Origin of the sequence: Variovorax boronicumulans (assembly GCF_019352895.1) — a bacterium.
Lineage (GTDB): Bacteria > Pseudomonadota > Gammaproteobacteria > Burkholderiales > Burkholderiaceae_C > Variovorax > Variovorax boronicumulans_A.
Genome location: NZ_JAAAFX010000004.1, coordinates 1,667,690 through 1,848,234 on the forward strand (window position 1 = coordinate 1,667,690; position 180,545 = coordinate 1,848,234).

160 protein-coding genes and 6 tRNA genes (1 of these 166 cut by a window edge) are annotated in these 180,545 nt (G+C 68.1%); 48 read left to right on the forward strand and 118 right to left on the reverse strand.

Features of this window, described 5'->3' with window-relative positions; genetic code table 11:
* Positions 1-108 carry the beginning of an FAD-dependent monooxygenase gene (locus K0H49_RS09250; RefSeq protein WP_219211387.1) on the reverse strand. Its footprint begins 1,620 nt before the window's first position, so 108 of the gene's 1,728 nt are visible here — the first part of the coding sequence; the start codon lies at positions 106-108; its stop codon lies off the left edge, out of view.
* 92 nt (positions 109-200) lie between these two features.
* Between K0H49_RS09250 and K0H49_RS09255 the strand changes: the two genes are divergently transcribed.
* Positions 201-983, forward strand: a complete 783-nt coding sequence (locus K0H49_RS09255) for a helix-turn-helix transcriptional regulator (protein WP_219211400.1) — start codon at positions 201-203, stop codon at positions 981-983.
* Between the two features lie 6 nt (positions 984-989).
* Here the strand turns inward: K0H49_RS09255 and K0H49_RS09260 are convergent, their stop codons facing one another.
* Entirely contained in the window at positions 990-2,072 is a 1,083-nt protein-coding gene (locus K0H49_RS09260) for a fumarylacetoacetate hydrolase family protein (RefSeq protein WP_257624640.1), read from the reverse strand.
* Between the two features lie 97 nt (positions 2,073-2,169).
* Here K0H49_RS09260 and K0H49_RS09265 point away from each other — a divergent pair, with 97 nt between their 5' ends.
* Together K0H49_RS09265 and K0H49_RS09270 are read left to right on the forward strand one after the other, a co-directional pair.
* The gene (locus K0H49_RS09265) at positions 2,170-3,300 is read left to right on the forward strand and encodes a DUF3108 domain-containing protein (RefSeq protein ID WP_219211402.1); all 1,131 of its coding nucleotides are present in this window, start codon (positions 2,170-2,172) and stop codon (positions 3,298-3,300) included.
* 107 nt (positions 3,301-3,407) lie between these two features.
* Positions 3,408-3,686 carry a BTH_I0359 family protein gene (locus tag K0H49_RS09270; RefSeq protein ID WP_219213168.1) on the forward strand — a complete coding sequence of 93 codons (279 nt, stop codon included), beginning with the start codon at positions 3,408-3,410 and terminating at the stop codon, positions 3,684-3,686.
* 5 nt (positions 3,687-3,691) lie between these two features.
* On the opposite strand, the gene K0H49_RS09275 is transcribed toward K0H49_RS09270, so the two are convergent.
* Positions 3,692-4,759: an AbrB family transcriptional regulator gene (locus tag K0H49_RS09275; RefSeq protein WP_219211404.1), complete on the reverse strand. Its 1,068-nt coding sequence runs from the start codon at positions 4,757-4,759 to the stop codon at positions 3,692-3,694.
* Positions 4,760-4,815: 56 nt separating this feature from the next.
* On the opposite strand from K0H49_RS09275, the gene K0H49_RS09280 reads away from it, so the two are divergent.
* Positions 4,816-5,646 carry a ChaN family lipoprotein gene (locus tag K0H49_RS09280; RefSeq protein WP_219211406.1) on the forward strand — a complete coding sequence of 277 codons (831 nt, stop codon included), beginning with the start codon at positions 4,816-4,818 and terminating at the stop codon, positions 5,644-5,646.
* A 13-nt stretch (positions 5,647-5,659) separates the two neighbouring features.
* Here K0H49_RS09280 and K0H49_RS09285 read toward each other — a convergent pair whose 3' ends face one another.
* Positions 5,660-6,994 carry an aminotransferase class III-fold pyridoxal phosphate-dependent enzyme gene (locus tag K0H49_RS09285; protein ID WP_219211408.1) on the reverse strand — a complete coding sequence of 445 codons (1,335 nt, stop codon included), beginning with the start codon at positions 6,992-6,994 and terminating at the stop codon, positions 5,660-5,662.
* A 90-nt stretch (positions 6,995-7,084) separates the two neighbouring features.
* Between K0H49_RS09285 and purU the strand changes: the two genes are divergently transcribed.
* The 4 genes from purU to K0H49_RS09305 are packed head-to-tail and all read left to right on the forward strand — an operon-like array spanning position 7,085 to position 10,556.
* Positions 7,085-7,933 (forward strand): formyltetrahydrofolate deformylase, encoded by an 849-nt coding sequence (gene purU, locus K0H49_RS09290; RefSeq protein WP_183024443.1) that lies wholly within the window; start codon positions 7,085-7,087, stop codon positions 7,931-7,933.
* A gap of 33 nt (positions 7,934-7,966) precedes the next feature.
* Positions 7,967-9,472 (forward strand): FAD-linked oxidase C-terminal domain-containing protein, encoded by a 1,506-nt coding sequence (locus K0H49_RS09295; RefSeq protein WP_219211410.1) that lies wholly within the window; start codon positions 7,967-7,969, stop codon positions 9,470-9,472.
* 10 nt (positions 9,473-9,482) lie between these two features.
* Positions 9,483-9,827, forward strand: coding sequence for a CidA/LrgA family protein (locus K0H49_RS09300; protein ID WP_219211413.1), 345 nt, complete (start codon positions 9,483-9,485; stop codon positions 9,825-9,827).
* Positions 9,828-9,833: 6 nt separating this feature from the next.
* Complete coding sequence (locus tag K0H49_RS09305) at positions 9,834-10,556, forward strand: LrgB family protein (protein WP_219211414.1); 723 nt, start codon at positions 9,834-9,836, stop codon at positions 10,554-10,556.
* A gap of 15 nt (positions 10,557-10,571) precedes the next feature.
* Here K0H49_RS09305 and K0H49_RS09310 read toward each other — a convergent pair whose 3' ends face one another.
* A complete protein-coding gene (locus tag K0H49_RS09310) occupies positions 10,572-10,949 on the reverse strand; it encodes a YXWGXW repeat-containing protein (RefSeq protein WP_219211416.1) in 378 nt (125 codons plus the stop codon).
* Positions 10,950-11,130: 181 nt separating this feature from the next.
* Here K0H49_RS09310 and K0H49_RS09315 point away from each other — a divergent pair, with 181 nt between their 5' ends.
* The 3 genes from K0H49_RS09315 (at position 11,131) to K0H49_RS09325 (ending at position 13,252) form a co-directional block, all read left to right on the forward strand.
* Positions 11,131-11,781: a TetR/AcrR family transcriptional regulator gene (locus K0H49_RS09315; protein WP_219211418.1), complete on the forward strand. Its 651-nt coding sequence runs from the start codon at positions 11,131-11,133 to the stop codon at positions 11,779-11,781.
* A 50-nt stretch (positions 11,782-11,831) separates the two neighbouring features.
* Positions 11,832-12,743, forward strand: coding sequence for an arginase (rocF, locus tag K0H49_RS09320; protein ID WP_219211419.1), 912 nt, complete (start codon positions 11,832-11,834; stop codon positions 12,741-12,743).
* A gap of 122 nt (positions 12,744-12,865) precedes the next feature.
* Positions 12,866-13,252: a response regulator gene (locus tag K0H49_RS09325; RefSeq protein WP_219211421.1), complete on the forward strand. Its 387-nt coding sequence runs from the start codon at positions 12,866-12,868 to the stop codon at positions 13,250-13,252.
* Positions 13,253-13,259: 7 nt separating this feature from the next.
* Here K0H49_RS09325 and K0H49_RS09330 read toward each other — a convergent pair whose 3' ends face one another.
* The 3 genes from K0H49_RS09330 to K0H49_RS09340 all read right to left on the reverse strand — a co-directional run bounded on the left by K0H49_RS09330 (position 13,260) and on the right by K0H49_RS09340 (position 16,167).
* Complete coding sequence (locus K0H49_RS09330) at positions 13,260-13,949, reverse strand: DUF2242 domain-containing protein (RefSeq protein WP_257624641.1); 690 nt, start codon at positions 13,947-13,949, stop codon at positions 13,260-13,262.
* A gap of 126 nt (positions 13,950-14,075) precedes the next feature.
* Positions 14,076-15,350, reverse strand: coding sequence for a Glu/Leu/Phe/Val family dehydrogenase (locus tag K0H49_RS09335; RefSeq protein WP_219211425.1), 1,275 nt, complete (start codon positions 15,348-15,350; stop codon positions 14,076-14,078).
* A gap of 130 nt (positions 15,351-15,480) precedes the next feature.
* Entirely contained in the window at positions 15,481-16,167 is a 687-nt protein-coding gene (locus tag K0H49_RS09340) for a YggS family pyridoxal phosphate-dependent enzyme (RefSeq protein WP_219211427.1), read from the reverse strand.
* Positions 16,168-16,217: 50 nt separating this feature from the next.
* Between K0H49_RS09340 and K0H49_RS09345 the strand changes: the two genes are divergently transcribed.
* The 3 genes from K0H49_RS09345 to pdeM all read left to right on the forward strand — a co-directional run bounded on the left by K0H49_RS09345 (position 16,218) and on the right by pdeM (position 19,309).
* Positions 16,218-17,261 (forward strand): type IV pilus twitching motility protein PilT, encoded by a 1,044-nt coding sequence (locus K0H49_RS09345; protein WP_219211429.1) that lies wholly within the window; start codon positions 16,218-16,220, stop codon positions 17,259-17,261.
* A gap of 159 nt (positions 17,262-17,420) precedes the next feature.
* Positions 17,421-18,557: a PilT/PilU family type 4a pilus ATPase gene (locus K0H49_RS09350; RefSeq protein ID WP_219211431.1), complete on the forward strand. Its 1,137-nt coding sequence runs from the start codon at positions 17,421-17,423 to the stop codon at positions 18,555-18,557.
* Positions 18,558-18,631: 74 nt separating this feature from the next.
* Positions 18,632-19,309, forward strand: coding sequence for a ligase-associated DNA damage response endonuclease PdeM (pdeM, locus tag K0H49_RS09355; protein WP_219211433.1), 678 nt, complete (start codon positions 18,632-18,634; stop codon positions 19,307-19,309).
* Positions 19,310-19,316: 7 nt separating this feature from the next.
* Here the strand turns inward: pdeM and K0H49_RS09360 are convergent, their stop codons facing one another.
* From K0H49_RS09360 to K0H49_RS09405, 10 genes are all read right to left on the reverse strand, one after another.
* Positions 19,317-19,832: a TPM domain-containing protein gene (locus K0H49_RS09360; protein ID WP_219211436.1), complete on the reverse strand. Its 516-nt coding sequence runs from the start codon at positions 19,830-19,832 to the stop codon at positions 19,317-19,319.
* A 2-nt stretch (positions 19,833-19,834) separates the two neighbouring features.
* Positions 19,835-20,776, reverse strand: a complete 942-nt coding sequence (locus K0H49_RS09365) for a TPM domain-containing protein (protein ID WP_374122327.1) — start codon at positions 20,774-20,776, stop codon at positions 19,835-19,837.
* A gap of 18 nt (positions 20,777-20,794) precedes the next feature.
* Positions 20,795-21,397, reverse strand: coding sequence for a LemA family protein (locus K0H49_RS09370; protein WP_219211438.1), 603 nt, complete (start codon positions 21,395-21,397; stop codon positions 20,795-20,797).
* Positions 21,398-21,463: 66 nt separating this feature from the next.
* Complete coding sequence (locus tag K0H49_RS09375; RefSeq protein WP_219211440.1) at positions 21,464-22,138, reverse strand: cysteine hydrolase family protein; 675 nt, start codon at positions 22,136-22,138, stop codon at positions 21,464-21,466.
* Positions 22,135-23,067: an ABC transporter permease gene (locus K0H49_RS09380; protein ID WP_219211441.1), complete on the reverse strand. Its 933-nt coding sequence runs from the start codon at positions 23,065-23,067 to the stop codon at positions 22,135-22,137. The genes K0H49_RS09375 and K0H49_RS09380 overlap by 4 nt, the downstream gene beginning before the upstream one ends.
* Complete coding sequence (locus K0H49_RS09385) at positions 23,064-24,206, reverse strand: ABC transporter permease (protein ID WP_219211442.1); 1,143 nt, start codon at positions 24,204-24,206, stop codon at positions 23,064-23,066. The genes K0H49_RS09380 and K0H49_RS09385 overlap by 4 nt, the downstream gene beginning before the upstream one ends.
* Positions 24,199-25,725 carry an ABC transporter ATP-binding protein gene (locus K0H49_RS09390; protein WP_219211443.1) on the reverse strand — a complete coding sequence of 509 codons (1,527 nt, stop codon included), beginning with the start codon at positions 25,723-25,725 and terminating at the stop codon, positions 24,199-24,201. The genes K0H49_RS09385 and K0H49_RS09390 overlap by 8 nt, the downstream gene beginning before the upstream one ends.
* Before the next feature lie 3 nt (positions 25,726-25,728).
* Positions 25,729-26,835, reverse strand: a complete 1,107-nt coding sequence (locus K0H49_RS09395) for a BMP family ABC transporter substrate-binding protein (protein ID WP_219211444.1) — start codon at positions 26,833-26,835, stop codon at positions 25,729-25,731.
* Positions 26,836-26,894: 59 nt separating this feature from the next.
* Entirely contained in the window at positions 26,895-27,281 is a 387-nt protein-coding gene (locus K0H49_RS09400; protein ID WP_219211445.1) for a VOC family protein, read from the reverse strand.
* 4 nt (positions 27,282-27,285) lie between these two features.
* Positions 27,286-28,287: an isopenicillin N synthase family dioxygenase gene (locus tag K0H49_RS09405; RefSeq protein ID WP_219211446.1), complete on the reverse strand. Its 1,002-nt coding sequence runs from the start codon at positions 28,285-28,287 to the stop codon at positions 27,286-27,288.
* Between the two features lie 231 nt (positions 28,288-28,518).
* On the opposite strand from K0H49_RS09405, the gene rutR reads away from it, so the two are divergent.
* The gene (gene rutR, locus K0H49_RS09410; RefSeq protein ID WP_219211447.1) at positions 28,519-29,229 is read left to right on the forward strand and encodes an HTH-type transcriptional regulator RutR; all 711 of its coding nucleotides are present in this window, start codon (positions 28,519-28,521) and stop codon (positions 29,227-29,229) included.
* 111 nt (positions 29,230-29,340) lie between these two features.
* On the opposite strand, the gene rutF is transcribed toward rutR, so the two are convergent.
* The 6 genes from rutF to rutA are packed head-to-tail and all read right to left on the reverse strand — an operon-like array spanning position 29,341 to position 33,642.
* A complete protein-coding gene (gene rutF, locus K0H49_RS09415) occupies positions 29,341-29,889 on the reverse strand; it encodes an NADH-dependent FMN reductase RutF (protein ID WP_219211449.1) in 549 nt (182 codons plus the stop codon).
* A gap of 13 nt (positions 29,890-29,902) precedes the next feature.
* Complete coding sequence (locus K0H49_RS09420; protein WP_219211451.1) at positions 29,903-30,499, reverse strand: malonic semialdehyde reductase; 597 nt, start codon at positions 30,497-30,499, stop codon at positions 29,903-29,905.
* Positions 30,496-31,302 (reverse strand): pyrimidine utilization protein D, encoded by an 807-nt coding sequence (gene rutD / locus K0H49_RS09425; RefSeq protein WP_219211461.1) that lies wholly within the window; start codon positions 31,300-31,302, stop codon positions 30,496-30,498. Before rutD ends, K0H49_RS09420 begins: the two co-directional genes overlap by 4 nt.
* 5 nt (positions 31,303-31,307) lie before the next feature.
* Entirely contained in the window at positions 31,308-31,700 is a 393-nt protein-coding gene (gene rutC, locus K0H49_RS09430) for a pyrimidine utilization protein C (RefSeq protein ID WP_219211463.1), read from the reverse strand.
* A 21-nt stretch (positions 31,701-31,721) separates the two neighbouring features.
* Positions 31,722-32,513 carry a pyrimidine utilization protein B gene (gene rutB, locus K0H49_RS09435; protein ID WP_257624642.1) on the reverse strand — a complete coding sequence of 264 codons (792 nt, stop codon included), beginning with the start codon at positions 32,511-32,513 and terminating at the stop codon, positions 31,722-31,724.
* A gap of 16 nt (positions 32,514-32,529) precedes the next feature.
* Positions 32,530-33,642, reverse strand: a complete 1,113-nt coding sequence (gene rutA / locus K0H49_RS09440) for a pyrimidine utilization protein A (RefSeq protein ID WP_219211464.1) — start codon at positions 33,640-33,642, stop codon at positions 32,530-32,532.
* 217 nt (positions 33,643-33,859) lie between these two features.
* On the opposite strand from rutA, the gene K0H49_RS09445 reads away from it, so the two are divergent.
* The 3 genes from K0H49_RS09445 (at position 33,860) to K0H49_RS09455 (ending at position 36,004) form a co-directional block, all read left to right on the forward strand.
* Positions 33,860-34,312, forward strand: coding sequence for a YybH family protein (locus tag K0H49_RS09445; protein ID WP_219211465.1), 453 nt, complete (start codon positions 33,860-33,862; stop codon positions 34,310-34,312).
* A gap of 17 nt (positions 34,313-34,329) precedes the next feature.
* Positions 34,330-35,310, forward strand: coding sequence for a YheT family hydrolase (locus K0H49_RS09450; protein WP_219213174.1), 981 nt, complete (start codon positions 34,330-34,332; stop codon positions 35,308-35,310).
* Positions 35,311-35,467: 157 nt separating this feature from the next.
* Positions 35,468-36,004, forward strand: a complete 537-nt coding sequence (locus K0H49_RS09455) for a DUF2946 family protein (RefSeq protein ID WP_219211466.1) — start codon at positions 35,468-35,470, stop codon at positions 36,002-36,004.
* 77 nt (positions 36,005-36,081) lie between these two features.
* On the opposite strand, the gene K0H49_RS09460 is transcribed toward K0H49_RS09455, so the two are convergent.
* The 4 genes from K0H49_RS09460 to K0H49_RS09475 form a co-directional block, all read right to left on the reverse strand.
* Positions 36,082-36,711: a c-type cytochrome gene (locus K0H49_RS09460; RefSeq protein WP_219211467.1), complete on the reverse strand. Its 630-nt coding sequence runs from the start codon at positions 36,709-36,711 to the stop codon at positions 36,082-36,084.
* A gap of 148 nt (positions 36,712-36,859) precedes the next feature.
* Complete coding sequence (locus tag K0H49_RS09465) at positions 36,860-38,254, reverse strand: efflux transporter outer membrane subunit (RefSeq protein ID WP_374122328.1); 1,395 nt, start codon at positions 38,252-38,254, stop codon at positions 36,860-36,862.
* A 4-nt stretch (positions 38,255-38,258) separates the two neighbouring features.
* The gene (locus tag K0H49_RS09470; protein ID WP_219211469.1) at positions 38,259-41,417 is read right to left on the reverse strand and encodes an efflux RND transporter permease subunit; all 3,159 of its coding nucleotides are present in this window, start codon (positions 41,415-41,417) and stop codon (positions 38,259-38,261) included.
* A 13-nt stretch (positions 41,418-41,430) separates the two neighbouring features.
* Positions 41,431-42,711, reverse strand: coding sequence for an efflux RND transporter periplasmic adaptor subunit (locus K0H49_RS09475; RefSeq protein ID WP_219211470.1), 1,281 nt, complete (start codon positions 42,709-42,711; stop codon positions 41,431-41,433).
* A gap of 153 nt (positions 42,712-42,864) precedes the next feature.
* Here K0H49_RS09475 and K0H49_RS09480 point away from each other — a divergent pair, with 153 nt between their 5' ends.
* The gene (locus tag K0H49_RS09480) at positions 42,865-43,530 is read left to right on the forward strand and encodes a TetR family transcriptional regulator (RefSeq protein ID WP_219211471.1); all 666 of its coding nucleotides are present in this window, start codon (positions 42,865-42,867) and stop codon (positions 43,528-43,530) included.
* A gap of 42 nt (positions 43,531-43,572) precedes the next feature.
* A tRNA-Arg gene (locus K0H49_RS09485) sits at positions 43,573-43,647 on the forward strand.
* A 174-nt stretch (positions 43,648-43,821) separates the two neighbouring features.
* Here K0H49_RS09485 and K0H49_RS09490 read toward each other — a convergent pair.
* Together K0H49_RS09490 and K0H49_RS09495 are read right to left on the reverse strand one after the other, a co-directional pair.
* On the reverse strand, positions 43,822-44,799 hold the full coding sequence (locus K0H49_RS09490) for a FecR family protein (RefSeq protein ID WP_219211472.1): 978 nt from the start codon (positions 44,797-44,799) through the stop codon (positions 43,822-43,824).
* Positions 44,796-45,368 (reverse strand): RNA polymerase sigma factor, encoded by a 573-nt coding sequence (locus K0H49_RS09495; RefSeq protein WP_257624644.1) that lies wholly within the window; start codon positions 45,366-45,368, stop codon positions 44,796-44,798. Before K0H49_RS09495 ends, K0H49_RS09490 begins: the two co-directional genes overlap by 4 nt.
* A gap of 218 nt (positions 45,369-45,586) precedes the next feature.
* Between K0H49_RS09495 and K0H49_RS09500 the strand changes: the two genes are divergently transcribed.
* Positions 45,587-45,967, forward strand: coding sequence for an STN domain-containing protein (locus tag K0H49_RS09500; protein WP_219211475.1), 381 nt, complete (start codon positions 45,587-45,589; stop codon positions 45,965-45,967).
* 83 nt (positions 45,968-46,050) lie between these two features.
* Here the strand turns inward: K0H49_RS09500 and K0H49_RS09505 are convergent, their stop codons facing one another.
* From K0H49_RS09505 to trpE, 41 genes are all read right to left on the reverse strand, one after another.
* Positions 46,051-46,929, reverse strand: a complete 879-nt coding sequence (locus K0H49_RS09505; protein WP_219211476.1) for a D-amino acid aminotransferase — start codon at positions 46,927-46,929, stop codon at positions 46,051-46,053.
* Positions 46,930-47,078: 149 nt separating this feature from the next.
* Positions 47,079-48,206 (reverse strand): saccharopine dehydrogenase family protein, encoded by a 1,128-nt coding sequence (locus tag K0H49_RS09510; RefSeq protein WP_219211478.1) that lies wholly within the window; start codon positions 48,204-48,206, stop codon positions 47,079-47,081.
* 192 nt (positions 48,207-48,398) lie between these two features.
* Positions 48,399-49,865: a leucyl aminopeptidase gene (locus tag K0H49_RS09515; protein ID WP_219211480.1), complete on the reverse strand. Its 1,467-nt coding sequence runs from the start codon at positions 49,863-49,865 to the stop codon at positions 48,399-48,401.
* 19 nt (positions 49,866-49,884) lie between these two features.
* Positions 49,885-50,532 (reverse strand): energy transducer TonB, encoded by a 648-nt coding sequence (locus K0H49_RS09520; protein WP_219211482.1) that lies wholly within the window; start codon positions 50,530-50,532, stop codon positions 49,885-49,887.
* 11 nt (positions 50,533-50,543) lie between these two features.
* Positions 50,544-50,972 (reverse strand): ExbD/TolR family protein, encoded by a 429-nt coding sequence (locus K0H49_RS09525; RefSeq protein ID WP_219211484.1) that lies wholly within the window; start codon positions 50,970-50,972, stop codon positions 50,544-50,546.
* A gap of 21 nt (positions 50,973-50,993) precedes the next feature.
* Positions 50,994-51,428 (reverse strand): ExbD/TolR family protein, encoded by a 435-nt coding sequence (locus tag K0H49_RS09530; protein ID WP_219211486.1) that lies wholly within the window; start codon positions 51,426-51,428, stop codon positions 50,994-50,996.
* 49 nt (positions 51,429-51,477) lie between these two features.
* Positions 51,478-52,338 carry a MotA/TolQ/ExbB proton channel family protein gene (locus K0H49_RS09535; protein ID WP_219211487.1) on the reverse strand — a complete coding sequence of 287 codons (861 nt, stop codon included), beginning with the start codon at positions 52,336-52,338 and terminating at the stop codon, positions 51,478-51,480.
* Between the two features lie 127 nt (positions 52,339-52,465).
* Entirely contained in the window at positions 52,466-53,452 is a 987-nt protein-coding gene (gene dgcA, locus K0H49_RS09540) for an N-acetyl-D-Glu racemase DgcA (RefSeq protein ID WP_219211488.1), read from the reverse strand.
* Between the two features lie 16 nt (positions 53,453-53,468).
* The gene (locus K0H49_RS09545) at positions 53,469-55,142 is read right to left on the reverse strand and encodes a serine hydrolase domain-containing protein (protein WP_219211489.1); all 1,674 of its coding nucleotides are present in this window, start codon (positions 55,140-55,142) and stop codon (positions 53,469-53,471) included.
* A 16-nt stretch (positions 55,143-55,158) separates the two neighbouring features.
* Positions 55,159-56,523 (reverse strand): MFS transporter, encoded by a 1,365-nt coding sequence (locus K0H49_RS09550; protein WP_219211490.1) that lies wholly within the window; start codon positions 56,521-56,523, stop codon positions 55,159-55,161.
* Between the two features lie 254 nt (positions 56,524-56,777).
* The gene (locus tag K0H49_RS09555; protein WP_219211491.1) at positions 56,778-58,457 is read right to left on the reverse strand and encodes a serine hydrolase domain-containing protein; all 1,680 of its coding nucleotides are present in this window, start codon (positions 58,455-58,457) and stop codon (positions 56,778-56,780) included.
* A gap of 116 nt (positions 58,458-58,573) precedes the next feature.
* Positions 58,574-61,018: a TonB-dependent receptor domain-containing protein gene (locus tag K0H49_RS09560; protein WP_257624645.1), complete on the reverse strand. Its 2,445-nt coding sequence runs from the start codon at positions 61,016-61,018 to the stop codon at positions 58,574-58,576.
* A 244-nt stretch (positions 61,019-61,262) separates the two neighbouring features.
* Entirely contained in the window at positions 61,263-62,801 is a 1,539-nt protein-coding gene (gene amaB / locus K0H49_RS09565) for an L-piperidine-6-carboxylate dehydrogenase (protein WP_219211492.1), read from the reverse strand.
* Between the two features lie 140 nt (positions 62,802-62,941).
* Positions 62,942-63,241: a hypothetical protein gene (locus K0H49_RS09570; protein ID WP_219211493.1), complete on the reverse strand. Its 300-nt coding sequence runs from the start codon at positions 63,239-63,241 to the stop codon at positions 62,942-62,944.
* 305 nt (positions 63,242-63,546) lie between these two features.
* Positions 63,547-63,622 (reverse strand) — tRNA-Phe (locus K0H49_RS09575).
* Positions 63,623-63,639: 17 nt separating this feature from the next.
* Complete coding sequence (locus tag K0H49_RS09580; protein ID WP_219211494.1) at positions 63,640-64,344, reverse strand: response regulator; 705 nt, start codon at positions 64,342-64,344, stop codon at positions 63,640-63,642.
* A 79-nt stretch (positions 64,345-64,423) separates the two neighbouring features.
* A complete protein-coding gene (locus K0H49_RS09585) occupies positions 64,424-66,754 on the reverse strand; it encodes a sensor histidine kinase (RefSeq protein WP_219211496.1) in 2,331 nt (776 codons plus the stop codon).
* Positions 66,751-67,338, reverse strand: a complete 588-nt coding sequence (locus tag K0H49_RS09590) for a DUF4390 domain-containing protein (protein ID WP_374122354.1) — start codon at positions 67,336-67,338, stop codon at positions 66,751-66,753. The genes K0H49_RS09585 and K0H49_RS09590 overlap by 4 nt, the downstream gene beginning before the upstream one ends.
* Positions 67,339-67,387: 49 nt before the next feature.
* Positions 67,388-68,743 (reverse strand): 16S rRNA (cytosine(967)-C(5))-methyltransferase RsmB, encoded by a 1,356-nt coding sequence (rsmB, locus tag K0H49_RS09595; RefSeq protein ID WP_219211502.1) that lies wholly within the window; start codon positions 68,741-68,743, stop codon positions 67,388-67,390.
* Positions 68,744-68,826: 83 nt separating this feature from the next.
* On the reverse strand, positions 68,827-69,450 hold the full coding sequence (locus tag K0H49_RS09600; RefSeq protein ID WP_374122329.1) for a lema family protein: 624 nt from the start codon (positions 69,448-69,450) through the stop codon (positions 68,827-68,829).
* A gap of 134 nt (positions 69,451-69,584) precedes the next feature.
* Positions 69,585-73,826, reverse strand: coding sequence for a DNA-directed RNA polymerase subunit beta' (rpoC, locus tag K0H49_RS09605; protein WP_219211513.1), 4,242 nt, complete (start codon positions 73,824-73,826; stop codon positions 69,585-69,587).
* Between the two features lie 20 nt (positions 73,827-73,846).
* Positions 73,847-77,971 (reverse strand): DNA-directed RNA polymerase subunit beta, encoded by a 4,125-nt coding sequence (gene rpoB / locus K0H49_RS09610; RefSeq protein WP_219211516.1) that lies wholly within the window; start codon positions 77,969-77,971, stop codon positions 73,847-73,849.
* Positions 77,972-78,262: 291 nt separating this feature from the next.
* Positions 78,263-78,634: a 50S ribosomal protein L7/L12 gene (gene rplL, locus K0H49_RS09615; RefSeq protein ID WP_219211519.1), complete on the reverse strand. Its 372-nt coding sequence runs from the start codon at positions 78,632-78,634 to the stop codon at positions 78,263-78,265.
* 46 nt (positions 78,635-78,680) lie between these two features.
* Positions 78,681-79,217, reverse strand: coding sequence for a 50S ribosomal protein L10 (gene rplJ / locus K0H49_RS09620; RefSeq protein WP_219211521.1), 537 nt, complete (start codon positions 79,215-79,217; stop codon positions 78,681-78,683).
* A 266-nt stretch (positions 79,218-79,483) separates the two neighbouring features.
* A complete protein-coding gene (gene rplA / locus K0H49_RS09625; protein WP_219211524.1) occupies positions 79,484-80,182 on the reverse strand; it encodes a 50S ribosomal protein L1 in 699 nt (232 codons plus the stop codon).
* Positions 80,182-80,613 (reverse strand): 50S ribosomal protein L11, encoded by a 432-nt coding sequence (gene rplK, locus K0H49_RS09630; RefSeq protein ID WP_219211526.1) that lies wholly within the window; start codon positions 80,611-80,613, stop codon positions 80,182-80,184. Before rplK ends, rplA begins: the two co-directional genes overlap by 1 nt.
* A 144-nt stretch (positions 80,614-80,757) precedes the next feature.
* The gene (gene nusG / locus K0H49_RS09635; RefSeq protein WP_219211527.1) at positions 80,758-81,351 is read right to left on the reverse strand and encodes a transcription termination/antitermination protein NusG; all 594 of its coding nucleotides are present in this window, start codon (positions 81,349-81,351) and stop codon (positions 80,758-80,760) included.
* Positions 81,351-81,734: a preprotein translocase subunit SecE gene (secE, locus tag K0H49_RS09640; protein ID WP_219211528.1), complete on the reverse strand. Its 384-nt coding sequence runs from the start codon at positions 81,732-81,734 to the stop codon at positions 81,351-81,353. Before secE ends, nusG begins: the two co-directional genes overlap by 1 nt.
* Before the next feature lie 101 nt (positions 81,735-81,835).
* A tRNA-Trp gene (locus tag K0H49_RS09645) sits at positions 81,836-81,911 on the reverse strand.
* Positions 81,912-81,917: 6 nt separating this feature from the next.
* Positions 81,918-83,108 carry an elongation factor Tu gene (gene tuf / locus K0H49_RS09650; protein WP_219211529.1) on the reverse strand — a complete coding sequence of 397 codons (1,191 nt, stop codon included), beginning with the start codon at positions 83,106-83,108 and terminating at the stop codon, positions 81,918-81,920.
* A gap of 76 nt (positions 83,109-83,184) precedes the next feature.
* Positions 83,185-83,259, reverse strand: a tRNA-Thr gene (locus K0H49_RS09655).
* A 42-nt stretch (positions 83,260-83,301) separates the two neighbouring features.
* A tRNA-Gly gene (locus K0H49_RS09660) sits at positions 83,302-83,375 on the reverse strand.
* Between the two features lie 66 nt (positions 83,376-83,441).
* Positions 83,442-83,527 (reverse strand) — tRNA-Tyr (locus K0H49_RS09665).
* A gap of 97 nt (positions 83,528-83,624) precedes the next feature.
* Positions 83,625-84,344 (reverse strand): uracil-DNA glycosylase, encoded by a 720-nt coding sequence (locus K0H49_RS09670; RefSeq protein WP_219211530.1) that lies wholly within the window; start codon positions 84,342-84,344, stop codon positions 83,625-83,627.
* Positions 84,341-85,141, reverse strand: coding sequence for an indole-3-glycerol phosphate synthase TrpC (gene trpC / locus K0H49_RS09675; protein WP_219211531.1), 801 nt, complete (start codon positions 85,139-85,141; stop codon positions 84,341-84,343). The genes K0H49_RS09670 and trpC overlap by 4 nt, the downstream gene beginning before the upstream one ends.
* A 31-nt stretch (positions 85,142-85,172) precedes the next feature.
* Positions 85,173-86,195 (reverse strand): anthranilate phosphoribosyltransferase, encoded by a 1,023-nt coding sequence (trpD, locus tag K0H49_RS09680; protein WP_219211532.1) that lies wholly within the window; start codon positions 86,193-86,195, stop codon positions 85,173-85,175.
* Between the two features lie 24 nt (positions 86,196-86,219).
* Positions 86,220-86,882, reverse strand: a complete 663-nt coding sequence (locus K0H49_RS09685; protein WP_219211534.1) for a LysE family translocator — start codon at positions 86,880-86,882, stop codon at positions 86,220-86,222.
* A gap of 16 nt (positions 86,883-86,898) precedes the next feature.
* Positions 86,899-87,957, reverse strand: a complete 1,059-nt coding sequence (gene ltaE / locus K0H49_RS09690) for a low-specificity L-threonine aldolase (protein ID WP_219211540.1) — start codon at positions 87,955-87,957, stop codon at positions 86,899-86,901.
* Between the two features lie 6 nt (positions 87,958-87,963).
* A complete protein-coding gene (locus K0H49_RS09695) occupies positions 87,964-88,548 on the reverse strand; it encodes an anthranilate synthase component II (RefSeq protein WP_219211541.1) in 585 nt (194 codons plus the stop codon).
* Positions 88,545-88,937 (reverse strand): GxxExxY protein, encoded by a 393-nt coding sequence (locus K0H49_RS09700; protein ID WP_219211542.1) that lies wholly within the window; start codon positions 88,935-88,937, stop codon positions 88,545-88,547. Before K0H49_RS09700 ends, K0H49_RS09695 begins: the two co-directional genes overlap by 4 nt.
* Entirely contained in the window at positions 88,934-90,436 is a 1,503-nt protein-coding gene (trpE, locus tag K0H49_RS09705; protein ID WP_219211549.1) for an anthranilate synthase component I, read from the reverse strand. Before trpE ends, K0H49_RS09700 begins: the two co-directional genes overlap by 4 nt.
* Before the next feature lie 339 nt (positions 90,437-90,775).
* Here trpE and K0H49_RS09710 point away from each other — a divergent pair, with 339 nt between their 5' ends.
* On the forward strand, positions 90,776-91,378 hold the full coding sequence (locus K0H49_RS09710; RefSeq protein WP_219211550.1) for a chalcone isomerase family protein: 603 nt from the start codon (positions 90,776-90,778) through the stop codon (positions 91,376-91,378).
* Between the two features lie 7 nt (positions 91,379-91,385).
* Here the strand turns inward: K0H49_RS09710 and K0H49_RS09715 are convergent, their stop codons facing one another.
* From K0H49_RS09715 to K0H49_RS09725, 3 genes are all read right to left on the reverse strand, one after another.
* Positions 91,386-92,057 carry a phosphoglycolate phosphatase gene (locus K0H49_RS09715; RefSeq protein WP_219211553.1) on the reverse strand — a complete coding sequence of 224 codons (672 nt, stop codon included), beginning with the start codon at positions 92,055-92,057 and terminating at the stop codon, positions 91,386-91,388.
* A 213-nt stretch (positions 92,058-92,270) separates the two neighbouring features.
* Positions 92,271-93,356 (reverse strand): M14 family metallopeptidase, encoded by a 1,086-nt coding sequence (locus tag K0H49_RS09720; RefSeq protein ID WP_219211555.1) that lies wholly within the window; start codon positions 93,354-93,356, stop codon positions 92,271-92,273.
* Between the two features lie 21 nt (positions 93,357-93,377).
* The gene (locus K0H49_RS09725; protein WP_219211557.1) at positions 93,378-94,730 is read right to left on the reverse strand and encodes an MFS transporter; all 1,353 of its coding nucleotides are present in this window, start codon (positions 94,728-94,730) and stop codon (positions 93,378-93,380) included.
* 160 nt (positions 94,731-94,890) lie between these two features.
* Between K0H49_RS09725 and K0H49_RS09730 the strand changes: the two genes are divergently transcribed.
* The 3 genes from K0H49_RS09730 (at position 94,891) to K0H49_RS09740 (ending at position 97,339) form a co-directional block, all read left to right on the forward strand.
* Positions 94,891-95,796: a LysR substrate-binding domain-containing protein gene (locus K0H49_RS09730; RefSeq protein ID WP_219211559.1), complete on the forward strand. Its 906-nt coding sequence runs from the start codon at positions 94,891-94,893 to the stop codon at positions 95,794-95,796.
* Positions 95,797-95,946: 150 nt separating this feature from the next.
* Positions 95,947-96,894, forward strand: a complete 948-nt coding sequence (locus K0H49_RS09735; protein WP_219211562.1) for a TIGR03571 family LLM class oxidoreductase — start codon at positions 95,947-95,949, stop codon at positions 96,892-96,894.
* A gap of 40 nt (positions 96,895-96,934) precedes the next feature.
* The gene (locus K0H49_RS09740; RefSeq protein WP_219211564.1) at positions 96,935-97,339 is read left to right on the forward strand and encodes a hypothetical protein; all 405 of its coding nucleotides are present in this window, start codon (positions 96,935-96,937) and stop codon (positions 97,337-97,339) included.
* A 55-nt stretch (positions 97,340-97,394) separates the two neighbouring features.
* Here the strand turns inward: K0H49_RS09740 and K0H49_RS09745 are convergent, their stop codons facing one another.
* From K0H49_RS09745 to argS, 8 genes are all read right to left on the reverse strand, one after another.
* Positions 97,395-98,063 (reverse strand): LuxR C-terminal-related transcriptional regulator, encoded by a 669-nt coding sequence (locus K0H49_RS09745; RefSeq protein WP_219211566.1) that lies wholly within the window; start codon positions 98,061-98,063, stop codon positions 97,395-97,397.
* Positions 98,064-98,208: 145 nt separating this feature from the next.
* On the reverse strand, positions 98,209-99,441 hold the full coding sequence (locus K0H49_RS09750; protein WP_219211568.1) for a THUMP domain-containing class I SAM-dependent RNA methyltransferase: 1,233 nt from the start codon (positions 99,439-99,441) through the stop codon (positions 98,209-98,211).
* A 67-nt stretch (positions 99,442-99,508) separates the two neighbouring features.
* A complete protein-coding gene (locus tag K0H49_RS09755; protein ID WP_219211570.1) occupies positions 99,509-101,095 on the reverse strand; it encodes an RNA polymerase factor sigma-54 in 1,587 nt (528 codons plus the stop codon).
* Between the two features lie 19 nt (positions 101,096-101,114).
* Positions 101,115-101,903, reverse strand: coding sequence for an LPS export ABC transporter ATP-binding protein (lptB, locus tag K0H49_RS09760; RefSeq protein WP_219213182.1), 789 nt, complete (start codon positions 101,901-101,903; stop codon positions 101,115-101,117).
* Between the two features lie 26 nt (positions 101,904-101,929).
* On the reverse strand, positions 101,930-102,634 hold the full coding sequence (gene lptA, locus K0H49_RS09765; protein ID WP_219211572.1) for a lipopolysaccharide transport periplasmic protein LptA: 705 nt from the start codon (positions 102,632-102,634) through the stop codon (positions 101,930-101,932).
* 117 nt (positions 102,635-102,751) lie between these two features.
* On the reverse strand, positions 102,752-103,402 hold the full coding sequence (locus tag K0H49_RS09770) for a thiol:disulfide interchange protein DsbA/DsbL (protein ID WP_183024461.1): 651 nt from the start codon (positions 103,400-103,402) through the stop codon (positions 102,752-102,754).
* Positions 103,403-103,510: 108 nt separating this feature from the next.
* Positions 103,511-104,209, reverse strand: coding sequence for an SPOR domain-containing protein (locus tag K0H49_RS09775; RefSeq protein WP_219211574.1), 699 nt, complete (start codon positions 104,207-104,209; stop codon positions 103,511-103,513).
* Between the two features lie 13 nt (positions 104,210-104,222).
* A complete protein-coding gene (gene argS, locus K0H49_RS09780; RefSeq protein WP_219211576.1) occupies positions 104,223-105,908 on the reverse strand; it encodes an arginine--tRNA ligase in 1,686 nt (561 codons plus the stop codon).
* 132 nt (positions 105,909-106,040) lie between these two features.
* Between argS and K0H49_RS09785 the strand changes: the two genes are divergently transcribed.
* The gene (locus K0H49_RS09785) at positions 106,041-106,379 is read left to right on the forward strand and encodes a hypothetical protein (RefSeq protein WP_219211578.1); all 339 of its coding nucleotides are present in this window, start codon (positions 106,041-106,043) and stop codon (positions 106,377-106,379) included.
* Positions 106,380-106,442: 63 nt separating this feature from the next.
* Here K0H49_RS09785 and K0H49_RS09790 read toward each other — a convergent pair whose 3' ends face one another.
* Positions 106,443-106,895, reverse strand: a complete 453-nt coding sequence (locus K0H49_RS09790) for a DUF2214 family protein (protein WP_219211580.1) — start codon at positions 106,893-106,895, stop codon at positions 106,443-106,445.
* 61 nt (positions 106,896-106,956) lie between these two features.
* Positions 106,957-107,880, reverse strand: coding sequence for a LysR family transcriptional regulator (locus tag K0H49_RS09795; protein WP_219211582.1), 924 nt, complete (start codon positions 107,878-107,880; stop codon positions 106,957-106,959).
* 94 nt (positions 107,881-107,974) lie between these two features.
* Between K0H49_RS09795 and K0H49_RS09800 the strand changes: the two genes are divergently transcribed.
* From K0H49_RS09800 to K0H49_RS09815, 4 genes are read left to right on the forward strand one after another with little or no spacing between them, the layout of a single operon-like run.
* Complete coding sequence (locus K0H49_RS09800; protein WP_219211584.1) at positions 107,975-108,586, forward strand: TetR/AcrR family transcriptional regulator; 612 nt, start codon at positions 107,975-107,977, stop codon at positions 108,584-108,586.
* Positions 108,583-110,220, forward strand: a complete 1,638-nt coding sequence (locus K0H49_RS09805) for an MFS transporter (RefSeq protein ID WP_219211586.1) — start codon at positions 108,583-108,585, stop codon at positions 110,218-110,220. Before K0H49_RS09800 ends, K0H49_RS09805 begins: the two co-directional genes overlap by 4 nt.
* A gap of 10 nt (positions 110,221-110,230) precedes the next feature.
* Positions 110,231-111,349, forward strand: coding sequence for an HlyD family secretion protein (locus K0H49_RS09810; protein ID WP_219211587.1), 1,119 nt, complete (start codon positions 110,231-110,233; stop codon positions 111,347-111,349).
* On the forward strand, positions 111,346-112,755 hold the full coding sequence (locus K0H49_RS09815) for an efflux transporter outer membrane subunit (RefSeq protein WP_219211588.1): 1,410 nt from the start codon (positions 111,346-111,348) through the stop codon (positions 112,753-112,755). The genes K0H49_RS09810 and K0H49_RS09815 overlap by 4 nt, the downstream gene beginning before the upstream one ends.
* A 12-nt stretch (positions 112,756-112,767) precedes the next feature.
* On the opposite strand, the gene K0H49_RS09820 is transcribed toward K0H49_RS09815, so the two are convergent.
* The 3 genes from K0H49_RS09820 to K0H49_RS09830 are packed head-to-tail and all read right to left on the reverse strand — an operon-like array spanning position 112,768 to position 115,889.
* Positions 112,768-113,766, reverse strand: a complete 999-nt coding sequence (locus K0H49_RS09820; protein WP_219211590.1) for a Bug family tripartite tricarboxylate transporter substrate binding protein — start codon at positions 113,764-113,766, stop codon at positions 112,768-112,770.
* Positions 113,767-113,770: 4 nt separating this feature from the next.
* Positions 113,771-114,961, reverse strand: coding sequence for a CaiB/BaiF CoA transferase family protein (locus K0H49_RS09825; protein WP_219211591.1), 1,191 nt, complete (start codon positions 114,959-114,961; stop codon positions 113,771-113,773).
* Positions 114,954-115,889 (reverse strand): hydroxymethylglutaryl-CoA lyase, encoded by a 936-nt coding sequence (locus K0H49_RS09830; RefSeq protein WP_219211593.1) that lies wholly within the window; start codon positions 115,887-115,889, stop codon positions 114,954-114,956. The genes K0H49_RS09825 and K0H49_RS09830 overlap by 8 nt, the downstream gene beginning before the upstream one ends.
* 112 nt (positions 115,890-116,001) lie before the next feature.
* Between K0H49_RS09830 and K0H49_RS09835 the strand changes: the two genes are divergently transcribed.
* The 5 genes from K0H49_RS09835 to K0H49_RS09855 all read left to right on the forward strand — a co-directional run bounded on the left by K0H49_RS09835 (position 116,002) and on the right by K0H49_RS09855 (position 120,607).
* Positions 116,002-116,742, forward strand: coding sequence for an IclR family transcriptional regulator (locus tag K0H49_RS09835; protein WP_219211594.1), 741 nt, complete (start codon positions 116,002-116,004; stop codon positions 116,740-116,742).
* A gap of 130 nt (positions 116,743-116,872) precedes the next feature.
* The gene (locus tag K0H49_RS09840; RefSeq protein WP_219211596.1) at positions 116,873-119,047 is read left to right on the forward strand and encodes a malate synthase G; all 2,175 of its coding nucleotides are present in this window, start codon (positions 116,873-116,875) and stop codon (positions 119,045-119,047) included.
* A gap of 273 nt (positions 119,048-119,320) precedes the next feature.
* Positions 119,321-119,590, forward strand: a complete 270-nt coding sequence (locus K0H49_RS30540) for a proteophosphoglycan ppg4 (RefSeq protein ID WP_257624646.1) — start codon at positions 119,321-119,323, stop codon at positions 119,588-119,590.
* A 110-nt stretch (positions 119,591-119,700) separates the two neighbouring features.
* Positions 119,701-120,327, forward strand: coding sequence for a L,D-transpeptidase (locus K0H49_RS09850; protein ID WP_219211598.1), 627 nt, complete (start codon positions 119,701-119,703; stop codon positions 120,325-120,327).
* A gap of 25 nt (positions 120,328-120,352) precedes the next feature.
* Positions 120,353-120,607, forward strand: coding sequence for a cysteine-rich CWC family protein (locus tag K0H49_RS09855; protein ID WP_219211599.1), 255 nt, complete (start codon positions 120,353-120,355; stop codon positions 120,605-120,607).
* On the opposite strand, the gene K0H49_RS09860 is transcribed toward K0H49_RS09855, so the two are convergent.
* Positions 120,577-121,998, reverse strand: coding sequence for a zinc-binding metallopeptidase family protein (locus tag K0H49_RS09860; protein WP_257624647.1), 1,422 nt, complete (start codon positions 121,996-121,998; stop codon positions 120,577-120,579). The two genes, K0H49_RS09855 and K0H49_RS09860, sit on opposite strands and share 31 nt — an antisense overlap.
* A gap of 131 nt (positions 121,999-122,129) precedes the next feature.
* On the opposite strand from K0H49_RS09860, the gene K0H49_RS09865 reads away from it, so the two are divergent.
* The 3 genes from K0H49_RS09865 to K0H49_RS09875 all read left to right on the forward strand — a co-directional run bounded on the left by K0H49_RS09865 (position 122,130) and on the right by K0H49_RS09875 (position 126,708).
* On the forward strand, positions 122,130-123,605 hold the full coding sequence (locus K0H49_RS09865) for an MFS transporter (RefSeq protein WP_219211602.1): 1,476 nt from the start codon (positions 122,130-122,132) through the stop codon (positions 123,603-123,605).
* Between the two features lie 2 nt (positions 123,606-123,607).
* Positions 123,608-124,372, forward strand: coding sequence for a class II glutamine amidotransferase (locus K0H49_RS09870; RefSeq protein WP_219211604.1), 765 nt, complete (start codon positions 123,608-123,610; stop codon positions 124,370-124,372).
* 131 nt (positions 124,373-124,503) lie between these two features.
* Positions 124,504-126,708 carry a TonB-dependent receptor gene (locus K0H49_RS09875; RefSeq protein ID WP_219211606.1) on the forward strand — a complete coding sequence of 735 codons (2,205 nt, stop codon included), beginning with the start codon at positions 124,504-124,506 and terminating at the stop codon, positions 126,706-126,708.
* 36 nt (positions 126,709-126,744) lie between these two features.
* On the opposite strand, the gene gshB is transcribed toward K0H49_RS09875, so the two are convergent.
* The 16 genes from gshB to K0H49_RS09955 form a co-directional block, all read right to left on the reverse strand.
* Positions 126,745-127,698, reverse strand: coding sequence for a glutathione synthase (gene gshB / locus K0H49_RS09880; protein WP_219211608.1), 954 nt, complete (start codon positions 127,696-127,698; stop codon positions 126,745-126,747).
* Positions 127,695-128,945, reverse strand: coding sequence for a benzoate/H(+) symporter BenE family transporter (locus K0H49_RS09885; RefSeq protein WP_219211610.1), 1,251 nt, complete (start codon positions 128,943-128,945; stop codon positions 127,695-127,697). The genes gshB and K0H49_RS09885 overlap by 4 nt, the downstream gene beginning before the upstream one ends.
* Positions 128,946-128,987: 42 nt before the next feature.
* Positions 128,988-136,154: a calcium-binding protein gene (locus tag K0H49_RS09890; RefSeq protein ID WP_219211612.1), complete on the reverse strand. Its 7,167-nt coding sequence runs from the start codon at positions 136,152-136,154 to the stop codon at positions 128,988-128,990.
* A 2-nt stretch (positions 136,155-136,156) separates the two neighbouring features.
* Positions 136,157-136,930, reverse strand: coding sequence for a hypothetical protein (locus tag K0H49_RS09895; protein WP_219211616.1), 774 nt, complete (start codon positions 136,928-136,930; stop codon positions 136,157-136,159).
* Positions 136,931-137,081: 151 nt separating this feature from the next.
* Entirely contained in the window at positions 137,082-137,444 is a 363-nt protein-coding gene (locus K0H49_RS09900) for a hypothetical protein (protein ID WP_219211618.1), read from the reverse strand.
* 265 nt (positions 137,445-137,709) lie between these two features.
* The gene (locus tag K0H49_RS09905) at positions 137,710-138,102 is read right to left on the reverse strand and encodes a hypothetical protein (protein WP_219211620.1); all 393 of its coding nucleotides are present in this window, start codon (positions 138,100-138,102) and stop codon (positions 137,710-137,712) included.
* Between the two features lie 77 nt (positions 138,103-138,179).
* Entirely contained in the window at positions 138,180-139,070 is an 891-nt protein-coding gene (locus K0H49_RS09910; RefSeq protein WP_219211621.1) for an alpha/beta hydrolase family protein, read from the reverse strand.
* Positions 139,067-140,176, reverse strand: coding sequence for a hypothetical protein (locus K0H49_RS09915; RefSeq protein ID WP_219211623.1), 1,110 nt, complete (start codon positions 140,174-140,176; stop codon positions 139,067-139,069). The genes K0H49_RS09910 and K0H49_RS09915 overlap by 4 nt, the downstream gene beginning before the upstream one ends.
* Positions 140,166-141,749: an outer membrane protein assembly factor BamB family protein gene (locus K0H49_RS09920; RefSeq protein ID WP_219211625.1), complete on the reverse strand. Its 1,584-nt coding sequence runs from the start codon at positions 141,747-141,749 to the stop codon at positions 140,166-140,168. The genes K0H49_RS09915 and K0H49_RS09920 overlap by 11 nt, the downstream gene beginning before the upstream one ends.
* A gap of 118 nt (positions 141,750-141,867) precedes the next feature.
* On the reverse strand, positions 141,868-143,337 hold the full coding sequence (locus tag K0H49_RS09925) for an HlyD family type I secretion periplasmic adaptor subunit (protein WP_219211627.1): 1,470 nt from the start codon (positions 143,335-143,337) through the stop codon (positions 141,868-141,870).
* Positions 143,334-145,511 carry a type I secretion system permease/ATPase gene (locus tag K0H49_RS09930; protein WP_219211630.1) on the reverse strand — a complete coding sequence of 726 codons (2,178 nt, stop codon included), beginning with the start codon at positions 145,509-145,511 and terminating at the stop codon, positions 143,334-143,336. Before K0H49_RS09930 ends, K0H49_RS09925 begins: the two co-directional genes overlap by 4 nt.
* Positions 145,512-145,888: 377 nt before the next feature.
* On the reverse strand, positions 145,889-147,757 hold the full coding sequence (locus K0H49_RS09935) for a potassium transporter Kup (protein ID WP_219211632.1): 1,869 nt from the start codon (positions 147,755-147,757) through the stop codon (positions 145,889-145,891).
* A gap of 166 nt (positions 147,758-147,923) precedes the next feature.
* Positions 147,924-149,219: a glutamate--cysteine ligase gene (gshA, locus tag K0H49_RS09940; protein WP_219211634.1), complete on the reverse strand. Its 1,296-nt coding sequence runs from the start codon at positions 149,217-149,219 to the stop codon at positions 147,924-147,926.
* Positions 149,220-149,372: 153 nt separating this feature from the next.
* Positions 149,373-150,668, reverse strand: coding sequence for a glutamate-5-semialdehyde dehydrogenase (locus K0H49_RS09945; RefSeq protein WP_219211635.1), 1,296 nt, complete (start codon positions 150,666-150,668; stop codon positions 149,373-149,375).
* Positions 150,665-152,137 carry a sensor histidine kinase gene (locus K0H49_RS09950; protein ID WP_219211637.1) on the reverse strand — a complete coding sequence of 491 codons (1,473 nt, stop codon included), beginning with the start codon at positions 152,135-152,137 and terminating at the stop codon, positions 150,665-150,667. Before K0H49_RS09950 ends, K0H49_RS09945 begins: the two co-directional genes overlap by 4 nt.
* The gene (locus tag K0H49_RS09955) at positions 152,130-152,801 is read right to left on the reverse strand and encodes a response regulator (RefSeq protein WP_219211639.1); all 672 of its coding nucleotides are present in this window, start codon (positions 152,799-152,801) and stop codon (positions 152,130-152,132) included. Before K0H49_RS09955 ends, K0H49_RS09950 begins: the two co-directional genes overlap by 8 nt.
* A gap of 219 nt (positions 152,802-153,020) precedes the next feature.
* Between K0H49_RS09955 and phnD the strand changes: the two genes are divergently transcribed.
* Genes phnD through phnE (K0H49_RS09975) form a run of 4 tightly spaced genes read left to right on the forward strand, consistent with a single transcriptional unit; the run spans position 153,021 to position 156,408 of the window.
* Positions 153,021-154,010 (forward strand): phosphate/phosphite/phosphonate ABC transporter substrate-binding protein, encoded by a 990-nt coding sequence (gene phnD / locus K0H49_RS09960; RefSeq protein WP_219211640.1) that lies wholly within the window; start codon positions 153,021-153,023, stop codon positions 154,008-154,010.
* A 10-nt stretch (positions 154,011-154,020) separates the two neighbouring features.
* Positions 154,021-154,806, forward strand: coding sequence for a phosphonate ABC transporter ATP-binding protein (gene phnC, locus K0H49_RS09965; protein WP_219211643.1), 786 nt, complete (start codon positions 154,021-154,023; stop codon positions 154,804-154,806).
* The gene (gene phnE / locus K0H49_RS09970) at positions 154,794-155,594 is read left to right on the forward strand and encodes a phosphonate ABC transporter, permease protein PhnE (RefSeq protein WP_219211645.1); all 801 of its coding nucleotides are present in this window, start codon (positions 154,794-154,796) and stop codon (positions 155,592-155,594) included. Before phnC ends, phnE (K0H49_RS09970) begins: the two co-directional genes overlap by 13 nt.
* On the forward strand, positions 155,587-156,408 hold the full coding sequence (phnE, locus tag K0H49_RS09975; protein ID WP_219211647.1) for a phosphonate ABC transporter, permease protein PhnE: 822 nt from the start codon (positions 155,587-155,589) through the stop codon (positions 156,406-156,408). Before phnE (K0H49_RS09970) ends, phnE (K0H49_RS09975) begins: the two co-directional genes overlap by 8 nt.
* Before the next feature lie 21 nt (positions 156,409-156,429).
* Here phnE (K0H49_RS09975) and holA read toward each other — a convergent pair whose 3' ends face one another.
* The 3 genes from holA to leuS are packed head-to-tail and all read right to left on the reverse strand — an operon-like array spanning position 156,430 to position 160,683.
* Positions 156,430-157,503 (reverse strand): DNA polymerase III subunit delta, encoded by a 1,074-nt coding sequence (gene holA, locus K0H49_RS09980; protein ID WP_219211649.1) that lies wholly within the window; start codon positions 157,501-157,503, stop codon positions 156,430-156,432.
* 5 nt (positions 157,504-157,508) lie between these two features.
* Positions 157,509-158,021: an LPS-assembly lipoprotein LptE gene (locus tag K0H49_RS09985; protein WP_219211651.1), complete on the reverse strand. Its 513-nt coding sequence runs from the start codon at positions 158,019-158,021 to the stop codon at positions 157,509-157,511.
* 4 nt (positions 158,022-158,025) lie between these two features.
* A complete protein-coding gene (leuS, locus tag K0H49_RS09990) occupies positions 158,026-160,683 on the reverse strand; it encodes a leucine--tRNA ligase (protein WP_219211653.1) in 2,658 nt (885 codons plus the stop codon).
* A 131-nt stretch (positions 160,684-160,814) separates the two neighbouring features.
* Here leuS and glgX point away from each other — a divergent pair, with 131 nt between their 5' ends.
* The 4 genes from glgX to K0H49_RS10010 are packed head-to-tail and all read left to right on the forward strand — an operon-like array spanning position 160,815 to position 168,155.
* Complete coding sequence (gene glgX, locus K0H49_RS09995) at positions 160,815-162,881, forward strand: glycogen debranching protein GlgX (protein WP_219213184.1); 2,067 nt, start codon at positions 160,815-160,817, stop codon at positions 162,879-162,881.
* Positions 162,882-162,905: 24 nt separating this feature from the next.
* Complete coding sequence (gene glgC / locus K0H49_RS10000; RefSeq protein WP_219211654.1) at positions 162,906-164,210, forward strand: glucose-1-phosphate adenylyltransferase; 1,305 nt, start codon at positions 162,906-162,908, stop codon at positions 164,208-164,210.
* Positions 164,210-165,652 carry a glycogen synthase GlgA gene (gene glgA, locus K0H49_RS10005; protein ID WP_219211655.1) on the forward strand — a complete coding sequence of 481 codons (1,443 nt, stop codon included), beginning with the start codon at positions 164,210-164,212 and terminating at the stop codon, positions 165,650-165,652. The genes glgC and glgA overlap by 1 nt, the downstream gene beginning before the upstream one ends.
* 31 nt (positions 165,653-165,683) lie before the next feature.
* The gene (locus K0H49_RS10010; RefSeq protein ID WP_219211656.1) at positions 165,684-168,155 is read left to right on the forward strand and encodes a glycogen/starch/alpha-glucan phosphorylase; all 2,472 of its coding nucleotides are present in this window, start codon (positions 165,684-165,686) and stop codon (positions 168,153-168,155) included.
* A 131-nt stretch (positions 168,156-168,286) separates the two neighbouring features.
* Here the strand turns inward: K0H49_RS10010 and K0H49_RS10015 are convergent, their stop codons facing one another.
* The 4 genes from K0H49_RS10015 to K0H49_RS10030 form a co-directional block, all read right to left on the reverse strand.
* Positions 168,287-168,754 (reverse strand): ExbD/TolR family protein, encoded by a 468-nt coding sequence (locus tag K0H49_RS10015; RefSeq protein WP_219211657.1) that lies wholly within the window; start codon positions 168,752-168,754, stop codon positions 168,287-168,289.
* Positions 168,755-168,765: 11 nt separating this feature from the next.
* A complete protein-coding gene (locus K0H49_RS10020; RefSeq protein ID WP_219211658.1) occupies positions 168,766-169,461 on the reverse strand; it encodes a MotA/TolQ/ExbB proton channel family protein in 696 nt (231 codons plus the stop codon).
* A 75-nt stretch (positions 169,462-169,536) separates the two neighbouring features.
* Positions 169,537-170,367, reverse strand: a complete 831-nt coding sequence (gene dapB, locus K0H49_RS10025) for a 4-hydroxy-tetrahydrodipicolinate reductase (RefSeq protein WP_219211659.1) — start codon at positions 170,365-170,367, stop codon at positions 169,537-169,539.
* A 103-nt stretch (positions 170,368-170,470) separates the two neighbouring features.
* On the reverse strand, positions 170,471-171,022 hold the full coding sequence (locus K0H49_RS10030) for an outer membrane protein assembly factor BamE (RefSeq protein ID WP_219211660.1): 552 nt from the start codon (positions 171,020-171,022) through the stop codon (positions 170,471-170,473).
* 88 nt (positions 171,023-171,110) lie between these two features.
* On the opposite strand from K0H49_RS10030, the gene fur reads away from it, so the two are divergent.
* Positions 171,111-171,530 carry a ferric iron uptake transcriptional regulator gene (gene fur / locus K0H49_RS10035; protein WP_219211662.1) on the forward strand — a complete coding sequence of 140 codons (420 nt, stop codon included), beginning with the start codon at positions 171,111-171,113 and terminating at the stop codon, positions 171,528-171,530.
* 82 nt (positions 171,531-171,612) lie between these two features.
* Here the strand turns inward: fur and hprK are convergent, their stop codons facing one another.
* The 4 genes from hprK to K0H49_RS10055 form a co-directional block, all read right to left on the reverse strand.
* Positions 171,613-172,569, reverse strand: coding sequence for an HPr(Ser) kinase/phosphatase (gene hprK / locus K0H49_RS10040; RefSeq protein WP_219211664.1), 957 nt, complete (start codon positions 172,567-172,569; stop codon positions 171,613-171,615).
* 136 nt (positions 172,570-172,705) lie between these two features.
* The gene (locus tag K0H49_RS10045) at positions 172,706-173,173 is read right to left on the reverse strand and encodes a PTS sugar transporter subunit IIA (protein WP_219211666.1); all 468 of its coding nucleotides are present in this window, start codon (positions 173,171-173,173) and stop codon (positions 172,706-172,708) included.
* Positions 173,174-173,279: 106 nt separating this feature from the next.
* Complete coding sequence (gene hpf, locus K0H49_RS10050) at positions 173,280-173,609, reverse strand: ribosome hibernation-promoting factor, HPF/YfiA family (RefSeq protein WP_219211668.1); 330 nt, start codon at positions 173,607-173,609, stop codon at positions 173,280-173,282.
* A gap of 310 nt (positions 173,610-173,919) precedes the next feature.
* Entirely contained in the window at positions 173,920-176,028 is a 2,109-nt protein-coding gene (locus K0H49_RS10055; RefSeq protein ID WP_219213186.1) for an ATP-dependent helicase, read from the reverse strand.
* A 211-nt stretch (positions 176,029-176,239) separates the two neighbouring features.
* On the opposite strand from K0H49_RS10055, the gene corA reads away from it, so the two are divergent.
* Entirely contained in the window at positions 176,240-177,226 is a 987-nt protein-coding gene (gene corA / locus K0H49_RS10060; protein WP_183024261.1) for a magnesium/cobalt transporter CorA, read from the forward strand.
* Positions 177,227-177,381: 155 nt separating this feature from the next.
* On the opposite strand, the gene K0H49_RS10065 is transcribed toward corA, so the two are convergent.
* The 3 genes from K0H49_RS10065 to K0H49_RS10075 form a co-directional block, all read right to left on the reverse strand.
* Positions 177,382-178,107 carry a 5'-methylthioadenosine/adenosylhomocysteine nucleosidase gene (locus K0H49_RS10065; protein ID WP_219211670.1) on the reverse strand — a complete coding sequence of 242 codons (726 nt, stop codon included), beginning with the start codon at positions 178,105-178,107 and terminating at the stop codon, positions 177,382-177,384.
* A gap of 13 nt (positions 178,108-178,120) precedes the next feature.
* Positions 178,121-179,800 carry a long-chain-fatty-acid--CoA ligase gene (locus tag K0H49_RS10070; protein WP_219211673.1) on the reverse strand — a complete coding sequence of 560 codons (1,680 nt, stop codon included), beginning with the start codon at positions 179,798-179,800 and terminating at the stop codon, positions 178,121-178,123.
* Positions 179,801-179,894: 94 nt separating this feature from the next.
* A partial coding sequence (locus tag K0H49_RS10075; RefSeq protein ID WP_219211674.1) for an NAD(P)(+) transhydrogenase (Re/Si-specific) subunit beta occupies positions 179,895-180,545 on the reverse strand: 651 nt, incomplete at its 5' end.

Consider the following 180,545-nt stretch of genomic DNA (forward strand, 5'->3'; position numbering starts at 1 on the left):
GCTGCCGACCGAGGGCGGCAGCGTGCTTTCGTCCGCGCGCGGCGGCACGGGCCCGCTGGCGGCATCGCCGGGGCGCGCGGAGGGGGCGACAGGAGCTGCGGTGTTCATGCGACGGGATTCTCCCGATGACGCAGCCCGAGCGGTGTCGTAATCTCGTACGAGGTGCTTACCCTAGGGCGCCCTTTCCCGACTTGCAATCAATGAAGCGCTGGCGCATCCCTCCGTCCGACCTGCCGATCGCGCCCGCCGTGATCGGCGACGTGCTCGCGGGCATCGGCACGCCGGAGCTCGCGACCCATTGCCTGGCCGCCATGCAGCGCGTGCTGCCCGCGACCTTCTGCACCGTGTTCGCGGTCGGCGCCTCGGGCGCGCTGGAGGCCGTGTCCGCGGCCAGCAGCTACGGCAACACCGCCGAACGCACGGCCGCGCGCTACATCGCCGAGCGCTTCGACCGGCTCGATCCGCACATGGTCTGGCTCGCGGCCCGCGCGCGGCCGAAGCAGGCGCAGCGCTGGATCGGCCACCACCTTGGCGACGAGATCGAGGATGCGGTCTACCGCGCCGCCTGCTACAGCGACGTGGGCATCCGCGAGCGTGCGTCGGTGCTGTTGCTGCTGCCCACGGGCCAGCGCGCGGCCGTGAGCTTCTACCGCAGCCTCGCCCAGCCGGCATTCGACGCCGGCGACTTCGCGCAACTCGAAGTGCACGCCGCGCTGCTGGCCGACGCGACCGCCGCCCACGGCCGCAGCGCCGTGGTCGCCCGCGAGACCGCCGACCCCGCGCTCGCGCCGCGCCTGCTCGCGCTCAGCCAGCGCGAACGCGAGGTGATCGGGCATCTGCGGGCCGGCCGCACCGCCAAGGCAACGGCACGCGAGATGGGGATCGCGCTCACGACGGTGCGCACACATCAGTACCGGGCGTTCCGGCGGCTGGGGATCGGGTCGCTGAGGGAGCTGTTGCGCGGCGGTGGCGCCGCCGCCTGAAACTTTTCAGCCCTCGGCCACCGCCTGGCTGCGCGCCAAGGCCTGCGCCTTGAGCGCCTCCGCCGCCGCCCGCTCGCGCGCGCCCGGCGCCACGACTTCCTGGTCGATCGCGCCGAACAACGAGCGCCCGTCCGGGCCCTTCATCTCGATGCGGATGGTGTCCCCGTAGCGCATGAACTCGGTGCTGGGCTGGCCGTCTTGAATCGTCTCGATGCAGCGCTTCTCGGCGATGCAGGAATAGCCCTTGGGCCAGTCCATGCCGCCGCCCTTGCGCTCGACGCCCTTGTTGCTCACGGTGCCGCTGCCGACGATGCTGCCGGCGCGCACGTTGCGCGTCTTGGCGATGTGGGCGATCAGCTGGCCGAAGTGGAAGGTCATTTCCTCGCCCGCATCGCACAGGCCGACCTTGCGGCCGTTCCAGGTGCTCTGCAGCGGCAGGTGGACGCGGCCGTCGCGCCAGGCCTCGCCGATCTCGTCGAGCGTCACGGCGACCGGGCTGAAGGCGGTGGCCGGCTTGCTCTGGAAGAAGCCGAAGCCCTTGCCGAGTTCGGCCGGGATCAGGTTGCGCAGGCTCACGTCGTTGACCAGCATCACCAGGCGGATGCCGTCGAGCGCCTGCTCGGGCGAGGCGCCCATGCGCACGTCGCCAGTCACGACCGCGAGTTCGGCCTCGAAGTCGATGCCCATGGCTTCGCTGGGCACCACCACGTCGTCGGTCGGGCCGATGAAGTCGTCGCTGCCGCCCTGGTACATCAGCGGGTCGGTATAGAAGCTCTCGGGCACCTCGGCGTTGCGCGCCTTGCGCACCAGCTCGACGTGGTTGATGTAGGCCGATCCATCGGCCCACTGGTAGGCGCGCGGCAGCGGCGCCATGCAGCGGGCGGGGTCGAAGGGGAAGGCGTGGCGCGCGCGGCCGTTGTTGAGCTCGTCGTACAGGTCCTGCAACTGCGGGCTCAGGAAGCCCCAGTCGTCGAGCACCTGCTGCAGGCGGCTGGCGATGCCGGTGGCGTAGTGGGCGAGCGAGAGATCACGCGAGACGACGACGAGCTGGCCGTCGCGCGAGCCGTCCTTGAGGGTGGCGAGTTTCATGGTGGCGGCGAGCCCGGATGCGGCCTCGCTACTAAACTGGTGGAACGGCGGCAGTGTACCGAGGTGAACCTCCGGCGCGCCGCCCGGTCCATACCTGATGACGCTGAACGCCCTCTCCCCCGCCGCCGGCCATCTGCCGGCCGAGCGCACCGCATGGCGCACGCCGCTGCTGGTGAGCGCGGTGGTGGTGGCCGCGCACCTGGCGTTGCTGGGCGCCATTCCGCTGGGCAACACGCCGGATGCACAGGCGCCGGCCGAGCGCTTCGTCACCCGCACGATCGTGATCACGCCGCCGCCGCCGGTGGCGGAGGCGCCGAAGCCGGCGCCCACGCCGGCGCCACCGCGCGCCGCGCCCCGGCCCAAGCCGGTGAAGCCGCGTCCTGCGCCCGCACCGGCGCCCGTGCTGCAGGCGATCACGGCGGAGCCCGAACCGGCGCCGGAAGCGCCCGCTGCGGCTTCGTCGGCCGCGCCCGAGGGCGCAGCCTCCGCGGGAGACACGACGCCCCCCACGGCCAGTGCCGCACCCGAGCCGCCACCACCCCCTCCTCCTGCACCCGCCGAGGTCCCGCCGCCGCTGGCCGTTCCCGGCGCGGTCCGGCTCAAGTTCGCCGTCACCGGCCAGCAAGGCGTGGCACCGATGAGCGGCGTCTTCGGCGAGCTCAGCTGGCAGCAGGACGGCCAGGCCTACGAGGCGCGGCTGTCGCTGAGCTTCCTGTTCAAGACCCTGCGCACCCAGCAGAGCACCGGCCACATCGGGCCCGCGGGCATCACGCCCGACCGCTTCTCCGACACCCGCAAGACCGAGGTGGCCTCGCATTTCGTGCGCGACCAGGGCCAGATCGTGTTCAGCAACAACGCGCCCAGCGTGCCGTTGATGCCCGGCGCGCAGGACCGCCTGAGCGTGATCCTGCAGCTCGGCGCACTGCTCGCGGGCGACCCGGCGCGCTACCCGACCGACGGCGCGATCGCCATCCAGACCGCGGGGCCGCGCGATGCCGACATCTGGATCTTCAAGATCGGCGAGGAAGAGAACCTGCGGCTGCCCGGCGGGGATTTCGCGGCCCGCAAGCTCACGCGCAACCCGCGCTACCCGTACGACGACAAGGTCGAGCTCTGGCTGGCGCCCGCGCTGGGCTACCTGCCGGTGCGCATCCTGCTCACACAGCCCAACGGCGACTTCGCCGACATGCGTTTGCGCGAACGGCTCGCCCCGGCGGCGGCGAACTGAATCCCACAATAGCCCGACCAGAAGATCAGCGCGCCGGCCTTGAAACTGGCGCGTTAAATGCTATCTATCCTTCCATGAACGCCATCGACATCCTCACGGGATCCGCCATGAACATGCTTTACGACTCGGAGTCCTTCGTCGTCGTGCACGTGCAGCCCACCGAGGGCGAGGCACCGGTCGCGCCGCACATACCGGTGCTGGCGCGCCACGGTTTCGAGATCGTCGACAAACGCTCGGGCAAGGAGGTCTACCTCGACGGTTCCTGGGCCGAGCTGTTCCAGCAGCAGATCACCGCCTGGCAGCTCAACACGCCGACGCAGGAAGAGGTCGAGGACACGCTCGAGGGCTACGCGGAGCTCGCGCAGAACCCCGTACTGGTGCACTAAGGGCCTCAGCGTCGGCCGTAGAGCCAGCCGTACATCGGCCCGACCAGCAGCAGCACCGCCACCAGCCGGCAGACCTGGAAGGCCGTCACCACCGGCACGCCCAGCTGCAGCACCTTGGCGGTGATCGACATCTCGGCGATGCCGCCCGGCGAAGTGCCGAGGATCATCGTGGCCGGATGCAGCCCCGTGCCCCAGGCCAGCAGGAAGGCGAAACCCGCGCAGACCGCGATCAGCACCAGCGTGCCGCAGGCCACGCTCAGCAGCCAGCGTGGCGCGGTGTGCAGGAATTCCCGGCTGAAGCGCACGCCCAGGCTCACCGCGATCACCAATTGCGCCGCGTTCGACAGCCATTGCGGCACGGCCGACAGCTGCACGCCGCTCACCGTGAAACCGATCGCCACCAGCAGCGGCCCGATGAACCAGGGGTTGTTGCGGCCGGTGGCGCGCATCAGCAAGGCGCCGGCACCGGTGGCCAGCGCCAGCAGCACCAGGCCGCCCCACTGCACGTTGCGCACCGAGGGCGGGTTGATCTCCAGGCCCTGCAATCCGCTCCACTGCATCGCGAAGGGGATCGCGATGGTCACGATCACCAGCCGCAGGCTGTGCGCCGCCGCCACCAGGTCGGTGCGCGCGCCGACTTTCTCGGCCATCAGCGTCATCTCCGACGCGCCGCCGATCGCGCCTGCAAAGTAAGCGGTGGCTCTCATGGAACGCTCGGGCACATGGGGCATCCGAGGTCCGTGCCCACGCTCGAGCCAGAGGCCGAACAGCCCGCCGGCCAGCAGGGCCCAGACGATCGCCAGCGCAATCGCCCACCAGATGCCGGCCACCAGCGCGACCACGTGCGGCGTGAAATAGAGGCCCAGCGCACCGCCGATCACCCACTGGCCGCTGTTGCGCAGCACCGTGGCGCTGGCGGTCGGCGCATTGGCGATGGACGCGATCGACACGGCCAGCAGCGGGCCGATCATCCAGGGCAGGGGCGTGTGCAGCGCCAGGCAGACACCGGCGGCGGCCAGCGCGAGCAGGAGCGTGGCGGCGACGCGCAGCGGGAAACGGAAGGAAGCGGGCAAAGGTAGGCGACAGGAGATGGCGGCCAGGCACCGCAGGCCACGCGTAGTATCGCCCGATGCCTGTCCGCCTCTCCTCCGTCCGGCCTTGGGCCGTCCTCCTGGGCGCTGTCGTGGCGCTGTCCGCCTGCACCCTGCTTCCGCCCGCCGACGACGCGCCGGTGGAACGCAAGGTGGCCACGCTGCTGCCTGTCGATGCCTTGCTGCTCGGCGAGCAGCACGACGCGGCCGCGCACCATGCGATCGAACGCGAGACCGTCGAGGCCCTGGCCGCGCGCGGCCGGCTCGCGGCGCTGGCGCTGGAGATGGCCGAGGAAGGCAACGACACCGCCCATCTGCCCGCCAATGCGACCGAGGCCCAGGTGCAGACGGCCCTGCGCTGGAACGACAAGGCCTGGCCCTGGGCCGATTACGGCCCGGCGGTGATGGCGGCGGTGCGTGCCGGCGTGCCGGTGGTCGGCGCCAACCTGCCGCGCGCGCGCATGAAGGATGCGATGGCCGACGTGTCGCTCGATGCGCAGTTGGACGAGGCGGCCCGCGAGGCGCAGCGCGAGGCGGTGCGCAGCGGCCATTGCGGCCTGCTGCCCGAAACGCAGATCGGGCCCATGACGCGCATCCAGATCGCGCGCGACCGCGCGATGGCGCAGGCGGTGCTCAAGGCGCGCCAGCCCGGCAAGACGGTGCTGCTGGTCGCCGGCGCCGGCCACGTGCTGCGGCCGCTGGGCGTGCCGCAGCACCTGCCGAGCGACTTCAAGGTGACGAGCGTGCGGCTGCTGGCCTCGGCGGCCGTCGATGCGGACGGCGCCCGCGGCTACGACGCCACCTGGCGCACCCCGCCGCTGCCTGCCAAGGACTACTGCGCGGGCGTCAAGGCACCCGCGCGTCCCTGATGAAGGACCCGACTCAGGCCGCCTTGCGGATCGCGTCGGCCAGCGTGTTGACCAGCGTGTCGATGTGCGACTTTTCGACGATGTAGGGAGGCGCGATCACCACCACGTCGCCGGCCGGGCGCACCAGCGCGCCCTTGTGGAAGCAGTCGACGAAGATGTCGTAGGCGCGCTTGCCCGGCGCGCCGGCGATCGGCGCCAGTTCCACGGCCGCGGCCAGGCCCAGGCTGCGGATGCCGATCACATTGGGCAGGCCCTTGAAGGCGCTGTGGAAGGCATCGCCCAGCACCTGGCTCATCTCGCCGGCCCGCGCGAAGAGGTTCTCCTGCTGGAACAGCTCGAGCGTGGCGATGGCCGCGGCGGCCGCCACCGGATGGCCCGAGTAGGTGTAGCCGTGGAAGAACTCGACCACGTGCTCGGGCGCGTCGGTCTTCATCATCGCGTCGTACAGCTTGTCGCGGCAGATCACGCCGCCCATCGGGATCACGCCGTTGGTCACGCACTTGGCGAAGTTCAGCATGTCGGGCACCACGCCGTAGTAGTCGGCGCCGAAGTTGGTGCCCATGCGGCCGAAGCCGGTGATGACTTCGTCGAAGATCAGCAGGATGCCGTGCTTGTCGCAGATCTCGCGCAGGCGCTTGAGGTAGCCCTGCGGCGGCAGGTACCAGCCGGCCGAACCGGCCACCGGCTCGACGATGATCGCGGCCACGTTGCTCGGGTCGTGCAGCGGCAGGATGCGCTGTTCGAGTTCGAGCAGCGGGTCCTCGGCCCAGACCGGTTCCTGGTTGTGAATGTAGGCATGGTTCACCGGGTCGTGGATGAAGCGCATGTGGTCCACGCGCGGCAGGAAGGCCGAGCCGAAGACCTTGCGGTTGCCCGGAATGCCGCCCACCGACATGCCGCCGAAGCCCACGCCGTGGTAGCCCTTCTCGCGGCCGATGAACACGTTGCGGTGGCCTTCGCCACGTGCGCGGTGGTAGGCCAGCGCCACCTTCATCGAGGTGTCGGCCGCCTCGGAGCCCGAGTTGCAGAACAGCACCTTGTTGAGGTCGCCCGGGGCCAGCGCCGCGATCATCTCGGCGGCCTTGAACGCCTTGTCGTTGCTGATCTGGAAGGCGGTGGCGTAGTCGAGCGTGTCGAGCTGCTTCTTGATCGCCTCGTTGATCGGCTTACGGTTGTGGCCCGCGCCCACGCACCACAGCGAGGAGATGCCGTCGATCACCTTGCGGCCGTCGTGGGTGGTGAATTCCATGCCGTCGGCGGCCACGAAGACCCGCGGGTCCTTCTGGAAGGCGCGGTTGGGGGTGAAGGGCAACCACTGGTTGTCCATGTTGAAGTCGTTCTGAGCCATGGTCACTCCTGCTGAGGCGTGCGTGAGAAGGAAAAGCACATTCTGGCACCGCGGCGAGGCGCGGGCAGGACTGCGACAATGGCGGCCCTTATGACCTCCGCCTACATCCTGACCCTGTCCTGTCCCGACCGCACCGGCATCGTCCATGCCGTCTCGGGCTTCCTGCTGGAACGCAACGGCAACATCGAGGAAGCGGCGCAGTACTACGACGCCGGCACCGGCCTGTTCTTCATGCGCGTGCGCTTCGCCTGCAGCGACCACAGCGAGGCCGCCCTGCGCGAACAGCTGGCCGGTTTCGCCGAGGGCTTCGGCATGTCGCTGCAGCTGCACGCCGCCGCCCAGCCGATGAAGACCGTGATCCTCGTGAGCAAGGAAGGCCACTGCCTCAACGACCTGCTGTTCCGCTGGAAGAGCGGCCTGCTGGCCATCGACGTGCGCGCCATCATCTCGAACCACCGCGACTTCTACCAGCTCGCGGCCAGCTACAACGTGCCCTTCCATCACATCCCCGTCACCGCCGCCACCAAGGCGCAGGGCGAGGCGAAGCAGATGGAAATCATCGAGGCCGAAGGCGCCGAACTGGTGGTGCTCGCGCGCTACATGCAGATCCTGAGCAACGACCTGTGCGTCAAGCTCAACGGCCGCGCGATCAACATCCACCACTCCTTCCTGCCCAGCTTCAAGGGCGCCAAGCCCTACTACCAGGCGCACGACCGCGGCGTGAAGCTGATCGGCGCCACCGCCCACTACGTGACGGCCGACCTCGACGAGGGCCCGATCATCGAACAGGACGTGGCACGCGCCGACCACACCGACACCGTGGAAGACCTCACGGCCCGCGGCCGCGACACCGAGAGCCAGGTGCTGGCCCGTGCCGTCAAGTGGCACAGCGAGCACCGCGTGGTCATGAACGGCCACAAGACCGTCGTCTTCAAGTAACCCCCGGGCGCGCTTGCGTCGTAGAGTGAGGCCATGAACGCTCCCGCCACGCCCACCGAGAACGCGCAGCATGCGCGCGCCGAGCGCCAGTCGCAGACCGTGCGCGCGCTGCAGGCCCACCTGCCGGCCCATGCGCTGATCTGGCACGACGAGGACACCACGCCCTACGAGTGCGACGGCCTGACCGCCTACCGCCAGCGCCCGCTGGTGGTGGCGCTGCCCGAGACCGAGGCGCAGGTGGCGGCGGTGCTGCGCACCTGCCATGCGCTGGGCGTGCCGGTGGTGGCGCGCGGCGCGGGCACCGGCCTGTCGGGCGGCGCGATGCCGCATGCGCTGGGCGTGACCCTGTCGCTGGCCAAGTTCAACAGGATTCTCAAGATCGACCCGGTGAGCCGCACCGCGGTCGTGCAGTGCGGCGTGCGCAACCTCGCGATCAGCGAGGCCGCCGCGCCCTTCAACCTCTACTACGCGCCCGATCCCTCGAGCCAGATCGCCTGCACCATCGGCGGCAACGTGGCCGAGAACTCGGGCGGCGTGCACTGCCTCAAGTACGGCCTCACGCTGCACAACGTGCTGCGCGTGCGCGGCTTCACCGCCGAGGGCGAGCCGATCGAGTTCGGCGGCGAGGCGCTGGACTGCGCCGGCCTGGACCTGCTGGCCCTGGTGGTCGGCAGCGAAGGCATGCTGGCCGTGACCACCGAGGTCACGGTCAAGCTGGTGCCCAAGCCGCAGCTCGCGCGCTGCATCATGGCCAGCTTCGACGACGTGCGAAAGGCCGGCGACGCGGTGGCGGCCGTGATCGCCGCGGGCATCATCCCGGCCGGCCTCGAGATGATGGACAAGCCCATGACCGCCGCGGTCGAGGACTTCGTCAAGGCCGGCTACGACCTCGACGCCGCCGCGATCCTGCTGTGCGAATCCGACGGCACGCCCGAAGAGGTCGAAGAAGAAATCGGCCGCATGACCGCCGTGCTGCGCGGCTGCGGCGCCACCGCCATCTCGGTCAGCGCCAGCGAGGACGAACGCCTGAAGTTCTGGAGCGGGCGCAAGAACGCCTTCCCCGCCTCGGGCCGCATCAGCCCCGACTACATGTGCCTGGACTCGACCATCCCGCGCAAGCGGCTGGCCGACATCCTGCTGGCGATCCAGCAGATGGAGATCAAGTACAACCTGCGCTGCTGCAATGTGTTCCACGCGGGCGACGGCAACCTGCACCCGCTGGTGCTCTTCGATGCCAACGACCCCGACGAGCTGCACCGCTGCGAGCTCTTCGGTGCCGACATCCTCGAGACCAGCGTCGCGATGGGCGGCACGGTCTCGGGCGAGCACGGCGTGGGCGTCGAGAAGCTCAACAGCATGTGCGTGCAGTTCACCGCCGCCGAGAACGAACTGATGTTCGGCGTGAAGCGCGCCTTCGATCCCGCCGGCCTGCTCAATCCGGGCAAGGTGATCCCGACGCTGCAGCGCTGCGCCGAGTACGGCAAGCAGGTGGTGCGCGGCGGTCAGGCGCTGCCGCATCCCAACCTGCCGCGCTTCTAGGCACGACACGATGAAAGGCTTGCGCGGACTCGCCTGGCTGCTGGTGTTCCAGTCGATCGGCGAGGTGCTCGCGCGCGGCTTCGCCCTGCCCTTGCCCGGCCCGGTGCTGGGCCTGATGCTGCTGCTGGCCGCGCTGCGTTTTCCGCTGGTGCGCGAACCGGTGGGCGAATGCGCGGACTTCCTGCTCTCGCACCTGTCGCTGCTGTTCATCCCGGTTGGCGTGGGCGTGATGACGCACCTGGCGCTGCTGTCGCAGTACGGTGGGCGCATGCTGTTCGTGATCGTGCTGTCGACCTGGATCGGCATGGGCGTGACGGTGCTCGTGCTCTACCGCGGCAAGGGCCAGGCCCGCTGAAACGCCATGCGCTTCGTCGAACTCTGGGTCTATCTCTCCGCCTCGCCGCTGTTCGGCCTGACCGCCACGCTGGTGGTGTACCTGCTGGCGCAGGCGATCTACACACGGCTCGACAGCGCGCCCTTGGCCAACCCGGTGCTGTGGTCGGTGATCGTGCTGGCGGGCGGCCTGCTCGCGACCGGCGTCGACTACCCGCGCTATTTCGCGGGCGCGCAGTTCATTCATTTCCTGCTGGGGCCCGCGGTGGTCGCCCTGGCCTGGCCGCTGTGGCTGCGGCGCGCCGAACTGCGCGCGCGCTTCGGTCGTGTGCTGCTGGCGGCGCTGCTGGGCGGTGTGTCCGCTTCCGGCTCGGCCGTGGCACTGGGCTGGGCTGTGGGCCTGCCGCACGACGTGCTGATGTCGCTGGCGCCCAAGTCGGTCACGGCGCCGGTCGCGATGGGCATCGCCGAGAAGATCGGCGGCATCCCCGCGCTGTCGGCGGTGTTCGCGGTGCTGACCGGCCTGGTCGGTGCGCTGACGGGCAAGTACCTGTTCGATTTGCTGCACATCGCGACCACGCCCGCGGGCTGGGCTGCGCGGGGCTTCGCGCTGGGCACCACCGCCCATGGCATCGGCGCCGCACGCGCGCTGCACGTGAACGCCGATGCGGGCGCCTACGCGGGGCTGGCACTGGGCCTGCAGGTGGTGCTGGCCGCACTGCTCATGCCGCTGGTGTTCCGGCTCTTCTGAGCCGACGCACGCGGGTCAGCGGCGGTAGGGGTTGTCCGGCCGGCGGTCGTAGCGGTTCGGCACGCCGTCGCCGTCGCGGTCCCAGCGGCCACGGCTGTATTCCCAGCGCCCGCCGCGGTCGCGCCACTCGGGCGCCCGGTAGGCATAGCCGGGGCGCGCACGCATGTACCCACCCGGCACCCACACATGGCGGTGGCCACGCGCCTCGTAGTGGCCTGGCGCCCAGACATAGCCGCGGCGCGGCGGCGGCACGCGCTCGTAGCGCGGCGGTGGCGGCGGGGTGTTGATGAAGACGCCCACCGACTGGGCCTGCGCCGCGGTCGGCAGCGTGATGGCGCCGATCGGCAGCAGCACGGCAGCAAAGGTGGCGAGGGAGAGTGCAAGTTTTTTCATGGCAAGGCTTCCTTGAATCGATGGTCCGATCCTCGGTCTTCGATGTGAAGCCCGTGTAAGCGGCACACGAAATCTTGTGTCGTGCTGTGTCGCCAAGGTGCCCGCGGCTCAGGGTTTGCGATAGCGGTCGACCGCGTGCGGCGGCTTGTCAGCACGCAGGCCTGTACGAACAATCCTACCCATGGGTAGAACAAGTCAAACCACACCACACCAGCCACATCTTCCGCAGGGCACCGGCCGGCAACGCACCGCGACCGAAGCGACCGACATCCAGCGCGAACGCATCCTCGAGGCCGCGGCCGCGCTGTTCGCCGCGCAGGGCTATGCCGCCACCACGCTCGCGCAGATTGCGCGCGCGCTGGACGCGACCAAGCCCTTCGTCTACTACTATTTCCGCGACAAGCAGGAGATCTTCGAGACCCTGTCGTGGCGGCCCACGGTGGCCTGCTTCACCTCGATGGACTTCGCGCCCGACGACACCCGTCCGGCCCGCGCGAAGGTCAGCGAAGGCCTGGAGCGATTGATCCGGGCCACGCTCGATCACCACCCCTGCGCGGTCTTTCCCTACCGCGAACCCCAGGTGTACCGGCCCGAATACATCGCCGCGCAGAAGAAGCTCGCGCGCCATTTCTACAGCCGGCTGTGCGCGCTGCTCGAAGAAGGCCGGCGCGACGGCGACTTCGATTTCGGCGACACCATGGTCACGGCGCTGGCCGCCTGCAGCCTGCCCGGCTTTCTCTACACCTGGTACCGCCCGGGCGGCCGCCTGTCGCAGGACGAGACGGTGGCCGAACTCTCGCGCCTCGCCTGGCGCGTGCTGGGCATGCGCTGAGCGCCCTTGTCCCACAACCGTCGCCCTCGCATCCGGACCATAGTACGGCCATGACGAAAATCATCGAGCTGATCGGCGCCCCCACCGACATCGGCGCCAGCGTGCGCGGTGCCGGCATGGGCCCCGATGCCCTGCGGGTGGCCGACATCGCGGGCACGCTGGCGCGCATGGGCTTCGAGGTGCTCGACCGCGGCAACCTGGCCGGCCCGGCCACGCCCTGGGCTGCACCCGCGGGCGGGTTGCGCCACCTCGACGAGGCCGTGGCCTGGAACCGCGCGGTGTACGACGCGGTCGACACCGCCCTCGGCGCGGGGCGCCTGCCGCTGATGATGGGGGGCGACCACAGCCTGGCGATCGGCTCGATCAGCGCGGTCGCATGGCATGCGCGCCAGCGCGGGCAGACGCTGCGCGTGCTCTGGCTCGATGCCCACACCGACGTCAACACGCACGGCACCAGCCCCAGCGGCAACATCCATGGCATGCCGGTGGCCTGCCTGCTGGGCCAGGGGCCCGCGGCGCTGACCGGCTGGAGCGGCCAGCCGGCCGCGCTCACGCCCGACGCGATCCGCTTCCTGGGCATCCGCAGCGTCGACGCCGACGAGAAACGCGCCATCCAGGCCCAGGGCCTGACGGTGTTCGACATGCGCCACATCGACGAGCACGGCATGCGCAACACCCTGACCGAGGCGCTGCAGGACGTCGACGAGAACACCCACCTGCACGTGAGCTTCGACCTCGACTGCCTGGACCCGGCCGATGCACCCGGCGTCGGCACCGGCGTGCGCGGCGGTCCCACCTACCGCGAGATGCAGCTGTGCATGGAGATGCTCGCCGACACCGGCCGGCTCGGCTCGCTGGACGTGGTGGAGCTCAATCCCGCGCTCGACGTGCGCAACCGCACCGCCGAGGTGGCGGTCGAACTGATCGCCAGCCTGCTGGGCCAGTCGACGCTGGCCCGCTGAGGCGAAAGCGCTGCTTCAGGCGACCTTCCTACGCACGGAAGTGAAGACAAGGAAGTCCCTGCAGCGCGCTGGCGCGTACAGTGGGCCTTTCCCCGCCGACCAGAGACATGCCCCTTACCGCGATGCATCCCCCTGACGACACCGCTCCCGCCTCCGCGAGCCCGCTGCGTGTGCTCGTCGTCGAGGACGATCCCGCCACCTTGGACGCCACCGTCGAAATGCTCCAGTTGCTCGGCCATTGGGTGGCCGGGGTCAAGAGCGCCGAGGTGGCGCGCGACCGCTTCATCGACGGCGCCTTCGACGTGCTCATGACCGACGTCGGCCTGCCGGCTCTGTCGGGCCTGGACCTGGTCGACATCCTGCAGGTGCAGAACAAGCTGCAGGTGATCTTCGCCACCGGTCAGCCCAAGCCGGCCCGTCCGGTGCCGGGAACGGTCTGGCTGCAGAAACCCTTCAGCGTCGAGGCCCTGGAGGCCGCCCTGAGGGGCATCGAAAAGGCGCAGGACTGAATCCGGCTCAGCCGCGCTCGCCCGAGGGCTCGACCGGCAGGGTCTGCGGCGGCGGACTCAGGGGCGTGGCCGACGGCACGAGCTGCGGCGTCACCGGCATGGTGACGGCCGACCCGGTCTGCGGCTGCAGCTTCTCTTCGGGAATGTCGGCCACCAGGTAGCGGTCGAGCAGCGCATAGAAGCGATCGTAGAAGCGCTCGTCGGTCAGCGTCTCGCTGGCCACCTTGATCATCGCGTCGTCGCCCGACGAGAAGGGCAGCGACAGCGAGCCGATCACGCCCACGCCCACGCTGGCGGCGTTGTTGGTCTTCTTCATGCCGTAGCGGTCCTGCAGCGCCGTGACGAAGGCGATGGTCTTGCGCGGACCGCTCTTGGCGGCCTCGTCGCGTGCGCACACCACACGGAATTCGACCTCGACATGCACTTCGTTGGCCGGCTGGAAGCTCTTGCGCCCGGTCACCAGGTCGGCGTTGGCGGCCGTCACCAGGTAGCCCTGGCTCAGCAGCGCGCGCCGCGCCGCCTCGCAGGTCTGGCCCTCGGTGGCGGCGTAGCTGCGCGCATGGGTGGTGGTCGAGTCGAACTCCTCGGGGTCGTAGACCACGCGGCGGTTCGCACCGCCGGCGCAGCCCGCGAGGACCAGAACGAGGAGCGCCGCGGCGGCGCAGCGGGAAGAAAGGGGCAGGGATTGGAGCGACATCGGCATGGAATGCTACCCGGCGGAGGCCGGCGCCTGATCGGAGCCCTTCAGCTGCCCTTCAGTTCCCGGCCACCGGGCGCACCCTCGCCCATCCGCCCGACCCGCCCGGCTCGGCTCAGGGACGGCTCAAGGGTAGAGGCCGCGTTCCTGGCGCGCCATCAGGATCCGCTCGCAGGCCACCGCGTAGGTGGCGGTGCGCAAGGAGATCTTGTGCTTGTCCGCGGTGTCCCAGATCTGGTGCAGCGCATTCATCATGATGCGGTCGAGCCGCACGTTGATCTCGTCCTCGTCCCAGAAGAAGGAAGAGAAGTCCTGCACCCACTCGAAGTAGCTGACCGTCACGCCGCCGGCGTTGCAGATCACGTCGGGCACCACCAGCACGCCGCGCTCGGCCAGGATGTCGTCGGCCTCGGGCACGGTCGGGCCGTTGGCGCCTTCGAGCACCAGCCGCGCCGCGGTCTTGCGCGCGCGCTCGGCCGTGATCTGGCCTTCGAGCGCGGCCGGGATCAGGATGTCGCAGGGCACGTCCCAGAACTGTTCGTTCGGGATCTTGTCTCCGCCCTCGAAACCGGCGGCGCCCGCCGGGGTGCGCGAGATCGGAATCAGCGTGTTCAGGTCGAGGCCGTCCGGGTTGACGATGGTGCCGGTGTGGTCCTGCACCGCCACCACCTTGGCGCCGGCCTCGACGAACAGCTCGGCCGCGACCGACCCCACGTTGCCGAAGCCCTGCACCGCGATGCGTGCACCGCGCAGGTCCAGGCCCAGGCGGCGCGCCGCCTCGCGGCCGGTGACGAACACGCCGCGGCCGGTGGCCTTGACGCGGCCCAGCGAGCCGCCCAGGTGCAGCGGCTTGCCGGTGACGACGCCGGTGGACGTGCCGCCGGTGTTCATCGAGTAGGTGTCCATCATCCAGGCCATGATCTGGCCGTTGGTGTTGACGTCGGGCGCGGGGATGTCGGTGTGCGGGCCGATGATGATGCCGATCTCGCTGGTGTAGCGGCGCGTGATCTTCTCCAGCTCCTTCTGCGACAGCTTCTTCGGGTCGACCCGGATGCCGCCCTTGGCGCCGCCGTAGGGCAGGTTCACCGCGGCGGTCTTGACCGTCATCCAGGCCGACAGCGCCATCACCTCTTCCAGCGTGACGTCGGGGTGGAAGCGCACGCCGCCCTTGCCCGGGCCGCGGCTCATGTTGTGCTGCACCCGGTAGCCCTCGTAGTGCGCGATGCGCCCGTCGTCCATCTCGATCGGCACGTCGACGATCAGCGCGCGCTTCGGACGCTTGAGCGTCTCGGCCCAGCGTGCGAGGTCGCCGAGGTAGGGAATCACGCGATCGACCTGCTGCAGGTAGGTGCCCCAGGGGCTGTTGGCGGTCGGATTGACGAAGGAGAGCTTTTCACTCATGGGTGGCCTCGGTTGTGACGATGGCCGTCACGATAGTCCTGCAACGCCATCCGCGCCATGGCCTATGCGCGCCGTGCCGACGGTTATGCAAGAGCCGTAAGAAGCACGCGCCCGCGGCGCCCTGCCCGGCTCAGCGCCGGCCGAAGATCGCCGTGCCGACGCGCACCATCGTGCTGCCCGCGGCGACTGCGGCCTCGAGGTCGGCGCTCATGCCCAGCGACAGCGTGTCGAGTGCCAGGCCGGCGGCGCACAGGGTGTCGTGGACCGCGACCGCGCGCAGGAACAGTTCGCGCTGCACTGCAACATCGGCGCTCGGCTCGGGGATCGCCATGAGCCCGCGCAGCCGCAGCCGGGGCAAGGCGGCGACCGCGCGCGCAAGTTCGAGCGCGGCTTCGGGCGGCACGCCCGACTTGTTGGCGCCGCCGTCGACGTTGACCTGCAGGCAGACCTGCAGCGGTGGCAGGTGGCCCGGCCGCTGGGCCGACAGGCGCTCGGCGATCTTGAGCCGGTCGATGCTGTGCACCCAGTCGAACTGCTCGGCCACCACGCGGGTCTTGTTGCTCTGCAGCGGGCCGATGCAGTGCCATTCGAGCTGCGCGCGCAGGTCGGCCAGCGCCTCGATCTTCTCCACGCCTTCCTGCACGTAGTTCTCGCCGAAGGCCACCTGGCCGGCCGCATGGGCTTCGCGCACGGCCTCCGGTCCGAAGGTCTTCGACACCGCCAGCAGGCGCACCCCGGCCGGGTCGCGGCCGGCGGCAGCGCAGGCCGCTTCCATCCGGTGTTTTACTTGCTGGAGGTCGTCGCCAATCATCGTCATAATCGTCCAAAATCGTATCAAAACGTTCCGACACCCGCCCGAGGAATCCCGTGGACATCACCCAACTGCTGGCATTCAGTGTCAAGAACAAGGCCTCCGACCTGCACCTCTCGTCGGGTCTGCCGCCGATGATCCGCGTGCACGGCGACGTGCGGCGCATCAACGTCGATGCGCTCGACCACAAGGCGGTGCACGCCATGGTGTACGACATCATGAGCGACACGCACCGCAAGCACTACGAAGAGTTCCTCGAAGTCGACTTCTCGTTCGAGATCGACGGCCTGGCACGCTTCCGCGTGAACGCCTTCAACCAGGCGCGCGGGGCGGCCGCGGTGTTCCGGACGATTCCCTCGAAGATCCTCACGCTCGAGCAGCTCAACGCGCCCAAGATTTTCGGCGAACTGGCGCTCAAGCCGCGCGGCCTGGTGCTGGTGACGGGCCCCACGGGCTCGGGCAAGTCGACCACGCTGGCGGCGATGGTCAACTACCTCAACGAGACCGAGTACGGCCACATCCTCACGGTCGAGGACCCGATCGAGTTCGTGCACGAGTCGAAGAAGTGCCTGATCAACCAGCGCGAAGTCGGCCCGATGACGCTGAGCTTCGCCAACGCGCTGCGCTCGGCCCTGCGCGAAGACCCGGACGCGATCCTGGTCGGCGAAATGCGCGACCTGGAAACCATCCGGCTGGCCATGACCGCGGCCGAGACCGGCCACCTGGTGTTCGGCACGCTGCACACCTCGTCGGCCGCCAAGACCATCGACCGGATCATCGACGTGTTCCCGGGCGAGGAAAAGGACATGATCCGCGCCATGCTGTCGGAGTCGCTGCAGGCGGTGATCTCGCAGACCCTGTGCAAGACCAAGGACGGCCAGGGCCGCGTGGCGGCGCACGAGATCATGCTGGGCACCTCGGCGATCCGCAACCTGATCCGCGAGGGCAAGGTGGCGCAGATGTACTCGACGATCCAGACCGGCAGCGGCCAGGGCATGCAGACGCTCGACCAGAACCTGACAGACATGGTGCGGCGTGGGATCATCTCGCCAGCGGAAGCGCGCGGCAAGGCGAAGACGCCCGAGAACTTCCCGGGGTAGGCCCACCCCCGTTTCTCGCGCACTTCGTGTCGCTCGATTCCCCCTCGAGGGGGCGACACCGGCCGCCCGGCCAAGCCGGTTCCGCGGTGTCTCGCGAACAGAGATATAGCCACGGCATTGGCCTGAAACGACAGCAGCAAACCGACAACGGAGCGCCTCATGGAACGCGATCAAGCCAGCCAGTTCATCAACGACCTGCTCAAGCTCATGGTGAGCCGCAACGGCAGCGACCTGTTCATCACGGCCGACTTTCCGCCGGCCATCAAGGTCGACGGCAAGATCACCAAGGTGTCGGGCCAGGCGCTGGGCATGCAGCACACGGTGGCGCTCACGCGCTCGATCATGAACGACCGCCAGGTCGCGGACTTCGAGCGCACCAAGGAGTGCAATTTCGCGATCTCGCCCACCGGCATCGGCCGCTTCCGCGTCAATGCCTTCGTGCAGCAGGGCAAGGTCGGCATGGTGCTGCGGACCATCCCTTCCACGCTGCCGAGCATCGACGGGCTGGGCATGCCGCAGGTGCTCAAGGAAGTGGCGATGACCAAGCGCGGCCTGATGATCCTGGTGGGCGCCACCGGCTCGGGCAAGTCGACCACGCTCGCCGCGATGGTCGACTGGCGCAACGAGAACTCCTACGGCCACATCGTGACGGTCGAGGACCCGATCGAGTTCGTGCATCCGCACAAGAACTGCGTCGTGACGCAGCGTGAAGTGGGCATCGACACCGACAGCTGGGACGCCGCGCTCAAGAACACGCTGCGTCAGGCGCCCGACGTGATCCTGATGGGCGAGATCCGCGACCGCGAGACCATGGAGCACGCGGTGTCCTTTGCCGAGACCGGCCACCTCTGCATGGCCACGCTGCACGCGAACAGCGCGAACCAGGCGCTTGACCGCATCATCAACTTCTTCCCAGAGGAGCGCCGCACCCAGCTGCTGATGGACCTGTCGCTCAACCTGCGCTCGCTGATCTCGCAACGGCTGGTGCCGACCGAAGACGGCCTGGGCCGCGTCGCCGCGGTCGAGGTGCTGCTCAACACGCCGCTGATCTCGGACCTGATCTTCAAGGGCGAGGTCGGCGAGATCAAGGAGATCATGAAGAAGAGCCGCAACCTGGGCATGCAGACCTTCGACCAGGCGCTGTTCGACCTGTTCGAGAACCACGCGATCGGCTTCGAGGACGCGATCCGCAACGCCGACTCGGCCAACGACCTGCGGCTGCAGATCAAGCTCAACAGCCGGCGCGCGCGCTCGACCGACCTGTCGGCCGGCACCGAGCACTTCGCGATCGTCTGAACGCCCGCACCCGCGCAGGGTGCTTGGGCCCTCATCCCGGCGGGCGGCCTCGCGCTTGGGCGACACTCGGGGCCGTGTCTTCCGCCACCACCGCCTGCCGCGTCGAATGGGCCGGCCAACCCCTCGAACTGCTGCCCGAACGCGCACTGTGGTGGCCCGCGCGTGGCCTGCTGTTCGTGGCCGACCTGCACCTGGGCAAGGCCGCGACCTACCGCGCACTGGGCCAGCCGGTTCCCGGCGGCACCACGCAGGAGAACCTGGACCGGCTCGATCGGCTGATCGCGCGCCTGGCGCCCGCGGAGATCGTGTTTCTGGGCGACTTCCTGCATGCAGCCCAGGCCCGCACGCCCGCGCGGCTGGCCGCGCTGCAGGCCTGGCGCGCGACGCACGACCCGGCGCTGCGCCTGACGCTGGTGCGCGGCAACCACGACCAGCGGGCCGGCGATCCGCCGCCAGCGCTCGGCATCGCGGTGGTGAACGAGCCGCACCTGATCGGGCCGTTCGCCTGCTGCCACCATCCGCAGCCGCATCCCACGCATTTCGTGCTGGCCGGGCACCTGCATCCGGCTTGCAGCCTCTACGGACCCGGGCGCGACCGGCTGCGCATGCCCTGCTTCGTGCAGGAGGCGGACCAGGCCATCCTGCCGGCCTTCGGTGAGTTCACAGGCGGCTGGCAGGTGCCGCCGGCGCCGGGACGGCGCTTCTATGGCGTGGCGGGTGCGGCGGTGTGGGCGCTGCCGGCGGCCGCTTAGGGTCCGGTCAGAGCACCACCGGCGCGTCCGGCAGCTCGTTGCGCGCAGCCTCGCCCTCGGCGCGCGGGAAATGCGCGACCAGCAGCGCCGACACTTCCTCCAGCGCCTGCGTGAGCCCGTCCTCGAAGCGGCCGGCCTGGAAGGCCGCGCCCATGGACTGGGTCATGGCGCGCCAGTCTTCGGCGTCCACATGGCGGTCGATGCCGCGGTCGGCCACGATCTCGATCGAATGGTCGGCCAGCAGCAGGTAGATCAGCACGCCGTTGTTGTGCTCGGTGTCCCAGACGCGCAGCTTGCCGAACAGCATCAGCGCACGCTCCCGGGCCGGCGCATCGCGCCAGAGGTAGCTGGCCGGCAGCCCGGCCTCGATGCACAGCCGCACCTCGCCGGTGTGGCGCTGCTCGCTGGCCGTGACGCGCCGGCGCAGTTGCGCCAGCACGTCCGGCGGCAGCACGCGGCGCACGGCCGCCTCGTCGGTCCAGCGATGGCGCCAGAAGCGCCCCAGTGTGGCAAACAAGCCCATCGTCACCAGCCTCCCGAGGCGCCACCGCCACCAAAATTACCGCCACCGCCCGAGCTGAAGCCGCCGCCACCACCCCCGCGGCTGCCGCCCGAGGCGCCACCGCCCCAGCCGCCACCGCCACCGCCACCGAAACCGCCCGGCAGGCCCATGCCCCCGATGGGCAGCGAGCGGGTGAAGGAGCCGGCGACCATCGCCACCAGGCCCGCCACCACCGCGGTGAACAGGCTGGCGGTGATCAGGAAGGCCACCGCGCCGATGCCGCCGCCCAGCACCAGCGTGCCGAGCACCTTGCCGAAGATGCGGCGCACGATCGGTGCCACGATGAAGAAGCCGAAGAACAGGAAGATCCCGAGGTTTTCCCAGTCGATGCCGCCGCCCGACGAGCGCTCGCCGCCGCTGCGGCGCGCCGGCTCGGGCAGCGGTTCGCCATCGACCAGGCCGATGAGCCGGTCGACGGCCGCGTTCAGCCCGCCCGCGAAATCGTTCTGGCGAAAGCGCGGCATCATCTCCTCGTCGATGATGCGGCTGGCCGCGAGGTCGGGCACCGGCCCCTCGAGCGCCTTCGCGACCTCGATGCGCATGCGGCGGTCGTCCTTGGCCACCACCACCAGCAGGCCGTCGCCGACCGCCTTGCGGCCGATCTTCCAGTCGTCGGCCACGCGCTGGGCGTAGCTGGCGATGTCCTCGGGCGCGGTGGTGGGCACCATCAGCAGCACGATCTGCGAGCCCTTGCGCCGCTCGAAGTCGGCCAGCCGGGTCTCGAGGCCCGCGCGCTGGGCGGTGTCGAGCGTGCCGGTCCGGTCGATCACGCGCGCACTCAGCGCGGGCACCGGCTGGAGCTTGGGCGCCGACGCCACGGCAGGCATCTGCGCCAGCGCCGGCCACGCGACGAAGGCCAGCGCCAGCATCAGCCAGCGCCCGCCGTGCGCCAGGAGCCTGTTCATGGGGCGCACCGACCGGCGTTACGGCTTCTTGGGCGCACTGAAGTCCACCGCCGGCGGCACCGAGATCTGCGCTTCGTTCTGCACGCTGAAGTTGGGCTTCGGGTCGTAGCCGAAGATCTTGGCCGTGATCATGGTCGGGAAGCGGCGCGCGAGCACGTTGTAGTCCTGCACGCTCTCGATGTAGCGGTTGCGCGCCACGGTGATGCGGTTCTCGGTCCCTTCCAGCGTCACGCGCAGGTCGCGGAAGGCCTGGTTGGCCTTGAGTTCGGGGTAGCGCTCGGACACCACCATCAGCCGCGACAGCGCCGCCGTGAGTTCGCCCTGCGCCTGCTGGAACTTGGCGAAGGCCTCGGGGTTGTTGAGCGTCTCGGGCGTGACCTGGATCGACGTGGCCTTGGCCCGCGCCTCGATCACCTTGGTCAGCGTGTCCTGCTCGAAGCTCGCCTCGCCCTTGACCGTCGCCACGATGTTGGGCACCAGGTCGGCACGGCGCTGGTACTGGTTGAGCACCTCGCTCCAGGCCGACTTGCTGGCCTCGTCGAGTTCCTGGAAATCGTTGTAGCCGCAGCCGCTCAGGGACACGACCGCGGCAAGGATCAGGAACCAGCGCTTCATCATCATTTGCATTACCTCCGCAGAAGGAGCGGAAGTTAGCATAGGTACGCCCTTTCGCGGCCTGGCGAGTCCCTAGGCGCGCCACTGGCGCAGCAGTTCCGCCGAATCCAGCACCAGCCCCAGGTGCAGCGACACCATCGCGAGTGCCGCGCCTTCCAGGTGCGGGTCGGTGCCGCGCACCAGGTCGCGCAGCACGATCACGCGGTAGTTGTGGTTGTTGGCGTCGAAGGCGGTGTTGAGCACGCAGCAGTCGGTGAAGCCGCCGTTGAGCACCACCGTTTCGATGCGCTGGTTGCGCAGCAGGAAGTCGAGGTCGGTCGGGTAGAAGGCCGAGAGGCGGCGCTTGCTGTCCACGCGCATGTCGCCGGGCTCGACGCGCGTGACCCACTCGGTCCACTTCGAGCCTTCGAGCGCGTGCGCGCCGGCGTTGGGGATCGGGCCCACGTGCAGCGGGAAGGTGCGCCGCCAGGCGGCCGGGATGCCGTTCACGTCGTCCTCGCCGCCGGGCCGCAGCACCGACCTGATGTGCACGATGCGCACGCCCAGCGCGCGCACTTCGTCATGGAAGCCGTCGATGGGCGCCACCACGTCGCGGGCGCGCGGCGCGGGACAGGGACAGTCGGGGTCGTCGTCGAGGTGGCCCCGGTGCATGTCGATCGACACCACGGCCGTCGTGGCCGGGTTCAGGTAGTCGGCGAACTGCGCGGCGTCGAGCTCGCGCGCCTCGTTGTAGACCCAGGCCTTCATCGCCGTTCCTCCCGCACATAGGGTTGGCCCAGCGCGCCGGGCTCGTCGTCGGTGCCGCGGCGCGAGAGCGCGACCCACACCATCACGCCCAGCGTCACCGCATAGGGCGTCATCATCACGAAGTACTGCGGTAGCTGCACGCCGGCCGCGGCCAGCTGCGGGATCAGCGCCTCGATGCAGCCGAACAGCAGCGCACCCACCAGCGCCTTCCACGGCGACCAGCGCGCGAAGATCACCAGGCCCACCGCGATCCAGCCGCGCCCGCCGGTCATGCCCGCGATCCACAGCTTGGTGCTGACCACCGAGATGTAGGCGCCCGCCAGTCCCACCAGCGCCGAGCCCGCGAGCACCGCCGCGAAGCGCCAGGCGGTGACGCGGATGCCGGCGGCATCTGCCGCCTGCGGGTTCTCGCCCACGGCGCGCAGCCGCAGGCCGGTGGAGGTGCGCGCGAAGAACCAGGCCACCGCGCCGAAGATCGGCAGCGTGAGCCACACCATCGCGTTCTGATCGAACAGCTTGCCCACACCCGGCAACATCGACAGCGGCCACAGGCCCATCGCGCCGATGCCCGCGGTCGCGTGGTTGGTCCAGTCGGCCATCGAGCCGACCAGCGCCGTGAGCCCCTGGCAGAAGAACACCAGCGCGAGTCCGGCGATCACCTGGTTCACGCGCAGCCAGATCACCATCACCGCGAACAGCACCGACACGACGCTGGCCGCGAGCATGGCCAGCACCAGCGACACCGCGGGCTGGCCGATGGCGATCTGCGCGCCGATGCCCGCCAGCGCGCCGACCAGCATCAGCCCTTCGGCACCCAGCGCGAGCACGCCCGCGCGCTCGCAGATGATCAGGCCGAGCGCCGCGAGCGCATAGGGCACCGCGAAGTCCGGCGTGCTGGCGAGCCAGTTGAGGATCACGCCGCCGCTCATTGCGCCGCCTCCCCGCCCACGCGGCGCAGCCGGTGTCGAATGAAGAAGTCGCTCGAGGCCACGCACACCACGATGAGGGCCTGGATCAGCTGCACCATCGAGAACGGCACCTGGTAGAACACCTGCAGGCTGCGGCCGGTGACGAACAGCGCCGCCACCAGCAGCGCCACCACCGTGGCGGCCAGCGGGTTGTTGCGCGCGAGAAAGGCGATGAGGATGCCCGAGAAGCCGTAGCCCTGGTAGAAGGCCTGCGTGAGCCGTCCTTCCTGCCCCGCCACCACCGCAAAGCCCGCCAGCCCGGCCATCGCGCCCGACAGCAGCACCGCGCCGTAGATGGTGCGCCGCACCGGCACACCGTTGGCATGCGCGACGCGCGGGTTGGCGTCGACGAAGCGCAGGTACAGACCCGCGCGGCTCACGCTCACCAGCCACCAGGCCAGCAGCGCCACCACGCCCGCGAGCAGGATCGAACTGCCCACGCCGCCGCCCAGTTCGGGCAGCCGCTCGAACGCACGGAACTGCGGCGAATAGGGAAAGTTGTCCTTCGGGTCCTTCCAGCTGCCGTAGACCAGGTGCAGCAGGAAGTTGGCGGCCATGTAGTTGAGCATCAGCGTCGAGATGATCTCGTTCACGCCCAGCTTCAGCTTGAGCCACGCGGGACCCCACACCCACAGCAGGCCGCAGCCGATGGCCGCGACGAACATCAGCGGCAGCCGCAGATTCTCGGGGCCGACTTGCCACATCGAGATCGCGGTCGCGCCGATCGCGCCCCAGACCATCTGGCCTTCGAGCCCGAGGTTCCAGAAGCGCGCGCGGAAGGCGATGGCGCCGGCCAGGCCGACCAGGATCATCGGCGCGGCCTGGAACAGCACGGCGCGGAAGTTCTGGCCGTCGAGGAAGGTCTGGGTGATGAACTCGTTGGCCAGTTCGCCGGCGGGCACGCCGGCCGCCACCAGGATCGCGGCGGAGAGGCCGAAGCCCACCAGCAGCGCGGCCGCGAGGATCAGCGCCTGCCAGCGCCAGGCCATGTGCTGGCGGATCTCGAGCGCGTAGCGACGGCCCGCGAGGGGTTGCGGCGCCGGTGCGGGCGCGGCCTTGGGCGCGTGCGCCATGTCGGCGGAAAGAGACGCTTCAGCCATGGTCCACCATCGCCTGTCCGATCGCCTGCCGGTCGGCGGGCTGCGCGAATTCGCCGGCGATGCGCCCGCGCGTCATCACGCCCACGCGGTCGGCCAGCTGCAGCACCTCGTCGAGGTCCTCGCTGATCAGCAGCACGGCCGCGCCGGCGTCGCGCGCGGCGCGCAGCCGCGCATGCACCTCGGCACTGGCGCGCACGTCGAGGCCGCGGCTGGGGCTGTGGGCCAGCACCAGCGTCGGCGCCTTGCCGAACTCGCGCGCCAGCACCAGCTTCTGTGCGTTGCCGCCCGACAGCAGCGCGGCCTTCTGCGCCACCGAGCGCACGCCCTGCACGTCGAAGGCGCGCACGGCGTCCTGCGTGTCGCGCTGGATCAGCTGGCGGCGCAGCCGCCACACCGGGCCGTAGCGGCCGGTATGGACGCGGCCGATGGCGTAGTTCTCGGCCACCGACAGGCCGCCCGCGAGCGCGAGCCCGTAGCGGTCGGCCGGAATCGCGGCGATGCCGATGCCGCGCCGCGCGGAGGCGGCCAGGGTCTTCAGGTCGCCATGGCCTTCGAGCCGGATCTCGCCTTCGGTGGCTTCGCCCGGCAGCCCCATGATCGCGCCCGCGAGTTCGCCCTGCCCGTTGCCGCCCACGCCGGCCAGGCCGTAGATCTCGCCCGCGTGCAGTTCGAGTTCGACGCCGTCGAGCACCCGCCGGCCTTCGGGTGAAGCGGGCGTGCGCAGCCCGCGCACCGACAGGCGCACCGCACCGCGCGCCGCCTTCGCCGGCTGGAAGCCCGCGGCCGCGACCGACTCGCCCACCGTGAGCTTCACCAGTTCGGCGACCGAGGCCTGGTCGGGCTGCAAGGTGGCCACCGTGCGGCCGCCGCGCATCACCGTCACGCGGTCGGCATAGGTCTTCACGTCGGCCATCTTGTGCGTGACCAGCACCACGGCGGCGCCCTGGCGCGCCAGGCCCTGCACCGTCTGCAGCAGGCGCGCGGCCTCCTGGTCGGTCAGCACCGCGGTGGGCTCGTCGAGGATCAGGATGCGCGCGCCCGCGAGCAGCACCTTGAGGATCTCGACGCGCTGCTGCTCGGCGATCGACAGCGCATCGACGCGCTTCGTCGGATCGATGTCGAAGCCCAGCTCCGCGGCCTTGTCGCGGATGGCGCGCTCGATCGCGCGCAGCCGCTCGCCATGGCGCTGGTACGCGGCCGGCGGCGGCGCGGTGAGCAGGATGTTCTGCGCCACCGTGAACGGCCGCACCAGCTTGAAGTGCTGGTGGACCATGCCGATGCGGTGCTTCGCCGCATCGCGCGGGCCCGCGAAGCGCACCGCGTTGTCGTCCACCAGCAGCTGGCCGGCTTCGGGCGCATAGAGCCCGGCCGCGATGTTCATCAGCGAGGACTTGCCCGCGCCGTTCTCGCCCAGCAGGGCATGCACCTCGCCCCAGCGCGCGGCGAAGTGGGCGTCGGTCAGCGCCGCGAAGCCGTCGAAGGACTTGCGGATGCCGGTGAGTTCGAGCGCGTTGGGCATGGCTTACTTCTGCGTGACCACGCCCTTGACGAACCAGTCCATCTTCCACAGCTCGGCATCGGACAGCACCGCGCCCTTGGCCACGCGCTCCTTGCCGTCGCGGTCGGCCAGCGGGCCGGCGTAGACCTGCTTGCCCTTGAGGATCGCCTCGCGCTCGGCGCTGATGAGCGCGGCCTTGTCCTTGGGCACGGCCGGGCCGAAGCCCGCGATGTCGGTGCCGCCGTCCTTCATCTCGATGAAGGCGCCGTATTGCGCGGGCTTCCAGCCGCCCGCGATGACCTTCTTGAGCTCGGGCACGAGGAAGCGGTCCCACACCCACACCGACGAGCACAGCGTGGCCTTGGGCGCGAACTGGCGCAGGTCGCGGTGGTGGCCGGTGCCGTACACGCCGCGCTCCTGCGCGACGATCTGCGGCGTCGGGCTGTCGACGTGCTGGCCGATCACGTCGGCGCCCTGGTCGATCAGCGCGGCGGCGGCGGCGCGCTCCTTGATGGGGTCGTTCCAGGCGCCGGTGTAGATCACGTTGACGGTCGCGTTCGGGTTCACCTTCTGCGCGCCCAGCGCGAAGGCGTTGACGGTCCAGTTCACCACGCCGAAGGGGTTGGCCGCCACGAAGCCCAGCTTGCCGGTCTTCGAGGCCGCGCCGGCCGCCATGCCGCACAGGTACTGGCTCTCGTAGGTGCGGCCGTAGAAGGACTCGAGGTTGGCGCCGTTGGTGGTGCCCGAGCCGTTGAGGAAGGCCACGTCGGGGTACTTGGCCGCCAGGTCCTTGAAGCTGTCGGAGTAGCCGAAGGCGGTGCCGATCACGATGTTGGCGCCGCGCTGGATGAACTTCTCGGCCGCGGGCTTGATGGCGGACGCGTCTTCGGGCACGTTCTCGACGAACTGGATCTTCTGGCCGAGCTCCTTCTCGATCTTCACCCGCGCCTCGTCGAAGGCCTGGGTCCAGCCGCCGTCGTTCTTCGGGCCGAAGTAGAGCATCGCGATCTTCGGCTTGTCCTTGAGCGTGAAGCCGTCGGCGGCCGCGGCGGGCAGCGTGGTGAAGACGGCGCCGCCGGCCACGAGGCCCATCGCGAGGCCCAGGCCGGGAGTGAGGGTGCGCAACTGCATGGAACTACCTTTGGAGAGAGGCTGGGAGGAAGGGAAGGAAAAGACCGGTGCAGCGCGCGTCACATCATGAAGTTGATGCGGAACACATTGCCTTCGGGGTCGAGCAGCACCGACTGGTACCAGTGGTAGTAGGTGACGTAGGGCGCCTTGACCAGCGTGGCGCCGGCCTCCAGCGCGACAGGCACCATCCGGTCGACCTCGGCCTGGCTGTCGACGTCGATGTTCAGCAGGAACTTGACGCCGCGCGTGTCGGAGAACTCGGCCAGGTGCAGCAGCTCATAGGCGTCGAGCGCGTTGAAGCCCAGGCTGGACTTGCCGGTGTCCAGCCCGCGGAAGATCGGCGAGCGGATCGCCTCGATCTCGGCGAAGCCGAACACGCGCTGGTAGAAGCCGCTGAGCGCGACCACGTCCTTGGCGAAGACGTTGACGTAGGAAAGATGCGCCATGGCGTCAGGCCGTCACCTTGGTGCCGCCGAAAGTCGTCTGCTTGACGAACTTGGAGGTCAGGTGGTCGCCCGAGCTGATCGGCGCGTACTTGGGCTGTTCGCCCGGCGCGAGGCAGCTGGGCAGGCACTCGACCATCGCGTCGTAGTTGGGCTGGTGGAAGAACACCAGCGACTGGCGGCGGTTGGTGCTCGCCACCTCGAAGGGCGGGTTGGTCACGCGGTGCAGCGTGGAGACCCACTGGTCGTTGGTCCACTGCATCATCAGGTCGGCGATGTTCACCACCAGCCCGCCCTCGACCTGCGGCACGTCGACCCACTGGCCGGCCTTGTTGAACACCTGCAGGCCCTTGTCGTCGGGCAGCACGATGGTGAGGCTGCCGTAGTCGCTGTGCGCGCCCGCGCGCAGCTGCCCCGGCAAGGGCTGCTCGCGCTGCGGCGGGTAGCTCAGCACGCGGAACATGCTGATGTGCGCGTCGATCTTGTCGTCGAAGAAGGTCTCGGGCAGCGAGAGGCCGAGCGCGAAGATGCGCATCAGCGAGCGCGAGAGATCGCTCATGGCCTCGAAGTACGCCTCGTAGGCTTCGCGGAAGCCCTCGATGGGCGGCCAGCTGTTGGGCTCGAAGTGCGGGCCGGCGGCGGGGCCGCGGTGGTAGTCGTCGTCGGGCACGTTCGACGGGCCGATCGAGAACGACTCCTTGAGGTCGCCGGGCGCCACCTCCTCGAGGCTGTACGAGAGGCCTTCCTCGCCGACCGCGCTGTAGCCGCGCACCGCGTCTTCGCGCGGCCGGTCGACCTTGCGCTTCTCGGCCAGCGGCAGCTCGAAGAACCGGCGCGAGAGCGAGGACACGCGCTCGATCAGCCCCGGCGCGATGCCGTGGTGGGTGATGACGAGAAAGCCGATGCTTCGGCAGGCCTCGTCGACTTGTCTCGCGACCGCCGACTTGCCTTCGGCGCTGCCCTCGAAGTAGGGCGCGAGATCGATGATGGGAACGGACAACAGGGTCATGGCGACTTCCTCATGGACGCATTCATTCAGGGGACTGGCACGCCTTTCGCCATGCAACGTCTGTGCCAGTTGGACCAAATGGACAAATCGCTTTTTCCGCGTCAGGCTGGTGCACCGCGGGGCCCTCCGCCGGCCTCGCATGACGCAAGTCGATGCACCGCGGCCTTACAGTGGTGCGTGCTTCGCGCATCGACGCGGATGACGACGAAGAAAAGAGAACAGAGAGGAAAGATGCCGAAGACCAAGGCGCTGGCCGCAGCCAGCAGCAACACCGAGCCCCCCGCGGCGCGCAAGCGCGCCAAGCCGGCGGTGCGCAGCCCGTCGTCCGTGAGCCGGCGGCTGCGCCAGATCGAGGACAAGCGCAGCGCGATCCTCGGCGCGGCGCTAGGGCTGTTCTCGCGCTTCGGCCTGCACGGCACCTCGATCGACCAGGTGGCGGCGCGCGCCGACGTGTCGAAGAGCAACCTGCTCTACTACTTCGCCAACAAGGAGGAGCTCTACGTCAACGTGCTGCGCGACCTGCTCGCGCTGTGGCTCGAACCGCTGCGCGGCTTCAGCGCCGAGCAGGACCCGGCCGAGGCCATCGGCGGCTACATCCGGCGCAAGCTGGTGGTGTCGCGCGACCGGCCCGACGCGTCGCGGTTGTTCTGCCTGGAAATGATCCAGGGCGCACCGCTGCTGCGCGACGAGCTGGACCGCGAGCTGCGCGCGCTGGTGGAGAAGAAGTCGGAAGTGATCCGCGCCTGGATCGAGGCCGGCAAGCTGGCGCCCGTCGATGCGCACCATCTGATCTTCGCGCTGTGGGCGGTAACGCAGCACTACGCCGATTTCGCCGTGCAGGTGCAGGCACTGACGGGGCGCACGCTGGAAGATGCAGCCTTCTTCGAGCAGACGGTGGAGAACGTGCAGCGCATCGTGCTGCAGGGCATCGCGCCGCGTTGAGACTTTCCTTGCTCCCTCCCCCGCTGAGGGAGGGCCGGGGTGGGGGCCGGCGGCGCATCCATAGAGCGCCTGCCCCCATCCCAGCCTTCCCCCAGCGGGGGAAGGAGCAATTCAGTGCTGCGCCGGCGCCGCAATCTCGTGGTACCGCCGGTCGAAGTAGATCAAGCCCTGTGCCGCCCCCCCGATCGCGATCGCCACCGCCTCGCAGAACAGCACGTCATGCGTGCCCGCGCTCGTCGCATGCACCACGCGGCAGTCGAAGGACACGGCCGCGTCCTCGAGCATCGGCGAGCCGGTGGTCTTGGGGTGCCAGCGGCCGGCGGCGAAGCGTTCGTCCATCGGCGTCTTGCCGCCGAACAGTGCGGACAGCGCCTGGTGCCCCGCGGCCAGCACGTTCACGCACAGCACGCCGTTGGCCCTGAACGCCGGGTACACCGAAGCCGATCGGTTCAGGCACACCAGCAGCGTCGGCGGCTCGTCGGTCACGCTGCACACGGCCGAGGCGGTGAAGCCGGCGCGGCCCGCCGGGCCGTCGGTGGTGATGATGTTCACCGCCGCGCCCAGGCGCGCCATCGCGTTGCGGTAGTCGGCCTTGGGCAGGCCGGGCGGCAGGCCGGCGGGGTTCGGCGAAGAAGCATGGGAGGCCATGGCGTTGAGCATGGGAAGGACTCGTTCAGGCCAGCATGCAGGCTTCGTCGAAGGGCAGGCGCGGCAGGCGCCCGAACACCTTCGACGCGTCGCCGTGGCCGAGGTTGATGAGGAAGTTGACGGTCCAGTCGCTGCCCTCGAAGAAGGCGGCATCGACCTTGGCCTTGTCGAAACCCGACATCGGGCCCGCGTCGAGGCCCACCGCGCGTGCGGCCAGCAGCAGGTAGCCGGCCTGCAGGCTCGCGTTGCGGAAAGCCGTCTCGTGTGCGGCCTCGGGGCTGCCGGTGAACCAGCTGCGCGCATCGGCGTGCGGGAACAAGGTGGGCAGCTGGTCGTAGAACCTGCGGTCCCAGGCGGCGATCACGGTGACGGGCGCGCGCAGGGTCTTGTCCAGGTTGCCCTTGGACAGCGCGGGCGCCAGGCGCTGCTTGCCCTCGGGCGTGCGCACGAACACGAAGCGCGCGGGCGAACAGTTGGCCGAGGTCGGGCCCAGGCTCGCGAGCGCATAGACCTGCTGCAGTTGCGCGTCGGTGACGGGTTCGTCGGTCCAGCCGTTGTGGCTGCGTGCGGCGGTGAAGAGCTGCGCGAGCGCGGCGTCGTCGAGTGTGGAAGGGGTGGTCATGCGGGAACGGCGGATGCGCTGACCCGCGAGAGGAAGGCCAGCAGGGTGCTGTTGAAGGCGTTGGCCTCGGTCACGCTGTGCGCGTGGCCGCCGTGCGCCATGAGGTTGAGCGTGGCGTTCGGCAATCCGTCGGCCAGGCGCTGCGAGCAGGTCCAGGGCACGAGCACGTCGTCCTTGGCGGCCGCCACCAGCGTGGGCGCGGCGATGCCGGCCAGGCGCGCATCGATGTCGAAGGCGCGCAGCGCGGCGATGCGCGCGCGCATGTTGGCCTCGCCCGGGAAATGGGCGAAGGCGTGGTCGACCTCGTCCTGCACGCGCTTCGCATGCGCGGCAGCCCACGCGGCGGGGTAGAGGAAGATCGGCTGCGCTTCCACGTAGGCACGCGGGCCGACGGCGCCCAGCAGCGCGAGCCGTGCCTCGAAGCAGCGCGCCGAATGCGGGTTGGGCCTGGACCAGGCATTGACGAGCACCAGGCTGGCCACACGCGACGGTGCATCGAGCGCGAGCTGCAACCCGACCAGGCCGCCCAGTGCATGGCCCGCGAAGTGGCATTGCGCGGTGCGGGTGGCGTCGAGGATCTCCAGCACGTCGCGCGCCATGTCCTCGATCGCGTAGGCCGCGGGCAGGGCCGCGGGGCTGCGGCCGGTGCCGCGCTGGTCGTAGGCGATCACGCGGTGGCCGGCCGCGATCAGCGCGCCCAGCTGCGGCTGCCAGAAGCCGGCCGAGCCACCGAGGCCCGAGGACAGCAGCACCGTCGATGCCGCATCGACGGGGCCATGCACTTCGAAATGCAGCGAAGACATGCGCATCAGCCCTTCTTTCCGATGTGCGCGGTCGAGGCGATCTCGACCAGCGCGTCAGGCTTCACCAGCCCGCACTGGATGCAGTAGCGCGCGGGCTTGGTGCCGGGAAAGAACGCGGCGTACACCGTGTTGATCTTCGCGTAGTCGGCCCAGTCCCTGAGCATGATCTGGTTGAAGGTCACGTCGTCCATGGTGCCGCCGGCGGCCTCGACCACGCTCTGGATGAGGGTGAGCACATGGCGCGTCTGCGCGGCCGCGTCGCCCACGTGCACCACGTTGTTGTCCTTGTCGAAGGGCAGCGTGCCCGAGACGTAGAGCACGCCGTCGGCGAGCGTGCCCGGGACGTAGGGGGCGAGCGGCACGCCGGTGCCGGGCGGGATGATGGCTTGCTTGGGCATGGGGAACTCCTTGGAAGTGAATCAGGCAATGGCGGCTTCGGCCGTGACGTTTCGAGGAACTGAGTGGGGCGCGAAGGTGCTGCAGAACTGGTCCACCGTGGCGACCCAGCCGAAGAAGGTCTCGACGTTGTAGACGGCGGCTTTCTGGATGGCCGGCCCGCCGAGTTCGTGCGTGGCGTCTTCCAGCATCACGGCGAAGTACTCGAGATGGAAGGCATCGCGCAGCGTCGACTCCACACAGACGTTGGTGGCGATGCCGGTGAACACCAGGTGCCGGATGCCGCGCGCGCGCAGCGTGCTGTCGAGCGTGCTGTTGAAGAAGCCGCTGTAGCGCGTCTTGGGCACCACGATGTCGCCGGCCTGCGGCTTCATCTCTTCGATGAGTTCGTAGTCCCAGCCGCCCTTGGCGAGGAACTTGCCCTGCAGTTCGGGCTTGGCGCGCATGGTCTTGAGCGCGTTCGACTTGTGCCAGTTGGGTGAGCCGGGGCCCCCGGCTTCCACATACGACGCGTCCCAGCCGTTCTGCAGGAAGACGACCAGCATGCCGGCCGCGCGCGCGGCAGTGATGGCGCGCACGATGTTGGCGATGGTGCCCTGCGCGCCGGAGATATCGAAGCCGGCAGAGTCGACGTAGCCGCCGATCGAGGCATAGGCGTTCTGCATGTCGACGACGACGAGGGCGGTGTCGCTGGCATGCAGCGCGAGCGGCTCGGGGCGTGCGGGCAGCACCACGGGCGCGGGTGCACCGGGCAGGCGCGGGGCGCCGACGGGCGTGGTCGAGGTGAGGGTGGCGTTGCGTGCGGGTGCGGTCATGAGGGCGCGCTCCTGTTCAGGCCGCGAGGCGCTCGGGTTCGACCTGCGAAGGCACCGGGCTTTGCACATGCACGCGGCTCTTCATCAACGGCTGGATGCGCTCGCCGAAGGCCTCGACGCCCAGCAGGAAGTCGTCGAAGGTCAGCAGCACGCCCTCGGTGCCGGGTACCTCGGCCACTTCGTCGAGCATGCGCGCCACGCTGGCGTAGGAACCCACCAGCGTGCCCATGTTGATGTTCACGGCCGAGGTCGGGTCGGCCATCTGGCGCACGTTGGTGTCCGCGCCGGACTTGGTGTCGACCGCGCCCTGCTGCCCCAGCCAGGCGATGGCCTCGTGGTCGGCGCCGGCCTTGTAGTGCTCCCACTTGGCGCGCGCGGCCTCGTCGCTCTCGTCGGCGATCACCATCATCAGCACGTAGGTCGTGACGTGGCGGCCGGTCTTGGCGGTGGCCTCGATGAGCTTCTGGGCCGCCGGTGCGAAGGCCTCGGGCGTGTTCACGCCCTTGCCGAAGCAGAAGTTGTAGTCGGCGTGGGTGGCGGAGAAGTCCATGCCCGCGTCGCTCTGGCCCGCGCAGATCACCTTCATGTCGGCCTGCGGCTGCGGGCTCATGCGGCAATCGTCCATCTGGAAGTGCTCGCCCTTGAAGTCGGACTGGCCGGTGCCCCAGAGGTCGCGCAGCACCTGGATGTATTCGCTGAGGTACGCGTAGCGCGTGCCGAAGAACTGGTCGCCCGGCCACATGCCCATCTGCGAGTACTCGGGCCGCTGCCAGCCGGTGACGAGGTTCAGGCCGAAGCGGCCGTCGGAGATGGAGTCGATGGTGGCCGACATGCGCGCCACGATGGCCGGCGGCATCACCAGCGAGGCGGCCGTGGCGAACAGCTTGATCTTGCTGGTGACGGCCGCGAGGCCGGCCATGAGCGTGAACGACTCCAGGTTGTGGTCCCAGAACTCGGTCTTGCCGCCGAAGCCGCGCAGCTTGATCATGGACAGCGCGAAGTCCACGCCGTAGCGCTCGGCCTTCAGCGTGATCTCCTTGTTGAGCGCGAAGCTGGGTTTGTACTGGGGCGCGTTTTCGGACAGCAGCCAGCCGTTATTGCCGATGGGGATGAAGATGCCGACGTTCATGGAAGGACTCCTGTTGCGAGATGGCGAAGCTCCTTGCATGCGCCGTGCCAACCAGATAAGTCCTTATCGATCAATGACTTGCAAAAAAAATCCGTTGATGTTTTGTCCATTTGGTCCAAAGTGGAGCAGACGATCCATGCGGATTGCGGCAGCACGGTGCGGGCCGGGCCAAAGCGGTGCAGTGCCGCGGTCACGGACGGCGCGGCAGAATCACGCCATGCCCAAGACCCCACTCCGCGCCGCCGCGGCCATCGGCGGCACCGCCGACGACGTCGAAGCCGCCTTCTACGAAGCGCTGCAGCGCGGCGACATCGATGCGCTGATGGGCTGCTGGTCGGACGACGACGAGGTGTTCTGCGTGCACCCGGGCGGCCCCCGGCTGGTGGGCCCGGTCGCGATCCGCGCGGCCTTCGAGCAGATGTTCGGCCACGGCGCGATCCATGTCCGGCCGGCGCGCGTGCGCAAGGTCGAGTCGCTGGCCAGCGCGGTGCACAACGTGCTCGAACGCATCGAGGTGATCACGGCCGAGGGCCCGCAGCATGCCTTCGTGCTGGCCACCAACGTCTATCACAAGACCGCCCAGGGCTGGCGCCTGGTGGCCCACCACGCCAGCCCGGGCAGCGCGCGCGAGCCCGACGAAGACGACACCGCTCGCCAGACGCTGCACTGAGGCCGGTCGTGAACGCCATGCAGACCTACCGTGCGCCGCACTGGTTGCCCGGCGGCAACCTGCAGACCATCTGGCCGGCGCTCTGGGCGCGCCGCGTGGACGGCGCGCCGCCGGTCTACCGGCGCGAGCGCTGGACCACGCCGGACGGCGATTTCGTCGACGTCGACCGCATCGACGCCGCCGACCCGGCCGCGCCGCTGCTGGTGCTGTTCCACGGCCTCGAGGGGTCCTCCCGCAGCCACTACGCCGAGGCTTTCGCGGATTTCGCTGCCACGCGCGGCTGGGCCTTCGCGGTGCCGCACTTCCGCGGCTGCAGCGGCGAGATCAACCTGGCGCCACGCGCCTACCACTCGGGCGATTTCGAGGAGATCGGCTGGATGCTCGAGCGCTGCGCCGCGGGGCGCCCGCCCGGCGCGCCGGTGGTGGCGGCCGGCGTCTCGCTGGGCGGCAACGCGCTCTTGCGCTGGGCCGAGGAAGCCGGCGCCACGGCCCGGCACACCGTGCGCGCCGTGGCCGCGGTCTCGGCGCCGGTGGACCTGGCGGCCGGCGGCGCCGCGATCGGCCGCGGCTTCAACCGGCTGGTCTACACGCGCATGTTCCTCTCGACCATGAAGCCCAAGGCGCTGGCCAAGCTAGCCCAGCACCCGGGCCTGTTCGACCGCGACGCGCTGATGGCGGCCGGCGACCTGCGCGGCTTCGACAACGTCTTCACCGCGCCGCTGCACGGCTTCAGGGACACCGACGACTACTGGGGCCGCGGATCGGCCAAGCCCCACCTGCACGCGATCCGCGTGCCGACGCTGGTGGTGAACGCGCTCAACGACCCTTTTGTGCCCGCGGCAAGCCTGCCCCGGCCCGACGAAGCCGGCCGCCACGTCACGCTGTGGCAACCCGCGCACGGCGGCCACGTCGGTTTCCCGCTGGGCCTGCCCCCCGGTCACGTGCGCGGCATGCCCGAGCGCGTGGGCGGCTGGCTGGCGCAGCATCTGCCGAGCTGAACGAGGCACGTGCCCCGTTCCTTCCAGGACCGCCGCCCCGGTTTTTTTCAGGGCCATCGCGGAACCGGCTTCGCCGGGCCGCAGATGGCGCCCCCGGTAGGGGGAGGGAGAAGCGACACGAAGTGGCGCGGAGCCTGGGGGCGAGCAAAATAGCTCTATGGATGACATCGTCAAACAGGCCCTCGCGAAGTGGCCCAACGTCCCGCACTGCCACGGCTGGCTCGGCCTCGACGCACGCGGCAACTGGTACATGCGGGACGACCGCACGCAGGCCGAAGGCCCCTTTCCCGCCGCCAAGGGCTCGCTGCTGCGACACGACAAGCTGATCGACTTCATCCAGCGCAACTACGAGGCCGATGAGGCCGGCCAGTGGTTCTTCCAGAACGGCCCGCAGCGCGTCTACGTCGAGCTCGAGGCCGCGCCCTGGATCTGGCGCATCGGCGACGACTTCTCGGTGCGCAGCCACGCCGGCACGCCCACCACGCACGGTCAGCCATTGCTCGACGAGGACGGCAAGCTCTACCTGGCGACGCCGCTGGGGCTGGGCCTGGTGCACACGCAGGACATGGGCCTGGCGGCCGACGCCCTCGAGCAGGGCCTGTGGCCGCAGCCGGAGCCGGTGCAGGCGGACGCCCTGCCCGCCCGCTTCGGCCATGTGCTGAGCCCGGCGGAACGGCACGCCACGGCGGCCTGAACCGCGCCCCAAAGAAAAAGCCGGCACGGGGCCGGCTTCGTTCAGACAGGCGTCGAAGACGCCCGGGTCTTTTTCTCTTACTTGCTCGCGGCGGCGACCGGCGCGGAGGCCGCGCCATCGGCAGCCGGTGCGGCACCGTCCGCGGGGGCAGCGCCAGCGGCCGGACGGTCGGGCACCGCGAACTTCGCGCCGCCTGCGTTGGCCATGTAGACCACGGCACGGCCGATTTCGAGGTCCTCGAAATCGCCGCCACCTTGAGGCGGCATCGCGCCCTTGCCCTTGAGCGCGTGCTCGAGCAGCGTGGCGTAACCCTGGCCGATGCGCGGGCCCCAGGCCGCGGCGTCGTTCAGGTGGGGTGCACCCGGAATGCCGGGCGCGCCGTGGCAGGCGATGCACTGGGCCTTGAACACGACCTCGCCGGCGGCCAGCGCGCGGTTGGCATCACGGATCTCGATCGAGCCGACCTTCTTCAGGCGGTCGGCCACTTCGCGGTCGCGCGTGTCCTGCGACACGCCGTAGAGCGACATGTTGTCGCCCTTCGCCGCACCCGAGGGCCGGTTGTCGGAGACCACATAGGACACGAGTCCGACGATGATCGCAATGGGGGCGATGAACGAGAAAAAGACCGCCAGCAGCAGTTGTTTCGGGTTCTTGATGGGGCCGGTGTGGGCTTCTTCTGTGGCCTGGTAGTGCGGGTCTGCGCTCATGGCGTCCTCAAAATCGGGGGCTTCTCGGGGGGTCGGGCGAAATCAACCCGCGATTATAGGGAAGCCCCCAGAGATCGACGGACTGTGTTGCCCATCGTGGTGCAGGCATGGCAGGGACGCGGCACCCCGGAAGGTGCCGCGCCACGCCTCATTCCTTCCAGCCGCCGCCCAGCGCCTTGTACAGCGTGACCTGGTTCTGCAGCTGCAGCAGGCGCGTCTGCACCGCGGCCTGCTGGGCGCTGAACAGCGAACGCTGCGCGTCCAGCAGGTCGAGCGAGCTCGCGATGCCGTTGCGGTAGCGCAGGTCCGACAGCTTGAAGCGCTGGTCCTCGGCCGCGGCCTGCGCGCGCAGGGCACGCACCTGCTCGCCCAGCGTGGCGCGGCCCGCGAGCGCATCGGCCACTTCGCGGAAGGCCGACTGGATCGACTTCTCGTACTGCGCCACCGCGATCTCGCGGCCGGCGCGGGCCGAGTCGAGGCTCGCCTGGTTGCTGCCGGCGTTGAAGATCGGCAGCACCAGCTGCGGTGCGATCGAGAACGCATTCGAGCCGCTCTTGAACAGACCCGACAACTCGTTGCTGGCGGTGCCGGCGGTGGCGGTCAGCGAGATGCGCGGGAAGAAGGCCGCGCGCGCTGCACCGATGTTCGCGTTGGCCGAGCGCAGCAGCTGCTCGGCCTGGCGGATGTCCGGACGCTCGATCAGCAGATCGGAGGGCAGGCCCACCGGCAGCTCGGGCATGGCCTGGATGGCCTCGAGCCGCCCCAGTCCGTTGACCGTCGGAAGGGCCGCGGGCGGCACCGGCGCGCCAAGCAGCAGCGCCAGCGCGTTCTCGTCCTGCAAGCGCTGACGCTGCTGCTGGGCGTAGGCCGCGCGGGCGGTTTCGGCGGCTGAATTGGCGGCCTGGAAATCGAGCTCCGAGGAAACGCCGTTGTCGAAGCGCAGCTTGGTGAGCCGCACCGACTCGTCGCGCGTGACCAGGGTCTGGCGCGTGAGTTCGAGCAGTTCGTCGTCGGCCAGCAGCGTGTACCAGCCGGCCGCCACGGCGCCGATCAGGCTGATCTGCGCGGCCTTGCGGGCCTCTTCGGTGGCCAGGTACTGCGCGAGCGCGGCTTCCTTCAGGCTGCCGAGGCGATTGAAGAAGTCGATTTCCCAGGACGAAACGCCCAGGCCGACCTGGAAGCTGTTGCCCAGACGACCATCGATCACCGAAGGCTGCCGCGTGGCCGAGAAGATGCCGTTGATCGCCGGGTACTGTGCGGCACGGCTGATCTGGAACTGCGCGCGCGCCTGCTCGATGTTGAGCACCGACACCCGCAGGTCGCGGTTGTTGGCCAGCGCGGTGCGGACCAGGTCCTGAAGCCGCGCATCGGTGAAGTAGTCCTGCCAGGCGAGCGTCGCCGCCGCCGCGCCGGCGGGTTGCGCCGGATCGCCCGGGAAGGTGGTGGGCACGGGCGCCGCGGGGCGCTCGTAGGTCGGGATCAGCGAGCAGCCGGCCAGGAAGGCGCTGGCGGCCAGCGCGCCGAGCGTGTGGCGTGAAATCATTCGCTTAGTCATGGCTTTGTTCGATCCCTGCCGCTTCGGCGTGGCGCCGATCGACTTCATGCTGGCGCGCGCTGCCCTTGAACAGGGTGCGCACGACCACGAAAAACACCGGCACGAAGAACACCGCCAGCGCGGTGCCCGTGACCATGCCGCCCAGCACGCCGGTGCCGATGGCACGTTGGCTGGCCGAGCCGGCACCGGAGGCCAGCACCAGCGGCAGCACGCCCAGGCCGAAGGCCAGCGAGGTCATCACGATCGGGCGGAAACGCAGGTGCGCGGCTTCCAGCGCAGCTTGCACCGCACCCTTGCCCTGCGCCTGCAGGTCCTTGGCGAACTCGATGATCAGAATCGCGTTCTTCGCGGACAGGCCGATGATGGTGATCAGCCCCACCTGGAAGTACACGTCGTTCGAGTAGGACCGCAGCATGGTCGCCGCCAGCACCCCGAGCACGCCCAAGGGCACCACCAGGATCACCGACAGCGGGATGGTCCAGCTTTCGTACAACGCGGCCAGGCACAGGAACACCGCCAGGATCGCGAAGCCGTACAGGATCATGGCCTGCGAGCCTGCGAGCTTTTCCTCACGCGACTGACCGGTCCATTCGAAGCCGAAGCCCGCCGGCAGCTTGGCCGCCAATGCTTCCATCTCGGCCATCGCCGCGCCGGAGCTCGAGCCCGGTGCGGCCGAGCCGGAGATGCGCACGGCCGGATAGCCGTTGTAGCGCACCGTCTGCTGCGCGCCGTTGACCCAGCGCGTGCTCGCGAAGGTGGACAACGGCACCGGGTTGCCCTGCGTGTTGCTCGCGTTGAGCTTGAGCAGGTCGTCGGGCTGCATCCGTGCGGGTGCATCGGCCTGCACCACCACGCGCTGCAGGCGGCCCTGGTTCGGGAAGTCGTTGATGTAGCTCGAACCCAGCGCGGTCGACAGCGTCGTGTTGATCGCGTCGAAGGTCACGCCCAATGCGTTGGCCTTGTCGCGGTCGATGTCGATCTGCAGCTGCGGCGCGTCTTCCAGGCCGTCCGGGCGCACCTGCGTGAGCAGCTTGCTCTGCGAGGCCATGCCCAGCAGCTGGTTGCGCGCGTTGATCAGCGCCTTGTGGCCCGCACCCGAGCGGTCCTGCAGGCGGAAGGTGAAGCCGCTGGCGTTGCCCAGTTCGGGAATCGGCGGCGGGTTCAGCGGGTAGATGAAGGCATCGCGCACACCCGAGAGCGCACCGAAGGCACGGCCCGCGAGCGCATCGGCCGAGTGCGCGGCACCGCCGCGCTCTTCCCAGTCCTTGAGCGTCACGAAGGCGAGACCTGCGTTCTGGCCCTGGCCCGAGAAGCTGAAGCCCAGCACGCTGACCATGCTCTGCACTTCAGGCTGCTTGAGGATGTAGCCCTCGACCTGCTCCATGACCGACAGCGTGCGGTCCTGCGTCGCACCTGGCGGCAGTTGCACGTTGACGATGATGTTGCCCTGGTCTTCCTGCGGCAGGAAGGAGGTCGGCAGGCCGCGGAACAGCAGCACCACCGCGCCCACGATCGCGACGTAGATGATCAGGTAGCGCGCGGCGCGCTTGAGCAGCCGGGCCACCACGCTCTCGTAGCCCTTGGCCGTGCGCGAGAAACCGCGGTTGAACCAGCCGAAGAAGCCCTTCTTCTCATGGTGGCTGCCCTGTTCCACGGGCTTGAGCAGCGTGGCGCACAGCGCCGGCGTGAGCGACAGCGCCATGAAGGCCGAGAAGCCGATCGAGGCCACCATCACCGCCGAGAACTGGCGATAGATGTTGCCGGTCGAGCCCGCGAAGAAGGCCAGCGGCACGAACACCGAGATCAGCACCACGGTCACGCCGATGATGGCGCCCGAGATCTGGCGCATCGCCTTGCGCGTGGCCTCGAGCGGGTTCAAGCCCTCCTCGGTCATGATGCGCTCGACGTTCTCGACCACCACGATCGCATCGTCCACCACGATACCGATCACCAGCACCATGCCGAACATGGTCAGCACGTTGATCGAGAAGCCCAGCGCGGCCAGCACCGCGAAGGTGCCCAGCAGCGCGATCGGCACCACGATGGTCGGGATGATCGTGTAGCGCCAGTTCTGCAGGAACAGGAACATCACGACGAACACCAGCGCCACGGCCTCGAACAGCGTCTTGACCACTTCGGTGATGGAGATGCTCACGAAACGCGAGCTGTCGTAGGGGATGCTCCACTTCACGCCTTGCGGGAAGTACTTGGCCAGCTCGGTCATCCGGTCACGGATGGCCTTGGCCGATTGCAGCGCATTGCCGCTGGGCGAGAGCTGGACGCCGATGCCCACGGCCGGCGCGCCATTCAGGCGGGCCGAGGTCGAATAGGCCTGGCCGCCGAGCTCGATGCGCGCCACGTCCTTGAGCCGCACGGCCGAGCCGTCGGTGTTGGCGCGCAGCACGATGTTGCCGAACTGCTCGACGGTGCTGAGCTGGCCGGTCACCACCACGGTGGCGGCGATGCTCTGGCCGGTGATGTTCGGCAGGTCGCCGATCGAGCCCGAGGAGACCTGGGCGTTCTGCGCGCGGATCGCGGCATTGACGTCGGCCGAGGACAGGTTGAAGCCCTGCAGCTTGGCCGGATCGATCCAGATGCGCATGGCGCGCTCGGTGCCGAACAGCTGCGCCTGGCCGATGCCGGCCACGCGCTGCAGTTCGGGCACGATGTTGCGCGAGGCATAGTCACCCAGCGCGATCGGATCGATCGCCGGGTTGTCCGAAGACAGCATCGTGAACAGCAGGAAGTTGTTGCGCGACTTGTCCACGCGCACGCCCTGCTGCGTCACCGCGGCCGGCAAGCGCGGCGTCGCACGCGACAGCCGGTTCTGCACGTCCACCTGGGCCAGGTCGGCGTTGGTGCCGGTCTCGAAAGTGACCGTGATGGTGCCGGTGCCGTCGGCCTGGGCCACCGATTCCATGTAGATCAGCCCGGGCGAGCCGTTCATCTCGCGCTCGATGACGGACAGCACGCTGTCCTCGAGCGTCTGGGCCGAAGCCCCCGGATAGGCGGTGCTAATGACGATGGCGGGCGGTGCCACCGGCGGGTACTGCGAGATCGGCAGCTGCGTGATCGCCACGCTGCCCATCACGATGATGAACAGCGCGATCACCCACGCGAAGATGGGCCGATCGATGAAGAATTTAGCCATGCGGGCGCGCTCCTTACTTGGCAGCCGAAGCCGCAGCGGCCGGCGCCGAGGCTGCCGGTGCGGCAGCAGGGGCCGCCGCCGCTGGCGCCGTACCCGGCTTGACCCATGGCACAGCCTTCACCGGCGTACCGGGCGGCATCATCTGCAGCTTCTGGAAGCCGTCGACCATCACCTGTTCGCCGGCCTTGAGGCCGTCGAGCACGATCCACTGGTTGTCCTGCGCGGCGCTGATCTTCACCGGGCGCTTGCTCAGCTTGCCGTCGGCCGCCACCACGGTGACGGTGTCGCCCTGCTCGGTGCGGGTGACGGCCTGCTGCGGCAGCGCGATCGCGTTGCTCACCTGGGCCTGCTCGATCTTCACGCGCACGTACAGGCCGGGCAGCAGTTCGCCCTTGGGGTTGGGCAGCTCGGCGCGCAGCGTGACCTGGCCGGTGGTCGAATCCACGGTGAGGTCGGAGAACAGCAGCTTGCCCGCCAGCGGGTACTCGCCGCCGCCTTCGAGCACCACGCGGATGCTGGCCGCGTCGGCACCGTCGGCACGCTTGAACTTGCCGTCGGCCATGGCGCGACGCAGCTTGAGCACATCGTTGGCCGATTGCGTGAAGTTGACGTAGAGCGGGTTGATCTGCTGGATCACGGCGAGCTGCGTCGCGTCGCCCTGCCCCACCAGCGCGCCTTCGGTCACCAGCGCACGGCCGATGCGGCCCGAGATGGGGGCGGTCACGGCCGCGTAGCCCAGGTTGATCTTGGCGGTGGCCACCGATGCACGGCCCACGGCCACGTCGGCCTCGGCCGTCTTCTGCGAAGCCACTGCGCTCGCGTACTCCTGCTTGCTCACGGCATTGGCCTCGACCAGCGGCTTGTAGCGATCGGCCAGGGCCTTGGCCTGCACGGCATTGGCCTCGGCACGCGCCAGGCTGGCCTGCGCGCTCTGCGCCGCGGCGGTATAGGGTGCCGCATCGATGCGGAACAGCGGCTGGCCTGCCTTCACGTCGCTGCCTTCACGGAACAACCGCTCCTGCAGGATGCCGGCGGCGCGCGCACGCACCTGCGCCACCCGCGAGGCTTCCAGGCGGCCCGGCAGCTCGGTCACCAGACCGACATCGGTCGGGGTCGCGACCACCACACCGACTTCGGGCGGCGGCGGCGCGGCACCGGCCGGCGCTGCCGCCGCGGCGGGATCTTTGCCCTTGCCGCAAGCCGCAAGCAGGGCGAAGACCAGCACGGCGACGGTGGACAAGGCCATGCGCCGAGGGGAAAGCGAGCGAAGCGAAGAGACATGCAATTGCGGCATGTGATTCCTTTGAAGCAAAGAGGAGACGACGCGAAGCGATCTTGATCGCCGTCAAGGCCTGTCGGCCAGGTGGGTCATCGGGAGGCGGCTAGTTTACATACATTCATGGATGTATAGTTAGGCGAGACATTCAAATCCTTATCAGGAGACAAATTGGCCCGCCACACGAAGGAAGAGGCCCTCGCCACACGCAACCGTCTGCTCGATGCAGCGGAACTGCTGTTCCAGGCGCAGGGCGTTTCGCAGACCTCGCTGCAGCAGATCGCGCAGCAAGCGGGGGCGACGCGTGGCGCGATCTACTGGCACTTCAAGGACAAGGCCGATCTCTTCAACGCGATGATGGAGCGCGTCACGCTGCCGCTGGAGGCGGCGGCGCGGAGCACCGGCCCGGTGCGCGACGATCCGCTGGAGGAAATCGAACGCGGACTGCTCGTCGCGCTCAAGCTCATGACCACCGACCCGCAGGTGCGGCGCGTGTTCGAGGTGGCGACGCACAAGGTCGAGTACACGCACGACATGCAGTCGGTCCAGCAACGCCACCTGAGCGCACGCGACGCCTGCGTCACCGATTTCGAGCAGGCCCTGCGCCATGCGGCACGGCGCCAGCACATCCGCCTCGCCATTCCCGCGGCGGCGGCGGCCCAGGGACTGCATGCGCTGGTCAGCGGCCTGATCCAGAACTGGCTGCTCGACCCCTCGGCCTTCGACCTGGTGCAGGTCGGCAAACGCACTTTCGAGGTGTATGTGAACGGCCTGGGCTTCGGCCATCAGCCCGCCGCGATCGAAATCCTGCCGGAGAAGCTTTCGATGGTCGCCTGATGGGCGATAATGGCGGGCTTGCGGTGCATCGCCGCAGGCTCTCTCGCTGTATTTCAACGGATAGAATTCGGCCCTCCGAAGGCTGAGATCCAGGTTCGATTCCTGGCGGCGGGACCAGACAATCGCTTCACGGCATCCCGGAAGCACCCGAAACCCGCATGCTGCAAGGCATTGCGGGTTTTTTGTTGTCTCGGATTTTCCGCGCCCCGGGGCCAGCCTGCGGCCCGCCCATCAGACGATCCCCGCCGGCACCGCGACGGCGCCGGCCCAGGGCGGCGCGGCGATACGGCCTCAGGACGGGTGCGAGACTCGTGTTTCGTTGCCGACGTCCTGGGCCGACAGGCCGAAGCCCTGCTTGAGCAAGGAGACGAAGCCGTCCATGTTGTGCACGTCGAAACTGCCGCCGATGCGGATGCCCTGGATGGCCGGATCGGCGATGACCAGCTTCCGGGTGTTGTAGCGGTTGAACTGCGTGGCGGCTTCGCCCAGCGTCGTCTGGTCAAAGACGATGCGCCCCTGGCGCCAGCTCAGTTCGTCGTTGATCTGCTTCGCGCTCTTCGACATGACCAGCAGGCTGTTCGCGCTGGCCACGGCCGACTGGTTGCGCGTCAGCACGGTGGGTTCGCCGCCCTTGGGGTCCTGCGTCGAAGCGACCTGGACGCGCCCCTCCTCCACCGTCAGCTTCACCTGGTCGCCCTGGCGCCGCACGAGAAAGCGCGTGCCGAGCACCGTGATCCGGCGATTGCCGGCGATCACGACAAAGGGATGGTCCTTATCGTGCGCGATATCGAAATAGGCTTCGCCGTCATCGAGCCACACCTTGCGTTCGCTCTCGTTGACCGAGGCGCGCAGCTGGGTGGCGGTGTTCAGCGTGAGCATCGAGCCGTCGCGCAACGCCACGGACTGGCGCGCGCCCACGGCGGTGGCGTAGTGACGGTCGCCGTGCAGGCTGGGTCCGTACTGCCACGCCAGCCAGCTGGCGCTCGCCACCGCGATCAGCACGCCGGCCGCGATGCGCTGCAGGGAGAAACGCGGCAGCCAGGCACGCGAGTCCGCGTGGGATGCTGCCGGGGCCGCGGGCGCGTGCAGCGCGCTCAGCCGGTCGCCGCGCTGCCATGCACTGGCCAGCCGCAGCCACGCTACCCGGTGGGCGATCGATTCGGCGATCCAGGCGTCCAGCGCCTGTTGATCCACGTCGCTCCACACCTCGCCATCACGGCGTGCCAGCCAATCCGCGGCCAGGGATTCGATGCGTTCGGCTTCGGTCATGTCGAAAGCTTCTTTTCGTTTTCCGCGCGAGTGAAGGCTCGGGTGTCCAGGCTCACGCCGCCGGAATGCAGCGCATCCGCCAATGCCCTGATGCCGAACGAAACCTGCCGCGCAACGGTGTCTTCGGTGATGCCCAATTGAGCCGCCACCTCGCGCTGGGACAGGCCGTCGATCTTACGCATCTCCACGATGCGGCGGCACTTGAGCGGCAGCACCTCCAGCGCCGCCTGCAGCATCCTGAGTTCGCCGCGGCCGGCCACATGGCGCTCGGGCGTGAGGTCGTCCACCGACAGGTCCAGCGACTCGAGTTCGGCCACCGCTTCGATCGACACGATCTGGGCCCGCCGCGCGCGATCGATCAGCAGATTGCGCGCCGTGGCAAAGACGAAGGGCTTGACCTGCTCGGGCATGGCCTTGAAGGCGGACTCGTACACACGGACGTAGACGTCCTGGCGCAGGTCCGGTATTTCGGCCTCGTCGCGCCAGTTCCGGCGCAGGAAACGCGTGAGCGCCGCCTCCAGCGGAAGCACTTCACCGGTGAACCATGTGTCCAGGCTAGTGAGAAGCAAGAAGACGCTCCGGAAGATGGACGGCCGAGGCCAGCGCTCGATGAATGGGATGAGGACTTAAGGTAAGACGAGCCACGGAGAAATATCTGGCAGGGCGCCGAGAAAAGAACTGGAAAAAACTCGGCGTGCACCGGACGAGGGCACGATGCTGCCGGAAAACGGGGCCGCGTTCGTCTCATAGGGCAGGCCAACCCTCAGCTCACCGGAAACGCAGCCCTATGAACAGCCCCTGGAGACGGACGTCCGTCTTCTCCCTCCCGACCTGCCATCGCATCGCCGCCGCACTGGCATGGCTGCTGGCGGCCGGCCTGTCATGTGCCCACCCGCGCGCGTTCGACGTCCGTGGCGGCGCGCTCAAGCCCGCGCTGGACGCCTACATCGCGCAGGCCGGCGTCCAGCTGATCTACAAGGTGGACGACGTCAGGGACCTGTCGACGCCGGGGGTGCAGGGCACCATCGCACCCGAAAAGGCGCTGGAGCGCCTGCTGCAGGGGACCCATCTGCGTGTGCGCCGCGGGCAGGACGGCGCCATGGTGCTCATCGCGCAGCCCCCGGTACGCGGCACCGCTCTTCCCGCCACCATGGAAAGCAGGCCCTAAACGCCCGGCCATGGCGCGGGCGGGCGTGACCGTCCCCATGCGGGCGCCGAACGCCTGCCCTCCGGAGGCCGCGCCTCGCTTTCTCAGGCCGGGGCACCGTGCGCCTTGGCGCGCTGGTAAGCCGCATGCAGCACGTCGTGCACGGGGCCGGGCCGGCCATCCCCGATGGTCCTGCCGTCGAGCTGGACGACCGCCAGCACTTCCTTGATGGCCGAGGACAGCAGCAGCTCGTCCGCATCGAAGACCTCCTCGCGCGACACGCGCCGCAGCACGAACGGAATGCCGTGCGCCTTGCAAAGGCGTTCGAACAGGCCGTAGCGGATGCCGGCCAGGACGAGGTTGTCCTTTGGCGGACCGAAGAGCGTCCCCTCTTTCACCAGCCACACGTTGCTCGCCGCCGCCTCGCTGAGCCAGCCGTCCCTGAACATGATGGTCTCCGCCGCCCCGGCGTCGACGCTGATCTGCCGCGCGAGCACCGCGCCGAGCAGGCTGGTGCTCTTGATGTGCGCCTTGTGCCACCGGAAGTCCTCCGCGGTGATACAGGCCACGCCCCGGCGGCGGATCGCCTCCGGCATCGGCGTGATCGGGTTGACCATCGCGAACACCGTGGGCTGCAGGTCGGGGATCATCGAATGCTCGCGCGGCGCCACGCCGCGCGTGATCTGGAGGTACACCGATTGCGGCGCCAGGCCGCCCGGCGCGGTCAGGCGCGCAACGATCTCGCGCCATTGCGCGAGCGGCATCGGATTGGGAATGCGCAGCTCGGCCAGCGAGCGGTCGAGACGCGCCATGTGCTCTTCGAAACAGAAGGGCTGGCCGTGGAAGACGGGGATGACCTCGTAGACCCCGTCGCCGAAGATGAATCCACGGTCCAGCACGCTGACCTTCGCCTCCCTCAGGACGGTGTATTCACCATCGAGATAACACGGCGTGGCAGGCAGGAAATCGATCGCAGGATGCATGGAAGGAACGCGGCGGCATGCCACGGGATGTGCGCTGACCGGACATCGACGACATCCATGTCCGGCCAGCGCGAGGATGATGGGATGGGGTCTTTCGCACCGCGGGCCAGGGCCTGGAACCGTGGTCCCGCGCCCCGGACGACCGCCGCTCAGGCGTGCTGCGGGATCTCTCGTTCGGCAGCCACGGCGCCCAGTGCCGCGTAGTAGCGGCCGACCGCGGTCCCCAGGAAAGCCTCCAGCGGCACCTGCTCCTGTCCCACGAAGCCCGAGGGCGGCAGCTTGCCCGCACGCAGCATCCCGAAGACACCCACCACGCCGGCGGCGGTCGACAGCTCGATGGCCGTGCGCTCGGTGCCGCACAGCGACTCGCCGAAGATGCGCGCCAGCCGCGTCTCCTGTTCGAAGCGTCCGCCGCGCATGCCCGAGCAGGACGCGAAGACGATGACCACGTCCTCGCGGCTGTGCGGCACCGCGTTCTCCAGTACCTCGCGCAGGAGATCGCGCCGCTCGATCAGGCGCAGATCGTGCAGCAGGAAGGCCATGGCATCGCGGTGGCCGGGATAGCGGATCGTCTTGTAGTCGAGGTTGCGCACCTTGCCCGTCAAGGTCTCGCAGAGCGTCCCCAGGCCGCCCGAGGTGTTGAAGGCCTCGAAGGCCTCGGCGTCCAGCGTGAAGGTCTCGTGGCCCTCCATCGGCTGCACCGATTGCCTGCGGCCGTTGACGATGGCGTCGCACGGATTGCAGTACTCGTTGATCACGCCGTCGATGCTCCAGGTGAAGTTGTAGCGCAAGCTATTGGTAGCATTGCGCGTGAGCGCCCCCACGCGCAGGCGCAGGTCGAACAGCTCGTCGAACCGGCCGGCCAGGTGACCGCCCAGCATGCCGATCACGCCGGGGGCCAGCCCGCACTGCGGCATCAGCACCGCGGTGGCGTCGGCCGCGATGCTGCGGATTGCCGTGGTGGCCGCGACGTCCTCCGTCAGGTCGAAGTAGTGGACCCCGCGCCGCGCGGCCTCGCGGGCCACACGCTCGGCCAGATAGAAGGGCAGCGCGTTGATGACGGCCGAGTGCGTCGCGAGGACCGCGCCCAGGGCCTCGGCGTCGTCGACATCCAGCGCGATGCGCTTGACGAGCGGATGTGCGTTTGAATGCCCGGTCACCGCCTTGTCTGCGAGCGTGACCGGCACGGCTTCGTGGACCGCCAGCATGTCGGCGACGGTGCTGCCCACCTTGCCGGCACCAAGGACCAGGACGTTGCGAATATCGAGTGCTTTCATTTGATTTTCCTGTGATACGAAACACGATCCGCAGCCAGCCCTGCCAGCCAGGGCCCAGGCGTCGGAAGAGAGGGATCGGATCGCCGGGAGGCGACCCGAGGTCGTCGAAACGGCAATGCGTCACGGCGATGGCATGGGTGGGGCACGCGGTGCCCGTGGCGGCGCGCGCCTGGCGTTCGGATGGATGCGGGCTCAGGGCTCCTGCGCCGTGGCCAGCAGGTACTCGACCAGCAATCCGACGGGCCGGCCGGTGGCGCCCTTGGCGGCGCCACCGTTCCATGCGACCCCGGCGATGTCCAGGTGGGCCCATGGGAACTTCTGCGCGAATCGCTGGAGGAACTTGGCGGCCGTGACGCTGCCGGCACCCCGGCCGCCCAGGTTGGCGACGTCGGCAAAGTTGCTCTTGAGGCTTTCCGCATAGGCGTCGTCCAGCGGCATCCGCCAGCACGGGTCCTGCGCGGCCTCGCCGGCCGCCAGCAAGGCGCTCGCCAGGGATTCGTCGGTGGCGAACAGGCCGCTGCGCACCGAACCCAGGGCCACCACGCAGGCCCCGGTCAAGGTCGCGACATCGATCACCGCCGCGGGACGGAAACGTTCGGCATAGGTCAAGGCATCGCACAGCACGAGCCGGCCTTCCGCGTCGGTGTTGAGGATCTCGATGGTCTGCCCGTTCAGGCTCGACACGACATCGCCGGGCTTCATCGCCGACGTGCCGGGGAGGTTCTCGCAGGCGGGGATCAAGCCGATGACGTTGATCGGCGGCTTGAGGCGCGCCAGGCTTTGGAAGGCCCCCAGTACGCTGGCGCCACCGGCCATGTCGTACTTCATCTCGTCCATGCCCTCGGAGGGCTTGATCGAGATGCCGCCGCTGTCGAAGGTGATGCCCTTGCCGATCAGCACCACCGGCGGCCTGGACTTCCTCGCACCTTCGTAGCGCAGCACGATGAAGCGCGCCGGCTCCGCCGAACCCTGCGCGACGGCCATGAAGGCGCGCATGCCTTCCTTGCCGATGTCCTGCGGCCCCAGCACCTCGCACTTGAACCTGGGGACCTTGGCCAGGGCCATGGCCGCTTCGGCCAGCCGGGCCGGCGTCGCATGGTTGGCCGGCAGATCGCCCCAGTGCCGGGCCAGCTCGACGCCTTCGGCGATCGCGATGGCCCGGTCCAGCACGGGCTTCAGCGCCTCGGCATTGCGCGCAGCGATCCACACCTTTTCCAGCACCTTCGGCGGCGTCTCCGGTGCCGATTTCGTTGCCGCATAGACGTAGGTGCGCTCGAAGATCGCGCTCACGACCGTGCGCAGCGCATGCGCGCTCGCATCCGACGCGAACCCGATGGCCAGGCGCCCGAGCGAACGCGACCGGGCCAGGCCGATCGCCGCCTGAATGCCGGCGCGCACATGGGCGACCGACTGGTCGTCGATGCAGGCCAGGATCAGCCGGGTCGCGCCGATGCCCGGCGGGCGATACATCATCAGCACGCTGCCGGGCTGGGTTTCCAGGTCGCCGGCGTCCAATGCCGCCCGCGCGAGCTTCGACAGCGCGCCCGCACCCGGCTGGATGTCCTTCGACACCAGGAACACCAGGGCGTCCGCTCCCTGTCGCGACAGCTGTGCGGCATCCGCGCTGCCCAGCGCGATGTCCACTCTCGGTTTCTTCATTTCTCGAGGCATTCGATTCTCAATTCAGATTGAAATTGAATTCCTGCGTCGCGATGACTTCGGAGCCATCCGCCACGCATTTGTATTGCTGCATCGCGGTCCTTACCGCAGCGTGAAAGACCTTCGGCCCCGAGAGGATCGTGACGTCCTGAATCGCGCCATCCTTGATGTGGATCTGCGCCTTCACCACGCCTTCGATGCCGTCCGCCACCGCCTTGCGCGGCATCTCGGGAGAGACCTGAGTCGGACAGGCGACCCCGATGGCCGCGCGCCGGGGCCCGGCGGCCACCGGTGCGGGCGGTGGCGGTGGTGCGATCACCGCAGGCTCGGGCGGTGGCGTCGTGGACGCGGCGATGGCCGGCGCCGTGCTCGTCGCCTGCGGCACGACCTCGGCCGGCGGCACATAGGGCGGCGGCGGCGCCACGCGCTTGGGCACCACCACCGTCTTCTCGATCCGCTTGGGTGGGGGCGGCGGAGGCGGCGGCGGTGGCGGCGGAAGGGTCACCTCCTGGATCACGACGGCCTGCATCGGCTTCCTGACCAGCTCGAGCCCCTCGCGCGCCAGGCCCGACATCAGGGCATAGCCGAGCAGCACATGCAGCAGGACCACGATGGCAATGCCCTTGACGCGGCGACGCGGGTCGCGCGCCTCGAAGCGGTAGTCCATGGAGAAGGTATTCATTGGATGAACTGCTCCGCGCCGATGACCGCGATCTTGTTGAGCCCCGCGCGCCTGCTGCTGGACAGCACGTTGGCGACGACGGCGTACTGCGAATTCCTGTCGGGCCGGATGTGAATCTCCGGTTGGGTGGCCTGCAGGCCGAGCAGCCGCATCTTCTCGCCGAGTTCCAGCTCCGACACCGGCAGGCCTTGCCAGTGGACGACGCTCTTCTCGTCGATATCGATCTGTACGTGCTCGGTCTTGACCAGGCTGGCCGGCGGCGCGCCCACCGGCAGTTCCAGGTTCACGGCGTGCAGCTGGATGGGAATCGTGATGATCAGCATGACCAACAGGACCAACATGACGTCGATCAACGGCGTGGTGTTGATCTCCATCATCATTTCAGGCTCTTCCGAGCCGGCGGGGCTTGCCAAGGGCATGGACATGGATGTGCTCCTCGCTGCGTGCTAGCCGCCCAGAGGCGGCGGTTCGGTGATGAAGGCGATCTTGGCGATGCCGGCCCTCTGGCAGGCCAGCAGCACCCTTCCGACGCCCTCGTAGCGTGCATCCAGGTCGCCGCGCACCTGCACCTCAGGCTGCGGTTGCGCCGTCGAGACCTTCTTGAGCCGGTCCACCAGTGCGTCCACGTTGGCAACCGATGCGTCGTACCAGAAGATCTCGCCGGACCGGTTGACCGAAATGATGATGTTCTCGGGCTTCGTCTCGCGCACCTCCACCCGCTCCTTGGGCATCTGGACCTTGATCGACGTGGTGACGACCGGAATGGTGATCAGGAAGATGATCAGCAGCACCAGCATCACGTCGACCAGCGGCGTGGTGTTGATGGCCGACATGACGGCGTCGTCGCCTTGCGCGCTGTCCGCGCCCACATTCATGGCCATGATGCTTCTCCGGCAGGCTGGCAATCGCTGGGACGACCGTGCGTGGCTTTCAAGGCCGGGCCTCGGCGCTCAACACCACGGCGTGCAGGTCGTTGCCGAAGGTGCGCACGTCGTCCATCACCGCCTTGTTGCGGCGGATCAGCCAGTTGTAGGCCAGCACAGCCGGCACCGCCACCGCCAGGCCCACTGCCGTCATGAGCAGCGCTTCGCCGACCGGGCCCGCGACCTTGTCGATGGAGGCCTGGCCCGACAGGCCGATGGCCGTCAGCGCGTGGTAGATGCCCCAGACGGTGCCGAAGAGTCCCACGAAGGGGGAGATCGAACCGACGGTGGCAAGGAAGGCCAGGCCGCCCTGCATGTTGTTCTGGATGCGCTCCACCGCGCGCTGGATGCCCACGGCCAGCCAGTCGCTGAAGGGGATGTGCTTCCTCAGCCCGTCGTGCTTGGCGATCGAATGGGCTGCCGCTTCGGCCATGAAGCGGTACGGGCTGTTGGCCTCCAGCGACGAGGCGCCTTCGCGCACCGAAGCCGCGTCCCAGAAGGTCTTGGCGGCGTTCCGGGCCTGGCGCCGCATCTTGGCCTGCTCCAGCACCTTCACGACCATGATGTACCAGCTGCCTGCGCTCATGATGAGCAGCAGGAACAGCACCGACCGGGCCACGACGTCGGAGGTCTTCCACAGCGAGGCGATGCCGTAGGGGTTCTCGGCGGACTCGGCGGCCTTCTGCACGAGCGCGGCTGCGCCCTCGCCCGATGGCACCGCCAGGGCGCTCGCGGGGGCGGCCGCCGTCGCTGCGGCCACGGCGGGCGCGCTGCCCGCCTGCTCCTGGGCCGACGCGGGCAGCACGGGCAGGGCCAGCCCGAGCACACAGGCCCAGGACGCCATGATTCGCACGGCTTTGATTTTCATTGGGGTTCCTTTCATTGAATTAAGAGGCAAGCGTTCTTGCAGTCGCGAAGTCACGCAGGGGCGGCTTTTCTTGAACCGGAGCTCCTGTCGTGGTTCGCATGCGCAGAGAGTCGGGGACGGTCGGGCACTAACCCCACAGTGCGGGCGCCATCACCCCGAGCTGCGCGCCGTCGTAAGCCATCGCCGCATCCCGGTCGTGTGTCAGCAGCAGGGGGCCGTCGAGATCGACATAGGCGCAGTCCTGCGCAATCAGATGGGCCGGCGCCATGGCCAGCGAGCTGCCGCCCATGTTGCCGACCATCAAGCCGAAGCCCATCGCCTCGGCCTCGCGTGCCAAGGCCAGCGCTTCGCTCAGGCCGCCGCACTTGTCGAGCTTGATGTTGATGTACGCGTAGAGGCCGCGCAGCGGCGGCAGCGAACCGCGGTCGGTGCAGGACTCGTCGGCGGCCAGCGGGATCGGCGAATGCAGGTCCCGGAGCTGCGCGTCCGTGCCGCGCGGCACGGGCTGTTCGATCAGTTCGACGCCCAGCGCCTGCAGCACGGGCAGCAATTGCTCGAGCAGCGTGCGGCTCCAGGCCTGGTTGGCATCGACCACCAGGCGCGCGTTCGGCTGCTCCTCCCTGACGATGCGCAGCAGCTCCACGTGGCGTGTCGCATCGACCTTGATCTTGAGCAAGGGCATGTGTTGCGCCGCACGGGCCTTGCGCCGCACCTCCTCGGGGCTTCCCAGGCCGATGGTGTAGGCAGTCTGCACGGGCCGGGCCGCGGGCAGGCCGGCCAGCGTCCAGACGCGCGATGCCGCCTGCTTGGCGCGCAGGTCCCACAACGCGCAGTCCAGTGCGTTGCGCGCGCCGCCGGCCGGCAGCCACTGCATCAGTTCCGCAGGCGTGACGTCGGCATGCAGTCGCGGCGCGACGGCCGCGATCTGTTCGGTCATCGAGGCCGGCGATTCGCCGTCGTAGTCCACGCCGGCGGCCTCGCCGCGGCCACGATGCCCTTGCGCATCGTGCAGCGTCGCCACGACGACGTCGACGCCGGTCATCACGCCGCGCGCGATCTCGAAGGGTTCGCGCAGCGGCAGGCACTCCATGGTGCTCGAGCACTTCAGCTTCATGTGAGGAATCCAGCCTTCAGTCGCCCGTGCGCTCGAACCACATGCGCCGCGTGCGCGAGGTGTTCATCCGAAAGCCCGCGACCTCGCCGCCGCGGCGCTCGACGTTCAGCACGCCACGCTCCTTGTGGGGCAGGGCCGATTCCCGCTCTTCCCAACCGAAGACGTCGTGGGAGAAAGGTCGCAGCGCGATCCGGTTGCTGCCGTGCGCGCCGAAGAGCGTCAGGTAGAGCTGCTCGCCCTCGAAGCTCACGCGCGCTTCGGCATCCATGTCGTGCGAGCGGTAGCGCCCCACCAGCGGCGCACCGGCATCGGAAGGCGCCGGCGGTGTGTCGGGCAGGCGTTCGAAGCGCTCGACATGGCCGGCCTCGCTGAAGTCGATCGATGGCGGCGCTGCGCCTTCGGCCGCGAGCTGTGCAGTCCGGAGCACCAGCGGCCCCATCGCCATGTCCTCGAAGCCGATCCGCAGGCTGTCCCCTTCGTCGCGCAGCGGCACCGGCTCGCCGTTCAGGAAGCTCAGGCCCAGGCGCTCTTCGCCGGCCTCGGCAAAGCCCAGCACCAGGCCCGAAGCCGGCCCGTGGTAACGGGTGCCCACCATCGGCCGGAAGCGCGCCGCGGCGGCTTTGCCGGGCGGCGCATGGTGCAGCGCGTCGCCCAGCAGCACGTCGATGATCCGGTTCGCCAGCTCCATGGGATTGGCCGGTGCCCCGTTGACCATCATGACGATGTCCAGGGCATGGCTCGGCACGGTCAGCATCTGGCAGGTGCCGCCGATCACGCCGCCGGCATGGTGGACGACCTCGAGTCCGCGGTAGTCGTGCTTCATCAATCCCAGCGCATAGGGATTGACGATGCCGTTGCGCAAGCGCGTGAGCGTGAGCATCTGCCGCCAGCTCTCGGCGCTGCCCACCTTCTTCTCAGGCGAGCGCAGGTGCGCCAGCCACCGGAGCATGTCGTCGATCGTGGAAACGATCGCGCCGGAACCCAGCATCTCCTCGCTCGGGTAGATGCCCCGGCGCCAGCCGCCGCCTTCCGACGCTGGTCTCGGTACGTGCATGGTGGCGACGCCGGCATGGATCTCGAAGTCGCTGGGCACCGAGGCCGTGTCGACCATGCGCAGCGGCACGAAGATGCGCTCTTTCAGGAACTGCTCGAAGGGCAGGCCGCTGACCTTCCGGATCACCAGCGACAGCAGGTGGTAGCCGCCATTGTTGTACATCATCTTCTCGCCCGGCGCGAAGTTGGCCTCCGACTGCCGAACCAGCGCGGCCAGGCCCGCGCCCTTCGGCATGACGCCCAAGCCGTTCGCGATCCCGGCGACATCGCCATGGCAGCGATAGCCGCCGGTGTGCGTCATCAGCTGACGCAGCGTGGGCTGCGCCTTCAACGCGGGCAGTTCGGGCAGGTAGGTGCGGATGCCCGCATCCACATCGAGCTTTCCTTCCTCGGCCAGCAGCAGCACGGCCAGGCAGGTGATGTGCTTGCTCGTGGAGCCGATGCGCATGCGCGTCCACGGCGTGTTGACCACGCCATGCTCGATGCTGGCCAGGCCGAAGCCGCGGCGGTAGAGGGCCTGCCCGTGCCGGGCCACGCCGACCACCAAGCCGGGCGCATCGCTGCGGTTCAACGGCTGGAACAGCGGGTCCAGGGCGGCGGCGTGCGCCTTGTGCGTGTCTGTGTTCGATTCGGTCATATGCGTCTGCTGGCGATCAAGCGTGGCGGGCGGCCAGTTCGGGGTAGATGGTCTGAACCGTCTTTGCGAAGGGCGCTTCGGCCGTTCGCAGCACGGCCGCCGAGAGCGCGAACGCAGCGGCGCCGATGCTGGCCATCGCCAGCAGCAGGCCACGGTCGCCGGCCTGCACGAGGTCGGACAGCGCTCCCACCAGCACCGGACTCAGGGAACTCAGGCCCACGGTCACCGCGGTGCCGATGGCGATCACGCGGGAGCGCAGCGCGGCAGGCGCCATGTCCTGCAGCATGGTCGGCGCCAGCACGCTGCCGGCAATGAGCGTGGCAACCTGCAGGCCAAACAGCATGTAGAGGCCCACGGCGCTCTGCGTCACCAGCATCAGCAGCGAAGCCAATGCCGACAGGGCCGCACCGACAGTGACGACGCGGATCGGCAGCGCGAGGCCCACGCGCTGCCCCAGCCACTTCACGCTGGCTGCGCCCAGCAGCGCACCGACCGCCGTACCCAGCAGATAGGCCGCGCCGATGCCCTGCCCCACTTCGGCGGGCGGCGCACCGAACAGCCGGGTGGCGACGACCGGCGCCCAGGTGCCGCTGGCCGCCACGCCGAGACTCGCCAGACCCGAGCCGCCGAAGACACCGACCATCGTCCGCATGTGCGCACGCACATAGGGAAGCAGGGCGGGCTTGGCGGCGTTCGCAGGTGCATCGGCTCCGCTGCGTTCCGGGTGCAGCCGGATCAGCAGCACGGCCAGCGCCACCAGCGGCCCGGGCAATGCGACCGCGATGAAGGCGAGTCGCCAGGACTCCATGGCCTGCAGCGCCGCCGGCAGCAGCGGCCGCACCCCTTCCAGGGCCTCCATGAGCGCGCCGCTGAGCGCCATGCCCAGGCCCGCGCCGAGGATCGCCGTCAGTGCATAGATGCCGTTGGCGAGCACGCGGCGGCGCGCGGGCACGATCTCCGGGATCAATCCGTAGACCACCGGCATCAGGCCCGCTTCGCCGATGCCCAGGCACGCGGCTGCGATGAACAGCGCCGAAAAATCCTGGGCCAGGCCGCAGGCCGCCGTGGCCGTGGCCCACACCAGCACGCAGCCGGCCAGCAGCACGCGCCGGCCATAGCGATCGGCCATCCAGCCCAGCGGCACCGCCGCCACGCCCGCGAACAGGGTGATGCCGGCCCCCTGGAGCAGGCCGAGCTTGGTGTCCGACAGGCCCAGGCTGTGGCGCATGGGCTCGGCCAGCAGCACGAAGATCTGCCGGTCCAATGCGCTGAAGACGGTGGCAATGATCAGCACCAGCAGGCCGTAGCCGGCGAGCAGGCCGCTGGTGACGGCCTTGGAACGGGGTGCCGGCAACGCGCCGGGCAAAGCATGCGTGTCCAAAAGAGGTGTCCTTCAGTGCAACGGAAGGCAGCGCGCGCGGCGGCGGCAGGGCGACGGGTTCGACCCGCGCACGCGGGGAGCGCAGCAGCTGTGAGGTGAAGAGAGAAGCATCGGGTCTTTCGTTCGGCGCGGCCCAGTTGCCGCTCCCTCATTGAGACGAAGCGCGGATTCAAATCTGCTTCGATCCAGGGTATGTACCGAGGCCGCCGCCGACCAGGCGTCTCCTGGCGATGCGCGGGGCGCTCGGAAGGCCATCAGTCGCCGATGCGCTCGAACCACATGCGGCGCGTGCGCCAGCTGTCGAGGTGGAAGCCCGCGACCCGGCCGGCGTCGAAGCACACGCTCAGCGCGCCGTTCAAGCCGACATCGACCTGGGCGGTGTGCCAGCCGAACACACCGTGCGAGAAGGCCTGCAGCGCCATCCCCTGGCTGCCCTGCGGCCCGAAGATCCGCAACTGCAGCCGCTCGCCTTCGAGCTGCACCCGGGCCTGCGCCTCCAGGTCCTGTGCGCGGTACCGACCGACCAGCACGGCGCCCGCCTCCGCGTTCGACGGCGGCATGTCGGGCAGGCGTTCGCCATGTTCGGCATGCCCCGATTCGCGCAGCGTCAATGCGACCGGCGCCGGCTGGCCCTCGAGCGCGAGATCGCCGGCCTGCAGCACCAGCGGGCCGACGGCCAGGTCCTCCAGGCCGAGGCGCAGCACCTCGCCCTTGTCCCACAGCGCCTGCGGCGCTCCGTTCATGAAGCACAGGCCCAGCGCTCCGCCGGGCGCCTCCGCGAAGCCGAACAGCAGGCCCGATGCCGGCACGTGGTAGCGCGTGCCCAGCATCGGCGCGAAGCGCGCGGCCGAAGCCTTGCGCCGGGGCGGCCCCAGCACCGGCCGCCCCGGCATCGCATCCGCCAGCACGATGTCGATGATCCGGTGGCTCAGCTCGACCAGGTTGGCCCGGACGCCGTTCGCGATGAGGATGATGTCGAGGGCCTGCGACGGCACGGTGATCATCTGGCAGTTGCCGCCGACGACACCGCCGGCGTGCAGGATCACCTCGACACCGCGGTAGTCGTGCCGCATCAGGCCCAGCGCGTAGTGGTTCACCAGGCCGTTGTGGAAGGTGGCGGGCGTCAGCATCTGGCGCCAGGTGTCTTCGCGGCCCACACGGCCGGGCGCGCGCAGGTGCGCCAGCCACCGCAGCATGTCGTCCACCGTGGTGATGGTCGCGCCGTCGCCGCTCATCTCTTCGCTGGGGAAGATGCCACGGCGCCAGCCGCCGTCCTCCCGCGGCACATGCAGCGTCGCCATGCCGCGATGGATCTCGAGGTCGCTGCGCACCGAGACCGTGTCGTGCATCCCCATGGGGCCGAAGATGCGCGCCGTCAGGAACTGCTCGAAGCCTTGCCCGCTGACGCGCTCGATGACGATCGACAGCAGGTGATAGCCGCCGTTGGAATAGATCATCTTCTCGCCGGGCGCGAAGTTCGCCCGGGTCTGCCGCACCTGCGCGGCCAGCGCCGATCCCCTGGGCTTGAGGGCCATGCCTTCCGACATCAGGCCGAGGTCCAGGTAGCAGCGATGGCCGCCGGTGTGCGTCATGAGCTGGCGCAGGGTCGGCGCTCCCGCCAGGACCGGCAGTTCGGGTATGTGGCGGCGGACGTCGTCGTCCACGTCGAGCTTGCCGTCCTCCGCCAGCAGCAGGATGGCCAGGCTCGTGAAGTGCTTGCTCGACGAACCTATGGCCATGCGCGTGGCCGGTGTGTTGGCGATCGCATGCTCGATGCTGGCGAGGCCGAAGCCGCGGCGATAGAAGGTCTCGCCATGTTGGGCTACGCCGACCACCAGGCCGGGGGCATCGCTGCGATCGAAGGCCTGGAACAGCGGGTCCAGCGCGGCTGCGTGGCCGCGTCCGGCCGAGGAGGGGAAGGTCGTATCGCTCATGGCTTGCAGTTCGAAGCGGTGAACAGGCGCGCGGGCCCCACACCGGCGCGACGCGGTCAGGCGCCGCGCGCGGCGAGGACTGCGTGCGAGAGCTCAGGCGGGGAAAAGGCCGTCGGTCAGAACGGGACGGTCAATGTCGCGCCGATGGTGCGCCGCTGGGCCAGCGAGACCCAGGTCGGCCCGCCGCCCACGCGCACGGTGTTGTCGGCGCCCAGCTGGGCCTGCTTGTCGAACACGTTGCGCACGAACAGCGCAAGGCTGGCGCGCTTGAAGTCGATGCCCGCCTGCAGGTCGGTCAGCGAATAGGCCGGCAGGCGGTACAGGGGCATGGCCGAACTGCCCTCGTAGCCGGCATTGCGCTCGCCCACGTAGCGCTGGCTCAGGCCAAGGTAGGCGGCATGGCCGCCGAGATCGAAGCCATAGTTGACGTTGACGCTGGCCGAGAAGTGCGCGCTGTTGGGCAGGCGGGCACCGGCCATGGCGTCGAGGCCGGGCGCATCCTGCGTCAGCTTGGCATCGAGGTAGGCCGCGTTGCCGCTGACGGTCCAGTGCCTGTCGGGCCGGAAGGTGCTGGAGAGCTCCGCGCCGCGCACGCGGGCCGCGCCCGCATTGACGACCACCGAGGTGCCGTTGACCGGCATGTACTGCTGGATGTTCTTCCAGCGGATGTCGAAGGCTGCGGCCTCCAGCGACAGCTTCTTGTCCAGCAGGTCGGCCTTGTAGCCCACTTCGGTGCTGCGCACCGTGTCGGGTGCGTAGGTGGCCGGGGCGGTGGGCTGGCCGGTGACGGGATCGCGCAGCACCACGTTCGGACCGCCGGGCCGATAGCCTGTGGCGGCACGCGCATAGATGTCGCTGTTCGGGGTCAGCGCGTAGCGTGCGGTCAGCAGGCTGGTCACGCTGTCGTCCTTGGAGGCGGCGTCGCGCACGGAGGCGCCGCCGGCCAGCAGCCCGTCCACCTGCTGGCTGTTGTGCTGCTTGTTGTTCGCCGCGCGCAAGCCGCCGGTCAGCGACACACCGTTGTCGAACTTCCAGGTGGCGTTGCCGTAGAACGCGAGCTCGCGGTAGGTCACGGGGAAGGCCGCATTCAGCAGCTGGGGGCCGGCGGACCCGTCGGCCGCGTAGACGTCCACGTGCTGCCGGTTGCTGCTCTTTTCCTCGGTGTAGTAGAAGCCGCCCAGCCATTCGAACTGCTTGTCGGCCTTGGAGGTCAGGCGGAACTCCTGCGTGCGCTTGTGGACGTTCACCGCGACCGTCGCGGGCGTGCTGGCGGCGTTCAGCCCCACGCCGGCCAGCAGCGGGACGAAGGACGTGCTCATGTCCGTCACGGCCGTCGAACGCACGCGCTGGTCGGAAGTGATCGAGTTGAGGCGGGCCCAGCCGAAGTCGTACTCGGCATCGGCGGAGAACAGTTCGATCTTGACGTCGTAGGGCTCCGGGGCGAACAGGCGCCGCCGCATCTCGCCCTCGATGGGTCGGCCGGTCGCGGCGTCATAGTCGACATAGTCGGTGCCGTTGCGGCGGATGGTCTGCGTCGTGCCGGTCAGGCGCACCTTCAGCTGGTTGCTCGGCGTCAGCAGCAGCGACGCGCGCACGCCCTCCGTCTTGCCGCGGTCGATGTTCGCGCCGCCTGCCGGGCCGACGCCTTGCACGCTGCCGCCGGCACGGTCGCTGAAGGCCGAGACCCGCAGGCCGGCCACGTCTTCCTTCAGCGGCACGTTGAGCACCGCGCTGAGGGTGCTGTTGTCGCCGCCGCCGCGCGTCGTGGAGCCGGTCAGCGCCACCTTGCCGGAGAACTCGGTCGTGTCGGGCACGTTGGTCACGTACTTCAGCAGGCCGCCGGTCGCGCTGGCGCCATACAGCGTGCCCTGGGGGCCGCGCAGCAGCTCGATGTGGTTCAGGTCCAGCAGGCCCATGTCGAGCGCCATCTGGGCGCCGTTGGTGGCCGCGGAACTGGAGCCGAAGGCGACGTCGTCGATGTACACGCCCACCGTCGACGTGGTCTGGCTCCCGGTGCTCACGCCGCGGATGCTGAGCGTGCCCATGCCGGGTCCGCCGGCACTCCTGACGTCGACCCCGGCTTCGCTGCCCAGATAGTCCTTCAGCGTCTTGGCGCCGGAACGATCGAGCTGCTCGGTGGCGAGGATGCCGACCTGCATCGGCACTTCACGCACCGGCTCGCGGCGCCGGTTGGCCGTCACGACCACCGTCTTCAGGATGTTGGCCTCGCCGTCGCCGCGGGACTCGGCCTTCTCCTGCTGCGTCGACGCGGCGGCCGGCACGATCACCATCGCACCCGATGCATCGCGGCGCACGGTCAGGGCCGTCCCCTGGAGCAGTTGCTGCAGCGCCTCCTCGGCCGGCAGGGCGCTCTTGAGCCCCTTGGTGCTCAGGCCCTTGACGTCCTCGATCTTGTAGATCAGCTGGGTGTCCGACTGCGCGGCGTAGGCATCCAACGCGGCCTTCAGTTCGCCGCCGGCAATGTCGAAGCTGCGCGTCTGCGCCTGCGCGCCGACGGACAAGGCGATCGCCCCCAAGCCGCCGAGAGCCAAACGTGCCATGTTCTTCCATCGGGTCTTCGTTCTCATTTGCGTCCTCATCAATGCGGCATGATTGCCCTCAGAAGATGAGACGAAGGCCCGGAAATAATCTGGCACGGCTTACGGGTAAGTCCTAGCTAGAGCGCGCGGCGCCGGCGCCGGCGGCAGCGGCAGCGGCAGCGGCCGGAGGATGCGCAGCCCCCGCCACGCCGGGGCGCCGGACGGCCGCTCACACATCCGTCGCGCCCCGATTGGAACGCCTCGGTCAACCGATGTCGAAGGTCACGCCCTGGGCCAGGGGCAAGGTGGTCGAGTAGTTGATGGTGTTGGTCGCGCGGCGCATGTACGCCTTCCAGCTGTCGCTGCCGGCCTCTCGGCCACCGCCGGTTTCCTTCTCGCCGCCGAACGCGCCGCCGATCTCCGCACCGCTCGGGCCGATGTTGACGTTGGCGATGCCGCAGTCGGAACCGGCACTGGAGACGAAGCGCTCGGCCTCGCGCATGTCGAGCGTGAAGATCGACGACGACAGGCCCGCGCCCACCGCGTTGTTCCAGTCGATGGCCTGCGCGATGTCGGTGTAGCGCAGCACGTAGAGGATGGGCGCGAAGGTTTCGTGCAGCACGGGGCCTTCATGCGCTCCCAGTTCGACCAGCGCAGGACGCACGTAGAACGCCTCGGCGCCCCCGATGCCGTCGACGCGCTCGCCGCCGTGCACCGTCGCGCCGGCGGCGCGGCTTTCCACGAGGGCGCGCTGCATGCCGTCGAAGGCCGAGCGGTCGATCAGCGGGCCGACCAGCGTGCCCGCCTCGCGCGGATCGCCGACGCGCACGCTGCCATACACCTTGGCCAGCTTGGGCACGAAGGCGTCGTAGACGCTGTCGTGCACGAACAGGCGCCGCAGCGAGGTGCAGCGCTGGCCGGCCGTGCCCATGGCGGCGAAGGCGACACCGCGCAGCGTGAGGTCGAGGTCGGCCGAAGGCGCGACGATGGCGGCGTTGTTGCCGCCGAGTTCCAGGATGGCGCGGGCGAAACGCGCCGCCAGCTTCGGACCGACTTGCCGGCCCATGGCGGTCGAGCCGGTGGCCGACAGCACGGCCACGCGGCGATCGTCCACCAGCAGCTCGCCGATGTCGCGCTCGCCGACGATCAGTTCGAGCAGCCCTTCGGGCGCATCGCTGCCGAAGCGGGTGATGGCGCGCTGCGCGATCGCGTGCACGGCCAGCGCGGTCAACGGGGTCTTCTCGGAGGGTTTCCAGACCACCGAATCGCCGCAGACCAGTGCCAATGCCGCATTCCACGACCACACGGCGACCGGGAAGTTGAAGGCCGAGATCACGCCGCAAACGCCCACCGGATGCCAGGTCTCCATCATCCGGTGCTCGGCCCGTTCGGTGGCCAGCGTGAGGCCGTAGAGCTGGCGCGACAGGCCGACCGCGAAGTCGCAGATGTCGATCATCTCCTGCACTTCGCCAGCGCCTTCCGACGGCACCTTGCCGACCTCGAGCGTGACCAGCCGTCCGAGGTCGGCCTTGGCGGCGCGCAGTTCCTCGCCCAGCAGCCGAATCAGCTCGCCGCGGCGTGGCGCCGGCACATTGCGCCACTGCAGATAGGCGGCATGCGCGCGGCCGATGGCGGCGGACGCGTCCGCGGGCGAGGTGGTGACGACGGCGCCGATGGCGTCGCCGGAGATCGGCGACACCACACGCAAGGCGCCGTCGGTGTGGCGATCGGCCGGCACGCCCAGGCGTTGCAGCAGTTGCGCCACTTCGGCGGCAAGGGTTCGGGTATCGGAGACTGGGGTCATGGAAGGGGTCCTTGGGTCTGAGGCGCGCAATATCCCGCAAGCATGCCGGTCTGCATATCAAAAATGCGGAAGCACTTCATGCGCATTGCGACTGTTCTCTGCCGCGGCCATGCCCCATCGAAAGGTCGCCGTCGCGCCTCCTAGTTCGGAGACTTGGTGCCTTCCTTGCCGGTGTAAGGGTTCACGTTGCCCTTGGTCGACCAGTTGTCCGACTTCGTGTCGTTCGGGTTCTTCGCGTGGCTGGGCGCCACATAGGCGCCATTGCTCTTGGTGTAGCCGCTGACCGAATGGCTTCCGCCCGACGAGCCGCTGTTGTACGAATGGGCACTGCCGTGGGTGCCCGAACTGCGGCCACCGCCGCCTCCCTTGGCCTGCGCCGGGGCCGACGCCGCTCCGATGCAGAGGACGGCGGCGGCAAGCAATGCGGATGTTTTCTTCATGGCGTTCTCCTCGCCCAGGATCGGGCAAGGGAGTCTCGCGGCACACAGGGATTCTGTCGCGAGGGTTTGCGCGCAGATCACCGATGCCTCACACATCCATGGGATGCCGCCGCCAGACCGGCCATCTCGAAGGGGCCGAGCGAACCCGCAGGCCGACTGCGGCCATGAAGTCTCCAGCGATGGCGTCGCCGTCAGCACCGCCGGCTTCGTGGTGCCTGCGCGTTCGGTGAACCAAAGCAAAAAGCCCCAAGTACTGTTCGTAGCTTGGGGCTTGAGACTCTCTGAAACCGTCAGAGACTGGAATATGGTGGCCTGGGTCGGAATCGAACCAACGACACGCGGATTTTCAATCCGCTGCTCTACCAACTGAGCTACCGGGCCATGTGTGCAGCCTGCGATTATACAGCGCTTCTGCGGCCTCTCGACAAGTCGACGCCCAATTGCTTGAGTTTTCTATAAAGATGCGTGCGTTCGAGGCCGGTCTTCTCGGCCACGCGGGTCATCGAGCCGTTCTCCATCGCGAGATGGAACTCGAAGTAGGCCTTCTCGAAGCCGTCGCGCGCATCGCGCAGCGGGCGGTCGAGGTCGAAGCTCTGGCGCGATTGCGGGCCCGGGTCGACCACGGCCGTCACCACGTTGTGGGGGCTGGGCATCAGCGCGCCCTCCCCCGTGGTCGTGACGACGGCGGCGGCGAAGCCGCTGGTCACCGGCACCACGCTGGCGGCCGCACGGCGCGCGCTCTCGCGCGCCAGGCCCTGCTCCACGGCCTTGAGCAGCTTCTGCATGGTGATCGGCTTCTCGAGGAAGGCGAAGGCGCCGATGCGCGTGGCGTCGACCGCCGTGTCGATGGTGGCGTGCCCGCTCATCATGATCACCGGCATGCTCAGCAGGCCCGCGGTGGACCACTCCTTGAGCAGGGTGACGCCGTCGGTGTCGGGCATCCAGATGTCGAGCAACACCAGGTCGGGCCGCGCGCGCTGCCGGGCGGCACGCGCCTCGGCGGCGTTCTCGGCGAGCTCCACGTGGTGGCCCTCGTCATTGAGAATTTCAAAGAGCAGGTCCCGGATGCCCAGCTCGTCGTCGACCACGAGGATGTTTGCCATGAGTCCTTGCTGCTGCTGCTGCGTTGTCCGCGTATGAGACGGGTCCGTCGGCCGGACCATCCATGCGCTGCTGCAGGCCTCAGACGATGGATGGTTTCGATTCTTCGGTGTGAGCGGCCGCTATGCGCGGCTCGCCTGCCAACGCGAATGATAACGAGACTTGCGCGCCGGCCACAGCCCCGTCGACCGTGCGGTTGGAAAGCTCGATCCGCGCGCCGTGCTCGTCGGCGATCTTCTTGACCACGGCCAGGCCCAGTCCGGTGCCCCGGGCCTTGGTCGTGACGTAGGGCTCGAAGGCCCGCTTGAGGATGTTCTCCGCAAAGCCGGGGCCGCTGTCCTGCACGGTGAGCCGCACCCGCTGGCCCGAGTCCCCCAGCCGCGTGCGGATGACCACCTCGCCGGCCCGCCCGGTGCCGGCGGCCGCGGTCTCGGCGGCGTCCTGGGCGTTTTGCAACAGGTTGTGAATCACCTGCCGGATCTGCTGCGCATCGCCGCGGATCGGCGGGCAGCGCTCGTCCAGTTCGCTGCGCAAGGCGATCGGCGCGTTCTCGGCCACATAGAGCTGGAGCACGTCGCCGACCAGCGCGTTCAGGTCGACCGGCTTGAGGTCGGCCGCCGGCAGGCGCGCGTAGTCGCGGAACTCGTTGACGAGGCGCTTCATGGCATCGACCTGGTCGACGATGGTCTTGACCGACTTGGTCAGGATGGCCTGCTCGGGCGGTGCGACCTTGCCGGCCAGCTTCATCTCCAGCCGCTCGGCCGACAGCTGGATCGGCGTGAGCGGGTTCTTGATCTCGTGCGCCAGCCGGCGCGCGACCTCGCCCCAGGCCTGCGCGCGCTGGGCCGAAACGATCTCGGAGATGTCGTCGAACACCAGCAGCCGCGCGGCGCCCGGCAGCTCCGCGCCACGCGCGACAATGTTGATCGCGTCCTGCCCCATGCCGAAGTTGTTGGCATGCAGTTCGAAGGCATGCTGCCAGTGGTCGAGGCCATGCTGGGCGCGCTCGACCTCGAAGTCGTCGAACTGCTGCTGCACGTTGTGCGCGAAGGTGCCCAGGCCGGGCACGTCGCGCAGCGGCTGGCCTTCGTAGGCCGCCAGCGGCGCGCGCAGCACGCGGGTGGCGCCGGGGTTGGTCGACAGCACGGTGCCCACCTGGTCGAGCACGATCACGCCGGAGGTCAGGTTGTCGAGGATGGTCTGCAGGTTGCCGCGTGCGGCGTCGAGCTCGCCCACCGTCTGCTCGACGGCCGCGCGCGCATCGGCGAGCTGCTGGGTCATGACGGCGAACGAGCGCGTGAGCCCGCCCAGCTCGTCCTTGCCCTGCAGCACCGTGGTGGGTCGCAGGTCGCCGCCCGCCACCTGGCGCACGCCGTCGGCCAGCACCAGCAGCGGCCGCGCGAGCCCGTTGCCGAACAGCACCGCCAGCAGCACCGCGCCGAACACGGCCAGGAACAGGCACAGCGTGAGCGTGCCGATGTACATGCGGCGCAGGCCCTCGCGCGCCAGCGAGCGCTCCTGGTACTCGCGGTTGGCCTCCTGCACGGCCAGCGCATTGGCGACCACCGCGGGCGGCAGCGGCTGCGTGACCTGCAGGAAGCGGGGGTCGGTGTCGAAGTCGAAGCCGGGGCGCTGCACCAGCGCCAGCGCCCGCACGCTGGCCGGCGCCACGGGCGGCCCGGTGGTCTGGGACTGCACCTCGTCCAGGCCCTCGATGTGCGAGATCACGCGGTCGGCGCGCACCTGGCGAAACTGCTGCGGCGTGGGCCGCTCGGGGTTGAGCTGGAAGCGCGAGGCGCCGGCGCCCGCGATCAGCTGCCCGGACCCGGTCCAGAGCACCACGTCGCTGGCGCCCAGCTGGTCGCGCATGCGCTCGAGCTGCAGGCCGGCGCTGGTGTCGGGCACGTCGGCCAGCTGGCTGCTGGCGGCGCGGGTCTTGGTCGCGAGGTCGGCGGCCAGCGAATCGAGCGTGGCGCGCCCCAGGTTCAGGCCGGCATCGAGCGCGCCCTCGACCTTGACGTCGAACCAGCTCTCGATCGAGCGCGAGACGAACTGGTAGGACACGAAATACACCAGCACGCCAGGCACCACACCGACCAGCGCGAAGATGGCCGCCAGCTTGATCAGCAGCCGGCTGCCGAACTTGCCCTGGCGCAGCCGCCGCACCAGCCGGAACGCGACCCAGCCGATCACCAGCATCAGCAGCGTCGCGACCACCACGTTGATGCCGAAGAGGCGGGCGTAGTTCTGTTCGTAGAGCGCGCGGTTGTTGGTGGCTACCGCCAGCAGGAACATCAGCACCAGGCCCATGGCCGTGACCAGCGCGGCGATCACGCCGACCGCCCAGCGCACGGCCCGCGCACGGCCGGCCGCCTTGGCGGCCGCGGCGGCGCGCGGGTCGAGGGCGGTCATCGCGCCTTGTCCACGCTCAGCCGCGCACTGCGTTCGGCCGTGATGTCCCATTCGGACAGGCCGACCACGCCGATCTGGAACGGCCGCGGCAATTGCGAGGTGTCGAGCCGGAAGCGGAACACCACCGGATGCGAGACCTCATCGCCGATCTCGCCTGCATCGCCCAGCCGCAGTCGGCCGATGCGCTTGACGGCATCGAGCGCCTCGTCCAGCGAGTCGAAGTTCTGGTTGAGCGAGACGCCGAAGCCCGCATTGCCACTGATCGGCACCGGCGCCACGTTGAGCCGCCAGCGCCGCGTCAGGGGCTGGTAGGCCAGGCGCATGTAGCGCGAGACCTGTGCGACCTTGCGATCGGTCCAGTACCAGCGCTCGCGATAGAGCTCAGCTTCGGCCACGAAATGCACCGCAATGCCCTTGAGGAGCACGTCCTCGACCAGGGTCGGCAGCTCGAACTGCACGGCGGCACTGAGATAGATGCCGTCGTCGCCTTGCTCGAGGCGCATCTGGGTGACCGAGGCGCCATGCTGCTGTGCCGCCGCCGGGACGGACCAGAGGCTGCACAGCCACAGCAGACACCCCAGCAACAACCACGACCAGCCACCCGGCGCCCATGCCGCGGCCGCACCGCGCCGTTCAGCGGGCGGGCTTTTCGAGCAGGGCGTAGAAGAAACCGTCGTGATCACCCAGCGGATTGTCCGGGACGCCACGCCCATTGCCGCCGCCTTGGGGCAGCAAATGACCCGGGGAGGGCAGCAATCGGGCGTCGGTGTTGTGCGCAAGAAACGCCTCGATCTGATAGGAGCCCTCTTCCCGGAAGACCGAGCAGGTGCAATAGAGCAGGCGCCCGCCGGGGCGGACCAGCGGCCAGAGCGCGGCCAGCAGCATGGCCTGCTGCTGCGCGAGCTGGGGGGTGTCGCTCTCGCGGCGCAGCCAGCGCACGTCGGGGTGGCGCCGCACGATGCCCGAGGCCGTGCAGGGTGCGTCGAGCAGGATCGCGTCGTAGGGCTGGCCATCCCACCACTGGGCCGGCCGGCCGGCATCGGCCACCACCACCTGGGCCTGCAGATCGAGCCGGGCCAGGGTCTCGTCGATGCGACGGCTGCGCACCGCATCGACTTCCAGCGCCGTCACCTCGATCGCGGTCTGACCCGCGCGTTCGAGCAGATGCGCTGTCTTGCCGCCCGGGGCCGCACAGGCGTCGAGCACGCGCAGCGGCGCGGCCCCGGGCTTGCCCGCGGGCAGCCCGTCGAGCAGCAGCGCGGCGGCCAGCTGGGCCGCGGCATCCTGCACCGACACCTCGCCGGCGGCGAAACCGGGCAACTGCAGCACGGGCCGGGCCTGCGCCAGTTGCACGCCGTCGTCGCCGACGGGCCAGCCCTGCTGGCCGTCGTGCCGCAAAGCCAGCAGATAGGAGGCGACCGAGGTCTTCCGGCGATTGACCCGCAGCGTCATCGGCGCCTGCTGGTTGTCGGCGGCGAGCACGCGTTGCCATTCGCGCGGATGGTCGCGCTTGAGGCGCTCGATCCACCAGCGCGGATGGTTCCATTGCGCGACCGGCTCGTGCTCGGTGGCGGCAACCAGTTCGTCGCGCTCTCGCAGGAAGCGGCGCAGGCAGGCGTTGATGAAGCTGGCCTGGGCACGCGTCGTGGGGTTGCGCTTGGCGGCCTCGACCGCCTGGTCGACCAGCGTGAAGGGCTCGTAGGGCGAAGACACGGGGTCCCAGGCCAGCGCCAGCGCGGTGCACAGCAGCGCATCGGCCGGCGGCGGCGGCGTGCGCTTGGCCAGGTGGCGGCGCAGCGCCTCGGCGCGGCCCAGCCGCCGCAGGACCTGAAAGCCCAGCGACTGGACGCCCGGCCGCAGCGCCGGTTCGACGAGCTCGAAAGCGATCGAGCCCGAGGTGCCGGCGCGAATGGAAGCCAGCGCCTGGGCGGTCAGCTGGAGTTGCCGCCAGAGCGGCGGCGAGAGGGTGGGTTCGGAGAGGTCTGACAAGCGGTGGATGGTAACAACGGGGCGGAAGAAAGAAATGCCGCAAGGCGGCAAACAGGTCGGCGGGGGCCGAGAAAGCCGGTCGGCTACTTCATGGCGGCCGCCCGGCGCAGCTGCATGACCCACGCCACCAGCAGCGCCGGAAACTGCCCGACGGCGCTGTTGTAGTGCTGCACGGCGAGGTTGAACTGATGGCGCGCGATCTCGGCCGTGGCCGAGGGTTCGGGCCAGGCCACGGCGGGCTCGGCCTGCGCGGTCGGGGGCGGGGTCGCATCCGGCCCGGACGATGCATCGGGCAAGGGCAGCCGCCGCGACAGGGTGCCGTCGACCTCGAAGCTGTTGACCGCATCGGGATAGAGCCGCTGCCAGCCGGTCAGCATCACGTGCAGCGCCGTGTCGAGCGCCGCCATGGCGGCCGGGTCGAGCGGACGCAGCCGGGTGGCGGCCAGCAGGGTCGTCAGCTGCAGCGTGCTCGCGCGCAGCGATGCCACGGCGGGCGACGCGGCGCCCGCCTCGTCCTTCAGCGCCTGCGCCTGTACCTGCGACTGCACGAAGTCGAGCTGGCGCAGCAAGGCTGCGTCGAGCGTGGCGTAGGCCTGCAGGGCGGCCGATCGCAGCCGCACCAGCCGGTTGTAGGCTCCGACGAACCAGAACAGCAGGATGGCCGCGCCGATCCAGTAGGGCAGCAGGGGCGGGAGACGACTCAGCACGGTCTGCAGGCACAAAAAAGAGCGCCCTGCCCCGGCATGCCGGGAGCAGGTCGCTCGAATGAAAAAACGCCCCCCGGCCGCAAAGGGGCAGGAGGGCGCAGGGGGCCGTTCATGGCCGAGGAGGAAGCCGCCGTTTACTCGGTGGCGCTGCCTTCGCCGGCATCGACCGTGGCCGTGGCCGTCGTCGCTTCGTCCGAGCCGTTGCCGGCCAGTTCAGCCGCTTCGGACTCGGCGATGGCGCGGCGCTCGGCCTCGTCCATCTGGTCCTTGGCGCGGCGGGCCTGGTGGTAGGCCATGCCGGTGCCGGCGGGGATCAGGCGACCCACGATCACGTTTTCCTTCAGGCCGCGCAGCTCGTCGCGCTTGCCCATGATCGCGGCTTCGGTCAGCACGCGCGTCGTTTCCTGGAACGATGCAGCGGAGATGAACGAGTCGGTCGACAGCGATGCCTTGGTGATACCCAGCAGCAGGTTGGTGAACGTCGCGGGGATCTTGCCTTCGGCGCGCAGGGCGTCGTTGGTGTTGAGCATTTCGCTGCGTTCGACCTGTTCACCGGAGATGTAGGTGGTGTCGCCGATGTTGTCGACCACGACGCGACGCAGCATCTGGCGAACGATCACCTCGATGTGCTTGTCGTTGATCTTCACGCCTTGCAGGCGGTACACGTCCTGCACTTCGTCGACGATGTAGCGCGCCAGCTCTTCCGAACCCAGCAGGCGCAGGATGTCCTGCGGATCCGCCGGACCGTCGACCACCGACTCGCCCTTGTTCACCACCTGGCCTTCGTGCACCAGGATGTTCTTTTCCTTCGGCACGAGCTCTTCGTAGACGCCGCCTTCCGGATCGGTGATCTGCAGGCGCAGCTTGCCCTTGGTCTCCTTGCCGAACGACACGGTACCGGTCATCTCGGCCAGCATGCCCTTGTCCTTCGGCGAACGGGCTTCGAACAGCTCGGCCACACGCGGCAGACCGCCGGTGATGTCGCGCGTCTTCTGGCCTTCGACCGGGATACGGGCTAGCACTTCACCGGGGCCCACGTCCTGGCCGTCGCGGATCTGCACCAGCGAGCCGATGGGGAAGCCGATGGTCACCGAGTGATCGGTGCCCGGGATCTTCACTTCCTGGCCTTGGGCGTCGATCAGCTTGACCTGCGGGCGAACGATCTTGGCAGCGCCGCGGCGCTTCGGATCGATCACCACCAGCGTGGACAGGCCGGTCACTTCGTCGACCTGCTTGGCCACGGTGAGGCCTTCCTCGACGTTCTCGAACAAGGCCTTGCCCGCGAACTCGGTGATGATGGGACGCGTCAGCGGATCCCAGTTGGCCAGGATCAGACCGGCCTTGACCTGCTGGTCCGCCTTGACCGCCAGGATGGCGCCGTAAGGCACCTTGTGGCGTTCGCGCTCGCGGCCGTGCTCGTCATGGATGATGATCTCGCCCGAACGCGAAATCACGACCAGCTCGCTCTTGCTGTTGGTCACGTAGCGCATCGTGGCGTTGAAGCCGATCGAACCGTTCGACTTGGCTTCCACGCTCGAAGCGACGGCAGCGCGCGAAGCGGCACCACCGATGTGGAAGGTACGCATCGTCAGCTGCGTGCCGGGTTCACCGATCGACTGCGCAGCGATCACACCGACCGCTTCGCCGATGTTGATCAGGCCGCCGCGGCCCAGATCCCGGCCGTAGCAGGTGGCGCAGATGCCGAAACGCGTTTCGCAGGTCAGCGCGGTGCGCACCTTGACCTCGTCGACGCCTTGCGCCTCGAGCTCTTCGATGTTGTCCTCGTCGAACATCTCGCCGGCCTTGAGCAGCACCGAACGGTTTTCCGGGTGCAGCACGTCGTCGGCTGCCGAGCGGCCGAGGATTCGGTCGCGCAGCGATTCGATGACTTCACCGCCTTCGACGATGGCGCGCATCAGGTAGCCGCCGTGCGTGCCGCAGTCCTGCTCGATCACGACCAAGTCCTGGGTCACGTCGACCAGACGACGCGTCAGGTAACCCGAGTTCGCGGTCTTCAGCGCGGTGTCGGCCAGACCCTTGCGGGCACCGTGGGTGGAGATGAAGTACTCCAGCACGTTCAGACCTTCGCGGAAGTTCGCGGTGATGGGCGTCTCGATGATGGAGCCGTCGGGCTTGGCCATCAGGCCCCGCATGCCGGCCACCTGGCGGATCTGCGCGGCGGAACCGCGCGCACCCGAGTCGGCCATCATGTAGATGGAGTTGAAGGACTCCTGCTCGACGTCCTTGCCGTGACGGTCGATGACGCGTTCCTTCGACAGCTTGGACATCATGACCTTCGACACTTCGTCGCCGGCCTTGCCCCAGATGTCCACCACCTTGTTGTAGCGCTCGCCGGAGGTCACGAGACCGGAGACGTACTGCTGTTCGATCTCCTTCACTTCCTTGGCCGAGCGCTCGATGATGCCGTGCTTTTCAGCGGGCACCAGCATGTCGCCGATGGCGATCGAGATGCCGGCCTTGGTCGCGAGACGGAAGCCGTTCTGCAGCAGCTTGTCGGCGAACACCACGGTCTCTTTCAGACCGCACTTGCGGAACGAGACGTTGATGAGCTTGGAGATTTCCTTCTTCTTCAGCGCCTTGTTGATGTTCGAGAACGGCAGGCCCTTGGGCAGGATCTCGGACAGCAGCGCGCGACCCACGGTGGTGTCCACGAGCGAGGTCGACGGCGTGAAGACGCCGGTTTCCTTGTCCTTGGTGTACTCCGTGATGCGCACCGCCACCTTGGCGGTGAGTTCGACTTCGTTGGCGTCGAGCGCGCGCTGGACTTCGCCGATGTCGGAGAAGATCAGGCCCTCGCCCTTGCCGTTGATGCGGTCGCGGGTCGTGTAGTACAGACCCAGCACCACGTCCTGCGAAGGAACGATCGACGGTTCGCCCGAAGCCGGGAACAGCACGTTGTTGGAGGCCAGCATCAGCGTGCGGGCTTCCATCTGTGCTTCCACCGACAGCGGCACGTGGACGGCCATCTGGTCGCCGTCGAAGTCGGCGTTGAAGGCGGCGCAGACCAGCGGGTGCAGCTGGATCGCCTTGCCTTCGATCAGGATGGGTTCGAAGGCCTGGATGCCCAGACGGTGCAGCGTAGGCGCACGGTTGAGCATGACCGGGTGCTCTTTGATCACCTCTTCCAGGATGTCCCAGACCACCGGCGTGCCCGATTCGACTTCCTTCTTGGCAGCCTTGATCGTGGTCGCGATGCCCATGGCTTCGAGGCGCGAGAAGATGAAGGGCTTGAACAGTTCGAGCGCCATCAGCTTCGGCAGGCCGCACTGGTGCAGCTTGAGCGTCGGGCCCACCACGATGACCGAACGGCCCGAGTAGTCCACGCGCTTGCCCAGCAAGTTCTGGCGGAAACGACCGCTCTTGCCCTTGATCATGTCGGCCAGCGACTTCAGTGCACGCTTGTTGGCGCCCGTCATGGCCTTGCCGCGACGGCCGTTGTCCAGCAGCGAGTCGACCGCTTCCTGCAGCATCCGCTTTTCGTTGCGCGCGATGATTTCCGGCGCCTTGAGCTCCAGCAGGCGGCGCAGACGCGAGTTGCGGTTGATGACGCGGCGGTACAGGTCGTTCAGGTCGGAGGTCGCGAAGCGGCCGCCGTCCAGCGGCACCAGCGGACGCAGGTCCGGCGGCAGCACGGGCAGCACTTCGAGCACCATCCACTGGGGCTTGATGCCCGACTTGCGGAAGGCTTCCAGCACCTTGAGGCGCTTGGAGTTCTTCTTGACCTTGACTTCGGAACCGGTCAGGTCGCCACGCAGGCGTTCGATCTCGCTGTCGAGTTCGATGCCTTCGAGCAGGTCGCGAATGCCTTCGGCGCCCATCTTGGCGATGAATTCGTCACCGAATTCCTTGCGCTTCGTGTCGTAGTCGTCCTCGGACATGATGCTGAACTTCTTCAGCGGGGTCATGCCGGGGTCGGTCACCACGTACGCTTCAAAGTACAGCACGCGTTCGATGTCGCGCAGCGTCATGTCGAGCACCAGGCCCAGACGCGACGGCAGCGACTTCAGGAACCAGATGTGGGCGCAGGGCGCGGCCAGGTCGATGTGACCCATGCGCTCGCGACGCACCTTGGTCTGCGTGACTTCAACGCCGCACTTCTCGCAGATCACGCCGCGGTGCTTGAGGCGCTTGTACTTGCCGCACAGGCACTCGTAGTCCTTGATGGGGCCGAAGATCTTGGCGCAGAACAGGCCGTCGCGTTCGGGCTTGAAGGTGCGGTAGTTGATCGTCTCGGGCTTCTTCACCTCGCCGAAAGACCACGAACGGATCTTCTCGGGCGAAGCCATGCCGATCTTGATGGCATCGAAATGCTCATCGGGCGTGAATTGCTTGAACAGGTCGAGTAAAGACTTCATGTGATTCTTTCCTTGTCTGCTTATGAACGTTCGAGTTCGATGTCCAGGCCCAGGGAACGGATTTCCTTGACCAGCACATTGAACGATTCCGGCATGCCGGCTTCGATGGAGTGTTCGCCCTTGACGATCGACTCGTACACCTTGGTACGGCCCACCACGTCATCGGACTTCACCGTCAGCATTTCCTGCAGAACGTAGGCAGCGCCGTAGGCCTCCAGCGCCCACACTTCCATTTCACCGAAACGCTGGCCGCCGAACTGGGCCTTGCCGCCCAGCGGTTGTTGCGTCACGAGCGAGTACGGGCCGGTGGAACGGGCGTGCATCTTGTCGTCGACCAGGTGATGCAGCTTCAAGAAGTGCATGTAGCCCACGGTCACAGGACGCTCGAACTGGTCGCCGGTGCGGCCGTCGTACAGGTAGGCCTGGGTGCGCGATTCGGTCAGGCCCTTGATCTTGGCGATCTCTTCCGGGTACGCCAGCTGCAGCATGCCGCCGATTTCCTCTTCGGTCGCGCCGTCGAACACGGGGGTCGCGAAGGTCACGCCGGACGACAGGTTGGCGGCCATTTCGAGCACGTCGGTGTCGCTCAGCGTGCTGAGGTCTTCCTTGCGGCCCGAGCCGTTGTAGAGCTTGTCGAGGAAGGCGCGCAGTTCGGCGATCTTCGACTCGGCCTGCAGCAGGTCACCGATGCGCTGACCGATGCCCTTGCCGGCCCAGCCCAGATGCACTTCGAGCACCTGGCCCACGTTCATCCGCGAAGGCACGCCCAGCGGGTTCAGGCAGATGTCGCACGGCGTGCCGTCGGCCATGTGGGGCATGTCTTCGACCGGAACGATCTTCGACACCACACCCTTGTTGCCGTGACGGCCGGCCATCTTGTCGCCAGGTTGCAGGCGGCGCTTGACGGCCAGGTAGACCTTGACCATCTTGAGCACGCCCGCGGGCAGCTCGTCGCCTTGTGTGAGCTTCTTGCGCTTTTCTTCGAACGCGAGGTCGAAGCTGTGGCGCGTCTGCTCGAGCGAGTTCTTGATCGACTCGAGCTGCGAAGCCACTTCGTCTTCCGCCGGACGGATGTCGAACCAGTGGAACTTCTCGATCGAGGCGAGGTACGCCTTGTCGAGCTTGGTGCCCTTGGCCAGCTTGTTCGGGCCGCCGTTGGCGGTGCGGCCGTTGAGCAGCTTCTCGATCCGGTCGAACGCGTCGGCTTCGACGATGCGCAGCTGGTCGTTCAGGTCGAGGCGGAAGCGCTTGAGCTCGTCGTCGATGATCTGCTGGGCGCGCTTGTCGCGCGTGATGCCTTCGCGGGTGAACACCTGCACGTCGATCACGGTGCCTTGCGAGCCCTGGTCCACGCGCAGCGAGGTGTCCTTCACGTCGGAAGCCTTCTCGCCGAAGATGGCGCGCAGCAGCTTCTCTTCCGGCGTCAGCGTGGTCTCGCCCTTCGGCGTGACCTTGCCCACCAGCGTGTCGCCAGGCTGCACTTCGGCGCCGACGTAGATGATCCCGGATTCGTCCAGGCGGTTGAGCTGCTGCTCGGCCAGGTTCGGGATGTCGCGCGTGATTTCTTCGGCACCCAGCTTGGTGTCGCGGGCCATCACCACCAGTTCCTCGATGTGGATCGAGGTGTAGCGGTCTTCGGCGACCACGCGTTCGGAGATCAGGATCGAGTCTTCGAAGTTGTAGCCGTTCCACGGCATGAAGCCGATCAGCATGTTCTGGCCCAGGGCCAGTTCGCCGAGGTCGGTCGAGGCGCCGTCGGCCACCACGTCGCCCTTGGCGATCTTATCGCCGCGCTTGACGATGGGGCGCTGGTGGATGTTGGTGTTCTGGTTCGAACGCTGATACTTGATCAGGTTGTAGATGTCCACACCGACTTCACCGGCTGCCGCTTCGGCGTCGTTCACGCGCACCACGACACGGGTCGCATCGACGTAGTCGACGATGCCGCCGCGGGTGGCCGTCACGACGGTGCCCGAGTCGACCGCGGAAACGCGCTCGATGCCGGTGCCGACGAAAGGCTTCTCGGGACGCAGCACGGGCACGGCCTGACGCTGCATGTTGGCGCCCATCAGCGCGCGGTTCGCATCGTCGTGCTCCAGGAAGGGCACGAGCGAGGCGGCCACCGACACGATCTGTGCGGGCGACACGTCCATGTACTGGACGCGCTCGGCGCCCACCAGGATCGATTCGCCGGCTTCACGCGCGGACACCAGGTCGCCGGTCAGCACGCCGTCCTTGTCCAGGGCCGCATTGGCCTGGGCGATCACGTACTTGCCTTCTTCGATGGCCGACAGGTAGTCGATGTCCAGCGTGACCTTGCTGTCGACCACGCGACGGTACGGCGTCTCGATGAAGCCGTATTCGTTGAGGCGGGCGTACAGGGCCAGCGAGTTGATCAGGCCGATGTTCGGGCCTTCGGGCGTTTCGATCGGGCAGACGCGGCCGTAATGGGTCACGTGCACGTCGCGCACTTCGAAGCCGGCACGTTCGCGCGTCAGACCGCCCGGGCCAAGGGCCGACACGCGGCGCTTGTGGGTGATTTCGGACAGCGGGTTCGTCTGGTCCATGAACTGCGACAGCTGCGAGGCGCCGAAGAATTCCTTCAGCGCGGCCGAGATCGGCTTGCTGTTGATCAGGTCGTGCGGCATCAGCGGCTCTTGCTCCGCTTGACCCAGGCGTTCCTTCACGGCCTTCTCGATCCGTGCCAGGCCGGTGCGGTACTGGTTCTCGGCCAGTTCGCCCACGCAACGCACGCGACGGTTGCCCAGGTGATCGATGTCGTCGACTTCGCCGTTGCCGTTGCGCAGGTCGACCAGGATCTTCACGACGTGAAGGATGTCCTCGTTGGTCAGCACCATCGGGCCGGTGGACTCGTCGCGGCCGACCTTGGCGTTGAACTTCATGCGGCCCACGCGCGACAGGTCGTACGTGTCCGGGTTGTAGAACAGGCGCTGGAACAGGGCCTGCACCGCGTCTTCCGTCGGCGGCTCGCCGGGACGCATCATGCGGTAGATGGCCACGCGCGCAGCGAACTCGTCGACGGTTTCGTCGATGCGCAGGGTCTGCGAGATGTACGCGCCCTGGTCCAGTTCGTTGGTGTAGATGACCTGGATGTCCTGCACGCCCGAGGTGCGCAGCTTCTTCAGCAGCGCTTCGGTCAGCTCGTCATTGGCCTTGGCCAGCACTTCGCCGGTGTCGGGGTCGATGATGTTGCGCGCGATCACGCGGCCGACCAGGAAGTCTTCCGGCACGCTGATGTGCGTGGTGTTCGACTGCTCGAGTTCGCGCGTGTGGCGCGCGGTGACGCGCTTGTCCTTGGCGACCACGACCTTGCCGGCCTTGTCGGTGATGTCGAAACGGGCCACTTCGCCGCGCAGACGCTCGGCGACGAATTCCATTTGCGCGCCGCTGTCCATCAGGCGGAAGTTGTCGTTCACGAAGAAGTTCGCGAGGATCGATTCCGGGTTCAGGCCGATGGCCTTGAGCAGGATCGTGACCGGCATCTTGCGGCGACGGTCGACGCGGAAGTACAGCATGTCCTTCGGGTCGAACTCGAAGTCGAGCCACGAGCCGCGGTAGGGGATCACACGGGCCGAGAACAGCAGCTTGCCCGAGCTGTGGGTCTTGCCCTTGTCGTGCTCGAAGAACACGCCTGGCGAACGGTGCAGCTGCGACACGATGACGCGCTCGGTACCGTTGATGATGAACGAGCCCTTGTCGGTCATGAGCGGCACTTCGCCCATGTAGACCTCTTGCTCCTTGACTTCCTTGACCACCTTCGACTGCGAGGTCGACGATTCGCGGTCATAGATGATGAGCTGGACCTTGGCGCGCACGGCCGAGGCGAAGGTCAGACCACGGGTCTGGCACTCACGCACGTCGAAGGCCGGCTTCGCCAGGTTGTACTCGAGGAACTTCATCTCGACGAAACCGTTGTGCGAGACGATCGGGAACGCGGCGGTGAATGCGGCTTGCAGGCCGTCGATGGTGCGCTTCGTCGGGGCGATGCCGGCTTGCAGGAACGCGGTGTAAGCGTCCTTCTGCATCTGCAGCAGGTAAGGGATTTCAACGACGCTGTCGCGGCTGCCGAAATTCTTTCGGATGCGCTTGCGTTCGGTGTAACTGTACGTGGACGTTTGGGCCATGAGAGCTCCGGGGCTTGAGATCTTGCGCGACTTGTCAGAGGTGCTTGCGCACCCCTGCTTGGCGGCTGGCCACTACCAGCCGTTGGCGGACAGTGATGCGTTGCACATCACCCGAACCAAGGGGTCTTCTGCAGTCGGGGTCAGAAGACACTCGAAAACCGTTTCTGGGACTTTCCGTCGACCTCTGGGTGGGCGGAAGCCGGCAAAACAGGCCGGTTTTCGGGTGCGCTCTGAAAGCGGCAAAGGCTGGAGGGCTCTTGCAAGCACCTCCAGCCCTTGAGGGGGACTGAATTACTTCAGTTCCACCTTGGCGCCAGCTTCTTCCAGCTTCTTCTTGGCGGCTTCAGCGTCAGCCTTCGACAGGCCTTCCTTGACAGCCTTGGGAGCGGCTTCCACCAGGTCCTTGGCTTCCTTGAGGCCCAGGCCGGTGATTTCGCGCACGGCCTTGATCGCCGACACCTTGTTCGCGCCAGCTTCCATCAGCATGACGTTGAATTCGGTCTGCTCTTCAGCAGCAGCGGCAGCGGGGCCTGCAGCAGCGGGGCCTGCCATGGCGGCAGCGCTCACGCCAAACTTCTCTTCGATGGCTTTCACCAGGTCGTTGAGTTCCAGGACCGTCATCGCGTCGAGGGCGGTCAGAAATGCGTCTTTATCGAATGCCATTTTTGTTTCCTAACAATTGGGTTGAATGTTTCAAACGCAAGCCGGCTTACGCGGGCTGCGCTTCGGCTTCTGCCGGTGCATCGGTTGCGGGTGCGCCTTCGCCACGCTTCGCCGACAGCGCCGCGAGAACGCGTGCGGTACGGGAAATGGGGGATTGCATCAAGCCCAGCAACTGCGCCAGCAACACTTCCTTCGAAGGGATGCTTGCGAGCTGCTTCACGCCGTTCACGTCCAGGACCTTGCCGCCGAACGCACCACCGCGAATCACCAACTTGTCGTTGGTCTTCGCGAAGTCGGCCACCACCTTGGCGGCGGCCACTGCGTCTTCGGAAAAGCCGTAGATCAGCGGACCGGTCATCTGGTCGCCGATGACTTCGAAAGCGCTTCCCGCGACAGCACGGCGTGCCAGCGTGTTCTTGAACACGCTGAGCGTCACGCCCTGGCTGCGCGCGGTATTGCGCAATTTCGTCATATCAGCGACCGTGATGCCACGGTATTCCGCCAGCACGAGCGTTTGAGCTTTTGCGGCGAGGCTGGTCACGTCACCGATGACCGCTTCTTTCTCACTGCGATTCAGACTCAAGGTCTACTCCTTTTAATGCGCCTCTTGGCCGGACTTTCGTCCAGGCCTCCAGACGCGCTTCATGCAGCGACCAACTGTTTCGGAAACGAATTCCTTGCAGTGGGATCGCCATCTGCGCTGGTTGAAAGCTCCGAGGAGTCTTCGATTAAGTGCAGCGAACTGCACGCCAGCGGTCTTGGATGGCCCGTCGCGCTCGCTGCTGTGACACAGCGCCGCGTCGGCCCACCACATCGCCGCACCCCGAGGGGTGCGGCAAATTCTTCACATCAGCTCTGTGCGATCGATTGGGTGTCGACGCGAACGCCCAGACCCATGGTCGAAGACACAGCCACCTTGCGCAGGTACACACCCTTGCTGGTCGCGGGCTTGGCCTTGACCAGCGCGTCGATCAGCGCTGCCAGGTTGCCCTGCAGCTTGTCGGTGTCGAACGAACGGCGGCCGATCGTGCCGTGCACGATGCCTGCCTTGTCGACGCGGAACTGCACCTGACCAGCCTTGGCGTTGCGGACCGCTTGCGCGACGTCCGGCGTGACCGTGCCGACCTTCGGGTTGGGCATCAGGCCGCGCGGGCCGAGGATCTGGCCCAGCGTACCGACGACGCGCATGGCGTCCGGTGCGGCGATGACCACGTCGAAAGGCATGTCGCCAGCCTTGACCATGGCAGCCAGGTCGTCCATGCCGACGATGTCGGCGCCGGCGGCCTTGGCTTCTTCAGCCTTGGCGCCTTGGGCGAACACAGCCACGCGCTTGGTCTTGCCGGTGCCGTTGGGCAGCACGACGGCGCCACGCACGACCTGATCCGACTTCTTCGCGTCGATGCCGAGTTGCACGGCCACGTCGATGGACTCATCGAACTTGGCGGTGGCGGCTTCCTTCACGAGACCGATCGCATCGACCAGCGCGTACAGCTTGTTGCTGTCGACCTTGCCGACCAGGGCTTTTTGCTTCTTGGTGATCTTGGCCATTACACGCCTTCCACAGTCACGCCCATCGAACGGGCAGAGCCGGCGATGGTACGAACGGCGGCATCCAGATCGGCTGCCGTCAAATCCTTCATCTTGGCCTTGGCGATCTCTTCGAGCTGAGCGCGCGTGATCTTGCCGACCTTCGTGGTGTGCGGCGTGGCCGAACCCTTGTCCAGCTTGATGGCCTTCTTGATCAAGGTGACCGCGGGCGGCGTCTTGATGATGAAGGTGAAGCTCTTGTCCGCGAAGGCGGTGATGACCACCGGCAGCGGCAGACCCGGCTCGACGCCTTGGGTCTGGGCGTTGAACGCCTTGCAGAACTCCATGATGTTCAAACCGCGCTGGCCCAGTGCGGGACCGATGGGCGGTGACGGGTTGGCCTTACCAGCTGGCACTTGCAGCTTGATGAAGCCGACGATTTTTTTCGCCATGCTTTGCTCCTTGCGGGTGATATCGCCTCGGCGCTCGGCCGTGGCTCCCCGGGGTTAACGGCTCTTCGATAAGGTTGACTGCCGAGCCGGAGTGGCAATCAACACACGATGACGAGGCTCGTTTCGAGCCTCGTCATCCTTTGTTCAAGTCTTTTCGACCTGGCTGAATTCGAGCTCGACGGGGGTGGCACGACCGAAGATCATGACCGACACGCGCACCTTGCTCTTTTCGTAGTTGACTTCCTCGACGGTGCCGTTGAAGTCGGTGAACGGGCCTTCCTTGACGCGCACGAACTCGCCCGGCATGAACTCGACCTTGTGGCGCGGCTTCTCGGTGCCCTGCTGCATCTGGCTCACGATGTCTTCGACTTCCTTCTGGGAAATCGGTGCGGGACGGTTCTTTGCGCCACCGACGAAACCGGTCACCTTGTTGGTGTGCTTCACCAGGTGCCAGCTCTCGTCGTCCATGATCATCTCGACCAGCACGTAGCCCGGGAAGAAGCGACGCTCGGTGGTGCGCTTCTGGCCGTTCTTGATCTCGACCACTTCTTCGGTCGGCACCATGATGCGGCCGAACTTGTCCTGCATCGTGGCGCGGTTGATGCGCTCCGTGATGTTGCGCTCCACGGCCTTTTCCATGCCCGAGTAGGCATGCACGACATACCAACGGAAATCGGGATTGGTCGGAGCCGCAAGCAACGGCGTGCTTTCCGACGTGGTGTCGACAGCGTCAGTCATTATTTTCTCCAGCCCAGAATGAGGTCGAAGAACACCCACTCGAGCGTCTTGTCGGTGAGCCAGAGGAACACCGACATGACCGCCACGAAAGCGAACACATAGGCCGTCATCTGGATGGCTTCCTTGCGGGTCGGCCAGACGACCTTCTTGACCTCGCGCCAGGCGTCGCGGCCGAAGGCCCACAACTGGCGGCCGCTCTCGGAACTTCCGAAGGCACCCACGGCAGCCGCCAGACCCACCAGCAGCACCGCCCACTGCACCAGGGAACCCTGGCGCGCCAGCAGGTAGAACGCCACGACGGCGCCCACTGCGAGCACGACCGCAGCCGCCAGCTTCGCCTTGTCGGCACTGGTGCTCACGGTCTCGATTTGTGTTGTAGCCATCTTCGGCAAGTTCCTGCGGCCTGTCAGACCTTCAATTCAATGCGTCCCTTGAGACGCCGAAGCCCGTCGGGTTGCGACGGGCCTTGGGGGCCACCCTCAGGTGGCAGGGGCAGTAGGAATCGAACCTACAACCTTCGGTTTTGGAGACCGACGCTCTGCCAATTGAGCTATACCCCTCCGGAATTACGCAATAACCTTGGCCACGACGCCCGAGCCCACGGTGCGGCCGCCTTCGCGGATGGCGAAACGCAGACCTTCTTCCATGGCGATCGGGTTGATCAGCTTCACGGTGATGCTGACGTTGTCGCCAGGCATGACCATTTCCTTGCCTTCAGGCAACTCGATCGCACCGGTCACGTCCGTCGTGCGGAAGTAGAACTGCGGGCGGTAGTTGTTGAAGAACGGCGTGTGACGGCCGCCTTCGTCCTTCGACAGCACATACACCTCGGCGGTGAAGTGCGTGTGCGGCTTGATCGAACCCGGCTTGCACAGCACTTGGCCGCGCTGCACGTCTTCGCGCTTGGTGCCGCGCAGCAGCACGCCCACGTTGTCGCCCGCTTGACCTTGGTCCAGCAGCTTGCGGAACATTTCCACGCCCGTGCAGGTGGTCTTCTGGGTGGCAGCGATACCGACGATTTCGATTTCTTCGCCGACCTTGATGATGCCGCGCTCGACAGCGCCCGTCACCACCGTGCCGCGACCCGAGATCGAGAACACGTCTTCCACGGGCATCAGGAACGCACCGTCGATGGCGCGCTCAGGCGTCGGGATGTACGTGTCCAGCGCGTCGGCCAGCTTCATGATGGCTTCTTCGCCCAGGGGACCCTTGTCGCCTTCGAGGGCGAGCTTGGCCGAGCCGTGGATGATGGGGGTGGCGTCGCCCGGGAAGTCGTACTTGTCCAGCAGCTCGCGCACTTCCATTTCGACCAGCTCGAGCAGCTCGGCGTCGTCGACCATGTCGCACTTGTTCAGGAACACGATGATGTAGCCCACGCCCACCTGGCGTGCCAGCAGGATGTGCTCACGGGTCTGGGGCATCGGGCCGTCGGCGGCCGAGCACACCAGGATCGCGCCGTCCATCTGGGCAGCGCCGGTGATCATGTTCTTCACATAGTCGGCGTGGCCGGGGCAGTCGACGTGTGCGTAGTGGCGGTTGGCCGTTTCGTACTCGACGTGCGCGGTGTTGATCGTGATGCCGCGGGCCTTTTCTTCGGGCGCTGCGTCGATCTGGTCGTAAGCCTTGGCTTCGCCGCCGAACTTGGCCGACAGAACCGTTGCAATGGCAGCCGTCAGCGTGGTCTTGCCGTGGTCGACGTGACCGATCGTGCCGACGTTCACGTGCGGCTTGGTGCGGGTGAATTTACCTTTTGCCATTTTCTCGACTCCGAAAAAAACGAGATCAACACATTCACATGGAGTTGCGTGCTCATGACAGCAACCCCGACAAAATTGGTGCCCTTTGCGGGAATCGGACCCGCGACCTCCCCCTTACCAAGGGGGTGCTCTACCACTGAGCCAAAAGGGCTTTTATCTAACCAAAACGCATGCCAACCATGAACCGGGCCTCTGGAGCGGGAGACGGGAATCGAACCCGCGTCATCAGCTTGGAAGGCTGGGGTTCTACCATTGAACTACTCCCGCATTCGGGGGCACTGCAAGGCACCCAAAGCGCTAGATCCAATCGCTCTTAGAAACCAAATTCATCGCTGGTGGAGAGGGCTGGATTCGAACCAGCGTACTCGTAAGAGGGCAGATTTACAGTCTGCTGCCATTAACCACTCGGCCACCTCTCCGGCGAACCTCGAAATATAGCACGATTTTGTGACTACACAGAAACCCCAGCGACAACTTGAAGCGAGGACCTCTGCCGAGGTGTGAACCCATCGATTATCAACCAGTTTTGACCTCTCCCGACGCCTGCGCCTCACGCCATGCACGGGCTTCGCTGAAATGTCCGCAGCCGATGAAGGGCACGGGCGGCCGCAGTGCGGACAGCGGCGAGGGATGGTTCGACATCAGCACCTTATGGCGCGCAACGTCGATCAACGCCCGCTTACTCTGGGCGTGCGCGCCCCAGAGCATGAAAACAACAGGTCGTTCGCCCTGCGCCACATGGCGGATCACGGCGTCGGTCAGCACTTCCCAGCCGCGGCCCGCATGGCTGGCCGGCTGCGCCTCCTCGACGGTGAGGCAGGTGTTGAGCAGCAGCACGCCGTGGGTCGCCCACTTCACCAGGCTGCCGCCCGGGTTCGGAAAGGGCGGCGGCGGCGTGCCCAGGTCGCGCTGCAGCTCCTTGAAGATGTTGCGCAGCGAGGGCGGCAGGGGCACACCCGGCGCCACCGAGAAGGACAGCCCTTCGGCCTGCCCGCGCCCGTGGTACGGGTCCTGTCCCAGGATCACCACCCGCACGTCCTCGGGCGGCGTGAGTTCCAGCGCCCGCAGCGGCTGCGGCGGGAAGATCACCGCGCCAGCGTCGAGCCGTTCGCGCAGGAAGCCCTGCAGCTTCTGCCCCGCGGCGCCGGTGAAGAACGCGTCGACCAGCGGCTGCCAGCCCGGCGCCACGGGCCATTCGGCGGGATCGCTGCTCGTCAGCTGATCCGGCCGGCTCATTGGAACAACGTCGCCAGGGCTTCGCCGGGTTCGTCGGCGCGCATGAAGGCCTCGCCGACCAGGAAGGCCTGCACGCCCGCGGCGCGCAGCTGCGTGACATCGTCGCGCGTCGTGATGCCCGATTCGGTGACCAGGATGCGCTCGGCCGGCACCTTCGCGCGCAGCGACAGCGTGGTCTGGATCGACACCTCGAAGCTGCGCAGGTTGCGGTTGTTGATGCCGATCAGCGGCGTCTTGAGCTGCAGCGCGCGATCGAGCTCGGCCGCATCGTGCACCTCCACCAGCACCGCCATGCCCAGGCCCAGTGCGATGGCCTCGAAGTCGCGCATCTGCGCATCGTCGAGGCAGGCCGCGATCAGCAGCACCGCATCGGCGCCCATCGCGCGCGATTCGTAGAGCTGATACGGATCGACCATGAAGTCCTTGCGCAGCACCGGCAGGTCGCACGAGGCGCGGGCCTGCTTGAGGAAGTCGACGCTGCCCTGGAAGAACTGGCGGTCGGTCAGCACCGACAGGCAGGCCGCGCTCACGGTGCCGTCGCCCTCGGCATAGCTCTGCGCGATATCGGCCGGGATGAACTCGGCACGCAGCACGCCCTTGCTGGGGCTGGCCTTCTTGACCTCGGCGATCACCGCGGCCTGGCCGGCGGCGATCTTGCGGCGCAGCGCGCCCACGAAGTCGCGCGTGAGCACGCGGCTCTCGGCGTCGAAGCGCACGGCCTCCAGCGGGCTGCGCTTCTTCGCGGCAGCGATCTCTTCGTGCTTGACGGCCACGATCTTGTTCAGGATGTCGGACATGGTTTCTTTCCTCTGTGCGCTGGGGTCTTTGTCAGACGGCCTGCGTGGCGGTGACGAGTTGGGTCAGCTTGGCCTTGGCGGCGCCGCTCGTGATGGCGGTGCGCGCCTTCTCCACGCCGGCCGCGATCGAATCGACCACGTTGGCAGCGTACAGCGCCGCACCGGCGTTGAGCAGCACGATGTCGCGCGCCGCTCCCGGCTCGCCATCGAGCACGCCGCGCAGCATCGCCATCGATTGCTCGGGCGTCTCCACGCGCAGTGCACGGTTGCTGGACATCTGGAAGCCGAAGTCCTCGGGATGCAGTTCGAACTCGCGGATCTCGCCATTCCGGAGTTCGCCCACCATGGTGGCCGCGCCCAGCGATATCTCGTCCATGCCGTCGCGGCCGTAGACCACCAGCGCATGTTCGGCGCCCAGGCGCTGCAGCGCACGCACCTGGATGCCCACCAGGTCGGCATGGAACACGCCCATCAGGATGTTGGGTGCGCCGGCCGGATTGGTCAGCGGGCCCAGGATGTTGAAGATGGTCTTGATGCCCAGCTCCTTGCGCACCGGTGCCACGTTCTTCATGGCCGGATGGTGGTTGGGCGCGAACATGAAGCCGATGCCCACATCCGCGATGCACTTCGCGATCTGCTCGGGCTTCAGGTTGATGTTGACGCCCAGCGCCTCCAGCACGTCGGCGCTGCCCGACTTGCTGCTCACGCTGCGCCCGCCGTGCTTGCTCACCTTGGCGCCGGCCGCGGCCGCGACGAACATCGAGCAGGTCGAGATGTTGAAGGTGTGCGAGCCGTCGCCGCCCGTGCCCACGATGTCGACCAGGTGCGTGGTGTCGGCCACCGGCACCTTGGTCGAGACCTCGCGCATCACCTGCGCGGCGGCGGTGATCTCGCCGATGGTTTCCTTCTTCACGCGCAGGCCGGTGATCAGCGCGGCCATCATCACGGGCGAGCACTCGCCGCTCATGATGAGGCGCACGATGTGCAGCATCTCGTCGTGGAAGACTTCGCGGTGCTCGATGGTGCGCTGCAGCGCTTCCTGGGGGGTGATCATGAGAGAGGTCTCCTCGAGAGGGAATCAGCGGCCGACGTGCACAGCGGGCGCATCGGTGAACGCAAGCTTGAGGCCGAAGCCGATGAACAGCACGCCGGCGACGCGGTCGAGCCAGTGCAAGCCCTTCTGCACCGCGCCGCGGCGCGCCATCCAGCCGGCGGCCAGCGCCCAGCCGACGTTGACGGGAATGGCATTGAGATTGAACAGCACGCCCAGCAGCACGAAGTACAGGGCCTTGTGGTCTGCGCCCGGGGCGATGAACTGCGGCACGAAGGCCAGGAAGAACAGCGCCACCTTGGGGTTGAGCACGTTGGTCCAGAAGCCGCCGAGGAAGATCGCCTTGAGGCTGCGCTCGCCGCCCACGGCCACCGCCGCCTCGACCAGGTCCGCGGGCGGCCTGGCACGCGACAGCACCATGCGCACGCCCAGGTACAGCAGGTAGGCCGCGCCGATGACCTTGAGCACCGTGAAGGCGGCCGCCGAGGTCGCCATCAGCGTGCCGACGCCGACCGCCGCCGCGAAGATATGGACGAAGCACCCGGCCGTGATGCCCAGGCCGGCCACGATGCCCGCGCGCACGCCGGTGCGCAGCGAATTCGACACGATGTACAGCACGTCGGGCCCGGGCGTGAGGTTCAGCAGCCAGCCGGCGGCAATGAAGGCGAGCAGATGGGGAAGATCGGGCATCGCGCTTTCCCTGGGCTCAGGCGTTGAGGAATCCGCGGATCGCGGCCACGGCCCGATCGACGCCTGCGGCATCGACGTCGAGGTGCGTCACGAAGCGCAGCCGGTAGAGGCCGGTCGCGAGGATGCCCTGGCCGTTGAGGCTCGCAAGCAGCTCCGACGAGCGCGCCTGGGCGGCGCCCGTGAGGTCGACGAACACGATGTTGGTGTGCGGTGCCTCGACCGTCAGGCCCTCGATGCCTTCGAGTCCTTGCGCCAGGCGCCGGGCCAGTGCGTGGTCGTCGGCCAGGCGGTCGATGTGGTGGTCGAGCGCGTGCGAAGCCGCCGCCGCCAGCAGCCCGGCCTGGCGCATGCCGCCGCCCGCCATCTTGCGGATGCGGTGCGCCCGCGCAATGAACTCGCGCGAACCCAGCAGCGCCGAGCCGACGGGCGCGCCCAGGCCCTTGCTGAAGCACACCGACACGCTGTCGAAGCACTGTGCGATGCGGCGTGCTTCGGCGCGGATGTCGGTGCTGTCGTTCAACGCCGCCTGTGCGGTCGCGGCATTGAAGAGCCGCGCACCATCGAGGTGGCGCTGCAGCCCCTTGCGCCTGGCCAGATCCGTCGCGGCCTGCAGGTAGTCGAAGGGCAGCAGCTTGCCGCCCAGCGTGTTCTCCAGCGCCAGCAGCTTCGTGCGCGCGAAGTGCGCGTCGTCGGGCTTGATGGCTGCCTCGATCTGCGCGAGCGGCAGCGTGCCGTCGGGCGCATGGTCGAGTGGCTGTGGCTGCACGCTGCCGAACACGGCCGCACCACCGCCTTCCCAACGGTAGCAATGTGCCTGCTGGCCGACGATGTACTCGTCGCCCCGGCCGCAATGCGACAGGAGCGCGCACAGGTTGCTCTGCGTGCCGGTCGGCACGAACAGCGCGGCCTCGAAGCCCAGCAGCGCCGCGATCTTTTCCTGCAGCGCGTTGACGCTCGGGTCGGTGCCGAAGACGTCGTCGCCCAGGGGCGCGGCCATCATGGCCTCGCGCATCGCGGGCGTGGGCTGCGTGACGGTGTCGCTGCGCAGATCGACGATGGAGGTGCGGTCGGTCATGGTCGGTCAGTCCAGGAAGTTCTTGAGCATGGCGTGGCCGTGCTCGGTGAGGATCGATTCGGGATGGAACTGCACGCCTTCGATGCGCACGTCGTGCGCGAAGCCGGTGTGCCGCACGCCCATGATCTCGCCGTCGTCGGTCCAGGCCGTGACGGCCAGCGCCGCAGGGCAGCTCGCGCGCTCGATCGACAGCGAGTGGTAGCGGTTGACGGTGAAGCGCTCAGGCAACCCCGCGAACACGCCCTCTTGCGTGGTCGTGATCTCGCTGGTCTTGCCGTGCATCAGTTGCTGGGCCCGCACGATCTGGCCGCCGAAGGCCGCGCCGATGGCCTGGTGGCCCAGGCACACGCCGAGGATCGGCAGCTGGCCCGCGAAGGCCTGGATGGCCGCCACCGACACGCCGGCTTCGGCCGGAGAACACGGTCCCGGCGAAATCACCAGCCGCGCCACACCGCCCGCGATGCGCTGGGCGATCTGCGCCACGTCGATCTCGTCGTTGCGCACCACCTCCACTTCCGCCCCCAGCTCGCCGAAGTACTGGACGATGTTGTAGGTGAAGGAGTCGTAGTTGTCGATCATCAGCAGTTTCATGGCTTGCTCACAATCCGGTGCACGCCCTTCACCACGGGAAAGACGTTGAAGTTGATCAGCAGGCCCAGCTTGAGGCCCGACAGCCGCAGCGCGGCCAGCACCTGCGCGCGGTGCAGGTCGGTCAGCACGTCGACCGCCTTGAGCTCGACGATGACCGACTGCTCGATGATGAAGCCCGCGCGGTACACCTCGCCCAGCGAACGGCCCTTGTAGCTGGCCGAGAGCGCGACGTCGCGCGTGAAGCCGATCTCGCGTTCGGCCAGCTCGATGGCCAGCGCGGCCGCATAGGCGGCCTCGTCGAGGCCCGTGCCGAGCACGCGCTGCACTTCGACCGCCGCGCCGATGATCTCGTGCGAAAAGTCGTTCTGAATATCGGGTGCGGAGCTCATTCCAGGCCTTCCTCGACCAGTTCGGCCGCCCGCAGGAGTGCGCGCGCCTTGGCCTCTGTTTCTTTCCATTCCAGCTCGGGCACCGAGTCCGCCACCACACCGGCCGCGGCCTGCACGTGCAGCATCTGGTCCTTCACGATGCCGGTGCGGATCGCGATGGCCACGTCCATGTCGCCCGCGTAGCTGATGTAGCCGCAGGCGCCGCCGTAGAGGCCGCGCTTGGTGGGCTCGAGCTGGTCGATGAGTTCCATCGCATGCACCTTGGGCGCGCCGGTCAGCGTGCCGGCCGGGAACGTGGCCTTGAGCACGTCGATGGCGGTCATGCCGTCCTTCAGCGTGCCTTCGACGTTGCTCACGATGTGCATCACGTGGCTGTAGCGCTCGACCGCGAAGGCCTCGGTGACCTTCACGGTGCCGGTCTTGGCGATGCGGCCGATGTCGTTGCGCGCGAGGTCGATCAGCATCACGTGCTCGGCGCGCTCCTTCGGGTCGTTGATCAGTTCCACCTCGGCCGCCTTGTCGAGCTCAATCGAGGCGCCGCGCGGGCGGGTGCCGGCCAGCGGGCGGATGGTGATCTTCTGCTCGCCGTCGTCGGTGTTCTCCTGGCGCACCAGGATCTCGGGCGAGGCGCCCACCACATGGAAATCGCCCAGGTGGTAGTAGTACATGTAGGGCGAGGGGTTCAGCGAACGCAGCGCGCGGTACAGCGACAGCGGCGACTCGGTGTAGCGCTTGCTGATGCGCTGGCCGACCTGCACCTGCATGAAGTCGCCGGCGGCGATCATCTCCTTGGCGCGCTCGACGGCCGCGATGTAGTCGGCCTTGGCGAAGCTGCGCTCGGCCGGATGCGCCTGCGTGGGTTTCACGACCGGCGCGCTGACCGAGTACTTGAGCTTTTCCTTGAGTTCGCGCAGGCGGCGCTTGGCATTCGCATAGGCCTCGGGCTGCTTCGGGTCGGCATAGACGATCAGGTACAGCTTGCCCGACAGGCTGTCGATGACCGCCAGCTCCTCGCACTGCAGCAGCAGGATGTCGGGGCAGCCCAGCGTGTCGGGCGGGCAGCTCTGCTCGAGCTTGCGCTCGATGTGGCGCACGGTGTCGTAGCCGAAGTAGCCGGCGAGGCCGCCGCAGAAGCGCGGCAGGCCGGGCCGCAGCGCGACCTTGAAACGCTTCTGGTACGCAGCGATGAAATCGAGCGGATTGCCTGTGGCCGTCTCCACCACCTGGCCGTTGGTCAGGACCTCGGTCTTCGCCTCGGCGCCGAAACCGGTGGCACGCAGCAGGGTCCTGGCGGGCAGGCCGATGAAGCTGTAGCGCCCGAAGCGCTCGCCACCCACCACGGATTCGAGCAGGAAGCTGTGCTTGCCGCCGCCCTCCGAATGGGCCAGCTTGAGGTACAGCGACAGCGGCGTCTCGAGGTCGGCGAAGGCCTCGGCCATCAGCGGAATGCGGTTGTAGCCCTGAGCGCTGAGGCTCTTGAATTCAAGTTCGGTGATCACGGATTCGTTCTCCAATGGCCTGCCGACGCGTCTTCGGCCGGAGGCAAGGTCATTCACAGGGGGGTCCGGCGTCGTCGAGTATGTGTCGAGCCGGAACCGCGGGCGCACGGCGTGCGCCGTGCCATCAAACAGTCAGCGATGGATGGCGACGCCAGGGCCAGGCTCCCCGGCTGCCTTCACCTGTTTGATGGATGTGATGAACGAACATGTGGCCGGGAGTTTAGCCCACGAAAACGGCCCAAGGTGCAAGCGGGGGCTTCAGGGTTCCCCCGGAGCGCGCCCGGAAGGCGAAACGATAGATTCGCACGACCGTTCGCAAAAGACCCAGGAGGTGCCTTCATGCCCCGTGTTCCGCTCCCCGCCCTGTGCTGCCGGCTCGCGCTGACGGCCTGCCTGGGCCTGGCCGCGCTTGGCGCCTCGGCGGCGCCCGTCGACGTGGCCGGCGTCAGGCTCGAAGACCGCTTGGCGCTGGCCGGCAGCCCGCTGCAGCTCAATGGCGCGGGCGTGCGCTACAAGGCCGTGTTCAAGGTCTACACGGCCGGCCTGTACCTGGGGCAGAAGGCATCGACCGCCGAAGAGGTGCTGGCCGCGGCGGGACCCAAGCGCGTGGCCATCACCATGCTGCGCGACATCGACGCCAACGAACTGGGCAAGCTGTTCACCAAGGGCGTGGAAGAGAACTCGCCGCGCAGCGACATGGTCAACCTCATCCCCGGCCTGCTGCGCATGGGCCAGATGTTCGCCGACCAGAAGCAGCTCAAGGCCGGCGACACCTTCACCATCGACTGGCTGCCCGGCACCGGCACGCTGATCACGGTGCGCGGCGTGCCGCAGCCCGAACCGGTCAAGGAGCCGGCCTTCTACAACGCGCTGCTGCGCATCTGGCTGGGACCGAGCCCGGCCGACTGGAAGCTCAAGGACGCGCTGCTGGGCAAGCCGTAGCGCCGGCTCAGGCGGCCGCGAGCTCGGCCAGCGAATCGACGAAGCCGTCGGCGTCCACGCCGCGCACCGGCTCGCCATGGTTGTAGCCGTAGCTCACCAGCACCACCGGGCAGCCCGCGGCGCGCGCCGCGCGCGCATCGTTGCTCGAGTCGCCGACCATCAGCGTGCGCGCGGGCACGGTGCCCAGCGCCTCGCAGGTCTTGAGCAGCGGCAGCGGATCGGGCTTCTTGCGCGCGAAGGCATCGCCGCCGAACACCTGCTCGAAGAAGCCGTCGAGCCCCTTGGCCGCCAGCAGCGGCACGGCGAAGGCCTGGGGCTTGTTGGTCAGGCAGGCCAGCCGCAGGCCGCGCGCGCGCAGGGCCTGCAGGCCGTCGATCACACCCGCATAGAGCGCCGAGTGCTGGCCGTTGATCGCGATGTAGTGGTGCTGGTAGCGCGCGAAGGCGCGCTCGTAGAGCGCCGCGTCCGCGCCCACATGCGCCAGCACCGACTGCACGAGGTGCTCGGACCCCTTGCCGACCCTCTTTTCGACGGCCTGCGCGTGGACGGCCGGCTGGCCGAGGTCGGCCAGCATCGCGTTGAGCGCGGCTACGAAATCGCCGAGGGTGTCGACCATCGTGCCGTCGAGGTCGACGATGGCGGCATCGAAATCCGAGAGGTTCAGGCGTGGAGCATTCAAAGCGGGCCGATCGAGTTCAGGACGTGAAGCGGCGCAACGCCACAGACGTTGCGCGTGGAGCCCGCATTCTCGATCAGCCGGCCGTCGGCTCAGAACGTGTGAAGGAACCGTCGCGAGCGCCCCGAGCCTGCATCGAGGACCGGAGCCGCACTCCCGTGCGCTGAGGACCGCGGGTGCGGGATCGGGGTGCGCAGCAGGTTCATTCACACGTTCTCAGTCCCGCATGCCGCACAAGGCCTGCAGCACCGCGGTCCGGGCCTGCCCCAGCACCATGCCGCGCCAGTCGTCGGCATCGCCGTAGAAGGCCTCGCGCATGGCGGCCTTGACGGCGGCCGCCTGTTCGGCCGACGCATCGCCCTTGCGGCGGTTCAGCCAGTGGTCGCCGCGCACCGCATCGAGCACCGGCAGCACGGGCACCGTGCCGTACTCCAGCGCCACGCTGGCCTGTTCGGCCCCGGGGCAGGCTTGCGCCAGCAGCAGGCTGATCGGTCCGCTGACCGGCGCGGACTTCGAGGTGGTCTCGCTGAGCGAGAACACGTCGGCGCCCCAGCAGCGGCGCGCGAAGGGCAGCTCGGTGACGGCGCCGGTGTGGATCTTCTCGGCATGGCCGCGCGGCCCCAGGCCGGTGTGGATGTCGAGCCAGACCACGCTGCGCTTGCCGCGGCCGTGCGTCTCCAGGATCTGCTGCAGCGTGCGCAGGCTCCAGGCCCGTTCGGCGCCGCCATAGAACAGGCCTTCGGGATGGTCGTACTGGCCCAGCGTGACCGCGAACTGGTAGGCCTGCTCGCCGCGCGCCTGGATGAAGTCGGCCAGCGCCTGGCGGTTGGCCGCGGTGGGTGGCCACTCGGCGGGCAGCAGCAGGTCGTGCAGCTCGGCATAGCCCGGATTGGCCGGACGCGGGCGCGCGAAGTCGACGCAGTTGCGGTTGAGGTCGATGTTGTCCTCGTTGACGCGCCGCAGGTGCGAGAAACCGTAGGGGTTGACCGCATGCACCAGCAGCAGCGCGATGCCCTCGGCCGCGAGCCGGCCGTGCAGTTCGGTGTCGTGCAGCAGCGCGACCTGGCTGCCCGAGCCGCAGAAGCCTTCGGGGCCGTGCGTGCCGGAAGTCATCACGATCAGGCGCGTGGCATCGGCCGGTCCGAGCAGCGCGGCGTCCATCGACAGCACTTCGCCCTGCGCGCCCCGATGGCCTTCGAGCACATGGGTCTGGAGTTCGGCGCCGGCGGTGCGCACGCCCGCGCGAAATTTGGCGCGCGCGTCGTCGTAGGTGCTGCCGAAGCATTCGGTGGTGGTGGGCATGGGATCTTTCCTTTGTCGTTTTCAGGGAGAGGGTTGGTCGTCGATGCCAACGCCGGTGCGGTCGGGCATGAACAGCAGCGGCCAGGTCGACAGCAGCAGCGAGGCGATCACGTACCAGGCCGGCGCCAGCTTGCTGCCGGTGACGCCGATCAGCCACACGGCGATCAGCTGCGCGAAGCCGCCGAACAGGGCCACGCCGATGCTGTAGGTGACCGACATGCCGGTGGCGCGCACGGCGTTGGGGATCATCTCGGGGATCATGGTGATGGTGGGCACCGCATGCAGTGTGAGCAGCACGCTCAGGAAGCCCACGATGCCCAGCAGGTTCGCCACGCTGGGCGCGGCGTTGAGCCACATGAAGCAGGGATAGATCGCGAGCAGCGAGGCGATCCGGCCGGTCAGCACCAGCGGCTTGCGCCCGTAGCGGTCGGCCAGCTTGCCGACGAAGGGCGCGACCACGAAGGTGATGCCCGCCGAGAGCACGCTCGCCAGCAGCGCCGCATCCGCCGGCAGGCCCAGCTCGCGGATCGCGTAGGTGGGCATGTACAGCAGGATGATGTACGAGGACACGGTGCCGCCCATGATCAGCAGGATGCCCAGCAGCGTCTTCCACTTGTAGGAGCGCAGCAGCACGCGCAGCGGGTTCGGCAGCTCGGCGCGCACCGCCGTGCGCGATGCCGCACCGGTGCTCGCCTCCTTCACCTGCAGCGTCTCGTGGAGCTGCTTGCGGATGTACATGCCCACGGGCGCGATCAACACGCCCAGCGCGAAGGGCACGCGCCAGCCCCAGCTCTCGAGCGCGGCCGGCGACAGCCAGTGCGACAGCGCCGCCGCGACGCCCGCGCCGACCATGATGCCCAGGCCCTGGCTGGCGAACTGCCAGCTCGCGAAATAGCCGCGGTTGCGGTTCGTGCTGCTCTCGACCAGCATGGTGACGGACACGCCGACCTCGCCGCCCGCGGAGAAGCCCTGCAGCAGCCGCGCGATCACGATCAGCACGGGCGCCGCGATGCCGATCTGCGCATAGGTCGGCGCCACCGCGATCAGCGCGCAGCCCAGCGCCATCAGCATGATGGTCAGCACCATCGCGGCCTTGCGGCCCCGGCGGTCGGCGTACTGGCCGATCACGATGCCGCCCAGCGGGCGCGAGACGAAGCCCACGCCGAAGGTCGCCACGGACAGCAGCAGCTGGCCTTGCGCGGTGGCCATCGGGAAGAAGAGCTTGCCGATCAGGATCGCGAAGAAGCTGTAGACCGTGAAGTCGAAGAACTCGAGCGCGTTGCCGATGGTCGTGGCGACCAGCACCTTGCGGCGGCTTGGCGGGGCATGGGAGGTCGGCGCCCGGAGGGCGTCGTCGGCAGTGGTGGTGGTCATCGGTCTCCTCGCCGCAGCGAATGTTTTTGTCTGGCATGACGGCCTCTGGGGGCCGGGGCCAGAGCTTAGGCATATTGGCCGCAAAGAGAAAGACAACACAAAAGGGCTCGTGATAACCTGAAGATTGCACCCTCCCTCACCCGCAAACCTGCGCCGGCCCATGACCTTCAACCAGCTTCGCGCCTTCCTCGCGGTCGCCGAAACCCAGGCCCTGCGGGCCGCCGCGCGCCGCCTCAACGTGTCGCAGCCGGCGGTCTCCAAGGCGATGCGCGAACTCGAACGGCAACTCGACGTCTGCCTGTTCGAGCGCCATGCCAACGGCGTGGTGCTGACCGACTACGGCCACGCCTTCCGCCGCCGCGCCTCGCTGCTGATCGAGGAGATGCGGCGCACCCACGAAGAGATGGATGCGATCCGCCACGGCACCGAGCAAAGCCTGTCGATCGCGGTCAGCTCGGCCATCGCACTGTCGGTGCTGCCCGTGGCCTTCGAGGCCTTCCGCCAGGCCATGCCCCGTTCCCAGGTCCATTTCTCCGAGGGCGTGATGCCGATGGCGCTGGCACAGCTGCGCGACGGCAGCGTCGACTTCGTGGCGACCCACGTGCTGCCCGGCATGGTCAGCGAGGAGTTCGAGGTCACGCACCTGTTCTCCACGCCGGTGGCGGTGTGCGCGCGCAAGGGCCATCCGCTGGCACGGACCCGGCGGCTCAAGAAACTGGTCGATGCGCACTGGCTCGCGCCCGGCTACGCCGAGGAAAACGGCGACGTGCTGCGCCAGCTGTTCTCGCAGCACGGCCTGCCCGTGCCGGCCCAGGCGGTGCGCTGCCAGTCCTTCACCGTCGCGCTGGGCCTGCTCTCGCAGACCGACACGCTGTCGGTGCTGGCCGAACCCATGGTGCGCGGCACCCTGAACGCGCAGGGCATCGTCGCGCTGCCGCTGCAGGACCGGATGCCCGTGGTCGCGGGCATCGTCGTGACCCGCAAGGGCGCGGTGCTCAGCCGCAGTGCACAGTTGTTCGTGCAGTGCCTGCGCGACGCGGACGCGCAGCGCACGCACCCTCGGTAAGCCCGGGTCCACCAGCGTTGGCACGCTGGATACTCTTGCTTTCCAGGCAAGAGCCTTGTGCACATCAAGGTGTTTTTCCGCAAAGAAGAAAGCCCGACACTGCGCCCATCCCAGACGCTTGCGAGCCCTTCCATGACCTCGATCCCTGCCATGCCCCCCGCCCTCGCGGCCCTGATCGCCCACCGCAGCGAAGGCCCCAGCATCGGGCTCGAGCTGCCGCTGGACAACGACTGGTCGCCCAAGGGCGACACCGCCCGGCGCATCGCGGGCCGGCCCTTCGGCGTGCCCGACCTGGCGCACCACACGCGCCTCGTGAAGCTGGCCGACCGGCTGGGCTTTCGCGCCCTCTGGGCGCGCGACGTGCCGCTGTACGACCCGGCCTTCGGCGATGCTGCGCAGGTGTTCGAGGTGTTCAGCTACCTGGGCTACCTCGCGGGCGTGACCGAGCGCATCCTGCTGGGCACCGCGGCGGTCGTGCTGCCCCTGCGCGAGCCGGTGCTGACGCTGAAGTCGGCCGCCACGGTCGACCGGCTCAGCGCCGGACGCCTGCTGCTCGGCATCGCGAGCGGCGACCGGCCGGTGGAGTACCCGATCTTCGGGCGCGACTTCGCCACGCGCGGCGAACGCTTCCGCGCCCAGGTGGCGATGCTGCGCGACGGCGGTGCGGCGAGCCTGCCCGAGGGCATCGCGCTGCTGCCGCGCACGGCGCACCCCCTGCCGCTGCTGGTGGCAGGCCTCGCGCAGCAGACGCCCGACTGGATCGGCACCCACATGGACGGCTGCCTCGCCTACCCCGGCACGCCCGAGGACCATGCGCGGCGCTCGGCTCAATGGCGCGCGGTGGCCGGCGAGGGCAAGCCCTATGCGAGCTTCATCCACCTGGACCTGTCCGACGATGCGGATGCGCCGCTGGAGCGCTATGCCTTCGGCGGCCGCATGGGGCGCCACGCGCTGCTGCGCGAGCTGGGCGATCTCCATGCGGCCGGCGTGCAGCATGTGGGCCTGCACCTGCGGCGCAACCGCCGGCCGCTGGACGAGACGATGGAAGAGATCGCCGAGTTCGTGCTGCCGGCCTTCCATTTGAACCCGGTCGAATGACCGCTACGATCGGCGCATCCGTCGCGCGCAAGAGATTGAAATGAACGCAGAGCTCCCCTCCTCCCAGGCCGCGTGGCTGACGTCGCTGGCCCTGCAGGCCGATGCGGCCCCGTGCCCCGCCTGCGCCACGCTGCCCAGCCTCGGCTGGGAGGCCGTGCCTTCGAGCTTCGATCGCGACCGGCTGGAGGAAGTGGGCGCGCTCTACGCGAGCGATCCGATGGAGGCCACGCTGGCCGAATACCACCCGGGCCCGACGCGCTACTGGTCGGCCGACGCGCCCATCGCGCCGAAGTTCTTCCCGTACAACCGCTGCACGGTATGGCGCTGCCGGGACTGCCGCTCGGTGTTCCTGCGCTACGCCGAGCATGGCGGCTACTACGAGGAAGAGCGCATTCGCCGGGTGACGCCGGCGCTGGTGGTCGACGCCGCACTCGACGCTTCCTAGGCGCCGGGGCCGACCGGGCCCGATCACCGGGTTGCCGAAGGTCGCGAGACCGGCCCTACACCAGCGTCTGCGCCGCCAGCACCGCCTCGGTGCGGTTGCGCACGTTGAGCGCGCGGAAGATCGCCGCGAGATGGATCTTCACCGTGCCCTCGCTGATGCCCAGGCTGCGGCCGATCAGCTTGTTGGGCTTGCCCTGCGACAGCAGCTGCAGCACCTCGACCTGGCGGTCGGTCAGCACGTTGCGCAGCAGGTCCAGCGTCTGCTCGGAACTCCGGCCGCGCCCCGCGGCGGCGGCCGTCGCACCGGGCATGCCGGCCACCACGCCGGGCGGCACCGCCGACAGCATCATCGGCGGCACGTACACGCCGCCGGCGAGCACCAGCCGCACCGCGGAGATCATGACCTGCGGCGGATAGGCCTTGGGAATGAAGCCCCGCACGCCGCACTCGAGCGCGCTGCGCATCACGCTGGGATCCTCGGTGCCCGACAGCACGATCAGCGGCAAGGCGGGATGCCGGCGGCGCAGCTCGTCGATGTGCGACTGGCCCTGCGCGCCGGGCATGTGGAGATCGATCACGGCGAGGTCGATGTCGTCCGACACCACGGCCAGCAGTTCATCCACGCTCAAGGCCTGGACGAAAACGATGCCGGGCTCGATTTCCGACAGCTTCGACTTGACCGCCTCGATGACGAGCCAGTGATCGTCGGCGATCAGCATTTTCATGGCACAACCCCTGGCTCAAGGTAACTCTTGAAAACCAAAGATAACGTCGATTGCCACGCACCACAAGCCGGATCTATCCCGAACGGCATAGTCCCCAAGCGCTAAGGCAGGGCCTCGCCCCCACCCCGGACGGCGTCGCCGGGGCTCAGGGGCGCGGCGCGCGGGCCGAGCCGGCCACCATGTCGAAGCGGAACAGCCGGCATTCGATGGGTCCATTCCACATCGGCACGCGGCGCGATTCCTTCAGCCGCATGCGCTTGGGCAGCTGCAGGTCGGGCGTGAGCATCCAGGCAGTCCAGCCCGCGTAGTTCTTCTTCCAGTGGCTCGCCAACTGGCTGAAGAACTCGCCACCGTCCTCGGTGGCGGCCTGCTCGCGTGCCCCGATGCGGGCCACGCCACCGACCTCGATGCGCTCGCCGTAGGGCGGGTTCAGCACGATCACGCCACCCTGCGGTGCGCCTTCGGGCGGCATGCGCTGCAAGGCATCGCCGCCGCGGAACTGGATCGCCTCGGCCACGCCCGCACGTTCGGCATTGCGCTCGGCGAAGTCGACCATGCGGTGCGACACGTCGCTGCCGAAGATCGGCGGCGAGACGGTCGCGGGCTGGTCGGCGGCCTCGTTCTGGATCGATTCCCAGACGTGCGGCTGGAAGGGCAGCAGCTTCTCGAAGCCGAAGCGCCGCAGCGCGCCGGCCGGGATGCCCAGGCCGATCTGCGCCGCCTCGATGGCGATGGTGCCGCTGCCGCAGCAGGGGTCGTACAGCGGCGCGGCCGACACCGCGCCGGTTTCCGGGTTCCACCAGCCGCTGGCGGCCAGCATGGCCGCGGCCAGCGTCTCCTTGAGCGGCGCATCGCCCGTGTCCTGGCGCCAGCCGCGCTTGAACAGCGGCTCGCCCGAGGTGTCGATGTAGAGCGTGCAGCTGTCGGTGGTCAGGTGCGCGAACACGCGCACGTCGGGCCGCTGGGTCTCGATGCTGGGGCGCACGCCGTGCGCCTTGGCGCGGAAGCGATCGGCGATCGCGTCCTTGATGCGCAGCGTGGCGAAGTTCAGGCTGGTCAGCGGGCTGTGCTGGGCCGTGGTCTCGATCTTGAAGGTCTGCTGGGGCGTGAACCAGATCTCCCAGGCCACGCCGCTGGCGATGGCGTAGAGATCGTTCTCGCTGCGGTAGGGCGCGTGCGCGAGTTCGATCAGCACGCGCTGCGCGAGCCGGCTGTAGAGGTTGAGCTTCATGGCATCGCGCCACGAGCCGCGCACGAACACCCCGCCGCGCGAGGCCATCAGGTCGTCGCCCGCAAGGCCGGTCAGGCCGTGCACCTCCTGGGCAAGAAAGTCCTCGACGCCGGCGGCGCAAGGCAGGAAGAGTTGGAGCTGGTTCATGGGGTTCGGGCAGACGGAAGGAGGCCTGCCGATTGTCGCCGCTGGCGCGGCGCGTGCCGCTTCGGGCTCAGAGCGCCTTGCGCAGGCTGGCCGGCGCGATGCGCAGCGCCTCGCGGTACTTGGCCACGGTGCGGCGTGCGCATTCGATGCCCTGCTCCTTGAGCATCTCGGAAATCTGGCTGTCCGAGAGCGGCTTCTTGATGCTCTCCGAGCTCACGAACTGCTTGATCAGCGCCCGCACCGCGGTGCTCGAGGCGTTGCCGCCGGCCTCGGTGCCCAGCGCCGAGCCGAAGAAGTACTTGAGCTCGACCGTGCCGTAGGGCGTCGCCATGTACTTGGCGGTGGTCACGCGGCTGATGGTCGATTCGTGCAGGCCCAGTTCGTCGGCGATCTCGCGCAGCACCAGCGGGCGCATGGCCAGTTCGCCGTGCACGAAGTAGCTCTTCTGCCGCTCGACGATGGCGCTGCTCACGCGCAGGATGGTGTCGAAGCGCTGCTGGATGTTCTTGATGAACCAGCGCGCCTCCTGCAGCCGCTGCGACAAGGCCTGGCTGCCCTCGCCCTTGTGCGACTTGAGCGCGCCAGCGTAGATGTCGTGCACGCGCAGGCGCGGCATCACGTCGGGGTTGAGCATCACGCGGAACTTGACGTTCGTGCCCTGCCCGGTGCGCGTCACGATGACGTCGGGCACCACGATGTTGCGCTCGACGTCGACGAAGCGCCGGCCCGGCTTGGGCTCCAGCGTGGCGATCAGCTGCAGCGCGCTGCGCACTTCTTCCTCGTTGCTGCGCGTCAGCGTGGCCAGGCGCTTGAAGTCGCGCCGTGCCAGCAGCTCCATCGGCTGCTTGCAGATCGCGATCGCGGTCTTGCGCACCTGCGTGTTCTCTTCGGGCTCGTTGGGCACGGCCAGCGCGCGCAGCTGGATCGCCAGGCATTCGCCCAGGTCGCGCGCGCCGACGCCGACCGGCTCCAGGCTCTGCAGCAGGCCGAGCGCCACCTGGAAGTGGTGCACCAGGCCGTCGAATTCGTCGTTGTCCTCGCCCGCCAGGCCGGAAGCCAGCGCAGGCAGCGAATCCTCGAGGTAGCCGTCGTCGTTGAGCGACTCGATCAGGAAGCGCAGCGCGGCGCGGTCGCTCTCGTTGAGGCGCAGGCTCAGCGCCTGGCGGTGCAGGAAGGACTGCAGCGACTCCTGGCTGCGCGCGAGCTCGGTCGCATCGGCGCGTTCGCTGCCGTCGTTGGGGCCGAGGTTGTTGCTGCTGGCCGGCGCGTCGCCGCCCCACTCGCTGTCGTCGGGCGCCATCTCGACGGTGCCGTCGCCCTCCCAGTCGGGCGCGGCCTCGGGCGCATCGACGGCCGGCGTGTCGGCCTCGGCGGCCGCGCTGCTCGCGCTGCTCGCGCTGTCGGTGCTGCTCGTGGCCGACGGGCCGGGCGTGAACTCGTCATCGCGCGGCGGCGGTGCATCGGCGGCATCGACGCCGAACTCCTCGCGCGCGGCCTCTTCGGCCGTGCGTTCCAGGAAGGGGTTCTCGTCGAGCATCTGCTCGACTTCCTGGCTCAGCTCGAGCGTGGACAGCTGCAGCAGCCGGATCGACTGCTGGAGTTGGGGCGTGAGCGCGAGATGCTGCGAGACACGCAGCGAAAGGCCCTGCTTCATGGGGGGTCCGGTGCCTCCCCTACATCCGGAAGTGCTCGCCCAGGTACACGCGGCGTACCTCGGCGTTGTCGACGATCTCCGAAGGCGTGCCTTGTGCCAGCACATGCCCGTCGCTGATGATGAACGCGTGATCGCAGATGCCCAGGGTCTCGCGCACGTTGTGATCGGTGATGAGCACGCCGATGCCGCGGCCCTTGAGGAAGCTCACGATGCGCTGGATCTCGATCACGGCGATCGGGTCGATGCCGGCGAAGGGCTCGTCGAGCAGGATGAAGCGCGGTTGCGTGGCCAGCGCGCGGGCGATCTCGACACGGCGACGCTCGCCGCCCGACAGCGCCAGCGCGGGCGAATCGCGCAGATGGTCGACCCGCAGCTCCGCCAGCAGCTCATTGAGCCGCTGCTCGACACGCGCGTTCGACAGCGGCGCCAGCTTGCCCCTGGCGTCGGGTTCGCGCTGCAGTTCGAGCACGGCCCGCACGTTCTCCTGCACCGTGAGCTTGCGGAAGATCGAGGCTTCCTGCGGCAGGTAGGACAGGCCCATGCGCGCGCGGCGGTGGATCGGCATGTGGGCGATCGGTTCGCCGTCGATGCTGATCTCTCCCGCATCGGCGCGCACCAGCCCGACGATCATGTAGAACGAGGTGGTCTTGCCGGCGCCGTTGGGGCCCAGCAGGCCCACCACTTCGCCCTTCTGCACGTCGAGCGACACGTCCTTGACGACCTGGCGGCTGCCATAGCGCTTCTGCAGGCCGCGCACCTGCAGCCGGCTGACCGACGGATCCGCCACGCCGGTCCCGTCGACCGACATCCGCCCGGTGTTCACGCTGCCGTCCGTCACGGGCGGGGTTCCGCATCGAGCGTGGTGCTCGGGCGCAGGCCACGGCCCGGCGCGGGCGTCGGGGTGGCGGGCGCGGTTGCTGGCGATGCCGGTGTGGCCGACGATCTGGCGGCCCCGGACGCTGCCGCCCGGGGCGTGAGGATGGTCCGGACCCGGCTGCCCGGTGCGCCCGCGGTCACGCTGGCGCCCGGCGCGGCGCTCGCGCCGTTGACGGTGAAGGTGTCCTTGCCCTGGTCGTAGACGATCAGTTCGCCGCTGCTCTCGTCATTGGGCGTGGCGCCGATCAGCCGGCGCATCACCGCGCGCCGGATGAACTTCACGTTGTCGGCGCGGCTGTCGTATTCGATGACCTCGCCCTCGCCTTCGGTCCACTCGTCGTCGGCCGTGTCGCGCTTCTGCTTGTAGTAGGCCAGCTTGCCCGGCGCCGCCGTGACCACGCCGTACTGGTAGCCCTCGGGGTCCTGGCGCACGTCGATGCGCGCGCCGCGGATCAGGATGGTGCCCTTGGTCACCACCACGTTGCCGGTGAACACGCTGGTCTGCTGGAGGTCGTCGTAGCGCATGGCATCGGCCTCGATGTTCATGGGCTTGGTCCGATCGGCCTTCTCGGCCAGGGCCGGAAACGCGGCGCAGGCCAGCATCAGCACGGCAGCGCCGGCGCGCAGGAGGGAGAGGAGTGGGGAGGTGGAGCGCGAGGTCATAGAGGCACGAAACTTGCTCGATCATTGTATGCGGCATGGGCGCCGCATCGGTTGCGCAGACGAAAAAGCCCGCCGAAGCGGGCTGGTTCCGGGAGGAGCCGCACAGGCCTCGGCGCTTTACGACTTGCGCGCTTCGGCGATCAGCGCGTTGGTGACTTCGAGCGCACGGTCCAGCGAGCCGGCGGTGTCGCCGTCGATGTACCAGCGGCCCGCCACGCCCAGTGCGGGCACGCCCGCGACCTGGTAGTCGGCCGTGAGCTGGGTCGCGCGCTTGGCCTTGCCGGCCACCGAGAAGGACTTGTACAGGTCGGCGAATTTCTTGGCGTCGAAGCCGGGCTGCTTCTCGAACCAGGCCACGATCGCGGCATCGCCGAACAGCGGCTGGCGCTGCTGGTGGATGGCCTGGAACAGCTTCATCTGGAACTCGTCGACCTTGCCCATGGCCTCGAGCGCGTAGTAGAGGCGCTGCTTGGGTTCGGTGTCGTTGCCCACGAAGGGCACGGGGATGCGGCGGAACACCACGTCGGCCGGCAGCTGCTTGACCCAGGTCTCCAGGCGCGGCTCGAAGGCGGCGCAATGCGGGCAGTTGTACGAGAAGAACTCGACCACCTCGACCTTGCCCGCGGGCGTGTCGACCGGTGCCCGCTTGCCCAGCACGATGTAGTCGGTGCCGGCCTTGGGTGCGCGGCCCTGGGCCTGCACGCCGGTGGCGGCGAAGGGAAGCAGCGCCACCGAGGCGGCGGTCAGCGAAAAGTCACGGCGTTTCATCATCAAAGGTTCTCCAGTGCGGCTGACTGAGCCGCGAGACCGGTGCGGAGTTCCCGCACCGAAGAAATCGAGGGACGCGCGACATCGCATCGGGCCGAGGCCCTGCGCCTATCGTTGAACGCGCACGAGATTGGATTCGAAGCCGCCACCGTCGAGGCGCGACTTGAGCCGGTCGGCATCATCCTTCTTGTTGAAAGGCCCGGCGCGCACACGGAATACCGTGCGGCCGGCCTGTTCACGCTCGGTGATCCGGGCCTCCACGCCCATCAGCGAGAGCTTGGCGCGCTGGGCTTCGGCGTCCTCGGTGGTGCGGAAGGCGCCGGCCTGCACGAAGTAGACGAAGGGGTCGGGTCCGTCGCCGACGGTGCCGACCGGGCCGACGGCACCGGCACGCGCGCGCGCCAGGTCGCCCAGCGGATCGGCCGAGGTCGACGGCTTGGCGACTTCGGCCGGCGCCACCGTGCGCGGCTTGCCCGACTGCGCGGTGCCGGAGGCATCGGGCGGCACCACCACCGGCACCGGGCCGGTGGACGGAGGATTGAGCGGACCGGCCGAGGCCGGCTGCGAGGTCTCGGGCGGCGTGGCCGGACGTGCCGACGGCTTGCCCGAAAGCGGCGCGTTCGGGTTCCAGTCGCGGTTCTTGCGCGCCTCGGCCTCGTCCTGCTCGGCACCGCCGCGCTGGGTCTTGGTCATGAACGGGATCGGCACCTTGGTCACGTAGACCGCGATGCCGAGCGCCACGCCGAGTCCCAGCACGATCCCGATGATCAGGCCGATGGCCGTGTTGCCGCGTTGTCTTGTTTTCATTTTGGGAAGGGGTTCACATCTTGCGCGGCGCACTGACGCCGAGCACTGCGAGGCCATTGTGCAGCACCTGCGCGGTGGCGGCGACGAGCGCCAGCCGCGCCTTCTTGACCGCCTCGTCGTCGACCAGGATGCGCTCGGCGTCGTAGTAGCTGTGGTAACTGGCCGCGAGCTCGCGCAGGTAGAAGGTCACGTCGTGCGGCGCGAAATCGGCCGCCGCGGCCGTCAGCATCGCCGGGTACTTGGCCAGCAGCAGCATCAGCGCCTGCGCCGCCGGGCTCTCGAGCGCCGACAGGTCGACGCCCTGCAGCGCGGCCACGTCGCCCCCCCAGGCCGCCAGTACCGAGCAGATGCGCGCATGCGCGTACTGCACGTAGTAGACCGGGTTGTCGTTGTTCTTCGCCACCGCGAGGTCGATGTCGAAGGTGTATTCGGTGTCGGGCTTGCGCGAGAGCAGGAAGAAGCGCACGGCGTCGGTGCTGGTCCATTCGATCAGGTCGCGCAGCGTGACGTAGCTGCCCGCGCGCTTGCTGATCTTGACCTCCTCGCCGCCCTTGACCACGCGCACCATGGTGTGGAGCACGTAGTCGGGGTAGCCGGCCGGGATGCCGACGCCGGCCGCCTGCAGGCCCGCGCGCACCCGCGCGATCGTGCCGTGGTGGTCGGTGCCCTGGATGTTCACGACCTTGTGGAAGCCGCGCTCCCACTTGGCGATGTGATAGGCCACGTCGGGCACGAAGTAGGTGTACGTGCCGTCCTGCTTGCGCATGACGCGGTCCTTGTCGTCGCCGTAGTCGGTCGACTTGAGCCACAGCGCGCCGTCCTGCTCGTAGGTCTTGCCGGCATCGATCAGCTTCTGCACCGTGGCGGCCACGCGGCCGCTGGTGTAGAGGCTGGACTCCAGGTAGTAGTTGTCGAACTTCACCTGGAAGGCCTTGAGGTCCAGGTCCTGCTCGCGGCGCAGGTAGGCCACCGCGAACTGGCGGATCGAGTCGAGGTCCTCGACGTCGCCGCTGGCCGTGTAGGCGCGGTCGTCGGCGCTGACGGTCTTCTTCGCCTTGAAGTCCTCGGCGATGTCGGCGATGTAGTCGCCGTTGTACGCCGCGGCCTTCTCGCCGCTCGGCCATTCGGCGTCGCCCGGCTTGAAGCCCTGCAGCCGCAGCTGGGTGCTGTGGGCCAGGGTCTGGATCTGCACGCCGGCGTCGTTGTAATAGAACTCGCGGTAGACATCCGCGCCCTGCGTCGAGAGCAGGCTGCAGATCGCATCGCCCAGCGCCGCCTGGCGGCCGTGGCCGACGTGCAGCGGGCCGGTCGGGTTGGCCGAGACGAACTCGACCAGCACCTTGTCGCCGGTGGCGGGCTGCCGGCCGAAAGCCTCGCCGGCCGCGAGCACCTCGCGCACGATCTGCTGCTTGGCCGCGGTCTTGAGCCGGATGTTGAGGAAGCCCGGGCCGGCGATCTCGACGGCGTCGACCCACTGGCCGAAGGCCGGCGTGGCGCGCAGCGCGGCGCTGAGTTCCTCGGCGAGCTCGCGCGGCTTGCGCCCCAGGGGTTTGGCGAGCTGCATCGCCGCCGTGCTGGCGAAATCGCCGTGCGCTGCCACCTTGGGCGATTCGAAGATCGCCTTGGCACCAGCACCGGGGGAAAAGGATTCGAGCGTGTTCGCGAGCGCCGCGAGCAGCTCCTGTTTGACCAATAGCATCGCCGGATTTTACCGGGGGCAAACCCGAGCCCTGCTGACGATCGTCATCCAATCGTTGCCGTGGCCCGTTAGGATGGTTCGCCCCAGGGTGGGGCACCGGTCACAACCAACCTTGCAAGGACGTATCCCATCATGAAAAAGCTCCTTTCCCTGGTCGCCTCCACCATCGCCCTGGGCGCCTGCCTGTCGTTCGGCGCCTATGCACAGGACAAGACCGCCGCACCGGCGGCCGCGCCCGCTGTCGCGGCCGCCGCCGGCGCCACCTGCGACGCCAAGGCGGTCGACAAGAATGGCAAGGCGCTGTCCGGCGCCGCCAAGAACAGTTTCGTGAAGAAGTGTGAAAAGGACAGCAAGGCCGCCTCGGCACCCGCCTGCGCCGCCAAGGCCATCGACAAGAACGGCAAGGCCCTGGCCGGCGCTGCGAAGACCAGCTTCGTCAAGAAGTGCGAAGCGGACGCCGCCAAGGGCTGAGGCCACGCTGCGCGGGCAGCCGCGAACAGGAGGCCCGCCGTGTGCGGGCCTTTTTCATGGCACCTACTTCCCGAAGCCGCGCGCCAAAAAGACGGCGAACAGCGGGATCACCGCGATCAGGTGTGCCTGCACCATCACCAGCCGGCGGGTCTTCGTGACCTCGGCGGCGGCCGGCAGCGCGCCGGTCGCGCGCAGCGTCTTGCGCCAGCGCAGGTAGGTCAGCGTCGGGAAGATCGAGACCAGGCCGACCACGATGAACAAGGTGAGCTTCACGTGCAGCAGCGGGTTGGTCCAGTACCAGGCCGTGCCCTTGACGCCCAGCAGCGTGCGGGCGATGCCGGTGGCCAGTACCGCGACCGCCGCGATGCCGTAGACCCGGTCCACGGTGGCCAGGCGCTCGACCACGGCCGCGTTGAGCCACTGCACGCGGCACAGCGCGGCTTCGCTGGAGACGAACACGACCATCGTGAGGATGGCCAGCAGGTGCAGGTAGGCGAGGATGGCTTCGAGGGTCATCGATGGCTCTCTTCTTCGTCGGGGGGTGGTACGGTGCGGCCGATTGTGCCGTCTTGTTTCGTCATCCGGCCGACCAGAACTCCGGTCGGCCGTACTCGGCCTTGAGGAAATCCAGCCAGAGCCGCACCCGCAGCGCCAGGTGCTTGCGCTGGGGAAACACCGCGTAGATGCCGTTGGGCGGCGCCGCGTAGTCGTCGAGCAGCGGCACCAGCAGCCCGGCCTCGACCTCGGCCTCGATCTCCCAGCTGCTGCGCCAGGCGATGCCGTGGCCGGCCAGGCACCAGTCGTGCAGCACCTGGCCGTCGGAGCAGTCGAGCGGGCCGGTGGGTTTCATGTGGACGATCTCGGCCTCGCCCTGGGCCGAGCCCACGCGAAATGCCCAGCCGCGGGTCTGCGAGGCATCGCTCGACAAGGTCAGGCAGGCGAAGCGCGCCAGCTCCGACGGATGGCGCGGTGTGCCGTGGCGGCGCAGGAATTCGGGCGTGGCCACGCAGCGCCGGCGGTTGTCGGCCAGGCGCAGGCTCACCAGCGAGGAATCGGGCAGGTCGCCCACGCGCACCGCGCAATCGAAGCTCTCGCCCGCGACGTCGACCACCCGGTCGCTCAGGTTGAGCGAAATCGTCACTTCCGGATGCAGCACATGGAAGCGCGGCACCAGCGGCGCGACATGGCGGCGCCCGAAGCCCGCCGGCGCCGTGACCCGCAGGTGGCCGCTGGCCTTGACGCCACCCGCGCTGACGCTGGCCTCGGCATTGGCGAACTCCGCCAGCAGGCGCTGGCAGTCCTCGAGGTAGGCGCTGCCCTCGTGGGTCAGCGTAAGGCGCCGCGTGGTGCGCAGCAGCAGCTTGACGCCCAGCCGCTCCTCCAGCGCGTCGATGCGCCGGCCGATGATGGCCGGCGCCACGCCCTCGGCCTTGGCGGCCGCGGTGAGGCTGCCGCGGGTCGCGACCGAGACGAAGGATTCGAGTTGGGTGAGGCGGTCCATCGGTGGCGATTATGGGGAGCACGGCAGGTCGCCAGCACGAAATTCGATGTTTCGATACAATATAGTTTCGAAACCATTTCGTTCCGTAATTTTCATGACCACCGATACGCCCCTCCCAACCCCCGGCCGCCCGCGCGATGCCGCGCTCGACGCGAGCATCCTGCGCGCCGCCATGGAGATCCTGGGCGAGTCCGGCATCCATGCCGTGACCATGGACGCGGTGGCGCAGCGCGCGGGCGCGGGCAAGGCCTCGCTCTACCGGCGCTGGAAGTCCAAGGACGAACTGCTGGCCGATGCGCTCACGCTGCATTCGCCGGTCGACGTGGAGGTCGACACCGGTTCGCTGCGCGGCGACCTGGCCAAGGTCTACGAGCACTACTACGGCCTGGGCAACCACGTGATGCAGGCCGCCATGCAGGAAATGCTGGGCAACGTGCGCCAGCACATGGCCTGGACCCAGAAGGTCGCGCCCGAGCGGCTCACGGCGCGCCGCGCCAAGGTGCGCACGCTGGTCGAGCGCGCAGTCGCACGCGGCGAGATCGCGGCGCCGGAGGACATGGACATGCTGCTCGACCTGGTGCCGGCCATGATCCTGTACCGCTACAACACGCGCGGCCAGAAGGTCAGCCGCGCCTCGATCGCGCGCTTCATCGACGGCCTGGTGCTGCCGCTGACCCGTGCGCCAGGCAAGGACACGGCGCCATGAGCGAGCAGGCCATCGACACCGTGGCGGCCCCCGCGCCGGCCGTGCCGGAGGCCGCGCCCTACAGCGTGCGCGAAGGCCTGGCCTTCGGCGCGGTGTCGCTGCTGCTGGCGATCACGCAGGGGCTGGGCGTGAACCTGGTCAATTCGAACCTGAGCGGCATCCAGGGGGCGCTCGGTGCCACGGCCACCGAAGCCAGCTGGCTCACCACCGCCTACTTCGCCACCAACATCACGGCCTCGCTGCTGCTGACCAAGGTGCGCTACCAGTACGGGCTGCGCCGCTTCGTCGACATCGTGATCCCGCTCTATCTGGTGCTGGCGGTGTCGCACCTGTTCGCGCAGCACCTGGGCTCGGCCATCCTGGTGCGCGCCGCGCTGGGCCTGGCGGCCGCGCCGATCAGCAGCCTGGCCGTGCTCTACATGGTGCAGGCCTTCCCGGCCCCCAAGGCGGTGCTGGCGCTGGTGGTCGGCTTCGCCGGGCTGCAGATCGGGGCGCCGCTGTCACGCATCATTTCCGAGGACCTGCTGCAGATCGGCCAGTGGCACGGCCTGCACTTCATCGACGCGGGGCTGGCCATGCTGTGCTTCGCCGCGATCAACGTGGTGCGGCTCAAGCCGATGCCCACGCAGCAGATGTTCGCCAAGGGCGACGGCATCGTGTTCACGCTCTATGCGGTGTCGCTGGCCTTGCTGTGCGTGGTGCTGACCCAGGGCCGGCTGCACTGGTGGAGCGACACGCCCTGGCTGGGCCTGTGCCTGGCCGGCTCGGTGGTGTGCTTCGGGCTCTACATGGCGATCGAGCTGCAGCGCGAGAAGCCGCTGATCGACCTGCACTGGCTGGGCACGCCCTTCATGCTGCGCTTCATGGGCGCGATCCTGCTGTTCCGCATCGTGCTGTCGGAACAGACCGTGGGCGCGGTCGGCCTGATGAACACGCTGGGCTTCACCAACGACCAGATGCACGTGCTGTTCACCTGGGTCACGGTGGGCACGGTGGTCGGCTTCCTCGCAGCCGCGCTCGCAATTCCGTCGAAGCGCTTCGGCGTGCTGGGCGACATCGCGCTGGTGCTGATCATGGTGGCGGCCGTGATGGACGGCCGCTCGACCGTGCTCACGCGCCCGCACGACCTGTACCTCTCGCAGACGCTGCTGGCCGCGGCCAGTTCGATGTTCCTGGCCTCGGCCATGCTGCAGGGCTTCCTGCACGTGATCGAGGGCGGGATGAAGAACCTCATCAGCTTCATCGCCGTGTTCAGCGGCGGCCAGGCCCTGGCCGGCCTGGTCGGCCAGGCCTGGCTGTCGACCTTGCTGGCCGAGCGCCAGCGGCTGCACTACGGCCAGCTGGTCGAGCACCTGACGATGACCGACCCCCAGGTGGTGCAGCGTCTCACGCAGCTCGGCGGCGCCTATGCCTCGACGCTCAACGACAGTGCCGCGCGCGCCAACCAGGCGCTCACGCTGCTGGGCCAGCAGGTCACGCAGCAGTCCTTCGTCATGGCCTACAACGACCTGTTCCACGCCGTGGCGCTGGTCTCCACGCTGGGTTTCCTCGTCTTCGCGGGCGTCAAGACGCACCGCTGGCACCGTGCCCGCAACACGGCCCCGGCCGCGCCGCTCGCTCCTGCCTCCTCCTGATCGCCTCATCATGTCCTTCGCTTCCAAGACCCTCCGTTCGCGCAGCACCTGGATCGTGCTCGCCGCCACCCTGCTCTGCCTGGGCCTGGTGCTCTATGCCTGGCGGCTGCCGCCCTTCCGCACCGGCACCGAGACCACCGAGAACGCCTATGTGCGCGGCATGGTGACGATCGTCGCGCCCAAGGTTGACGGCTATGTGGCCGAGGTGCTGATCCAGGACTACATGGCGGTGCAGGCCGGCCAGGTGCTGGTGAAGCTGGACGATCGCATCTACCGCCAGAAGCTCGAGCAGGCGCGCAGCGCGCTGGCCGCGCAGGAGGCCAACCTGGCCAACACCGTGCAGGCGCGCCGCGCGCGCGAGGCCGCGATCGGCAACACGCAGGCGCAGATCGCCAGCGCCAAGGCCCAGCAGGCCAATGCCCGCGCGCAGCTCGCACGCGCCCAGGCCGACATGCGGCGCGCCACGCCGCTGGCGCAGGACGGTTCGCTGTCGCAGCGCGAACGCGACCAGACCGAGGCCGCGCTGCACCAGGCCGAGGCCACGCTCAAGCAGGCCGAGGCCGGCGCGGCACAGGCGCAGGCCGGCCAGGCGGTCGCCACGCAGGACCTGCAGACCGTGGTGGTCAACCGCAGCGCGGTCGAAGCGGCGGTCGAATCGGCGCGCGCCGCGGTCAAGCTGGCCGAGATCGACCTCGACAACACGCAGATCCGCGCACCGCGCGACGGCCATGTGGGCGAGGTCGGCGTGAAGCTGGGCCAGTACGTCACGCCGGGCACGCAGCTGGTGGCCGTGGTGCCGTCGCAGGTGTGGGTGGTGGCGAACTTCAAGGAAGCGCAGACCGCGCGCATGGCGCCGGGCCAGGTGGCGCACTTCCGCGTCGATGCACTGTCGGATGCGGCACTGACCGGCCGCGTCGAGCGCCTGTCGCCGGCCACCGGCTCGGAGTTCAGCGTGATCAAGCAGGACAACGCGACCGGCAACTTCACCAAGATCCCGCAACGGCTGTCGGTGCGCATCGCGGTCGACCCCGACCAGGCGCAGAGCGCGCGCCTGCGACCGGGCATGTCGGTGGTGGTGAGCGTGGACACGCGTTCGGCGCAGGATGCCGCCCCGAGGAGCACGCCGTGAAACGCCTCGCCCTCGTCGCCGCGGCCCTGAGCGCGACGCTCCTGCTGCAGGCCTGCGGCAGCGTGCCGGCCTCGCATGCGCTCGCGGCCGACGTGCCCGCTGCCTGGCAGCCCTCGACCCTGTCGACCACGGCCGCCACCGTGCAGGCCGGCTGGTGGCGCGACCTCGGCGACCCGGTGCTCGACGGCCTGGTCGAACGCGCGCTGGCGCGCAACACCGACCTGCGCAGCGCCGCCGCGCGCGTGGCCGAGGCGCGCGCGCTGAGCGACGTGCAGCAGGCCGCCGCGCTGCCCACGCTGGACTTCGGCGTGGGTGCCAACCGCAGCCGCAGCATCAGCGCGGCCACCGGCAAGCCCTACCTGTCGACCGTGCTGCAGCCGCAGTTTCAGGCCGCCTACGAAGTCGACCTGTGGGGTCGCATCGATGCACTCGACCAGGCCGCCGACGCACAGCTGCAGGCCAGCGAATCCGCGCGCGACAGCGCCGCGCTGAGCGTGGCCGCGACCGTGGTCTCGGGCTACGTCAACCTGCGTGCGCTCGATGCCCGTGTCGAGGTCGCGCGCCAGACACTGGCCGCGCGCGCATCGGCGCTGGACCTCGCGCGCTCGCGCCAGCAGCGCGGCTACACCTCGGCATTGGAAACGCAGCAGAGCGAAGCCGAGTACCGCGCGACCGCCGCCGTGGTGCCGCAGCTCGACCTGGCCATCCGCCGCCAGGAACATGCGCTGCGCCTGCTGACCGGCGACGCGCCCGCCCCCGTGGTGCGCGGCCTGGCGCTGACCGCGCTGCGCATGGCCGCCCTGCCCTCGATCGGCGTGCCGTCCGAACTGTTGCGCCGCCGCCCCGACATCGCGAGCGCCGAGGCCCAGCTGGCCGCGACCGATGCGCAGATCGCCGCGGCGCGCGCGCAGCTGCTGCCCTCGATCCGCCTGTCGGCCACGCTGGGCAGCATCAGCTCGAGCGCGCTCACCGGCGATCCGTTCAAGCTCTGGAGCCTGGGCGGCAGCGTGCTGGCCCCATTGTTCGAGGGCGGCAGGCTGCGCGCGGGAGTGCGCGCAGCCGACGCGCGGCGCGACCAGGCACTGGCCGCCTACGAGAAGACCGTGCTCACCGCCTTCGGCGAAGTGGAAGACCAGCTGGCCGCGATCGACGAACTGGCGCGCCAGGCGGTCGAGGTGGAAGCGCAACGTGTGGCGCTGCAGGAGACGCTGCGGGTCGCGACCAACCGCTACCGCGAAGGCTATGCCTCGCACCTCGACGAGCTCGATGCGCAACGCAATCTGTTCAGTGCACAGCAGACGGCGCTGCAGCTGCGCGCCGACCAGCTCGCCGCGCGCATTGCGCTGGACCGCGCACTGGGTGGTGGCTGGCAGGCCGCAGCGGCAACGACCGCCAACGCGCGCTGAGCCCTCCCGGTCTCAATCGGGCCGCACGTCGGCGGCCTGGATGACCTTGCCCCACTTGTCCTGCTCGGCGCGCTGGAAGGCAGCGAGCCGCTCGGGCGGCCCTCCCACCGGCACGGCACCGAGTTCGGCCAGGCGCTGGGCCACGGCCGGCTGCTTGAGCACCGCGTCGATGGTGGCCGAGAGGCGCTGCACGACGGGTGCGGGCGTGCCTGCCGGCGCGTACATCGCGTACCACGAAGAGGCGTCGAAGTCCTTCATGCCCAGCGCCTCGGCCATGGTCGGCACCTCGGGGTAGTCGGCCAGCCGCTGCGGCGTGGTCACGGCCAGCATCTTCAGCGCGCCCGACTTCACGAAGGGCGTGCTGGTCAGCAGCGTGTCGAACATGATCTGCACCTGCCCCGAGACCAGATCGGCCACGGCCGGGCCCGAGCCCTTGTAGGGGATGTGCGTCATGGCCGTGCCGGTGCGGTACTTGAAGTACTCGGGCACCAGGTGCGAGGAGCCGCCGTTGCCGGCCGAGGCGAAGTTGACCTTGTTCGGGTTCGCCTTCAGGTAGGCGACCAGTTCGGGCACCGTCTTCACCGGCAGCACCTTGGGATTGACCACCACCACGATCGGCACCGTCAGCACCAGCGAGACCGGCGCGAAGCCCTGGTTGGCGTCGTAGGGCAGCTTGCTGTAGAGCCGCGGATTGATGGCCATGGTGCCGATGCTGGCCATCATCAGCGTGTAGCCGTCGGGCGCACTCTTGGCCGCGTCGGCGGCGCCGATGAAGCCGTGCGCGCCACCCTTGTTCTCGACGAACACCGGCGTCTTGAGCACCTCGCCCAGCGCCTGGCCGATCACGCGCGCGGCGATGTCGGTCGGGCCGCCGGCCGGAAAGGGCACGACCAGCCGGATCGGCTTGGCCGGCCAGGGGGCCTGCGCGGCCGCCGGCAGGCAGGCGAGTGCGGCGAGCGGCGCAAGCGCGCTCAGCAGGAGGCGGCGGGGGATGCCTGGGGTGCGTGTCATGGGGTCAGTCTCCGGTCGTCGTGATGTGGCGGGTCTCGAGGGCCGCGATCTCCGCATCGCTGTAGCCCACTTCCTTCAGCAGCGCATGGCTGTGCTCGCCCAGCGTCGGTGGTTGCAGGCGGATGCCCGGGCGCTCGCCGTCGAGCGTGAAGGGCAGCAGCGGAACCTTGGCCATGTGGCCGTCGTTCATGCGGATCGGCGCGAGGCCGCCGGTCGCGTTGAGGTGCGGGTCGTCGAACAGCGCCTCCGGCCGCGTGATGGGCGCGAAGGGCAGTTCGTTCTGCTCGAACACCGCGCTGAGCTCGGCGGCGCTGTGGCCCGCGAGGCGCGAGCGCAGGATCGGCATCATCCAGTCACGCGCCAGCACGCGGTCGTTGTTCGACTGCAGCCGCGGGTCGGCCATCAGGTCGGCCAGCCCGAAGGCCTTGCAGAAGATCGCCCACTGCTTGTCGCTCACGGCCGCCAGGAAGATCTGCTCGCCGTCCTTCACCGTGAACACGTCGTAGACGGCCCAGGCGGAGATGCGGCTGGGCATCGGGTCGGCCGCCTTGCCCGTCGCGGCGAACTGCATCATGTGCTGGGCCACCAGCAGCACGTTGTTCTCGAACAGCGCGGACTGCACTTCGGCCCCCTTGCCGGTGAGCTCGCGCTGGCGCAGCGCGGCCATCGCGCCGATGGCGCCGAACATGCCGCCCATGATGTCGTTCACGCTGGTGCCGGCGCGCAGCGGATCGCCCGAGCGGCCGGTCATGTAGGCCAGGCCACCCATCATCTGCACCACCTCGTCGAGTGCGGTGCGGTGGTCGTAGGGGCCGGGCAGGAAGCCCTTGTGGCTCACGTAGATCAGGCGCGGATCGAGCCGCTTGAGCGTCTCGTAGTCCAGGCCCAGCTTCTTCATCGTGCCGGGCTTGAAGTTCTCGCTCACGATGTCGGCGGTCGCGATCAGGCGCAGCGCGGCCTCCACGCCCGCGGGCTGCTTGAGGTCGAGCGCGATGCTCTTCTTGTTGCGGTTGAAGGTGGGGAAGAAGCCCGCGCCCGAGCCCAGCAGGCGGCGCGTGTTGTCGCCCTCGATGGGCTCGACCTTGATGACCTCGGCACCGAGGTCGGCCAGCAGCATGCCGCAGGTCGGGCCCATGACCATGTGGGTGAACTCGACGACGCGGATGCCGGCGTACGGCAGCGGGGATTCAGACATTCGCAATGCCTCCTTGAACAAAATTCCTGGGCAGGCCCGCCTCGGGCGTCATGCCGTACACCGGCTCGCCGGGCAGGCCGGCCCTGAGCGGCGCGCGCGCCGCGATCAGTCGCTGCAGGTCGATGCCAGTGCGCACGCCCATGGCCTCGAACATGAAGACCAGGTCTTCGGTGACCACGTTGCCGGACGCGCCCGGCGCATAGGGGCAGCCGCCCAGGCCGCCCAGCGAGGCATCGAAGGTGCGCACGCCCTCCTCGTAGGCCGCCAGGCAGTTGGCCAGTCCGAGACCGCGCGTGTTGTGCATGTGGGCGGCGCCGGCCTTGTCGCCCAGTTCGGCGAGCAGCCGGCGGAACAGCCGGCGCACCTGGGCCGGGTTGGCATAGCCCACGGTGTCGGACAGGCCGGACTCGTCCGCGCCCGCGGCCACGCACTGCGCGGCCAGCCGGATCACCTCGTCTTCCGGCACCTCGCCTTGCAGCGTGCAGCCGAAGGCGGTCGAGATACCGGCTTCGAGCCGCACCTGCGGCGCGATCTCGCGGCGCAGCGCGGCGATGGCGCGCACCTCCTCGACCATCTGCTCGCGGGTCTTGCGCACGTTGGCCAGCGAATGCGCGGCGCTGGCCGAGACCGGCATCGTGAGCTTGTGGACGCCCGCGGCGAGCGCGGCCTCGGCACCGCGGCGGTTGGGCACCAGCGCCATCACCGTGAGGCCGGGCAGGGTCCGCGCGTGGCGCACCACCTCGGCCGCATCGGCCATCTGCGGCAGCAGGTGCGCGGGCACGAAGGACGCGACCTCGATCTCGCGCACGCCGGCGGCATGGAGCGCATCGATCCAGCGGAGCTTGTCCGCCGTGGGCATGGTGGCCTTCACCGATTGAAGGCCGTCGCGGGGGCCGACCTCGCTCAAGAGGATGGCGGGAAATGTCATGGCTTGTCTCCTGACGGAATCTTCATGTGGGACTTGAAAGTTCTATCTAACAGAACTATATTCCGACAAACAGAATTAAACCAACGATCCTCCTTCGCGTCAAGGAAAAGCCATGCCCCGCAAAGCCCAGACCGATTCCGTCTCGGACCTCAACGCCGCCCCGGGTGGGGCCGCCGCCGTCGACCGCGCGCTCACGCTGCTGTCGGCCTTCCAGGCCGGCGACGACGCGCTCTCGCTGGCGCAACTGGCCCAGCGCACCCAGCTCTACAAGAGCACGGTGCTGCGCCTGCTGGCCTCGCTCGAGCACGCCCGCTTCATCCGCCGGCTGGACGACGGCCGCTACGCGCTGGGCGCCGAGCTCGCGCGCCTGCACAGCCTCTATGCGGCCTCGTTCTCGCTCGATCAGGTGGTGCCGCCGGTGCTGCGCGACCTGGTCGCGGCCACCGGCGAGAGCGCGGCCTACCACGTGCGCCAGGACCAGAGCGAACGGCGCATGCGCCTGTGCCTCTACCGCGTCGATTCCCCGCACATGGTGCGCGACCACGTGCGCGCGGGCGACCTGCTGCCGGCCGACCGCGGCGCGGGCGCGCGCGTGCTGATCGCCTTCGGCCCGCGCGCCGAATGGCCGGCCGATGCGGCCGGGCGCGCCTTCTACGAGGCGATCGTGGCGCAGGGCTTCTGCGCGGCCGTGGGGGACCGCACGGCCGAACTGGGCGGCATCTCGGCCCCGGTGTTCCGCACCGACGGCACGCTGGCCGGCGCCGTCACGCTGACCATGCCGGCCCACCGCTACGACGCCGCCTTCATCGCGCCCGTGCGGGCCGCCGCGGCAAAACTCGACGGCGGCGTTTGATTCCATCTATTTTTGTCACGAATCAATCCCTTTTGAACTTCTTAATGCTTTGGCACGTATCCAATAAAGTAGCGGTAGAGCGCAGCGCCACGTCTGCGCCCCGCATCTTTCTTTTCCAGAGGTTTGCCCCATGACCGATCGCACCACCGTCCACGGCCTCCAGGTCGCCAACGAACTCCACCGCTTCATCGAAGACAAGGTGTTGCCCGCCACCGGCGTGGACAGCGCGCGCTTCTGGCAGGGCTTCGATGCCATCGTGACCGACCTGGCGCCCAAGAACATCGCGCTGCTGGCCGAGCGCGACCGGCTGCAGACCGCGCTCGACACCTGGCACAAGGCCAACCCGGGCCCGATCGCCGACATGCCCGCCTACCGCGCCTTCCTCGAGAAGATCGGCTACCTGCTGCCGCAACCGAAGGACGTGACGGCCACCACCGCCAACGTCGATGCCGAACTCGCGCTGCAGGCCGGCCCGCAGCTGGTGGTGCCGATCCTGAATGCGCGCTATGCGCTCAACGCAGCCAACGCACGCTGGGGCTCGCTGTACGACGCGCTCTACGGCACCGACGCGATCCCCGAGACCGACGGCGCCGAAAAGGGCAAGGGCTACAACCCGGTGCGCGGCGCCAAGGTCATCGCCTTCGCGCGTGACGTGCTCGACCAGGCCGTGCCGCTGGCCAACGGCTCGCACAAGGACGCGACCGGCTACAGCGTCAAGGACGGCCAGCTGGTCGTCGCGCTGCACAGCAGCAGCACCGCACTCAAGGACCCGGCCGCCTTCGTCGGCTACCAGGGCGACGCGGCCGCGCCTTCGTCGGTGCTGTTCAAGCACAACGGCATCCACCTCGACCTGCAGATCGACCGCAGCACCGCCATCGGCAAGACCGATGCCGCCGGCGTGAGCGACCTGGTGCTCGAAGCCGCGCTCTCGACCATCCTCGACCTCGAGGATTCGGTGGCGGTGGTCGACGCGGCCGACAAGGTGCTGGCGTATTCGAACTGGCTGGGCATCCAGCAGGGCACGCTGACCGAGGAAGTGGCCAAGGGCGGCAAGACCTTCACCCGCGGCCTGAACCCCGACCGCGAATACACCGGCGCCGACGGAAAGCCGCTGAAGCTGCACGGCCGCTCGCTGATGTTCCTGCGCAACGTGGGCCACCTGATGACCAACCCGGCCATCCTGTACGGCAACGGCAAGGAGATCCCCGAAGGCATCCTCGACGCCGTGGTGACCACCACCATCGCCACCATCGACCTGAAGCGCAAGGGCAACTCGCGCACCGGCAGCGTCTACATCGTGAAGCCGAAGATGCACGGACCGGCCGAAGTGGCTTTCGCCAGCGAGCTGTTCGGCCGCGTCGAGCAACTGCTCGGCCTGCCCGCCAACACCGTGAAGCTCGGCATCATGGACGAGGAGCGCCGCACCAGCGTCAACCTCAAGGCCTGCATCGCCGAGGCCGCCGCGCGCGTGGCCTTCATCAACACCGGCTTCCTCGACCGCACCGGCGACGAGATGCACACCGCGATGCACGCCGGCGCGATGCTGCGCAAGGGCGACATCAAGGGCACCAAGTGGATCGCGGCCTACGAGAAGAACAACGTGCTGGTCGGCCTCTCGTGCGGCCTGCGCGGCAAGGCGCAGATCGGCAAGGGCATGTGGGCCATGCCCGACCTGATGGCCGACATGCTCAAGCAGAAGATCGGCCACCCCAAGGCCGGCGCCAACACCGCCTGGGTGCCCTCGCCCACGGCCGCCACGCTGCACGCGCTGCACTACCACCAGGTCAACGTGGCCGAGGTGCAGAAGGAACTCGAGAAGATCGACGCCAACGCCGAGCGCGACAACATCCTCAACGACCTGCTGCAGATCCCGGTCGCGCCGAAGCCGGTCTGGAGCGATGCCGACAAGCAGCAGGAACTCGACAACAACGTGCAGGGCATCCTGGGCTACGTGGTGCGCTGGATCGACCAGGGCGTGGGCTGCTCGAAGGTGCCCGACATCCACAACGTGGGCCTGATGGAAGACCGCGCCACGCTGCGCATCTCGAGCCAGCACATCGCCAACTGGCTGCTGCACGGCGTCGTGACGAAGGAGCAGGTCAACGCCACCTTCGAACGCATGGCCGCGGTGGTCGACGGCCAGAACGCGGGCGACAGCCTCTACCAGCCGATGGCCGGCCACTTCAAGACCTCGGCCGCCTACCAGGCCGCGCAGGACCTGGTGTTCAAGGGCCTCGAGCAGCCCAGCGGCTACACCGAGCCGCTGCTGCATGCCTGGCGGCTGAAGGTCAAGGGCGAAGCCTGACCCAGCGACCCGTCGCGGCAGCACGAACGGCACCTTAGGGTGCCGTTTTTTTTGCGTCCGCGAAGCGCCACGACAGCGCACACGCGCAAGCGCGCAGCCCCGATGTCCACAAGCGTGGGCACGTTGCGCCTACACGGCACCGCGCGGCATGCCGACCCGGCGCCCGGCGCCGGCCCCTAAGGTCCATTCAGCTGTCCACAAGGGCCAGCAGCGATGCCGGCCCCGCCGGTTCGGTCGACACCCTGTTTGTTCCGCCACCTTAGGAGATACGACATGATCCAACGCACCGCCCCTCTTCTTGCCGCCTTGCTGCTCGGCACCGCCGGCATGGCTTTCGCCCAGGGCAACCCGCCGACCAACGCTTCACCTAACCCGGCCACGGCCGCGGGTCAGCAGACCCAGATGGGCACGCCGATGGGCACCACCGGCACGCCGACCGGCCCTGCCGCGGGCGCGCCGATGAACAGCACCGCCGCACCGGCCGCGGCACCGGCACCCATGCCCGCGCCGGCCATGCGTCCCGCACGCGCCGACCGCAACTGATCGCGGCCCACGCCGCCACACGAGGCCGGCATCGCCATGCGCTGCCGGCCTCGTGCGTTGGAAACGCTTCCCGGCGACACTGCGTCGTCATCGCATCCCGAAGGGCCGACATGACGCGTTCCTCCTTCCGTACCCGCATCGCCGCGATCGCCCTGCTGGGGGCCGCGGCCGTCGCGCAGGCGGCGCCGCCGGCGCCTACGGTGTCGACCGACGTGCGCACCGTGGTGCAGGGCGTGCTGGCCTCGAACAACCACCAGCGCCAGCCCTTCGCCGTGATCGACAAGAAGAACGCGCGTCTGTACGTCTACGACGCCGAAGGCCGGCTGCAGGCCTCGTCGCCGGTGCTGCTGGGCCTGGCGCGCGGCGACCGCTCGGTGCCGGGCATCGGCGAGCGGCCGATGGCGCAGATCCAGCCGCACGAACGCACCACGCCGGCGGGGCGTTTTGTCTCCGAGCCCGGACGCAACACCGGCGGCGAGGACATCGTCTGGGTCGACTACGACGCGGCCGTCTCGATGCACCGCGTGCGCGCGAGCCGCAAGGCCGATCGCCGCCTCGAGCGGCTGGCCACGCCGACCGTGGCCGACAACCGCATTTCCTATGGCTGCATCAATGTGCCGGCGAGCTTCTACGACACCTATGTGAAGCCGGCACTGGGCAGCGCCCACGGCGTGGTCTACGTGCTGCCGGAAGCCAGCAGCCTGCGCGAGCACTTTCCCTTCCTGGCACCCAGTTGAAACGGGCAGGGCCGACAATCGCCCCATGCCCTCGCCCCTGTCGCCCGACCCCACGCGCTGCCCTCTGTGCGGCGCGTCGAACGTCTGCGCGATGGAGATCGAGCGAGCGACCGGTGAAGTGCAACCGCCCTGCTGGTGCATGGCGGCGGATTTCAGCTTCGACGAGGCGCTGCTGGCACGCGTCCCGACCGAGGCGCGCGGACAGGCCTGCATCTGCGCACGCTGCGCAGCAGCAGCCGCCGACGACGTTCAGCGCGGCGACGTGCCCGCGTCGTCCTGAAACATCCCCTGGTTCTGCTGCAGCCCGGTCTGGCAGAAAGGCTGCTGCGCCTGCACCTGGCCCTGGCTCTGTCCCTGGCCGTTCTCCATCGGCGCATCGACCGGTGGCGGCAGCGGCGCGGGGGCGGCGTCGAGCGGCACGTCGGTGCTCGTGGCCTCGTCCTGCGGCGCGCCCGCGTGGTCGCGCTGGCGCTGCTCGGTGATCACCTGGTGGATGAACTGCAGCTTGCCCACCGCCGCGCGCGGCAGCACGAAGGGGTAGTAATCGGGCTGGCCCATGCTGCGCGACAACTCGTTGAGCACGTTGGTCAGCCGCACCCAGCCATTGAGGAAGTCGAGGAACTTGAGCGCACCCGGGTGCTCGGGTTGCCAGAGGTCTTCGACGGTGAAGAGATCGCTCGCGAGTTCGACGTTCTGCGCATCGACCCCGAAGCTCATCGCGGTGTCGGCGGTGTCGGCCATGTGCAGGTAGTGGGCCCAGGTCTCGGCCCAGTCCTCCCAGGGATGCGAGCTGGCGTAGCTGGTCACGAAGCGCACCGCCCAGTCGGCGGGCGGGCCGTTCTCGTAGTGCATGCGCAAAGCGGTCGCGTAGTCGGCGCGCTCGTCGCCGAACAGGCTGCGGAAGCCCTCGATCCAGGGCGTGGGCGCGACCAGCAGGTCCCAGTAGTAGTGGCCGATCTCGTGGCGGAAGTGGCCCACCAGCGTGCGGTAGGGCTCGCGCATCTCGGCGCGGATGCGCTCGCGCACCGCGTCCTCGGCCTCTTCGGCGTTGAGCGTGATCACGCCCATCTCGTGGCCGGTCAGCACATGCTGGCCACCGGGTACGTTGCTCAGGAAGTCGAAGGCCAGGCCATGCACCGGGTCGGCATGGCGCGTGACCACCGGCAGGCCCAGCGCGAGCAATTGCGAGAGCAGCCGGCGCTTGCCCTGCTCGAGCTTGCGCCACAGCGTGCCGTTGCTCTCGATCGAAAGGTCGGGGATGGTCCGGGTCGCACTGCACGACAGGCAGTAGCCGGGCGCCAGGCCCTGCGGCGAAGGCGCGGCGTCGCCGCCCTGCGCCGGCACGGGCGCCATCCAGTTGCAGCCGGCCGCGGTCAGGAAATTGGCGCAGCGCCGCAGCACCGGGCCGCCGGCGTCGCCGAAGACGGTGAAGGTGTCGGTTTCCGGGCCAGGTGAGAGCGGCACCACGCCCAGCCGCTCGGGCACGAAGCCCAGCGGCGTGCGGCAGGCCAGGCACTGGCTGTTGCCGAGGAAGACCGGCCGGCCGCACTGGCACTGGTAGGCCCGGCTGATGGTGGGCGCGCGCAGGTCGGCCGCCAGCGAGGAGGCATTGCCGTCGGGAAGCCCCTGCGGATCGACAGCCTGGCCGCCGTCATCGGTGAGAGAGTCCATGGTGTATGTTCTTCTGGGTGGGTGTGGGACAGCGCAGGCATTGTCTCCCCCGCTTCCAGGCGCCGCGAAGCGCAAAGACCGATATCCTTGTAGGACAGGCCGACCCCGAACGGCCGCCCGACCGCCGCCTCATGACCGCCTCGCCCCTCCCCTCCCTGAGCCAACGCTATGGCGAACGCTACCGCTGGCTGCTGCTGCTGTCGGTGATGGTCGGCACCATGGCCTCGATCATGTCGTCGACCATCGTCAACGTGGCGATCCCCGGCATGAGCCATTACTTCTCGCTGGGCCAGGAACGCGCCCAGTGGGTGAGTTCGGGCTTCATGGTGGCGATGACGGTGTCGATGCTGACCACGCCCTGGCTGCTGGGCCGCTACGGCTACCGGCGCACCTATGTCGGCACGATGGTGCTGCTGCTGGCCGGCGGCATCGCGGGCGGGCTGGCCAACAACTTCTCGCTGGTGCTGATCGCGCGCGTGGCCGAGGGGCTGGCCGCGGGCGTGGTGCAGCCGATCCCGGCCATCATCATCCTGCGCGCCTTCGAGCCGCACGAGCAGGGCCGCGCCAGCGGCATCTTCGGCATGGGCGTGGTGCTGGCGCCGGCCATCGGGCCGAGCATCGGCGGCGTGCTGGTCGACCTGTTCGGCTGGCGCTCGATCTTCTTCATGGTGGTGCCCTTCTGCCTGGCCTCGATCTGGCTGGCCTACAAGTTCGTGCCGACCACCGCACCCGGCGGCGTGAGCGCGGCGCGCACCAGCGGGCTCGACTGGCGCGGCCTGCTGATCGGCACCGTGGGCACGCTGTGCCTGCTCAACGGCCTGGTCGCGCTGCGCGGCGATGCGCCGCTCGAGGCCGCGGCCCTGCTGGCCGGTGCCGCCGCGTCGCTGGTGCTCTTCATCTGGTGGCAGAAGCGCCTGATGGCCGCCGAAGGCGCACCGCTGATGAACATGGCACTGTTCGGCTACCGACAGTTCTCCATGGGCACCGTGGTGGCCTTCATCTACGGCGCGGCGCTGTTCGGCTCGACCTACCTGCTGCCGGTCTACATGCAGGTGGCGCTGCACCTGTCGGCCTCGCACGTGGGCACGATCATGCTGCCGGCGGGCATCGTGCTGGCCTTCACCATCGCGGGCGTGGGCCGGCTGGCCGACCGCCAGCCCACCTGGCTGCTGGTGAGCATCGGCCTGGCGCTGCTGGCGGTCTCGTTCACGCTGATGCTCGCGCTCTCGCTGGGCAGCGCGCTGTGGCTGCTGGTGATCTTCGCGGTCATCGGGCGCATCGGGCTGGGCTTCATCCTGCCCTCGCTCAACCTGGGCTCGATGCGGCCGCTGGCCAAGCCGCTGATTCCGCAGGGCGCCAGCACCATCAGCTTCCTGCGCATGCTGGGCGGCGCGGCCGGCGTGAGCCTGTGCGCGATCGCCCTCGAGTGGCGGCTGGCGGCGCACGGCGACTCACTGACCAACCCGATGAGCAGCCCGGCGCGGCTGGCCGCCTTCAACGAAGTCTTCCTGATGCTGGCCGCGCTGTGCGCGCTCGCCATCTGTGCGGCCTGGCAATTGCGCGTCCGCGCGCCCTTCCCCCCCAAGACCACGTCCGAGGAAACCTGAGCATGTGCCAACTGCTGGGAATGAACAGCAACACGCCGACCGACGTGACCTTCAGCTTCACCGGCTTCGCGCAGCGCGGCGGCCGCACCGACCACCATGCCGACGGCTGGGGCATCGCCTTCTTCGAGGACCGCGGCCTGCGGCATTTCGTCGACCACCTGCCGGCCTGCACCTCGCCGGTGGCCGAGCTGATCCGGCGCTACCCGATCCAGAGCAGCCACGTGATCGCCCACATCCGCAAGGCGACGCAGGGCCGGGTCAACCTGCAGAACTGCCACCCCTTCGTGCGCGAGCTCTGGGGCCGCTACTGGGTGTTCGCCCACAACGGCGACCTCAAGGACTTCCGGCCGCGGCTGCACGGCAACTTCCACCCGGTGGGCGACACCGACAGCGAACATGCCTTCTGCTGGCTGATGCAAGAGCTCGCCAAGTCGCATGCCGACGTGCCCAGCGTGGAGGAGCTCACGCTCACCCTGCGCGAACTCGCGCCGCGCATCGCCAGGCACGGCACCTTCAACTTCATGCTGTCGAACGGCCAGGCGCTGTGGGCCCATGCCTCGACGAACCTCTGGTACATCGAGCGCCAGCACCCCTTCATGCTGGCGCACCTGGCCGACGAGGACGTGGCGATCGACTTCGCGCAGCACACCACGCCCGACGACCGCGTGGCCGTGATCGTGACCGCGCCGCTCACCACCAACGAGACCTGGACCGCCTTCGCGCCCGGCGAACTCGCGGTCTTCGTGGACGGCCGCCGGGCCGGCTGAGCCCGGCGCCGGCGCGCCCGGCGCGCCAAAAAAACAACGCAGAAGCAGGGACCCGCGCGGATTGCGGGCGCCCACGGGTCGTGGCATTTAATAATAATGGTTCGCATTTGCAAACTCATTCCGATCACGCCATGTCCTTCACCCCCTTCCCCGTGCGCCCCGTGACGATTGCCGCCGCACTGGCGCTGCATTCCTGGGCCGCCTTCGCGCAGACCGCGCCGACCGACGCTTCGGGCACCCTCTCGACCGTCACGGTGGAAGCCAGCGCCGACGCCTCGGCCGAAGGCCTGGCCAAGCCCTTTGCGGGCGGGCAGGTGGCGCGCGGCGGGCGGGTGGGGATCCTGGGCACGCAGGACATCATGAGCTCGGCCTTCTCGACCACCAGCTACACCAGCGAACTGATCCAGAACCAGCAGGCCCGCAGCGTGGCCGACGTGCTGCAGAACGACCCCTCGGTGCGGGTCGCGCGCGGCTTCGGCAACTTCCAGGAGTCGTACTTCATCCGCGGCTTCATCGTGAACTCCGACGACATCGCCTACAACGGCCTCTACGGCCTGCTGCCGCGTCAGTACATCGCGTCGGAGCTGTTCGAGCGCGTCGAGGTGCTGCGCGGCGCGAGCGCCTTCCTCAACGGCGCCACGCCCAGCGGCGGCGGCATCGGCGGCAACATCAACCTGCTGCCCAAACGTGCGGGCAACGACCCGCTGACGCAGGTCAGCGCCGGCGTCAGCAGCGGTTCGCAGGGTTATGTGTCGACCGACATCTCGCGCCGCTTCGGCCCCGACCAGAGCACCGGCATCCGGCTGAACGCCCTGCACCGCGAGGGCGGCACCGGCGTGGACGAGGAGAAGGTCAAGCTCGACCTGTTCTCGCTGGGCCTCGACTGGCGCAGCCGCGACGCGCGCATCTCGGCCGACTTCGGCCACCAGGAACACCGCCTGACCCGCCCGCGCCCGAACGTCACGCTGGGCGCCGGCCTCACCTCGGTGCCGTCGGCGGCCGACAACACCGTCAACTACGCCCAGCCCTGGACCTACTCGAACGAGCGCGACACCTTCGGCTCGGTGCGTGGCGAATACGACATCAATTCCGACGTGACGGTCTGGGGCGCGGCCGGCGCACGCCGCAGCTTCGAAGGCAACCGGCTGGCCGGCATCACGGTCACCAACGCGAATGGCGCAGGCAACATGTCCCGCTTCGACAACGAGCGCCAGGACGACACCCGCACCGCCGAGTTCGGCGTGCGCGCCAAGCTCAGCACCGGCCCGGTCAAGCATTCGCTGGTGGCCTCGTACTCGTTCTACGAGCTCGAGGAGAAGAACGCCTATGCCTGGGACTACTTCAACAACACGGTCAGCAGCATCTACACCCCGGTGGGCATCGCGCTGCCGGGCTTCACGGCGGGCGCCTTCCGCGGCAACGACCTGGCCAACCCTTCGCTGCTGACCAAGGTGCGGCTGAGCAGCCTGGCGGTGGGCGACACGCTGTCCTTCCTCGACGACCGCGCGCTGCTCACGCTGGGCCTGCGCCACCAGACGCTGTCGAGCACCGACTACGCCTATTTCACCGGCGTGGCCTCACCCTATGACAAGAGCCGCACCAGCCCGATGGCCAGCTTCGTCTACAAGCTGCAACCGCAGGTGTCGCTGTACGCCAACTACGTCGAAGGCCTGAGCAAGGGCGACACCGCGCCGACCACCTCGACCACCGGTCCGGTGCTCAACGCGGGCGCGCAGCTCACGCCCTACGTGTCCAAGCAGAAGGAGATCGGCCTCAAGTACGACGGCGGCACGATCGGCGGCGGCATCGCCTTCTTCTCCACCGACAAGCCGCGCGCCTTCGTCAACAGCCAGCAGTTCTTCGTCGAGGCGGGCAAGGACCGCCACCAGGGCCTTGAGCTCACCACCTTCGGCGAGGTCTACAAGGGCCTGCGGCTGCTGGGCGGCCTGACCCTGCTCGACGCCAAGCAGAAGTCGACCGGCGCCGCCGCCACCGACGGCCGGACGGTGATCGGCATTCCCAAGGTGCAGGGCAGCCTCGGCGTCGACTGGGACGTGCCCGGCGTGCGCGGCCTGTCCTTCGACGCCCGCGTGGTCGCCACCGGCCACAGCTATGCCGACAGCGCCAACACGCTGCGCGTGCCCGGCTGGGGCCGGCTCGACCTCGGCGCGCGCTACGTGACCGAGATGGCCGGCAAGCTGGTGACGCTGCGCGCCCGCGTGGACAACGTGGCCGACCGCAACTACTGGTCCTCGGTCGGCGGCTACCCCGAGAACGGCTACCTGGTGCTGGGCAACCCGCGCACCTTCAGCGTGAGCGCCTCCTTCGACTTCTGAGCGTCGAAGGCCGCCGCGCCCGCATCGAAAGGGACCTCAGGGTCCCTTTTTCAGTTCCGCCTCGAGCGCATCGAGGAACATCGCCGGCACGTCGAAACCGGTCTGGTCGGTGATCTCCTGGAAGCAGGTCGGGCTGGTCACGTTGATCTCGGTGACCGAATCGCCGATCACGTCGAGCCCGATCAGCAGCAGTCCGCGCGGCGCGAGCGCGCGGCCCACGGTCTCGGCGATCTCGCGGTTGCGCGCGGTCAGCGGCTGGGCCACGCCCTTGCCGCCGGCCGCCAGGTTGCCGCGCACCTCGGTGCCCTGCGGAATGCGCGCCAGCACGAAGGGCGCGGGCTCGCCGCCGATGATCAGGATGCGCTTGTCGCCCTCGACGATCTGCGGCACGAAGCGCTGCACCATGATGGTCTCGGCGCCGCCCTTGTTGAGGGTTTCGACGATCGAGCCCAGGTTGAGCGCGTCCTGCCGCACGCGGAAGATGCCCATGCCGCCCATGCCGTCGAGCGGCTTGAGGATGATGTCGCCGTGCTCGGCATGGAAGTCCTTGACCGACTCGGCGCTGCGCGTGACCAGCGTGGGCGTGGTGAATTGCGGAAACTCCATGATCGCGAGCTTCTCGGGGTGGTCGCGCAGCGCGCGCGGCTTGTTCACCACCTTCGCGCCTTCGCGCTCGGCCTGTTCGAGCAGGTGCGTGGCGTAGATGTACTCGGCGTCGAAGGGCGGGTCCTTGCGCATCAGCACGCCGTCGAAATCCTTGAGCGCGCGGGTCTCGGTGATGTCGACCGTGAACCAGTCGATGGGGTCGCCGGTCAGCGTGATCTGGCGCACGGTGGCCGTCACCTGGCCGCCCGAAACCCACTGCAGGTCTTCGGGCAGGCAGGCCGCGATGCGATGGCCGCGCTGCTGCGCCTCGCGCATCATCGAGAAGGTGGTGTCCTTGTAGATCTTGAATTGATCGAGCGGGTCGGCGACGAAGAGGAGGTTCATGGTGTCTTTCCGGCGACGCGTTCGGCCGCCTTGCTTTCTTGCCTGATCTTGCAGGCAGGCGCGATGTCCTTGCCGGCCACGGCCTTTTTGCCGAGCTGCTGGATCGCCAGCGCCAGCGCGCCGGCCACCACGCCCCAGAAGGCCGAACCGATGCCCGCGATCGTCACGCCCGAGAGCGTGACCAGGAAGGTGATCAGCGCGGCCTCGCGGTGCGACTCGTCGCGCACCGCCGCGGCCAGGCCGCCGCCGATGGTGCCCAGCAGCGCGAGCCCGGCGATGGCGGCGACCAGTTCCTTGGGGAAGGCCGTGAGCAGGCCGGTGACCGCGGCACCGAACAGGCCGATCACCACATAGATCGCGCCGCAGCTCACGGCGGCGGTGTAGCGCCGGGCCGGGTCTTCGTGCGCCTCGCGGCCCATGCAGATGGCGGCCGTGATCGCGCTCAGGTTGAGCGCGTAGCCGCCGAAGGGCGCGAACACCAGCGTGACCAGGCCACTCATCGTGATGAGCTTGGACACCGGCATGTCGTAGCCGGCCGCGCGGATCGCCGCCACGCCGGGCAGGTTCTGCGAGGCCATGGTCACGACGAACAGCGGCAGCGCCAGACTCACGGCCGCCTGCCAGGTGAAGACCGGCATCACGAACACCGGCATCGCCAGGCTGAAGTGCACCGACGACCACGCCAGCTGCCCGCGCAACGCCGCATAGACGATGGCCACCAGCAAGGTCAGCGGTACCGCATAGCGCGGCACGAGCCGCTTTCCGAGCAGGTAGGTGGCGAGCATCAGCAGCACCAGCGGCAGCGCGGTCTGCGCCGCGGTGAAGGCCGAGAGCCCGAAGCGCGCCAGCACGCCGGCCAGCAGCGCCGAGGCCAGGGCCATCGGGATCTTGTTCATCACACGTTCGAACAGGCCGGAAGCGCCCGACAGCGTGATCAGCAGCGCGCAGACGATGAAGGCACCGACCGCCTCCCCCATGCCGTAGCCCGCGCCGGCCGTGGCCAGCACGGCCGCACCCGGCGTGCTCCAGGCGATCATCACGGGCTTGCGCAGCCACAGCGAGGGCAGCGCACTGGCCAGCCCCATGCCCAGGCCCAGCGCCCACATCCACGAGGCGATCATCTCCGGCGTCGCACCGAAGGCCTGCGCGGCCTGGAACACGATCGCCACCGAGCTGGTGAAGCCCACGAGCACCGCGACGAAGCCCGCGGTGAAGGCCGACAGGCTCAGGTCTTTGAAAAATCGCATGCGGGGATTGTGCCGTCAGGCAGGCCACCCGCTTGCGCCCCTCTATTGCCAGTTCGCAGCGATCACCTGACCCAGGCTTTCTCGATAGTCTGGGGGCAGCGTGGTCTGCCCTGCCGCGGGCGGAGCAAACCCTGCCATCGCGTCGACCAGTGCTTGAATTCGGCTGTCGAGAATGGACGCACCGTCCGCAGTCACGATTCGCTCCACGTGGTGTTGGTTTCCGAGATACCAATCGGCGACGGTCATGCTGTCACGAGTCCCGATGACCGAGAGTTGCAGGTCGTTGCCGACTTGTCGCATCCATAGTTGGTCCATCGCAATGCCGGCACCCAACTGCACGGTATCGACCACATCCGGCGTTGCATCGTCTTCCACCAAGCGATCCGCGCCTCCACCCAGCGTAAGCAGGTACGTATCGTCGCCCGCGCCTCCGAAGAGCATGTCATCGCCAGCACCTCCGTCCAGCACGTCGTTGCCGCCGAAGCCCTCCAACGTGTCGGCTCCGGCCGTACCCACCAAGGTTTCGTCCGCATTGGCTGCCGCTTTGAGCTGCGCCGTGCCCCACACCGTGCCGTCGGCAAACCTCACCTGCTCCACGCCATAGCCCGGACTGTTCCAAGGCGATGGCGTCAGACCCAGGTCGAGCGTGATCGCCTGGCCAGTGGCTCGATCGATGATCCTGTCGTCTGCGCGACCCGTGCCTGCCGCCACGCGAATGTCGCTCGCATTCAGGTCCAGGAGTTCCAGCGTGTCGCAGTCGTCGGAGCCCATCTCCATGATGCGGTCGTTGCCATCACCGGAACGGTAGCGGTAGGTGTCGTTGCCACCGCCGCCGTACAGGGTGTCGTCGCCCCGGCCTCCATCGAGGATGTCATTGCCGATGTCGCCCTCCAGAAATTCACTGTCCAACGTGCCGACATAGACGCCTGCATTGTCTTGCGCGGCATTCTGCAGGTCTGCAGCACTCCACGCGCTGCCATCAGCAAACAGAACGCGCTCGATCACTGCCGGACCGTCCGTGCCCGCAGGGATTGCGCTGGAAAAACTCAGGCTTTGACCTGTCTGCTTGTCAAATAGCACCAATTCGCCGGTTTCAGGCCGGCGTCGAACCCAGATATCTTCGACATTCAGATCGGTCAGTACGATGGTGTCGACCCCACCGCGCTCCCCAATGCGGTCATTGCCTTGATGCCGTCCCCAGAGGTAGGTATCGTCGCCTTGACCGCCATAGAGCGCGTCGTTGCCGACGCCGCCGATCAAGGTGTCAGCACCGTCCCCGCCGATCAGCACGTCGTTGCCGGCGCCGCCCTCCAGGATGTTGCCCGCATGGTTGGCCGTGATGACGTTGTCAAGATCGTTGCCGATGCCATGTCTTGCGGACCCGAAAAGCTCAAGATTTTCGACGTTGGCGCCCAACCGATAGTCCAAGAAGGCTCGGACCGTGTCCACGCCCCATTGACCGCCAGCAAAGCCCTCGTGGCCCAACGCGTTGAACCCGGTTGGATCGGGCCTGTTGTCGGCGCCGAATCCGCTGGGCGAGGCATCGGAAGGTCGCGCACCATCGGCAAACTCCAGGACCACATCACCCGCATTGTCCACGACATAAGTATCGTTTCCGGCACCGCCCGACATGAAATCTGCGCCAACGCCACCATCCAGCAAGTTGTCCCCCTGGTTGCCGTAGAGTGCGTTGTCCAGCACGTTGCCCTTGGCGCCGATATCGTCGGAGCCAGCCAAAAGTACGTTCTCCACGTTCCTGGCAGCACGGACAGTGACATATGCCACCATCGTATCGATGCCGCCATTCACGCCCTCGATGACCACATCGAGTTCATTGCCGACGACGAACACATCGTTGCCCCCATCACCCTGCAATCGGTCAGCGCCATTGCCGCCGTACAACCAGTCGTTGCCTGCACCGCCGTACAGCATGTCGACGCCATCTCCACCGTAGATCAGGTCATCGCCGTCGCCTCCAGAAATAGAGTCGTTGCCATCGTCGCCCGAGACGAAGTCGTCACCGTCTCCAGCCAGGATGAAGTCGTTGCCCTTGCCGCCCCAGAGCTGATCGGCACCGAGCCCGCCATCCAGCACATCGTCACCCGAGTCGCCGTAGATCACATCGTCACCGCCGGCACCCCACACCTTGTCGTTTCCGGCACCTGCGTAAATTCGATCCGCAGCGTCACTGCCTTGAATACGGTCGTTTCCGGCGCCCGTAGATACCGCTGCACCGCCTTCGACTGCGGTCACAAAGTCATCTGGACTTGAGGTGGCCTGCTCCGTGCCTCCCGCGAACTTCACGTCGTCAAGCAGGCCAACCGAACCATCAACGCGCGTGTACTTGCCAATACCGTAGATGGTGTTTCCCGACACCTCGCTCGCCACCTGATTGCTCGTCAGCGAGATCGACGTGATGCCCCGCTGACCGAGGGTCAACAGTTCGCCAGCGGTCTGCAGACCGTCTTCGTCGGCGTCTTGCCAGATATAAAAGCGGGCCCACTTTTCGTCCGCCGCAGACAGTTGTCCATCCTTGTTGGTATCGAAGGCACGCAGCCCTTCGAGATCCGTTTGCGCGCCGGGCAGATAGCCCTTGAACCGAATCTCATCACGCTGACTGATGCGACCGTCATTGTTCGCGTCATAGGCGAGAAGACCGTCCGCACCAGAAATCCATCCCGTCCGCTGCCGCGTTCCGTTGCCCGCAAAGTCGTAGAACGCATGAGATTCGCGCGACGAGATAAAGCGGAAACCATTCCCGTTGAGATCGATCACCACTGGCGCGCCTTCTCCGCCTTCTCCGCCTTCTCCGCCTTCTCCGCCTTCTCCACCTTCTCCCTCGCCCTCGCCCTCGCCCTCGCCTTCACTTTCTGCTTCTGCTTCTGCTTCTGCTTCTGCTTCTGCCTCCGTCTCCGTCTCCGTCTCCGTCTCCGTCTCCGTCTCCGTCTCCGTCTCCGTTTCAGTTTCAGTTTCAGTTTCAGTTTCAGTTTCAGTTTCTGTCTCTGTCTCTGTCTCTGTCTCTGTTTCCGTTTCCGTCTCGGTCTCGGTCTCGTCGCCATCGCCATCGCCATCACCATCACCATCACCATCGCCATCGCCATCGGCACTGGCACTGGCATCGCCGTCGGTAGCGCTCCCTGCATCGCCGCCCGGCCCATCTGGCCCACCCTCGCCCTCGCCATACCATGCGCCGCTCCCGGTATCGTCGTTGGTGACGACCACCTTGAGGTCGGTGGAAGCTCCGTGGCTGTCGCTCACACGAACGACAAACGCATCGTCAGCGCCACCGATAGCGGAATGAACATAGCGCCAGGCGCCGGTTCGACTGTCGAACGACAGCACACCGTTGCGCGTGCTCTCCACCAAACGGTAGGACAAGGTGTCGGAGGGGCCATCTGCATCAGTTGCCGTCACTGCACCTTGATGCGGGGTATCCACAGAGACCAATTGCCATTGCGAAGGCGGCCCGCTGAACACGCCCGTTTCACCCGATCCCCAGTACATTGCGCCGTCCTTGAAGCCGATCCAGCCGCTGATGTCGCCCAGGCTCGACGGTGCGAAAGCAACGACGCCATCACCACTCACAACGCTGCCGAGCTTCGCATCGCCGGGCACCGAATAGCGGACCGTGTTGGCGCCATCTCCACTGTTATCCACCACGGTGGTCTGTACCAGGTCTTCCCACCGGGCAAGCCGAGTTCCCGTCTTGCTCATCGCTATCGGAGCATCATTCACGCCCACCACATCGACGACCGCTGTGGCCACGCTGGTCTGGCCGGACGCGCCGACAACGCTGTAGCTGAAGGTCGCCAGGCCGTTGAAATTCTCCAAGGGGGTAAAGGTCACCGTGCGGCGCTGGGCATCGAAGACCGCCGAGCCCCCAGCGGCAGAAACGAGTGCACCGAAACTCAGTGCTTCCGCGCCATGATCGTTGCCGAGCAACTGATCGACGCTCACGACGATTGCCGTGTCCTCCAGGCCGTCCATCAACTCATCCACCGCGATCACGCTTCCGTCTGCGCTGGCATGCGTATGGGCATTGCGAACGGACGCCTCTCCGGACTTTCCAAAATCATAAAGCGACGTCGGCAACAGGCTCGCGGCACCGCCCTCCTCAACGATCAACAGGCTGTTGCCCGCCATTTGGGTGAGAAAGCCCGCGCTGTCGGCCTTCAAGGCAGTGCTTGCCATCGTGCGGCCCACCCCGCCCATCGTGAAGGTACCCGCACCGATGTCGAGCGTCTCGATACCCCGCTGCGCCAAGGTGCGCAGTTCCTGATCCTGAATCTGGCCATCGTGGTTGATGTCCCGCCAGATCTTCAGGTGCGAGAAGACCTCGTCGCTCGCGGTGATGAGGCCATCGCCGTTCGCATCGATCTCGTCCAATGCGTGCAACCCGCGTTGCGTCATGTCGACGCGCGAATCGCTGAACATTTCGTGTCCACCCTTGATGACGCCGTCGCCATCGCGATCCAGCACCAGGATGCCGTCGCGCGGCCCGATCCAATCGGTTTCCTCGGCAAAACCGTCGTCGTCCACATCAAACAAAACACCGCCGCTCACCTCCTTGCCCGTGACATGGATGCCATTGCCATCGAGATCCAGAACGATGGGACGTGCCACTTGGCTCGAGGACACCGCCGCATCTCCAGGATTTGTGCTGCGCAGTTGCCCCTGGGCCTGCGCGCGCTGCAAGGTAGTCAGCCCTGCCAGCGCCGCACCGCGCGCAATCTGCGCATCGACCGTCTTGACCATCCAGATCGGCGCAACCGCCTCGGCATCAAACGCAGCCTCGATGAACTGCAGCGGCAGGCCCTTGAAGAAATCGGGGCTGTTGGCGACCTCTCCATGCAATGCGATGTCTCCTGGAGCAGCCCGCTCCCCAGGTACGCCGATGAAGTTGCCGTCCTGATCGAAGCTGCGCGCAAACACCGCGCCGGTTTCGACGTCGTGCCAGACCAAGGTGTAGGAAGCCTCCCCACCGGAACCCGAGAACTCCAGCCAGGGCAGGCGGCTGGCAATGAGGCCCATGCCCTTGGCGTCGGTCAGCGTGCCTTCCAGTGCCCCGATCAAATGGTTCATGGCACCCAGCGCTCCCGCATCCCCGCCATCCTGCGCCCAGGCCACTTGCGCATGCACGCGCTCACCGTCCCCGTTGCTGACAGCTATCGCCGTGCCTGCCGGCTCCGGATCGTCCTGGAACAGGCTGTAGACGATCGCGACGGCCGCGATCACCCACCCGACCGGTCCCGCCCAGGCAAAGCCCGCCAGGTCCAGGATGGCCAGGCCCGATGTCACGATCCCCACCTCGTCGCCCTTGGCAATCGCATTGATCAGGCTGAGATAGGGAATGGCCTCGGCCAGACCGTTCGCTGCGCCATTCACGAAGCTCTGTGTTTCAACCAGTTGCGCGGCCGCTTCATAGCTCCCGTTCGCCAACAGGTCCGCGATCTGGCTGGAAAGCACCTTGTCCATCAACGCCAGGCTGTTCTTCGCCAGAATGGCGCCGCTGTTGATGGCGCCCAAGGTGTCGCCACGCCCCAGCGCATCGCGCAAGCCGATCGCCGCATTGAGGGTGCCCAGCGCGTTCGACAGATCCGCCAGCAAAGGGGAATCGGATTGCAGGATCGGCCGCCCTTGAGCGTCCAGCACTGGCGCACCATTCGCGTCGAGTTCGGCATGTCGCAGCAGACTGGCGGCAATGCCGAACACACCCGTCGCGATCGGCAAGGGCTTGCCACTGCGCAACCCTGCGATCAGGCTCTGCACGCTGGTGAGCGCATCACCGAAGCGCTGCGCGTTGGCTGAGGTGTACCAATCTGCCCCGCCGACCTCGCTGCCAGGCACTGCGGCGAATCCGTCAGCGTCGCCGGCATCGGCGGCCACGATCAACTGGTTCACGGCGCCCGCGCCTTCGCCGCGCCAGTAGCCGGCGAGGTCGACATCGAGTTCGGCGAAGGCCGCATTTACCGTCTCGGCGTCGAGCGGTGGCTGTCCATCGATCGACACAATGCCTTTGAGCGTGAATCCGCCATCGGGATCGAAGTCAGCGTCGAAGACGACCGTTCGGCCGTTGCGGGTTTCGGTGACGGTGCCGGTGGTGCCATCGCGCGCGAAGCTTCCATCGTGAATCGATGTGCCCGTCGCATCGGTGGCGTGCAGCGTGCCGCTGCCATCGGGCCGCGTCGTAGTCGTGAGCGTCGACCCATCGTCGTAACGCTGGATAACGGCCGTCCTCAGGAGCACGCCAGCGCCATCGGTGACCGACGTGATGAACGACCCGTCTGTCTTGGCAACCGTATCGCTTTTTTGGTAGATCGCGCCATCCGCATCGAAATCGAGATCGGTGCGGTCTCCGTTCTCGTAGACGATGCTCGCGCTCGACGAGTTGTCGTCGTACATCACCGGATCGGCCACCTCGTAGCCCATGGCGTTGTAGGTCTGGCGGGCGTGAGCGAGGTAGGCCTTGCCCTCATCCGTGTCTTTCAACTGCAGCGTTTTCAGCACGTACGCAAGGGCGGTCTCCCGGTACGAATGCCCGTCGTAGGCCGCCATCTCCTTGCATGAGTTGTCGACGATGTAGTTTGATCGCGCGGTGCCGGTCAGCCCCAGTCCGTCGGCCAGGCCTTCGAGGCGCGCGAATTCCTTGTACAAAGGATCGGTCGCGAGCGTGGCGCGGTTCGACGCGGTGTACTCGGAGTCCAACCCGGCAAGCTCCTTGCGGAAACGATAGGAGTCGTAGCGCGCGCCAGCTTCGTCTTTTAGCCATGATTCGACGTAGCGGTCGGCTCGGGCGGTGAGGGAGAGTCCGGCAGGGTTTTCGACGAGTTCCCGCGCGGCAGCACCACGTCCTCCGATGCGCAATTGAGCACCGTGACCCGCGCCTTCATGGTTCAAATCGTCCACAAACTGGAGGACATTGGCATCGCTGGCACGCGTCAAGTACCCTGCGTTGACCACGATGAAGCCCGGCCCTTTGGCATTGCCATGAGGATCCTGCTCGGGGTCGACATACATGGCATGCGCCCCCGCTGGAACGGCATCCGTATCAGTCGCCATCCGGATAACGGTTGCTCCATTCGCCAACGTCTGCCTCAAGGGCTCCAGCGAACTCATTGCCTGGTTGTTAAGCAATTCGAGTGCACGACTCAACAGCGAAGCATTCGCGTTGCCGAGTCGGGAAAAGACATTTTTATTGATGGTTGTCATGGTTATTCCTTCGCTAGATATCGACCTTGAACAGTGATCGTTTGCACACAATTTGTAGAGTCAGGCTCTCTTTTTTGGTCAGGCGGATTCACGCCGATCACGATGCTGAAACCCTGACCGATGTAACGTCCCGTCCTGCTCCAGTCGAAGAGCCCCCACACATAAGCGGGCGCCCAGATTCGGATGTCCGAATGCACCGTTGTGTCACCGTTGATGAAGGTGGCACCGGTGTAGACCGCGAGTTCGTAGGGGTCGAGGCAGAACCCGCTCTGCGGAGGCGACGTCACCAAAGTCAGAACCTGCCGCCGCTCCCCGCCCGTATTGCGACCGTTATCAATGTAGTAACGCTGTTCAAGGTCAGATCCTTCTGGAAAACCTGAGACCAGCGCCATATAGCGCGTACCGCTGACCACATACCGTTTGCTCAGATAGCCCATCTCCTCTTGCTTAAGCAGCCTCTCCGTCAACACGATTCCCATCTTCTTCTCGACCTCCCGCACGTTCGGTGGTCGCTCCCCTTTGGGAAACAAGCTCAGCATGCTGTCGATCAACTGTTTGATCTCAGGAGGCCAGCGCTCCGCGATGCGCAGATCGCGCGGGGGTAGCGGCGTCCCTTCGGGCTGGGGCACCAGCTTGGGTGGTGGCGTCAACTGGGTGGAGCGCGAGGCCTGAACAACATCGACCTCGGGCGGTGGGGGCATCGGCATTTGCGAGCACGCTGCAAGGAGTGCCCCGGCACCGCACAAAGACCAATTAAATCCGCTCAATCGCTTCATTCTTTTACTCCTTCAATGCTGACGGTCATGGTTACTCTTCCGATGGATACGCTGATCGTGTGCACGCAGCTGGTCAGACCAGGCGCCCCTTTTGATCAGCCGGATTTACACCGGTCACGATGCGGAAACCCTGGCCTTCTCACACTCAGATTTATTTTTTCCGCCAGCGCGTTAGCCCTTGCCCTAAAAATCGGCGCGTCCTGTCTTTCGACCTCGAAATGCCCAAGCTCATGGGCCAAGACATTGAAAGTTTTTCGGGAGCCGACAGCAAATCGATAGAAAATTCCAAAAATCCTCTTGCATCCCCAAAAGGAATATGGTAGGACGCTGCACCATCTTTCGCCAACGCCCTTACTTTTCCAGCAGCTTCGCTTTCCGCATATGCACGGATACTAGATTTCAGAGATTCGGATTTATTAATCAACTCAATTGCGTCGTTTGAAATATTCAGAGCGCCGAACTTGCTCGCAGGGCCATTCAACCAAGCTAGCGATATTTTTTCAGTTGAGGTCATTTTTACTCCCGGATCTATTTATTTTCCGAACGAATGAGATTTTTAAAACCCCATGGTTACATAGTCCACGCAATTGTTATGATAGAAATAGAGCCCAACTCGCCCTTTAGCTCCATCCGCAAACCTGATTTTTTGATAAATCAAGCCGGGAACCGAACGTCTGGGCGTAACTGTTTCGCCTTCAAACGAACCTGCTATAGGCGCGACGATGTGTGGCGGAGCTATCACAAATTCTTCGCCAAACCCTGACACAACCTGATCAACATCAAGACATGACACACTTGAATTCAGAAGAAACCCAAGATATCGTCTTGTGGCTTGTTGATCCTGCAGATTGCTTTTTGAGTACTCGATGCTCTCGACACCTCGATAAGCGGAACCAACCTCCTTCGAATTTGCCGAGACCGCACGCACCCCCCCATTTCATCTGGTAAACGCCATACTCCTTCAGCCCCATCGTCTCTCCAAAAAGGCGCCTCGGCTCCTCAAGATCGTCATTCGTCACGATGCGGCGAATTAATTCAATGATTGGAATTTCTTTCTTCGGTACATCATTTGAAGGCTCAGGCTTTTCTTTCGCACCAACGCTCTCTAGCACTGCTTCCTTCAAAACGAGAGGGGAGTGCACCGTCCGTACGGAATCGACGTCGAGTTGCATGTGCAACGGTGCTTGCGAGCACGCCGGGAGAAGCGCTGCAACGCAAGTCAACGCTCCAATGAGTCCGCAAAACTGCTTCATTTGCCAACACCTCCTCGTGGCGCAACAAAGCCCAGCCCATCCAGAAATGCCCGCACCCTGGGCTGCCAGACCTCCGGGAATCGGACGAAGAGCGAATGCCCGTCTTCACCCAGCGCCGGGAACTGCTCGAACTCGCCGACACCGCCCGCGTCCTTGAAGGCCTGGAACCATTCGCGGGGGTACTTGGCCCCCAGGTACTGATCGTTCTCGGTATAGATCCAGAGCGTGGGCACCCGGGCCGTCTTGCCATAGGAACCGAAGAGGCGTTCCATGACTTGCGGTCCGCAGGGCCGCTGCGGCCGGGTCTTCGGATTGCCGCCGCCACCGCCAGCGACGTTGATCACCGCCACGACGCCCGTAATGCGCTGCGCCGCCGCTGCGATGGCGGTGGTGCCCCCAAACGATTGACCCGCAATGACGACACGCTCCCGGTCCACGTCAGGCCGGCTGCGGACGGCCTCCAGCACCGCGACGGTCTGCGCAAGGGATGCGGCATAGCCGGGTTCGTAGCGCTTGGTGTTGCAGTTGCCGGTGTCTTCCACGTCCTCGCCTCCCGTGTCTCCGTAGCCGATGCGGGTCGGCACGGCCACGATGAAGCCCTGTGCGACGAAGTAGCGCGACGCCTTGAGATATTTCGCGCGCCCCATCGCGGCGCGTTCGGTGGCCTCCGCCGAGCGGCCATGGTTCAACACCAGCACGGGTGCGGGTGTGGGGTTGCTGTCGTCCCGAAAAACAGTGACCTTGATGGACTGCGCGATCGTCTTGCCATAGCTGTCGCTGACCTGAACGGGCAGGTCCATCTGCTCCTCGATCCATTTGGCCCGGGCAGGCGCCGATGCGGCGAAATACAGCACGACGGCGCAGCCGATGGCAATGAGCTTTCTCATGGTTCTTTCCGGGGTGGTTGAAGCGCGGCGATGGCTGTACCCAGCTGCTTCAGGGCATCGAAGGTGGCGGTGGCGGCAATCCGCGACAGCATCGCGTCCTTCATCTGCTCCGTCTCGAGCAGCAACCAGGCGGTGGCATCCATCTCGGTGAGCGTGTCCTTGGCAGCCGCGACCAAGGACATGCCGCGGGCAGCCGCATAGCTCTTGAGCGTCGACCCATCGATGCCGGGCGGCAACGCACCGCCTGCGGCAATGACGGACTGCGCAACACGCCCGCGGTGCTTGAGCACGATGTCGTCCAACAGGTAGTGCGACACGCAGGGGCGCCGCAGGTCGTTGATCTTTTCTCGGAGCTGCACCCTCAGCCGTAGTTGCTCGGCAGCCAATTCGCGAGGCAGCAGGGCGGCTTGTTTCTGCTGAGGAGTCGTATGAGAAGGCCGAATGGCATGAAGCGCATTCAGCTCCGGCGCCAGCTCATTCAGCAGACGCCCACGAAGTTCGATCAGCGCATCGTGCGTTTCCGCTTTTTCGATGGCGGCCTTGAGGGATTCGCGCAGTTGCTCGGTCTGCCGGAGCATTCGATGTTCCGCCGCGTGCAGTTCGCTCACCCGATGCGCCATTTCTCGCACAGAGCAGTTCTTCACCGCCGCCGACGCCACGAGGAAGCCGTCATCGGGAGGACTGATATTGGCGTCGAGCAGCATGTGAGCCTCGGCGAGCTTGGCCTCCCGGACCTTTTCACCCGAGATGCAGGAGGCCCCAAACGGTCGCCGCACGGCATCGATCTTCTCGCGAAGCAGTTTGACGAGCGCTTCCTTGTTGTGGTGCAGAAGCGAATCGATTTCCCGCTTTTTCTGGCCGGCGCCGGCATCGGCGAAGTCGTGACCATTGAAGCGCCAACGCCAGCAGTTGCGAAGCGTCATCCCCTTCGGAAGCTGGCCGCGGTAAGGGCTGACGTAGTACCAATCGCCCTCGCGGGGTGGCGCGTAGTCGGCGTCGTCGGTGAAGTAGACGACCCGGTGGGACTTGACCTGACTCACGACCCACCAGTCGGACTGGCCAACGGTTGCGTTCGACAGGGCCTGAGGCTCGGAATCAGTTGTCATAGAAGGGATGGATGTCGTAGGCAAGAAGACCTGCGGTATTGCTTGCAGCGACCAAACTGCCGCCGTGCACCGCGGGTGGTTGATGGAAGGTCCCGGGGAGTCGCCCTTCCCAGACCTTGACCTCGCGTCGGGGGCAAAACACGGCCAGATGGCCTTGCGTGGAGAGGACGACGATGTACGGGCCGCAGGCGACGGCCTGCCAGCAGCCGGGACTGCGCAATCGGCCCAGCCACCGCAGCACGCCGGTATGCAGATCGAAGGCACTGACATGCCATTTGCCGTCCAGCACGATGACGGCATCGCCGACGACCAAGGGAAACTGGTGCCACAGGCCCTTGCCATATCGGGCGCGCCAGTGCAGCGCACCGCCGGCGACACTGCGGCATTCCAGGTAGCCGCGCTCGGTGGCAATAAGCAGGTACGCCCCGGCCTGGGTAGCACGTCCCCGCACGATCCCGTGTGTGCGCACTTGCCACACCAGCGCTCCGTTTGTGGCGTCGACGGCCACGAGCGTCTGATCGTTGCACGGCGCAACGATCAACCTCTCTTCTGCGCAGAGCAGCGTGCTGCCGGGAGGCCACCAGGCATGGGCATGCCGCCACAAGAGTCGCCCCGTGTCCAGATCCAGGCATTGGAGATGGCCTTTGGGTTGGCCTCGATTCCACTGCTCGGTGTTGATCGTCACCGCCCGACGCACGGCATCGATCGACGGCGTGGCATGGATGCTCGAATCGATCTTGCGGCGCCAGATCACCTCACCCGTTGCGACATCGAGCCGCGTGACGGTCCCGTCGTAGCAGCCGAAGACCACGGTGCGGTCCACAACCTGCGGCAGTTGCACGATGCCCTTGGTCGGACGCTCCAGGCTCGGCGTCATCCACTCGATTTCCCCCGTCTTCAAGTCATGACGCCAGAGCTGGCTGCGATCGTCTGCGACGAGCACGCCGTCATCAACGATGACGGGCGCCGACTTGGTCGGGTATTGCGCTGACTGATGCAGGTCGAAACGCCACCACCGCGGTCGATCGGCGATGAACGCAGGGGCTTCGCCGCGCATCAGCGGCGGCACAGCGTCGTAGCAATCTCTCGACAGACCGATGTCGTGCCGGGTGAACAGAGAGACCACAGGCGCGCGCGAGATGGCGAGTTGCCTCGACCCCAAAGGCTCCCACATGTCGAAGAAAAGTGCGATCGCATGGACGTCCAACGTCACCTTTTCGGCCGAAAGCGCCTTCTGCACCAAGGGCCATGCAGAGCCCGATTTCATGAAGTCGTCGACAAAGACGGCACGCTTGCCTTCGGCCACACGGCGATTGCCTTCGACCCACCGCTTTTGATTGCGGTCCTTGCGCTGATCGCGCACCATCAGAATCTGCAGGTTTATGCCGTCATCCAGCGCTGCCGCCGCAATGCCATACAGCAGAGGGGTGGCACCGAAGCCAGGGCCCACCAGCACCTGCGGCTGAAACGCGCGGATCAGTGCCCACATCAATGCGCCCGCCTGCCGGGCGTTGGCTCCATCCGTGAGCAATTCCCGAAAATCGAAACTCAGTCCGTCCTTGCCGAATCGCATTCCGGTGAGATAGATCTGGCGTCTGAGCCTTTCCCACTCAGCCTGGCACCGGAGCTGCCGTGGTAAGCCGGGCGGCCTTTGCCCCGCCAGTTGCGTCGTCGATGCAAGGTCGTGCAATTCATCGCTCCCTGAGGCTTTCAACGGTCGCCTTCTGTATCGGGCTCAGCAAGAACTCGATGACCCGCCGTTGTCCGGTCTTGATTTCTGCCGTCAGGTTCATGCCGGGGCTCAGCCTGATCTGTTTGCCATCCACATCGATGACGATCTTGTCCAAGCGCAGGACGACCGGGAAGATCGCCCCGCGCTTCTCGTCGTTGACCGCATCGGCCGTCACGGTCTGCACCCTCGCCTTCACCGTTCCGTAGCGCGTGAAGGTGAAGGTCTCCAGCTTGATCTCCGCCGCGTCGCTCACATGAACGAAGCCGATGTCCTTGTTGTCCAGCGTGACCTCGGCCGTCACGCGCGCGTCGTCCGGCACGATCACCATCAGGGGCTGGGCTTCGGTGACTACACCGCCCTCCGTGTGTATGGCGAGTTGCTGCACAGTGCCCTTCACCGGCGCGCTCAGCGTGGTGAGCTTTTCCCGGTAAAGGGCTTTAGCATGTTCCTGAGTGCCTTGCTGGCGCTTCAGATCGGCCGCGGCTTCCCGCTCCCGCAGGCTGTGCCTCGTCTCCGCCAGGTAGGCTGAACGCGTGTTCTCGCTCTCCCGCAGCGTCGCGTTGGCCTCGACCAGGCGGGCCTGCTGCGTGGCGAGGTCGCGCTCCAGTTCCACGCGCTCGCGCATCCGGTCCTGGCTCGCGTGGCTCGACATGAAGCCCTGGTCGGCCAGTTGCTTGAAGTCGGCTTCTCGCTGGCGGGCAATCGGCAGCGTCGTCTCCAGCTTGGCGACCATCTCGCGCACCGTGGCGATCTCCGCCTGCCGGCGTACGAGCTCGGCCGCGGACTTCGCCAGCTTGGCGGTGATGTCGCTCCACTCGGCGCTCAACTGGGTCTTCGCAGAGACGGCGTCTTCTTCCGTCCAGGTTTCAGGAACGAGTTTCGGGGGCAGGTCGGGTGTCTTGCCTCCGGCGCCGATGACGGTCGCGGTCAGCGCCTGCTGGAGCAGCCGCGCACGCAGCGCCTCGGACTGCGCCGACTTCAGCTGTTCGTCGACGTTGGTCTTGTCCGCCGTGGCGCCTGTGGGATCGAGTTCGACCAGGGCTTGCCCGGCTTCGACACGGTCGCCGTCCTTCACCAGCACGCGCTTCACCACGCTCACCTGCAGCGGCTGGATCACCTTGGTGCGCTCGCTGACCACGATGCGCCCGGGCGCAACCGCCACGATGTCGACCTGGCCGAAGATGGACCACACGAGCGCGATGAAGAACAGGGCGATGAGCGCGAAGGCAAGGCGTCTCGGTGCGGGGTGGACAGGCGTGTCCTGCAGGCTCAGCGCTGCGGGCAGAAAGGCCGTCTCATCCGCGTGGCGGCTCGGACCGGCGAGTTCGTGGCGATGACGCCAGGCGTCGCGGAAGATGGCGCCGTATCGCCCCAGCAGTTCCACAATCGGATGCCGGACATGGGGCGCGTTGGCGGCAACGTCGGTCATACGGCCGCTCCTTCGCTCGCGACCGACCCCATCGCGCCGCTGTTGCCCGCCGTGTCGCTCGGCCGCCCTCCGGCCTGCATTGCCCACAGGTGCGCATAGATGCCTTGGGGCCTCTGAAGCAGCGCCTCGTGCGTGCCGCCCTCGACGATGCGCCCCTTGTCCAACACGACGATGCGGTTCGCATGGCGCACTGCGCTCAGGCGGTGGGCAATGATGAACACCGTGCGGCCCCTGCAGATGTGGGCCATGTTGCGCTGGACGATGGCCTCGGACTCGTAGTCCAAGGCACTGGTCGCCTCGTCGAAGATCAGGATGCGCGGCTGGGTGAACAAGGCCCGGGCGATGGCCACCCGCTGGCGCTGGCCTCCCGAAAGGCTGGCGCCCTGCTCGCCGACCATCGTGTCGTAGCCCTCGGGCAGTTCGCTGATGAATTCATGCGCGCCTGCGAGCTGGGCGGCGCGAATTACCGCCTCGATGGGGGCGGCCGGGTCGGCGATGGCAATGTTCTCGCGCACGCTGCGGTTGAACAGCAGGTTCTCCTGCAGCACCACGCCGACCTGGCGCCGAAGCTGGGCCGCGTCGATCAGGCTGATGTCGATGCCGTCGACCAGCAATCTGCCCTGCTCCGGGCTGTACAAGCGCTGGATCAGTTTGGTCAGCGTGCTCTTGCCAGAGCCTGAGCGCCCAACGATGCCGATGACTTCGCCGGGGCTTACGTCCAGGCTCACGCCGTGCAGCACGGGCGTGGCCTCGGGACGGTAGCGAAAGCTCAGGTTGTCAAGGGTGACGCGGCCCGTCAGAGCGGGCAGCTGCGCCGCAGTGGTCGGTGGCACCTCGGTGCGGGTGTTGAGGATGTCGCCCAATCGCGCCATCGAGATACCGGTCTGCTGGAAATCAGTCCACAGCTGCGCCATGCGCATGATGGGCTGGGCCACACGCTGGGCGAACATGTTGAAAGCAACGAACTGGCCGACGGTGAGCTCGTTGTTCATCACCAGGTGGGCGCCATACCAGAGGGCGGCGGCATTGACGAGCTTGCCGATGAGGTTGACACCCTCATGCGCCCAGCTCGCGATGTTCTGGGTCTTGAAGCTGGCCGAGACGTAGGCCGCGAGCTGGTGGTCCCACCGGCGCGCGAAGGCAGGCTCGAGTGCCGTGGCCTTGACAGTCTGGATGCCAGTGACGGTCTCGACCAGCATCGACTGGTTCTCCGCGCCGCGGGTGAATTTCTGGTCGAGCCGTCGGCGCAGCACGGGGACGACCGCCAGGCTCAGGCCGAAGTACAGCGGCAGACTGACCAGCACGATCAGCGTCAGCGGCACGCTGTAGAGCAACATGACGGCCACGAAGACGATGGAGAAGAGCACGTCCAGCAGCACGGTCAGCGCGTTGCCGGTCAGGAAGCTGCGGATATTCTCGAGTTCGCGCACGCGTGCGACCGAGTCCCCCACGCGGCGGGCCTGGAAGTAGGCCAGCGGCAGTTGAACCAGGTGACGGAACAGGCGCGCGCCGAGTTCCACGTCGATGCGGCTGGTGGTGTGGCTGAAGACATAGGTGCGCAGGCCGTTGAGCACGCTCTCGAAAACGACCACCACGACCAGACCGATGACCAGCACGTCCAGCGTGGTGACGCCGCGGTGCACCAGCACCTTGTCCATCACAACCTGGAAGAACAGCGGGCTGACCAGTGCGAAGAGCTGCAGCGTGAAGCTGATGAGCAGCACCTCGCCCAGCAGGCGGCGGTACTTGACCAGGCTGGGGATGAACCAGGAGAAGTCGAACTTGGCGAGTTCACCGGCCCAACTGGCACGGCTGGTGATGAGGATGAGTTCACCGGTCCAGCGCGCGGCGAAGGCCGCCAGCGGCTCGATCACCGGGCGGCCATTGTCGGAGGCCGGGTCTTGAAGCAGGACGCGTTGGGCGTCGCACTGGGCCAGCACGACCACATGTAGGGTGCCGTCGGGATTGCGAAGCAACGCAAGCGCGGGCAGCGGTGTCAGCGCCAGGCGTTCGACCGAGGTGCGGGAATGCTTGGCCTTGAGGCCCAATTCCCTTGCGGCGCGCAAAAGGACGGGCGTGTCGACGGCGTCGGAGGGTGACAGGCCCAGTTGGTGGGACAGGGTGGCGGGATCGGCGGCGATCTGGTGGAAGCGGGCGATAGTGCACAGCGACATCCATGCCGCTGAACCAGGCGGCACACACGGATCTCGCGGATCACTCGCCCCGCCACCGGCGTCCAAAAACGCCGTTGCCTCCAGCAAGCCAGTCTTCTCGACCTTCATTCTTCCCCTCCCACCTTGAACTCTTCGTTTCAAGTGGGCGAAAGATAACCGCCCCCCGCGCGGTCGGGGGGTCAAAAACTCAAAAATATCCGATCGATGAACTGTTTACAACGCAATGTCTTTTGCCGGCAATGAACGTCAAGAATAGTCTTCAGGCGGCCAGAAAAGAAAAAGTATCCCTTTCGCGATCTTGACGGTCGCTCAGACTGCCAATGTTTCCCTGCAAGAGAACACAGCGAAGCGAAATGAAGTTCGCGAGACAGGGCGGGCTAAATCTCTATCTTCGACCCCAGCTCCACCACCGCGTTGTTCGGCAGGTTCAGGAAGTTCGCCGCCCCGCTCGCGCTGTGGTGCATCTGCGCGAACAGCTTCTCGCGCCAGGGCGCCATGCCGCTGCCCAGCGTGGGGATCACGACGTCGCGCGAGAGGAAGTAGCTGGTGGTCATGGGCTCGAGCTGGCAGCCGCGCAGGCGCGCGTTCTCGAGTGCGCGCGGCAGGTCGATGTCGTTCTTGAAGCCGTAGTGCACGATCACCTGCCAGCAGTGGTGGCCCAGCGGCTCCATCTCGATGCGCTTGTCCATCGGGATCCAGGGCACCTCGTGGTTGCGCACCGTGACGAACAGGTTCTGCTCGTGCAGCACCTTGTTGTGCTTGAGGTTGTGCAGCAGCGCGTTGGGCACGCTGCCGGGCTCGGCGTTGAGGAACACGGCCGTGCCCTCGACCCGCGCGGGCGGGCTCACGAAGACCGCGCCCAGGAAGCTGCGCAGGTCGATGGCGTCGGCGCGCTGGGTTTCGCCCATGAGCCGGCGGCCTTCCTTCCAGGTGATCATGAGCGTGAAGACGGCCAGGCCGATCATCACGGTGAACCAGCCGCCCTGCGGCAGCTTGAGCAGGTTGGAGGCGAAGAAGGCGAAGTCGATCAGGAAGAAGATCGCGGTGGCGCCGATGCACAGCAGCAGCGGCAGCTTCCAGGCGAAGCGGATCACGAAGAAGGTCAGCACCGTGGTGATCAGCATGTCGGTCGTGACCGCGATGCCGTAGGCCGCGGCCAGGTTGCTCGAATTGCGGAACATCACGACCGCCAGCACGATGCAGACGAACAGCGCCCAGTTGACGAAGGGAATGTAGATCTGGCCGGCCGAACGCGCACTGGTGTGCTCGATGCGCAGGCGCGGCAGGTAGCCCAGCTGGATCACCTGGCGCGTGACGCTGAAGGCGCCGGTCAGCATGGCCTGCGAGGCGATCACGGTGGCGGCCGTGGCCATCACCACCAGCGGCACCAGCGCCCATTCGGGCGCCATGCGGAAGAAGGGATTGGTGACCGCGCTCGGGTCGCCCAGCAGCAGCGCGCCCTGGCCGAAGTAGTTGAGCACCAGGCAGGGCATGACCACCGAGAACCAGGCGATGCGAATCGGCCGCTTGCCGAAGTGGCCCATGTCCGCATAGAGCGCCTCGGCGCCGGTCACGCACAGCACCACGGCGCCAAGCACGATGAAGCTGATGCCGGGGTTGTCCCAGACGAAGCGCACCATGTAGTGCGGGCTCACGGCCGCCAGGATCTCGGGGTGGGTGACGATCTGCGAGACGCCCAGCAGCGCCAGCACCAGGAACCAGGCCAGCGTGATCGGCCCGAAGAACTTGCCGATGCCCGTGGTGCCGCGCTTCTGCACCGCGAACAGGCAGAACAGCACGACCAGCGTGATCGGGATCACGTAGCCCTTGAAGTGCGGCGAGATCACCTCCAGGCCCTCGACCGCCGACAGCACCGAGATCGCCGGCGTGATCACGCCGTCGCCGTAGAACAGCGCGGTGCCGAAGATGCCGACGGCCAGCAGGCCGTTGCGCAGCTTGGGCCGGTCGACCACGGCGCGCGAAGCCAGCGCCAACATCGCCACCAAGCCCCCCTCGCCCTCGTTGTCGGCGCGCAGCACCAGCACCACGTACTTGATGGAGACGATGACCGTCATCGTCCAGAAGATCATCGAGAGCATGCCGTACACGTTCTCGATCGTGAACGGCACATGGCCGTGCCCGAAGATTTCCTTGATGGCGTAGAGGACGCTGGTGCCGATATCGCCGTAGACGATGCCGATGGCACCGAGCACGAGCGCGGCGGAAGACGTTTTGGGAGCGGACACGAGGTCGATGGAACAGGCGAAGCGGTGTGAGATCACACCCCTCCTGGGACGACGGCGCCCGTCTGGCTGACGACCGCCACTCAACGCCGACCTGGTAATTCCGTTGCTGTGGGACCGCTATTCTGCCGTTGCCGCCGGTCCCCGCAAAGACACGGCGGCGCGGTCTTTACTCGTAGACCTCGGCGTCGGGGTCGGTCGCTTCGAGCTCGTAGCTGGCCGCCACCATGGCCAGGCGGCCGATCACGCCGTACATGTAGAAGCGATTCGGCGCGCTGGCGCCGGGCTTGGCGCCGGGCTGCGGCAGGTGTGCACTGTCGGAAAAAGCCAACGGAACGAAGCTGGCACCCGGCGACTTGAGGCTTTCGTCGCTGCCGCGGTCGGCATGCACACGGTAGAAACCGCCCACCACGTAGCGGTCCATCATGTAGACGACCGGTTCGGCCACGCCCTCGTGGACGCGCTCGTTGGTCAGCACGCCCTCCTGGATGATCAGGTCCTCGAGCTCCTGGCCGGCCCGCCCCGGGCTGGTCCGGCTGTGGGCCTGCTGGCTGAGTTCCATCACTTCCTTGGCATCGCGCACCGTCATCACGCTGGTGCCGCCCGGGCCGCTGTCGGCCTTGACGATCACGAAGGGCTTCTCGTTGATGCCGTATTCCTTGTACTTGCGGCGCACCTTGGTGAGCATCGCATCGACATGGCTGGTGATCACGTCGACGCCCACGCCCTCGCCCAGGTTCACGCCCGCGGCGCGGCTGGACATCGGGTTGATCAGCCAGGGGTCGATGCCCAGCAGCTTGCCGAAGCGCTTGGACACCTCTTCATAGCTGCGGAAATGGTTGCTCTTGCGCCGCACCGACCAGCCGGCGTGCACCGGCGGCAGCAGGTACTGCTCGTGCAGGTCTTCCAGGATGCCCGGGGCGCCGGCCGACAGGTCGTTGTTCAGCAGGATGGTGCAGGGGTCGAAGTTCTTGATGCCCAGGCGGCGCTTGGTGCGCACCACGGGCTCGAGCGTGACCGTGTCGCCATTGGGCAGCTCGATGGTCTTGGGCGACTTGATCGCCGGGTCGATCGAACCCACGCGCACGTTGAGCCCGGCCATGTGGAAGATGCGCACCAATTGGGCGATGTTGGCCAGGTAGAAGGTGTTGCGCGAGTGGTTTTCCGGGATCACCAGCAGGTTGCGCGCTTCCGGACAGATCTTCTCGATCGCCGCCTGAGCCGCCTGCACCGCCAGCGGCAGCATCTGCTGCGTCAGGTTGTTCCAGCCGCCGGGGAACAGGTTGGTGTCCACCGGGGCCAGCTTGAAGCCCGCATTGCGGATGTCGACCGCGCTGTAGAAGGGCGGCGTGTGCTCCATCCATTCCAGCCGGAACCAGCGCTCGATGGCAGGAGTGGAGTCGAGAACGCGTTGTTCGAGTTCGTTGATGGGGCCGGTCAGGGCGGTGACGAGGTGGGGGACCATGCGGCGGCCTTGTGTGCGTTCAGCGTAAAGGTGGAGTGGAATTGTAGGATTTGGGGCCACCCGGCCAGATGACAAGCCAAAAAAAGCGCTGCCAGAAACGAAAAGCCCCCTGGGCAAGGGGGCGATGCGATGCGGGCCGGCCGAGGGTGCGGCTCAGCTCCTGACCTCGCCCTGACCCAGCACCACGTATTTCAAGGACGTGAGCCCTTCGATGCCCACGGGGCCGCGCGCATGGAACTTGTCGGTGCTGATGCCGATTTCGGCGCCGAGCCCGAACTCGAAGCCGTCGGCGAAGCGGGTGCTCGCATTCACCATCACGCTGGCCGAATCGACCTCGCGCAGGAAACGCTGGGCGTTGATGTGGTCGCGCGTGAGGATCGCGTCGGTGTGATGGCTCGAGTAGCGGTTGATGTGGGCGATGGCCTCGTCGACGCCCTCGACCACTTTGATGCTGATCACGGCCGCGAGATATTCCTCCGACCAGTCGGACTCGACCGCATCGACGATGGTCGCGTGGCCGCCGTGCAGCGCGTCGTCGGCCCGCAGGATGCGCGCCGCGACCGGGTCGCAGCGCATCTCCACGCCCTTGGCCGCGAACACCGCGCCGATCTCGGGCAGGAACACGTCGGCCACCGAGGCCGCCACCAGCAGGCCCTCGGCCGCATTGCAGGGGCTGTATTTCTGGGTCTTGGCGTTGTCCACCACCTTGACCGCCATGTCGAGCGAGGCGCTGTCGTCGACATACACATGGCAGTTGCCGTCGAGGTGCTTGATGACCGGCACCTTGGCGTCGCGGCTGATGCGCTCGATCAGGCCCTTGCCGCCGCGCGGGATGATCACGTCGACGAACTCGGGCATGGCGATCAGCTGGCCCACGGCCTCGCGGTCGGTGGTCTGCACCAGCTGCACCGCCTCGACCGGCAGCCCGGCCTCGGCCAGCGCGGCCGACACCAGCGCGGCCAGCGCCTTGTTCGACTCGATGGCCTCCGAACCGCCGCGCAGGATGGCCGCGTTGCCGCTCTTGATCGCCAGGCTCGCGGCCTCGATGGTCACGTTGGGGCGGCTCTCGTAGATCATGCCGAAGACGCCGATCGGCACCCGCATCTGGCCCACGCGGATGCCGCTGGGCTGCTGCTTCATGCCGATGATCTCGCCGATCACGTCGGGCATGGCGGCCAGCTGCTCGCAGCCCAGGGCCACGGTCTCGATCACCTTGGGCGTGAGCTTGAGCCGGTCGACCATCGGGGCCGACAGGCCGGCGGCGGTGGCGCGCTCGACATCGCGGGCATTGGCCGGCGCCAGGTCTTCGGCGCCTTCGCGCAGCAGGCGGGCCAGCGCCTTGAGCGCCTTGTTCTTGATCGCCGCATCGGCGCGCGCCATCAGGGCGGAGGCGGTTTTGGCTTGCAGGCCCAGGGCCTGCATGTGTTCTCTGACATTGAACGCGTTCATGGGGGCATTTTCTCATGCCCCACCCGGCCGGGCAGCCGAAGGGTTGCCTGCAGGCCGCCGGCGCCCTCGGGGCCGGTCGGCCCGTTGACCAGCGTGAGCGTGGCGCCCAGCGTGCGCGCCAGGTCCAGGCAGATGGCCAGCCCCAGCCCGGCGCCGCGCGAGGAGCGGTCGGCCACGAAGGGGGTGAAGACCTGTTCGCGCATCGCCTCGGACAGGCCCGGGCCCGAGTCCCAGACCGTCAGCGCCACGCCATCGGTGCCGTCCTCCGGCACGATGCGGATGCCCAGCGCGCCACCCTCGGGCGTGAACTCGATCGCGTTCTTCAGCAGGTTGCCCAGGATCTCGCGCACCATCCAGCGGTAGCCGCTCAGTTCGCAGGCCGCGCCGTCGAGCTGGAAGGCGTGGTGGCGCTGCGCGAGCAGGGGCGACAGCTCCACCGCCACGTCCTCGGCCAGCGCGCGCAGATCGAAGCGCTCGGCCGGCTCCTGCGCCGCGGTCTGCTGCGCACGCGCCGAGGACAGCAATTGCTCGACCAGCCGGTTGGCGCGCCGCGTGGTGGCCGCGATGCTGGCCAGCGCCTCCTCGGGCGGCAGGTCGCCGCGCAGGCCCGCGTCGGCCTGCAGCTGCAGCACGGTGAGCGGCGTGCGCAGCTGGTGCGAGGCATCGGCCACGAAGCGCCGCTGCTGCTCCTGCGCCGCCGCCAGCCGCGACAGCAGGCCGTTGAAGCCGGCCACCACCGGCTGCAACTCCTGCGGCGGATGCTCGATCGCGACCGGCGTGAGGTCGCGCGCAGGCCGCAGGTCCAGCTGCCGCGCCAGCGCGCGCGCCGGCTTGAGCGCGAGCGTCGCCACGGCCCAGATCAGCAGCAGCAGGATCGCCAGCAGCGCGCCCTGCCGCAGCAGCGTGCCGCGCAGGATCTGGGCCGCGAGCCGCGTGCGGTAGGCGGAGGATTCGCCCACCTGCACCACCACCAGCCGCATGCCCTCGAAGGACTCGACCGGCTGCAGCAGGGCCGCCATGCGCATCGGCCCGACGTCGCGCGCCGTGGTGTCGTAGAGCGCGATCATCGACTGGTAGAGCGGGTGCTGCGGCGGCCGCTCGTGGTAGGGCGCGAGTTCCTCGTCGCCCGCCAGGTACTCGCCGTCGAGGAAGCTCACGCGGTAGACCATGCGGCTGCGGCCCGGGCCGTCGTCGCCCGCGCCGGTGCCGGTCCCGTCGTAGATCTCGAGCGCCGCATGGGGCAGCGTGATCTGCAGCTCGCCGCGCTCCAGCCGGATCAGGTCGGCCAGCGCGTGCGCCGAGGTCACGAGCAGGCGATCGAAGGCCAGCTGCGCGGTCTGCAGCGCCGAGGTGTAGGTGAAGTAGGCGTTGACGGCCAGGAAGGCCACCAGCGGGCCGATCAGCCAGAGCAGCAGGCGCGAGCGCAGCGAGCGGGTGCGCGACGCCGCCGGCGCCGCCGCCTCAGGCATGGCCGCGCGCCTCCTGCACCAGGTAGCCGACGCCGCGCAGGGTGGTGATCTGCACGCCGGTGGCCGCCAGCTTCTTGCGCAGGCGGTGCACCACCACCTCGATCGCATCGGGCTGCGTGGGCAGCGCCTGGCCGAAGGCCAGCACGGTCAGCCGCTCCTTGGTCATGGCCTGGCCGGGCCGCTCCATCAGCGCGGCCAGCAGCGCGCTCTCGCGCGGCGTGAGCTCGAGCGGGTCTTCGCGGAAATAGAAGGCGCCGGTGCTGCGCTCGTAGCGCAGCTCGCCGCAGCGCGGCGCCTCCATGCCGCCCGAGCGGCGCACCAGCGCGCGCAGCCGCGCATCCAGTTCGTCGAGGTCGAAGGGCTTGGCCAGGTAGTCGTCGGCGCCCGCGTTGAGGCCCGCGATGCGGTCGCCCACCGCGCCGCGCGCCGTGAGGATCAGCACCGGCACGGTCGCGCCGCGGCCGCGCAGGCGCTGCAGCACCTGCAGGCCGTCGATGCCCGGGATGCCGAGGTCGAGCATCACGACGTCGAAGTGGCCGGCCTGCAGGCGCTCCAGCGCCGCACCGCCGTCGCTGCAATGGTCGACCTCGAAGCCGCGCCGGCTCAGCACGCGCACCAGGGCACCGCTGAGGTCGAAGTCGTCTTCCACGAGCAGCAGCTTCATCGGGACCTGGAAATGAGAAGGGAATCGGGAGGGTTCAAGGCGCACGAGTGTAGGTTCGCGCGCGCGACGTCCCGCGCGGCCCCCGGGCAAGTCCCGAGGCATTCTGCAAGCGGTTTGAAAGCCGGCTGAAGGGGAAGCGAAAGGCGGCCGGCTTCTGCGTATCGCGCCTGCCTATAGTCCGCACCGATCCACCACCCCAGCACCCCTCAGAGGATTGGCATGAAAAAGACAACCGCTTTCCAAGTCGCCGCCGCCGCGGCCCTGCTCGCCGCCGCATTCGGCGCTTCCGCGCAGGAGGCCTGCGCCTTCCGTGGCGACCTCGACGCGGGCTATTGCGACGCCAACCGCGACCTGGTGGCCGACACGCCGACCGACCCGAAGAAGCTGCGCAACCCCGGCACGCTGGTGTTCGCCTTCACGCCGGTCGAAGACCCGGCCATCTACGAGAAGCTGTTCCGCCCCTTCATGGGCCACCTCTCGCAGTGCCTGGACAAGAAGGTCGTGTTCTTCTCGGTGCAGTCCAACGCGGCGCAGATCGAGGCCATGCGCTCGGGCCGCCTGCACATGGCGGCATTCTCGCCCGGACCGGTCAACTTCGCGGTCAACCTGGCCGGCGCCGTGCCCTTCGCGATCCGCGGCAACAGCGAAGGCTCGGTGGGCATGAACCTCAAGATGATCGTGCGCAAGGACAGCCCGTTCCAGAAGATCGCCGACCTCAAGGGCAAGAAGATCGCCCACACCTCGCCCTCGTCCAACTCGGGCAACCTGGCGCCGCGCGCGCTGTTCCCGGCCATCGGCCTGACGCCCGACACCGACTACAAGGTCGTGTATTCGGGCAAGCACGATCAATCCATCCTCGGCGTGAAGTCCGGCGACTACGACGCGGCCCCGGTGGCCAGCGACGTGCTGCAGCACATGACCGATCGCGGCGTGGTCAAGGCCGACGACTTCCGGGTGCTCTACACCAGCGACAAGTTCCCGACCGACGCCTACGCCTACGCGCACAACCTCGAGCCGGCGCTGCAGGACAAGATCAAGCAGTGCTTCTACGACTACAAGGTGCCGGCCGAGATGGCCAAGGGCCTGGGCGGCGACCGCTTCCTGCCGATCAGCTACCAGAAGGACTGGGAACTGGTGCGCAAGGTGGCGGCCTCGGCGGGCGAGACCTTCACCCGCGACGCCTACGACAAGGCCGCGGCCAAGAAGTAAGCCCCGCCCGATGAACACCACCGCGTCCGCAGGCTCGCTGCACATCCAGGGGCTGGTCAAGGAGTACCGCCCCGGCGTGCCCGTGCTCAAGTCCATCGATCTCAAGATCGACGGCACCGGCCTGACCAGCATCATCGGCCCCTCGGGCACCGGCAAGTCCACGCTGATCCGCTGCATCAACCGGCTGGTCGACCCGACCGCCGGCGAGATCTGGCTCGACGTGGGCGGCCAGCGGCTCGACATGGCCCGGCTGCAGGGCGCGGCGCTGCGCCACAGCCGGCGCCACATCGGCATGGTGTTCCAGGAATACAACCTGGTCGAGCGGCTCACGGTGATGGAGAACCTGCTGACCGGCCGGCTTGGCTACCTGTCGGCCTGGAAGGCCTGGCGAAGGAAGTTCGCGCCCGAGGACTTCGAGCGCGCCTACCAACTGCTCGACGTGGTCGGCCTGGGCAGCTTCGCCAACCAGCGCGCCGATGCGCTCAGCGGCGGCCAGCGCCAGCGCGTGGGCATCGCGCGCGCGCTGATGCAGCAGCCCGCGCTGCTGCTGGCCGACGAGCCCACCTCCTCACTCGACCCCAAGACCTCGGTCGAGATCATCCAGCTGCTGGGCGACCAGGGCCGCGAGCGCGGCATCCCGGTGATCGTCAACATCCACGACGTCGAACTGGCGCGGCGCTATTCCGACCGCATCGTCGGCATGACCGGCGGCCATGTGGTCTACGACGGCCCGCCCGCGGGCCTGACCGACGACCACCTGCAGACCATCTACGGCGGCCAGGCATGGATGCAGTGAACGCCACCGCGCGCCCCGCGTCCACCGCCTTCGCCTGGAGCGGCAAGCAGAAGCTGGCGCTGCTCGCGCTGCTGGCCTACACGGTCTACGTGATCGCGCAGATCGACCTCTCGCCCGCGCGCCTGCTCAGCGGACTGCACCAGGGCGCACGTTTTCTCTCGCGCATGTTCCCACCCGACATGGGCAAGATGGACGTGCTGTGGGAAGGCATCCGCGAGACCCTGCAGATCGCGGTGCTGGCCACCGTGGGCGGCGTCGCGCTGAGCCTGCCGGTCGGCCTGATGGCGGCGCGTAACATGGTGCCGCACTGGGTCTGCGCGATCGCGCGCAGCCTGATCGCGGTGTGCCGTGCGGTGCATCCGGTGATCACCGCGATCATGTTCGTCAAGGCGGTGGGCTTCGGGCCGCTGGCCGGCATCCTGGCGCTCACGGTGGCCACGGTCGGTTTCGTGGGCAAGCTGTTCGCCGATGCCATCGAGGAGATCTCGCACAAGCAGATCGAGGCGGTGCGTGCCACCGGCGCGTCCTTCGGCAACGTGGTGCTGTTCGGCGTGCTGCCGCAGGTGATGAGCCGCTTCGTCGGCTTCGCCACCTACCAGCTGGACTCCAACCTGCGCAACTCCACCATGGTGGGCATCGTGGGCGCAGGCGGTATCGGCGGGGCGCTGTTCTCGGCCTTCCTGCGCTTCGAGTACAGCTTCGTCTGCACCATCCTGGCGACCGTGATCGCGATCATCGTGGTCGGCGAACTGGTGGTGAACGCCACGCGAAAGGCACTCGATGTCTGAGTCGCTCACGCTCGCTGCCGCCACCGCGCCGCGCCGCTGGCAGCGCTTCACGCTCACGCAGCGGCTGCTGCGCTACGGCGTCTGGCTGCTGATCGTCTGGGCCGTGGTGCAGTCGGCACGCACGATCGAGGTGATCCCCGAATTCCTCTACGACGCGCCCGAGCAGATGGGCGACATGCTCACGCGCATGTGGCCGGTCGACTGGTCGCACTACCCGGCGGTGGTGCACGCGGCGCTGATGGAGACGCTGCACATGGCCACGCTGGGCACGGTGCTCGCGCTGGTGCTGGCGGTGCCGCTGGCGCTGCTGGTGGCCGGCAACATCACGCGCAACCGCGCGCTGAACTTCGCCGCGCGCGTGGTGCTGGTGGCCAGCCGCTCGGTCAACTCGCTGGTCTGGGCGCTGCTGTTCGTCGCCATCTTCGGGCCCGGCCCGCTGGCCGGCATGTTCGCGATCGCCTTCCGTTCGGTGGGCTTCGTCGGCAAGCTGCTGGGCGAGGCCATCGAGCAGACGCCGCGCGGCCCGATCGAGGCGCTGCAGGCCGCGGGCGCGTCCACGGCGGCGCAGGTCTGGTACGGCTACTGGCCGCACATCAAGCCGGCCTTCTGGTCGGTGGTGCTGCTGCGCTGGGACATCAACGTACGCGAGTCGGGCGTGCTCGGCCTGGTGGGCGCCGGCGGCATCGGCGTGGCGCTCGACACCGCGCTCAACCTGTTCCAGTGGACGCAGGTGGCGGTGATCCTGATCGCGGTGTTCGCGATCGTGGTGCTGGCCGAAGTGGTCGTGACCCAGGTGCGCAAGCGCGTGCTGTGACGCGCCGCGGCGCGCGCGGACTCAGGTCCGCGCGGCCTTGGCCGGCGGCGCCATGCAGGCCCGACACAGCATCAGCGCGAGCCGCTGCAGCGCCTGCCAGCCGCTGGCCGGCCAGTCGGGCTGGCGCAGGCCCTTGACGATGCCGTCGACCGTGTGCGCGGCCTTGAGCAGCCGCGCCAGCGCGCGGTCGTCGAGCCGCGGCAGCGCGCGCTCGAAAGCCTGTTCGCGCGCGCCCCAGATGCGGTTCTCGCGCAGCGCCATGGGCAGCGGGCGGCCCGCGCCCATCGCGTCCTTCACGCGCTTGAGCGCGCGGATGTCCTCGGCCAGCGTGTAATGCACCAGCACCTCGGCCTCGCCCTCGGCGCGCAGGCCGTCGAGCATGCGTGCCACGCGCACCGGGTTGCCGGCCAGCACCGCCTCGGAGAGCTTGAACACGTCGTAGCGCGCCACGTTGTTGACCGCGCCCTCGACCTGTTCCCAGCCGAGCTCACCGGCCGGATGCAGCAGCGCGAGCTTCTGGATTTCCTGGTGCGCGGCCAGCAGGTTGCCTTCGACGCGGTCGGCGAAGAACTGCAGCGTGCGCTGGCCCTCCTCGCCGGCCTTCACGCGCTGGCCCTGCAGCGCCAGGCGCTGCGCGATCCATTGCGGCAGCGCCGCGCGCTCGACCGGGTCGACCTGCAGGCTCGCGCCGTGGTTCTCGAGCGCCGAGAACCAGGCGCCGGTGCGCGTCGCGCGATCGAGCTTGGGCAGCAGCACCAGCGTGAGCGTGCTGTCGTTGCCCTGCGCGGCCTCGGCGATCTGCTGCAGCGCCACGCTGCCGTCCTTGCCCGGCTTGCCCGAGGGGATGCGGATCTCGACGATCTGCTTGTCGGCGAACAGCGAGAGCGAACCGCCCGCCGCCAGCACCGCGCTCCAGTCGAAGTGCGCGCCGGCCACGGTGTACGAGCTGCGCTCGGTGTAGCCCTGCGTGCGCGCGGCCGCGCGGATGGCGTCGGCCGCCTCCTGCGCGAGCAGCGGCTCGTCGCCGTGGATCGTGTAGAGCGAGCGCAGCCCCTTCGCGAGGTGCGCCTGGAGTTGGGCGGCCGCCAGCTGCATGCGGGCTAGACCTCCTTGACCGCGGCGAGGCGGCGCAGCATCTGCTGCGCCACGTCGTTCTGCATGTCGCGGAACAGCAGTTCGGCTTCGGCGTCCTTGGCGAGCGCACTGGACTCGTTGTAGGTCAGGTCGCGCTTCTGCGAGATCTCGGTCACCAGCAGTTCCTTGCCGGCCGGCGTGCGCAGGCGGAAACGGATCGTGAGCCGCAGCTCGAGCTCGCGGACTTCGCCGGCCGAGTTGGTCGAGAGCACCACGCGGTCGCGGTTCTCGCCCAGGATGTCGAGCACCGCCTCGGCCTCGGAGGCACGCGCCGCCGGGATCAGCGTGACCGTGCCGGCGGCCGCGAGGTTGCGCCGCAGGTAGTTCACGAAGGCCGAGTTGCCCGGCACCGCGATGCTCTTGAACGCGAAGATCGGCGCCTTGCGCAGTTCGAAACCGCAGCCCGCGAGCGCGGCCAGCACGGTCACGGCGGAAGCGGAGGCCAGGAAAAGACGACGCGAGGGCTGGAGTTGTTTCATGCGATCAGAGCACCACGTTGACGAGCCGACCCGGCACCACGATCACGCGCTTGGCCGGCGCACCGGCCGCGTGCAGCACGAAATCGTCGCTGGCCAGCGCCAGCGCCTCGATCTCGGCCTTCGAGGCGCCCGCGGGCACCACCACCTTGCCGCGCAGCTTGCCGTTGATCTGCAGCATGAGCTCGATCTCGTCCTGCACCAGCGCTGCGGCATCGACCAGCGGCCAGGGCGCGTCGAGCAGCTCGCCGAAGGCCTGGTCGTAGCCCAGCTGCTGCCACAGCTGGTGTGCGATGTGCGGCGTGGCCGGGTACAGCACGCGCAGCAGGATGCCGAAGCCTTCGCGCAGCGCGACGCGGTCGCCCGCGTCGCCGCCGGGCTTGAAGCCCTCGAGGGCATTGAGCAGCTTCATCGCGCCCGACACCACCGTGTTGTATTGCATGCGCTGGTAGTCGTAGTCGACCTGGCGCAGCACGCTGTGGACCTCGCGGCGCAGCGCCTTGGCCTCCTTGCCGAAGTCGACCGTGGCGCCGGGCCGGCCCGCGCCGGCATCGAAGGCATGCTGGGCGGCACCGAAGTTCCAGACCCGGCGCAGGAAGCGCGAGCTGCCCTCGACCGCCGCGTCGTTCCACTCCAGCGTGGCCTCGGGCGGCGCGGTGAACATCGTGTAGAGCCGCGCGGTGTCGGCGCCGTAGCGCTCGATCAGGTCCTGCGGGTCGACGCCGTTGCGCTCGCTCTTGCCCATCTTGCCCACGCCGCCGTACTCGACCGACGAACCGTCGGCCAGCGTGCCGCCGACGATGCGGCCCTGCGCGTCGAGCACCGGCGTGACCTCGAGCGGCGGGAAGTAGCTCTTGCCGCCCGACGCACCGCGCCGGAAGTAGATGTGGTTGAGCACCATGCCCTGCGTGAGCAGCTTGGCGAAGGGCTCGTCGACCTTCACCAGGCCCAGGTCGCGCATGACCTTGGTCCAGAAGCGCGCGTACAGCAGGTGCAGGATCGCGTGCTCGATGCCGCCGATGTACTGGTCCATCGGCATCCAGTAGGCAGCGCCCTCGCCGACCATCGCCTGGTCGTTCTTCGGGTCGCAGTAGCGCATGAAGTACCAGGACGAGTCGACGAAGGTGTCCATCGTGTCGGTTTCGCGCCGCGCGGGCTTGCCGCACACCGGGCACACCACGCCGGCATGGAAGCCTTCGTGCTTGTGCAGCGGGTTGCCCGAGCCGTCGGGCACGCAGTCGGTGGGCAGCACCACCGGCAGGTCCTTCTCGGGCACCGGCACCGCGCCGTGCTCGTCGCAATGGATGATCGGGATCGGCGTGCCCCAGTAGCGCTGGCGGCTCACGCCCCAGTCGCGCAGGCGCCAGGTGGTCTGCAGTTCGCCCAGGCCCTTCTGGCCCAGCGCATGCGCCACCGCGGCCACGGCCTCCTTGAAGCCCATGCCGCTGAAGTTGTCCGAGTTGATGGTCACGCCGCGCTGCTTGTCGCCGTACCAGTCCTGCCACTTGTGATAGTCGAAGTGCGGCTCGTCGTCGACCAGCACGACCTGGATGATCTCGATGTCGTACTTGTTGGCGAACGCGAAGTCGCGCTCGTCGTGCGCGGGCACGCCCATCACGGCGCCGTCGCCATAGCTCATCAGCACGTAGTTGCCGACCCACACCGGCACCTGCTCGTCGGTGATCGGGTGCGTGACGGTCAGGCCCGTGGGCATGCCCTTCTTCTCCTGCGTGGCGAGCTCGGCCTCGGTGGTGCCGCCGTTCTTGCATTCCTCGATGAAGGCCGCGACCTTGGGGTCGGCCTTGGCGGCATGCGCGGCCAGCGGATGCTCGGGCGCGACCGCGCAGAAGGTCACGCCCATGATGGTGTCGGCGCGCGTCGTGAAGACGTACATGCGACCGTCCTGGATCGGCTTGCCGTCGGCACCCCGGATGTCGTGCGTGAAGGCGAAGCGCACGCCCTCGCTCTTGCCGATCCAGTTTTCCTGCATCAGCTTGACGCGCTCGGGCCAGCCCGGCAGCTTGTGCTGGGTGTGCTCGAGCAGTTCGGGGGCGTAGTCGCTGATCTTCAGGTAGTAGCCGGGGATCTCGCGGCGCTCGACCGTGGCGCCGGTGCGCCAGCCCTTGCCGTCGATCACCTGCTCGTTGGCCAGCACGGTCATGTCGACCGGGTCCCAGTTCACGACCTGGGTCTTGCGGTAGGCGATGCCCTTCTCGAGCATCTTCAGGAACAGCCACTGGTTCCACTTGTAGTAGCTCGGGTCGCAGGTGGCGATCTCGCGGCTCCAGTCGATCGCCAGGCCCATGGCCTGGAGCTGGCCCTTCATGTAGGCGATGTTCTCGTAGGTCCATTGGGCCGGCGGCACGCCGTTCTTGAGGGCCGCGTTCTCGGCCGGCAGGCCGAAGGCGTCCCAGCCCATGGGCATGAGCACGTTGTAGCCCGACATGCGCAGGTAGCGCACCAGCATGTCGTTGATCGTGTAGTTGCGCACGTGCCCCATGTGCAGCTTGCCGCTGGGGTAGGGCAGCATCGAGCAGGCGTAGTACTTCTTCTTGAGATCGCCGCGCGCATCGCGCAGGTTCTCGACGACACGGTAGGCATCGGCCGCGGTCCAGTGGGACTGGGCAGCGGCTTCGACGTCGGCGGGTTGGTAGCTGGGGTTCATGAGGCTTTGGCAACAGCCCGGCGCTCGGTCGGCCGGGGGAATGGGGATTATCGCGGCTGCGCGACGACCCGGCCCGTCATCCGGGCCTTGGCGCGGTTTTCGCATGCACAATGAAAACGACCGACCCCGACATGCTGACCGCAGGCCTCCCCTTCCCCCTGGGCGCGACAGCCGGCCCGCTGGGCCTGAACTTCGCCCTCGTGGCGCCGCGCGCCACGCGGGTCGAGCTGTGTCTGTTCGACGCCGGCGGCCGCAGCGAACAGCAACGCCTGGCGCTGCCGGCCTGCACCGACGGGGTCTGGCACGGCCATTTCGCGGGCGCGCAGCCGGGCCTGGTCTACGGTTACCGGGTGCACGGCCCCTGGGCGCCGCACGACGGCCTGCGCTTCAACCCCGCCAAGCTGCTGCTCGACCCCTGTGCGCGCGAGATCGTCGGCCGCTACGACGGCAGCGACCTGTTCCTGGGCCATGTGCCCGGTCAATCGTTACAAGCGGATGCACGCGACAACGGGCCGGTCGCGCTCAAGGCGCGTGTGACCGCGGACCTCCCTCCCCTGCGCGTGGCACGGCCTCGCGTGGCCGCGGCCGAGCGCGTGCTCTGCGAGCTGCACGTGCGCGGCCAGACGATGCGGCATCCCGCCGTCCCGCCCGCGCTGCGCGGCAGCTACGCCGGCCTGGCCGAGCCTGCCGTGCTCGATCATCTGCAGGGCCTGGGCATCACCACGCTGAGCCTGATGCCGGTGCAGCACCGGGCCGACGAGGAGCGGCTGCTGAAGGCGGGCCTCTCCAACTACTGGGGCTACACGACCATCGGCTGGTTCGCGCCCGAGGCGCGCTACTGGAGTGGCCGGCCCGGCAGCACCCCGGCCTCGGAGTTCCGCGCGCTGGCCGACGCGGTGCACGCGCGCGGGATGGAGCTGGTGATCGACGTGGTCTACAACCACAGCGCCGAGACCGACGAGCTCGGCCCCACGCTGTCGCTGCGCGGCATCGACAACGCGCTCTACTACCACCTGCGCGCCGACGACCGCGCGCTCTATGAGAACTGGACCGGCTGCGGCAACTGCCTGAACTTCGCCGAGCCGCGCGTGGTGCAGCTGGCGATGGACAGCCTGCGCCACTGGGTCACGGCGCTGGGCGTCGACGGTTTCCGCTTCGATCTGGCGCCGGTGCTGGCGCGGCGCGGCGGCGGCGACTTCGATCCGCGCGCCCCGCTGCTGGCCGCCATGGCGCAGGACCCGGTGCTGTCGCGCGCGCTGCTGATCGCCGAGCCCTGGGACATCGGCCCGGGCGGCTACCGGCTGGGCCAGTTCCCGCCCGGCTGGCTCGAATGGAACGACCGTTACCGCGACACCCAGCGCGGCTTCTGGCTGGGCCATGGCGCGGGCCTGGGCGATTTCGCGCACCGCTTCACCGCGTCGAGCGGCGAATTCCGCCACGAAGGCCGCGCGCCCACGGCCAGCGTGAATTTCGTGACCGCGCACGACGGCTTCACGCTGCGCGACCTCGTGAGCTACACCGAGCGCCACAACCTGGCCAACGGCGAGGACAACCGCGACGGCAGCGGCCACAACCTGAGCCGCAACGGCGGCGTCGAGGGCGAGACCGACGACCCGGCCGTGCAGGCCGGGCGCGCACGCCTGCAGCGCGTGCTGCTGGCCGCCTTGCTGCTGTCACAGGGCACGCCGATGCTGCTGGCGGGCGACGAGATCGGCCACACGCAAGCGGGCAACAACAACGCCTACTGCCAGGACAACGCCACGACCTGGCTGGACTGGCCGCATGCCGACACGGCGCTGCAGCGCTTCGTGACGCAGGTGCTGGCGCTGCGGCGCGAGGCGGCTCCGCTGCGCAGCGCCTCCTGGTGGCCTGCCGGGGACGCGCCCTCGGGCCTGCGCTGGCTCACGCCCGAGGGCCTGCCCATGACGCCGGCCGACTGGGAACGCGGCGACCGGCCCGCGCTGATGGTGCTGTTCGACGCGCCGGCGCACGAGGTGGCATGGCTCGTGCTCATCCAGGCCGGGGACGAGGCCGTCGACTTCGCGCTGCCGCCCGGCGCCTGGCTGCGCCGGCTGGCCAGCGAAGACGAGGACCCGCCCCGCCGGCCGCTGCGCCGCGCCGAAACCCTGCCGCCGGCCACGCTGTGGCTGGCCCAGCGGATGCGCGACGACAACGTGACCGAAGCCACGCCGAACTGATCCACACCACGGGAGACAAGCCGCATGACCGAGAACGCCAAGATCCAACCTTTGCAGGCCCATCAACTGGTACGCCGCACCATCGCCCTGGTGCTGGCCGGCGGCCGCGGCTCCCGCCTCAAGCAGCTCACCGACCGGCGCGCCAAGCCGGCCGTGTACTTCGGCGGCAAGTTCCGCATCATCGACTTCGCGCTGTCGAACTGCCTGAACTCCGGCATCCGCCGGATGGCGGTGGTCACGCAGTACAAGTCGCATTCGCTGATGCGCCACCTGCAGCGCGGCTGGAGCTTCCTGCGCGCCGAGCTCAACGAGATGGTCGACGTGCTGCCGGCCCAGCAGCGCGTGGGCGACGAGCACTGGTACCGCGGCACGGCCGATGCCGTGTTCCAGAACCTCGACATCATCCAGACCCGCTCCACCCGGCACGACTACGTGGTGGTGCTGGCGGGCGACCACATCTACAAGATGGACTACTCGATCATGGTCAAGGACCATGCCGAGCGCGGCCTGGGCTGCACGGTGGGCTGCATCGAGGTGCCGCGCCACGAGGCCTCGGCCTTCGGCGTGATGGCCATCGACGCCGACCGCACCGTCACCGAGTTCCTCGAGAAGCCCGCCGATCCGCCGGCCATGCCCGGCCACCCCGACGTGGCGCTGGCCAGCATGGGCATCTACGTTTTCGATTCCGAGTACCTCTACCAGCTGCTGGAGGAGGACGCGGTCAACCCCGACTCGAGCCACGACTTCGGCAAGGACATCATCCCGCGGGCAGTGGCCCAGGGCCGTGCGCTCGCGCATCCGTTCAGCCTGTCGTGCGTGACGCGCGGCGCGCGCGGGCCGCACGCGCCGGTCTACTGGCGCGACGTCGGCACGATTGATGCGTTCTGGGCGGCCAACCTCGATCTGGCCTCCATCACCCCGGAGCTCGACATCTATGACACCGACTGGCCCATCTGGACCTACCAGCGGCAGCTGCCGCCGGCCAAGTTCGTGCTCGACCAGAACGGCCAGCCCGGCATCACGGTCAACACCATCGTGTCGGGCGGCTGCATCGTCTCGGGGTCGAAGGTGAGCAGCTCGGTGCTGTTCTCGGGCGTGCGCATCCACTCCTTCTGCGAGGTGAGCGAAGCCGTGCTGCTGCCTGACGTCGAGGTCGGCCGCCATGCCCGGCTCTCGAAGGTGGTGATCGACCGCGCCTGCGTGATCCCCGAGGGCATGGTGGTCGGCGAGGACCCGGCCGCGGACGCGGCCCGCTTCGAGCGCACCGAGACCGGTGTGGTGCTGATCACGCGCGAGATGCTGCAGCGGCTGGCCGAGGACCCGCACTGATGCGCATCCTCCAGGTCAGCGCCGAGTTCTTTCCCCTGCTCAAGACCGGCGGGCTGGCGGACGTCGCCGGCGCGCTGCCCGATGCCCTGGCCGCGGCCGGGCAGGACGTGCGCGTGCTGCTGCCGGGCTTCCCGGCGATCCTGGCCGGCGTGACCGAGCTCGCCGAGGTGGCGGCCTTCGATGCGCCCTGGGGCGAGCGCGCGGTGCTGCGCGCCGGCCGCATCGGCGCCGTGCAGGCCTACGTCATCGACGCGCCCGCGCGCTACGACCGCCCGGGCAACCCCTACGAGGATGCCGCGCGCCAACCCTACCCCGACAACGCGCGCCGCTTCGCGCTGCTGGGCTGGGCCGCCGCGCGGCTGGCGCGCGGCCTCGACCCGGGCTGGCGACCCGAAGTGGTGCATGCGCACGACTGGCATGCGGCGCTCGCGCCCGCCTACCTGGCCTTCGACCCCACGCCAGGCCCGCGCGTGGGCAGCGTCTTCACCGTCCACAACCTGGCCTACCAGGGCCTGTTCCTGCCCTGGGAGTTCGCCGGCCTGGGCCTGCCGCCAGCCGCCTTCCACATGAACGGGCTGGAGTACCACGGCCAGCTGTCGTTCATGAAGGCCGGGCTCTACTTCTCCGACCGGCTCACCACCGTGAGCCCGACCTACGCGCGCGAGATCCAGACCCCCGCCCAGGGCTGCGGCCTCGACGGCCTGCTGCGCGGGCGCAGCGGCGTGCTGAGCGGCATCCTCAACGGCGTGGACGACGCGGTCTGGAACCCGGCCCACGATGCGCTGCTGCCCACGCCCTTCGACACGCGCCATCCGGGCGGCAAGGCGCTGTGCAAGGCCGCGCTGCAGCAGGCGCTGGGCCTGGCCATCGCGCCCGACGCCCCGCTGTTCGTGATGGTCAGCCGGCTCACCGAGCAGAAGGGCCAGCACCTGGTGCTGGGCGCGATCGACACGCTGCTGGCGCACGGCGGCCAGCTCGCGCTCCTGGGCACCGGCGAGCGCTGGCTCGAGGAAGCCTTTCGCGCACGGGCCGCCGCAGCGCCGCAATCGGTGCATGCCACGCTGGGCTACGACGAGGGGTTCGCGCACCGGCTGTTCGGCGCCGGCGACGTGACGCTGGTGCCTTCGCTGTTCGAGCCCTGTGGTCTCACGCAGATGTACGGCCTCAAGTACGGTAGTCTGCCCCTGGTGCACCGCGTGGGCGGCCTGGCCGACACGGTGGTCGACTGCACGCTCGAGAACTTGGCCGACGGCACTGCCAGCGGCTTCGTCTTCGACGACTTCGACGCCGCCGGCTTCGACCGCGCGCTGCGCCGTGCCTTCGCGCTGTACCACCGGCCGGCCGACTGGCGCCGTGTCCGCGCGCACGCGATGCGGCAGCCCGCCGACTGGCAGACCGCCGCCGCGCACTACATCGCCGTCTGCGAGCAAGCGCTCGCCTGACCTTCCGATCCACACACACGACGACCCACCCATGACGATCGAAGAATTTGCCTACGACCATCCCGACCGCGACGTGGCCGCCTTCAAGCGCGCCGTGGCCAACAAGCTGATCTACGCGGTCGGCAAGGACCCCGTGGCCGCCAGCCCCGACGACTGGCTCAACGCCACCGCGCTGGCGGTGCGCGACCAGCTGGTCGAGCGCTGGATGGCCACCACGCGCGCGAGCTATGCGCAGGACGTCAAGCGCGTGTACTACCTGTCGATGGAGTTCCTGATCGGGCGCACCTTCACCAACGCGCTGCTGGCGCTCGAGCTGCAGGACATCGTCAAGCAGGCGCTGACCGACTTCGGCGTCGACCTCGCGGCGCTGGCCGAGCGCGAGCCCGATGCGGCGCTCGGCAACGGCGGCCTGGGCCGGCTCGCGGCCTGCTTCCTGGATTCGATGGCCACGCTGGGCGTGCCGGGTTTCGGCTACGGCATCCGCTACGAGTACGGCATGTTCCGCCAGAAGATCGTCGACGGCCAGCAGGTCGAGACGCCCGACTACTGGCTCACGCGCGGCAATCCCTGGGAATTCCAGCGGCCCGAGGTGACCTACCGGGTTCGCTTCGGCGGCCATGTGCAGAAGCGCGACGGCGGCAGCGCGGCCGACTGGGTCGACACGCACGACGTGCTGGCCGTGGCCTACGACACCATCATCCCGGGCTACGGCACGCAGGCCACCAACACGCTGCGGCTGTGGTCGGCGCGCGCCACCGAGGAGATCGACCTGTCGGCCTTCAACCGCGGCAACTACATGCAGGCGGTGGAGAGCAAGAACCACTCGGAGAACGTCTCGCGCGTGCTCTACCCCGACGACTCCACGGCCTCGGGCCGCGAGCTGCGGCTGCACCAGGAATACTTCTTCGTGAGCGCCAGCGTGCAGGACCTGCTGCGCCGCTACCTGCGCACCCACACGACCTTCGACCAGCTGCCCGACAAGGTCAGCATCCACCTCAACGACACCCATCCGGTGCTGGCGGTGCCCGAGCTGATGCGCCTGCTGCTCGACGAGCACGGCCTGGACTGGGACACCGCCTGGGGCCACACGCAGAAGGTGTTCAGCTACACCAACCACACGCTGATGCACGAGGCGCTCGAGACCTGGCCGGTCGAGATGATGGGCCGCATCCTGCCGCGCCATCTGCAGATCCTCTACGACCTGAACGCGCGCTTCCTGGCCACCGTGACGCAGAAGCTGGGTCACGACGTCGAGCTGCTGCGCCGGCTGTCGCTGATCGACGAGACCGGCGAGCGGCGCGTGCGCATGGCCTATGTGGCGGTGCTCGCGAGCCACTCGATCAACGGCGTGTCGGGGCTGCACTCCGAGCTGATGAAGCAGTCGATCTTCGCGGACTTCAACCGCATCTTCCCCGAGCGCTTCAACAACAAGACCAACGGCGTCACGCCGCGGCGCTGGCTGGCGCAGGCCAACCCGTCGCTCGCGGCGCTGCTCGACCAGCGCATCGGCCGCGGCTGGCGGCGCGACCTGATGCAGCTCGAGGCCCTGCGCCCGATGGCGCAGCAGCCGGCCTTCGTGCGCGCCTTCCGCCACGCCAAGCGCGAGAACAAGCTGCGGCTGGCCAACTGGATCGAGCAGCACATGGGCATCACGGTCGACACCGACGCGATGTTCGACGTGCAGGTCAAGCGCATCCACGAGTACAAGCGCCAGCTGCTCAACGTGCTGCACGTGGTCTCGCGCTACCAGCGCATCGTGGCCGCGCACGAGGCCGGCCAGGCCAGCGAACTGGTGCCGCGCGTGGTGGTGTTCGCCGGCAAGGCGGCCTCGGCGTACCACGCGGCCAAGCTGGTGATCCGGCTGATCAACGACGTGGCGGCGGTGGTCAACAACGACCCGCGCGTGGGCAAGCTGCTCAAGGTGGTGTTCCTGCCCAACTACAGCGTGAGCCTGGCCGAGGTCATCATGCCGGCGGCCGACCTGTCGGAGCAGATCTCGACGGCCGGCACCGAGGCCTCGGGCACCGGCAACATGAAGTTCGCGCTCAACGGCGCGCTCACCATCGGCACGCTGGACGGCGCCAACGTCGAGATGAAGGACAACGTCGGCGACGACAACATCTTCATCTTCGGCAACACCACGCCCGAGGTGGCGGACATCCGCGCGCACGGCTACCAGCCGCGCAGCTTCTACGAAGGCAACCCCGAGCTGCAGGGCGTGCTCGACGCGATCCGCGACGGCAAGTTCTCGCCCGGCGAACCCGCGCGCTACCAGGGCATCTACGACACGCTGGTGAACTGGGGCGACCAGTACCTGCTGCTGGCCGACTACGCGAGCTACGTCGAGACCCAGGCCCGGGTCGATGCGCTCTACCGCGACCCCGATGCGTGGACGCGCACGGCGATCCTCAACGTGGCGGGCATGGGCGCGTTCTCGTCGGACCGGACCATCGCGGAGTACGCGCACCAGATCTGGAAGACCAAGCCGGTGATCCTGGGTTGAGTGTTTCTCCCTCCCCCGCTGGGGGAGCGTTGGGGTGGGGGCAAGACAGCGCCTGCACATCGAGAACGTCGAATGCGGGGGCAGCCCCCATCCCCGCCTTCCCCCAAAGGGGGAAGGAGTCATACCGACACTCAGCGCGGCTTCTCGGCCGGCGGCGCCTCGGTCACGAAGCCGATCCGGCTCAGCCCGGCCTTGTTCGCGATGCCCATGAGCACCACCACGCGGCCGTAGGGCACGGTCTGGTCGGCGCGCAGCTGGACTTCGGTGCCGCGGTCGGCGGCGGCGGCCTGGGCCAGGCGGCTTGCGAGTTCCTCGTCGGTGACCGGCTGGTCGTTGAGGAAGGTCTGGCCCTTGGCGTCGACCGACAGGCCGACGAACTTCGGCGTCTCGCCCGCGGTGCCGGCGCCGGTGCGCGGCAGGTCGAGGCGGATCGAACTGGCCATCAGCGGCGCGGTGATGATGAAGATCACCAGCAGCACCAGCATCACGTCGACCAGCGGCGTCACGTTGATGTCCGACATCGGGCGCTGGCCGCCCGCGCCCACCGCGCGCCCGCCGCCGCCGGCAGCGGAACCCAGGGAGGAGCGACCGAAGGCCATGGCGCCGACCGCTAGACTGGCATGGGCCGCGCGGGCGGCGGCGGGGCCGGCGCGGCGGGTTCGCCGAACAGGCCCAGCAGGTCGTGCGCGAAGCCTTCGAGCTCGGCCTCGATGCGGCCGATCACGCGGCCGAACACGTTGTAGGCCAGCACGGCCGGGATCGCGACCGCCAGGCCGAAGGCCGTCATGATCAGCGCCTCGCCCACCGGGCCGGCCACCTTGTCGATGGTGAAGCCGCCCGTCTGGCCCGCGATGCCCGCGAGCGCGCCATGGATGCCCCACACCGTGCCCAGCAGCCCGACGAAGGGCGCGGTGGCGCCCACGGTGGCGAGCAGGATCTGGCCGGACTGCAGGCGGCGCAGCGCCGCATGCAGCGCGTCGCGCAGCGCGCGCGTGAGGCGCTGGTTGCGGTCGCCGCCGTGGCCCAGCGTGGCGCCCTGGGCATTGCCGGCCAGGGCCTTGAGGGCCGAAACGGCCGGCAGCACCAGCCGCGGGCCGTCGAAGCTCGCCACGCTGCGTTCGGCTTCGGTCAGGGTGGGCGACTGCCAGAAGGCCGCGATGCTGCGCAGCACCGCGCGCGTACCGCCGCGCAGCAGCCAGGCCTTGAGCAGGATCGCGATCCAGCTGGCCACGGACATCGCCAGCAGCAGCACCGCCACCGCGCGGCTGACGCCGTCGCCCTGGGTCAGCAGCTGCAGGACGCTCATTGGCGAACCTCCGCGCTGCGCGCCGCGGTGCGCGCTTGCTTGGGGCGGCCCGGCGCAGCGCTCATTGGCAGGGTCCTACTTGAGGCCCAGCACGTCGAACATGTCGAACAGGCCGGCCTTCTGCGTGGCCAGGAAGCGCGCGGCGCGCAGGCTGCCCTGGGCGTAGGTCGTGCGGCTGGAGGACTTGTGCGTGATCTCGATGCGCTCGCCGGTGCCGGCGAACAGCACGGTGTGGTCGCCCACGATGTCGCCGCCGCGGATGGCCGAGAAGCCGATGGTCGAGGGGTCGCGCTCGCCGGTGATGCCTTCGCGGGCATAGACGGCGCATTCCTTGAGGTCGCGGCCCAGCGCGTCGGCGATGACCTCGCCCATCTTGAGCGCGGTGCCCGAGGGCGCGTCGACCTTGTGGCGGTGGTGCGCCTCGATGATCTCGATGTCGTAGCCCGTCGACAGCGCCTTGGCCGCCATCTCGAGCAGCTTGAAGGTCACGTTGACGCCGACGCTCATGTTGGGCGCCATCATGATGGCGATGTCCTTGGCGATCTCGGCGATCTCGGCCTTCTGGGCGTCGCTGAAACCGGTGGTGCCGATCACGGCCTGCACGCCGAGCTCGCGGCACACGGCCAGGTGGGCCAGCGTGCCTTCGGGGCGGGTGAAGTCGATCAGCACCTGCGCGTTCTTCAGGCCGGCCCGCAGGTCGGACACGATCGGCACGCCGCTGGTGAAGCCCAGGAAGGCGGCGGCATCGGTGCCCAGCGCGTCGCTGTCGACGCGGTCGAGCGCGCCGGCCAATGCCAGGTCGTCGGCGTTGCGCACGGCCTCGATCAGCATGTGGCCCATGCGGCCGGAAGCGCCGGCGATCGCGATGCGGCGCGTGGAGGAGGACGGGGCGGAGAGTTCGGTCACGCGGATTCAGCCTTCAGCAGATTCGGGAGAGTTCGGGGCAGACGCGGCGGTGCGTCCCCGGGGCGCTGGCCAGCACCACCGGCACGCAGGCCGGCATGGGGCGTCAGCGCGTGGATTCCAGCGGCGGGTAGCTCGGCGGCAGCGGCGCCAGGGGTGCGGGCGGCACCGGCGCGGCATCGGTCTTGGCGGGTGCCGTCTTGTTGAGCTCTTCCTCGCTGGCCACGAGCGGCGGGATCTTGCCGCTGAACTTGCGCACGTCGAGGCCGGCCACGAATTCTTCCTCGCTGGGCATCGGGTCGCCCTGGAAGCGCTCGAGCAGCTCGCCCTTGAAGAACAGGGTCAAGCGGCGCTGCTGGGGCTCCACGCCCTGGCGACGGATGGTGAATACGTAGTCCCAGCGATCGGAATGGAACACGTCGGTGAGCAGCGAGGTGCCGAGGATCTCACGCACCTGCTGGCGCGACATGCCGGGCTTGAGCGCCTCGACCTGTTCCTTGGACACGAAGTTGCCCTGCACCACCTCGACCTTGTAGGGCGTCACGGAGTACAGCATGCCGCGTGTGCGGTCGGTCACGCTGCTGCAGGCGCCGAGCGACACGCTCGCCACGACGGCGGCAGCCAGTAGGCACAGGCGGCTTTGGGAATTGGCAAGCATGGGAAAAAGGGGGAGCGATATGATCGACCCATTGTAGCGGCTGGCCTTTTTGCGGATGGCCGCATGCACGGCCGGCTGAGGAATGACCATGGGCAATATCGACGAACTCAAGAACACCGGCCTCAAGGCCACGCTGCCGCGCCTGAAGATCCTCGAGATCTTCCAGACCGGTGGCCAGCGCCACATGACGGCCGAAGACGTGTTTCGCGTGCTGCTCAACGAACGCTCGGACATCGGCCTGGCCACCGTCTACCGCGTGCTCACGCAGTTCGAGCAGGCCGGCATCCTGGAGCGCAGCCACTTCGAGAGCGGCAAGGCGGTCTACGAACTCAACGAAGGCACGCACCACGACCACCTGATCTGCACCTCGTGCGGCAAGGTCGAGGAGTTCTACGACGCCGAGATCGAGCGCCGCCAGCAGATGATCGCCAAGGACAAGGGCTGGATCCTGCAGGACCACGCGATGTCCCTGTACGGCCTGTGCGGCGACTGCGCCAGCCGTCGATAGGCCTCCCGACTTTTACATACGCTTTCGTGTGTAAAGCCGTTCCAGGCAGACCACTCGCCCGCTGAAGCGGCCGCTGCCGTCTTCAATCGGCCGAACCGGCCTCCATCGCCTTGTGGTGGCGCGCGACGAAATCGGCATAGGTGTCGATGCCCCGCAGCTGCAGGATCGAATTGCGCACCGCCGCCTCGACCAGCACCGCGATGTTGCGCCCGGCCACCACCTGGATGATCACCTTGCGCACCGCGATGCCCAGCACGTCCTGGGTCAGCGGCGCCGCGGGCATGCGCTCGTAATCGCGCTCGAAGCTGTCGCGCCGCACCAGGTGCACGATCAGCTTGAGCCGCATCTTCCGGCGCACCGCGGTCTCGCCGAAGATCGCGCGGATGTCGAGCAGGCCGATGCCGCGCACCTCCAGCAGGTTCTGCAGCAGCTCGGGGCAGCGGCCCTCGATGGTGTTCTGGTTGATCCGGAACAGGTCGACCGCGTCGTCGGCCACCAGGCCGTTGCCGCGCGAGATCAGCTCCAGGCCGAGTTCGCTCTTGCCCAGGCCCGACTCGCCCGTGATCATCACGCCCAGCCCCAGGATGTCCATGAACACGCCGTGCATCGAGGTGCGCTCGGCGAAGTGCTTGGACAGGTAGGCGCGCAGCAGGTCGATCACATAGGCCGAGCCGTCGCGCGTGGCGAACAGCGGCAGCTGCGCGCGCTCGCAGATCGCCAGCAGCTCGTCGGGCGCGGCCTGGCCGTCGGCCAGCACCAGCACCGGCGGCTCCAGCGTGACGATGCGCGCGATGCGGCGTGCGCAATCCTCGGGCGTGCCGCGGGTCAGGTAGGCGATCTCGCGCGCGCCCAGGATCTGGACCCGGTAGGGGTGGATGTAGTTGAGGTAGCCGACCAGATCGGCCGCGGACTGCGCCCGGCTGATGACTTCCGCATCGAACTGGCGCTCCGAAGCGCCCAGCCCGGCCAGCCACTCCCAGCGCAGCGGCCCGCGGAATTCCTCGAACATCGCGTCGGCGCTGATGACGGTGGGTTTCATGGACGACTCGTGAAACGAAAAGTCACGTTATGCCAGAAACACCGCAGCGCCGGCTTTGCCGGTCTGCCGGTGTTGCCCCCGGTAGGGGCGGGAGGAGCGACACGAAGTGTCGCGGAGCCTGGGGGCGAGCAACAGTTCAGGCGAGCTGGGCGGACTGCCAGCCGGCGATCAGCGCATGCAGCGCGGCCGCGTCGGTGCTGGACTTGATCTGCTCGCGCAGGCCGGCGTCGCTCAACAGCTCGGCGATCTCGGAGAGGATCTCCAGGTGCTTCTGGGTCGCTGCCTCGGGCACCAGCAGGAAGATCAGCAGCACCACAGGCTGCTCGTCGGGTGCATCGAAGCCGATGGGGTCGGCCAGCTGGAACACGGCCGCCATGGGCGACTTGAGGCCCTTGATGCGCCCGTGCGGAATGGCCACGCCGTGTCCGAGCCCGGTCGAGCCGAGCCGTTCGCGGGCGAACAGGCTGTCGGTGATCAGGGCACGTCCCAGGCCATGGAGGTTTTCGAACAGCAAGCCGGCTTCCTCGAAAGCACGTTTCTTGCTGGTGGCGTCAACGCTCACGAGGACTTGAGCGGGCGGCAGGATGGACGCTAGGCGATTCATGGGTGGGGTCGGAGCGGGGGCGATTATGCACCCCTGCCGTAAAAAGCAAAGAGCCACCCGAAGGTGGCCCGCAAGAGTATTTGCCCGAACAGGTCGAACCCGGACCTTACATCAGACGCTTGGGCGCTGCGTGATGGTGGTCTTGGAGCTTGTCCTTGTGGCGCACGACCTGGCGGTCGAGCTTGTCGACCAGCTCGTCGACGGCGGCATAGAGATCAGCGTGGCTCGACTCCGCGAACATGTCGCTGCCCTTGACGTGAATATTGCACTCTGCCTTCTGGCGGCCCTCCTTCTCCTTCTGCTTTTCCACCGTGAGGAGCACCTTGACATCGACCACCTGATCGAAGTGCCGGGTGATCCGGTCCAGCTTGGTGGTGACGTAGCTGCGCAGTGCAGGCGTGACGTCGAGGTGATGACCGCTGATCGTCAGATTCATGAATGACCTCCTGGAATTGACGGTTGGGAAAATGGCCGCGGCACCGGAATTGGCACGTTGACCGGGGGAAGGAAGGCGGGGGAAGGGGGAGAAGGAATGCGGAAAAGAAGGAAAGGTCAATTCACTATGCCCAAGCCGCCGGGGTATTGCAATCCCTCGGGCCGACGGACCGCTGAGCGGCGTCAAGGTTGCTTCCGAATTCATAGCAGCAAACACATGGGCAGCAAGCCCCGCCATCGCAGGAAATACCAAAGGTAACGCCCGCTGCGGGGTCGGCCGACCCTTCTGAAGACAGGGTGGGAAGCGCGCCTCAGCGCCAGTTCGCCCGCATGCGCGCCAGCAGGTCGATGGTCGCCGCCGGCGGCGGCGTGTGAGGCGCGCGCGGCGGCGGTGGCGGCCAGGTGACCTGCTCGAAACGGGCCGCATCGGCCTCGGTCACGAAGCGGCTGCGCCCGGCATAGAGATGGCGGTCGCCGCGCGCCGACTGCTGCGTGACGTAGAAGCGCTGCGGCACCAGCAGGTGCAGGTGGTCCTTGGCACGCGTCATCGCGACGTAGAGCAGGCGCCGCTCCTCCTCGAGTTCCTGCGCGCCCTGGGCCACGTCGGCCGGCAGGCAGCCGTCGACCACGTTGAGCACGTGCACCGAGGTCCACTCCTGCCCCTTGGCCGAATGGATGGTCGAGAGGATCAGGTAGTCCTCGTCGAGCAGCGGCGGCCCGGGGCGGTCGCTGGTGGCCTCGGGCGGGTCGAGCGTGAGTTCGGTCAGGAAGCGCTCGCGCGAGCCGTAGCCGGCCGCGAGGCGGGCCAGCTGCTCGACGTCGCCGCGGCGCAGGCCGGCGTCGTCGTGCAGGCGTTCGAGGTGCGGCAGGTACCAGCGCAGCGCGAGTTCCATGTCGGCCGGCCAGGCGAGTGCAGGGGCACGCAGCGCGGCATAGATTTCTGCGAAGCGCGCCCACTCGACCTGCGCCGAAGCGGGCGGCTGGAAGGCCTGCACCGCCGCCGCCGGATCGGCCGCGACGTCCATCGCGTCGAGCAGCCGCGCGGCCGTGACCGGGCCGATGCCGGGGATCAGTTGCGTGACGCGAAAGCCCGCGATCCGGCTGCGCGGGTTCTGCGCGAAGCGCAGCACCGAGAGCAGGTCCTTGACGTGCGCGGCCTCGAGGAACTTGAGGCCGCCGTACTTGACGAAGGGGATGTTGCGGCGCGCAAGCTCGAGCTCCAGAGCCGCGCTGTGGTACGAGGTGCGGAACAGCACGGCCTGCGACTTGAGCGCCAGCCCGCCCTCGCGGTGCGCGAGCACGCGATCGGCCACCCACTGGGCCTGCTGCGCCTCGTCAGGCACCAGCACCAGCTGCGGCCGGCCGGCCGAGGGCTTGTCGGTCCAGAGCGTCTTGGCGTGGCGCTCGGCGGCCGCGGCGATCACCGCGTTCGAGACGTCGAGGATGGGCTGCGTCGAGCGGTAGTTGCGCTCCAGCGTGACGATGCGCGCGGCCTGCGAGAACTGGCCCGGGAAGTCGAGGATGTTGCGCACCGTGGCGCCGCGGAAGGAATAGATCGACTGCGCATCGTCGCCGACCACCGTGACGCCGCGCCCGTCGGGCTTGAGCCCGCACAGGATCGAAGCCTGCAGCCGGTTGGTGTCCTGGTACTCGTCGACCAGCACATGGTCGAAGCGCGCGCCGATCAGCGCCGCGAGCGCGGGCTCCGCCACCATGCCGGCCCAGTAGAGCAGCAGGTCGTCGTAGTCGAGCGCGTGCTGCTGCTGCTTGGCCTCGACGTAGGCCGCGAACAGGCGCTTGAGCTCGCCCTCCCATTCGGCGCACCAGGGGAAGGCATGCGCGAGCACCTCGGCCAGCGACCCGCAGGTGTTGACCGTGCGCGAGTAGATCGACAGGCAGGTGCCCTTCTGCGGAAAGCGCTTGGCGGTGGTCGAGAAACCCAGGTCGTGACGCACCAGGCCCATCAGGTCTTCTGCGTCGCCGCGGTCGTGGATGCTGAAATTCTCGGCCAGCCCGATGTGGGCCGCGTACTCGCGCAGCAGGCGCGCGCCGATGCCGTGGAAGGTGCCGGCCCAGGGCAGCGAAGGCGCCGAATCGGAGCGCAGCCCCAGCACCTGCGCCGCCACCTGGCCGGCGCGGCGCGACATCTCCTGCGCGGCGCGGCGCGAGAAGGTCAGCAGCAGGATGCGCTGCGGATCGACGCCCTGCGCGACCAGGTGCGCGACGCGGTGCGCCAGCGTGCTGGTCTTGCCCGAGCCCGCGCCGGCGATCACCAGCAGTGGCCGGGCATCGGCGAGGGCCGCGCCCACGCCGTGCTCGACGGCCGCGCGCTGCGCCTCGTTGAGCGTCGCGAGTGCAGCCGCCAGGCGCTCGGCCTGGGTGGCGGGGACGGCAGAAACAGGATGTGCGGCAGGCGGCATCGAGGCGCTACTGTACTGGATGTTCATCCAGCCATCGAACCCACTGCTTCATGCTGCAGTGCCATAATCGCGCCTCGCTGCAACCCCGGAGACCCGCATGGAAAGCTATCCGTCTCGGCAGCTTTCAACTCCCTCCTGAGCGTCGTTGGCGAGGGTCTTGAAAGCGCCCCTTCCCGCCGCCAACCGCAAGACCTTTTCACGGGAGTGAGCCATGCTCAACATCTTCACGCTTGCCAATGGGCGCCTCGTTCAGGAAGAGATCGAGGCCCTTGAGGAGCTTTCCCAATTCCAGCCCATCTGGGTCGACCTCGAATCGCCGACGGTCGAGGAGAAGCGCTGGATCAAGCAGTACTACGGCCTGTCCATCCCCGAAGACGCGATGGACGAGGACATCGAGGAATCGGCGCGCTTCTACGAGGAAGACAACGGCGAGCTCCACATCCGCAGCGACTTCTTGATCGACGAGGAAGAGAACGCGCGCTCGGTGCGCGTGGCCTTCATCCTCAACCAGCACAACGCCGAGCTGCGCAGCCGCGGCGTGCTGTTCTCGATCCACGACCAGGACATCCCGGTGTTCCGCCTGCTGCGCATGCGCGCACGCCGCGCGCCGGGCCTGATCGAAGACGCCAAGGAAGTGCTGCTCAAGCTGTTCGACGCCGACGCCGAATACTCGGCCGACACGCTGGAGAACATCTACGACGAGCTCGAGGTGGCGGGCAAGAAGGTGCTCGAGGGCAACGTGAGCGACGAGCTGGCCGGCGAGGTGCTGGGCGCCATCGCGCGCCAGGAAGACTTGAACGGGCGCATCCGCCGCAACGTGATGGACACGCGCCGCGCGGTGAGCTTCATGATGCGCAGCAAGATGCTCAACGCCGAGCAGTTCGAGGAGGCGCGGCAGATCCTGCGCGACATCGAGTCGCTCGACAACCACACGGCCTTCCTGTTCGACAAGATCAACTTCCTGATGGATGCGACCGTCGGTTTCATCAACATCAACCAGAACAAGACCATCAAGATCTTCTCGGTGGCCAGCGTCGCGCTGCTGCCACCCACGCTGATCGCCAGCGTCTACGGCATGAACTTCCGCGTCATGCCCGAGATCGACTGGGCCTACGGCTATGCCTATGCGATCGCGCTGATGGTGGCGAGTGCGCTCGTGCCGATGTGGTACTTCCGGCGCCGCGGCTGGTTGAAGTGACCACCCCCGAGGGCTGACGCCCTCCCCCTCAAGGGGGCGACACCGCTGGCCCGGCTAAGCCGGTTCCAGGGTGTCTCTGGTGAAGACGCGGACCACGCCCGCTGGCCCGGCAAAGCCGGTTCCAGGGTGTCTCTGGTGAAGGCCGCCCTGCCGTTCTAGCGTTGGGGTTTGGGCAATGCGCTCAGCAGCGCATCCACGATTGCAGCCGAATAGGGACTGGCGACGGTGCGGATGAACTCGAGGAAATCGCCGTGGGCGGCGTCGTCGGCGCGGTCGGAGATGGTCCGCACCGCCGCGAAGGGCAGGTCGAAGTCATGGCAGACCTGGGCGAAGGCAGCGCCTTCCATTTCCACGGCGAGCGCATCGGGCAGTTCGGCCTGCAGCGCGCGCGCTTCGGCCGTGGTGGACACGAAGCGGTCGCCGCTGATCACCAGCCCGTGGTGCACGCGGGCCTGCGGCAGGGCGATGCGGGCGGCTTCGCGCAGCGCGGCGGCGAGCTCGGCATCGGCCGGGAAACGGCTCCTCGCGTAGAGCGGCACCTCGTGGCGCGGGACGATCGGCGAGGCGTCCATGTCGTGCTGCAGGAAGGCCTCGGCGACCACCACGTCGCCGACCTGCACGCCCGGACCCAGGCCGCCCGCGACGCCGGTGAAGACCACGCGGCCGACGCGGAAGCGCTCGGCCAGCACCGTGGCCGTGGTGGCGGCCGCCACCTTGCCGATGCGCGCCAGCACCGCGATCACCTCATGGCCCTGCAGATGGCCCTGCCAGAAGTCGCGGCCCGCGACCGTGACCCTGCGCTCGTCGGGCATGCGCTCGAGCAGCGCGGCCAGCTCTTCGTGCATCGCCGCGACGATGGCGATCGGCGCCGCGGCGTGCATCCTGCGGCCCTTCCTACTGCTTTGCGTCGCGCAGTTCGCGGCGCAGGATCTTGCCCACCGGCGTCTTGGGCATGTCGGAGCGGAACTCGATGACCTTCGGGCGCTTGTAGCCCGTGAGGTTCTCGCGGCAGAAGGCACGCACCTGCTCCTCGGTCAGCGACGGGTCCTTGCGCACGATCACCAGCTTGACCGCCTCGCCGGTCTTCTCGTCGGGCACGCCGACGGCCGCGCATTCGAGCACGCCAGGGATCAGCGCCGCCACGTCCTCGACCTCGTTCGGGTACACGTTGAAGCCCGAGACCAGGATCATGTCCTTCTTGCGGTCGACGATCTTGAAGAAACCGCGTTCGTCGACCACGCCGATGTCGCCCGACTTGAACCAGCCGTCGGCCGTCATGACCTTGGCGGTCTCGTCGGGCCGCTGCCAGTAGCCGGCCATCACCTGCGGGCCCTTGATCGCGATCTCGCCGCGCTCGCCCGGTGCCACTTCCTGGCCCGCATCGTCGAGCAGCGTCATGCGCGTGCTCGGCAGCGGTACGCCGATGGTGCCGGTGTAGGCGGTGCTGGTGATCGGGTTGCAGCTCACCGTGGGTGAGGTCTCGGACAGGCCATAGCCCTCGCAGATCGGGCAGCCGGTCTTCTCGAGCCAGAGCTTGGCCACGGCGCCCTGCACCGCCATGCCGCCGCCGACCGAGACCTGCAGGTGCTTCCAGTTCACGGTGCCGAAGTCGGGATGGTTGGCCAGGCCGTTGAACAGCGTGTTGACCGCGGGGAAGCTGTGGAAGGTGTGCTTCGACAGCTCCTTGAGCGTGGCCGCGAGGTCGCGCGGGTTCGGGATCAGCAGCACCTTGCCGCCGGTGCGCAGGCCCAGCATCATGTTCACCGTGAAGGCGAAGATGTGATACAGCGGCAGCGCGCAGACGCTGGTCGGCTGCTCGCCGGCCGGCACCTTCTGCATCGCGGGCGAATTCCAGGCTTCGGACTGCAGCACGTTGGCGATCACGTTGCGATGCAGCAGCACCGCGCCCTTGGCCACGCCGGTGGTGCCGCCGGTGTACTGCAGCACCGCGACGTCGTCGGGCCCGACCACCGGGGACTTGAGCGGATGCCGCCCGCCTTCGCCCAGCGCCTTGTTGAAGCGCACCGCGCCCGGCAGTTCGTAGGGCGGCACCAGCTTCTTGACCTTGCGCACCACATAGTTGACGAGCGTGCCCTTGAGCAGGCCCAGCCGGTCGCCCATCGCGCCCAGCACGATGTGGCGGATCGGCGTGGACGCGAGGCAATGCTGCAGCGTCGCCGCGAAGTTCTCCATGATCACGATGGTCGTCGCACCGCTGTCCTGCAGCTGGTGCTCGAGCTCGCGCGCGGTGTAGAGCGGGTTGACGTTGACCAGGATCAGGCCGGCCCGCAGGATGCCGGCCACCGCGATCGGGTACTGCAGGCAGTTGGGCATCATCACCGCCACGCGGTCGCCCTTGACCAGGCCCAGGCCCTGCAGATAGGCCGCGAAGTCGCGGCTCTGCCGATCGACCTCGGCATAGCGCATGTCCTTGCCCATGAAGCTGTAGGCGGTGCGGTCGGCGTACTTCGAGAAGCTCTCCTCCATCAAGCCGACCAGCGAGGCATAGCTCGAGGGGTCGATGTCGGCGGGGACGCCGGGGGGATAGCTCGCGAGCCAGGGACGGTCCGTCATGTTCTTGTCTCCACTTGAGAAAAAAAGAAAGCGCCGCGACGCGGCGCCTGCGGTCTTCAGGCGAAGGCCTGTGCGGCCTCCTCGGCTTTTCGGCCTACTCGATCGCCTTGCCCATGTCTTCCACGACCTTCTTGGCGTCGCCGAAGACCATCATGGTCTTGTCCATGTAGAAGAGTTCGTTGTCCAGGCCCGCGTAGCCCGCGGCCATGGAGCGCTTGTTCACGATCACCGTCTTGGCCTTGTAGGCCTCCAGGATCGGCATGCCGTAGATCGCGCTGCCCTTGGTGTGCGCGGCCGGGTTCACCACGTCGTTCGCACCCAGGATGATCGCCACGTCGGCCTGGCCGAACTCGCCGTTGATGTCCTCCATCTCGAACACCTGGTCGTAGGGCACCTCGGCCTCGGCCAGCAGCACGTTCATGTGCCCCGGCATGCGCCCGGCCACCGGGTGGATCGCGTACTTCACCGTGATGCCCTTGTCGGTGAGCTTCTGCGCGAGTTCCTTGACCGCATGCTGCGCGCGTGCCACCGCCAGGCCGTAGCCGGGCACGATCACCACCGTCTCGGCATTGCTCAAGACGAAGGCCGCGTCGTCGGCACTGCCGCTCTTGACCGGGCGCTGCTCCTTGGCCGCACCACCGGCCGTGACCGCCTCGCCGCCGAAGCCGCCCAGGATCACGTTGAAGAAGCTGCGGTTCATGGCCTTGCACATGATGTAGCTCAGGATCGCGCCCGAACTGCCCAC

Coding starts and splice junctions, on each gene's coding strand:
- K0H49_RS09365 (WP_374122327.1), bottom strand. CDS start 20,776: ATGAACAGGCTCCTGGCGCACGGCGGGCGCTGGCTGATGCTGGCGCTG.
- K0H49_RS09820 (WP_219211590.1), bottom strand. CDS start 113,766: ATGACACGCACCCCAGGCATCCCCCGCCGCCTCCTGCTGAGCGCGCTT.
- K0H49_RS10020 (WP_219211658.1), bottom strand. CDS start 169,461: ATGAGCGTCCTGCAGCTGCTGACCCAGGGCGACGGCGTCAGCCGCGCG.
- leuS (WP_219211653.1), bottom strand. CDS start 160,683: ATGAACCCCAGCTACCAACCCGCCGACGTCGAAGCCGCTGCCCAGTCC.
- K0H49_RS09915 (WP_219211623.1), bottom strand. CDS start 140,176: ATGACAACTGATTCCGAGCCTCAGGCCCTGTCGAACGCAACCGTTGGC.
- K0H49_RS09830 (WP_219211593.1), bottom strand. CDS start 115,889: ATGACATTTCCCGCCATCCTCTTGAGCGAGGTCGGCCCCCGCGACGGC.
- K0H49_RS09390 (WP_219211443.1), bottom strand. CDS start 25,725: ATGCCCAACGCGCTCGAACTCACCGGCATCCGCAAGTCCTTCGACGGC.
- secE (WP_219211528.1), bottom strand. CDS start 81,734: ATGGCTACAACACAAATCGAGACCGTGAGCACCAGTGCCGACAAGGCG.
- lptA (WP_219211572.1), bottom strand. CDS start 102,634: ATGACCTCGCGCTCCACCTCCCCACTCCTCTCCCTCCTGCGCGCCGGC.
- K0H49_RS09955 (WP_219211639.1), bottom strand. CDS start 152,801: ATGAAGCTGCTGCTCGTGGAAGACGACTTCGACCTCAGCGGTGCCCTG.
- K0H49_RS09790 (WP_219211580.1), bottom strand. CDS start 106,895: ATGACCCTCGAAGCCATCCTCGCCTACCTGCACCTGCTGGCCATCCTC.
- K0H49_RS09375 (WP_219211440.1), bottom strand. CDS start 22,138: ATGAAGGCCTGGGTCTACAACGAGGCGCGCGAGCTCGACGCCGCGCAG.
- holA (WP_219211649.1), bottom strand. CDS start 157,503: ATGCAGCTGGCGGCCGCCCAACTCCAGGCGCACCTCGCGAAGGGGCTG.
- rpoB (WP_219211516.1), bottom strand. CDS start 77,971: ATGGCCCAAACGTCCACGTACAGTTACACCGAACGCAAGCGCATCCGA.
- K0H49_RS09905 (WP_219211620.1), bottom strand. CDS start 138,102: ATGCAACTCGACGTCGATTCCGTACGGACGGTGCACTCCCCTCTCGTT.
- K0H49_RS09260 (WP_257624640.1), bottom strand. CDS start 2,072: ATGAAACTCGCCACCCTCAAGGACGGCTCGCGCGACGGCCAGCTCGTC.
- K0H49_RS09745 (WP_219211566.1), bottom strand. CDS start 98,063: ATGAAAATGCTGATCGCCGACGATCACTGGCTCGTCATCGAGGCGGTC.
- K0H49_RS09865 (WP_219211602.1), top strand. CDS start 122,130: ATGACCGCCTCGCCCCTCCCCTCCCTGAGCCAACGCTATGGCGAACGC.
- K0H49_RS09735 (WP_219211562.1), top strand. CDS start 95,947: ATGCCCCCCGCCCTCGCGGCCCTGATCGCCCACCGCAGCGAAGGCCCC.
- trpD (WP_219211532.1), bottom strand. CDS start 86,195: ATGATCACCCCCCAGGAAGCGCTGCAGCGCACCATCGAGCACCGCGAA.
- K0H49_RS09695 (WP_219211541.1), bottom strand. CDS start 88,548: ATGAAACTGCTGATGATCGACAACTACGACTCCTTCACCTACAACATC.
- rocF (WP_219211419.1), top strand. CDS start 11,832: ATGACGAAAATCATCGAGCTGATCGGCGCCCCCACCGACATCGGCGCC.
- K0H49_RS09470 (WP_219211469.1), bottom strand. CDS start 41,417: ATGGCTAAATTCTTCATCGATCGGCCCATCTTCGCGTGGGTGATCGCG.
- K0H49_RS09925 (WP_219211627.1), bottom strand. CDS start 143,337: ATGACCGACGTTGCCGCCAACGCGCCCCATGTCCGGCATCCGATTGTG.
- K0H49_RS30540 (WP_257624646.1), top strand. CDS start 119,321: ATGATCCAACGCACCGCCCCTCTTCTTGCCGCCTTGCTGCTCGGCACC.
- K0H49_RS09450 (WP_219213174.1), top strand. CDS start 34,330: ATGCAGACCTACCGTGCGCCGCACTGGTTGCCCGGCGGCAACCTGCAG.
- K0H49_RS09945 (WP_219211635.1), bottom strand. CDS start 150,668: ATGAACGCGTTCAATGTCAGAGAACACATGCAGGCCCTGGGCCTGCAA.
- amaB (WP_219211492.1), bottom strand. CDS start 62,801: ATGACCCCAGTCTCCGATACCCGAACCCTTGCCGCCGAAGTGGCGCAA.
- K0H49_RS10010 (WP_219211656.1), top strand. CDS start 165,684: ATGACGATCGAAGAATTTGCCTACGACCATCCCGACCGCGACGTGGCC.
- K0H49_RS09265 (WP_219211402.1), top strand. CDS start 2,170: ATGACGCTGAACGCCCTCTCCCCCGCCGCCGGCCATCTGCCGGCCGAG.
- K0H49_RS09930 (WP_219211630.1), bottom strand. CDS start 145,511: ATGTCGCTGTGCACTATCGCCCGCTTCCACCAGATCGCCGCCGATCCC.
- K0H49_RS09755 (WP_219211570.1), bottom strand. CDS start 101,095: ATGAAGCAGGGCCTTTCGCTGCGTGTCTCGCAGCATCTCGCGCTCACG.
- rutF (WP_219211449.1), bottom strand. CDS start 29,889: ATGCTCAACGCCATGGCCTCCCATGCTTCTTCGCCGAACCCCGCCGGC.
- K0H49_RS09900 (WP_219211618.1), bottom strand. CDS start 137,444: ATGACCTCAACTGAAAAAATATCGCTAGCTTGGTTGAATGGCCCTGCG.
- K0H49_RS09840 (WP_219211596.1), top strand. CDS start 116,873: ATGACCGATCGCACCACCGTCCACGGCCTCCAGGTCGCCAACGAACTC.
- K0H49_RS09895 (WP_219211616.1), bottom strand. CDS start 136,930: ATGAAGCGATTGAGCGGATTTAATTGGTCTTTGTGCGGTGCCGGGGCA.
- K0H49_RS09510 (WP_219211478.1), bottom strand. CDS start 48,206: ATGAAAGCACTCGATATTCGCAACGTCCTGGTCCTTGGTGCCGGCAAG.
- K0H49_RS09580 (WP_219211494.1), bottom strand. CDS start 64,344: ATGGCAAACATCCTCGTGGTCGACGACGAGCTGGGCATCCGGGACCTG.
- purU (WP_183024443.1), top strand. CDS start 7,085: ATGACCTCCGCCTACATCCTGACCCTGTCCTGTCCCGACCGCACCGGC.
- K0H49_RS10015 (WP_219211657.1), bottom strand. CDS start 168,754: ATGGCCTTCGGTCGCTCCTCCCTGGGTTCCGCTGCCGGCGGCGGCGGG.
- K0H49_RS10055 (WP_219213186.1), bottom strand. CDS start 176,028: ATGCCGCCTGCCGCACATCCTGTTTCTGCCGTCCCCGCCACCCAGGCC.
- K0H49_RS09535 (WP_219211487.1), bottom strand. CDS start 52,338: ATGAAAATCAAAGCCGTGCGAATCATGGCGTCCTGGGCCTGTGTGCTC.
- K0H49_RS09505 (WP_219211476.1), bottom strand. CDS start 46,929: ATGCATCCTGCGATCGATTTCCTGCCTGCCACGCCGTGTTATCTCGAT.
- K0H49_RS09280 (WP_219211406.1), top strand. CDS start 4,816: ATGCCTGTCCGCCTCTCCTCCGTCCGGCCTTGGGCCGTCCTCCTGGGC.
- K0H49_RS09700 (WP_219211542.1), bottom strand. CDS start 88,937: ATGAGCTCCGCACCCGATATTCAGAACGACTTTTCGCACGAGATCATC.
- K0H49_RS09520 (WP_219211482.1), bottom strand. CDS start 50,532: ATGGACTACCGCTTCGAGGCGCGCGACCCGCGTCGCCGCGTCAAGGGC.
- rutA (WP_219211464.1), bottom strand. CDS start 33,642: ATGAACGTCGGCATCTTCATCCCCATCGGCAATAACGGCTGGCTGCTG.
- K0H49_RS09255 (WP_219211400.1), top strand. CDS start 201: ATGAAGCGCTGGCGCATCCCTCCGTCCGACCTGCCGATCGCGCCCGCC.
- K0H49_RS09920 (WP_219211625.1), bottom strand. CDS start 141,749: ATGCGATTCGGCAAGGACGGACTGAGTTTCGATTTTCGGGAATTGCTC.
- K0H49_RS09530 (WP_219211486.1), bottom strand. CDS start 51,428: ATGGCCATGAATGTGGGCGCGGACAGCGCGCAAGGCGACGACGCCGTC.
- K0H49_RS09340 (WP_219211427.1), bottom strand. CDS start 16,167: ATGACGATGATTGGCGACGACCTCCAGCAAGTAAAACACCGGATGGAA.
- K0H49_RS09835 (WP_219211594.1), top strand. CDS start 116,002: ATGCCCCGCAAAGCCCAGACCGATTCCGTCTCGGACCTCAACGCCGCC.
- K0H49_RS09800 (WP_219211584.1), top strand. CDS start 107,975: ATGACCACCGATACGCCCCTCCCAACCCCCGGCCGCCCGCGCGATGCC.
- rplL (WP_219211519.1), bottom strand. CDS start 78,634: ATGGCATTCGATAAAGACGCATTTCTGACCGCCCTCGACGCGATGACG.
- K0H49_RS10030 (WP_219211660.1), bottom strand. CDS start 171,022: ATGCTTGCCAATTCCCAAAGCCGCCTGTGCCTACTGGCTGCCGCCGTC.
- rutB (WP_257624642.1), bottom strand. CDS start 32,513: ATGACCGCACCCGCACGCAACGCCACCCTCACCTCGACCACGCCCGTC.
- K0H49_RS09585 (WP_219211496.1), bottom strand. CDS start 66,754: ATGACCGCCCTCGACCCGCGCGCCGCCGCGGCCGCCAAGGCGGCCGGC.
- rplK (WP_219211526.1), bottom strand. CDS start 80,613: ATGGCGAAAAAAATCGTCGGCTTCATCAAGCTGCAAGTGCCAGCTGGT.
- rutD (WP_219211461.1), bottom strand. CDS start 31,302: ATGTCTTCGCTGCATTTCGAAGTGCATGGCCCCGTCGATGCGGCATCG.
- K0H49_RS09795 (WP_219211582.1), bottom strand. CDS start 107,880: ATGGACCGCCTCACCCAACTCGAATCCTTCGTCTCGGTCGCGACCCGC.
- K0H49_RS09560 (WP_257624645.1), bottom strand. CDS start 61,018: ATGGCACGTTTGGCTCTCGGCGGCTTGGGGGCGATCGCCTTGTCCGTC.
- glgC (WP_219211654.1), top strand. CDS start 162,906: ATGACCGAGAACGCCAAGATCCAACCTTTGCAGGCCCATCAACTGGTA.
- K0H49_RS09315 (WP_219211418.1), top strand. CDS start 11,131: ATGGGTAGAACAAGTCAAACCACACCACACCAGCCACATCTTCCGCAG.
- lptB (WP_219213182.1), bottom strand. CDS start 101,903: ATGTCGGTCGACGGGACCGGCGTGGCGGATCCGTCGGTCAGCCGGCTG.
- K0H49_RS09855 (WP_219211599.1), top strand. CDS start 120,353: ATGCCCTCGCCCCTGTCGCCCGACCCCACGCGCTGCCCTCTGTGCGGC.
- K0H49_RS09455 (WP_219211466.1), top strand. CDS start 35,468: ATGGATGACATCGTCAAACAGGCCCTCGCGAAGTGGCCCAACGTCCCG.
- rutC (WP_219211463.1), bottom strand. CDS start 31,700: ATGCCCAAGCAAGCCATCATCCCGCCCGGCACCGGCGTGCCGCTCGCC.
- K0H49_RS09685 (WP_219211534.1), bottom strand. CDS start 86,882: ATGCCCGATCTTCCCCATCTGCTCGCCTTCATTGCCGCCGGCTGGCTG.
- glgX (WP_219213184.1), top strand. CDS start 160,815: ATGCTGACCGCAGGCCTCCCCTTCCCCCTGGGCGCGACAGCCGGCCCG.
- K0H49_RS09740 (WP_219211564.1), top strand. CDS start 96,935: ATGAACGCAGAGCTCCCCTCCTCCCAGGCCGCGTGGCTGACGTCGCTG.
- K0H49_RS09545 (WP_219211489.1), bottom strand. CDS start 55,142: ATGACCGAATCGAACACAGACACGCACAAGGCGCACGCCGCCGCCCTG.
- hpf (WP_219211668.1), bottom strand. CDS start 173,609: ATGAATCTGACGATCAGCGGTCATCACCTCGACGTCACGCCTGCACTG.
- K0H49_RS09490 (WP_219211472.1), bottom strand. CDS start 44,799: ATGACCGAAGCCGAACGCATCGAATCCCTGGCCGCGGATTGGCTGGCA.
- K0H49_RS09875 (WP_219211606.1), top strand. CDS start 124,504: ATGTCCTTCACCCCCTTCCCCGTGCGCCCCGTGACGATTGCCGCCGCA.
- K0H49_RS09305 (WP_219211414.1), top strand. CDS start 9,834: ATGCGCTTCGTCGAACTCTGGGTCTATCTCTCCGCCTCGCCGCTGTTC.
- K0H49_RS09325 (WP_219211421.1), top strand. CDS start 12,866: ATGCATCCCCCTGACGACACCGCTCCCGCCTCCGCGAGCCCGCTGCGT.
- K0H49_RS09850 (WP_219211598.1), top strand. CDS start 119,701: ATGACGCGTTCCTCCTTCCGTACCCGCATCGCCGCGATCGCCCTGCTG.
- K0H49_RS09810 (WP_219211587.1), top strand. CDS start 110,231: ATGTCCTTCGCTTCCAAGACCCTCCGTTCGCGCAGCACCTGGATCGTG.
- K0H49_RS09775 (WP_219211574.1), bottom strand. CDS start 104,209: ATGAAAACAAGACAACGCGGCAACACGGCCATCGGCCTGATCATCGGG.
- K0H49_RS09825 (WP_219211591.1), bottom strand. CDS start 114,961: ATGTCTGAATCCCCGCTGCCGTACGCCGGCATCCGCGTCGTCGAGTTC.
- rpoC (WP_219211513.1), bottom strand. CDS start 73,826: ATGAAGTCTTTACTCGACCTGTTCAAGCAATTCACGCCCGATGAGCAT.
- nusG (WP_219211527.1), bottom strand. CDS start 81,351: ATGACTGACGCTGTCGACACCACGTCGGAAAGCACGCCGTTGCTTGCG.
- K0H49_RS09725 (WP_219211557.1), bottom strand. CDS start 94,730: ATGACCACCACCACTGCCGACGACGCCCTCCGGGCGCCGACCTCCCAT.
- K0H49_RS09720 (WP_219211555.1), bottom strand. CDS start 93,356: ATGCCCACCACCACCGAATGCTTCGGCAGCACCTACGACGACGCGCGC.
- K0H49_RS09500 (WP_219211475.1), top strand. CDS start 45,587: ATGAACAGCCCCTGGAGACGGACGTCCGTCTTCTCCCTCCCGACCTGC.
- gshB (WP_219211608.1), bottom strand. CDS start 127,698: ATGAACCTCCTCTTCGTCGCCGACCCGCTCGATCAATTCAAGATCTAC.
- K0H49_RS09285 (WP_219211408.1), bottom strand. CDS start 6,994: ATGGCTCAGAACGACTTCAACATGGACAACCAGTGGTTGCCCTTCACC.
- K0H49_RS09805 (WP_219211586.1), top strand. CDS start 108,583: ATGAGCGAGCAGGCCATCGACACCGTGGCGGCCCCCGCGCCGGCCGTG.
- K0H49_RS09570 (WP_219211493.1), bottom strand. CDS start 63,241: ATGAAGAAAACATCCGCATTGCTTGCCGCCGCCGTCCTCTGCATCGGA.
- rutR (WP_219211447.1), top strand. CDS start 28,519: ATGCCGAAGACCAAGGCGCTGGCCGCAGCCAGCAGCAACACCGAGCCC.
- argS (WP_219211576.1), bottom strand. CDS start 105,908: ATGCTATTGGTCAAACAGGAGCTGCTCGCGGCGCTCGCGAACACGCTC.
- K0H49_RS09295 (WP_219211410.1), top strand. CDS start 7,967: ATGAACGCTCCCGCCACGCCCACCGAGAACGCGCAGCATGCGCGCGCC.
- K0H49_RS09555 (WP_219211491.1), bottom strand. CDS start 58,457: ATGAGCGATACGACCTTCCCCTCCTCGGCCGGACGCGGCCACGCAGCC.
- K0H49_RS09950 (WP_219211637.1), bottom strand. CDS start 152,137: ATGCCTGAGGCGGCGGCGCCGGCGGCGTCGCGCACCCGCTCGCTGCGC.
- K0H49_RS09335 (WP_219211425.1), bottom strand. CDS start 15,350: ATGAGTGAAAAGCTCTCCTTCGTCAATCCGACCGCCAACAGCCCCTGG.
- fur (WP_219211662.1), top strand. CDS start 171,111: ATGGGCAATATCGACGAACTCAAGAACACCGGCCTCAAGGCCACGCTG.
- tuf (WP_219211529.1), bottom strand. CDS start 83,108: ATGGCAAAAGGTAAATTCACCCGCACCAAGCCGCACGTGAACGTCGGC.
- K0H49_RS09380 (WP_219211441.1), bottom strand. CDS start 23,067: ATGAGCGGCGGCGTGATCCTCAACTGGCTCGCCAGCACGCCGGACTTC.
- K0H49_RS09475 (WP_219211470.1), bottom strand. CDS start 42,711: ATGCCGCAATTGCATGTCTCTTCGCTTCGCTCGCTTTCCCCTCGGCGC.
- K0H49_RS09300 (WP_219211413.1), top strand. CDS start 9,483: ATGAAAGGCTTGCGCGGACTCGCCTGGCTGCTGGTGTTCCAGTCGATC.
- trpC (WP_219211531.1), bottom strand. CDS start 85,141: ATGTCCGACATCCTGAACAAGATCGTGGCCGTCAAGCACGAAGAGATC.
- K0H49_RS09670 (WP_219211530.1), bottom strand. CDS start 84,344: ATGAGCCGGCCGGATCAGCTGACGAGCAGCGATCCCGCCGAATGGCCC.
- K0H49_RS09525 (WP_219211484.1), bottom strand. CDS start 50,972: ATGTCCATGCCCTTGGCAAGCCCCGCCGGCTCGGAAGAGCCTGAAATG.
- K0H49_RS09465 (WP_374122328.1), bottom strand. CDS start 38,254: ATGATTTCACGCCACACGCTCGGCGCGCTGGCCGCCAGCGCCTTCCTG.
- K0H49_RS09910 (WP_219211621.1), bottom strand. CDS start 139,070: ATGAGAAAGCTCATTGCCATCGGCTGCGCCGTCGTGCTGTATTTCGCC.
- K0H49_RS09395 (WP_219211444.1), bottom strand. CDS start 26,835: ATGCAGTTGCGCACCCTCACTCCCGGCCTGGGCCTCGCGATGGGCCTC.
- glgA (WP_219211655.1), top strand. CDS start 164,210: ATGCGCATCCTCCAGGTCAGCGCCGAGTTCTTTCCCCTGCTCAAGACC.
- K0H49_RS09710 (WP_219211550.1), top strand. CDS start 90,776: ATGCCCCGTGTTCCGCTCCCCGCCCTGTGCTGCCGGCTCGCGCTGACG.
- K0H49_RS09420 (WP_219211451.1), bottom strand. CDS start 30,499: ATGACCACCCCTTCCACACTCGACGACGCCGCGCTCGCGCAGCTCTTC.
- K0H49_RS09985 (WP_219211651.1), bottom strand. CDS start 158,021: ATGAAACAACTCCAGCCCTCGCGTCGTCTTTTCCTGGCCTCCGCTTCC.
- rplA (WP_219211524.1), bottom strand. CDS start 80,182: ATGGCCAAGATCACCAAGAAGCAAAAAGCCCTGGTCGGCAAGGTCGAC.
- K0H49_RS09750 (WP_219211568.1), bottom strand. CDS start 99,441: ATGAACCAGCTCCAACTCTTCCTGCCTTGCGCCGCCGGCGTCGAGGAC.
- K0H49_RS09460 (WP_219211467.1), bottom strand. CDS start 36,711: ATGAGCGCAGACCCGCACTACCAGGCCACAGAAGAAGCCCACACCGGC.
- K0H49_RS09770 (WP_183024461.1), bottom strand. CDS start 103,402: ATGAAACGCCGTGACTTTTCGCTGACCGCCGCCTCGGTGGCGCTGCTT.
- K0H49_RS09730 (WP_219211559.1), top strand. CDS start 94,891: ATGACCTTCAACCAGCTTCGCGCCTTCCTCGCGGTCGCCGAAACCCAG.
- K0H49_RS10065 (WP_219211670.1), bottom strand. CDS start 178,107: ATGCACGCCGCGGCGCCGATCGCCATCGTCGCGGCGATGCACGAAGAG.
- K0H49_RS09515 (WP_219211480.1), bottom strand. CDS start 49,865: ATGAAGAAACCGAGAGTGGACATCGCGCTGGGCAGCGCGGATGCCGCA.
- K0H49_RS09785 (WP_219211578.1), top strand. CDS start 106,041: ATGAAAAAGCTCCTTTCCCTGGTCGCCTCCACCATCGCCCTGGGCGCC.
- K0H49_RS09870 (WP_219211604.1), top strand. CDS start 123,608: ATGTGCCAACTGCTGGGAATGAACAGCAACACGCCGACCGACGTGACC.
- hprK (WP_219211664.1), bottom strand. CDS start 172,569: ATGAAACCCACCGTCATCAGCGCCGACGCGATGTTCGAGGAATTCCGC.
- K0H49_RS09370 (WP_219211438.1), bottom strand. CDS start 21,397: ATGATGATGAAGCGCTGGTTCCTGATCCTTGCCGCGGTCGTGTCCCTG.
- K0H49_RS09385 (WP_219211442.1), bottom strand. CDS start 24,206: ATGGCTGAAGCGTCTCTTTCCGCCGACATGGCGCACGCGCCCAAGGCC.
- K0H49_RS09400 (WP_219211445.1), bottom strand. CDS start 27,281: ATGGCGCATCTTTCCTACGTCAACGTCTTCGCCAAGGACGTGGTCGCG.
- K0H49_RS09310 (WP_219211416.1), bottom strand. CDS start 10,949: ATGAAAAAACTTGCACTCTCCCTCGCCACCTTTGCTGCCGTGCTGCTG.
- K0H49_RS09445 (WP_219211465.1), top strand. CDS start 33,860: ATGCCCAAGACCCCACTCCGCGCCGCCGCGGCCATCGGCGGCACCGCC.
- K0H49_RS09860 (WP_257624647.1), bottom strand. CDS start 121,998: ATGGACTCTCTCACCGATGACGGCGGCCAGGCTGTCGATCCGCAGGGG.
- K0H49_RS09350 (WP_219211431.1), top strand. CDS start 17,421: ATGGAACGCGATCAAGCCAGCCAGTTCATCAACGACCTGCTCAAGCTC.
- K0H49_RS09405 (WP_219211446.1), bottom strand. CDS start 28,287: ATGACCCTGTTGTCCGTTCCCATCATCGATCTCGCGCCCTACTTCGAG.
- corA (WP_183024261.1), top strand. CDS start 176,240: ATGCTCAACATCTTCACGCTTGCCAATGGGCGCCTCGTTCAGGAAGAG.
- K0H49_RS09885 (WP_219211610.1), bottom strand. CDS start 128,945: ATGCGATTTTTCAAAGACCTGAGCCTGTCGGCCTTCACCGCGGGCTTC.
- K0H49_RS10070 (WP_219211673.1), bottom strand. CDS start 179,800: ATGACGGACCGTCCCTGGCTCGCGAGCTATCCCCCCGGCGTCCCCGCC.
- K0H49_RS09270 (WP_219213168.1), top strand. CDS start 3,408: ATGAACATGCTTTACGACTCGGAGTCCTTCGTCGTCGTGCACGTGCAG.
- phnC (WP_219211643.1), top strand. CDS start 154,021: ATGAACACCACCGCGTCCGCAGGCTCGCTGCACATCCAGGGGCTGGTC.
- phnE (WP_219211645.1), top strand. CDS start 154,794: ATGGATGCAGTGAACGCCACCGCGCGCCCCGCGTCCACCGCCTTCGCC.
- phnE (WP_219211647.1), top strand. CDS start 155,587: ATGTCTGAGTCGCTCACGCTCGCTGCCGCCACCGCGCCGCGCCGCTGG.
- K0H49_RS09360 (WP_219211436.1), bottom strand. CDS start 19,832: ATGGGCTTGTTTGCCACACTGGGGCGCTTCTGGCGCCATCGCTGGACC.
- K0H49_RS09890 (WP_219211612.1), bottom strand. CDS start 136,154: ATGACAACCATCAATAAAAATGTCTTTTCCCGACTCGGCAACGCGAAT.
- gshA (WP_219211634.1), bottom strand. CDS start 149,219: ATGGTCCCCCACCTCGTCACCGCCCTGACCGGCCCCATCAACGAACTC.
- ltaE (WP_219211540.1), bottom strand. CDS start 87,957: ATGACCGACCGCACCTCCATCGTCGATCTGCGCAGCGACACCGTCACG.
- K0H49_RS10045 (WP_219211666.1), bottom strand. CDS start 173,173: ATGAATCGCCTAGCGTCCATCCTGCCGCCCGCTCAAGTCCTCGTGAGC.
- phnD (WP_219211640.1), top strand. CDS start 153,021: ATGAAAAAGACAACCGCTTTCCAAGTCGCCGCCGCCGCGGCCCTGCTC.
- K0H49_RS09330 (WP_257624641.1), bottom strand. CDS start 13,949: ATGTCGCTCCAATCCCTGCCCCTTTCTTCCCGCTGCGCCGCCGCGGCG.
- dgcA (WP_219211488.1), bottom strand. CDS start 53,452: ATGAAGCTGAAGTGCTCGAGCACCATGGAGTGCCTGCCGCTGCGCGAA.